This window comes from Streptomyces sp. NPDC001890, from assembly GCF_042891445.1.
GTDB lineage: Bacteria > Actinomycetota > Actinomycetes > Streptomycetales > Streptomycetaceae > Streptomyces.
This window is the reverse complement of the sequence record NZ_JBIATE010000003.1, coordinates 115,343-342,321: the sequence shown is the minus strand read 5'-3', so window position 1 is coordinate 342,321 and position 226,979 is coordinate 115,343. Positions and strand designations below refer to the sequence as shown.

The 226,979-nt window shown below is 69.9% G+C and carries 204 protein-coding genes, 4 tRNA genes and 1 riboswitch (1 of these 209 cut by a window edge); of the genes, 94 read left to right on the top strand and 114 right to left on the bottom strand.

The annotated features are described in order from the left end of the window. A protein-coding gene (locus tag ACFYY1_RS12870; protein ID WP_388584698.1) for a CocE/NonD family hydrolase crosses the window boundary here: on the top strand, positions 1 to 262 show its end. 1,346 nt of this gene lie to the left of the window's left edge; only the last 262 of its 1,608 coding nucleotides appear in the window; the start codon falls outside the window, past its left edge; its stop codon occupies positions 260 to 262. 102 nt (positions 263 to 364) lie between these two features. Here the strand turns inward: ACFYY1_RS12870 and trpS are convergent, their stop codons facing one another. Continuing rightward, the gene (gene trpS, locus ACFYY1_RS12865) at positions 365 to 1,408 is read right to left on the bottom strand and encodes a tryptophan--tRNA ligase (RefSeq protein WP_388583993.1); all 1,044 of its coding nucleotides are present in this window, start codon (positions 1,406 to 1,408) and stop codon (positions 365 to 367) included. A gap of 358 nt (positions 1,409 to 1,766) precedes the next feature. Here trpS and ACFYY1_RS12860 point away from each other — a divergent pair, with 358 nt between their 5' ends. Further along, positions 1,767 to 2,273, top strand: a complete 507-nt coding sequence (locus tag ACFYY1_RS12860) for a DUF6624 domain-containing protein (protein WP_388583991.1) — start codon at positions 1,767 to 1,769, stop codon at positions 2,271 to 2,273. 51 nt (positions 2,274 to 2,324) lie between these two features. Here ACFYY1_RS12860 and ACFYY1_RS12855 read toward each other — a convergent pair whose 3' ends face one another. Next, complete coding sequence (locus tag ACFYY1_RS12855) at positions 2,325 to 2,561, bottom strand: hypothetical protein (RefSeq protein WP_388583988.1); 237 nt, start codon at positions 2,559 to 2,561, stop codon at positions 2,325 to 2,327. Positions 2,562 to 2,838: 277 nt separating this feature from the next. Between ACFYY1_RS12855 and ACFYY1_RS12850 the strand changes: the two genes are divergently transcribed. Continuing rightward, positions 2,839 to 3,894, top strand: coding sequence for an NAD(P)-dependent alcohol dehydrogenase (locus ACFYY1_RS12850; protein ID WP_388583987.1), 1,056 nt, complete (start codon positions 2,839 to 2,841; stop codon positions 3,892 to 3,894). 13 nt (positions 3,895 to 3,907) lie between these two features. Here the strand turns inward: ACFYY1_RS12850 and ACFYY1_RS12845 are convergent, their stop codons facing one another. Continuing rightward, positions 3,908 to 4,060 carry a hypothetical protein gene (locus tag ACFYY1_RS12845; RefSeq protein WP_388583984.1) on the bottom strand — a complete coding sequence of 51 codons (153 nt, stop codon included), beginning with the start codon at positions 4,058 to 4,060 and terminating at the stop codon, positions 3,908 to 3,910. 155 nt (positions 4,061 to 4,215) lie between these two features. Between ACFYY1_RS12845 and ACFYY1_RS12840 the strand changes: the two genes are divergently transcribed. Both ACFYY1_RS12840 and ACFYY1_RS12835 read left to right on the top strand, forming a co-directional pair. After that, positions 4,216 to 4,686, top strand: coding sequence for a hypothetical protein (locus ACFYY1_RS12840; protein ID WP_388583982.1), 471 nt, complete (start codon positions 4,216 to 4,218; stop codon positions 4,684 to 4,686). A 154-nt stretch (positions 4,687 to 4,840) separates the two neighbouring features. Then, a complete protein-coding gene (locus ACFYY1_RS12835) occupies positions 4,841 to 6,748 on the top strand; it encodes a hypothetical protein (protein ID WP_388583981.1) in 1,908 nt (635 codons plus the stop codon). A 28-nt stretch (positions 6,749 to 6,776) separates the two neighbouring features. Here the strand turns inward: ACFYY1_RS12835 and ACFYY1_RS12830 are convergent, their stop codons facing one another. The 3 genes from ACFYY1_RS12830 to ACFYY1_RS12820 all read right to left on the bottom strand — a co-directional run bounded on the left by ACFYY1_RS12830 (position 6,777) and on the right by ACFYY1_RS12820 (position 9,125). Further along, positions 6,777 to 7,187: a VOC family protein gene (locus tag ACFYY1_RS12830; RefSeq protein ID WP_388583978.1), complete on the bottom strand. Its 411-nt coding sequence runs from the start codon at positions 7,185 to 7,187 to the stop codon at positions 6,777 to 6,779. A 128-nt stretch (positions 7,188 to 7,315) separates the two neighbouring features. Further along, entirely contained in the window at positions 7,316 to 8,947 is a 1,632-nt protein-coding gene (locus ACFYY1_RS12825) for a hypothetical protein (RefSeq protein WP_388583976.1), read from the bottom strand. Positions 8,948 to 8,984: 37 nt separating this feature from the next. Further along, positions 8,985 to 9,125: a DUF6126 family protein gene (locus ACFYY1_RS12820; protein ID WP_256260242.1), complete on the bottom strand. Its 141-nt coding sequence runs from the start codon at positions 9,123 to 9,125 to the stop codon at positions 8,985 to 8,987. A 172-nt stretch (positions 9,126 to 9,297) separates the two neighbouring features. Here ACFYY1_RS12820 and ACFYY1_RS12815 point away from each other — a divergent pair, with 172 nt between their 5' ends. From ACFYY1_RS12815 to ACFYY1_RS12805, 3 genes are all read left to right on the top strand, one after another. Beyond that, the gene (locus ACFYY1_RS12815) at positions 9,298 to 10,410 is read left to right on the top strand and encodes an LLM class flavin-dependent oxidoreductase (RefSeq protein ID WP_388583974.1); all 1,113 of its coding nucleotides are present in this window, start codon (positions 9,298 to 9,300) and stop codon (positions 10,408 to 10,410) included. 5 nt (positions 10,411 to 10,415) lie between these two features. After that, entirely contained in the window at positions 10,416 to 11,087 is a 672-nt protein-coding gene (locus tag ACFYY1_RS12810; protein WP_388583972.1) for an FMN reductase, read from the top strand. A 124-nt stretch (positions 11,088 to 11,211) separates the two neighbouring features. After that, positions 11,212 to 11,637, top strand: a complete 426-nt coding sequence (locus tag ACFYY1_RS12805) for a universal stress protein (RefSeq protein ID WP_388583970.1) — start codon at positions 11,212 to 11,214, stop codon at positions 11,635 to 11,637. Positions 11,638 to 11,717: 80 nt separating this feature from the next. On the opposite strand, the gene ACFYY1_RS12800 is transcribed toward ACFYY1_RS12805, so the two are convergent. Next, on the bottom strand, positions 11,718 to 12,128 hold the full coding sequence (locus ACFYY1_RS12800; RefSeq protein WP_388583968.1) for a hypothetical protein: 411 nt from the start codon (positions 12,126 to 12,128) through the stop codon (positions 11,718 to 11,720). A gap of 118 nt (positions 12,129 to 12,246) precedes the next feature. Between ACFYY1_RS12800 and ACFYY1_RS12795 the strand changes: the two genes are divergently transcribed. From ACFYY1_RS12795 to ACFYY1_RS12780, 4 genes are all read left to right on the top strand, one after another. After that, entirely contained in the window at positions 12,247 to 13,191 is a 945-nt protein-coding gene (locus tag ACFYY1_RS12795) for a hypothetical protein (protein WP_388583965.1), read from the top strand. Between the two features lie 125 nt (positions 13,192 to 13,316). Further along, on the top strand, positions 13,317 to 14,267 hold the full coding sequence (locus tag ACFYY1_RS12790) for an NADP-dependent oxidoreductase (protein WP_388583963.1): 951 nt from the start codon (positions 13,317 to 13,319) through the stop codon (positions 14,265 to 14,267). Between the two features lie 49 nt (positions 14,268 to 14,316). Further along, positions 14,317 to 14,568, top strand: a complete 252-nt coding sequence (locus tag ACFYY1_RS12785; RefSeq protein ID WP_388583960.1) for a DUF2630 family protein — start codon at positions 14,317 to 14,319, stop codon at positions 14,566 to 14,568. Positions 14,569 to 14,590: 22 nt separating this feature from the next. Further along, positions 14,591 to 16,567, top strand: coding sequence for an FUSC family protein (locus ACFYY1_RS12780; protein ID WP_388583959.1), 1,977 nt, complete (start codon positions 14,591 to 14,593; stop codon positions 16,565 to 16,567). Between the two features lie 22 nt (positions 16,568 to 16,589). Here the strand turns inward: ACFYY1_RS12780 and ACFYY1_RS12775 are convergent, their stop codons facing one another. Together ACFYY1_RS12775 and ACFYY1_RS12770 are read right to left on the bottom strand one after the other, a co-directional pair. After that, entirely contained in the window at positions 16,590 to 16,994 is a 405-nt protein-coding gene (locus ACFYY1_RS12775; RefSeq protein ID WP_388583957.1) for an RNA-binding S4 domain-containing protein, read from the bottom strand. A gap of 82 nt (positions 16,995 to 17,076) precedes the next feature. Continuing rightward, the gene (locus ACFYY1_RS12770) at positions 17,077 to 18,768 is read right to left on the bottom strand and encodes a hypothetical protein (protein ID WP_388583955.1); all 1,692 of its coding nucleotides are present in this window, start codon (positions 18,766 to 18,768) and stop codon (positions 17,077 to 17,079) included. 313 nt (positions 18,769 to 19,081) lie between these two features. Here ACFYY1_RS12770 and ACFYY1_RS12765 point away from each other — a divergent pair, with 313 nt between their 5' ends. After that, complete coding sequence (locus tag ACFYY1_RS12765; protein ID WP_388583953.1) at positions 19,082 to 20,599, top strand: VWA domain-containing protein; 1,518 nt, start codon at positions 19,082 to 19,084, stop codon at positions 20,597 to 20,599. Here ACFYY1_RS12765 and ACFYY1_RS12760 read toward each other — a convergent pair. After that, positions 20,533 to 21,735: a sensor histidine kinase gene (locus tag ACFYY1_RS12760; protein WP_388584696.1), complete on the bottom strand. Its 1,203-nt coding sequence runs from the start codon at positions 21,733 to 21,735 to the stop codon at positions 20,533 to 20,535. The two genes, ACFYY1_RS12765 and ACFYY1_RS12760, sit on opposite strands and share 67 nt — an antisense overlap. A 5-nt stretch (positions 21,736 to 21,740) precedes the next feature. Continuing rightward, entirely contained in the window at positions 21,741 to 22,394 is a 654-nt protein-coding gene (locus ACFYY1_RS12755) for a response regulator transcription factor (protein WP_388584694.1), read from the bottom strand. A 160-nt stretch (positions 22,395 to 22,554) separates the two neighbouring features. Between ACFYY1_RS12755 and metG the strand changes: the two genes are divergently transcribed. After that, positions 22,555 to 24,168 (top strand): methionine--tRNA ligase, encoded by a 1,614-nt coding sequence (metG, locus tag ACFYY1_RS12750; RefSeq protein ID WP_388583950.1) that lies wholly within the window; start codon positions 22,555 to 22,557, stop codon positions 24,166 to 24,168. An 82-nt stretch (positions 24,169 to 24,250) separates the two neighbouring features. Here the strand turns inward: metG and ACFYY1_RS12745 are convergent, their stop codons facing one another. The 5 genes from ACFYY1_RS12745 to ACFYY1_RS12725 form a co-directional block, all read right to left on the bottom strand. Then, positions 24,251 to 24,832, bottom strand: coding sequence for a Uma2 family endonuclease (locus tag ACFYY1_RS12745; protein ID WP_388583947.1), 582 nt, complete (start codon positions 24,830 to 24,832; stop codon positions 24,251 to 24,253). 71 nt (positions 24,833 to 24,903) lie between these two features. Continuing rightward, on the bottom strand, positions 24,904 to 25,731 hold the full coding sequence (locus ACFYY1_RS12740; RefSeq protein ID WP_388583945.1) for a L,D-transpeptidase family protein: 828 nt from the start codon (positions 25,729 to 25,731) through the stop codon (positions 24,904 to 24,906). A 141-nt stretch (positions 25,732 to 25,872) separates the two neighbouring features. Further along, positions 25,873 to 26,376 (bottom strand): hypothetical protein, encoded by a 504-nt coding sequence (locus ACFYY1_RS12735; protein WP_388583943.1) that lies wholly within the window; start codon positions 26,374 to 26,376, stop codon positions 25,873 to 25,875. Further along, positions 26,373 to 27,875 carry an ATP-binding protein gene (locus ACFYY1_RS12730; RefSeq protein WP_388584691.1) on the bottom strand — a complete coding sequence of 501 codons (1,503 nt, stop codon included), beginning with the start codon at positions 27,873 to 27,875 and terminating at the stop codon, positions 26,373 to 26,375. The genes ACFYY1_RS12735 and ACFYY1_RS12730 overlap by 4 nt, the downstream gene beginning before the upstream one ends. A gap of 74 nt (positions 27,876 to 27,949) precedes the next feature. Then, positions 27,950 to 28,645, bottom strand: a complete 696-nt coding sequence (locus ACFYY1_RS12725; RefSeq protein WP_388583940.1) for a response regulator transcription factor — start codon at positions 28,643 to 28,645, stop codon at positions 27,950 to 27,952. Positions 28,646 to 28,780: 135 nt separating this feature from the next. Here ACFYY1_RS12725 and ACFYY1_RS12720 point away from each other — a divergent pair, with 135 nt between their 5' ends. The 4 genes from ACFYY1_RS12720 to ACFYY1_RS12705 are packed head-to-tail and all read left to right on the top strand — an operon-like array spanning position 28,781 to position 32,449. Continuing rightward, a complete protein-coding gene (locus tag ACFYY1_RS12720; RefSeq protein WP_388583938.1) occupies positions 28,781 to 29,449 on the top strand; it encodes a hypothetical protein in 669 nt (222 codons plus the stop codon). Further along, positions 29,446 to 30,543, top strand: coding sequence for a peptidoglycan-binding protein (locus ACFYY1_RS12715; RefSeq protein WP_388583936.1), 1,098 nt, complete (start codon positions 29,446 to 29,448; stop codon positions 30,541 to 30,543). The genes ACFYY1_RS12720 and ACFYY1_RS12715 overlap by 4 nt, the downstream gene beginning before the upstream one ends. Next, the gene (locus ACFYY1_RS12710; RefSeq protein WP_388583934.1) at positions 30,540 to 31,259 is read left to right on the top strand and encodes an ABC transporter ATP-binding protein; all 720 of its coding nucleotides are present in this window, start codon (positions 30,540 to 30,542) and stop codon (positions 31,257 to 31,259) included. Before ACFYY1_RS12715 ends, ACFYY1_RS12710 begins: the two co-directional genes overlap by 4 nt. Continuing rightward, entirely contained in the window at positions 31,256 to 32,449 is a 1,194-nt protein-coding gene (locus ACFYY1_RS12705) for an ABC transporter permease (RefSeq protein WP_388583933.1), read from the top strand. Before ACFYY1_RS12710 ends, ACFYY1_RS12705 begins: the two co-directional genes overlap by 4 nt. 68 nt (positions 32,450 to 32,517) lie before the next feature. Here the strand turns inward: ACFYY1_RS12705 and aspS are convergent, their stop codons facing one another. Further along, positions 32,518 to 34,341 (bottom strand): aspartate--tRNA ligase, encoded by a 1,824-nt coding sequence (aspS, locus tag ACFYY1_RS12700; RefSeq protein ID WP_388583930.1) that lies wholly within the window; start codon positions 34,339 to 34,341, stop codon positions 32,518 to 32,520. Between the two features lie 173 nt (positions 34,342 to 34,514). Here aspS and ACFYY1_RS12695 point away from each other — a divergent pair, with 173 nt between their 5' ends. Continuing rightward, on the top strand, positions 34,515 to 36,605 hold the full coding sequence (locus tag ACFYY1_RS12695; protein ID WP_388583927.1) for a SpoIIE family protein phosphatase: 2,091 nt from the start codon (positions 34,515 to 34,517) through the stop codon (positions 36,603 to 36,605). A 30-nt stretch (positions 36,606 to 36,635) separates the two neighbouring features. Here ACFYY1_RS12695 and ACFYY1_RS12690 read toward each other — a convergent pair whose 3' ends face one another. From ACFYY1_RS12690 to ACFYY1_RS12680, 3 genes are all read right to left on the bottom strand, one after another. Next, the gene (locus tag ACFYY1_RS12690) at positions 36,636 to 37,727 is read right to left on the bottom strand and encodes an AI-2E family transporter (protein ID WP_388583924.1); all 1,092 of its coding nucleotides are present in this window, start codon (positions 37,725 to 37,727) and stop codon (positions 36,636 to 36,638) included. 82 nt (positions 37,728 to 37,809) lie between these two features. Beyond that, positions 37,810 to 38,766 (bottom strand): pirin family protein, encoded by a 957-nt coding sequence (locus tag ACFYY1_RS12685; RefSeq protein ID WP_388583922.1) that lies wholly within the window; start codon positions 38,764 to 38,766, stop codon positions 37,810 to 37,812. Between the two features lie 155 nt (positions 38,767 to 38,921). Continuing rightward, on the bottom strand, positions 38,922 to 39,362 hold the full coding sequence (locus tag ACFYY1_RS12680) for an SseB family protein (protein WP_072487501.1): 441 nt from the start codon (positions 39,360 to 39,362) through the stop codon (positions 38,922 to 38,924). 171 nt (positions 39,363 to 39,533) lie between these two features. Between ACFYY1_RS12680 and ACFYY1_RS12675 the strand changes: the two genes are divergently transcribed. The 4 genes from ACFYY1_RS12675 to ACFYY1_RS12660 all read left to right on the top strand — a co-directional run bounded on the left by ACFYY1_RS12675 (position 39,534) and on the right by ACFYY1_RS12660 (position 46,798). Beyond that, on the top strand, positions 39,534 to 41,360 hold the full coding sequence (locus ACFYY1_RS12675; RefSeq protein WP_388583920.1) for an acyl-CoA dehydrogenase: 1,827 nt from the start codon (positions 39,534 to 39,536) through the stop codon (positions 41,358 to 41,360). Positions 41,361 to 41,542: 182 nt separating this feature from the next. Further along, complete coding sequence (locus ACFYY1_RS12670) at positions 41,543 to 42,220, top strand: hypothetical protein (protein ID WP_388583918.1); 678 nt, start codon at positions 41,543 to 41,545, stop codon at positions 42,218 to 42,220. A gap of 83 nt (positions 42,221 to 42,303) precedes the next feature. Beyond that, positions 42,304 to 43,602 (top strand): M18 family aminopeptidase, encoded by a 1,299-nt coding sequence (locus ACFYY1_RS12665; protein ID WP_388583915.1) that lies wholly within the window; start codon positions 42,304 to 42,306, stop codon positions 43,600 to 43,602. 196 nt (positions 43,603 to 43,798) lie between these two features. Further along, complete coding sequence (locus tag ACFYY1_RS12660) at positions 43,799 to 46,798, top strand: BTAD domain-containing putative transcriptional regulator (protein WP_388583912.1); 3,000 nt, start codon at positions 43,799 to 43,801, stop codon at positions 46,796 to 46,798. Positions 46,799 to 46,843: 45 nt separating this feature from the next. Here ACFYY1_RS12660 and ACFYY1_RS12655 read toward each other — a convergent pair whose 3' ends face one another. Next, positions 46,844 to 48,670, bottom strand: a complete 1,827-nt coding sequence (locus ACFYY1_RS12655) for an NHL domain-containing thioredoxin family protein (protein ID WP_388583910.1) — start codon at positions 48,668 to 48,670, stop codon at positions 46,844 to 46,846. A gap of 64 nt (positions 48,671 to 48,734) precedes the next feature. Here ACFYY1_RS12655 and ACFYY1_RS12650 point away from each other — a divergent pair, with 64 nt between their 5' ends. Continuing rightward, positions 48,735 to 49,226 carry an LURP-one-related/scramblase family protein gene (locus ACFYY1_RS12650; protein WP_388583907.1) on the top strand — a complete coding sequence of 164 codons (492 nt, stop codon included), beginning with the start codon at positions 48,735 to 48,737 and terminating at the stop codon, positions 49,224 to 49,226. Between the two features lie 50 nt (positions 49,227 to 49,276). On the opposite strand, the gene ACFYY1_RS12645 is transcribed toward ACFYY1_RS12650, so the two are convergent. Beyond that, positions 49,277 to 50,068 carry a carbon-nitrogen family hydrolase gene (locus ACFYY1_RS12645; protein WP_388583905.1) on the bottom strand — a complete coding sequence of 264 codons (792 nt, stop codon included), beginning with the start codon at positions 50,066 to 50,068 and terminating at the stop codon, positions 49,277 to 49,279. 192 nt (positions 50,069 to 50,260) lie between these two features. On the opposite strand from ACFYY1_RS12645, the gene ACFYY1_RS12640 reads away from it, so the two are divergent. Continuing rightward, positions 50,261 to 51,085 carry a maleylpyruvate isomerase family mycothiol-dependent enzyme gene (locus tag ACFYY1_RS12640; protein WP_388583902.1) on the top strand — a complete coding sequence of 275 codons (825 nt, stop codon included), beginning with the start codon at positions 50,261 to 50,263 and terminating at the stop codon, positions 51,083 to 51,085. Between the two features lie 95 nt (positions 51,086 to 51,180). Here the strand turns inward: ACFYY1_RS12640 and ACFYY1_RS12635 are convergent, their stop codons facing one another. Both ACFYY1_RS12635 and ACFYY1_RS12630 read right to left on the bottom strand, forming a co-directional pair. Continuing rightward, positions 51,181 to 52,491, bottom strand: a complete 1,311-nt coding sequence (locus ACFYY1_RS12635; protein ID WP_388583899.1) for a nitrate/nitrite transporter — start codon at positions 52,489 to 52,491, stop codon at positions 51,181 to 51,183. Next, positions 52,488 to 53,183, bottom strand: a complete 696-nt coding sequence (locus tag ACFYY1_RS12630; protein WP_388583897.1) for a GntR family transcriptional regulator — start codon at positions 53,181 to 53,183, stop codon at positions 52,488 to 52,490. The genes ACFYY1_RS12635 and ACFYY1_RS12630 overlap by 4 nt, the downstream gene beginning before the upstream one ends. A 192-nt stretch (positions 53,184 to 53,375) precedes the next feature. On the opposite strand from ACFYY1_RS12630, the gene ACFYY1_RS12625 reads away from it, so the two are divergent. Next, positions 53,376 to 54,275: a D-alanyl-D-alanine carboxypeptidase family protein gene (locus tag ACFYY1_RS12625; RefSeq protein ID WP_388583895.1), complete on the top strand. Its 900-nt coding sequence runs from the start codon at positions 53,376 to 53,378 to the stop codon at positions 54,273 to 54,275. 77 nt (positions 54,276 to 54,352) lie between these two features. Here the strand turns inward: ACFYY1_RS12625 and ACFYY1_RS12620 are convergent, their stop codons facing one another. The 5 genes from ACFYY1_RS12620 to ACFYY1_RS12600 all read right to left on the bottom strand — a co-directional run bounded on the left by ACFYY1_RS12620 (position 54,353) and on the right by ACFYY1_RS12600 (position 57,181). Further along, positions 54,353 to 54,787 carry a VOC family protein gene (locus ACFYY1_RS12620; RefSeq protein ID WP_388583892.1) on the bottom strand — a complete coding sequence of 145 codons (435 nt, stop codon included), beginning with the start codon at positions 54,785 to 54,787 and terminating at the stop codon, positions 54,353 to 54,355. Between the two features lie 95 nt (positions 54,788 to 54,882). After that, complete coding sequence (locus ACFYY1_RS12615; protein ID WP_388583889.1) at positions 54,883 to 55,479, bottom strand: hypothetical protein; 597 nt, start codon at positions 55,477 to 55,479, stop codon at positions 54,883 to 54,885. A 93-nt stretch (positions 55,480 to 55,572) separates the two neighbouring features. Further along, entirely contained in the window at positions 55,573 to 56,028 is a 456-nt protein-coding gene (locus ACFYY1_RS12610) for a GNAT family N-acetyltransferase (protein ID WP_388583886.1), read from the bottom strand. Between the two features lie 83 nt (positions 56,029 to 56,111). Next, positions 56,112 to 56,297 carry a DUF397 domain-containing protein gene (locus ACFYY1_RS12605; RefSeq protein ID WP_388583883.1) on the bottom strand — a complete coding sequence of 62 codons (186 nt, stop codon included), beginning with the start codon at positions 56,295 to 56,297 and terminating at the stop codon, positions 56,112 to 56,114. Next, positions 56,294 to 57,181: a DUF5753 domain-containing protein gene (locus ACFYY1_RS12600; protein WP_388583880.1), complete on the bottom strand. Its 888-nt coding sequence runs from the start codon at positions 57,179 to 57,181 to the stop codon at positions 56,294 to 56,296. The genes ACFYY1_RS12605 and ACFYY1_RS12600 overlap by 4 nt, the downstream gene beginning before the upstream one ends. Positions 57,182 to 57,423: 242 nt before the next feature. Here ACFYY1_RS12600 and ACFYY1_RS12595 point away from each other — a divergent pair, with 242 nt between their 5' ends. Continuing rightward, on the top strand, positions 57,424 to 57,918 hold the full coding sequence (locus ACFYY1_RS12595; RefSeq protein WP_388583877.1) for an ATP-binding protein: 495 nt from the start codon (positions 57,424 to 57,426) through the stop codon (positions 57,916 to 57,918). Here ACFYY1_RS12595 and ACFYY1_RS12590 read toward each other — a convergent pair. From ACFYY1_RS12590 to pdhA (ACFYY1_RS12580), 3 genes are read right to left on the bottom strand one after another with little or no spacing between them, the layout of a single operon-like run. After that, positions 57,905 to 59,341, bottom strand: a complete 1,437-nt coding sequence (locus ACFYY1_RS12590; RefSeq protein WP_388583874.1) for a dihydrolipoamide acetyltransferase family protein — start codon at positions 59,339 to 59,341, stop codon at positions 57,905 to 57,907. The two genes, ACFYY1_RS12595 and ACFYY1_RS12590, sit on opposite strands and share 14 nt — an antisense overlap. Before the next feature lie 10 nt (positions 59,342 to 59,351). After that, positions 59,352 to 60,332 (bottom strand): alpha-ketoacid dehydrogenase subunit beta, encoded by a 981-nt coding sequence (locus ACFYY1_RS12585; protein ID WP_388583871.1) that lies wholly within the window; start codon positions 60,330 to 60,332, stop codon positions 59,352 to 59,354. A 2-nt stretch (positions 60,333 to 60,334) separates the two neighbouring features. Then, on the bottom strand, positions 60,335 to 61,516 hold the full coding sequence (gene pdhA / locus ACFYY1_RS12580) for a pyruvate dehydrogenase (acetyl-transferring) E1 component subunit alpha (protein ID WP_351254019.1): 1,182 nt from the start codon (positions 61,514 to 61,516) through the stop codon (positions 60,335 to 60,337). 340 nt (positions 61,517 to 61,856) lie between these two features. Between pdhA (ACFYY1_RS12580) and ACFYY1_RS12575 the strand changes: the two genes are divergently transcribed. The 3 genes from ACFYY1_RS12575 (at position 61,857) to ACFYY1_RS12565 (ending at position 64,313) form a co-directional block, all read left to right on the top strand. Continuing rightward, positions 61,857 to 62,516: a response regulator gene (locus tag ACFYY1_RS12575; RefSeq protein ID WP_388584688.1), complete on the top strand. Its 660-nt coding sequence runs from the start codon at positions 61,857 to 61,859 to the stop codon at positions 62,514 to 62,516. A gap of 156 nt (positions 62,517 to 62,672) precedes the next feature. Next, entirely contained in the window at positions 62,673 to 63,143 is a 471-nt protein-coding gene (locus tag ACFYY1_RS12570; protein ID WP_388583867.1) for a pyridoxamine 5'-phosphate oxidase family protein, read from the top strand. 168 nt (positions 63,144 to 63,311) lie between these two features. After that, a complete protein-coding gene (locus tag ACFYY1_RS12565) occupies positions 63,312 to 64,313 on the top strand; it encodes a phosphotransferase (RefSeq protein WP_388583864.1) in 1,002 nt (333 codons plus the stop codon). A 46-nt stretch (positions 64,314 to 64,359) separates the two neighbouring features. Here ACFYY1_RS12565 and ACFYY1_RS12560 read toward each other — a convergent pair whose 3' ends face one another. Further along, positions 64,360 to 65,985, bottom strand: a complete 1,626-nt coding sequence (locus ACFYY1_RS12560; protein WP_388583861.1) for a protein kinase — start codon at positions 65,983 to 65,985, stop codon at positions 64,360 to 64,362. A 292-nt stretch (positions 65,986 to 66,277) separates the two neighbouring features. Here ACFYY1_RS12560 and ACFYY1_RS12555 point away from each other — a divergent pair, with 292 nt between their 5' ends. From ACFYY1_RS12555 to ACFYY1_RS12530, 6 genes are all read left to right on the top strand, one after another. Continuing rightward, positions 66,278 to 67,936, top strand: a complete 1,659-nt coding sequence (locus tag ACFYY1_RS12555) for a protein kinase (protein WP_388583858.1) — start codon at positions 66,278 to 66,280, stop codon at positions 67,934 to 67,936. A gap of 103 nt (positions 67,937 to 68,039) precedes the next feature. Next, positions 68,040 to 68,891, top strand: a complete 852-nt coding sequence (locus tag ACFYY1_RS12550; RefSeq protein ID WP_388583856.1) for a hypothetical protein — start codon at positions 68,040 to 68,042, stop codon at positions 68,889 to 68,891. A gap of 71 nt (positions 68,892 to 68,962) precedes the next feature. Beyond that, entirely contained in the window at positions 68,963 to 69,577 is a 615-nt protein-coding gene (locus ACFYY1_RS12545) for a PadR family transcriptional regulator (RefSeq protein ID WP_388583853.1), read from the top strand. Between the two features lie 161 nt (positions 69,578 to 69,738). Continuing rightward, a complete protein-coding gene (locus ACFYY1_RS12540) occupies positions 69,739 to 70,536 on the top strand; it encodes an ABC transporter ATP-binding protein (RefSeq protein WP_388583850.1) in 798 nt (265 codons plus the stop codon). After that, positions 70,533 to 73,379 (top strand): FtsX-like permease family protein, encoded by a 2,847-nt coding sequence (locus ACFYY1_RS12535; RefSeq protein ID WP_388583847.1) that lies wholly within the window; start codon positions 70,533 to 70,535, stop codon positions 73,377 to 73,379. The genes ACFYY1_RS12540 and ACFYY1_RS12535 overlap by 4 nt, the downstream gene beginning before the upstream one ends. A gap of 155 nt (positions 73,380 to 73,534) precedes the next feature. After that, positions 73,535 to 74,083, top strand: a complete 549-nt coding sequence (locus ACFYY1_RS12530) for a bacterial proteasome activator family protein (protein ID WP_323180131.1) — start codon at positions 73,535 to 73,537, stop codon at positions 74,081 to 74,083. Positions 74,084 to 74,233: 150 nt separating this feature from the next. Here ACFYY1_RS12530 and ACFYY1_RS12525 read toward each other — a convergent pair whose 3' ends face one another. The 7 genes from ACFYY1_RS12525 to pdhA (ACFYY1_RS12495) all read right to left on the bottom strand — a co-directional run bounded on the left by ACFYY1_RS12525 (position 74,234) and on the right by pdhA (ACFYY1_RS12495) (position 83,023). Next, positions 74,234 to 75,220 (bottom strand): NAD(P)H-quinone oxidoreductase, encoded by a 987-nt coding sequence (locus tag ACFYY1_RS12525; protein ID WP_388583844.1) that lies wholly within the window; start codon positions 75,218 to 75,220, stop codon positions 74,234 to 74,236. A gap of 236 nt (positions 75,221 to 75,456) precedes the next feature. Next, a complete protein-coding gene (locus tag ACFYY1_RS12520) occupies positions 75,457 to 76,602 on the bottom strand; it encodes a potassium channel family protein (protein WP_388583840.1) in 1,146 nt (381 codons plus the stop codon). Beyond that, complete coding sequence (locus tag ACFYY1_RS12515; RefSeq protein WP_388583837.1) at positions 76,560 to 78,389, bottom strand: molybdopterin molybdotransferase MoeA; 1,830 nt, start codon at positions 78,387 to 78,389, stop codon at positions 76,560 to 76,562. Before ACFYY1_RS12515 ends, ACFYY1_RS12520 begins: the two co-directional genes overlap by 43 nt. Further along, complete coding sequence (locus ACFYY1_RS12510) at positions 78,386 to 79,246, bottom strand: NTP transferase domain-containing protein (RefSeq protein WP_388583834.1); 861 nt, start codon at positions 79,244 to 79,246, stop codon at positions 78,386 to 78,388. The genes ACFYY1_RS12515 and ACFYY1_RS12510 overlap by 4 nt, the downstream gene beginning before the upstream one ends. A 110-nt stretch (positions 79,247 to 79,356) precedes the next feature. Next, positions 79,357 to 80,841: a dihydrolipoamide acetyltransferase family protein gene (locus tag ACFYY1_RS12505; protein WP_388583831.1), complete on the bottom strand. Its 1,485-nt coding sequence runs from the start codon at positions 80,839 to 80,841 to the stop codon at positions 79,357 to 79,359. Next, entirely contained in the window at positions 80,841 to 81,872 is a 1,032-nt protein-coding gene (locus ACFYY1_RS12500; protein WP_360930189.1) for an alpha-ketoacid dehydrogenase subunit beta, read from the bottom strand. The genes ACFYY1_RS12505 and ACFYY1_RS12500 overlap by 1 nt, the downstream gene beginning before the upstream one ends. Beyond that, a complete protein-coding gene (gene pdhA, locus ACFYY1_RS12495; RefSeq protein ID WP_388583828.1) occupies positions 81,869 to 83,023 on the bottom strand; it encodes a pyruvate dehydrogenase (acetyl-transferring) E1 component subunit alpha in 1,155 nt (384 codons plus the stop codon). The genes ACFYY1_RS12500 and pdhA (ACFYY1_RS12495) overlap by 4 nt, the downstream gene beginning before the upstream one ends. A gap of 265 nt (positions 83,024 to 83,288) precedes the next feature. Between pdhA (ACFYY1_RS12495) and ACFYY1_RS12490 the strand changes: the two genes are divergently transcribed. Further along, positions 83,289 to 83,795 (top strand): Lrp/AsnC family transcriptional regulator, encoded by a 507-nt coding sequence (locus tag ACFYY1_RS12490; protein WP_388584686.1) that lies wholly within the window; start codon positions 83,289 to 83,291, stop codon positions 83,793 to 83,795. Between the two features lie 93 nt (positions 83,796 to 83,888). Here ACFYY1_RS12490 and ACFYY1_RS12485 read toward each other — a convergent pair whose 3' ends face one another. Beyond that, positions 83,889 to 84,482 (bottom strand): TetR/AcrR family transcriptional regulator, encoded by a 594-nt coding sequence (locus ACFYY1_RS12485; RefSeq protein ID WP_388583825.1) that lies wholly within the window; start codon positions 84,480 to 84,482, stop codon positions 83,889 to 83,891. A gap of 123 nt (positions 84,483 to 84,605) precedes the next feature. Between ACFYY1_RS12485 and paaN the strand changes: the two genes are divergently transcribed. Beyond that, complete coding sequence (gene paaN / locus ACFYY1_RS12480; protein WP_388583822.1) at positions 84,606 to 86,306, top strand: phenylacetic acid degradation protein PaaN; 1,701 nt, start codon at positions 84,606 to 84,608, stop codon at positions 86,304 to 86,306. Positions 86,307 to 86,453: 147 nt separating this feature from the next. Here the strand turns inward: paaN and ACFYY1_RS12475 are convergent, their stop codons facing one another. The 3 genes from ACFYY1_RS12475 to ACFYY1_RS12465 all read right to left on the bottom strand — a co-directional run bounded on the left by ACFYY1_RS12475 (position 86,454) and on the right by ACFYY1_RS12465 (position 89,259). After that, a complete protein-coding gene (locus tag ACFYY1_RS12475; RefSeq protein WP_388584683.1) occupies positions 86,454 to 87,098 on the bottom strand; it encodes a TrmH family RNA methyltransferase in 645 nt (214 codons plus the stop codon). Between the two features lie 128 nt (positions 87,099 to 87,226). Next, a complete protein-coding gene (locus ACFYY1_RS12470) occupies positions 87,227 to 88,480 on the bottom strand; it encodes an HTTM domain-containing protein (RefSeq protein ID WP_388583819.1) in 1,254 nt (417 codons plus the stop codon). Further along, entirely contained in the window at positions 88,477 to 89,259 is a 783-nt protein-coding gene (locus tag ACFYY1_RS12465; protein ID WP_388583818.1) for a DUF5819 family protein, read from the bottom strand. The genes ACFYY1_RS12470 and ACFYY1_RS12465 overlap by 4 nt, the downstream gene beginning before the upstream one ends. Positions 89,260 to 89,374: 115 nt before the next feature. On the opposite strand from ACFYY1_RS12465, the gene paaA reads away from it, so the two are divergent. The 6 genes from paaA (at position 89,375) to ACFYY1_RS12435 (ending at position 94,232) form a co-directional block, all read left to right on the top strand. Next, positions 89,375 to 90,439 carry a 1,2-phenylacetyl-CoA epoxidase subunit PaaA gene (paaA, locus tag ACFYY1_RS12460; protein WP_388583816.1) on the top strand — a complete coding sequence of 355 codons (1,065 nt, stop codon included), beginning with the start codon at positions 89,375 to 89,377 and terminating at the stop codon, positions 90,437 to 90,439. After that, the gene (paaB, locus tag ACFYY1_RS12455; RefSeq protein WP_266731391.1) at positions 90,436 to 90,726 is read left to right on the top strand and encodes a 1,2-phenylacetyl-CoA epoxidase subunit PaaB; all 291 of its coding nucleotides are present in this window, start codon (positions 90,436 to 90,438) and stop codon (positions 90,724 to 90,726) included. The genes paaA and paaB overlap by 4 nt, the downstream gene beginning before the upstream one ends. Next, positions 90,723 to 91,424 (top strand): 1,2-phenylacetyl-CoA epoxidase subunit PaaC, encoded by a 702-nt coding sequence (paaC, locus tag ACFYY1_RS12450; RefSeq protein WP_388583813.1) that lies wholly within the window; start codon positions 90,723 to 90,725, stop codon positions 91,422 to 91,424. Before paaB ends, paaC begins: the two co-directional genes overlap by 4 nt. Continuing rightward, positions 91,418 to 91,924: a 1,2-phenylacetyl-CoA epoxidase subunit PaaD gene (paaD, locus tag ACFYY1_RS12445; RefSeq protein ID WP_388583810.1), complete on the top strand. Its 507-nt coding sequence runs from the start codon at positions 91,418 to 91,420 to the stop codon at positions 91,922 to 91,924. Before paaC ends, paaD begins: the two co-directional genes overlap by 7 nt. Beyond that, positions 91,925 to 92,983: a 2Fe-2S iron-sulfur cluster-binding protein gene (locus tag ACFYY1_RS12440; RefSeq protein ID WP_388583807.1), complete on the top strand. Its 1,059-nt coding sequence runs from the start codon at positions 91,925 to 91,927 to the stop codon at positions 92,981 to 92,983. It abuts the gene before it with no gap. Between the two features lie 112 nt (positions 92,984 to 93,095). After that, positions 93,096 to 94,232: an acyl-CoA dehydrogenase family protein gene (locus tag ACFYY1_RS12435; protein ID WP_388584680.1), complete on the top strand. Its 1,137-nt coding sequence runs from the start codon at positions 93,096 to 93,098 to the stop codon at positions 94,230 to 94,232. Positions 94,233 to 94,450: 218 nt separating this feature from the next. Here ACFYY1_RS12435 and ACFYY1_RS12430 read toward each other — a convergent pair whose 3' ends face one another. From ACFYY1_RS12430 to ACFYY1_RS12415, 4 genes are all read right to left on the bottom strand, one after another. Beyond that, entirely contained in the window at positions 94,451 to 94,795 is a 345-nt protein-coding gene (locus ACFYY1_RS12430; RefSeq protein ID WP_388583806.1) for a rhodanese-like domain-containing protein, read from the bottom strand. 46 nt (positions 94,796 to 94,841) lie between these two features. Next, entirely contained in the window at positions 94,842 to 95,918 is a 1,077-nt protein-coding gene (locus ACFYY1_RS12425; RefSeq protein ID WP_388583804.1) for a J domain-containing protein, read from the bottom strand. Positions 95,919 to 95,976: 58 nt separating this feature from the next. Beyond that, on the bottom strand, positions 95,977 to 97,428 hold the full coding sequence (locus ACFYY1_RS12420) for a DUF2252 domain-containing protein (protein ID WP_388583802.1): 1,452 nt from the start codon (positions 97,426 to 97,428) through the stop codon (positions 95,977 to 95,979). A gap of 156 nt (positions 97,429 to 97,584) precedes the next feature. Continuing rightward, positions 97,585 to 98,739, bottom strand: a complete 1,155-nt coding sequence (locus ACFYY1_RS12415) for a hypothetical protein (protein WP_388583800.1) — start codon at positions 98,737 to 98,739, stop codon at positions 97,585 to 97,587. A gap of 90 nt (positions 98,740 to 98,829) precedes the next feature. On the opposite strand from ACFYY1_RS12415, the gene ACFYY1_RS12410 reads away from it, so the two are divergent. Next, on the top strand, positions 98,830 to 99,318 hold the full coding sequence (locus tag ACFYY1_RS12410) for a MarR family winged helix-turn-helix transcriptional regulator (protein WP_388583797.1): 489 nt from the start codon (positions 98,830 to 98,832) through the stop codon (positions 99,316 to 99,318). Positions 99,319 to 99,578: 260 nt separating this feature from the next. Here ACFYY1_RS12410 and ACFYY1_RS12405 read toward each other — a convergent pair. Then, positions 99,579 to 99,661 (bottom strand) — tRNA-Leu (locus ACFYY1_RS12405). Positions 99,662 to 99,976: 315 nt separating this feature from the next. On the opposite strand from ACFYY1_RS12405, the gene ACFYY1_RS12400 reads away from it, so the two are divergent. The 6 genes from ACFYY1_RS12400 (at position 99,977) to pknB (ending at position 108,037) form a co-directional block, all read left to right on the top strand. Then, complete coding sequence (locus ACFYY1_RS12400; RefSeq protein WP_388583795.1) at positions 99,977 to 100,846, top strand: FhaA domain-containing protein; 870 nt, start codon at positions 99,977 to 99,979, stop codon at positions 100,844 to 100,846. Between the two features lie 10 nt (positions 100,847 to 100,856). Beyond that, on the top strand, positions 100,857 to 101,372 hold the full coding sequence (locus ACFYY1_RS12395; RefSeq protein ID WP_072487556.1) for an FHA domain-containing protein: 516 nt from the start codon (positions 100,857 to 100,859) through the stop codon (positions 101,370 to 101,372). A gap of 129 nt (positions 101,373 to 101,501) precedes the next feature. Beyond that, positions 101,502 to 103,010, top strand: a complete 1,509-nt coding sequence (locus tag ACFYY1_RS12390) for a Stp1/IreP family PP2C-type Ser/Thr phosphatase (protein ID WP_388583793.1) — start codon at positions 101,502 to 101,504, stop codon at positions 103,008 to 103,010. A gap of 22 nt (positions 103,011 to 103,032) precedes the next feature. Continuing rightward, entirely contained in the window at positions 103,033 to 104,442 is a 1,410-nt protein-coding gene (locus ACFYY1_RS12385) for an FtsW/RodA/SpoVE family cell cycle protein (protein ID WP_388583791.1), read from the top strand. Next, complete coding sequence (locus tag ACFYY1_RS12380) at positions 104,439 to 105,896, top strand: penicillin-binding transpeptidase domain-containing protein (RefSeq protein WP_388583789.1); 1,458 nt, start codon at positions 104,439 to 104,441, stop codon at positions 105,894 to 105,896. The genes ACFYY1_RS12385 and ACFYY1_RS12380 overlap by 4 nt, the downstream gene beginning before the upstream one ends. Positions 105,897 to 106,063: 167 nt before the next feature. Continuing rightward, positions 106,064 to 108,037, top strand: a complete 1,974-nt coding sequence (pknB, locus tag ACFYY1_RS12375; protein ID WP_388583788.1) for a Stk1 family PASTA domain-containing Ser/Thr kinase — start codon at positions 106,064 to 106,066, stop codon at positions 108,035 to 108,037. Positions 108,038 to 108,150: 113 nt separating this feature from the next. On the opposite strand, the gene ACFYY1_RS12370 is transcribed toward pknB, so the two are convergent. From ACFYY1_RS12370 to ACFYY1_RS12345, 6 genes are all read right to left on the bottom strand, one after another. Continuing rightward, positions 108,151 to 108,882, bottom strand: a complete 732-nt coding sequence (locus ACFYY1_RS12370; protein WP_388583786.1) for a class E sortase — start codon at positions 108,880 to 108,882, stop codon at positions 108,151 to 108,153. A 27-nt stretch (positions 108,883 to 108,909) separates the two neighbouring features. Further along, complete coding sequence (locus tag ACFYY1_RS12365) at positions 108,910 to 110,238, bottom strand: class E sortase (RefSeq protein WP_388584677.1); 1,329 nt, start codon at positions 110,236 to 110,238, stop codon at positions 108,910 to 108,912. A gap of 215 nt (positions 110,239 to 110,453) precedes the next feature. Then, positions 110,454 to 111,092 (bottom strand): aminodeoxychorismate/anthranilate synthase component II, encoded by a 639-nt coding sequence (locus ACFYY1_RS12360; RefSeq protein WP_388583783.1) that lies wholly within the window; start codon positions 111,090 to 111,092, stop codon positions 110,454 to 110,456. Then, positions 111,089 to 111,271, bottom strand: coding sequence for a hypothetical protein (locus ACFYY1_RS12355; RefSeq protein ID WP_266914546.1), 183 nt, complete (start codon positions 111,269 to 111,271; stop codon positions 111,089 to 111,091). The genes ACFYY1_RS12360 and ACFYY1_RS12355 overlap by 4 nt, the downstream gene beginning before the upstream one ends. Before the next feature lie 56 nt (positions 111,272 to 111,327). Then, positions 111,328 to 112,044: a class E sortase gene (locus tag ACFYY1_RS12350; RefSeq protein WP_388583780.1), complete on the bottom strand. Its 717-nt coding sequence runs from the start codon at positions 112,042 to 112,044 to the stop codon at positions 111,328 to 111,330. 26 nt (positions 112,045 to 112,070) lie between these two features. After that, on the bottom strand, positions 112,071 to 112,838 hold the full coding sequence (locus tag ACFYY1_RS12345) for a DUF881 domain-containing protein (protein ID WP_388583779.1): 768 nt from the start codon (positions 112,836 to 112,838) through the stop codon (positions 112,071 to 112,073). A gap of 140 nt (positions 112,839 to 112,978) precedes the next feature. On the opposite strand from ACFYY1_RS12345, the gene crgA reads away from it, so the two are divergent. Then, positions 112,979 to 113,233 (top strand): cell division protein CrgA, encoded by a 255-nt coding sequence (gene crgA / locus ACFYY1_RS12340; protein WP_093548084.1) that lies wholly within the window; start codon positions 112,979 to 112,981, stop codon positions 113,231 to 113,233. A 353-nt stretch (positions 113,234 to 113,586) separates the two neighbouring features. Here crgA and ACFYY1_RS12335 read toward each other — a convergent pair whose 3' ends face one another. Continuing rightward, positions 113,587 to 114,513: a rhomboid family intramembrane serine protease gene (locus ACFYY1_RS12335; RefSeq protein ID WP_388584676.1), complete on the bottom strand. Its 927-nt coding sequence runs from the start codon at positions 114,511 to 114,513 to the stop codon at positions 113,587 to 113,589. A 156-nt stretch (positions 114,514 to 114,669) separates the two neighbouring features. Beyond that, positions 114,670 to 115,197 carry a peptidylprolyl isomerase gene (locus tag ACFYY1_RS12330; RefSeq protein WP_388583777.1) on the bottom strand — a complete coding sequence of 176 codons (528 nt, stop codon included), beginning with the start codon at positions 115,195 to 115,197 and terminating at the stop codon, positions 114,670 to 114,672. A gap of 400 nt (positions 115,198 to 115,597) precedes the next feature. Here ACFYY1_RS12330 and ACFYY1_RS12325 point away from each other — a divergent pair, with 400 nt between their 5' ends. Further along, positions 115,598 to 116,320: a DUF5324 family protein gene (locus ACFYY1_RS12325; protein ID WP_388583776.1), complete on the top strand. Its 723-nt coding sequence runs from the start codon at positions 115,598 to 115,600 to the stop codon at positions 116,318 to 116,320. A 115-nt stretch (positions 116,321 to 116,435) separates the two neighbouring features. Here ACFYY1_RS12325 and ACFYY1_RS12320 read toward each other — a convergent pair. Further along, positions 116,436 to 116,508 (bottom strand) — tRNA-Ala (locus tag ACFYY1_RS12320). A gap of 170 nt (positions 116,509 to 116,678) precedes the next feature. Here ACFYY1_RS12320 and ACFYY1_RS12315 point away from each other — a divergent pair. Both ACFYY1_RS12315 and ACFYY1_RS12310 read left to right on the top strand, forming a co-directional pair. Next, positions 116,679 to 117,227 (top strand): DNA-binding protein, encoded by a 549-nt coding sequence (locus tag ACFYY1_RS12315; protein WP_356081821.1) that lies wholly within the window; start codon positions 116,679 to 116,681, stop codon positions 117,225 to 117,227. A gap of 54 nt (positions 117,228 to 117,281) precedes the next feature. Beyond that, positions 117,282 to 118,634, top strand: coding sequence for a serine/threonine protein kinase (locus tag ACFYY1_RS12310; RefSeq protein WP_388583774.1), 1,353 nt, complete (start codon positions 117,282 to 117,284; stop codon positions 118,632 to 118,634). Between the two features lie 58 nt (positions 118,635 to 118,692). Here ACFYY1_RS12310 and ACFYY1_RS12305 read toward each other — a convergent pair whose 3' ends face one another. The 3 genes from ACFYY1_RS12305 to ACFYY1_RS12295 all read right to left on the bottom strand — a co-directional run bounded on the left by ACFYY1_RS12305 (position 118,693) and on the right by ACFYY1_RS12295 (position 121,016). After that, positions 118,693 to 120,042 carry a hypothetical protein gene (locus ACFYY1_RS12305; protein WP_388583772.1) on the bottom strand — a complete coding sequence of 450 codons (1,350 nt, stop codon included), beginning with the start codon at positions 120,040 to 120,042 and terminating at the stop codon, positions 118,693 to 118,695. Continuing rightward, positions 120,042 to 120,635 (bottom strand): hypothetical protein, encoded by a 594-nt coding sequence (locus ACFYY1_RS12300; protein ID WP_388583771.1) that lies wholly within the window; start codon positions 120,633 to 120,635, stop codon positions 120,042 to 120,044. Before ACFYY1_RS12300 ends, ACFYY1_RS12305 begins: the two co-directional genes overlap by 1 nt. Positions 120,636 to 120,881: 246 nt before the next feature. Then, positions 120,882 to 121,016 carry a DLW-39 family protein gene (locus tag ACFYY1_RS12295; protein WP_003958712.1) on the bottom strand — a complete coding sequence of 45 codons (135 nt, stop codon included), beginning with the start codon at positions 121,014 to 121,016 and terminating at the stop codon, positions 120,882 to 120,884. 357 nt (positions 121,017 to 121,373) lie between these two features. Between ACFYY1_RS12295 and ACFYY1_RS12290 the strand changes: the two genes are divergently transcribed. After that, on the top strand, positions 121,374 to 121,745 hold the full coding sequence (locus tag ACFYY1_RS12290) for a DUF6344 domain-containing protein (RefSeq protein WP_388583769.1): 372 nt from the start codon (positions 121,374 to 121,376) through the stop codon (positions 121,743 to 121,745). A gap of 436 nt (positions 121,746 to 122,181) precedes the next feature. Here the strand turns inward: ACFYY1_RS12290 and ACFYY1_RS12285 are convergent. The 9 genes from ACFYY1_RS12285 to dnaA form a co-directional block, all read right to left on the bottom strand. Then, positions 122,182 to 122,255: transfer RNA gene (locus tag ACFYY1_RS12285), tRNA-Ile, on the bottom strand. A gap of 76 nt (positions 122,256 to 122,331) precedes the next feature. Then, positions 122,332 to 122,925, bottom strand: coding sequence for a DUF3566 domain-containing protein (locus ACFYY1_RS12280; RefSeq protein ID WP_388583767.1), 594 nt, complete (start codon positions 122,923 to 122,925; stop codon positions 122,332 to 122,334). Positions 122,926 to 123,018: 93 nt separating this feature from the next. Beyond that, positions 123,019 to 125,649, bottom strand: a complete 2,631-nt coding sequence (gene gyrA / locus ACFYY1_RS12275) for a DNA gyrase subunit A (protein ID WP_388583765.1) — start codon at positions 125,647 to 125,649, stop codon at positions 123,019 to 123,021. Positions 125,650 to 125,695: 46 nt separating this feature from the next. Continuing rightward, positions 125,696 to 127,801, bottom strand: coding sequence for a DNA topoisomerase (ATP-hydrolyzing) subunit B (gyrB, locus tag ACFYY1_RS12270; RefSeq protein ID WP_388583763.1), 2,106 nt, complete (start codon positions 127,799 to 127,801; stop codon positions 125,696 to 125,698). A gap of 413 nt (positions 127,802 to 128,214) precedes the next feature. Then, on the bottom strand, positions 128,215 to 128,787 hold the full coding sequence (locus ACFYY1_RS12265) for a DUF721 domain-containing protein (RefSeq protein WP_388583761.1): 573 nt from the start codon (positions 128,785 to 128,787) through the stop codon (positions 128,215 to 128,217). Beyond that, positions 128,784 to 129,914 carry a DNA replication/repair protein RecF gene (recF, locus tag ACFYY1_RS12260; protein ID WP_388583759.1) on the bottom strand — a complete coding sequence of 377 codons (1,131 nt, stop codon included), beginning with the start codon at positions 129,912 to 129,914 and terminating at the stop codon, positions 128,784 to 128,786. Before recF ends, ACFYY1_RS12265 begins: the two co-directional genes overlap by 4 nt. 84 nt (positions 129,915 to 129,998) lie before the next feature. Next, on the bottom strand, positions 129,999 to 130,877 hold the full coding sequence (gnd, locus tag ACFYY1_RS12255) for a phosphogluconate dehydrogenase (NAD(+)-dependent, decarboxylating) (RefSeq protein WP_358946868.1): 879 nt from the start codon (positions 130,875 to 130,877) through the stop codon (positions 129,999 to 130,001). 131 nt (positions 130,878 to 131,008) lie between these two features. Continuing rightward, positions 131,009 to 132,139, bottom strand: a complete 1,131-nt coding sequence (dnaN, locus tag ACFYY1_RS12250) for a DNA polymerase III subunit beta (protein WP_072487582.1) — start codon at positions 132,137 to 132,139, stop codon at positions 131,009 to 131,011. 1,053 nt (positions 132,140 to 133,192) lie between these two features. Next, positions 133,193 to 134,995 (bottom strand): chromosomal replication initiator protein DnaA, encoded by a 1,803-nt coding sequence (dnaA, locus tag ACFYY1_RS12245; protein ID WP_388583757.1) that lies wholly within the window; start codon positions 134,993 to 134,995, stop codon positions 133,193 to 133,195. A gap of 380 nt (positions 134,996 to 135,375) precedes the next feature. On the opposite strand from dnaA, the gene rpmH reads away from it, so the two are divergent. From rpmH to ACFYY1_RS12200, 9 genes are all read left to right on the top strand, one after another. Beyond that, entirely contained in the window at positions 135,376 to 135,513 is a 138-nt protein-coding gene (gene rpmH / locus ACFYY1_RS12240; protein ID WP_030930485.1) for a 50S ribosomal protein L34, read from the top strand. Between the two features lie 18 nt (positions 135,514 to 135,531). Next, positions 135,532 to 135,903, top strand: coding sequence for a ribonuclease P protein component (rnpA, locus tag ACFYY1_RS12235; RefSeq protein ID WP_266416837.1), 372 nt, complete (start codon positions 135,532 to 135,534; stop codon positions 135,901 to 135,903). Then, a complete protein-coding gene (gene yidD / locus ACFYY1_RS12230) occupies positions 135,900 to 136,259 on the top strand; it encodes a membrane protein insertion efficiency factor YidD (protein ID WP_388583755.1) in 360 nt (119 codons plus the stop codon). The genes rnpA and yidD overlap by 4 nt, the downstream gene beginning before the upstream one ends. 3 nt (positions 136,260 to 136,262) lie before the next feature. Then, positions 136,263 to 137,525 carry a membrane protein insertase YidC gene (gene yidC, locus ACFYY1_RS12225; protein ID WP_388583754.1) on the top strand — a complete coding sequence of 421 codons (1,263 nt, stop codon included), beginning with the start codon at positions 136,263 to 136,265 and terminating at the stop codon, positions 137,523 to 137,525. Between the two features lie 14 nt (positions 137,526 to 137,539). Beyond that, entirely contained in the window at positions 137,540 to 138,049 is a 510-nt protein-coding gene (locus ACFYY1_RS12220; RefSeq protein ID WP_266731337.1) for a R3H domain-containing nucleic acid-binding protein, read from the top strand. 110 nt (positions 138,050 to 138,159) lie between these two features. Further along, on the top strand, positions 138,160 to 138,876 hold the full coding sequence (gene rsmG / locus ACFYY1_RS12215; protein ID WP_388583753.1) for a 16S rRNA (guanine(527)-N(7))-methyltransferase RsmG: 717 nt from the start codon (positions 138,160 to 138,162) through the stop codon (positions 138,874 to 138,876). Positions 138,877 to 139,167: 291 nt separating this feature from the next. Then, a complete protein-coding gene (locus ACFYY1_RS12210) occupies positions 139,168 to 140,244 on the top strand; it encodes a ParA family protein (protein ID WP_388584673.1) in 1,077 nt (358 codons plus the stop codon). Further along, entirely contained in the window at positions 140,241 to 141,353 is a 1,113-nt protein-coding gene (locus ACFYY1_RS12205; RefSeq protein WP_388583752.1) for a ParB/RepB/Spo0J family partition protein, read from the top strand. Before ACFYY1_RS12210 ends, ACFYY1_RS12205 begins: the two co-directional genes overlap by 4 nt. Before the next feature lie 227 nt (positions 141,354 to 141,580). Then, the gene (locus ACFYY1_RS12200; RefSeq protein WP_266731332.1) at positions 141,581 to 142,198 is read left to right on the top strand and encodes a GNAT family N-acetyltransferase; all 618 of its coding nucleotides are present in this window, start codon (positions 141,581 to 141,583) and stop codon (positions 142,196 to 142,198) included. Positions 142,199 to 142,298: 100 nt separating this feature from the next. Here the strand turns inward: ACFYY1_RS12200 and trxA are convergent, their stop codons facing one another. The 7 genes from trxA to ACFYY1_RS12165 form a co-directional block, all read right to left on the bottom strand. Continuing rightward, positions 142,299 to 142,628: a thioredoxin gene (gene trxA / locus ACFYY1_RS12195; protein ID WP_388583750.1), complete on the bottom strand. Its 330-nt coding sequence runs from the start codon at positions 142,626 to 142,628 to the stop codon at positions 142,299 to 142,301. A gap of 47 nt (positions 142,629 to 142,675) precedes the next feature. Further along, positions 142,676 to 143,638, bottom strand: coding sequence for a thioredoxin-disulfide reductase (trxB, locus tag ACFYY1_RS12190; protein WP_388583748.1), 963 nt, complete (start codon positions 143,636 to 143,638; stop codon positions 142,676 to 142,678). 132 nt (positions 143,639 to 143,770) lie between these two features. Next, entirely contained in the window at positions 143,771 to 144,727 is a 957-nt protein-coding gene (locus ACFYY1_RS12185) for an anti-sigma factor family protein (RefSeq protein ID WP_388583746.1), read from the bottom strand. Then, positions 144,724 to 145,425, bottom strand: a complete 702-nt coding sequence (gene sigM, locus ACFYY1_RS12180) for an RNA polymerase sigma factor SigM (protein ID WP_388583745.1) — start codon at positions 145,423 to 145,425, stop codon at positions 144,724 to 144,726. The genes ACFYY1_RS12185 and sigM overlap by 4 nt, the downstream gene beginning before the upstream one ends. 164 nt (positions 145,426 to 145,589) lie before the next feature. Then, complete coding sequence (locus ACFYY1_RS12175; RefSeq protein WP_388583744.1) at positions 145,590 to 147,302, bottom strand: serine/threonine protein kinase; 1,713 nt, start codon at positions 147,300 to 147,302, stop codon at positions 145,590 to 145,592. A 127-nt stretch (positions 147,303 to 147,429) separates the two neighbouring features. After that, positions 147,430 to 149,595: a murein biosynthesis integral membrane protein MurJ gene (gene murJ / locus ACFYY1_RS12170; protein ID WP_388583742.1), complete on the bottom strand. Its 2,166-nt coding sequence runs from the start codon at positions 149,593 to 149,595 to the stop codon at positions 147,430 to 147,432. A gap of 49 nt (positions 149,596 to 149,644) precedes the next feature. Then, entirely contained in the window at positions 149,645 to 151,942 is a 2,298-nt protein-coding gene (locus ACFYY1_RS12165; protein WP_388583740.1) for a DUF6049 family protein, read from the bottom strand. A gap of 183 nt (positions 151,943 to 152,125) precedes the next feature. On the opposite strand from ACFYY1_RS12165, the gene ACFYY1_RS12160 reads away from it, so the two are divergent. Further along, entirely contained in the window at positions 152,126 to 153,568 is a 1,443-nt protein-coding gene (locus ACFYY1_RS12160) for a CCA tRNA nucleotidyltransferase (protein ID WP_388583739.1), read from the top strand. Between the two features lie 110 nt (positions 153,569 to 153,678). On the opposite strand, the gene ACFYY1_RS12155 is transcribed toward ACFYY1_RS12160, so the two are convergent. From ACFYY1_RS12155 to ACFYY1_RS12145, 3 genes are all read right to left on the bottom strand, one after another. Next, positions 153,679 to 154,947 (bottom strand): MFS transporter, encoded by a 1,269-nt coding sequence (locus tag ACFYY1_RS12155; protein WP_388583738.1) that lies wholly within the window; start codon positions 154,945 to 154,947, stop codon positions 153,679 to 153,681. Between the two features lie 124 nt (positions 154,948 to 155,071). After that, the gene (locus tag ACFYY1_RS12150; RefSeq protein WP_266731319.1) at positions 155,072 to 156,154 is read right to left on the bottom strand and encodes an inositol-3-phosphate synthase; all 1,083 of its coding nucleotides are present in this window, start codon (positions 156,152 to 156,154) and stop codon (positions 155,072 to 155,074) included. A gap of 62 nt (positions 156,155 to 156,216) precedes the next feature. After that, positions 156,217 to 156,924, bottom strand: a complete 708-nt coding sequence (locus ACFYY1_RS12145; protein WP_388583736.1) for a helix-turn-helix transcriptional regulator — start codon at positions 156,922 to 156,924, stop codon at positions 156,217 to 156,219. A 440-nt stretch (positions 156,925 to 157,364) separates the two neighbouring features. Between ACFYY1_RS12145 and ACFYY1_RS12140 the strand changes: the two genes are divergently transcribed. Further along, on the top strand, positions 157,365 to 160,070 hold the full coding sequence (locus ACFYY1_RS12140) for a transglycosylase domain-containing protein (protein ID WP_388583734.1): 2,706 nt from the start codon (positions 157,365 to 157,367) through the stop codon (positions 160,068 to 160,070). Positions 160,071 to 160,172: 102 nt separating this feature from the next. Beyond that, on the top strand, positions 160,173 to 161,672 hold the full coding sequence (locus ACFYY1_RS12135; protein ID WP_388583733.1) for a glycosyltransferase family 87 protein: 1,500 nt from the start codon (positions 160,173 to 160,175) through the stop codon (positions 161,670 to 161,672). 101 nt (positions 161,673 to 161,773) lie between these two features. Here ACFYY1_RS12135 and ACFYY1_RS12130 read toward each other — a convergent pair whose 3' ends face one another. From ACFYY1_RS12130 to ACFYY1_RS12120, 3 genes are all read right to left on the bottom strand, one after another. Further along, positions 161,774 to 162,805, bottom strand: coding sequence for an alanine racemase (locus ACFYY1_RS12130; RefSeq protein ID WP_388583731.1), 1,032 nt, complete (start codon positions 162,803 to 162,805; stop codon positions 161,774 to 161,776). 147 nt (positions 162,806 to 162,952) lie between these two features. Continuing rightward, positions 162,953 to 164,071 (bottom strand): lipid II:glycine glycyltransferase FemX, encoded by a 1,119-nt coding sequence (locus tag ACFYY1_RS12125; protein WP_388583729.1) that lies wholly within the window; start codon positions 164,069 to 164,071, stop codon positions 162,953 to 162,955. A 216-nt stretch (positions 164,072 to 164,287) separates the two neighbouring features. Continuing rightward, the gene (locus tag ACFYY1_RS12120; protein ID WP_388583727.1) at positions 164,288 to 164,602 is read right to left on the bottom strand and encodes a hypothetical protein; all 315 of its coding nucleotides are present in this window, start codon (positions 164,600 to 164,602) and stop codon (positions 164,288 to 164,290) included. Positions 164,603 to 164,878: 276 nt separating this feature from the next. Here ACFYY1_RS12120 and rpsF point away from each other — a divergent pair, with 276 nt between their 5' ends. The 4 genes from rpsF to rplI all read left to right on the top strand — a co-directional run bounded on the left by rpsF (position 164,879) and on the right by rplI (position 166,591). Beyond that, positions 164,879 to 165,169: a 30S ribosomal protein S6 gene (gene rpsF, locus ACFYY1_RS12115; RefSeq protein WP_072487610.1), complete on the top strand. Its 291-nt coding sequence runs from the start codon at positions 164,879 to 164,881 to the stop codon at positions 165,167 to 165,169. 74 nt (positions 165,170 to 165,243) lie between these two features. Continuing rightward, positions 165,244 to 165,846: a single-stranded DNA-binding protein gene (locus tag ACFYY1_RS12110; RefSeq protein ID WP_329820054.1), complete on the top strand. Its 603-nt coding sequence runs from the start codon at positions 165,244 to 165,246 to the stop codon at positions 165,844 to 165,846. Between the two features lie 43 nt (positions 165,847 to 165,889). Then, on the top strand, positions 165,890 to 166,126 hold the full coding sequence (gene rpsR, locus ACFYY1_RS12105; RefSeq protein ID WP_003967857.1) for a 30S ribosomal protein S18: 237 nt from the start codon (positions 165,890 to 165,892) through the stop codon (positions 166,124 to 166,126). 18 nt (positions 166,127 to 166,144) lie between these two features. Then, entirely contained in the window at positions 166,145 to 166,591 is a 447-nt protein-coding gene (gene rplI / locus ACFYY1_RS12100) for a 50S ribosomal protein L9 (protein WP_266731309.1), read from the top strand. Positions 166,592 to 166,732: 141 nt separating this feature from the next. Here rplI and ACFYY1_RS12095 read toward each other — a convergent pair whose 3' ends face one another. Further along, positions 166,733 to 168,070, bottom strand: coding sequence for an MATE family efflux transporter (locus ACFYY1_RS12095; RefSeq protein ID WP_388583725.1), 1,338 nt, complete (start codon positions 168,068 to 168,070; stop codon positions 166,733 to 166,735). Positions 168,071 to 168,529: 459 nt separating this feature from the next. Here ACFYY1_RS12095 and dnaB point away from each other — a divergent pair, with 459 nt between their 5' ends. Further along, entirely contained in the window at positions 168,530 to 170,008 is a 1,479-nt protein-coding gene (gene dnaB, locus ACFYY1_RS12090; RefSeq protein WP_388583724.1) for a replicative DNA helicase, read from the top strand. Between the two features lie 125 nt (positions 170,009 to 170,133). Beyond that, on the top strand, positions 170,134 to 171,516 hold the full coding sequence (locus ACFYY1_RS12085) for a serine hydrolase domain-containing protein (protein WP_388583722.1): 1,383 nt from the start codon (positions 170,134 to 170,136) through the stop codon (positions 171,514 to 171,516). A 227-nt stretch (positions 171,517 to 171,743) separates the two neighbouring features. On the opposite strand, the gene ACFYY1_RS12080 is transcribed toward ACFYY1_RS12085, so the two are convergent. From ACFYY1_RS12080 to ACFYY1_RS12070, 3 genes are all read right to left on the bottom strand, one after another. Continuing rightward, a complete protein-coding gene (locus ACFYY1_RS12080) occupies positions 171,744 to 172,196 on the bottom strand; it encodes a GNAT family N-acetyltransferase (protein WP_388583720.1) in 453 nt (150 codons plus the stop codon). Positions 172,197 to 172,327: 131 nt separating this feature from the next. Further along, complete coding sequence (locus ACFYY1_RS12075; RefSeq protein WP_388583718.1) at positions 172,328 to 173,197, bottom strand: GNAT family N-acetyltransferase; 870 nt, start codon at positions 173,195 to 173,197, stop codon at positions 172,328 to 172,330. A gap of 5 nt (positions 173,198 to 173,202) precedes the next feature. Then, positions 173,203 to 173,730, bottom strand: a complete 528-nt coding sequence (locus tag ACFYY1_RS12070; protein ID WP_388583716.1) for a DUF2269 domain-containing protein — start codon at positions 173,728 to 173,730, stop codon at positions 173,203 to 173,205. A gap of 341 nt (positions 173,731 to 174,071) precedes the next feature. On the opposite strand from ACFYY1_RS12070, the gene ACFYY1_RS12065 reads away from it, so the two are divergent. Then, complete coding sequence (locus tag ACFYY1_RS12065) at positions 174,072 to 175,253, top strand: globin domain-containing protein (RefSeq protein WP_388583714.1); 1,182 nt, start codon at positions 174,072 to 174,074, stop codon at positions 175,251 to 175,253. 59 nt (positions 175,254 to 175,312) lie between these two features. On the opposite strand, the gene ACFYY1_RS12060 is transcribed toward ACFYY1_RS12065, so the two are convergent. The 5 genes from ACFYY1_RS12060 to ACFYY1_RS12040 all read right to left on the bottom strand — a co-directional run bounded on the left by ACFYY1_RS12060 (position 175,313) and on the right by ACFYY1_RS12040 (position 179,820). Beyond that, the gene (locus ACFYY1_RS12060; protein WP_356081910.1) at positions 175,313 to 175,792 is read right to left on the bottom strand and encodes an NUDIX hydrolase; all 480 of its coding nucleotides are present in this window, start codon (positions 175,790 to 175,792) and stop codon (positions 175,313 to 175,315) included. A gap of 63 nt (positions 175,793 to 175,855) precedes the next feature. After that, positions 175,856 to 176,752: a LysR family transcriptional regulator gene (locus ACFYY1_RS12055; RefSeq protein WP_388583712.1), complete on the bottom strand. Its 897-nt coding sequence runs from the start codon at positions 176,750 to 176,752 to the stop codon at positions 175,856 to 175,858. A gap of 256 nt (positions 176,753 to 177,008) precedes the next feature. Continuing rightward, complete coding sequence (locus ACFYY1_RS12050) at positions 177,009 to 177,362, bottom strand: hypothetical protein (protein WP_388583710.1); 354 nt, start codon at positions 177,360 to 177,362, stop codon at positions 177,009 to 177,011. Positions 177,363 to 178,229: 867 nt separating this feature from the next. Continuing rightward, the gene (locus tag ACFYY1_RS12045) at positions 178,230 to 179,360 is read right to left on the bottom strand and encodes a cystathionine gamma-lyase (RefSeq protein ID WP_388583709.1); all 1,131 of its coding nucleotides are present in this window, start codon (positions 179,358 to 179,360) and stop codon (positions 178,230 to 178,232) included. 82 nt (positions 179,361 to 179,442) lie between these two features. Beyond that, positions 179,443 to 179,820 (bottom strand): phage holin family protein, encoded by a 378-nt coding sequence (locus ACFYY1_RS12040; RefSeq protein ID WP_388583707.1) that lies wholly within the window; start codon positions 179,818 to 179,820, stop codon positions 179,443 to 179,445. 68 nt (positions 179,821 to 179,888) lie between these two features. On the opposite strand from ACFYY1_RS12040, the gene ACFYY1_RS12035 reads away from it, so the two are divergent. From ACFYY1_RS12035 to ACFYY1_RS12020, 4 genes are all read left to right on the top strand, one after another. After that, entirely contained in the window at positions 179,889 to 180,206 is a 318-nt protein-coding gene (locus ACFYY1_RS12035; protein ID WP_388583705.1) for a cupin domain-containing protein, read from the top strand. A gap of 162 nt (positions 180,207 to 180,368) precedes the next feature. Further along, positions 180,369 to 180,581: a DUF5326 family protein gene (locus ACFYY1_RS12030; RefSeq protein WP_388583703.1), complete on the top strand. Its 213-nt coding sequence runs from the start codon at positions 180,369 to 180,371 to the stop codon at positions 180,579 to 180,581. Between the two features lie 245 nt (positions 180,582 to 180,826). After that, the gene (locus ACFYY1_RS12025; RefSeq protein WP_388583701.1) at positions 180,827 to 181,597 is read left to right on the top strand and encodes an IclR family transcriptional regulator; all 771 of its coding nucleotides are present in this window, start codon (positions 180,827 to 180,829) and stop codon (positions 181,595 to 181,597) included. Between the two features lie 101 nt (positions 181,598 to 181,698). Further along, positions 181,699 to 182,136: an SsgA family sporulation/cell division regulator gene (locus tag ACFYY1_RS12020; RefSeq protein WP_072488197.1), complete on the top strand. Its 438-nt coding sequence runs from the start codon at positions 181,699 to 181,701 to the stop codon at positions 182,134 to 182,136. An 80-nt stretch (positions 182,137 to 182,216) separates the two neighbouring features. Here ACFYY1_RS12020 and ACFYY1_RS12015 read toward each other — a convergent pair whose 3' ends face one another. Further along, positions 182,217 to 183,578 carry a YibE/F family protein gene (locus tag ACFYY1_RS12015; protein WP_388583699.1) on the bottom strand — a complete coding sequence of 454 codons (1,362 nt, stop codon included), beginning with the start codon at positions 183,576 to 183,578 and terminating at the stop codon, positions 182,217 to 182,219. Between the two features lie 31 nt (positions 183,579 to 183,609). Next, positions 183,610 to 183,743: riboswitch (TPP riboswitch) on the top strand. On the opposite strand from ACFYY1_RS12015, the gene thiC reads away from it, so the two are divergent. Further along, the gene (gene thiC, locus ACFYY1_RS12010) at positions 183,736 to 185,523 is read left to right on the top strand and encodes a phosphomethylpyrimidine synthase ThiC (RefSeq protein ID WP_388583697.1); all 1,788 of its coding nucleotides are present in this window, start codon (positions 183,736 to 183,738) and stop codon (positions 185,521 to 185,523) included. (Overlaps the previous riboswitch by 8 nt.) A 66-nt stretch (positions 185,524 to 185,589) precedes the next feature. Here the strand turns inward: thiC and ACFYY1_RS12005 are convergent, their stop codons facing one another. Then, entirely contained in the window at positions 185,590 to 186,000 is a 411-nt protein-coding gene (locus ACFYY1_RS12005) for a YybH family protein (RefSeq protein WP_388583695.1), read from the bottom strand. Here ACFYY1_RS12005 and ACFYY1_RS12000 point away from each other — a divergent pair. After that, positions 185,992 to 186,456: a winged helix-turn-helix transcriptional regulator gene (locus tag ACFYY1_RS12000; RefSeq protein ID WP_388583694.1), complete on the top strand. Its 465-nt coding sequence runs from the start codon at positions 185,992 to 185,994 to the stop codon at positions 186,454 to 186,456. The genes ACFYY1_RS12005 and ACFYY1_RS12000 overlap by 9 nt on opposite strands. 51 nt (positions 186,457 to 186,507) lie before the next feature. Here ACFYY1_RS12000 and ACFYY1_RS11995 read toward each other — a convergent pair whose 3' ends face one another. From ACFYY1_RS11995 to ACFYY1_RS11985, 3 genes are all read right to left on the bottom strand, one after another. Further along, positions 186,508 to 187,332 (bottom strand): hypothetical protein, encoded by an 825-nt coding sequence (locus tag ACFYY1_RS11995; RefSeq protein ID WP_388583693.1) that lies wholly within the window; start codon positions 187,330 to 187,332, stop codon positions 186,508 to 186,510. A gap of 181 nt (positions 187,333 to 187,513) precedes the next feature. After that, the gene (locus ACFYY1_RS11990; RefSeq protein WP_356081934.1) at positions 187,514 to 188,572 is read right to left on the bottom strand and encodes a metallophosphoesterase; all 1,059 of its coding nucleotides are present in this window, start codon (positions 188,570 to 188,572) and stop codon (positions 187,514 to 187,516) included. Positions 188,573 to 188,745: 173 nt separating this feature from the next. Continuing rightward, positions 188,746 to 189,858, bottom strand: coding sequence for a LacI family DNA-binding transcriptional regulator (locus tag ACFYY1_RS11985; protein ID WP_266731277.1), 1,113 nt, complete (start codon positions 189,856 to 189,858; stop codon positions 188,746 to 188,748). A 370-nt stretch (positions 189,859 to 190,228) separates the two neighbouring features. On the opposite strand from ACFYY1_RS11985, the gene hisC reads away from it, so the two are divergent. The 5 genes from hisC to ACFYY1_RS11960 all read left to right on the top strand — a co-directional run bounded on the left by hisC (position 190,229) and on the right by ACFYY1_RS11960 (position 199,779). Beyond that, entirely contained in the window at positions 190,229 to 191,308 is a 1,080-nt protein-coding gene (hisC, locus tag ACFYY1_RS11980) for a histidinol-phosphate transaminase (protein ID WP_388583692.1), read from the top strand. A gap of 327 nt (positions 191,309 to 191,635) precedes the next feature. Beyond that, positions 191,636 to 193,144: a cytochrome ubiquinol oxidase subunit I gene (locus ACFYY1_RS11975; RefSeq protein WP_388583691.1), complete on the top strand. Its 1,509-nt coding sequence runs from the start codon at positions 191,636 to 191,638 to the stop codon at positions 193,142 to 193,144. Between the two features lie 18 nt (positions 193,145 to 193,162). Continuing rightward, a complete protein-coding gene (gene cydB / locus ACFYY1_RS11970) occupies positions 193,163 to 194,164 on the top strand; it encodes a cytochrome d ubiquinol oxidase subunit II (RefSeq protein WP_388583689.1) in 1,002 nt (333 codons plus the stop codon). A gap of 107 nt (positions 194,165 to 194,271) precedes the next feature. Beyond that, on the top strand, positions 194,272 to 197,940 hold the full coding sequence (gene cydD / locus ACFYY1_RS11965) for a thiol reductant ABC exporter subunit CydD (protein WP_388583687.1): 3,669 nt from the start codon (positions 194,272 to 194,274) through the stop codon (positions 197,938 to 197,940). Positions 197,941 to 198,075: 135 nt separating this feature from the next. Beyond that, a complete protein-coding gene (locus tag ACFYY1_RS11960) occupies positions 198,076 to 199,779 on the top strand; it encodes a GAF domain-containing sensor histidine kinase (protein ID WP_388583685.1) in 1,704 nt (567 codons plus the stop codon). Between the two features lie 91 nt (positions 199,780 to 199,870). On the opposite strand, the gene ACFYY1_RS11955 is transcribed toward ACFYY1_RS11960, so the two are convergent. From ACFYY1_RS11955 to ACFYY1_RS11930, 6 genes are all read right to left on the bottom strand, one after another. Further along, positions 199,871 to 200,737 carry a Cof-type HAD-IIB family hydrolase gene (locus ACFYY1_RS11955; protein WP_388583683.1) on the bottom strand — a complete coding sequence of 289 codons (867 nt, stop codon included), beginning with the start codon at positions 200,735 to 200,737 and terminating at the stop codon, positions 199,871 to 199,873. 171 nt (positions 200,738 to 200,908) lie between these two features. Then, positions 200,909 to 201,820, bottom strand: coding sequence for an LLM class flavin-dependent oxidoreductase (locus ACFYY1_RS11950; RefSeq protein WP_388583681.1), 912 nt, complete (start codon positions 201,818 to 201,820; stop codon positions 200,909 to 200,911). A 98-nt stretch (positions 201,821 to 201,918) separates the two neighbouring features. Then, positions 201,919 to 202,461, bottom strand: a complete 543-nt coding sequence (locus tag ACFYY1_RS11945; protein ID WP_388583680.1) for an RNA 2'-phosphotransferase — start codon at positions 202,459 to 202,461, stop codon at positions 201,919 to 201,921. Between the two features lie 187 nt (positions 202,462 to 202,648). After that, positions 202,649 to 203,608 carry a MerR family transcriptional regulator gene (locus ACFYY1_RS11940; RefSeq protein WP_388583678.1) on the bottom strand — a complete coding sequence of 320 codons (960 nt, stop codon included), beginning with the start codon at positions 203,606 to 203,608 and terminating at the stop codon, positions 202,649 to 202,651. Continuing rightward, positions 203,605 to 205,386 (bottom strand): SDR family oxidoreductase, encoded by a 1,782-nt coding sequence (locus ACFYY1_RS11935; protein WP_388583676.1) that lies wholly within the window; start codon positions 205,384 to 205,386, stop codon positions 203,605 to 203,607. Before ACFYY1_RS11935 ends, ACFYY1_RS11940 begins: the two co-directional genes overlap by 4 nt. After that, positions 205,383 to 206,234, bottom strand: a complete 852-nt coding sequence (locus ACFYY1_RS11930; protein ID WP_388583675.1) for a M24 family metallopeptidase — start codon at positions 206,232 to 206,234, stop codon at positions 205,383 to 205,385. The genes ACFYY1_RS11935 and ACFYY1_RS11930 overlap by 4 nt, the downstream gene beginning before the upstream one ends. Before the next feature lie 275 nt (positions 206,235 to 206,509). On the opposite strand from ACFYY1_RS11930, the gene ACFYY1_RS11925 reads away from it, so the two are divergent. The 6 genes from ACFYY1_RS11925 to ACFYY1_RS11900 all read left to right on the top strand — a co-directional run bounded on the left by ACFYY1_RS11925 (position 206,510) and on the right by ACFYY1_RS11900 (position 211,502). Next, entirely contained in the window at positions 206,510 to 207,532 is a 1,023-nt protein-coding gene (locus ACFYY1_RS11925) for an ABC transporter ATP-binding protein (RefSeq protein WP_388584671.1), read from the top strand. Further along, a complete protein-coding gene (locus ACFYY1_RS11920) occupies positions 207,522 to 208,430 on the top strand; it encodes an ABC transporter permease (protein WP_388583673.1) in 909 nt (302 codons plus the stop codon). The genes ACFYY1_RS11925 and ACFYY1_RS11920 overlap by 11 nt, the downstream gene beginning before the upstream one ends. Then, complete coding sequence (locus ACFYY1_RS11915; RefSeq protein ID WP_358940823.1) at positions 208,427 to 209,338, top strand: ABC transporter ATP-binding protein; 912 nt, start codon at positions 208,427 to 208,429, stop codon at positions 209,336 to 209,338. The genes ACFYY1_RS11920 and ACFYY1_RS11915 overlap by 4 nt, the downstream gene beginning before the upstream one ends. A gap of 30 nt (positions 209,339 to 209,368) precedes the next feature. Further along, a complete protein-coding gene (locus ACFYY1_RS11910) occupies positions 209,369 to 210,088 on the top strand; it encodes an ABC transporter permease (RefSeq protein WP_388583672.1) in 720 nt (239 codons plus the stop codon). A 298-nt stretch (positions 210,089 to 210,386) separates the two neighbouring features. Further along, positions 210,387 to 211,085, top strand: coding sequence for a hypothetical protein (locus ACFYY1_RS11905; RefSeq protein WP_388583670.1), 699 nt, complete (start codon positions 210,387 to 210,389; stop codon positions 211,083 to 211,085). 329 nt (positions 211,086 to 211,414) lie between these two features. Further along, a tRNA-Ser gene (locus ACFYY1_RS11900) sits at positions 211,415 to 211,502 on the top strand. 93 nt (positions 211,503 to 211,595) lie between these two features. Here the strand turns inward: ACFYY1_RS11900 and ACFYY1_RS11895 are convergent. The 9 genes from ACFYY1_RS11895 to ACFYY1_RS11855 all read right to left on the bottom strand — a co-directional run bounded on the left by ACFYY1_RS11895 (position 211,596) and on the right by ACFYY1_RS11855 (position 221,530). Continuing rightward, a complete protein-coding gene (locus tag ACFYY1_RS11895; RefSeq protein ID WP_388583669.1) occupies positions 211,596 to 212,399 on the bottom strand; it encodes an HAD family hydrolase in 804 nt (267 codons plus the stop codon). After that, complete coding sequence (gene serS, locus ACFYY1_RS11890; RefSeq protein WP_388583668.1) at positions 212,396 to 213,685, bottom strand: serine--tRNA ligase; 1,290 nt, start codon at positions 213,683 to 213,685, stop codon at positions 212,396 to 212,398. The genes ACFYY1_RS11895 and serS overlap by 4 nt, the downstream gene beginning before the upstream one ends. Positions 213,686 to 214,351: 666 nt before the next feature. Then, positions 214,352 to 215,287, bottom strand: coding sequence for a prephenate dehydratase (gene pheA, locus ACFYY1_RS11885; protein WP_351260187.1), 936 nt, complete (start codon positions 215,285 to 215,287; stop codon positions 214,352 to 214,354). Positions 215,288 to 215,314: 27 nt separating this feature from the next. Then, complete coding sequence (gene efeB, locus ACFYY1_RS11880) at positions 215,315 to 216,628, bottom strand: iron uptake transporter deferrochelatase/peroxidase subunit (protein ID WP_388584669.1); 1,314 nt, start codon at positions 216,626 to 216,628, stop codon at positions 215,315 to 215,317. A gap of 44 nt (positions 216,629 to 216,672) precedes the next feature. Next, the gene (locus tag ACFYY1_RS11875; RefSeq protein ID WP_388583666.1) at positions 216,673 to 218,676 is read right to left on the bottom strand and encodes a copper resistance CopC/CopD family protein; all 2,004 of its coding nucleotides are present in this window, start codon (positions 218,674 to 218,676) and stop codon (positions 216,673 to 216,675) included. A gap of 14 nt (positions 218,677 to 218,690) precedes the next feature. Then, a complete protein-coding gene (locus tag ACFYY1_RS11870; protein WP_388583664.1) occupies positions 218,691 to 219,140 on the bottom strand; it encodes a copper chaperone PCu(A)C in 450 nt (149 codons plus the stop codon). Further along, positions 219,137 to 219,790, bottom strand: coding sequence for an SCO family protein (locus tag ACFYY1_RS11865; RefSeq protein WP_388583662.1), 654 nt, complete (start codon positions 219,788 to 219,790; stop codon positions 219,137 to 219,139). The genes ACFYY1_RS11870 and ACFYY1_RS11865 overlap by 4 nt, the downstream gene beginning before the upstream one ends. Positions 219,791 to 219,835: 45 nt before the next feature. Further along, positions 219,836 to 220,579 carry a YcnI family protein gene (locus ACFYY1_RS11860; RefSeq protein WP_388583660.1) on the bottom strand — a complete coding sequence of 248 codons (744 nt, stop codon included), beginning with the start codon at positions 220,577 to 220,579 and terminating at the stop codon, positions 219,836 to 219,838. Between the two features lie 147 nt (positions 220,580 to 220,726). Next, positions 220,727 to 221,530 carry a hypothetical protein gene (locus ACFYY1_RS11855; protein ID WP_388583658.1) on the bottom strand — a complete coding sequence of 268 codons (804 nt, stop codon included), beginning with the start codon at positions 221,528 to 221,530 and terminating at the stop codon, positions 220,727 to 220,729. Between the two features lie 361 nt (positions 221,531 to 221,891). Here ACFYY1_RS11855 and ACFYY1_RS11850 point away from each other — a divergent pair, with 361 nt between their 5' ends. Then, positions 221,892 to 222,437 (top strand): ATP-binding protein, encoded by a 546-nt coding sequence (locus ACFYY1_RS11850; protein WP_388583656.1) that lies wholly within the window; start codon positions 221,892 to 221,894, stop codon positions 222,435 to 222,437. A 26-nt stretch (positions 222,438 to 222,463) separates the two neighbouring features. On the opposite strand, the gene ACFYY1_RS11845 is transcribed toward ACFYY1_RS11850, so the two are convergent. Both ACFYY1_RS11845 and ACFYY1_RS11840 read right to left on the bottom strand, forming a co-directional pair. Beyond that, a complete protein-coding gene (locus tag ACFYY1_RS11845; protein ID WP_388583654.1) occupies positions 222,464 to 223,927 on the bottom strand; it encodes an aminopeptidase P family protein in 1,464 nt (487 codons plus the stop codon). A 140-nt stretch (positions 223,928 to 224,067) separates the two neighbouring features. Then, positions 224,068 to 225,459: a PP2C family protein-serine/threonine phosphatase gene (locus ACFYY1_RS11840; RefSeq protein WP_388583652.1), complete on the bottom strand. Its 1,392-nt coding sequence runs from the start codon at positions 225,457 to 225,459 to the stop codon at positions 224,068 to 224,070. Between the two features lie 633 nt (positions 225,460 to 226,092). Between ACFYY1_RS11840 and ACFYY1_RS11835 the strand changes: the two genes are divergently transcribed. After that, complete coding sequence (locus ACFYY1_RS11835; protein ID WP_388583650.1) at positions 226,093 to 226,770, top strand: bifunctional DNA primase/polymerase; 678 nt, start codon at positions 226,093 to 226,095, stop codon at positions 226,768 to 226,770. The last annotated feature ends 209 nt before the right edge of the window (positions 226,771 to 226,979 follow it).

The following is a 226,979-nucleotide window of genomic DNA, read 5'->3' as shown; positions in this document are numbered from 1 at the left end:
CAACATCTGTGACGGACTGGGCCGGCTCCGGACGACCGAAGACGCTCCCTCGCAGGTCACAGTGGCGATGAGCACCACCGCCCATCGCTTCGCCGCCGGTCACCGCATACGCTGGCAGATCAGCGGGGGCGCCCATCCGCGCTATGCCCGGAATCCCGGCACCGGGGAGCCGCCCATGGACGCCACCGCCTTCGCGCCGGTGCGCATCACCCTCCACACGGACTCGGCGCTGACGCTTCCCCACAGCTCCGGGCCCGTGTGATTCCGCAGGGGTGACGGGCCGGGCCGCCAGGCCCGGCCCGCTCGCCCGGACTCCGAGATCAAGGACCGGTCCTGATCACGTCCCCGTCACCCCATCACCCCATCACCCCATCACCCCACGCACCTCGTCCAGCGTCGCCGACGCGATCTCGTTGGCGCGCTCGTTCCCGGCCCGGAGCACCGACCGTACGTACCCCAGGTCCCGCGCGTACTCCGCCCGCCGGGCCCGGATCGGCGCCAGCCGGCTGTTGACCGCCTCGGTCACGGTCCGCTTGAGCGCGGCCGCACCGCCCCCGCCGATCTCCTCCGCCACGGCGTGCGGTTCCCGGTCCAGGCAGAGCGCCGCCAGCAGCACCAGCGAGGACACCCCGGGCCGGTTCTCCGGGTCGTACGTGATGTGCCGCTCGGCATCCGTCTTCGCCCCCTTGATCAGCCGGGCGGTCTCATCGGCATCGGCGCCCAGCGCGATGGAGTTCCCCCGGCTCTTGCTCATCTTGGTGCCGTCGGTGCCGAGGAGGAGCGGCGCGTCGGAGAGCAGCGCTTCCGGTTCCGGGAAGACCGCCCCGTACCGCTCGTTGAAGCGCCGGGCGACGATCCGCGTGACTTCGAGGTGCGGCAGCTGGTCCTGCCCGACCGGCACCAGGTTCCCCTTGCAGAACAGGATGTCGGCGGCCTGGTGCACGGGGTACGTGAACATCAGCCCGCTGACGGCCGACTGCCGGGAGTGGGCGATCTCGTCCTTGACGGTGGGGTTGCGGTTCAGCTCCGCGACCGAGACCAGGCTCAGGAACGGCAGCATCAGCTGGTTGAGCGCGGGCACGGCGCTGTGGTTGAAGACCGTCGAGCGTGCCGGATCGATCCCGACGGCCAGGTAGTCCAGCAGCATCCCCTCCATGTACTCGCCGAGCCGGTCGGCGACGTCCCGGTCGGTGAGCACCTGGTAGTCGGCGATGATCACGAACACGTCCACCCCGAGCTCCTGGAGCCGGACCCGGTTGTGGAGGGTGCCGAAGTAGTGCCCCAGGTGCAGGGGCCCGGTGGGCCGGTCCCCGGTCATCACCCGGAATGTCTGCGGCGCCTGCCGGATCCGCGCCTCCAGCTCGGCGGTGCTTGCGGCGATCGTGGCTGTGGCTGTTGCTGTACCCATCGGTCTTCTCTCCTCGCGAGTGCTGGTTGCGTGGAGGACGACCCGCCGTGATCACCGGCATCCGTACCCGTACGAGGGCAGAGAAAAGGGCCGTCCATATCGAACGGCCCTGATTCCGTGCAGAAGGGAGGCGGCCGCTCCTAGAAGGAGCGCCACCAGTTTCGGCACGGTACGGAGGTCATGACCCGAGCGTAACCGAACCGAACTCCGCCCACACGACCTTTCCGGGCACATATCCATTATCAGGGTGCGGGGAGGCGCCTGTCACCGTTCTCCGGAATGATCTTTACACCCGATATGCACCCTTAGGGTTGCGGTCTACGAAGCACAACGGACCCGCGTATCAAGGGAGTCGAGAGTGGCGCACGATGTTGCCGCACTGGCGGTGGAACTCGCGGACATGGCTGCGGCCGATCAGCGGTGCTCGATCAACGCGAACAGCGACGACCCGGCCGAGCAGTTGGCGTGGCGTCGGCTGACCGCACGGCACGGCGACCGGCTCGGCGAGATCATGGACGAGTACGGCTGGCCGACGGCGGAACTGGTCGGTGAGGAGGCCGCAAGCGCGGCGTGGCTGATCGCCCAGCACGCCGACCGGCAGCTCGACGTCCAACGGCGCGCCCTCCGGTTGATGGAGCGGGCGGTGGCGGCGGGTTCGGCAGGTCCGCGCGAACTGGCCTTTCTGCGTGACCGCACGCTGGTCAACGAGGGCCGCAAGCAGGTCTACGGCACTCAGATCGCCGGCGTGAAGGACGGGGCACCCGTTCCGTGGCCCTGCGAAGAGCCCGAGCGCATGGACGAACTCCGCGTGGAAGTCGGCATCGAGCCCTTCGACGAGTACGTCGCCAAGTTCACGATGCCCTGACGTCCCGCCTCGCCCCGCGCCGCGCCGTACCGCATCCAGCCGCGAGATGCGTCACGAGTACTGGATAGCGGTTCCGTACCCCTGATAGACCGTTTGGGTCTCGACCGACTCGTCGGACAGAAAACGCACCCTCGTGTGCGTGTCGGAGGCCGCGACGAACCGCACCGCGATGACCGCGTCGGCCCCCTGGCTCGCGGCTATTGCCTCAAGGTTGGAATAGGCCTCGGTGAGGTTCCGGGCCTCAGCCCCCCAGACGATCCAACTCAGCGCTATCTCACGCCCCGTCATCGGCGAATCCGTAGTGGTCATAGGAATTGGTTGGCGCTGTCTCCCCATCGGGTCAGTGTGGCGGGCAGCGCAACGGGTGCCAACCCATCCGCATCCGGGAAGACGGCGGTCGCCCCGGGGCCGGAGCGGCGGAAAGGGGCGCTATACCTCCGGTGGCGGGGCCCTGCCACACCGTATTTCTCACCCTCGGCAATGGGTACTGCCCGCGGAAGCGCAAGCTACGGTCGAATCGATTCGGAAAGCAGCGGACGAAGAGCGAACAAGGACGGTGAACGTCGTGAGCCGCACCATGCAGGCGTATCGCATTCCTGAATGGGAGCACCCCGCCGAAGTCGTCGAGGTTCCCGTACCGACGCCGGGGCCCGGCCAGGTCCTGGTCAAGGTGGCCGGGTGCGGGCTGTGCCACTCCGACTTCACCATGCTGGCCATGCCCGCCGAGACCGGCCGCGCCATCGGCTGGAGCATGCCCTTCACCCTCGGCCACGAGACCGCCGGCCACATCGCCGAACTCGGTCCCGGCGTCACCGGCTTCGCCCCCGGGGACGCGGTGGCACTGGTCTCTCCCGCCTCCTGCGGCACGTGTTCCTTCTGCGTCCGCGGCCAGGACAACAACTGCCCCGCCGCACCCGCCGGACGCGGCTTCGGACGCGACGGCGGTCTCGCCGAGTACGTCCTCGTCGAAGACCTGCGCGCGCTCCTGCCGCTGCACGGCCTCGACCCGCGCACCGCGGGCCCGCTCACCGACGCCGGAGCCACCTCCTACCACGCCGTGCGCCGCGCGGCGCCGCGCATCCGCCCCGGTGGCACCGCCGTCGTCATCGGCGCGGGCGGCCTCGGCGCATTCGCGGTGCAGTACCTCCGCCTGCTCACCGGCGCCGACGTGATCGCCGTCGACGCCGACGAGGCCCGTCTGAAGGTGGCCCAGGAGCTGGGTGCGCACCACACGCTGGTCGGCACCGACGAGCAGACCGCCGATCGGATCCGCGCGCTCACGGACGGGTACGGAGCCGACGCGGTGCTGGACTTCGTCGGTGTGGACGCCACCATCGCCACCGGCACGGCCGCCGTCCGCCCCGCAGGCGCGTACGGCCTCATCGGCGCCGCCATGGGCCGCCTCCAAGCCCCCTGGTACGGCGGACTGCCCCGCGACGGCGAGGTCTTCAGCTTCCAGGGCAGCAGCATCGCCGATGTCCAGGAGGTGCTGACGCTCGCCGAAAGCGGACGCATCCGGAACAACGTGGAACTCTTCCCCTTCGCCAAGGTCGAGGAGGCGTACAAGGCACTGCACGACGGCACCCTCCGCGGCCGTGCCGTCGTCACCTTCGACGCCTGAACCGCCCGCCTGTTCAGGCGGCACCCTCGTCCAGGGAGCGCAGGCAGCGGTCCATGAGGTCGGTGATCTCGGCCCGGTCGGTCAGGGCGCGCAACTGTCGCTGCACCTCTGCGATGTCCCTGCCTGCGATGTTCATGTCTACGGTGTTCATGTCTGCGGTGTTCATGGCAGAAGACTTCTGCCTGAAGCGCACTTGAGGTCAAGCCGCTTGCCCCTGCCGTCGCCCGCGGTGGTGAGCCCCGCCCAAGGGGTTCACGATGGAGAGAGCGGCGGATGGCGGACGCGCGCCGAGTGTGCCCCTGCGGGTCGAGGTAGATCCTGATGGTTACAGAGGCTGAACTGCTCAAGACCGACGATCAGCGGCTCGACGAGCTGTTTCGCAAGAGTCCGGCCGGTGACATCCCCAGGGGCCCGATGGAGGGCCTGGCCGTCTTCCCGCAGGCAGGTCCGGCGGGGGCGCGGCTGCTGGCCGGCCTGGTGCGTCTGACCGTGTGGCGGGGCAAGGTCTTCAGCGCGGATGGCTACCTCAGCAATCGGCTCTCCCCGATGGACGTCCTGTCCATCGTCGCCATGGTCGGGCTCGGGCCGAGCCGTCTGGACGACCAGGAGTGCGTCGTCATCGACTACTCCCACACGTCCCTGGTGTGCGCAGGCGTACGCGACGAGCTCCGCCAGGTCGGCCCTCATCTGTACTTGGGCCTGATCTGGCTGGCCGGCCACAAGATCGGATGGTTCACGCTGCGCACCCCGGACAACGGCAACGCGCAGGACCCGTCGCCCGGGAACGCATGACGAAAGGGCCGCGATCTTGTTTTCCCCCGCCACTCCCCCCACCATGCGGCCGGCCACGCGCCTCCGCGGAGCAACGTCCCGGACCTCGCGCGGCACGTTCCGTACCCGAATCTCCCAGCATCGCCCAGGCACCGCCCTCGCCGCATCGGCCACCATGGCGCTGGCCCTGACGGGGCTGCCCCCGGCCACTCCCCCCGGCACACCGGCCCCGTTGCACGGAACGGTCACCAGCGCGGGAAAGCCGCTGCCCCACGCCGACGTCACCCTCCTCACCGGAGACCGGCAGGGCGTCCGGGAACTGGGACACGCCACGACCGACGCCGACGGGGCCTTCCGGATCCAGCCCGGCCGGTCCGCGGGCTCCGTGCTGTACGTCGATGCCACGCCCACGGGCGACCGGTCGCTGCATCTGCGCTCCGTCGCGGGATTCGGCCCCGGCGGCGGCGTGCAGCAGCGCTCCGAATCCGCGGTCACGGTCAACGAGTTCACCACCGTCGCCGCCACCTACGCACTGGCCCAGTTCACCGACCAGCAGGGCGTAACCGGGCCGAGCCCCGGCCTGGAGAACGCCGCGGCCACGTCCTACAACCTCGCCGACCCGGTCTCGGGACAGCCCGGCAAGGTCCTCACCGACCAGAACAACGGCAGCAAGAACGACACCCAAGCCACCCTCAACACCCTGGCCAACCTCGTCTCGCTCTGCGCACCGGGAGCGGACACCGGGCTGTGCCACGACATGCTGCGCCTGGCCACACCGCAGCACGGCAGCGCTCCGGCGGACACGGCGCAAGCAGTGCTCAACCTCGCCCGCAACCCGGAACTGGCCACCGGCAGCCTGCATGCCCTTGCCGGGCAGGCACGCACCTACAGCCCCGCACTCACCACGGCACCGACGGCCTGGATCCTGGCCCTGCACTACGCCGCCCCCGAGGTCTACGCCCCCGGACGTGTCGCCATCGATGCCAGGGGCAAGGTCTGGGCCACCAACAACTGGCTGCCCGGGACCCGGGCCCCGAGCCCCTACGTCACCGTGCAGGACCCGGTCGGCAACCCCGCCCTGAACAGTCCCATCAGCGGCGGCGGCATGAAGGCGGGCGCCTGGGGCATCGCCATCGACCACCAGGGATCCGTCTGGGCACCCAGCTACGGCGGCGATGCCATGGCGAAGTACTCCGCGGCCGGAAAGCCGCTGTCGCCCGGTACAGGATTCAAGGACGGCGGCCTGAACCACCCGCAGGGCACGGCCGTCGACCAGAAGGGCAATGTCTGGATCGCGAACTTCTACGGCCTGAAAGGCAACCGCGGCGAGGGAAGCGTGATCGTCTACCCCCAGGGCGACCCCTCGAATGCGATCACCATCACCGGCGGCGGCCTGGACCACCCGTTCGCCATCCAGATCGACGGATACGGCCGGGCCTGGGTCTCCAACGCCCGCTTCAACGGGGCCGAACTCATGGAGACCCGCGCACCCGAGGGGCATGCGGGCGGCAGCGTCACCGTGATCGGCCCCGACTTCAGGCCGACCTCCTTCTCCCCCATCAAGGACGCCTCGCTGGACTGGCCGCTCGGACTCGCCGTCGACTCCCGGAACAACGTCTGGGTACCCAGTTTCGTCAGCAACTCGATCACCGAGATCGGGCCGGACGGAACCATCACCGGCGTATACGAACTCCCCACGGCCGTCGCCCCCTGGTCCATAGCCATCGACGGATCCGACCGTGTGTGGGTCGCCGGCTTCGGTGCCCCCTCCGTCTCCGTCCTGTGCGGCGTGAACACCGGGGCGTGCCCGCCCGGCTCCTCCACCGGTTCCGTGCTGTCACCGCCCGACGGCTACCGCAGCGAATCCATCCAGCACCTCACCGCCGTCCAGCTCGACCAGTCCGGCAACGTCTGGCTGGCCAACAACTGGTCCAGGCTCGTCCCGCCCACCGGCGGCACCGGCCTGGTCGAACTCATCGGAGCCGCCACCCCCGTCTGCACCCCCCTGCAGCCTCTGCCGACCCGCCCGGCAACCACCGGCGCAACCGCCTGCCCCATCCAGACCGGCACGCAGAGCAAGTGACGGAGGTCCGGGCGGCCCCGCCGCTTCGTCAGGCGTTGCTCCACCCGCGCCGGCACAGGACGAGGCGGTACCCGTCCGGGTCCGCCACGGTGACGCCCCACTCGTTCCAGTACGGATTCGGCGACGGGACCCGCTTGCCGCCGTGCTCCGCCAGGCGGTCCACCATCTCCTCCGGCACCGGACCGTCGAGGTAGAGGACGAGCAGGTCCTCGTCGGTGGGGCGGGGGTCGGTGGGGTGGTCGCCGCCGTGCACGAGTTCGAGGTGCCAGGGGGCGTCCGGGTGGCCCAGCATCAGGAGGTCGTGGGTGCCGGGTTCCCGTTCCGCGTCGGCGCGGTACAGGACGTTCAGCCCGAGGCCGTCCGCCCAGAAGCGTTCGGCTGCGGCCAGGTCCCGGGACGGGCGGGCGATGCGGATGTGGGTCTGTCCGGTGAACGGCACGGCGGGGCTCCTGCCTGGCGGCGGCACGCCCTGCGCGTGCCCGGCCCGCAGCGTAGGCGTACGGGGTGCCGGCCGGCATCGGCCCCGGGGCGGGGCGGGCCTCCGCCGGCTGTCCTGCGCCCGCAGTCCTACAACTGCTCCAGCACCTCGTCGAACGCCTTGCTCCAGCCCGTCTCCGGGCCCCAGTTGTCCTCCGCCCTCGACAGGAGCAGGACCCTGGCGGGCACGCCGGCGGCCGCGTAGGCGGCGAGCTTGTGGTGGCCGTCCAGGACGGCGGCCACCAGGAAGCGTTCGGGGTACTCGGCCTGCACGTAGACGTCCTCGACCCAGGCGAGGGCCAGGGCGGCGGGGCGGTGTCCCGCCGTGATGGCCGAGGTGTACCGGGTCACCGTGTCCGCGTCGAGTGCGTCCAGCGGCTGGGACGGGAGCAGTACGCCGTACGTCGGGGTCTCGCCGGGGATGCGGTCGCGCAGCTGGAAGTGGGCGGTGCCCGGCCAGTCGTCGTCGAGGGGGTCGTCCGTGACGTACGGCTCGGCGTCCTCGCGCACCGCGCGGCGCCGGACCCACCACGACGCCGCCGGGTCGGTCACCCGCTCCAGGGCGAGATCGGCCAGGTGGGCGCGGTAGTGGCCGGTCGGGAGCTCCTCGATGAGGGGAGCGGCCGCGTCGAGTGCGCCGGAGCCCAGGCCGTCGATGTCGGCGAGTGCGGTGCGCAGGCGGTCCGCGCCCTCCCGGGCCGTCCGGGGCGGCCAGCCGAGAAGCGTCATCATCGTCTCGCACGTACCGCAGTCCGAGCCGACGTGATAGACCCGCTCCCCGTCGATCCGGAGGGACTTGTCCCAGCGGGGCCAGGAAGAGCCGGGCGTGGGCGGGTCGTAGTCGATACGGATCCTGCCCCGGCCGTCCTCGACGGTGAAGCGCGCGTGGCGCGGGGAGTCGAGTGCGAACGGGCCGACCGACGGCGGGACCGGGACGTCGAGCCGGCGCTCGGACCAGATGCCGTGCAACAGCCTGCCGTGGTCGCCGTCCGGAGGAGTCAGGGGGATCAGCGGGTGCCGGCCGGTCAGGGCGACCAGGGCGTGGTGCACGTCGCCCGCGGGCTCCCGGTTCGCCTCCAGCTCCCGCAGGAGGTGGGGTATCGCCGCCGGGTCGTCCAGCAGTTCCAGGGCCACGACGAAGGCGCCGCGCTGCAGTCCGGTCAGGCCGGGCAGACGTTCCGCGACCGGCACCGTCCACTCCCGGGCGCCGAGCCGCCCCAGCGCCATGGCCGCGCGCCCGCGCAGGCGCTCGTGGTCCAGCAGCCCGCCGAGGAACGGTGCGAAGCCCGCGTCCTCGGACAGCCCCATCGCGTCCACCATCGGCTCCACCGCGCCGAGCTCCGCGCCGAGCTCCGCGCCGAGCTCCGCGCCGAGCTCCGCGGCGAGCCGGTGCAGCTCGGCCGCCGGAACGCGCAGCCTCCGCTGCACCGCCGTGCCCAGCAGCTCCGCCGCGATGTCGCCGCCACTCTCGGCCAGCAGGCGCAGGAACACCGGGGCGGCCGGTTCGCCCAGGGCCCCGAGCAGCCAGGTGAGGTGGCGCCGCTCGGCCTGCGCCGCCTCGCCGTAGCGGGCCCCGATCGCCTCGGGCAGGCCGGCCGGGGCGTCCTCGGCCAGCGCGGACAGCGCGCTCCAGATGTGGTCCGCCGCGAGCGCCGCCTCCAGGCGCGCCCCCGCCGCGCCCTCCGCACTGCCCGTGCCGTCCGTGCCGCCCGCGGCGTTCATGTCCCCCACCCCTGCCCCGCCCACTCCACTGCTTCTTCTACTTCTTCGCGTGCTCGCCGACGTAGAACAGGATCCAGATGAAGCCCGCGAAGAGATGCGTGGCGAATACGTAGACGAAGACGCGCAGGGCCACGCCGCGCTCCTTCCAGCGCTCGCTCTCGCCGCCGCTCCCGCTCACAGTTCCCGCCTCCGTCCGGGCGCGGTCCGTGCCTGGTCCGCGCGCCCCGTCCAGGGTACGCACCGGTCCGGGACTCCCTCGCGGACCGCGGAATAGGTCAGGGGGGTGCTCCGTTGTAGGGTGTGTTCACATAGTTCAACGTTCAACAAACCTAGTTCTGGAGGCGGGCGCCATGCAGTTCGGGATCTTCACCGTCGGAGACGTCACCACCGACCCCACGACCGGCCGGACGCCGAGCGAGAACGAGCGGATCAAGGCGACCCTCGCCATCGCGCAGAAGGCGGAAGAGGTCGGCCTGGACGTCTTCGCGACCGGCGAGCACCACAACCCGCCGTTCGTCCCGTCCTCGCCGACGACCACGCTCGGCTACATCGCCGCCCGCACCGAGAACCTGATCCTGTCCACGTCCACGACGCTGATCACCACCAACGACCCGGTGAAGATCGCCGAGGACTACGCGACGCTCCAGCACCTCGCGGACGGCCGCGTCGACCTGATGATGGGCCGCGGCAACACCGGCCCGGTCTACCCCTGGTTCGGCAAGGACATCCGGCAGGGCATCCCGCTCGCCATCGAGAACTACGCCCTGCTGCACAAGCTGTGGCGCGAGGACGTCGTCGACTGGGAGGGCAAGTTCCGTACGCCGCTGCAGTCCTTCACCGCGACCCCGCGCCCGCTGGACGGCGTCCCGCCGTTCGTCTGGCACGGCTCGATCCGCTCGCCGGAGATTGCCGAGCAGGCCGCGTACTACGGCGACGGCTTCTTCCACAACAACATCTTCTGGCCCATCGAGCACACCGCGAAGATGGTGAACCTCTACCGCCAGCGGTACGCGCACTACGGGCACGGCACCGCCGAGCAGGCGATCGTCGGCCTCGGCGGCCAGGTGTTCATGCGGAAGAACTCGCAGGACGCGGTACGGGAGTTCCGGCCGTACTTCGACAACGCGCCGGTCTACGGGCACGGGCCCTCGATGGAGGACTTCACCCGGCAGACCCCGCTGACCGTCGGCTCCCCGCAGGAGGTCATCGAGCGCACCCTGTCCTTCCGGGACGCCGTCGGTGACTACCAGCGCCAGCTGTTCCTGATGGACCACGCGGGGCTGCCGCTCAAGACGGTCCTGGAGCAGCTCGACATCCTCGGCGAGGAGGTCGTCCCGGTGCTGCGCAAGGAGTTCGCCGCGCTGCGCCCGGCCGGGGTCCCGGACTCCGCGCCCGTCCACCCGGCCGTCGCCGCCCGCACCGCCGACGCCGCCACCGCCACTGCCGCCACGAAGGAGGCCTGACCACCGTGTCCACCGCATCCGGCGTCTTCGCCACCGAGCCCCTGCGCATCGTCGCCGTATCGGCCGGGCTGAGCAGCCCGTCCTCGACCCGGCTGCTGGCCGAGCGGCTGGCCGGCGCCGCCCGCGAGCGGCTGCTGACCGAGCAGGACCGCACGGTCGAGGTCCGGGTGATCGAACTGCGCGACCTGGCCGTCGACATCGCCAACCACCTGGTCACCGGCTTCCCGCCGGCCGCCCTGGACGAAGCGATCAAGGAGGTGACGCAGGCGGACGGACTGATCGCCGTCTCGCCCGTGTTCACCGCCTCGTACAGCGGGCTGTTCAAGTCGTTCTTCGACCTGATCGACAACACGGCGCTGACCGGCAAGCCGGTCGTCATAGCGGCGACCGGCGGCACCGCCCGCCACTCGCTGGTCCTGGAACACGCGATGCGCCCGCTCTTCGCCTACCTGCGGGCCACCGTCGTACCGACGTCCGTGTACGCGGCGTCGGAGGACTGGGGCTCCTCCGGCGACGAGTACACCGACGGGCTGCCGTCCCGCATCCGGCGGGCGGGCGGCGAACTCGCGGCCATGATCACGGGCGGCCGGGCGGCGTCCGGGGCGCGGCGGGCCCTCGGGCTGGACGACGAGGTCGTGCCGTTCGAGCAGCAGCTCGCCGACCTCCGCCTGGACTGAGACCCCACCACCTGCACAACTGTCCGGTTTGATTAGAGTTGGCACGAAAGATGCGCCGTGCGGGATTTCCGGTACGTACGCACGGCGCCTCTGCGCACTGAGCCGAACCGAGCTGGAGGCAGGGATGGGCAGGATCGTGGTGGGCGTGGACGGCTCCGAGTCGTCGATCAAGGCGCTGCACTGGGCCGTACGCCAGGCGGAGCTGACCGGCGACACGGTGGAGGCGGTCAACAGCTGGGAGTACCCCGCGACGAGCTGGGCGTCGATGATGCCCGGCATGCCGGAGGACTTCGACCCGCAGGCCCTGGCGACCGTGGCCCTCAACGAGACACTGGAGGAGGCCCTGGGCGCCGAGGGCGCGGCGGCGGTCAGCAAGATCGTGGTGATCGGCAACCCGGCCCAGTCCCTGCTGGACCGCGCCAAGGGCGCGAACCTGCTGGTCGTCGGGGCGCGCGGCTACAGCGGCTTCAAGGCGACCCTGCTCGGCTCGGTCAGCCTCCATGTCACCCAGCACGCACCGTGCCCGGTGACGGTCGTACGCGACGCGTGACCGACCAGGCATGACACGAGGGCGGGCCCGCACGAATCGTGTGCGGGCCCGCCCTCGTGTCCGTACGCGACCGTACGGACTCACGTCTTCTCGTGCGTGTAGTAGATGTAGAAGGTGCTGATGAACATCCCGAGGCCGACCGAAAGCCCCAGCGCCGCGGACCGCAGCACACTCGAATCGGTCAGCCCGACCAGCAGGCCGATCGCCGCCGCGGTCAGCGCTCCGTAGGCCGCCGCCCGCACCAGGGGCAGCATGGTGTGCTGGATCCGGCCCAGCACGAAGCAGAGGGCGGCGAGCGCCACCGCGGTGATCAGGCCGTACCAGAACTGCCGGCCGGCGCTTGCGCCGTTGTTGCGGAGGATGAACGAGGCGTAGAGACCGTACGCCGCGCCCAGCGTCACGGGGACGGCCCAGGAGCTCCTGCTGCGCCCGCGTGCGTGTGCCCTCGGCCGGGTCCGTCCGCGGGCCGGCATTGCCGCGTGTGTGGACATGCGGGGTTCTCCTTCCGTGGCTCCTTTTCCTTCCAGGGCACACCCGGCCGCGCCACCCGGCAACTCGGATGGCGTACGGCCCGGGGCGCGCCGCCCCCGCACGGGATTCCCTTGACGGGTGCGGACGTATCTCTCGGCGTATCTCCCGGCGGCGCTCTCGGTGGTACTGGTGGTGCTGCTCGCCGTCCTGGTGCCGGTCGGCGCGCTGTCCGCCTGGGTGGACCTGGAGATCGACAACACGGACCGCTACGTCGACGCGGTGGCCCCGCTCGCCTCCGACCCCGATGTGCAGAGCACCGTCACCGACCTCATCACCGACGGGGCGATGAAACAGATCGACGCCGGGCCGCTCCAGGACACCGTGCGGGAGTTCCTGCGCCAGGCGGTGCTCTCCTTCACCACCACCGACGCCTTCCAGGACGCCTGGAACGCCGCCAACCGCACCGCCCACGAGGCCGTCACCGCCGCCCTGAACGGCAACACCGGCGAGGCCGTGACCATCGATCTGGCCCCCGTGACCGAGCGGGTCAAGCAGAACCTGGAGGAGAACGGGGTGCCGTTCGCCGACCGGATCCCCGTCCAGCACACCGACATCACGCTCATCTCCGCCGACCGCGCCGACCAGCTGCGCCAGACCTTCCGCCTGCTGCGGACCGGCAGCATCTGGCCGGCCGTGGCCACACTCGTGGTCGCCGTCCTGGCCGTGGCCGTGGCCTGGCTGCGCGGCGGCGGACCGGGGCACCGGCGCTCCTGGCCCGCCGCTCTCTCGGCCACCGCCGTGGCCGGGCTCGGCTTCGCGCTCGGCGCGCTGGTGCTGCGCGCGGTGCTCGCGTACACCCGGGACCGGGTGCTGTACGAGGTGCCGGACAGCGAGACGGCGGGGGCCGCGGCGGTGTACGACGCGCTGACGGCCTCGCTGCGCACGACGGTGTGGACCGTGTTCGCCGTGGGGCTGGCCCTGGCCCTGTGCGCGGGGGTGGCGCGGGCGGGAGCGGGGAGGCGGTCGCGGGCGGGCCGGGAAGGGGAGAGACGGCCGGAGCAGCCGGTTCCGGGCACGGAATGACCCGGTCCGCAGGAGCTCCGCAGGGCCTGCGCCGGGCCTTCTCCGCTCGACGTGCGGCCGGGGACGGGCCGGGGAAGAGTGGTTCTCATGACTGCCGGATCGGGGGCGACTGAGAGGTCTTCCGCATGCGAGCCATAGCCGTCGGCGCGTTCCGGGCCGACCCCGCACTGGTGGAGATGCCCAAGCCCGAACCGGAGGCCGGGGAGGTACGGGTCAGGATCGAGTACGCCGCGCTCAACCCGTCCGACTGGCAGGCCTCGCAGGGCTCCCCGGACGACGGACCGGCACCGCGCGTGTTCCCGATGGTCATCGGGGTGGACTTCGCGGGCCGGGTCGACATGATCGGCAGCGGCGAGAACCGGTTCCGGGTCGGCGACCAGGTCTTCGGCCGGGTCGCCCGGCCGAACGCGGCGGGCAGCGGCACGTACTGCGACTACGTGTCCGTGCCGCAGGACTCCGCCATCACCGTCGTGCCGCCCGGCCTCCCCCTGCGGGCCGCGGCCGCGCTTCCCTCCGCCGGGATGGCGGCCGCCCAGATCCTGGAGATCGCGGTGTTCCGGGGCCACGAGACCCTGCTGGTCATCGGTGCGGCGGGCGGCGTCGGCAGCTATCTGACCCAGCTCGCCTCCGCCCGCGACATACGGGTGATCGCCGCGGTGCGCGGCGACGAACACACCCGGATGACGGAGCTGGGCGCCGCCGTCACGATCGACATCACCGACCGGCCGCTGGCGGCGGCGGTACGGGAGAGCTGCCCGGACGGCGTCGACGCACTGGTCGACCTGGTCTCCACCACCCCGGACTCCTTCGCCGGACACGCCGCCCTGGTCCACGGCGGCGGCATCGCCCTCACCACGCGGGGCATCGCCGCCGGGGCCGCCCTGCCCCCCGGCGTGACCGGGATCGACTTCCGGCTCGAACCCACCCCGGTCCTGCTCGACGTCCTGGCCGCGGGCGCCGCCGAAGGCGTGCTGCGGGTGCCCGTCGACATCGAGCTCCCACTGGAAAAAGCCCCGCAGGCCCTCGACCGGAACCGGACGGGCGGCGCACGCGGCAAGACCGTCATCGTGCTCTGAGCCCCTGCGCTCCCTCTCTCTTCCTCCCTCCTGCCACGAAGGACACGCCATGGACGACCGGGAACACGACATCATCGACGAGATCGGCGGACTCATCTCCGAGGAACGGAGCCTGCGCGACCGCTCCACCCGCGAAATGGGCCTCAGCGAGGAAGAGAGAGCACGGCTGCGTACCGTTGAAGTACGGCTCGACCAGTGCTGGGATCTCATGCGACAGCGCCGGGCACTGAGCGAGTACGGCGAAGATCCGTCCGAGGCGCGGGTCCGGCCCGCCGACGAGGTCGAGGGCTACCGGAGCTGAACGCACGACTCAGGGGGACGCGTTGACCGACACGCAGACCGGATCCGGACGGCGGCGGACCGCGCCACCCCCCTGGCTGGCGCCACCCCCCTGGCTGCTGAGCGGACTGCGCCCGAAACCGTCCGCGCCCATCCCCTGGGCGGCGGTCGCCCGCGCCTCCGTCTCCCTGGCCACACCGCTCGCCGTCGGCTTCGCACTGGACCGCCCCGCGTACGGCGCGCTCGTCTCCATGGGCGCGCTCTCCGGCGTCATCGGTGACACCGCCGACGCGTACCGGATGCGGATACTCAACATCGCCGTACCGCAGCTCTTCGGCGCGCTCGGCATCATGCTCGGCACCCTGGTGTACGGAACCGGCTGGGGGGCCGTCGCCGCGCTGACCCTGGTCGGCCTGGTCTCCGGGATGATGTCGACGATCGGCGCCGTCGCCTCGGTGTCCGGGCTGCTGCTCCTGCTCAACGCGGTGGTCGGGGCCGGGCTCCCGATGCCGCAGCCCTGGTGGGTGGCGCCGCTGCTGCTCACCGTCGGCGGCCTGTTCGTACTCACCCTGACCCTGCTGGCCTGGCCGCTGCGCGGGAAACTCCCGGAGCGGGTCGCGGTCGCGGGCACCTACCTCGCGGTCGCCGACCTGCTCGCCGCCGCGGGCACCGACGCGTACGAGGAGCGGCGCCAGGCCGTCACCCAGTCCCTCAACACGTCCTACGACCTGATCCTGGCCCGCCGGGCCCGTTACCACGGCCGCAGCAACGCCGGGGTGCGGCTGCTCGCCCAGCTCAACGTCGTCATCCCGCTCGTCGAGGCGGCCCCCGCCGTCCATGTGCGCCGGCTCAGGCTCCCGGACGAGATCCCGGCCGCGGTACGCGAACTGGCCGCCGCCGTGGAGGAGAGCCGCACCGGCCGCCCCGCACTCACCCTGCCCGCACCGGACTCACCCGCCACCCGGGCGGTGGACAGCGCCCTTCGGCACGCGGCGGCCGTGGTGCACAAGGCCGACCCCGACCCGTACAACGTCGACGACCGGCTCGGCCGCCCCGCCGTGCTCGGGGTACGGATCCGGCGGGCCACCCGCGACGTGCTGCTCTCCGGGGCCTCCTGGCGGTACGGGCTGCGCCTCGCCCTCTGCATCGGCCTGGCCCAGGCACTGACCTCGCTGATCCCGGTACCGCGCTCGTACTGGGTGGCGCTGACCGTCACATTCGTCCTCAAGCCGGACTTCGGCTCGGTGTTCTCCCGGGCCGTGCTGCGTTCGGTGGGCACCGCGGCCGGGCTCGTGATCGCCGCCCCGATTCTCGCCGCGGTGCCGGTCGGCTGGTGGGACGTGCCGGTGATGGTGGTGCTCGCCGCGCTGATCCCGGCGCTCACCGCGAAGGGCTACGCCTTCCAGACCGCGGCCATCACCCCGGTCATCCTGCTCCTGTCCGACCTGCTGAACCACCAGGGCTTCGACCTGGTCTGGCCGCGCTTCCTGGACAGCCTGATCGGCTGCGCGATCGTGCTGGTGGCGGGCTACCTGCTGTGGCCGGAGAGCTGGCACGTACGGGTCGGCCACCGGCTCGCGGACGCGGTGGCGGACATCGCCGACTACGTGGCGTGCGCGTTCGAGCCGGGCAGCACCGGCGACCGGGCGGAACGGGTGCGGGCCCGGCGCCGGATCTACCGCGACCTGTCGGTCGTACGTTCCGAATTCCAGCGCGCCCTGACCGAACCACCCCCGGTCGGCACCCGGGCCGCCGCCTGGTGGCCGCTGGTCGTCGCGGTCGAACGCATCGTGGACGCGACGACCGCGGCCCGGGTCCGGGTCAACCACGGAGCACCCGAGCCACCGCCGGCCGAGGTCGCGGAGGTCCAGCGGCAGCTGCGGGAGCTGGCCGAGGGGATACGGGCCAGCGAGGTCCTGGTGGAGGTGCGCACCGAACTTCCGGGCGACGAGGAAGGCGTACTCGCTCCGCTGCGCCAGGAGGTGGCGGCGGCCCGGGCGATCGCCTCGCCCCAGCCGTAGCGGCTGCCCCGCGGCGGGGCGGTCAGCCCGTGGTGGGGCCTGCCCCCCGCAGCCGTTCCATCTCGCGCCGGTCCCGCTTCGTCGGCCGGCCCGCGCCCCGGTCCCGTACCGGAACCTGGATCGCCGCCTCGCGCGGCGGCGGGGGCGGGCTGTTGTCGATGAAGCACTCCGCCGCCACCGGCGGGCCGACCCGCTTCTTGACGATCTTCGACACCACCACGATCCGGTCGCGCCCGGCATGCCGGAGCCGTACCTCGTCGCCGACGCGCAGCGCCTGGGCGGGCTTGGCGCGCTCGCCGGCGACCTTCACATGACCCGCGCGGCAGGCGGCAGCGGCCTGCGAACGGGTCTTCGTCAGCCGGACCGACCAGATCCAGACGTCGACCCGAACGCTGCCCTCCGCCTGCGGCGCCTCACCGGAAACCATGTGTCCGACTGTAGGGCCTGTCATGGGGTCGTGGGGGTCGCAAGGGTTGCGAGGGCGCAAGGACTGCGCGCAGTCGTGGGGATCAGCCGAAGTCGCTGATCACTTCCGACATGTTGTAGCTGTACAGCTCGCGCTTGCACGACCCGCACTTGCTCGGCGCGTGCTCGCTCAGCGACCACAGCTGCGGCGCGAAGCCGTCGCCGCGCCCGTGCGCGAGGTAGAGGTCCTCGGGCCCGAACGCCGACTCCAGCGTCTTCGCGTTGCCGACGAGCTGGGACGCGCCGTCGACGGTGCCCGGCGTGGCCTGGAGCAGCCGGCCGTTGTCGTAGCCGTTGCTGCGGTGGAAGTACCACTTGCCCTCGTACCGCGTGACACCCTGGATCTTGTGCCACAGCGCCTCGTTGTTGAACGTGGCGCCGGTCGGCAGTCCGTAGGCCAGGTCGGCGGAGGCGGTCGTGCCGGTGGCACCCTCGACGGCGGCGGTCAGCTCGGTCATCGGGTACGTGCCGACGCGGCCGGGGCTCGTGCCGCCGTTGTTGGTGTTGCAGTACTCACCGAGGACCATGTGGTCGGTGTCGGTCCGGTCCAGCGAGATGTACGAGGCCTTCGGGCGGCCGGTGGCGTAGCACTGGTTGCCGCTGGTGGTCCCGCCGTTCTTCGCCGTGGTGAACTTCAGCGTGGCGACCTGCGGCATGACATAGCGGTAGCCGTAGCCGTACCAGACGTTGCTCTGCCGGCCGATCCGCTTCTTGTCCACGACGTTGCTGGTCAGCCCGTCCGGCGTCGGGTCGTCGACGTCGGCCTTGTTGTCCGGGTTGAGGTCCATGATCTTGCGCAGGTCGAAGACCCGCATGCCGTTGGCGGTGTCGGCGACGTACAGGTAATTGCCGTACCAGACCATGCCACCGGCGTGGATGCCGTTCTGCGCGGCGCAGGAGGACGTCACCTCGGTGGTGCACTTGCCCTCGCTCGCGTGCAGCGCGTCGAAGGAGATGTGGTCCTTGGAGTTCATGTACGGCCAGACCAGCAGCACATGGCGGTACATCTGGGTCGCCTGGTTGAAGAAACTGACCCGGATGCCCTTCTCGTTGCAGGCGTCCGACGCGGAGTCCTGGACGCAGTTGTCCCGGTCCTTGGCGTAGTTGCTGCGGCCCGGGTTCTCCGCGTCGTAACCGGCCACGGCGATCGGCTCGGCGTTGGACGTTCCCCAGTCCTCGTCCTCCTGCGCGTCCGAGACACCGGTGATGGCCTGCGGCACCCACTCCGAGGAGGTGCCGTCGTCGCTCTGCCAGCAGACACGGTGGTTGACCGCCAGGTCGGAACCATAAATTCCAGCAGTTCCGCAGGCGTCTTCCCACTTGGAGGGCCGATTGGCCTGCTCCATCAGTTCGGTGAGGCCCTGCTTGGGCAGCGCGGCGTCCAGTTTCGTGACGAGACCGGAGATATCGGTACTCTTCGCCAGCTTGAAGTCGGCGGCCCGGCCGGGGACGGGGGCGGCGAGAGCGGAGACGCCCGGCGCGGCGGAAGCCGAGGCCGCTGCGGATCCGGTTCCGGTTCCGGCGAAGTCGTCCTGCTCACCCTCGGATTCGTCCTCGAACCCGTCATCCGGCATTCCCTCGTTGCCCGGTACGGGATCGTCGACGGCCCGCACCGAGGACGGCGGGGCGGACGCCGGAGCGGCGGCGGCACCGACCGCCGGGACGAGGCCGGAAAGCATCGCACCCGCCGCAACGGCGCAGGCGGCAAAACGTGTTCTGCGGATTGGTTTCCCCATGTGGAAGCCCTTCTTGGTAACACTGTCGGACAACGGACAACGGTGTGCCTGACTTTGCGTCAGACACACCGTCCGTTCACGTTAACAAGGCAACTCGGGACCGGGTGCGCACATTTGAACTACGCACATGAGGCCCGCACGGCATCGGCACAGGACTCGTTCGGGGATCGGTTGCAGCTCAGTTCTCACACGGGCGGGCCGCACCACCGAAGGGCCGGATCCGGCCGCTAACCTTACGTATCCGTCCTGGCCAGGGATCATTTCCCGCAGGTCGGACATTTCTCGCACCCAACTCACGCGAAAGGCCTCGCCCATGGGCATTCGGAGCTTGCTGCGCAAGGTGTTCGGCCGTGACCGCGCGGAGCAGGACGCGCCGACGGCCACGGTCCCGCCCCAGACCGAGCGCACCGCGCCCACGGAGCCGGAGCCGGCCACGACGACGGAGACCACCTCCACCACGGCGGACGAGCCGGTCGCGGAGCCGGCCCCGGTACTCGAAACCACCCCGCCCACCAAGGCTTCGGTACCGGCGCCCGCCTCCCCCCGGTCCGCCGGCGAGAACACCGGCCTGGCCTCCGACCTGGTGGCCGCCGCCTTCGACAAGGCCTCCGTCCCCACGGTCCCGGCCCAGAGCCCGGCCCCGAAGTCGGAGTCGACGGCGCCGGAGGTGGAGGCAGCGGCGCCGGAGGTGTCGGAGCCGGAGGTGGTCGAGGCGACGGAGGCGGCCGAGGCGGAGGTATCGGAGCCGGAGGCGATCAAGGCCGAGGCGCCGGAGGCGGAGGCTGAGGCGATCGAGGCGACGGAGGCGGACGAAGTCAAGGCCGAGATCGCCAGCGAGCCGGAGGCGGAGCCCGCCGTCGAGGCCGCTGCGGAGCCCGCCGTCGAGGCCAAGGCCGAGGCCGAGGCGGCCGTTGAGGCCGAGGCGGAGCCGGAGGTCGAGACGAAGCCGGAGGCGGAGGCCGAGGCGCAGCCCACCGCCGCCGAGCCGGAGGCGGAGGCGCAGCCGGAGCCCGCGACCGAGCCCGCCCCGGAGCCCGAGGCCGAGGCCCCCGTCGCGGAGACCGAGCCCGAGCCCGCCCCCGTAACCGAGGCAGCCCCCGCCCCCGCACCCGAGACGGCCCCCGCGGCCACCTCCACCCCCAAGCCCGCGCTCACCCTCGCCAAGGTCAAGTCGCGGGCCCCCGGGCTCGTCGCCCCGTACAAGGCGGCCCAGGCCGGGCTGAAAGCGCACGGGCTGACCGGGCTGCGCGCCACCGTCTACCTGGTCCTCGACCGCTCCGGCTCCATGCGGCCGTTCTACAAGGACGGCAGCGCCCAGCACCTGGGCGACCGCACCGTCGCGCTCGCCGCGCACCTGGACGAGAACGCGACCGTCCCCGTCGTCTTCTTCTCGACGGAGATCGACGGCACCGGCACGGTCGGCCTCGCCGACCACGAGGGCCGCATCGACGAACTGAACGCGGGCCTCGGCCGCCTCGGCCGTACGAACTACCAGAGCGCCGTCGAAGAGGTCGTCGCGCACTACGAGAAGTCGGAGGCGACCGGCCCCGCCCTGGTGATCTTCCAGACGGACGGCCCGCCGGACGCCAAGCAGGCCGCCAAGCAGGCGCTGGCCGACGCGGCGCGGCTGCCGCTGTTCTTCCAGTTCGTCGCGTTCGGCGAGGAAGACGCCAAGGGCTTCGACTTCCTGCGCAAGCTGGACGCCCCGAACGCCGGGTTCTTCCACGCGGGCCCCGCGCCCCGGGAGGTCGCGGACACCACGTTCTACCGCGAGGTCCTCGCCGCGCTCCCCACCTGGATCGCGGCCCGCGAGACGGTGACCGCCGACTGATCCACCGGCAGCCGTACGGTCACGGCGAGCCCGCCCCCGGGCCCCGGCACCGCCGTGACCGTACCGCCGTGCGCCACCGCGATGGAGCGCACGATCGACAGGCCGAGGCCCGACCCGCGCCCCATCCGGTCCTTGCCCTCACCCCGCCGGAACGGCTCGAACAGCCCGGGAATGTCCGCCGCGTCCACCACCGGCCCGGTGTTGCGGACCTTCAGCAGCGCCCCGCCGCCGGCCGTCACCAGTGACACGTCCACCGTCCCGTCCGGCACGTTGTACGTGACGGCGTTGGCCAGCAGATTCGCCACCAGCTGCGCGAGCAGCATCCGGTTCCCCCGCACCGTGCAGAAGTGGGTGTCGGCCCGCACGCCGGGATGCCGGGCCGACTCCTCCGCCACCACCTGCGCGAGATCCACCGTCTCCCGCTCGCCCTCGGCGAGCCCGCGCTCGCTGCGCGCCAGGACCAGCAGCCCCTCTATGAGCCGCTCGCTGCGCCGGTTGTTGTCCAGGAGCGTCTGCCTGGTCCGTACGAGATCCTCCGGGGTCGGGTCGTCCAGGCCGATCTGGATCGCGGCCCGCTGCGTGGCGAGCGGGGTCCGCAGCTCGTGGGAGGCGTTGGCGATGAACCGCCGCTGGCTGTCGAAGGCCTTCTCCAGCCGGGCCAGCAGCGCGTCGAGCGTGTCGCCGAGCTCCTTCAGCTCGTCGTCGGGGCCACTGGAGGCGATCCGCTCGTGCAGATTGTGCTCGGAGAGCCGGCGCGCCTTCGCGGTCATGGCATGGACCGGGCGCAGCACCCGCCCCGCGGTCCACCAGCCGACCCCGACCGCGCAGGCCGTCATGACGAGCAGCGCGGCCACGGACCAGATCAGCAGCTGATGACCGGCCGCGTCACTGACGTTGTCGGTGAGGTCGTAGACGGTGGGTGGCCCGAGGCTCCGCCGGGTGACGAGAGGACCGTTCACCGCGTAGCCGGGCTGCACGACGGCCGCCATGCGGGCGATGTCGCGCGCCTGGGAGTCCGTACCGGCGCGGGAGGCGAGGTTGACGGTGGCGAGCAGCGCCGTACCGAGGACCAGGAACACCCCGCCGTACACGAACGCGATCCGGGCCCGGATCCTGGAGTGCGGCACAGCGGACAGCCGCCTCACAGGGCGTACCCCACGCCCTGCACCGTACGGATCAGCGCCGGTTCCCCGAGCTTCCCGCGCAGCTTGCTCATGCAGACACGTACGGCGCCGGTGAACGGGTCGGCGTTGGCGTCCCAGGCCCGCTCCAGCAGCTCCTCCGCGCTGACGGCCCCGCCGTCCGCCTCCAGCAGCAGCTGGAGCACCGAGAACTCCTTCGGCGAGAGGTCCAGCTCCCGCCCGTCCCGCAAAGCCGTGCGCCGTACGGTGTCGAGCCGGATGCCGTGCCGTTCCAGCTGCGGTGGCACGGGGCGGGCGCTGCGGCGGCGCAGGGCCCGTACCCGCGACACCAGCTCGGGGAACTCGAACGGCTTGCCCAGGTAGTCGTCGGCGCCGAGGTCGAGCCCGGCGACCCGGTCCTCCATGGAACCGGCGGCGGTGAGCATCAGGATCCTGGTCCGGGAGCCGGAGGCGACGAGGCCGCGCGCCACGTCGTCGCCGTGCACCCGGGGCAGGTCGCGGTCCAGGACGACGACGTCGTAGTCGTGCAGCCCCAGGTAGGCGAGGGCGGCGTCACCGCTGTACACGGTGTCGACGGCGAAGCCGGCCCGCCGCAGCCCCGTGGCGACCAGCTCCGCCAGGATCTCCTCGTCCTCCGCGACCAGTACCCGCATCGTGTTGTCCCCTGCCTCGTACACGCGTGTCCGCTCCCTCCCAGGATGCGCCTTTGCTACCGGAAGGGATGTTTCGCAAAGGTCTCCACGCCCCTGGTCCGGGGGTGACCGGCCGTAATCGGTGTGAGTCGGTCTCCCCCGGGCCGTTAGGATTTCGACCATGGCGGCCACTGGATCCGAGAAGCAAGGGGGCGACGGCGTGAAGAATTTCTACGTATCGACCCCCATCTACTACGTCAACGACGCTCCTCACCTGGGCCACGCCTACACGACCGTCGCAGGCGACGTGCTCACCCGCTGGCACCGCCAGCGTGGCGAGAAGGTGTGGTACCTCACCGGCACGGACGAGCACGGTCAGAAGATCATGCGCACTGCCGAGGCGAACAAGGTCACCCCGCAGGAGTGGTGCGACAAGCTCGTGGAGGAGGCGTGGAAGCCCCTCTGGAAGCACCTGGACATCGCGAACGACGACTTCATCCGTACGACGGAGAAGCGCCACACCGACCGGGTGCAGGAGTTCGTCCAGGACCTGTACGACAAGGGTGAGATCTACAAGGGCGGCTACGAGGGCCCTTACTGCGTGGGCTGCGAGGAGTACAAGCTCCCCGGCGACCTCATCGAGGACGAGGCCGGCGTCAAGCTGTGCCCGATCCACAAGAAGCCGGTGGAGATCCTCAAGGAGGAGAACTACTTCTTCAAGCTGAGCGCCTACGGGCCGAAGCTGATGGAGTTCTACGCGAACAACCCGGGCTTCATCCAGCCCGAGTCCGCCCGCAACGAGGTCGTGAACTTCGTCAAGCAGGGCCTCCAGGACCTCTCCATCTCCCGCTCGACCTTCGACTGGGGCGTCCCGGTGCCGTGGGACGAGAAGCACGTCATCTACGTGTGGGTCGACGCCCTGCTGAACTACGCCACGGCGGTCGGCTACGGCGCCAACCAGGAGAAGTTCGACGGGACGTTCCCCGCCAATGTCCACCTGGTCGGCAAGGACATCCTGCGCTTCCACGCGGTGATCTGGCCCGCGATGCTGATGGCGCAGGGGCTGCCGCTGCCCGGAAGGATCGCGGCCAACGGCTGGCTGATGGTCGGCGGCGAGAAGATGTCGAAGTCGAACCTGACGGGCATCAAGCCGCAGGACCTGACCTCGCACTTCGGCGTGGACGCGTACCGCTGGTACTTCCTGCGGGCGATCGCGTTCGGCAGCGACGGCTCGTTCTCCTGGGAGGACTTCTCCGCCCGCTACACCTCCGAGCTCGCCAACGACTACGGCAACCTCGCCTCGCGCGTCGCGGCCATGGTCGGCAAGTACTTCGGCGGCGCGCTCCCGGAGGCCGCCGCCTCGGGCGACGCCGAGAAGGCGGTCCAGGAGGGTCTGGCCAAGGCCGTCGCCACGGCCGACGAGAAGATCGGCGAGGAGCTGGACTTCCAGGCCGGCATCCTGGCGATCTTCGACTTCGTGAAGCAGGTCAACGGCTACATCACGGAGCAGGAGCCCTGGAAGGTCGCCAAGGACGACTCCCCCGAGGGCCGGGCCCGCCTCGCGACGATCCTCTACACGGCCGCCGAGTCGCTGCGCGGTGTCGCGGTGCTGCTGAACGCCGTGATGCCGGAGACCTCGCAGAAGCTGTGGGAGTCGCTGGGCGCCGAGGAGTCCCTGGGCGCGCTGGCCGACCAGCGCGTGCAGGACGCGGGCACCTGGGGCCGGCTCCCGGCGGGCGCCACGGTGACGAAGGGCGCGGTGCTGTTCCCGCGCCTGGAGGAGAAGCCGGCGTAACGGAGTACGTGCACGGCGAAGGGCGGGACCGGTGGTAGCGGTCCCGCCCTTCGCCGTACTGCCGCGCGTGCCTTGCCCCGGGTCAGCGGACCCAGTTCTTCAGCGGCTCGGTGTCCAGTTCGATGCCCACCGGGTCGGGCAGCTCGACGGTCTTCCCGTACGGAACCGTCACCACCTGCTCGTACCGCACTCCGTCGGGCTGCGAGTGCACCTTGACCTCACAGGTTTCGCGGTCGACGAGCAGATAGACGGGAATCCCTGTCTCGGCGTAGGCGCGCGGCTTCTCGACCCGGTCCCGTCGGTCGGTGTCCTCGTCGTACGAGGTGACTTCGACGACCATCAGGACGCCGCTGGGGTCGGCCCATTCGCCCTGGCCTACGAACGCACCACTGAGAGCGAGTGCCCCATCGGGCCGGGCGTTCCCCTTGCGGTACGTCTCGATGCGCAGCCCCTGTTCGGCATAGAGCCAGCGGCCGGGATCGGCCTGCATGCATTGCCGGGTGAGCCACTCGATGATCCGCCCGTGGTCCCCGTCCGGCACAGCCTTGACCCCCATTTTCCCGTTCACGAACTCCAGACGCAGCGCTTCTTCCGCGCGTATGGCGTGACGGGCAAGGTCCTCGAAGACCTCCTGTGTCAGCACACCCTCGTCAGTCACGGTCATCACTGCCTCCTGGTAAGGAAACGGGCTTTCCCCAGCATAAGGGCCGGCCCACCTCCCGCCCCCTGCCCCGTTCACTCCTCCAGTGCCTGGGCGTCACCCATCACGACGACCGGCTTCTTCGCCGGGTCGAGGGTGCTCAGGAGTTCCCGCATCCGGTCCAGGGGGAGCGAGATGCAGCCCTGGGTCGGGCCGCCGTGGTCGACGTGGATCCAGATGCCGCCGCCGCGCTCCTGGCCGAGGGGGCGTTCCGGGTCCAGCGGGGTGACGCCGGGGGTGCGGTTGTAGTCGATGGCGACGACGTAGTCGAAGGACCCTTCGAGCGGCTCCCCGTCGAAGCCCTCGCCGCTCACCACGAACGCCGGGTTCTGGTCGTAGGGGAACGCCGTGTCGGGAGGGTCGAACAGGCCGCCCGCGTGCGTCAGACCGTAGACCCCGACCGGGGAGCGCAGGTCGCCCTCCAAGTGCTCGTCGGTCCAGCCGTTCAGGGCGTTGTGGGCCGGCCAGCGGGTCGTGACGGGCATCCAGCCCAGGGCCGGGTTGTCGCGGGCGTAGAGGACCGCGGTGGACAGGCTGGAGTCGTAGTCGTCGCCGGTGACGACGAAGACCTGTTTGGCGGACGCCGGGATCGCGGCCCGGGTCTTCGGTCCCAGCGCGGGGATCTCGCGCGGCCGGACGACCGGCGCGTGCGGCCCGGGGGCGGCCCGTTTGCGCACCCCGTCGGCCTGTGGGCCCGCGACACCGGCGCTGGCCGTGGCGCCCGCCCGGACGGCGGGGTCCTTGGTGACGGCGGTCTCGGGGGTGCCGCCGCAGGCGGTGAGCAGCAGCAGCGCGGCGGCACAGGTGCCGACGTGGACGGCGTACGGGGGACGCCGGACGGCCGACGGGCGGAACACGGACACGGGAACTCCTCAGCACTCGCGGGGTGACGGCGGCGCAGACGGGCTCCCCGTCACGTCTCTTACCGCCGAACCCAGTTAACGCCGCGTCGTGCGAGCGCGAACCCGTACGGGGTCCATACGGCCGTATCCCCCGCCGGTAAGTCAGCCGTTGAGGAACTCCGGGCACCGGTACGGGCCCAGCGCCTCGCCCTCGGACGGTCGCAGGGTGACCTCGACGTCGTCGGTCCTCACCTTCGGCTCCAGTACGGACTGGGCGCGCGCCAGCGTGCACACCAGCTGGCCGGTGGCCTGGTCGCGTCCCGACTCCCCGTAGAGGCCCTCCAGCCGCACCGTGACCCGGGCGCCCGAACCCGTCGCCGAGTAGCCGCCGAGGTGGACGAGGGAGGTGAGTCCGCCCTGGTCGGCGGGCGGCGTCCGCGCGCCGAGCAGCTTCAGTACGCCGTTGAGGTCCTCGACCTCGACGTCGATGAGCGGCACCGCGCGCAGCCCGGCGGCGGAGGCGTAGTACAGCCGCATCCCGCGCGTCGGCCCGGACGCGGGCTCGCCCGCGCCTATCACCCCGGTCGGCTGGACGCCGCAGCCCATGAGGGCGAGCCCCAGCGCGGCGACCGCAACCACGACCGTGATGCCCTGTCGGTCCCTCACTCCGTGTCCTCTCCCGTACGTCGCAGGGGCAGCCGCAGCGTGAACACCGCGCCGCGCGCCGGTCCGTCCGCCACGTCGGCCACGTCCGCCGCATCCGCCGCGTCGGCCACCTCGATCGTGCCGCCGTGCAGCCGGGCGTTCTCCAGCGCGATCGCCGTGCCGAGGCCGCTGCCCTGTCCGCTGTCGTCGGCAGCGCCACGGGTGCGGGCCGCGTCCGCCTTGTAGAACCGGTCGAAGACCCGCTCCCGTGCCTCCGGCGGCAGCCCCGGTCCGTGGTCGGCGACGGACAGGACCACCCACTCGCCGTCCGCCGCATCGGCCGCCGCACCGGCCGTTCCGAGCGTCACGGTGACCGGCGGGGCGCCGTGCCGCAGCGCGTTGCCCACCAGGTTCGCGACGATCACGTCGATCCGGCGCCGGTCGACCACCGCCCGCAACCCCTCGGGAAGCTCGGTCCGCACCCGGTCCGTCCAGCCGCGCAGCGCCAGCGAGGCCCGTACGGTGTCGGCGAGATCCGCCTCGGCCGCGTTCAGCCGTACCGCCTTCGCGTCGAAGCGGGAGATCTCCATCAGGTCCTCGACCAGCCGGGACAGCCGCGCAGTCTCCGCGCCGACGGTACGGGCCGCCCGCGCCGCGTCCGGCGGCAACTGGTCGGCGTCCTCCTCCAGGACGGTGGCCACCATCGTCATCGCGGCGAGGGGCGTGCGCAGCTCGTGCGACACGTCCGCCACGAAGCGGCGCGCCTTCGCCTCCTGCTCGCGCAGCTCCGTGTCGGAGGACTGGAGCGCGTCGGCGGTCTCGTTGAACGTCCGGGCCAGTTCGGCGAGTTCGTCGTGCCCGGAGACGGCGACCCGGGTGCCGAGGTCCCCGGCCGCCAGCTCACGGGTGGCCCGGCCCAGCTTCCGCACCGGCCGCAGCACCGTGCCCGCGGCCAGCAGTGCCAGGACTGCGGCCAGCAGCACCACCGGCACCATGCCGGCCCGTACGGAGTCCAGCAGGGCGGCGGTGTCGTCGCGTTCGGCCCGCAGATCGGTGATCGCGTAGACCTCCAGGCCGGAGGTACGGCGGTCCCCGTCGTCGAACCGGACGGGCGTGCCGACCACCAGATAGGGATCGCCCCGCCACCGCACCCGCTGGAACCCGGCCTGGTCGCCGGTCATGACGGCGGTGCGCAGCTCGGTGGTGATCCTGGACGTGGTGTCGGCGAGCGAGTCGGAGACGGCGGAGAGGTCCTGGTAGCGGGCGACGACGATGTTTCCGCCGAGCCCCTCCGACACCCTCGCCGCGAACCGGGACAGCGACTGCTGGTCGGGCGGTACGTCGAGGTCGGCGGCGACCGCGGTGACCCGCTCCCGGAGGTCGTCCACGGCGGCGTTCTGGGTGCGCTGGAGGACGGCGGTGCGGGCGTCCCGGTAGGCGAGGGCGGTCGCGGTCACCGCGCTGACCAGCGCGACGACGACGAAGGTGACGACGAGCCGGACGCGCAGCCCGCCGACCAGGCGTCGCGAGCGCCTGGTCGGGGCGGCGTCGCGCCTGCCCTTGTCCGTACGGTCAACGGCTTTGCCCGTACGGTTCACAGCGGCCCGAAGCGGTAGCCGAAGCCCCGCACCGTCTGGACGTACCGCGGCTTGGCCGGGACGTCCTCCAGCTTGGCCCGCAGCCGGCCGACCGCCGCGTCCACCAGCCGGGAGTCGCCCAGGAAGGTGTGGTCCCAGACGGATTCGAGGAGCTGCTCGCGGCTGAGCACCCGGCCGGGGGCCGCCGACAGCTCCAGCAGCAGCCGCAGTTCGGTGGGCGGCAGCGGGACCGGTGTGCCGTGCTTGGTGACGGTCAGCCCGGCGCGGTCGATCACCAGCCCGGCGAGGTCGGCGGCGGCCCCGCGCACCGGCCCGGACGGTTCCGCCCGCCGCAGCGCGGCCCGGATGCGGGCCTCCAGGACGGGCGCGGTGACCGGCTTGACGACGTAGTCGTCGGCGCCCGCCTCCAGACCGGTCACGATGTCCTGGTCGTCGCCGCGTGCGGTCAGCATGATGACGGGCAGGGCCGCCGAGCGGGCGCGGATGCGGCGGCACACCTCGAAGCCGTCCATGCCGGGCAGCATCAGGTCCAGGACCACCAGTTCCACCCCTGCGCCCCGTTCCCCGGCCAGCAGGGCGAGGGCCTGCTCGCCGGTGGCGGCGGCCTCCACGCCGTACCCGTGCCGGCGCAGCACGAGCTCCATTCCGTCCCGTACGGACGCGTCGTCCTCGATGAGCAACACATGCGGCATGGAGCCGATTATGGGCACGTCCGGACCGCCCGCGTCTGCCCCGGACAGGGGCGGAGGCGCAGGCCGGGGGCATTGTTACGTTCCCATCATGTGGCCATGGAGCGGCCATCATCCGGGGCGGCGAACGTACGGCGCATGACCTTCCCCAGGACGAACCCCCGCGCCACCGCCCGGCTGCGCATGACCGCGCTCGTGGCCCTGCCCGTGCTCGCCCTCGCCGTCGCCTGCGGAGGCGGCAGCGGTGACGGTGACGACGGCGGTACGAAGAAGAGCGACGTGATCGCCGACGTACCGGAAACGCGAGAGACACCGGGCACCCAGGACACGCCGGCCACGCCGGGCGCGGGCCCCGGGCCCGCTGCCAAGAGCGCCTTCTACGACGCCCAGTTGAAGTACGTCCGGTGCATGCGCGTCAAGGGCGGCTACAAGGACTTCCCCGACCCGAAGCTCAGCGGCTACCTCGACTGGGACAAGGTCAACGAGATCGGCTCCCAGCCGGGCCGCAACGAGGGCATCAAGGGCGGCGAGGGCGGCGCCTGCGTCGCCGAGCTGCAGGCCGCCATGGACGCCGAGCCCGAGCGCGACCAGCAGAAGTCCTACGAGTCGATGCTCGCGCACGCCAAGTGCATGCGGGACAACGGCGTCTCCCGGTTCACCAACCCGACCATGAGCGGCGGCAACGCCCAGCCGGGCGGCGACCCGAACCCGGCGTCCCCGTCCATCGACACCAACTCACCGGCGTACAAGAAGGCCCGCGAGGCGTGCGAGTCGAAGCTGCTCGACGGTCTGGACGGCATGCAGTGAGGCGCCGCACCACCTTCCTCGCGCTCGGTGCGGCGGCCCTCGCCGCCGCCGTCACCGGGAGCGTCCTGTTCCTCGGCGACGGCGGCCTCCTCCGCGACGGCGGCGACGCGGGCGCCGCCGCGCGGGGCGGCGGCCCGCCGCCCGCCACCGCGACCGTCGTCCGCACCGACCTCGTGCGGTCCACGACGGTCGACGGCAGGCTCGACTTCTCGCAGCGACGCGCCGTCAAGGCCGCCGTCGAGGGAACCGTCACGGTCGCCGCCCCCGCAGGGAGGAAGCTGACCATGGGGCAGGCGCTGTACGAGCTGAACGACAAGCCCGTCACCCTCCTCTACGGGCCGGTCCCGATGTTCCGCGAGATGAAGCCCGGCGACCGGGGCAGCGACGTGCTCCAGCTGGAGCGCAATCTGCGTGACCTGGGGTACGGGTCGCGGCTCCACGTCGACGTCCGGTACGACGCGGACACCGCGGCCGCCGTCGAGCAGTGGCAGAAGTCCCTCAACCGCGAGCCCACCGGCAGGGTCGGCAAGGGCGATGTCGTCTTCCAGCCCGGCCCGGTCAAGGTGGTCTCCGCCGACGCGGCGCTCGCCGATCAGGTCGGCCCGGACGAGCCGGTCCTGACGATCGCCTCCACCCGGCCCGTCGTACGGGCCGAACTGGAGCAGAGCGACGGCGCGCTGACCTCACGGAACACCGCGGTCGAGGTCACCCTGCCGAGCGGGAGGACCGTGGGCGGCCACGTCGCCGGTACGGTGCGCCCCGAGGAGCGGGCCGCCGGCGGCGACGCGGGCGCCGGGGACGGCATCACCGTCGAGGTCGTCCTGGACGGCGGGGCGGGCGCCGCGTCCGGCGAGGACGCCGGGAAACCGGTGAGCGTGAAGTTCGTCAGCGAGGCGCGTGAGGGGGTCCTCGCGGTCCCCGTCGAGGCGGTCGTCGCCCTGCGCGGCGAGAACGGCGGCTACGGCCTCCAGGTCGTCCGGGGAACCTCCTCGCGGATGATCCGGGTGGAGACGGGCATGACCGCCGACGGGCAGATCGAGGTCAGCGGACCCGACGTGCGCGAGGGCCTGAAGGTCGGAGCGGCCGCGTCATGACACCGGCCCCGGTGATCGAATTGCGCGGCGCCACCAAGTCGTACCCCGGCGGCGTCCACGCCCTGCGCGGAGTGGACCTCACCGTCGAGGCGGGCGAACTGCTCGCCGTCGTCGGCCCGTCCGGCTCCGGCAAGTCCACGATGCTCAACATCATGGGCACGCTCGACAGGCCCACCACGGGCACCGTCGCGGTGGCCGGGTACGACGTGTCCGGGCTCTCCGACTCCCGGCTCTCCGCACTGCGCGCCCGCCACATCGGCTTCGTCTTCCAGCACTTCCACCTGGCGGCCGGGCGCGACGCGGTGGACAACGTCGCCGACGGACTGCTGTACGCGGGCGTCGCGCCGAAGGAACGGCGCAGGCGCGCCCGGGAGGCACTCGCCAGGGTGCGGCTGGACCACCGCGGCTCGCACACCCCGAACGAGCTGTCCGGCGGCGAGAAGCAGCGGGTGGCCATCGCCCGTGCCCTGGTGGGCGGTCCCCGGCTGCTGCTGGCCGACGAGCCGACCGGGGCACTGGACACCGCGTCCGGCGAGATCGTCATGGAGCTGCTGCACGAGCTCAACGCATCCGGCACCACCGTCTGCGTGATCACCCACGACAACGGGATCGCGGACTCGCTGCCGCGCCGGGTCCGTTTCCGGGACGGCGAGATCGTCTCGGACACGCGCACCGGCACGCTCCTCGGCCCACGTACACGGAAGGCCGGTTCATGAAGAACGAGCTCAGGCCCGCCCGCCTCTCCCCCCGCGACGTCCTGCGCGTCGGCGCGGTCGGTCTCCGTGCCCGTCGCGCGCGCGTGGTGCTCTCGGCGCTCGGCATCGCCATCGGCATCGCGACGGTGGTCGCGGTCGTCGGTCTGTCCGAGTCGAGCCGCGCGGACCTGATGGCCCGGCTCGACCGCCTCGGCACCAACCTGCTCACCGCCGAGGCCGGCCGCGATGCCATGGGCCGACCGGTCCGGCTGCCGAAGAACGCGGTCGCGATGGTCGAGCGCATCGGCCCGGTGCGGCACGCCACGGCCACCGCCGACATCGACGCCCGCATCCGCCGCAGCGACGTGGTGCCCGAGGAGCGCACCGCGGGCGTCACCGCCCAGGCGGTCCGCGCCGACCTGCTCTCCGCGCTCGGCGGTGAGGTCGGCAAGGGCACCTGGCTGACCCCGGCCGGTGAGCGCCTCCCCACGGCGGTGCTCGGCTCGGTGGCGGCGGAGCGCCTGGGCATCACCCGAACCGGCGAGACGATCATGATGAACGACATCCGTGTGGCCGTCGTCGGCATCCTCGAACCCCTCGAACTGGTCCCCAACCTGGACCGGGTGGCCATGGTCGGATTCCCCGCCGCCGAGCGCCACTTCGGCTTCGACGGCCACCCGACCACCGTCTTCGAGCGCTCCACCGACGCCTCGGTCGAGGACGTACGGGCGGTCCTGGCCCGCACCATCAGCCCCGGCAACGTGGCGGGCATCAAGGTCTCCCGCCCCTCGGACGCGCTGGCTGCCAAGGCCGCCACCGACGAGGGCCTGACGAACCTGATGCTCGGTCTGGGCGCGGTGGCCCTGCTGGTCGGCGGGGTGGGCGTCGCCAACACCATGGTCATCTCCGTCCTGGAACGCCGTCAGGAGATCGGGCTGCGGCGCTCGCTGGGCGCGACCCGGGGCGCGATCCGGCTCCAGTTCCTGACCGAGTCGCTGCTGCTGTCGGCGCTGGGCGGGGCGACGGGCGCACTGCTGGGCGCGGCGGCGACGTACGGTTTCGCGCGGGTCCAGGGGTGGACGGCGGTGGTCCCTCCGTGGTCCCTGGCGGGCGGGCTGGCCGCCACCCTTCTGATCGGCGTGGCCGCGGGCCTCTATCCGGCGATCCGCGCCTCCCGGCTCCACCCGACGGTGGCCCTGAACGCGACGTGAGACAGGCCACCGGAAACATGAAACATCCCCCGGCCGGGGTCGGCCGGGGGATGTTTCACGTGAAACCCTTACTTCGCGCCGGTGTCCCTCGCCACGGAGTCCTTGGGGTCCGCCTTTTCCTTCGCCGCCGCCGTCGCCACCGGCTTGCGGAGCTGGATGTTCAGCTCGCGCAGCCGGGTCTCGTCCAGCTCCGTCGGGGCGCCCATCATCAGGTCCTGGGCGTTGCCGTTGAGCGGGAAGGCGATCGTCTCGCGGATGTTGGGCTCGTCGGCCAGCAGCATCACGATGCGGTCGACGCCCGGGGCGATGCCACCGTGCGGCGGGGCGCCGAGGCGGAAGGCGCGGAGCATGCCCGCGAACTCGTGCTCGACGGTCTCGCGGTCGTAGCCGGCGATCTCGAAGGCCTTGAGCATCAGCTCGGGCTCGTGGTTACGGATGGCGCCGGAGGACAGCTCGATGCCGTTGCAGACGATGTCGTACTGCCAGGCGAGGATGTCCAGCGGGTCCTTCTCCTCCAGGTCCTTCAGGCCGCCCTGGGGCATCGAGAAGGGGTTGTGGGAGAAGTCGATCTTGCCGGTGTCCTCGTCCTTCTCGTACATCGGGAAGTCGACGATCCAGCAGAACCGGAAGACGCCCTCCTCGAAGTGGCCGGCGCGCTTGGCGGCCTCGACGCGGACGACGGACATGATCTTGGAGACCTCGTCGAACTCGCCCGCGCCGAAGAAGACCGCGTGGCCGGGGACGAGGGAGAGACGCTCGGTGAGGGTCTTCACGTCGGCCTCGGTGAGGAACTTGGCGATCGGCCCCGCCAGGGTGCCGTCCTCGCCGACGCGGACCCAGGCCAGGCCCTTGGCGCCGTGCTGGACGGCGTAGTCGCCGAGGCCGTCGAAGAACTTCCGGGACTGGCCCGCGGTGTCCGGGACCGGAAGGGCGCGGACGTGCTTGCCGGCGAACGCCTTGAACTCCGAGTCGGCGAAGACGTCGGAGATGTCGACCAGTTCCAGCTTGGCGCGCAGGTCGGGCTTGTCGTTGCCGTACTTCAGCATCGACTCGCGGAACGGGATGCGCGGGAACGGCGAGGTGACGTGGCGGCCGTTGCCGAACTCCTCGAAGAGCTCGGTCATCAGCTTCTCGATCGGCCGGAAGACGTCCTCCTGCTCGACGAACGACATCTCGACGTCGAGCTGGTAGAACTCGCCGGGCGAACGGTCCGCGCGGGCGTCCTCGTCGCGGAAGCACGGCGCGATCTGGAAGTAGCGGTCGAAGCCGGAGATCATCAGCAGCTGCTTGAACTGCTGCGGGGCCTGCGGCAGGGCGTAGAACTTGCCCGGGTTCAGGCGGGACGGGACGACGAAGTCACGGGCGCCCTCGGGGGAGGTCGCGGTGAGGATCGGGGTCGCCATCTCGTTGAAGCCGAGGGCCACCATCTTGGCGCGGATCGAGGCGATGACCGCCGAGCGCAGCATGATGTTGCGGTGCATGCGCTCGCGGCGCAGGTCGAGGAAGCGGTACTCCAGGCGCCGCTCCTCGTTGACCCCGTCCTCGGTGTTGATCGTGAAGGGCAGCGGGGCGGCCTCGCCCAGCACCTCGACCTCGGTGACCTCGATCTCGATCTCGCCGGTCGGGAGCTCCGGGTTGACGTTGTCGGCGCCGCGCGCGGAGACCTTGCCGTCGATCCGTACGACGGTCTCCTTGGTGAGCTTCGCCAGCGCCTCGTTGCCGGGGGTACCGGGGCGGGCGACCAGCTGCACCAGACCGTAGTGGTCGCGCAGATCGATGAAGAGGATGCCACCCAGGTCTCGGCGATTGTGCAGCCAGCCGCTCAGTCGGACGTCGGTGCCGACGTCAGAGGCGCGGAGCTCGCCGCAGGTGTGGGACCTGTACCGATGCATCGTCGTTCATCCAGTCTTCGCGGTTCGGGGTGGATTCAGCCACCCCAGGCTACCGCCCGCACCCGCACCGAAACATTGACATTGACATTCCAAGATCATCCGAGGCCCGCCGAGGCCCCGTGGAGGCACCCCTTCGGTGGCGTCCACCGGGCAGACCTTCTTAAAGTAGGGCAATGCGCACCGAGGACGTCCTGGCCGCGACCGCGACCGGTCTGTGGCGCTGGGACAACGCAGCCGGGACCGTCACGCTCGATGCGGAGGCGGCCCGGCTCCTGGAGCTGCCCGCGGCTGCCGGTGTCTTCCGCGAGGCCGCGGTGCGCTCCCGCTTCCACCCCGTCGACTGGAACGAGATCTACGGCGTGGTGAACCTCGCCCGCGCCGAGGGCACCCTCGCCGAGGCCCGGCTGCGGGTCGTGGACGGAAGCGGCCGGGTGCTGCGCACCGTCCGCAGCCGCTCCAAGCCACTGTTCGTCAGGTCGGCGAGCGGCGCGGACTACGTACTGGTCGGCACCCTCCAGGAGGTCGCCGAGCCGCAGCCGGGCACCACCGGGGCGCACACCCCCATCACCGGGGACTGGCGCCGCTCCCGCGAGGCCTTCCTGCTGGACGCGGGCCGGGCGCTGGCCGAGGCCAGGTCGACCGCGGAGGTGCTGCGGGTCGCCGCCTCGCTCTCCATGCCGGGCTTCTCCCCGGACGGCCTGGCGGTCTTCGGCGTCGCGGGCGAGCGGCTGACGATCATCGGGCACCACGGGCACAGCGTGGGCGACGAGGACCCGTTCACCGACATGCCGCTGGAGACCGACTACCCGGCCGCCGAGGTGGTACGGACAGGGCGGGCGATCTATCTGCCGTCGCCCGAGGAGTACAGCCGCCGCTACCCGGTCACCTGGCCGCTCGCCAGCCGCTTCGGGCGCCAGTCCTGGGCCTTTCTGCCGCTGATCGTCGCGGGGCACACCATGGGCGCCTGGATGGCGGGGTTCAAGCACCCGGTGTCGTTCTCACCGGACGAGCGGTCCGTACTGACGACCGTGGCCCGGATGCTGGCGCAGGCGCTGACCCGGGCCGGGGTCGCCGAGACCGAGCGGGAGCTGTCGCTGGGGCTCCAGCGCTCGATGATGCCGACGCTCGGCCCCGTCATCCCGGGGATGACGGTCTCCGCCCGCTACATCCCGACCGGCGGCGGTCTCCAGGTCGGCGGCGACTGGTACGACATGATCCCGCTCCCCAACGGCCGCATCGCCCTGGTCATCGGCGACGTCCAGGGCCACGACGTGCGGGCCGCCGGGCTGATGGGGCAGCTGCGGATCGCCCTGCGCGCGTACGCCTCCGAGGGGCACCGTCCGGACGCGGTGCTCTCGCGGGCGTCGCGCTTCCTGTCCGGGCTCACGGACGCGTACGAGGACGGGGAGGAGACCGGACCGCGCTTCGCCACCTGCCTGTACGCGGAGACCGATCCGGAGACCGGCACGCTCTACATGGCACGGGCCGGCCACCCCGACCCCGTGGTGATCACCGCCGACGGAACGGCGATGATCCACCAGACCGAGGGCGGCATGCCGCTCGGCATCGAGACGGACGCCGACTATCCGACGAGCCGGCTCACCCTGGGGCCCGGAGAAACGATCATGTTCTGCACGGACGGGCTGATCGAGACCGGCGGCCATGACATGTTCTCCGGCTGGGACCGGCTGCGGCCGGTCCTGGAGCAGCAGACCGCCGACCTGGAGAAGCTCGCCGACGCCCTCGTGCAGGCCGTGCACGGGCCGACGTCCCACTACACGACGGGCCCGCTGGCGGACCGCCGGGAGGACGACATCGCGCTGCTGCTGCTCCGGTACGACGGAGGGGCGCGCCGGCAGCCGGTGCCCCGGCGCACCGCGCTGACCATCGCGCAGGCCGAGCCGGAGCGGATCGCGGCGGCCCGGCAGCAGCTGCGGGAGCTGCTGCACGACTGGGCGGATCCGGAGCAGGTCGACGCGGCGGTGCTGATGATCTCCGAGATGGCCACCAACGTCCTCGTCCACACGGACGGGGACGCGCTGATGCTCGCTCAGGCGACGGGGGAGCACGGCGAGCGGCGGCTGCGGGTGGAGGTGTCCGACGGCAGCGACGAGCTGCCGCACAAGCGGCGCCCCGGGGAGATGGCCTCCAGCGGCCGCGGGCTGGTGCTGATGGAGATGCTCGCCGACGCGTGGGGGGTGGACCCGCAGGGCGCGGGGAAGTCGATCTGGTTCGAGCTGTACGAGTCGGAGCCGGCGAACTGAGACACCCCCGATCGCCGGCCGGCTGAAAGGTCAGGCGCCTTCCGGTGCCGGGCCGGGCTCCGGCCCCTGGCCGGACGGCGGGCCCGTGCGGTCCCCGCGCAGCTCGCCGAGTACGCCGAAGGCCGCCGCGCAGGCCGGGACCGCGAGCAGCATGCCCAGCAGGCCGGCCACACTGGCGCCCGCGGTGATCGCGATCATGATCATGGCGGGGTGCATCTGCACCGTACGGCTCTGGATCATCGGTTGCAGGACGTGGCCCTCCAGCACCTGCACGGCGAGCACGACGCCCAGTGCCCAGAGGGCGATCACGAAGCCCCGGTCGGCGAATGCGACCACGACCGCGACGGCGCCCGAGATGAACGCTCCGAGGTAGGGGATGTAGGCCCCGACGAAGACCAGCGCACCGAGCCCCACCGCGCCGGGAACACGCAGGATCAGCAGGCCGATGGTGATGCAGAAGGCGTCGATCAGCGCGATGAACGTGGTGCCGCGCATGAAGCCCTCGACGGCCTCGAAGGCCCGCCGCCCCATCGCCTCGACCAGGTCCCCGGTACCGCGCGGGGCGACCGAGTGGGCGAGGCTCACGGCCTTGTCGGAGTCACGCAGGAAGAAGAAGGTCAGCAGCAGGGCGAGGACGCTGGTCGCGATCAGCGAGCCGATCAGGCTGATCCCGGAGAGCAGCCCGCCCGCGGCGCTCGCGCCGAACTTCTCGACGAGCTTCCGGGCGTTGGCCACCAGGTCGTCCACGCTGGTGTTCTTGCCGATCCCGAAGTGGTCGACGACCCACTGACCTGCGTCCTTCAGGGACCGGACGATCTGGTCACCGGTGTCGACGAGCGCGGTGACGACGATGTACCCGGCACCGCCGACCACCGCGACGAGCAGCACACAGGTGAGCCCCGCGGCGAGCGAGCGCTTCAGCCCGCGGTCGGTCAGCCAGCGGTGCACCGGCCCGAGCAGCGCCGTACCGAGCAGCGCGAGCAGCACTGGGGTGACCGCGGTCTTGAAGATGATGCACAGCCAGATGGCGACGGCGGCGACCCCGGTGACGAGGAGGACCACGCCGCACCAGGCGGCGGCACGGCGCGCCGCGTCGGGCAGGAGGGGCTTGTCGGTCTGCACCCTCCCACCCTATTCGGCGCGGGGGCCGTGTCTCTCCTGCGAGGCCGCACGGGTGACGGCCCGTCACCCGGCGGCGGCGAGGTCACATCCCGTGGACCGCGGGCACGGTGCCGAGGCGGCCGGCCTGGAAGTCCTCGAAGGCCTGCTTCAGTTCGGCCTGGCTGTTCATCACGAACGGCCCGTAGTGCGCCATCGGCTCCCGGATCGGGCGGCCGCCGAGCAGCACGACCTCCAGGTCCGGGGTGTTGCCGTCCTGCTTCTCGTCCGCGCGGACGGTCAGCGAGGAACCGGCGCCGAAGACCGCGGTCTGTCCCAGGTGGATGGGGCGGCGCTCCGCGCCGACGGTGCCGCGGCCGGCCAGCACGTAGGCGAGTCCGTTGAAGTCCTCGCGCCACGGCAGGGTCACCTCGGCGCCGGGGCGCACGGTGGCGTGGATCATCGTGATCGGGGTGTGCGTGATGCCGGGGCCCTCGTGCCCGTCGAGCTCACCGGCGATGACGCGGAGCAGCGCGCCGCCGTCCGGGGAGGCGAGGAGCTGGACCTGACCGCCGCGGATGTCCTGGTAGCGGGGGTTCATCATCTTGTCGGCCTTGGGCAGGTTCACCCAGAGCTGGAGGCCGTGGAAGAGGCCGCCCGACATCACCAGGGACTCCGGCGGGGCCTCGATGTGCAGCAGCCCGGAGCCGGCGGTCATCCACTGGGTGTCGCCGTTCTGGATGGTGCCGCCGCCACCGTTGGAGTCCTGGTGGACGAAGGTCCCGTCGATCAGGTACGTGACGGTCTCGAAGCCGCGGTGCGGGTGCCAGGGGGTGCCCTTCGGCTCGCCGGCCGCGTACTCCACCTCGCCCATCTGGTCCATCATGATGAACGGGTCGAGGTGCTTGTAGTTGATCCCGGCGAACGCGCGGCGAACCGGGAAGCCCTCGCCCTCGAATCCGCTCGGCGCCGTGGTCACGGCGAGCACGGGACGGGGCGTCGCATCGCCGGAAGCGGCGACCTTGGGCAGGGTCAGCGGGTTTTCAACAGTCACTGCGGGCATGGGAGCCACCTCCGGGATCGTCGTGCCTTCAATTTAGTTGAATGGTGAACATCTTGCAAGGTGCACTTCATTCCCTCAGTCGTCCGGAGCAACGGACCGGGGCAACGCGAAGGGCCCGCACCGAGCGGTGCGGACCCCTTGCGAAGGACGGGATCTCAGCCGTACATGCGGCGCATCGCGAAGTCGACCATCTGCTCCACGGCCTTCGCGTCGAAGACCATGCGGTGCTCACCCTCCATGTCGAGGACGAAGCCGTAGCCGGTCGGCAGCAGGTCGATCACCTCGGCCCCGGTGATCACGAAGTACTTGGACTCCTTGCCCGCGTACAGCCGCAGCTCCTTGAGCGTGGTGAACATCGGGATCACCGGCTGCTGGGTGTTGTGCAGCGCCAGGAAGCCGGGGTTGTCGCCGCGCGGGCAGTAGACCTTCGACGTCGCGAAGATCTGCTGGAAGTCCTCGGCGGACAGCGAGCCGGTGGTGAAGGCCCGTACCGCGTCACCCAGGGACGGCGGCGAGGGCTCGGGATACAGCGGCTGCTCGCCGTAGCCGCCGCCCATCTGCTGCTGTGCACCCGGGTTCTGGTCGTAGCCGTACATACCGCAAAGAGTAATCGGACACATCGGGGCCTTGAGGGGTTGCGTCTTATTACTGACGGGTAGCATCATCGTAGAGGTCAGCTCATATACGCACCGCCACCTCGTCGCCCGCCCGGCCGACACCCCGTCCCGGGGCATTGCGCGCCACTGCTATTGATTACGGAGCCTTCCATGGGGCACTACAAGTCGAATCTCCGCGACATCGAGTTCAACCTCTTCGAGGTGCTCGGGCGCGACAAGACGTACGGCACCGGCCCGTTCGCCGAGATGGACGTCGAGACGGCGAAGAGCATCCTCGACGAGGTCAACCGCCTCGCGGAGAACGAGCTGGCCGAGTCCTTCGCCGACGCCGACCGCAACCCGCCGGTCTTCGACCCGGAGACCAACACCGCGCCGGTCCCGGCGACCTTCAAGAAGTCGTACCAGGCGTTCATGGACTCCGAGTACTGGCGCCTGGGCCTGCCCGAGGAGATCGGCGGCACCACCTCGCCGCGCTCCCTGATCTGGGGCTACGCGGAGCTGCTGCTCGGCGCGAACCCGGCCGTGTGGATGTACTCCTCCGGCCCGGCGTTCGCCGGCATCCTCTTCGAGGAGGGCAACGAGGCGCAGAAGAAGATCGCCGAGATCGCCGTCGAGAAGCAGTGGGGCTCGACGATGGTGCTGACCGAGCCGGACGCGGGCTCCGACGTCGGCGCGGGCCGCACGAAGGCCGTCGAGCAGGAGGACGGCTCCTGGCACATCGAGGGTGTGAAGCGCTTCATCACCTCGGGCGAGCACGACATGTCCGAGAACATCATCCACTACGTGCTGGCCCGCCCCGAGGGCGCCGGCCCCGGCACGAAGGGCCTCTCGCTCTTCATGGTCCCGAAGTTCCACTTCGACTGGACCACCGGCGAGCTGGGCGAGCGCAACGGCGTGTACGCGACCAACGTCGAGCACAAGATGGGCCTCAAGGCGTCCAACACCTGCGAGATGACCTTCGGCGACCAGCACCCCGCCAAGGGCTGGCTGATCGGCGACAAGCACGACGGCATCCGCCAGATGTTCCGCATCATCGAGTTCGCCCGCATGATGGTCGGCACGAAGGCCATCGCCACCCTGTCGACCGGCTACCTGAACGCGCTGGAGTACGCCAAGGAGCGCGTCCAGGGCACGGACCTGTCGCAGTTCATGGACAAGACCGCCCCCAAGGTCACCATCACGCACCACCCCGACGTGCGCCGCTCCCTCATGACGCAGAAGGCGTACGCGGAGGGCATGCGCTCCCTGGTGCTGTACACCGCCGCCGTCCAGGACTCGATCCAGGAGAAGGAGGCCGCGGGCGAGGACGCCAAGGCGCTGCACGGCCTCAACGACCTGCTGCTCCCGATCGTGAAGGGCTACGGCTCCGAGAAGTCCTACGAGCAGCTGGCGCAGTCGCTCCAGACCTTCGGCGGCTCCGGGTACCTCCAGGAGTACCCGATCGAGCAGTACATCCGTGACGCCAAGATCGACACGCTGTACGAGGGCACCACGGCGATCCAGGGCCAGGACTTCTTCTTCCGGAAGATCGTCCGCGACCAGGGTGCCTCGCTGAACGCCCTCTCCGAGGAGATCAAGAAGTTCCTCGCCGGTGCCCAGGGCAACGAGGAGCTGTCCGGCGCGCTGGACTCGCTCGCCAAGGCGGCCGTGGACCTGGAGGCGATCGTCGGCACGATGATCACCGACCTCACCGCGACCGGCGAGGACGTCAAGAACATCTACAAGGTGGGCCTCAACACCACCCGCCTGCTGATGGCCTCCGGCGATGTCGTCGTCGGCTACCTGCTCCTCAAGGGCGCGGCCGTCGCGGCGGAGAAGCTGCCGACCGCCACCGCGAAGGACGTCGCCTTCTACCAGGGCAAGATCGCCGCCGCGAAGTTCTTCGCCGCGAACATCCTGCCGGGCGTCTCGGCCGAGCGCGCGCTCGCCGAGTCCGTCGACAACTCGCTGATGGAGCTGGACGAGGCCGCGTTCTAGCCGCTCCCGCTCAAGATCGCCGACACGCACCGTCACCCGGACACGCTTTCGGGTGGCGGTGCTGTCGTATCGGCCACGGCGAAGGCCCGACCGCCATCGACCGCCCGTGGACCTGGCCCCACCCCACCGCACCGGCCCTCTCTAAGATCGGACGTCAGGCAGCCGGAGGGGGCGGGTTCATCATGGGCGGCAAGGGTTTCGTGGGTACGCGACGGGGTCGGGGACTGCTGGCGGCGGGGGCGGTGGCGCTGCTGCTCGCGGGGTGCGGGGGCGGGGGCGGTGACGCCGAGGCGGCCGCGCTCGGCAAGAAGCAGGCCACCTCGGTGCTGCCGGACGCGAAGGCCGTGCCGGGCTGGCGGATGTACATGAAGCCGGACGCCCAGGAGCCGGTCCCCGAGTACCCGCCGTCGGTCTGCGTGGCCAGGACGAAGGAGCAGCGGAAGACCGCCTGCGAGCCGGTCACGTTCTGGGGCGGCTCGGCCTTCTCCCGCAAGTCGGACGTGACCACGCTCAATTTCTGGGTCCTCGCCTACAAGGACGAGAAGACCGCGGACGCCGCGTACGACATCCTGGCCGAGTGGTACGGCGGGGACCGGGTCGGTCAGGACGCCGAGAAGGTGGAGATCGGCGATCCGGGCGCGGAGCACGTGTCCAACCGGGCGGCGGTCGGCACCATGGCCGGACCGGCCACGATCACGCAGATCCGGGTCGGCACGACCGTCCTGGGCATCAGCACCGGCACCTCGGGCAAGGCGGTGGTGGCCGACAAGGAGGTCGAGGCGTTCGCGGCCATGTTCGCCGAGCGGGCGCAGCAGGCCCAGAACGGCGAGAAGCCCTCGGCGGCGATCCCGGGCAGCTGAGCGGGGGCCCCGCGCAGGACGGCGGACACCCCCTGTGCGACGGCGGTGAGGCCGCCTGGTCCGCTCTCGTTACAGTGAGGAACATGAGTTCCTCCCTCCGCTTCGACCGCGGGCACACCGACGACCTGATGGCCTTCCTGATGGCCTCCCCCTCCCAGTACCACGCCGTGGCCACCGCGGCCGGCCGGCTGGAGAAGGCCGGGTTCCGGCAGGTCGAGGAGACCGCGGCCTGGGACGGGACGAGCGGGGGGAAGTACGTCCTGCGCGGCGGCGCGATCGTGGCCTGGTACGTGCCGGAGGGCGCCTCGGCGCACACCCCGTTCCGGATCGTCGGGGCGCACACCGACTCGCCGAACCTGCGGGTCAAGCCGCGGCCCGACACCGGGGCGTACGGCTGGCGGCAGGTCGCCGTGGAGGTCTACGGCGGGACGCTCCTGAACACCTGGCTCGACCGGGACCTCGGCCTCGCGGGCCGGATCTCGCTGCGCGACGGCACGCACCGGCTGGTGAACATCGACCGGCCGCTGCTGCGCGTACCGCAGCTGGCCGTGCACCTGGACCGGTCGGCCAACCCCGACGGTCTCAAGCTCGACCGGCAGAAGCACATGCAGCCGATCTGGGGGCTCGGGGACGTCGAGGAGGGCGACCTGATCCGGTTCGTCGCCGAGGAGGCGGGCGTCGACGCCGAGGACGTGACCGGCTGGGACCTGATGCCGCACGCCGTCGAGCCGCCCGCCTACCTGGGCCGGGACCGCGAGCTGCTGGCCGGGCCCCGGATGGACAACCTGCTCTCCGTGCACGCGGCGACCGCCGCGCTCGGCGCCGTCGCCGGACAGCCGGACGCGGAACTTCCGTACATCCCGGTCATGGCCGCCTTCGACCACGAGGAGAACGGCTCGCAGTCCGACACCGGCGCCGACGGCCCGCTGCTCGGCACGGTCCTGGAGCGTTCGGTCTTCGCGCGCGGCGGCACGTACGAGGACCGCGCCCGCGCCTTCGCCGGGACCGTCTGCCTCTCCTCCGACACCGGTCACGCGATCCACCCCAACTACGCCGAGCGCCACGACCCGACCCACCACCCCGTGGTCAACGGCGGACCGATCCTCAAGGTCAACGTCAACATGCGGTACGCGACCGACGGCAGCGGCCGGGCCGTGTTCGCGGAGGCGTGCCGGAAGGCGGACGTGCCGTGGCAGACGTTCGTCTCCAACAACTCGATGCCGTGCGGCACCACGATCGGCCCGATCACCGCCGCCCGGCACGGCATCCAGACCGTGGACATCGGCGTCGCGATCCTGTCCATGCACAGCGCCCGTGAACTGTGCGGGGCGGACGACCCGTACCTGCTGGCCAACGCGCTGGCGTCGTTCCTGGCGGGCTGAACCCGGCCGCCGCGAGGCCGTCGACGGGCCGGTGCGCAGGACGCTCCGGCCCGTCGGCCCGCCGTCGCGCGGCGCCCGTCGCGGGCGCACCCCGCCGAACGGGCACAACCCGTCGTCGGCTCTCCGGCACCCCCGATATCCTGGGACTTTTCCGAGCCCGACTCCGGGCGCGTCCTGCCCGGAAGGGAAGCCCCCAGTGGAGTTCCGGCTGCTCGGCACCGTCTCCGTCGACACGTTCACCGGGCCGCTGCCGCTCGGTCCCGCCAAGCGCCGCAGCCTGCTCGCCGCGCTGCTGCTGTCCGCCAACACCCCCGTGACCATCGCGCGGCTGACGGACTCCCTGTGGGACGACACGCCTCCGCTGCACGCCCGCAGCGTCATCCAGGGGCATGTGTCCCGGCTGCGCGCCCTGCTGGTGGGTGCGGACGCGGAGGCGTACGGGGTGGAGCTGGTCACCCTCGGCGACGCCTATGTGCTGCGGCTGCCGGAGACCCTGCTGGACGCGCAGCGGTTCGAGGAACTGCTGACGCTGGCGCGGGGTCAGCGCAGCCCCGCCGACTCGGTGCTGATGCTCAAGGAGGCGCTGTCCCTGTGGCAGGGCCCGGCGCTCAGCGGCGCGTTCGCCGGGCGGCCGCTCCAGGCCGCCGCGCACTCGCTGGAGGAGTCCCGGCTGGCGACGGTCGAGCAACTGGCGCACGCCTACGCGGCGCTGGGGGAGCACAACCGGGCCGCGGCGGTGCTCCGGGCGGAGGCCGTCGCGCACCCGATGCGGGAGTCGCTGGCGGCGGCCCTGATGACGGCGCTGTACCGGGCGGGGCGTCAGTCGGAGGCGCTGGACTGGTTCCACCGCACGCGGCGGCTGCTCGCCGACGAGCTGGGGATCGATCCGGGACATGAACTCGCCGACGCGTACGCGCTGATCCTGCGCGGCGACCCCGGGCCGGACGCCGGCCGCGAGGGCGGCCGGAACGCGCCCGACCGGCAGGGGACGGCGGCACGCGGTCCGGTCCGGGCGGGCGGCGGTGGTGACGGCGTCGGCCGGGGCGGCTCCGGCGACGGGCCCGGCAGCGGTGGCGGGCCCATGCCCGCGGCCCGTCCGGCGGCGGACCGGCGGACCGGACCGGACGGCGGGGCCGCGGTCGAACCGGCCCCCCGGTCGGACCAGCTGCCCGGCGGCGCAGAAGGCGGTACGAACGGCGGTACGGGCAGCGGTACGGACGGTGCCCCCGGCCCCGTGCCGCCCCGGCCGCTCCCCGTGCCGTCCCTCGCGGGCGTGCCGCACCCCACCGATCTGCTGCCCCGCGCACCCCGCGGTTTCCAGGGGCGGACCGCCGAACTGGCCGCGCTGACCCGGGCCGCGGCGGGCGAGGCGCCCGTCTGCCTGGTCACCGGACCGGCCGGGGTGGGCAAGACCGCGCTGGCCCTCCACTGGGCGCACCGCAACCCGGCCGCCTTCCCGGACGGGCGGCTCTTCGCCGATCTGCGCGGGTTCAGCGACACCGGTGAGCCCGCGCTCATCGAAGTGCTGCGCGAGTTCCTGCTGGCGCTCGGCGTGGCGCCCCGCCGCGTCCCGGAGTCCGTCGCGGCCGCCGCCGCGCTCTTCCGTTCGCTGACCGACCGGCGCCGGCTGCTCGTCGTACTCGACAACGCCCGGCACTCCGCCACCGTCCGGCCGCTGCTGCCGGGCGGCACCGATTGCGTCACCCTGGTCACCAGCCGCCACCGGCTGGAGGGCCTCATCGCCTCGGACGCGGCCCGCCCCGTGCCGCTCGACGTGCTCGAACCGCCGGACGGCACGGCCCTGCTGGCCGGTGTCCTCGGTGAGGACCGGGTGCTCGCGGAGCCGGTCGCGGCCGGCCGGCTCGCCGAACTCTGCGGCGGGCTGCCGCTCGCGCTGCGGGTCACCGCGGCCCGGCTGGCCGGGCGTCCGTCGTGGACGCTGGCCGGTCTCGCCGACGAACTGGCCGACGAGCGCAGCCGGCTGACGTTCCTGGACGTGGACGACACCGGCGTCTCGGCCGCGCTGCGGCTGACCGTGCAGCAGCTGCCGCAGGACGCCGTCCACCAGCTCGCCCGGCTCGGCCACCATCCCGGCAGCCACTTCGACCCGTACACGGCGGCCGCGCTGGCCGGCACCGACCCGGTCGTCGCCACGGCGGCGCTGGAACGGCTCGCCGCCGCCCATCTCGTCACCGAGGCGGCGCCCGGACGCTGGGTGCTGCACGATCTGATACGCCTCTACGCCCGGGGCATGGACCCCGAGGGCGGGTCCGAGGCGCTCACCGGGGTTCTCGACCACTACATCGCCACCGCGCTGGCCGCCGCCGACACGGCCGAGCCCGGCGGCGAGCCCTGCTTCGTCCTGCCGGAGGACTACCACCGCCCGGTCGCCGTACGGGACTTCGTCGACCGGGCGACGGCGATGCACTGGCTGGCGGCCGAGCGCGACGATCTGGCGCTGGCCGCCGTCGCGGCCCGGACCGCCGGGTTCCACGACCGGGCGTGGCGGATCATCCTGCTCCAGTGGCCCCAGGTCGTGTGGCGGGTGCGGGACAGCTGGTCCCCGCTGCTGGAACTGGCGCTGGACTCCGCCCGCGCCCAGGACGACGCGTACGCCGAGTCGCGGGTGCTCAACCTGCTGGGCTGGGTGCTGACCGAGGAGGGCCGGACCGCCGAGGCCGTCGCCCTGCTGGAGCGCTCACCGATGCTGGCCCGGCAGGCCGGCGACCGGCTCGGCGAGGCGACCGCGCTGATCAATCTGGCCGTCGTCCAGGCCGAGCAGGGGGAGCTCGACACGGCGCTGGAGGGCTGCGGGCGGGCCGTCGAGCTGGCCCGTGAGGAGGGGGACGCGCACACCGAGATGCTGGCGCTCCAGCACCTCGCGCGGATGCAGCTCACCGCGAACCGGCCGCACGAGGCCCTCGAATCCGTCCGGACCGCGCTCGACCTGGGGCCCGAGCACGAGGAGGCCGCCCGCAGGGTGCTGCTGCTGACCACCAGCGGCGAGGCCCGGCTGGCGCTCGGCGAGGAGGACGAAGGGATCCGGCTGCTGGATCTGGCCGCCGGGGAGGCGGAGAACGCCGGCTACGACGAGGGCGCGGTGCGGGCCCTCCAGGCGCTGCTGCGGGTCACGGCGGAGCCGGAGTACCTCAAGCGGTACGAGCAGGCGGTGCGACGGCTCACCGACGACGGGTGAGCCGCTCCGGGCCCGGTCCGGTGTCCGGGCCCGGTCCCGGGATCCTCAGCCCTGCTCGTCCATGCCCGCCAGCACCAGCGGCAGCCGGGCCGTTCCCGTGGCGCTCACGCGGACCGGGACGCCCCAGTCCTGCTGGTGGACGTGGCAGGCCGGGTACTCGTTCGCCGGGTCGTCGTCGCAGGACGCCGCCATCGCCGACACGTGCAGGACGCCCTCGGTGACGTCGTCGGCCAGCACCAGGTCACGGAACAGGTCCGTGCCCGGCCCCGCACCCCGCGCCAGCAGCTCGGGCGGGGTCGCGGAGACCAGCAGCCGGGTCGAGGGACCGTACCGGGTGTCCAGCTTCTGCCCGGCGGGCGCCTGGAAGACCACATCGAGCCGGAGCGTGCCCGGGGCGATCTCGGTGGCCGCCCGCTGCGTGCGGTGCGCCTGGTCGGCGACGCGCACGGCCTCCTCGGGCAGCCGCAGCCGGGTCAGCCGGTGCCGGGCGGACTCGACCACGACGAGATCGCCGTCGACCAGCACGGCGTCACTGGGCTCGCGCAGATCCGTGGCCAGGGTGGTGACCTCGCCGTTCGCGGGGTCGTAGCGCCGCAGCGCGTGGTTGTACGTGTCGCAGACGGCGACGGACCCGTCGGGCAGCGCGGTCACCCCCAGCGGGTGCTGGAGCAGCGCCTGTCCGGCGGCGCCGTCGCGGTGCCCGAAGTCGAAGAGCCCGGTGCCGACGGCCGTACGGACGGCGAAGCCGTCCCCGTCGCGCTCGACGTACCGCAGGGCGGACGTCTCCGAGTCGGCGACCCAGAGCCGCTCGCCGTCGGCGGAGGCGGCAAGACCGGACGGCTGGGCGAACCATGCCTCGTCGGCCGGCCCGTCGACCAGGCCCTCGTTGGTGGTGCCCGCCGCGACCTGGACGGTCCGCGTCGCGGGGTCGTACGTCCACAGCTGGTGCACACCCGCCATGGCGATCCACAGCCGGTCCGCGAACCAGGCGACGTCCCACGGGGAGGAGAGGTCTACCTCGCGGGCCGGTCCCGAGGTCGGCGAGCCCTGCCACCACTGGCGGCCGGTGCCGGCGAGCGTCGTCGTCTCCCCGGTGGCGAGGTCGAGGGCGCGGATGGCGTGGTTGACCGTGTCGGCGACGGCGATCCGGCCGTCCGGCAGCACGGCGAGCCCCTGCGGCTCGGAGAACCGGGCCGCCTCCGGCCCGCCGTCGAGGAACCCCCTGCCCCCCGTTCCCACGTGACGGCGAACCGTTTCACTGTCACGTTCGATTTCGACCAGGCGGTGGCGGGTGGTGTCGGAGACGAGGAAGCCGCCGTCGGGCAGGAGCAGCGCCTTGCCGGGGAAGCGCAGATGCGTGGCGACCGGTTCGGGCGCGACATAGGGGCCGTCGCCGCGGCGCAGAGTGCCCTTCGCCCCGTGCTCGGCCTCCAGCTCCTCGACCAGCTTCGCGATGGCGTGGGCGTGGCCCTCACCGGCGTGCTGGGCGACGACATAGCCCTCGGGGTCGATGACCACCAGCGTGGGCCAGGCCCGTACGGCGTACTGCTTCCAGGTCGCCAGTTCGGGATCGTCGAGGACCGGGTGGTGGACCTCGTAACGCTCGACGGCGTCGACCACGGCCTGGTGCTCGGCCTCGTGGACGAACTTCGGCGAGTGCACCCCGATGATGACCAGGGTGTCCCGGTGCTTCTCCTCCAGCTCGCGCAGCTCATCGAGGACATGCAGACAGTTCACACAGCAGAAGGTCCAGAAATCCAGGATCACAATGCGTCCTCGCAGGTCAGCGAGGGTGTACTGCTGGTCGCCTGTATTGAGCCAGCCGCCCTTGCCGACCAGCTCGGGAGCCCTGACGCGCGCACGTGTTGCCATGTGAACAGTCAACATCACCGTGGCGTCCACACATTCCTCAGGTGCCTCGGGGAACCTGTGAGCCATGAGATTCCTGGTACGTGAACGGCTCTTCGCCGTCGGTGACGACTACTGGATCGAGGACGTGGACGGCCGCAAGGTGTTCCTCGTCGACGGCAAGGCCATGCGGGTGCGGGACACCTTCGAGCTGAAGGACGCGCAGGGCCGGATCCTGGTCGAGATCCGGCAGAAGCTGCTCAGCCTGCGCGACACGATGCTCATCGAGCGGGACGGCGAGCAGCTCGCCAGGATCAAGCGCAAGCGGCTGTCGCTGCTGCGCAACCACTACCGGGTCACGCTGATCGACGGCACCGAACTCGACGTCAGCGGCAAGATCCTGGACCGTGAGTTCGCCATCGACTACGACGGGGAGCTGCTGGCCCAGATCTCCCGGCGCCGGCTGACCGTCCGGGACACCTACGGCATCGACGTCGTACGGGAGGACGCCGACGCGGCGCTGCTCATCGCCGTATCGGTCTGCGTCATCGTGCTCGCGGAAAAGGAGCACGAGGACTGAGGCCCCACGAGGCTGAGCGCCGTTTCACGTGAAACAGCGCTCAACGCACCCTAAGCGGGCGGGTTCAGCCCCAGACGGCGGTCCTTGAGGGCCGGGAACTGCTCACGGGTCTCCGCCACCCTCGCCGGGTCGAACTCCACGTCGAGCACCTCCTCGCCCGCGCCCGCCTCCGCGAGCACCTCGCCCCACGGGTCGACGACGATGCTGTGTCCGGCCTGCTCGACCCCGGCATGGGTGCCCGCGGTGGCGACGGCCAGGACGTACGACTGGTTCTCGACCGCGCGGGCCTGGGCCAGCAGCGTCCAGTGGGCGCGGCGCCGCTCGGGCCAGCCCGCCGCGACGATCAGCGTCTGGGCGCCCGCGTCGACCAGGCCGCGGAACATCTCCGGGAAGCGCAGGTCGTAACAGGTGGCGAGGCCGAGGGTGGTCTGCGGCAGGTCGACCGTGACCAGTTCCTCGCCGGCGCCCATCATGACCGCCTCGCCCTTGTCGAAGCCGAAGCGGTGGATCTTGCGGTACGCGGCGGCCCGCTCGCCCTCGGGCGTGAAGACGAGCGAGGTGTTGTAGAGGGTGCCGTCGGCGGCGCGCTCGACGAAGGAGCCCGCGTGCAGCCAGACCCCGGCGTCGGCAGCGGCCTTCGCCATGATGTCGTGGGTGGGCCCCTGAAGCGGTTCGGCCTCGTCCTCGAAGGCGGCGTATGCGAAGGCGCCGACCGGCCAGAGCTCGGGAAGGACCACCAGATCCGCGCTGCGCCGACCCGCGACCAGCGAAGCCGCGCGTTGCCTGCGGGATTCGACGGATTCGTCCGGGTCTACTGCGATCTGGATGAGGGAGGCGCGCACACTACCACCGTCCTGGCATTCGAGCCGTCAACACGGGCCTACGATCGTCACACGAAAGCACTGCCGGGGTGCCTGCTCGCAGCGTAACTTAGCGATCGAACCTCCCACGCAGACCGCCGCCCGCAGAACGCCGCCCGCGCCCGCCGCCCAGCTTCTCCAGCCCATGCACCGCAGAACCGCACGAGGGGTCCCGTGACCGTCCATCCCAGCCTCCAGACCTACGCCGATGCCTGGACCCACTCCATCGAGTCGATAGCCGAGCTGGTGAAGCCGCTCGCCGAGGGAGAGTGGAACCGCCGTACGCCGTGCCCCGCCTGGTCGGTGCGTGACATCGTCTCGCACGTCATCGGCATGGAGTGCGAGCAGCTCGGCGACCCGCGCCCGATCCACACGCTGCCCCGCGACCTCTACCACGTACAGAGCGACTTCGCCCGCTACATGGAGATGCAGGTCGATGTGCGGCGGCACCACACCGCGCCGGAGATGACCTCCGAGCTGGAGTACACGATCATTCGCCGGGCGCGTCAGCTGCGCAACGAGTCCCGCGCCCCCGAGACCATGGTCCGCGCGCCGCTCGGCGCCGAGCAGACCCTCGAACTGGCGCTGCGGATGCGCGTCTTCGACGTCTGGGTGCACGAGCAGGACCTGCGCACGACGCTGGGCCGGCCCGGCAATCTGGACTCCCCCGGCGCGACCGTCGTACGCGACACCCTGCTGGAGGCGCTGCCGAAGGTGGTCGCCAAGGACGCCGGAGCGCCGGCCAATTCGGCGATCGTGCTCGATGTGCACGGGCCGCTGGAGTTCCTGCGCACCGTCAGGGTGGACGCGGAGGGCCGCGGTTCGGTGGACGGTTCGCCGTCGCTCGGCCCCGCGGTGACACTGGCGATGGACTGGGAGACGTACTACCGCCTCGCCTGCGGGCGGGTGCGCGCGGCCGCGGTCGCCGAGCAGATCAAGGTCGAGGGCGACCAGGACCTGGCGACGGCGATCCTGCAGAACTTCGCCGTGACGCCGTGACCGCGTGACGCCCTGACCGGCGGCGCCCGTCGCAGGTGAGGACGGGCGCACCGCCGGTCCGGCGCGAGCAGCGGCCAGCGGTCAGCGGTCAGCGGTCAGACCGGGACGTGCACGGCCTCCACCCGGCTGACCACGTGGTGCTCCCGCTCGCGGTGCGTGGCCCTGGAGTGCAGCCGCAGGATCTGCACGACGCCGAGCGCCTCCAGCACGAAGACCGAGGCGAACGCGATCCGGTAGTTGTCGCCGGTGGCGTCCAGCAGCACACCGACAGCGAACAGCGTGGTCATCGAGGCGATGAAGCCGCCCATGTTGACGATGCCCGAGGCGGTGCCCTGGCGCTCCGGCGGATTGGCCGGGCGGGCGAAGTCGAAGCCGATCATCGAGGCCGGACCGCACGCGCCGAGCACCACGCACAGCACGATCAGCAGCCACATGGGCGCGTGGTCGCCCGGGTAGAAGATGACCGACGCCCAGAGCAGCGCCGTCATCGCGACCGTACCGAGGGCCAGCGGGGCACGGGCCGCGTGGTGGCGGGCGATGATCTGCCCGTAGACCATCCCGAACGCCATGTTGGAGAGCACCACCAGGGTGAGCAGCTCACCGGCGGTGGACCGGCTGAGCCCCTGCGCCTCCACCAGGAACGGCAGCCCCCACAGCAGCAGGAACACCATGGCCGGGAACTGCGTGGTGAAGTGCACCCACATACCGAGCCGGGTGCCGGGCTCCCGCCAGGCCGCGGCGATCTGCTTGCGCACATAGGCGGCGCCCGCGTGCTCCGCGGGCGGCGGCTCATGGCCCTCGGGGTGGTCCTTCAGGAACAGCAGCAGCAGGACGAGGACGACGACCCCGGCGACGGAGCTGCCGACGAACGTGGTGGTCCAGCCGAATCCGTGCAGGGCCCGCGCGATGAAAAGCGTCGAGACGAGGTTGCCCGCCATCCCGAAAAGCGCGGCGACCTGACCGATCAGCGGACCGCGCCGGGCCGGGAACCAGCGGGCGCCGAGCCGCAGCACGCTGATGAACGTCATCGCGTCACCGCAGCCGAGCAGCGCCCTGGACGCCAGCGCCATGCCGTACGAGGGGGAGAGCGCGAAGCCGAGCTGTCCGAGGGTGAACAGGACGGCCCCCAGGGTGAGGACCTTCTTGGTGCCGAGCCGGTCGACCATCAGGCCGACGGGTATCTGCATGCCCGCGTACACGAGCAGCTGGAGGATGGAGAACGTGGAGAGCGCGGAGGCGTTGACGTCGAACCGGTCGGCGGCGTCGAGCCCGGCGACGCCCAGGCTGGTACGGAAGATGATGGCGACGAAGTAGACGGCGACGCCGATGCCCCAGACCCACGCGGCACGCCGGCCGCCGGGTGGATCGCCGGGCAGTGACAGGGTGGGAGCGGCGGCAGAACTCACCGGTCCTCACCCCTGACCAGCACCTTGACCCGGCCGACATGGCGCCGTACGACCTGCGCGGCACCGTCCGCGTCCCCGGCCCTGATCGCGTCCAGCAGCTCACCGTGCTCGGTGATGTTGGCGGCGATCCTCCCCGGGTGCGCCTCCATCACGGCGACGCCCATCCGCAACTGCCGGTCGCGCAGCTGGTCGTAGAGGCGCGAGAGGATGTCGTTGCCCGCGTTGCGCACGATCTCGGCGTGGAAGCAGCGGTCCTTCACGGACACCGCCGCCAGGTCCCCGGCCTCGGCCAGCTGCCGCTGCTCCTCCAGGAGTTCTTCGAGCCGGCCGATCAGCTGCGCGGAGGCGGGCACGGCCTTGCGGGCCGCGAACTCCTCGACCAGCAGCCGGGTCTCCACCACATCGGCGATCTCCTGCGCGGAGACGGCGAGCACGAGGGCGCCCTTCTTCGGGTACAGCTTGATCAGCCCCTCGACCTCCAGCCGCAGCAGCGCCTCGCGCACGGGCGTACGGGAGACCCCGACGGCCTCCGCGAGGTCACCTTCGGTCAGGAGCGTGCCGCCCTCGTAACGGCGGTCCAGGACCGCCTCCTTGATGTGGGCGTACACACGCTCGGCGGCGGGCGGCTGCTTGACGGGGGACTTCACGGACGACTTCGCGACAGGCTTCACGGCTGGGGGTGCGGCAGGCATGCGCACAGCATAGATACAAGATGCGTACATGACGAAACCGTCCCGGCATCCGGACGACCCCCCCTGGCCGGAATCACCCGTAGCCCCGAAATTGCCCCAGGAATCGGTACATCCATCCCCCGCTCCCATGAGTCTCACCACCGAGCGGCACCTTCATGTGGCCGCATTCCAGGGGCATTTGGAGCATTTACGTTGAAAATCGGCATTAAGGGCATTAGCCGCGTCACCGCCACTGCCACCGTGGCGCTGACGGCCGGCGCCGTCATCGCGGGCGGCGCGTTCGCCTCCACCGCGCAGGCCGCCACGCTGCCCAACCCCAAGATCACCGCCGCGGGCGGTTACACGATGAACAACGGCACGGCGAAGTCCCTGTTCGCCAAGGCCGCGGACACGCGCCGTTCCACCGGCTCCACCACCAAGATCATGACGGCCAAGGTGGTGCTGTCGCAGAAGAACCTGAACCTGGATTCCAAGGTCACGATCCAGAAGGCGTACAGCGACTACATCGTCTCCAAGGGCGCCTCCTCGGCCCGCCTCATCGTGGGCGACAAGGTCACCGTCCGCCAGCTGCTGTACGGCCTGATGCTGCCGTCCGGCTGCGACGCCGCCTACGCGCTGGCCGACAAGTTCGGCTCCGGCACCACCCGCGCGGCCCGCGTGAAGTCGTTCATCGGCAAGATGAACGCCCAGGCCAAGACCCTCGGGCTGAAGAACACCCACTTCGACTCGTTCGACGGCATAGGGAATGGCTCCAACTACTCGACGCCGCGCGACCTGACCAAGCTCGCCAGCAGCGCCATGAAGAGCTCCACCTTCCGCACCGTCGTCAAGACCAAGTCGACCAAGCAGAAGGTCACCACGAAGTCCGGCGGCTACCGCTACATGTCGTGGTCCAACACCAACACCATGCTCAGCAGCTACAGCGGTGCCATCGGCATCAAGACCGGCTCCGGCCCGACGGCCAAGTACTGCCTGGTCTTCGCCGCGACCCGCGGCAGCAAGACGATCGTCGGCACGGTGCTCGCCTCCACCAACGCGACCAACCGCACCGCCGACATGAAGAAGATCATGGACTACTCCTTCAAGAAGTAGCCCACGCGCTCCACGGCAGCACACGCAAAGAGGGGGCCCGCATCACGCGGGCCCCCTCTCGCCGTACCGGAGAGTGCTCAGTCGAGGCAGAACTCGTTGCCCTCGACGTCCTGCATGTTGATGCACGACTCGTTCTCCTCGTCGGCGTACAGCACCTTCGTGCACACCGCGCCGAGCGCCACCAGCCGATCGCGTTCGGCCTCAAGCACGGCCAGCCGCTCCGCACCCACGAGCCCGGTGCCGGCCCGCACATCGATGTGCACCCGGTTCTTGGCGGTCTTGCCCTCGGGAACGCGCTGGAAGTACAGGCGCGGCCCCTCCCCCGTGGGATCGGAGCACGCGAACCACGCCCCCCGCGCCTCGGCCGGCAACGATTCGTTGTAGGCGTCCCAGGTGTCGAACCCCTCCGGCGGCGCGGGTGCGACATACCCCAGCACCTCGCACCAGAAACGGGCGACGCGCTCGGGGTCCGCGCAGTCGAAAGTGATCTGGATCTTCCTCACCGATGCCATTCGGCCACCCTAACAGCGGTCCTTCGCCTGCCAGTTCCTATTTTTTGGGCCCGAGATTCCGAGCGCCGTTCCAGACGCTGACGGCGTCTCCCCGCTCAGCGAAGACCGCGCTTCTCGCGTTCGGCTTCGGTCAGCTCCTCCATCAGTTCCTCCGGGTCCACCGCGTACTCGGTGTCGGCGAGGGCGTCGTAGTCCCGGGTGCTCAGTGGCAGGCCGAGCTCGCCGAGCTCGGCGGCCAGCTGCGTGAACGCGATTCGCTCGTCGGGCTCGTCCTGGTAGCTTGCCCGCTCGGCGGCGACCCCCTCGGTCAGGGTGCGGCCGACCAGGCCCCAGAAGCTGAACTCGGTGTCCAGCTCCATGAGGTGCCAGGCACGATCCGCGGGTTCGTCGGGGTGCAGCCAGTAGCCGAGCCACCCCTTGCCGCCCTTCGCCACGAGCTTGACGTACCTGGCCATCTCCGCGGCTGCGGCGTTGACGGCCTGCATCTCCGGGTCCGCGAGTTCCTCTTCGCTCAGATAGCTGGTGTCCAGGAGCGGGTGGACCTCTCCCGCCTCGAAGAAGTCGAGGTCGAGAAGGCGGGTGAACTCGGTGCGGCCTTCCCACTGCGCCACCAGCAGCACGCGCAGATCGTCGGGGATCGGGCGGCCGTCCAGGCGCTCGCGGGAAAACTCCGCGAGCCGTTCGTCGTACATGCGCCCTCTCCAGAGGTCGAAGCGAGATCCTCGCGTCAACGTAACAACGGTGTCCGACAGGAGGCTGCGCGCGTCGGCGCCGCAGACGGCGGACTAGGTTGCCGCCGCATAACACCGGACGGTCACCCTCTGCTCCGAGCTCCACTGCTGTTCGACCGTGGCCAGCAGCTGCCAGCCGAGCCGCTCGTACAGAGCTGCTGCCGCGGTGTCCGAAGCCAGCACGTCGAGCACCGGATGCAAGCCGCGCTCCTGCGCTTCTGCGGCAGCCTGCCCCATCAGCAGCGCACCGATCCCGTGGCCGCGGGCCCACGGAGCGACGAACAGGCGGTTGACCACGGCGGTCGCGTCGGTGCTCACCCCTGCGCGAGCGCTCCACAGTCCGGGAGCCGCGTCTCCCGCACCGCTCCGGGACAGGCCGACATGACCGGACACGCGGCCGTCCAGCTCCGCCACCCATGAGGCGATGAGCGAGGGCGGTGTGAGCCATGCACCCGGGGAGTCGGGCCAGTTCACCGGATAGCCGTCGCGCTCATGGACCTCTGCCAGCACCCGCGCGCAGTCACCGAGGTCGCGATCAGTCCGCTGTCGGACACGCTCTCGCTCTTCACTGCGGCGTGGAAACACGGGCCGGGTCAGTCCGACGACCGGACCAGCCCGGCCCGGAAGGCGTCCCAGGCGGCGGGGCCGAGAACGATGACGGGGCCGTCGGGCTGCTTGGAGTCGCGGACGGCGACGGTACGGGGGACGTTGCGGGCCACTTCGACGCACTCGCCGTTCGGCTCGCTGTAGCTGGACTTTCTGAAGCGGAACTCGGTCACTCGTTCATCCCCTTGGCAATGCTCTCCATGGCCCGCAGCGAGTCGTACGGTGACAGGCTCATGGCACAGGTGCGCGCGAACAACTCAGTGTAGGCGGCGCTCTCTTCGGCCCCCTCGACCCAGTTGGTGGACCGCAGTCCGTCCATGTGCACCACATCCAGAGCGCCGGACTCCACAAACGACAGGATGTTGAAAGGCCCGCCGCCGCACGAGTGCACCCCCGCCCTGAACGGAAGCACCTGCACGTCGATATTGGGCATCTCGGCCAGTGAGCGCAGATGCTCAAGCTGTTGCCGCATGACCTGCGGACCGCCAATCATCTGTCGCAGTGCCGCCTCCCAGATCACCGCGTGAACCCGCAGCGGGTTGTCGCCATGCAGGCGCCGCTGGCGGCGTACTCGCACGTCGACCAGACGCTCGACCTCGTCGATCCGGTCGGGCGAGACGGCCGCGACCGAGAGGGCCCTCATGTACTCGGGTGTCTGAAACAAGCCTGGGATCAGAGCGAGTTGCCATGTACGCAGCCTGAGTGCCACATCCTCCATGGCGATGTACTCGCGCAGGCTCCCCTGCGTCAGCGAGGTGACCCACCAGCCCTTTGCCCTCCGCCGTTCCCGGTCCAACTTGGCCAGTCGAAGCAGAGCATCCACCGTGTCCGGACTGTCAACTCCGTACGCCGCGCACAGCGCCACGACGTCCGGGTCCCGGAACGGGACCCAGCCATGTTCCATCTTGGCAATCTTGGACGCCTGAGCACTGAGTGCCTGCGCGGCCTGCGTCTGGTTCAGTCCGGCGGCTTCTCTGAAGCTCAGCAGCTGACTGCCCAATTGACGTGCAAGGACCGTGGACACACGGTTCCCCATGTCTGCGCGCGGCTTCGCCACAGCTCGACACCTCCTGTTGTCGGAAACAGTCTCCAACTGGCGGGCAGCACCTCACAATCACCCTGATGGGGAAAATTATCTCCGAGATGTTGTGTGACACAGTTCGAATCGCTACGTTCGGCGCACAGCCGCTCGCACAGCGGAGCCGAATCCGGCGGAAGTGCACCGCCCTGCCTCGCGCCGGAACCGGCGCCCCGCAGGCGCGGCATCGCCACCGCCCCCTCACCGAGAGGCACGCGCCCATGACCGCAGCCGAACAGATCTCCGTACCCGAACCCGTCCTCCACGAGGACCGGCTCGACTTCGCCCCCACCGCTCGCAGCGTCTCCTTCGCCCGGCACCGCACCGCGCGGCTCGTACGGGAGTGGGGGTATCCGGGGCTGGCCGGCGACGCGGCGTTGCTGGTCAGCGAGTTGGCGACCAATGCGTTACTGCACGGCGCCATCCGGGGGCGGCTCTTCCGCGTGCACCTCACGCTCAGCGCGGCCACGCTCCGTATCGCGGTCAGTGACCCTCGCGGTGAGCGGCTGCCGGTCCTGCGCAAGGCCGGGGACGACGAGTGTTACGGGCGGGGGCTCGTCATCGTCGCGCGGATCGCGGACCACTGGGGCGTCGAGCCGCGCACCATTGGGAAGACCGTGTTCGCCGAACTCGCCCTGCGGCAGAAGCCGGACATGCCGATGGGCCCGCGCGGAAGACTTCGCGCGGGCCCATCTCGTACAGCTACGCCCAGGTGATCAGGCGCTTCGGCTGTTCCAGGATCGCGGCGACGTCCGCCAGGACCTTGGAGCCGAGTTCGCCGTCGACCAGGCGGTGGTCGAACGACAGGGCCAGCGTGGTGACCTGACGGGGCTTCACCTTGCCCTTGTGGACCCACGGCTGGAGCTTGATCGCGCCGACCGCGAGGATCGCGGACTCGCCCGGGTTCAGGATCGGGGTGCCCGTGTCGACGCCGAAGACGCCGACGTTGGTGATGGTCACCGTGCCGCCCGCCATCGCGGCCGGGGACGTCTTGCCCTCGCGGGCCGTGGAGACCAGTTCGCCCAGGGACGCGGCCAGTTGCGGGAGCGTCTGCTCGTGCGCGTCCTTGATGTTCGGGACGATCAGTCCGCGCGGGGTCGCGGCGGCGATGCCCAGGTTGACGTAGTGCTTCTGCACGATCTCCTGGTTCGCCTCGTCCCAGGCGGCATTGACCTCCGGGTTCCGCTTGATCGCGACCAGGAGGGCCTTGGCGATGATCAGGAGCGGGTTGACCCGCACCCCCGCCATGTCCTTGTCCTCCTTGAGCTCCGCCACCAGCTTCATCGTGCGCGTCACGTCGACGGTGACGAACTCGGTGACGTGCGGAGCCGTGAACGCGCTGCCCACCATCGCCTGGGCGATGGCCTTCCGTACGCCCTTGACCGGGATCCGGGTCTCGCGGGCGCCCACCGTGGTGACCACGGCCGGAGCCGGGGCCTCGGGAGCGGGGGCGGTCGCCACCGGAGCGGCGATCGGCGCGGGGGCCTGTGCCGGTACGGGCTTGGCCGCCGCGTGCACGTCCTCGCGGGTGATGATGCCGCCCTCGCCGGTCGGGACGACCGTCGCCAGGTCGATGCCCAGGTCCTTGGCCAGCTTGCGGACCGGCGGCTTGGCCAGCGGCCGGCTCTCCGGGACGACGACGACGGCGGCGGCGTGGCCGTTCATCTCGCTCTGGATCGCGGAGGCGGCCGGGGCGGAAGCAGCCGACGCGGCGGCGGCCGTGCCCTTGCGGGCCCGTCGCTTGGTCGAGCTCTCGGAGACGCCGTACCCGACCAGGACCGGCTGGCGGCCCTTCGGAGCCTCGGGCTCCGGTTCGGGCTGGGCAGCCGGGGCGGGCTCGGCCGCCGGGGTCGCGTCGCCGCTGCCCGGGGCCACGTCCACCGCGATGATCACCTGGCCGACGTCGACCGTCGTGCCCTCGGGGAAGCGCAGCTCGTGCACCACGCCGTCGAACGGGATCGGCAGCTCCACGGCCGCCTTCGCCGTCTCGACCTCGCAGACGACCTGGCCGTCGGTGACGGTGTCGCCGGGCTGGACGTACCACTTGAGGATCTCGGCCTCGGTCAGTCCCTCGCCCACGTCGGGCATCTTGAACTCACGGAAACGAGCAGCGTTGGAAGTGTCGGTCATCGTTGTCACGTCCCAGTCCTCAGTACGCCAGCGAGCGGTCGACGGCGTCGAGCACACGGTCGAGACCCGGCAGGTACTCGTCCTCCAGCCGCGCCGGCGGGTACGGGGCGTGGTAGCCGCCGACCCGCAGCACCGGTGCTTCCAGGTGGTAGAAGCAGCGCTCGGTGATCCGGGCGGCGATCTCGGCCCCGGAGCCGTAGAACACCGGCGCCTCGTGGACCACCACGAGCCGGCCGGTCTTCTCCACCGAGGTCTGGATGGCGTCGAAGTCGATCGGGGCCATCGAGCGCAGGTCCAGGACCTCGATCGACTTGCCCTCCTCCTCGGCGGCCGCGGCCGCCTCCAGGCAGACCTTCACCATCGGGCCGTACGCGACGAGCGTGAGGTCGGTGCCGGTGCGGGCCACCGAGGCCTTGTGCAGCGGGCCCGGGATGGCGTCGGTCTGGACCTCGCCCTTGTCCCAGTAACGCCGCTTGGGCTCGAAGAAGATGACCGGGTCGTCGCTCTGGACGGCCTGCTGCATCATCCAGTACGCGTCGCTCGCGTTCGACGGCGAGACCACCTTCAGCCCGGCGACGTGCGCGAACAGGGCCTCGGGCGACTCGCTGTGGTGCTCGACCGCGCCGATGCCGCCGCCGTACGGGATACGGACGACGACCGGGAGCTTGATCTTGCCGAGCGCACGGGCGTGCATCTTGGCGAGCTGGGTGACGATCTGGTCGTACGCGGGGAAGACGAAGCCGTCGAACTGGATCTCCACGACGGGCCGGTAACCGCGCAGGGCCAGGCCGATCGCCGTACCGACGATGCCGGACTCGGCGAGCGGGGTGTCGATCACCCGGTCCTCGCCGAAGTCCTTCTGGAGCCCGTCGGTGATCCGGAAGACCCCGCCCAGCTTTCCGACGTCCTCACCCATGATGAGGACCTTGGGGTCGGTGTCGAGGGCCTTGCGCAGCGACTCGTTGAGAGCCTTCGCGATGGACATCTTTTCCATGGCCATGGCTACTTGCCCTCCTCGGCGGTGTCTGCGAACGATGCCTGGTAGGCGGCGAACTGGGCGCGCTCCTCGTCGACGAGCGGGTTTCCGTCCGCGTAGGCGTGGTCGAAGATCGCCATCGGGTCCGGGTCGGGCATCGCCCGCACCACCTCGCGGACCCGCTTGCCGAGGGCCTCGCTCTCCTCGTCCAGCGCGGTGAAGAACGCCTCGTCGGCGGCGCCCTCCTTCTCCAGGTACGTGCGCAGCCGCAGGATCGGGTCCTTGGCCTCCCAGGCGGCCCGCTCCTCGTCGGCCCGGTACTTCGTCGGGTCGTCGGAGGTGGTGTGCGCGCCCATCCGGTAGGTGAACGCCTCCACGAGGGTGGGCCCTTCACCCCTGCGGGCCCGCTCCAGCGCCGACCTGGTCACGGCCAGGCAGGCAAGCACGTCGTTGCCGTCGACCCGGACGCCGGGGAAGCCGAAGCCCTGCGCGCGCTGGTAGAGCGGGACGCGGGTCTGCTTCTCGGTCGGCTCGGAGATCGCCCACTGGTTGTTCTGGCAGAAGAAGACGACCGGGGCGTTGTAGACCGCGGAGAAGGTGAAGGACTCGGCGACGTCTCCCTGGCTGGAGGCGCCGTCACCGAAGTACGCGATCACGGCCGAGTCCGCGCCGTCCTTGGCGACGCCCATGGCGTAGCCGGTGGCGTGCAGGGTCTGCGAGCCGATGACGATCGTGTACAGGTGGAAGTTGTTGGTGTTCGGGTCCCAGCCGCCGTGGTTCACGCCGCGGAACATTCCGAGCAGATTGGTCGGGTCGACGCCCCGGCACCAGGCGACGCCGTGCTCCCGGTAGGTCGGGAAGACGTAGTCGTCGTCGCGCAGGGCCCGGCCGGAGCCGATCTGCGCGGCCTCCTGGCCGAGCAGCGAGGCCCACAGGCCCAGCTCGCCCTGGCGCTGGAGGGCGGTGGCCTCGGCGTCGAAGCGGCGGGTCAGGACCATGTCCCGGTACAGACCGCGCAGCTCTTCGGCGGTCAGGTCGATCGAGTAGTCCGGGTGCTCCAGGCGCTCGCCCTCGGGCGTCAGCAGCTGTACGAGCTCGGGCTCGGAACTCTGCGGCGTCTTCGCGGACGTCTTCGCGGTCGTTTTCACGGCGCTGGTCCGCTTGCTGCTGCGTCGCGGTTTGCGCGCGGCAGTGCTCTCCACGGTCACGTGCGTGCTCCTCCGTCGGTCCGGCCCCCGGGGTCTGCCGGGAAGCCAGTGCGGCTCGCCTGTGTCCGTACCCGTGCACGGGGTGGGTGCCGCTCGGTCCGGGAACAGGCGTGACAGGTGCCCCGGCGAGCGCCCTGCCGAAAGCACGTTACCCAGTACGCCGCATAACTGCGAAACCCTATCTGACCTGCGATTTTGCTTGGATTTCCAAGTAAATCGAAAAAGTCGGGAACTCTCGCTGGTCACAGCACTGGTAACAGCCTCGCAGGCCGCCGGAACAACGGCACGTTATCCCGCCGTTCGGCGGCAGGGAAGAGGTGAGTGTGTGAGACTGCGTTTTGTGCGCGAACAAGGAAAAATCACCGTTTTTCTGTTGGATGACCATGAAGTCGTGCGACGCGGAGTCCACGAGTTGCTCTCGTCCGAGGACGACATCGAGATCGTCGGTGAGGCCGGCACCGCGGCGGACGCGCTGGTCCGCATCCCCGCGACGCGGCCCGATGTGGCGGTGCTCGACGTACGGCTGCCGGACGGCAGCGGGGTGGAGGTCTGCCGGGAGGTCCGCTCGGCGGACGAGAACATCAAGTGCCTGATGCTCACCTCGTACGCCGACGACGAGGCACTGTTCGACGCGATCATGGCGGGCGCGTCGGGATATGTGCTGAAGGCGATCCGGGGCAGCGAACTGCTGAACGCGGTACGTGACGTGGCCGCCGGGAAGTCGCTGCTGGACCCGGTGGCGACCGCGCGGGTGCTGGAGCGGCTGCGCGACGGCAAGAAGGGCCGGGGCGAGGACAAGCTCGCCGGCCTCACCGAGCAGGAACGCAAGATCCTCGACCTGATCGGGGAGGGGCTGACGAACCGGGTGATCGGCGAGCGGCTGCACCTCGCCGAGAAGACGATCAAGAATTACGTCTCCAGTCTGCTCTCCAAGCTGGGCATGGAGCGGCGCTCGCAGGCCGCCGCGTACGTGGCCAGGATCCAGGCGGAGAAGCGCTGAGAGGCACTGAGAGGCGAGAGGCGCTGAGAGATGCCGAGAGGTGCTGAGAGGCACCAGGGGGTGCCGGGAAGCGGGTGATCTTCGGGACTTTGGTCCCTGATCAACCGGGGCCGCAGCCTCTTTCCGCGACTTCCGCGGTGGCGGAGAGTGGAGGTCATGCCCTTTGAGGAACTCCAGGCGATCGAACTGCTCGGCCGCGTCCGGTACGGCCGGCTGGCGACGAGCATGCGGGCCCTTCCCTTTCTGTCGGTGGCCCGCCACGTCGTGATCGATGGACGCGTGGTCCTGCGGATGCACAGCGGTTTCGGGTACCACGACGCGTGCGACGGTACGGTCGTGGCGTACGGCGCGGACAACTTCAGCACCGCTTGTCCGGGAGGCGATGGTGTTCCGGGAGCCGGGGGTGTTCCGGGAAACAGGGGTGGAGGCGATCTGTGGGCCGTGCAGTTCACCGGCACCGCCGAGATCGTGCACCCGACGCCCGGGCAGCGCGAGCTGTTCGGCGACGGTCCCGCCCTGGTGAACGGGGAGCCCTTCGACCCGGCGTACCTCAGGCTCGAACCGCACTTCGCCTCTGTGCACACTCTGGACTTCCACGCAAGTCAGCCGATCGGCAACACAGCGTGATCTAACATCTGGTGAGTGCCGCGCTCATTTGTCACCCTTCCGACCGCTTCGTCGGCCGACTGCGTCGAGGTACGGTTCCCGTCCGCGCCTCCTGTACCCGTGTCCCCGGTGGACCAGGCTCTCTTCCCGTCCGTGCCACGGCAGGCGCCGGTGCCTCCGGTGCCCCCGGTGAACGAGGTACTGCGCCGCTACCCGGACGCCGGTGAACCCCTGAGCTGCAAGCCCATCACCAAGGGGCTGCTCAACCATGGCTACCGCGTCTCCACCACCCGCGGCTCGTACTTCCTCAAGCACCACCTCGACGACTCCACCGGCGACCGCGCCACGATCGTCCGCCAGCACCGCGCCACCCAGCGGCTCCAGTCGCTGGGCGTACCCGTCGCCCCGCCCGTGCAGGACACCGAGGGCGAAACGGTCACGGAGATCGGCGGGCGGTGCTACGCCCTGCACCCCTGGGTGGACGGGCTGCACCGGGCGGGCGACCAGCTCACCACCGCGCAGTCGGAACGGCTCGGGGCACTGCTCGGGGCGGTGCACACCGGGCTCGAACAGGTCATGGGCTCGGGCACCGGGCTCGCGCACCGGTCCTGCGGGTACCGGAGCGCCGATCCCGGCGACACCTTCGCGCTCATCGACGACCTGCTGACGGCCGCGCGCGGACGCCACCGGCGGGACTGCTTCGACGAGCTGGCCGAGCACCGCCTGCTGGAGCGGCGCACCCTGCTGGAACGTCACGCCGACCGCAGGCCCCCGACGCCCGGAGCCCCGGCGACCGGCTGGGTGCACGGCGACTTCCACCCGCTGAACGTCCTGTACCGGGGCGCGGACCCGGTCGCGATCCTCGACTGGGACCGGCTGGGGGTCCAGCCGAGGGCGGAGGAGGCGGTACGGGCCGCGGCGATCTTCTTCGTACTGCCGGCCGGGGAGCTGGCGCTGAACAAGGTACGGGCATACGCGCGGGCCTACCGTCGGGCGGCCGGGGCGGGGGCCGCGGAACTGGCCGACGCGGTGCACCGGGTGTGGTGGGAGCGGCTCAACGACTTCTGGATACTGCGCTGGCGCTACTGCCTGGACGACCGGAGGGCCGACCCGCAGTTCCCTGCGGTGTCGGCCCTGGCGGTCTGGTGGACGCGCGAGTACGAGACGGTGCGCGAGGCGTTCACGGGGTGATTCCGCCCGTGAACGGCCGGGTCAGCGGGTGTTCACGGGGTGGTGATCACTGGGTGGTGCCCGAACCGGCCGCCGCGGACGTACCGGTGGCGGCACCGCCGTCGGCCGTACCGGTACCGCCATCGGCCGTACCCGTGCCACCGTCGGCCGTACCCGTACCGCCGTCAGCCGTACCCGTACCGCCGTCAGCCGTACCCGTGCCACCGTCGGCCGTACCCGTACCGCCGTCAGCCGTACCCGTACCGCCGTCGGCCGGGCCTCCGGTGGCCGGGGTGGACGGCTGGTTCGTCGGCGGTTCGGAGGGCTGGGTCGGGGTGGTCGACGGGGAGTAGGTCCGCGGCGGGGGCGTGTCCTGCTGGTTGCCGGTGGAGTTCTCCGGCACCTCGGTCTCCTGGGTCTCCTCGTCGGTCGGCCCGGACGAACTCTTCTCCGGGGACGGCGAACTGGAGACCTCGGTCGGCTGCTTCTTGTGCTTCGAGCCGGTGTCCTGCGCGGCGTTGACCGCGATGGCGACGCCCGCCCCGATCGCGATCAGCGCGAGCACGACGAACAGCCACAGCTTGCCGCGGCCGCCGCCACCGCCGTTGTGCCCGCCGTCGTAACCGCCGTCGTCCGGGTTCATCGGCGGCAGGATCGGACCCTGCGAGGTGTCCCCGTGCGGCGGGTGGCCCATCGCCATCGTGCCGCCGGCCATGCCCATGGCCGGGGTGTGCCCGCCCTCGTGCATCGCGACCGGGCCGGTGTTCCACGTACCCGTGTGGCCACCCTGCACCTGAAGCATCTGGAGGCTGTACTGGACCAGGCCGCGCATCTCCTCGGCGCTCTGGAACCGGTCGTCCGGGTCCTTCGCCAGGGAACGCATGACCAGTCCGTCCAGCTCCGGCGGCACCGACCCCAGGACCTCGGACGGCGGGACCGGAATGTCCTGGACGTGCTGGTACACGACGGAGAGCGGCGTCTCGCCCGTGAACGGGGGCCGCATGGCCAGGAGTTCGTACAGCAGGCAGCCGGTGGCGTAGAGGTCGGAGCGGTGGTCGACGGCCTTGCCGAGCGCCTGCTCCGGGGAGAGGTACTGCGGCGTGCCCATGACCATGCCGGTCTGCGTCATCGTCGACTGCGCGCCGTGCAGCGCACGGGCGATGCCGAAGTCCATCACCTTGACCGCACCGGAGTTGGTGATGATCACGTTGGCCGGCTTGATGTCGCGGTGGACGATGCCGTGCTGGTGCGAGTACGCGAGCGCTTCCAGTACGCCCGAGACGATGATCAGGGCCTGCTCGGGCGGCGGCGCCTCGGCGCTGATCAGCAGGTCGCGGATGGTCCGCCCCTCGACCAGCTCCATCACGATGTAGGGGACGGTCGCCCCGCCCACGACGTCCTCGCCGGAGTCGTACACGGCGACGATCGCGTGGTGGTTGAGCCCGGCGACCGACTGCGCCTCGCGCGTGAACCGGGCCTTGGAGACCGGGTCCTCGGCAAGATCGGAGCGCAGCAGCTTCACCGCGACCGTCCGTCCGAGCCTGACGTCCTCGGCCGCGAAGACCTCCGCCATACCGCCCCGGCCGAGGCGGTGGGTCATCCGGTAACGCCCGTCACCGACGACACCGCCGATGCCCCAGGCGTCGGTGCCATCCGATACTCCGCCGCCGTTTGCTTCGGAATCGGGTGCCATCAGTCCTCGCCGTCGTATCTGTCCGCGCGTCCGCGGGTTCTCACGGTGTCTAGCTGCATTGCCACGTCACGCTACAGCCTCTTCCGGACACACCGTTCCCCGAGAGGGACCGGTTATCCAACCGCCCGGCGTGCCGTCCACGCAAATTTCATGCGGTTCCTGTAACGCTTCCGAGACGCTTCTTGTGCGTAGGGTCACGGAACGGGCACCCGGCTTGACGTGTCGTACCCCTCGGGCAGACTTGGCGCGTAATGGATGATCGCGTGAGTCGCGCGCCGAGGGGGAGCAAGTCATGAGCCAGGACGGCGCACACGGCGCTCAGGGTCGCTATGCGGGCGGTTCGGTCGCCGGCGGCCGGTACCAGCTTCGCGACCTGCTCGGCGAGGGCGGGATGGCGTCCGTCTACCTGGCGTACGACACCGCCCTGGACCGCCAGGTCGCAATCAAGACACTCCACACGGAGCTCGGCCGCGAGCAGTCCTTCCGCGAGCGGTTCCGGCGCGAGGCGCAGGCCGTCGCCAAACTGCAGCACACCAACATCGTCTCGGTCTTCGACACCGGTGAGGACGAGCTCGGCGGCGCGCTGATGCCGTACATCGTCATGGAGTACGTGGAGGGGCAGCCGCTCGGCTCCGTGCTCCAGGCGGACATCCAGAACCACGGCGCGATGCCGGCCGACCGGGCGCTGAAGGTGACGGCCGACGTGCTGGCCGCACTGGACACCAGCCACGAGATGGGCCTGGTCCACCGCGACATCAAGCCCGGCAACGTGATGGTGACCAAGCGCGGCATCGTGAAGGTCATGGACTTCGGCATCGCCCGCGCCATGCAGTCCGGCGTCACGTCGATGACGCAGACCGGCATGGTCGTCGGCACCCCGCAGTACCTCTCCCCCGAGCAGGCCCTCGGCCGCGGCGTGGACGCCCGCTCCGACCTGTACTCGGTCGGCATCATGCTGTTCCAGCTGCTGACCGGGCGGATCCCGTTCGACGCGGACTCCCCGCTGGCCATCGCGTACGCGCACGTCCAGGAGGAGCCGGTCGCGCCCTCCACGATCAACCGCGCGGTCACTCCGGCGATGGACGCGCTGGTCGCCCGCGCGCTGAAGAAGAACCCGAACGAGCGCTTCCCGAGCGCGGCGGCGATGCAGGACGAGATCGCCCGGGTGCTCGCCGCGAGCGGCCCCACGGGTGCGCCGGTGATCGTCGCGGGCGGTGGCGCCCCGGCGAACAGCGGCTCGGGCGTCGGCTCGGCGGTCTTCCCGCCGGTCGACCAGTCCGGCGCGACGCCCCAGAGCGTCCAGACCCCGTACCAGCCGGGTCCGTACCAGTCGGGTCCGTACCAGTCCGGCCCCTACGGTCCGGCGACCCCGGCCCCCACACCCGCACCGTCGTACGGCTACCCGCAGTCGGCCCAGCCGTACCAGAGCCAGGCCCCGGTGCCGCAGCAGACCCCGCCGCCCTACTCGATGTCGCCGCAGACGCAGACCCAGTCGCCGTCGCACTCCGGCTCGGGCGGGGGCGGCTCCAAGCGGAACATGCCGGTCATAGTGGGCTCGATCGTGGTCGCCCTGGTCGCGATCGGCGGGCTGATCACGGTGCTCTCGCTGAACGGCGACGAAAAGGGCGGCACGACGGCGAACGAGTCCCCGGCCGCGGGCGAGCACAAGGATCCGGAGCGGAACCGGACGATGGACACCGAGGACTGCACGGACGCGCTGGAGGACAGCGACGACCCGAACAAGGTCGACGCCCCCAACTTCCTGTACAAGGACATCCTCTCCGCGAGGGCGTGCGCGGACGCGGCGGGATGGACCATCAAGATAATCAAGGTGCCGGGGAACGCCTACGCGGAGGACCAGGTCACCGACCAGTTCCCGACGTCGGGCACCGCCGTTCCGAAGACCGGCGCCCACTTCGAGCTGCGCATCGCGACGGGCGACCCGGCCTGACCCTGGCCGCTCCGGGTCCGGGTCCGTGGGGGCTCGGGCCCGGACCCGTGGAGACACGCCCAGCCGAGATGCTGGACATACCGTCACATGTGACGCTGAGCCCATGGCTTCAGGACTTCTCCCCTCACGGCGCACGAGGTTCGTGGCCTGCCTCGTACTGACGGCGGGTGCGGCACTGGGGGCCGCGATGGGAGAGTCGCAGGCGGGCCAGGGTTCGTCCGGCCGGCCTACGGGGCCGCGCAGCTCCCCGGCGGCGCCGCCCGCGCACACCTCGGCCGGAACCACCGCCCGGCCTTCGGGCGTCCCCGGTACCGGTCCGTCGGCCGAGGAACCGGCCACCCCCGCGCCCGCGCCGACGACCGTTCACCCGGACGGCGGACCGGCCGCCCCCGCACCTCCGGGCCCTCCGCCGCCGGCCGTCCCCGCACCTCCGGGCCCTCCGCCGCCGGCCGTCCCGGCCTCCGGCTCTCCCGCCGGCTCTCCCTCCGGCTCCGCGACGGCCACCCCGTCCTCCTCGCCCTCGTCCACCGACGACTCCGCCTCCGGCTCCCATCCCGGCTCCGGCACCCCCACTGCCTCTGCCTCCCGCTCCGGCTCTGCCTCCGGCTCCGGATCCGGAGCCGACGGGGAGCCGCCGGTCGGCGACGCGCAGTCCCCGCTGGCCGGGCGCGAGGCCGGGGAGGGGCGGCTGCGGCCCGGACGGCAGCTCTCGCCGTGGGGGTTCGCGCACTCGGACGGTTTGCTCCAGAACCCCGTCGTGCCCCCGGCGGTCACCTATCCCGGGCCGACACTGACGCCCGGGGTGAGTACGTCCCCCGAGGCCGACCAGCTCTCGCGGCAGGCCCTGGACTCGCCGGCCGTGCGGCAGATGAAGCAGGTGTCGCTGGGCGCGGGAATCGCGCTGGTCGGGTTGGGGCTGGGCTTCCTGGCGTACCGCATGCGCCGCGCGGACTAGGGCCTCTCGCTTGGATGAGCCTCCCGGGGAGGGATTTGCTTCGATCGACATACTCGGTATACATACTGAGTATGTCGATCCGCCACGGGCTGCTGGCCCTACTGGAACGGGGGCCTCGGTACGGCTCCCAGCTCCGTACCGAATTCGAGTCGCGCACCGGCTCCACCTGGCCGCTCAATGTCGGCCAGGTGTACACGACGCTCAGCCGGCTGGAGCGTGACGCCCTGGTCGTCCAGGACGGCGAGGACGACCAGGGCCACGCCCTCTACGCGATCACCGACGACGGACGCACCGAGCTGCGGAACTGGTTCGAGACGCCCGTCGACCGCAGCAACCCGCCCCGCGACGAGCTGGCCATCAAGCTCGCCATGGCAGTCGGCGCGCCCGGGGTCGACATCCGCGCCGTCATCCAGTCCCAGCGCCACCACACCCTGAAGGCGATGCAGGACTACACCCGCCTCAAGGCGCAGTCGCTCAGCGACGTCCCGGCCAACCGCGACGAGGTCGCCTGGCTGCTCGTACTGGAGCAGCTGATCTTCCAGGCGGAGGCCGAGGCACGCTGGCTGGACCACTGCGAGACCCGGCTCGTCCGCCTCGCCGAGGCCGCCGCCACGGAGCCGGACCCGGAGATCCGTACGACCGGCCGCGCCGCGTCCCGTGTCGCCCTCCCGCGCAGCCGACGCTGACGCGCACCACGAACCCACGAACCCACGCACCACGCACCACGCACTGCGGCCCGCAGGCCGCACCACACGCCGTGAGCCGCAGACCACGGCTGCCCGCTGACCGGACCGCGAACCGCGGGACCTCGTCATCCACACCCGTTCCGAGGGGGGAACCACTCACCATGTCCTCGCACGTCCCGCCCCGACCCGCGCCACCGGCCGGTGCACCCGCACCGGCCGACGCACCGATACCGGCCGGCGCTCCGGTCCTGGAACTGCGCGCACTCACCCGCACCCACGGCTCCGGCGTCGCCGAGGTGCACGCCCTGCGTGGCATCGACCTCGCCGTGCACGCCGGTGAACTCGTCGCCGTGATGGGCCCGTCCGGCTCCGGCAAATCGACCCTGCTGACCATCGCGGGCGGTCTCGACACCGCGACCAGCGGCCAGGTCTTCATCGAGGGGCAGGACATCGCCGGGCTCGGCCGCAAGGGCATCGCCGCCCTGCGCCGCCGCAGCGTCGGCTACGTCTTCCAGGACTACAACCTGATCCCCGCGCTCACCGCCGCCGAGAACATCGCCCTGCCGCGCGAACTCGACGGCGTCTCCGTCCGCAAGGCCCGCAAGGAGGCCCGTGCGGCGCTGGAGGAGATGAAGCTGCTGGAGATCGCCGACCGGTTCCCGGACGAGATGTCCGGCGGCCAGCAGCAGCGGGTCGCGATCGCCCGAGCGCTGGTGGGGGACCGGCGGCTGGTGCTCGCCGACGAGCCGACCGGAGCGCTCGACTCCGAGACCGGCGAGCAGGTGCTCGCGCTGCTGCGCAACCGCTGCGACCAGGGCGCGGCCGGTGTGATGGTGACGCACGAGCCGCGTTACGCGGCCTGGGCGGACCGGGTCGTGTTCCTCCGGGACGGTTCGGTCGTCGACCAGACCCTCACCGCGGACGCCGACTCGCTCCTCACCTCCGAGGCCGCCAAGTGAGCGTGTTCACCGGCTGGCGCGCCGCCCTGCGGATAGCCCGGCGCGACGCGATGCGGTCCAAGGGCCGCAGCGCACTGGTGGTCGCGATGATCGCCGTACCCGTCCTCGGCGTCACCGCCCTCGACGTGACGTACCGCAGCGTGACACCGACCACGGCCGAGCAGCTGACGGCCTCGATGGGCTCCGCCGACGCGCTCTTCAGCGACGAGGGGATCGGCCCCATCCTGCAGCTGCCCGACGCGGAGAGGTACGAGCAGGTCGACCAGAACGCGCCGGTGGACGAGGACGGCCCGTCGATCGACGTCACCACCACGTTCCCCAAGGGCTCACGGGCGATCAGCGTCCAGTCCGTCCCGGCCGGCATCACCACCGGTTACGGCATCGCCACCACCGAGATCTACGAGTTCCGGACCTCGGACCCGATGGCCCGCGGCAAGATCGACCTCGTACGCGGTGCGTTCCCGCACGGCAAGGACCAGGTGGCGGCCACCGAGCCGTTCCTGAAGTCGAACGGCCTGCACGTCGGTTCGACCACCACCGTGCGCAACTTCGGCAAGAAGTACACGATCACCGGCGTGGTCGAGCAGCCGGACCAGCTGAAAGCCGAGGCGCTGTACGCCGATCCGGGAGCGGTCATCGCCCCGTGGCAGGCCAGGGCCGACCGTGACAAGAAGGTGCTGCCGCCGAACGCCGGATCCAAGGAATGGCTGGTCAAGGGCCCCGAGGGAGTGGGCGTGACCTGGCCGGACATCATGGCGGCCAATAAGTCGGGCGTCCTCGTCAAGTCCCGTCAGGTCGTCCTGGACCCGCCGCCGGACTCCGAGATCCCGCTGGCCAGGAAGGGGGTCGAGGCGTACCCGGACGGCTCCGGGGAGTTGAGCGCGGCGCTGGTCACCGTGGTCGCGATGGCGGTCCTGGAGATCGTGCTGCTCGCCGGGCCGGCCTTCGCCGTCGGTGCGCGCCGCTCCCGCCGCCAGCTCGGCCTTCTCGGCACCTGCGGCGGGGACCGGCGTCATGTCCGGGCCGTGGTGCTCGGCGGCGGCCTGGTGCTCGGCGGCGTCGGGGCCGCGGCCGGTGTGGCGGTCGGGCTGGCGGCCACCGCGGTCTTCCGCCCCGTGATCGAGGGATGGGCCGGGAACCGCTTCGTCTCGATCGCCCTCAACCCCGTGGAACTGCTGGTCATCGCGGCGATCGGCCTGGTCACGGGCCTGCTGGCGGCGTTCGCCCCGGCGATCGTGGCGAGCCGGCAGTCCGTACTGGAGTCCCTCACCGGACGCCGCGGCGTCCGCCGCTCCTCCCGGGTGCTGCCCGTTCTGGGCGCCTGTGTACTGGCCATCGGATGCGCCGTCGCCGTGTACGGCGGCACCGACGGGAACTCGACGCTGGTCGCCGCCGGCTCGGTGACCGCCGAGCTCGGGCTGCTCGCCTGCATCCCGGTGATCGTCGGCTTCCTCGGGCGGCTCGGCAGCAGGCTGCCGCTCTCGCCCCGGCTGGCGCTGCGCGACGCGGCCCGCAACCGTGGCCGTACCGCTCCCGCGGTCGCGGCCGTGATGGCGGCCGTCGCTGGTTCCGTCGCCATCGCCACGTACATGTCCAGCGCCATGGCCGAGGATGAGTACAACCACATCCCCGTGCTGAACGAGAACACCGTCGTCGTCTCCGCCTTCGACGACAAGTCTGCCGCCCGGCTCCCGCAGGCACGGGCCGCCGTCGAACGGAACATGGCCGTCACCGGCGGGCACGCCGACTTCCGGCACGTGTGGGCGGGCAGCGACTGCAACATCTACGGCGACGCGGAGAACGAATGCGGCTCGGTCGAGCTGGTGAAGCCCGCCGGAAAGGCAGCCTCCTGCCCGCTCACCGGCAAGGGCGCCAAGGAACTCGCCGCGCGGCTCACCGCCGACGAGCACAAGAAGCTGATGCGTTCCCCCGCCTGCCTCGTCGAAAGGATGGCATCGGGCGTCTTCAACGCCGGCGAGCACGGCATCGTCGTGGCGGACGAGGCCATGCTCAGCACCTATGTGAAACTCGACGACCCCGCTGCCGCCAAGGCGCTGGCCGCCGGCACACCGGTACTGCTCAACCCGGTGTTCGCGAAGGACGGCGAAGTCACGATCAAGGCCGTCCACGCCTACAGCGACAAGGACAAGCAGGGCCGGAAGCTGCACCCGGGCAAGGCGCGCACCACCACGGACAAGCTGAAGGTGTACGTGGCACCCGAGAAGTACGCCGCCACGCCCGGGATCAGCATGATCCTGCCGCGCCGGACCGCGGAACGGATCGGCCTGCACACCCAGATCAGCGGAAGCGTGTACGCCGTCTCCCACCGGCCCACGGGCGCCGAGGAGCAGCGGACCTACGGCGCGATCGAGCAGTCCGGCGGTGGCATCTGGACGCAGTCCGAGTCCGGCCCCGGCGGGATGGACAACTCCATGCTGCTGATCCTGACCCTGTTCGCGGGAATGGTGACGCTGGGCGCCGCCGCGATCACGACGGGCCTCGCCAAGGCGGATGCCGAGGCCGATCTCAACACGCTCAGCGCGGTAGGCGCGCCCCCGAGCGTGCGGCGGAAACTGTCCGGCTTCCAGTGCGTGGTGGTGGCGCTCACGGGTGTGGTGCTCGGCACGCTGGCCGGACTGGTGCCGGCGGTGGCGCTGCGGATGGTCGATCTGCGCCAGGCGCTGCAGGTGATGCGGATGGAGCCCACGGAGTCCGCCTACACGCCGATCGTGCTGCCCTGGGTCACCCTCGGCCTGCTCGTCGTGGGTGTGCCGCTGCTGGCCGGTCTGCTCGCCACGGCACTCACCCGCTCCCGCCTCGCGCTGGCACGGAGGGCCGGGTGATGCCGGAGGCCGCGGAGGCCGCGGAGGTGGCGGAGGTGGCGGAGGTGGCGCTTCCGGTGGGCTGACCGGCTGACTCGGTGCCCCCGTGGACGGTGGATCATCCGTTTACGGGGGCACCACAGTGTCGTACGGCAGGTGTGCGAGACAATGGCGCCATGGAGATGCCGAGGAATGAACGGTCGCAGGAGCACCCCCAAGTCCTCGTGGTGGGGCAGGACGGCATGGCGATCGGCGGCGGTGGCACTGACGACGAGTCGCGTGAGGTCCCGGTGACGGAGATGGTCGAGCAGCCCGCGAAAGTCATGCGCATCGGAAGCATGATCAAGCAGCTCCTGGAGGAGGTCAGGGCCGCTCCTCTCGACGAGGCGAGCCGGGTCAGGCTCAAGGAGATCCACGCCAGTTCCGTGAAGGAGCTGGAGGACGGCCTCGCACCGGAGCTGGTGGAGGAGCTGGAGCGGCTCTCGCTGCCGTTCACCGAGGAGTCGGTGCCCTCCGAGGCGGAACTCCGGATTGCCCAGGCGCAGTTGGTGGGCTGGCTGGAGGGCCTGTTCCACGGCATCCAGACGGCACTGTTCGCCCAGCAGATGGCGGCTCGGGCCCAGTTGGAGCAGATGCGCCGCGCCCTTCCGCCGGGCAGCGCGCACGAGGACGAGGACGGCAGCGGGGACCCGCACGGGGCGATCCGGTCGGGCCCGTACCTGTAGCCCTCGGCTACCTGTAGCCCTCGGCCCCTGATCCCTTACATGCCCCCGTGATCCCTTGCATGCCCCGGCAGTGGGCGACTACATGCCCCCGGCAGTGGGCGACACCAAGACCCGGCGCACATGGTCCACGACCTGTGCGCCGGGCCGGTTTCAGGCCGTCGGAGCCTGCAGCAGCACCTTCCCGATGTGCGCGCTGGACTCCAGCACCCGGTGAGCCTCGGCGGCGTCCGGCATCGGCACGACACGGTCCACGACCGGCCGTACGACCCCGTCCGCGATCAGCGGCCAGACGTGCTCACGCACGGCGGAGACGATGGCGGCCTTCTCGGCGAGTGGGCGGCCTCGCAGCGAGGTCGCGGTGACGGCGGCCCGCTTGTTCAGCAGGGCACCGAGATTCAGCTCGCCCTTGATGCCGCCCTGGAGGCCGATGACGGCCAGCCTGCCGTTGACGGCAAGCGCCTGCACGTTCCGGTCCAGGTACTTCGCACCGACGATGTCGAGGATGACGTCCGCACCGGCCCCGTCGGTCGCTTTGTGCAGCTCCTCCACGAAGTCCTGCTCCCGGTAGTCGATCAGGATGTCGGCCCCGAGTTCCGCGCAGCGCGCCAGCTTCTCCGGTCCCCCGGCGGTGACCGCGACCCGCGCGCCCACGGCCTTGGCGAGCTGGATCGCCATCGTGCCGATGCCGCTGGAGCCGCCGTGCACCAACAGGGTCTCGCCGGGACGCAGATGGGCCACCATGAAGACGTTGGACCAGACCGTGGCCGTCACCTCGGGCAGCGCCGCGGCCAGAGCCGGTTCGACGCCGTCCGGCACGGGCAGCAGCTGCCCGGCGGGCACCGCGACCTTCTCCGCGTATCCGCCGCCCGAGAGCAGCGCGCACACCTCGTCGCCGACCGACCAGCCCGTCACGCCCGGCCCGATCGCCGAGATCCGGCCCGAACACTCCAGGCCGGGGTACGGGGACGCACCGGGCGGCGGGTTGTAGAACCCCTGCCGCTGCAACACATCGGCGCGATTGACCGCGCTGGACACGACATCGACGAGGACCTCTCCCTCGCCGGCAACCGGATCGGGCACCTCGGCCCAGACAAGTGCCTCGGGGCCGCCCGGTTCAGGGATCGTGATCGCATACATGGCGGCGAGGCTACTCCGTCGCAGATGAAGGACCACGAAGGACGCCGCACGGGGCCGGCCCGGTCATACGCGAACGGGAGCGAAACCGGCCGCGCCCAGGGGGGGCGGGACCGGCCGTACGCAGACGGAGGCAGGACCGTCGCACGCATGCGGGGGCAGGACCGCAGACGGGGGCCAGGGCCGCCGCACGCAGACGGGGAGGCAGGATCGCCGCACGCAGACGAGGGCGGGACCGGTCAGTCGCGTGGGCGTGGCAGTCCGGTCGGCGTGGTGCCGTCCGACGGCGACTCGTTCGAGGCACGCACGATGGTGATCAGACGGTCCGTCAACTGCAAGGGGCTGGCGGCCGGATCGTCGTAACCCATCAGCCGATGCCCTCGCAACACGCTGACCACGAGGTCCTCGGTCTCCCGGACGCTCTTGCCCACCTCGGCCTTTATCACCGGTCGTTCGACGAGATCGAGTCCGCTGCCCTGCTGGATCAGATCCTCCATCACCGTGCCCGCGCTGGGGCTGAGGACGGAAAGGCCGAGCAGCCGGCCCGCCGCACTGGCACTGGTGATCACCGCGTCGGCACCGGACTGCCGGAGCAACGGGGCGTTCTCCTCCTCGCGCACCGCAGCGACGATCTTCGCGCCACGGTTGAGCTGCCGGGCCGTCAGCGCCACCAGCACCGCCGTGTCGTCGCGCTGGGTGGCGATGATGATCTGACGCGCCTTCTGGAGCTCGGCCCGCAGCAGCACCTCGCTGCGCGTCGCGTCGCCGACCACCCCGACGAACCCTTCGGCGTTGGCGATCTCGATCACCTTGGTCGCCGGGTCGACGACGACGATCTGTTCCTTCTTCAGGCCGGTGGCACACAGGGTCTGGATGGCCGAACGGCCCTTCGTCCCGAAGCCGACGACAACGGTGTGATCACGCAAGTTGGTTCTCCAACGCTTCAGCCGAAAGTCCTCCCGGGTCCGCTCCGTAAGGACCTCAAGAGTGGTGCCGACCAGGATGATCAGGAAGAGCACCCGCAGTGGCGTCACGAGCACCACATTGGTGAGCCGGGCGCCGTCCCCGTACGGGGTGATGTCGCCGTAACCGGTGGTGGAGAGGGTGACCGTCGCGTAGTACACCGCGTCCAGCAGATCGACCTTGTCGTCAGCTGCATCGTGGTATCCGTCGCGGTCCAGCCAGACGATCAACACTGTTGCGGCAAGCACCAGCAGCGCCATCATCAGCCGCTTGGCGACCTGCCTCGCCGGTCCGTCGACAACCCTGCGCGGCAGCAGCACCCGTGTGGGTGCGGCATGCTCGTCAGCGCGCCTGGCCATCGCATCGTGGCCGGGAAGTTTCACGTGAAACACCCTTCCGTCCACGGCATCGCCGAGGCCCACGGTAGATCGAGGATCTCCACCTCGGTGCCGGACCGTACCCCGCCCGGCGGTACGACGGCCAGCCCGTCGGCGGCAGCGATCCCACGAAGCATCGCCGGACCGTTGTAGCGCAGCGGTACGACGTACTCGGCACCGCTCCCGGTTCCCGCGCCGCCACGGTCGTACCCGCCGCCCGGCCGCCCACCGACCGACCGCCCGTCGCCCGACCGCCCGTCGCCCGACCGCCCGTCGATGATGCTGCCCGCTCGGTGCACGACGGGCACCAGGCGGGTGTCATGCGGGTGCCCCTGCACCTCGTCACGCACGACGACCCGGTACGGCGCCTCCGGCTCCCGTCCCGCCAGCCCGCGGAGGAGGGGCTCGGCGAGCGTGAGGAGCCCGGAGACGGCGGCCAGGGGATTGCCCGGCAACCCGACGAGATACGGACCCTCGCTCCTCTTGAGTTCCTCGCTCCTCTTGAGTTCCTCGCTCCTCTTGAGGCGGGCCAGCAGCATCGGGTGGCCCGGACGGACCGCGACCCCGTCGACCAGCAGCTCGGCCCCGATCTCGGCAAGGACCGGGTGGACGTGGTCGACGGGGCCCGCGGCCGTACCGCCAGTGGTGATGACCAGATCGGCGTCGGACGTGGTGAGGGCGCGCCGCAGGGCGGCCGCGTCGTCGCCGAGCCGCTGCGGGGCCGAGACCTCAGCACCCAGCGCACGCAGCCAGGGGCCGATCATCGGGCCGAGCGCGTCACGGATCAGCCCGTCGTGCGGCAGACCGCCGGTCAGCAGTTCGTCGCCGAGAACGAGCACGTCGACGCGGGGCCGGGGCACCACGACGAGCGCGTCGTACCCGGCAGCGGCGGCGAGGCCGAGAACGGCGGGCGTCACCAGCGCTCCGGCGGGCATGAGCTGATCACCTGCACGGCACTCCTGGCCACGGGGCCTGATGTCCTGTCCCGGGAGCACCTGATGTTTCGCGTGGAGCAGCCCCGCGGCCTCGTCCACACGAGCGTGCTCGCTGCGGATCACGGCGTTGGCATCCGCCGGGATGCGGGCGCCGGTGGCGATCCGTACGGCGTCCCCGTCGGGGAGCGTGGCGGGGGTGCTCCGCCCGGCGAGGATGCCCAGATCCCGGTTGGGCCCGGGGCTGGGGACGGGCCCGGCCCCGGCGGCCTTGCGGACGCTCCAGGGCCCCGGTCCGGAGACGACCCAGCCGTCCATGGCCGAGGTGTCGAAGGGCGGCAGATCGGTGAGCGCGACGAGCGGCTCGGCGAGTACGTGTCCGAGCGCCTGGCCAAGGGGAAGCCGGCCGACGCGGACCGCACCGGCCCGCCCGGACTGCCCGCACCGAGCTGCCAGCGCACGCGCCTCCCGCCAGGAGGCTGCGGGCCCGTGTCCGTGCCTCCGGCCGTGCCGGTTCCCGTACTGCCCGGGGGCAGCGTCGGTGCTCGGGTCCAGGCCCGCCGAACGGGACGCTGCCGCGGCTTCGTCCGCGAGGTGTGGCAGCTCCGCGCAACCGGGTTCGGGTCCCGTTCCCGTTCCCGCTCCCGGCCCCGGTCCCGCTTCCGCTTTCGTCGACCGTGGCCGATCCGCGGCGCCGGGCCGATCCACGGCATGGCGCCGACCCGTTGGGCGGGGCTCACCTGACGACCGGCTACCGACCAGGGCGAGGGCCTGCTCGACGGCCCGCTCCTCCTCCTCGGCCGCCCGCGCCGCAAGTCCACTGCTCGCCACAGGCCCGCCGGCCGCCGACGGAACGTCCGCAGCCGAAGGCCGGTCGGACTCACCGCTTCCGGTGGTCATTGCGTCCCGTTCTCGTCCGCCCAGCGCAGGGCGAGCGCGGCAGCCTTCCGAGCGGCCTCGGCCACCGCCGTGGCGCCGTCGCCGTCGCCGCTGCCTTCGCTGCTCGCCATGGCCGCCGCGTACCCGACCAGGAAGGTCGTCAGCGGTGCCGCGGGCCGGGCGACACCGTGGGCGGCGTCACGGGCGAGGTCGAGCAGGACGTCGGTGTCGACGTCCAGTTCGATGCCGAGTTCGTTCTTGACTGCGGTGATCCATTCGTCCAGCACGGTCCCATGCTCTCTGATGCGGGCCCGAGCCGATGCGATGTCCTCCCAGGTGTCGCAGTCGAAGGAGGCGAGGGGATCGCCCTTCACCCGGGCAAGGTCGAGCTCAGGCGTCAGCAGACGCAGGGGGAGCCCGGACAGACTGCCGTGCTCGGTGGCGAGCAGCGCGAGTTCACGGCGCAGCGGCTCGGCGCGGTAGACGGCGACGAGAGGCTGGTCGCGCCCCTCCTCATCCGTGCACAGGGCCCCGTCCCGCTGCCCTTCTCCGGCGGCGGCCAGTAGCGCTCCGACCGTCCCCGCTGCGAGGAACGGCAGGTCGGCGGAGAGCACCAGAACCCGCTCCGCCGTGGTCCGCCGAACCCCCGCGTCGAGCGCGGCCAACGGACCTCCTCCCGAGGGCGCTTCGCGCGTCCAGACCACCGGCCGCACGGTGGACCGGCGCCCGCCCACCACCACCGTCGTCGACGCGTCGGCGCAGGCCGCGAGCACCCGGTCGAGCAGCGCACGGCCTCCGACCCGGATCCCGGGCTTGTCGGCGCCGCCGAGCCGCTTGGCGGCCCCTCCGGCAAGAACGATGGCGTCATACGCGGTCATGCATCCGAGTATGCGTGCCGCAGGCTTCCGCCGGTCCGCCCGGTCGGCAATCGAGCCGATCAGCCGGACCGAGCGAGGGGGAGGAAACGGAAGCCCGCGGCTGTCCTCGCCTACAACGTGCGCAGCAGCACCGCCGGTTGTTCCACGCAGTCGGCCACGTAGCGCAGGAAGCCGCCCGCCGTGCCGCCGTCGCAGACCCGGTGGTCGAAGGTCAGCGAGAGCTGGACCACCTGTCGTACGGCCAGCTCGCCCTGATGCACCCAGGGCTTGGGCACTATCCGGCCGACGCCCAGCATCGCCGCCTCGGGGTGGTTGATGATCGGGGTCGATCCGTCGACTCCGAACACCCCGTAGTTGTTCAGCGTGAACGTGCCGCCGGTCAGCTCGGCCGGGGTCAGTCGCCCGGCCCGCGCCGCCTCGGTCAGCCGGGCGATCTCGGCCCCGATCGACTCGGCGTTCCTGGCCTGCGCATCCCGCACCACGGGGACGACCAGCCCCCGCTCGGTCTGAGCCGCGAACCCGAGATGGACCTCCGGCAGGCGCACGATCTCCCGTGCTTCCAGGTCCACCGTGGAATTGAGCTCGGGGAACCGGGCCAGCGCCGCGGTGCAGATCCGCGCCAGCAGTGCCAGCACCGACACCTTGGGTCCGGCAGCCGGACCGGCGGCGCTGTTCATCGCGGCTCGGGCCGCCATCAGCTCGGTGGCGTCGGCATCGACCCAGCACGTGGCGTCGGGTATCTCCCGCCGGCTGCGCGACAACTTGTCGGCGACCGCGCCCCGTACACCGCGCAACGGAACCCGCTGTGCGGCCGGGCCCGCCACCTCACCGGAAACCGACTCCGCACCGGAGACCGGCTCCGCCACCACCTCCACCTCCGGCGCCGGCACCGAGGCCGGCCGGGAGACCGCCGTCCCCTCCGCCAGAGCCCTGATCGCGGATTCGACGTCGGCGCGCAGGATCAGCCCGTCCGGACCGGACCCCACCAGCTGCCGCAGATCAAGATCATTCTGCCGTGCCAGCTTCCGTACCAACGGGGAGACAACCGCTACCGGCCCCAGGCCCGGCCCCGACCCTGACCCCGGCACCGACCCCAGGACGGGATCGGGGGCCGGCACCGGAGCCACTGGCACCCGCGCCGGAACAGCCGCGGCCACGGCAGCGGGACGGACCCGACGACGGCGCGCCACCGGTGCGCCCGTCCCGTACCCGACCAGCACATTGCCCGACGACTCCACCTCGGCCCCGGAACCATCCGCAGAGCCCGAACCGGCCCCGGAACCGGTCCCAACCCCAGCCCCGGAACCAGCCCCGGCCCCGGGACCCGCTCCCTCCGCGTCCGCTCCCCCCACCGAGACCGCCACCGTCAACAGCGGCGCCCCGACCGGCAGTTCCGAGCCCTCCTCGCCGAACCGCGCGGTCACCACGCCCCCGTACGGGCACGGCACCTCCACCATCGCCTTGGCCGTCTCGACCTCGACGACCGGCTGGTCGATGGCGACGACATCGCCGACCTCCACCAGCCAGCGCACGATCTCCGCCTCGGTGAGCCCCTCGCCGAGGTCCGGCAGCTTGAATTCGAGTACCTGGGGCATCAGCTCTCCGCCTCCCACTGCAAGCGGGCGACCGCGTCCAGCACCCGGTCCACACCCGGAAGATGGTGCTTCTCCTGCATCGGCGGCGGATACGGAATGTCGAACCCGGCGACCCGCAGCACCGGCGCCTCCAGGTGGTGGAAGCAGCGCTCCGTCACCCGGGCCGCTATCTCACCGCCCGGCCCGCCGAACCCGGAGGACTCGTGGACGACCACCGCACGCCCCGTACGCCGGACCGAGGCGGCGACGGTCTCGTCGTCGAACGGCACGAGCGAGCGCAGGTCCACGACCTCCAGGTCCCAGCCCTCCTCGACGGCCGCTTCCGCCGCCTCCATGCAGACGGGCAACGACGGTCCGTACGTGATCAGCGTCGCGCTGCGGCCCGGTCTGCGGACCACGGCCCGGCCGATCGGCTCGACCGCCACCGGCGCCTCCGGCGACCAGTCCGCCTTCGACCAGTAGAGCCGCTTCGGCTCCAGGAACACCACCGGATCGTCCGAGGCGATCGAAGCCCTCAGCAGCCCGTACGCGTCCTCGACCGTGGCGGGCGTGACGACCTGGAGGCCGGGCGTCGCCATGTAGTACGCCTCCGAGGAGTCGCTGTGGTGCTCGACCCCGCCGATCCCGCCGCCGTACGGCACCCGGACCGTGATCGGCAGCGGCATGGCCCCGGCCGTTCGGTTCCGCATCTTCGCGACATGGCTGATGAGCTGCTCGAACGCCGGATAGGCGAAGGCGTCGAACTGCATCTCCACCACCGGCCGCAGCCCGTACATCGCCATGCCCACGGCCGCCCCGAGGATGCCCGCCTCGGCCAGCGGGGTGTCCGTGCAACGGTCGTCGCCGAACTCCTTCGCCAGACCGTCGGTGATCCGGAAGACCCCGCCGAGCGTGCCGACGTCCTCACCGAGTACGTGCACGGCCGGGTCCTGGGCCATCGCGTCACGCAGTGCCCGCCCGAGTGCCTGCGCCATCGTGGCGGGCTTGGCCTTCGCCGTCCGCTCTCCGGCCGTCGCCGCTGCGGTGGTCATCGTCCTTCCTCCATGTCGTCCTGGCCGTGCTCGGCTTCCAGCTCGACGCGCAGCCGGGCCGCCTGCTCGCGCAGTTGTGCAGTCTGTTCCGCGTAGACATGGGCGAACAGATCCATCGGGTCCAGCACCGGATCGGCGTTCATCCGCTCGCGCAGAGCGGCCGCCATCCGCTCCGCGGCCGCGCGCGCCTCCTCGATCCCCTCGTCACCGAGCAGTCCTCGCCCGGTCAGTTCCCGCTCCAGAAGCTGGATCGGGTCGTGCGCACGCCAGGCCTCCACCTCGCTGTCGACGCGGTAACGGGTGGCGTCGTCGGCGTTCGTATGGGCGTCCATGCGGTACGTCACCGCCTCGACGAGCGTCGGCCCGCCGCCGCTCCGGGCCCGCGCCACCGCCTCACCGAGGACCTGGTGCACGGCGGCCGCGTCGTTCCCGTCCACCAGCCGGCCCGGCATCCCGTACCCCACGGCCTTGTGTGCCAGGGACGGGGCCGCGGTCTGCTTCGCCAGCGGTACGGAAATCGCGAAGCCGTTGTTCTGCACGAGGAAGACGACCGGGGCTCGCCAGACGGCCGCGAAATTCAGCGCCTCGTGGAAATCGCCCTCACTGGTCCCGCCGTCACCGACCATGGCGAGCGCCACCACGTCGTCGCCCTTGAGGCGCGCCGCGTGCGCCAGCCCGACGGCATGCGGCAACTGGGTGGCGAGGGGGGTGCAGAGCGGTGCGATGCGGTGCTCACGCGGGTCGTAACCGGTGTGCCGGTCACCGCGCAGCAGCGTCAGGGCCTCGACCGGGTCCAGGCCGCGGGCCACCGCCGCAAGGGTGTCCCGATAGCTGGGAAAGAGCCAGTCCCGCTCCTCCAGCACCAGCGCGGCCGCTATCTCGCAGGCCTCCTGCCCCGTGCTCGACGGGTAGACGGCGAGCCGGCCCTGCTTGGTGAGGGCGGTGGCCTGCGCGTTGTACCTGCGGCCTCGGACCAGCTCCGCGTAGAGCCGCAGCAGCAGTTCGGGGTCGGCATCGGCCACGGCATCCGTACCGAGCACGCGATACGGCTCGGGGTCCGGGAGCAGCGGCGCGGGATCGGTGAGCGGCTTCCAGGCCGGGGGCGGCGTGGGCCGGTAAGCAGCCGCGCCGGGCAGCTCTTGGACCGTCATGACAAGCACCTCCTGGCATCGAGGGTTTTCGAGCGGCGTCTGTCGGCATCAGGGAATCGTCCGATGCCGAGGGGGTGTCGAAATGCATCGAAATGTCGAGCGCTGTCCGAGGCACGGATGTGGGGTGCCTCACCTACCGATTGTTCGGTCGCGAGCGCATTTTGGCTACAGGCACCTTCAGCCTGTGGACAAACGGTTCTCCACAGCCTGGGATAGAGACAGGTCGTCCAGGACGGAGAGGCGGGGGCACATGTCAGCTGAACAAATGGCCGACGGGGGCGAGGGCGCCGGTCAGGTTCCGCCCGCGCGGCCGCTCGATGCCATCGACCGCGGCATCCTGCGACTGCTCCAGACGGACGGCCGCGCCTCGATACGGTCGGTGGCCGATCGCGTCCACGTGTCCCGGGCCAACGCCTACGCCCGGATCAGCCGGCTCATCGACGACGGCGTGATCCGCGGCTTCACCGCACGTGTGGACCACGAGCGGGCGGGGCAGGGCGCCTCCGCGTACATCACTCTCAAGATCGTCCAGAATTCCTGGCGCACGGTGCGCGAGGAGCTCCAGGCACTGCCGGGGGCGACTCATATCGCACTGGTCAGCGGCGACTTCGATGTCCTGCTGCTGGTGCACACCCAGGACAACAGGTCGTTGCGCGAACTGGTCCTGACAAAGATCCAGGCCATCCCGGAGGTGCTCTCCACCCGCACGCTCCTGGTGTTCGAGGAGACGGACCTGACCCCGGGCACGGACAGGCCCCCCGAGCTCACCTGACCGAGAACCTGCCGGACGCGCCGCAGCCGTCAACGGTTCAACCACTCAACAACCCGACGACTCAACGACTCAACGACTCAACGGCTCAACGGCTCAACGGCTGGACCGCATCCCCTCGAAGGCCACCCGGACGAGTGTGTCCGCCAGCCGCTCCCCGTCGGCCCCGCCGTCGGGCAGCGGCCGATACCACTCCACCAGGGAGTTGACCATTCCGAAGAGCAGCCGGGTCACCAGTCGTATGTCCACGTCGGAGCGGAGGTCACCCTCCGCGACCGCGGCCCTGAGCAGATCGGTCACCCGCTGGTCGAACTCGCGCCGCCGCTCCATGGCCCAGCGCTCCGTCTTCGTGTTGCCCCGCACCCGCAGCAGCAGCGTGACGTAGGGCAGTTCGGCTATCAGCACATCGACGGTGCGGCGGGTGACGTATTCGACCCGCTCGATCGCACGCCCCTGCGTCGCTCCCGGCTCGTCGAGAATTCCGAAGAGCCCGTCCAGCGCACGGCTGACCGCGCGGCGCAGGAGTTCCTCCTTGCCCGCGACGTGGTGGTAGATGGAGGACTTGGAGATGCCTGCCGCCTTGGAGAGGTGCTCCATGGACGTGCCGTCGTAGCCGCGCTCGTTGAAGACACGGACGGCAACGGTGAGCAGAGTCTCCGGGGTGTACGTGTCCCGCTTGGCCGTGGTCATGTCCGCGATCCTCCCCTACGAGTTGTCCACAGGTTTGGCGGGCCCCCTTGTCCCGACCGATCGTTCGGTTACTCTAACTCTGTCCGCCCGTCCCTGCCCAGCTCGATGAGGAGTTGGTCCGTCATGGCCGCCGAGCTCTCCCCGCACCTGCTCTCCGAGAAGCACCGCCCCACGCTCGACCAGGCCCTCGACGCGATCCGTACGCGCGCCTACTGGTCCCCGCATCCCGAGCATCCGAAGGCATACGGCGAGGGCGGCGCCCCCGGCAGCCTGAGCGCCGCCGAGGGCAAGGCCGCCTTCGACGCCGTGCTGAACACCCGGCTCGACCTCGGCCAGCCCGGCACCGACGGCTGGACGGGCAAAGAGACCTCTCCGTACGGTCCGGAGCTCGGCGTCGAATACCCGCACGCCGACCTGGACGTCCTGCTTCCGGCGATGCGTGCCGCCATGCCCGCCTGGCGTGCGGCCGGTCCCGAGACCAGGGCCCTGGTCTGTCTGGAGATCCTCGCCCGGATCAGCGCCAGGACCCACGAGTTCGCCCACGCCGTGATGCACACCAGTGGCCAGGCCTTCATGATGGCGTTCCAGGCGGGCGGCCCGCACGCCCAGGACCGCGGCCTGGAAGCCGTGGCGTACGCGTACGAGGAGCAGATCCGCACCCCCGCGAGCGCCGACTGGTCCAAGCCGCAGGGTAAGCGCGACCCGCTCCAGCTGCAGAAGTCGTTCACCGCGGCACCGCGCGGCATCTCGCTGCTGATCGGCTGCAACACCTTCCCCACGTGGAACGGCTATCCCGGCCTCTTCGCCTCCCTGGCCACCGGCAATCCCGTCCTGGTCAAGCCGCACCCCCGCGCCGTGCTGCCGCTCGCGCTCACGGTGCAGCTGGCCCGCGAGGTGCTCGCCGAGGCGGGTTTCGATCCCGACCTGGTCGCCCTGGCCGCCGAAAGGCCGGGCGAAGGCATCGCGAAGACCCTGGCTCTCCGCCCCGAGATCAAGATCATCGACTACACCGGGTCGACCGCCTTCGGCGACTGGCTGGAGACCAACGCCCGCCAGGCCCAGGTGTACACGGAGAAGGCCGGGGTCAACACGATCGTCCTCGACTCCACGGACGACTACCGCGGCATGCTGTCCAACCTGGCGTTCTCGCTCTCCCTCTACAGCGGCCAGATGTGCACGACCCCGCAGAACCTGCTGATCCCCCGGGACGGCATCACCACCGACGCCGGCGACAAAACGTACGACGAATTGGTCGCCGACATCGCCGCCGCGGTCACCGGCCTGCTGGGCGACGACGCCCGGGCGAACGCCCTGCTCGGCGCCCTGGTCAACCCCGATGTGAAGGCCCGCCTGGAGGCGGCCGCGGATCTCGGCGAAGTCGCCCTGCCCTCCCGCGAGGTGGCCAACCCGGATTTCCCCGACGCAGTGGTCCGCACCCCCGTCGTCGTCAAGCTGGACGCCACCAAGCCGGACGACGAGCAGCACTACCTGTCGGAGTGCTTCGGCCCGGTCGCCTTCGCGGTGGCGGTCGACTCGACGGCCGACGCCGTGGAGCTGCTCCGCCGCACGGTCCGCGACAAGGGCGCGATGACGGTCGGCGCGTACACCACCTCACCGGAGGTGGAGCGGGCGGTGGAAGATGTCTGCCTGGACGAGTCGGCCCAGCTGTCGCTGAACCTGACCGGCGGGGTGTACGTCAACCAGACCGCGGCCTTCTCCGACTTCCACGGCTCGGGCGGCAACCCCGCAGCGAACGCGGCGCTGTGCGACGGAGCCTTCGTCTCCAACCGCTTCCGCATGGTGGAGGTCCGCCGCCAGGCCTGACCACACCCTCCGCCGCCCCTGCTCCCCCTCAGCCCTTCCGGCCCCGGGGAGCAGGGGCCGGAGGCCCGGAGCGCGAGGCCCGGACCGACCGCGATCCGGCGGACCGGCCCCGGGCTCCCAGGCTCCCGGCCCCTCAGGCCCACGGCCCTAGCTGTGCTGTCCCGGCTCCGGGATCTCCGCGTAACGCTGCACCCAGGCATGCATGGCGATGGCGGCCGCGGCCCCCGCGTTGATCGACCGCGTCGACCCGAACTGCGCGATGGAGCACACCATCGCCGCGTGCTCACGGGCCTCCTCGGTGAGTCCGGGCCCTTCCTGCCCGAAGAGCAGTACGCAGCGCCGGGGCAACTCGGTCCGCTCCAGCGGCACCGCCCCCGGCAGGTTGTCGATCCCGATGATCGGCAGGCCCTCGGCCCGCGCCCACGCGGTCAGCGACTCCGTGTCGGGGTGGTGCCGCACATGCTGGTACCGGTCGGTGACCATCGCACCGCGCCGGTTCCAGCGCCGCCGCCCCACGATATGGATCTCCTTGGCGAGAAAGGCGTTCGCGGTGCGCACCACCGAACCGATATTGAAGTCATGGCCCCAGTTCTCGACCGCGACGTGGAAGTCGTGCCGCCGCAGGTCCAGATCGGCGACGATCGCCTCCCGGGTCCAGTACCGGTAGCCGTCGCCCACATTGCGCCGGTCGCCGTGGGCGAGCAGCTCGGGGTCGTACCGCTCGTCCACGGGCCAGGGCAGCGGGTGCGGTCCGACGCCGATCTCCGTCCCGAACCCGTCGTCGTACTGCATCGGTTCCGCGGACGCACCGGGCTGCGCCGGGGCCGCGGACACGACGGACGCATCGGGCCCGGCGGCCTCCTCGGTCGACGATTTCCCGCCGCTGGTGCCTGCGCTGCCGGTACTGCCGCTCTCACTACTCACCCGACGAGCGTATGGCCCCCGTCGCCGCTGTGCTGCGGGGCCTCCTCGTCGTCGTCGCCACGCCGCTGACGGGGCACCTCGGCCCTGACCGGGAACAGCCGCTCGCGGGCGAGCGACACCCGGCCGCCGAGCCAGACCAGGAAGACGGTCGGCAGGAAGACGGAGTCGGCGGCGATCATCGCCATGGAGAAGAAGGGCAGCCCGAGCAGCAGGGCGATGCCGGCGTGCTCCAGCATCATGGCGACGAGCAGGACGTTCTTGACCCGCCGGTTGAAGAGGGTGAAGGGAAACGCGACCTGGACGATGACCGTGCCGTAGGTGAGCACCATCACCATCACACTGTTGGAGGCGAGGATGTCGGACAGGCCGGGCCAGGGCGTGAAGTAGTCGAGCTTGAGCGGGTAGTACAGCGCCGTGCCGTCCTGCCACCGCGAGCCCTGGATCTTGTACCACCCCGCGGTGGCGTAGATCAGACAGACCTCGGCCATGATCACGACGAGGGTCGCGTTGTGGGCGAGATTGGCGAAGACGTCGAGCAGCGTGCGCGACTGGCTTCGCGGTGCGTAACGGTTCGCGGCCCACCAGGCGCCTTCACCGACCCACAGGAACCAGAGCAGAGTCGGCAGCCACCAGGTGCCGCCGAGCCCGTCCGTCACACTGGCCACGATCAGCACGAGGCCGAGCACCACCCAGAGCACCGGACCGGCCACATTGCCGAGCACCGGGCTCCGCGCCCCCTCCGCTTCCGCGCGCGCCTGCCGCGCCGCCCGCCGGGCGTCCAGCGACCAGACCCGCCCGCAGCGCGTGAGCACCAGATAGATCGCCATGAGGTGGATGACGTTGTCGCCGCCGTCGCCCATGAAGATGCTGCGGTTCTGCAGGGAGAGCACCCCGGCCATGAAGAGGACCGAAGTGGCCCGGGTGTGCCAGCCGACCATCAGCAGCGCCGCGGAGATCAGCGCGACCGCGTACACGACCTCGAACCAGACGGTGCTGTCCGACCACATGAGCACGGTGAACGACTGGTTGTTGGATATGAGCTGCTGCGCCATGTCCCAGCGCCAGGGGGCGTCGGGGCCGTACATCTCGTGACGGTGCGGCAGCTCGCGCAGCAGGAAGAACAGATAGGTGGCCGAGAAACCGATCCGGATGACGGCACTCTGATATTGGCCGAGGGCCGTGGAGGTGATGCGCTGGATGCCACGGGCGAGCTTGTGATCGACCTTGCGGTCGGCGATGACCGTACTCACTTGTCCGCCCCCTCGGCGCCCTTGGGAAGATCCTCGGGCGTTACCGTCCACCAGGGCAGTACCCGGTAGGACGGCCGCGTGCTGATCTTCTCCTCGCTCCACGCGGGCGCTGCGACGGACCGCACCTCGGAACGGACCTGGATGCGCTCGACGGTGCCGCCGTAGTCGTGTTCGCCGAGGCGCAGCATCACGATGCGGCGGATGTAGCGCTCGGAGAGCTGACCGCGAAGGCCGTTGGCACGGTTCTGGTTGTCGTGGGAGCTGAGGTAGAAGTCCCAGCCGCGGCGGAGTTCGTTCTGCTGGACATGGCTGGGGAGCAGATTGCCGCGTATCGCCTTGCCGTCCTCGCCGGAAAGGCTCATCCAGGGTGTGGTGCGGCGCCCGTCGGGGCCGGCTATTTCGGCTCGTACGTGAACGGCGATGTTCTGCTGGAGCGGATTCGGGGCGAAAAGCTTCCAGTTCTGCTCGAACTCGGGATAGACCCACTCGTCGACCGCTTCGCCGTGCTGCTTGGTCAGGGTGTTGGAGGGTGCGACGTGCAGAAACACCATGACCAGTTGTCCACAGGCGACCAGGCCGATGACCGACAGTGCTATCGCGGCAACGATCTGGTACGGAAGAGAGAGCGCGGCCATCCCCTCACGAGGAGCTGGTTCAAGGGCGCGGCCAGCATCGGAAGGCTCGTCCTCCCGCTGATCCGGCCCCGGCTCGGCCCTCCCGTTCCCACCCTCGGCGCCCCAGTTCCCGCTCTCGGAGCCCCTGTCGTCGTACGAATCCATCCCGCCCCGATCCCCGTCGATCCCCGGTCAGTTATCCACAGGGTTGACACCCTACGGGCCACCGACTCACCATTGAAGACATTGAACCGAACGATCGGTCGGTAGGGAGTCCGGGATGGCGGCAGTGACTGCGGACCAGACAGCGCAGGCGGGAGCGGACAGGCCCGAAGGGGCGGACGAGGCCCTGGGGGCGGCATTCGACGCCGCGGTGGCGGCGGACGAGCGCATCGAGCCACGCGACTGGATGCCCGATGCGTACCGTGCCTCGCTGGTCAGGCAAATGGCCCAGCATGCCCACTCCGAAATCATCGGCATGCAGCCGGAGGCCAACTGGATCTCGCGCGCGCCCTCGCTGCGTCGCAAGGCGATCCTCATGGCCAAGGTGCAGGACGAGGCAGGCCACGGCCTCTATCTGTACAGCGCGGCGGAGACCCTCGGCACCGGCCGCGAGGAGCTGCTCGACAAGCTCCACGCCGGCCGCCAGAGGTATTCATCGATCTTCAACTACCCGACGCTGACCTGGGCGGACGTCGGCGCGATCGGCTGGCTCGTGGACGGCGCCGCGATCACCAACCAGGTGCCTCTGTGCCGCTGCTCCTACGGCCCGTACGCCAGGGCGATGGTCCGTATCTGCAAGGAGGAGTCCTTCCACCAGCGCCAGGGGTACGAGCTGCTGCTCACCCTCAGCGGCGGCACCCCGGCCCAGCACGAGATGGCGCAGGACGCGGTGAACCGCTGGTGGTGGCCGTCCCTGATGATGTTCGGCCCACCGGACGACGCCTCGGCCCACTCGGCGCAGTCGATGGCCTGGAAGATCAAGCGCCACTCCAACGACGAGCTGCGGCAGCGCTTCGTGGACATCTGTGTCCCGCAGGCCGAGGCGCTGGGGCTCACCCTCCCGGACCCGGACCTCCGGTGGAACGAGGAGCGCGGACAGCACGACTTCGGGGCGATCGACTGGAAGGAGTTCCAGGAGGTCCTCAAGGGCAACGGCCCGTGCAACGAGCAGCGCCTCACCCAGCGCCGCCGGGCGCACGAGGAGGGCGCCTGGGTCCGGGACGCGGCGGTTGCCTACGCCGAGAAGCACACAGCGACACACGTCGCGACACACACAGCGACGCACACGGCGACGCACACGGCGACGTACACGGCAGCGAGGAACGGGGAGGCGACAGCATGAGCAGCTCGACCGAATGGCCACTGTGGGAGGTGTTCGTGCGTTCCCGCCGCGGCCTTTCCCACACCCACGCGGGCAGCCTGCACGCACCGGACGCGGAGATGGCCCTGCGCAACGCGCGCGATCTGTACACCCGCCGCTCCGAGGGCGTCTCGATCTGGGTGGTCCCGTCCGCACAGGTCACGGCCTCGTCCCCGGACGAGAAGGACTCCTTCTTCGAGCCGGCCGCTGACAAGCCGTACCGGCATCCGACGTTCTACGAGATCCCGGAAGGGGTGAAGCACCTGTGACCGCGGCCCTCGCCCTGGGCGACGACGCGCTGGTGCTCTCGCACCGGCTGGGGGAGTGGGCGGGCCATGCGCCCGTACTGGAAGAAGAAGTGGCCCTGGCCAACATCGCCCTGGACCTGCTGGGCCAGGCCCGGGTGCTCCTCACCATGGCCGGCGACGAGGACGAGCTGGCGTACCTGCGCGAGGAGCGCGCCTTCCGCAACGTCCAGCTGGTCGAGCAGCCGAACGGCGACTTCGCGCACACCATCGCCCGTCAGCTCTACTTCTCCACCTACCAACGGCTGCTGTACGAGCAGCTGGCATCGGGTGGGAGCGCCTTCGCCGGTCTGGCGGCGAAGGCCGTCAAGGAGGTCGCGTACCACCAGGACCACGCGGAGCACTGGACGCTGCGGCTCGGCGACGGCACGGACGAGAGCCATGACCGGATGCAGCGCGCGGTGGATACCCTCTGGCGGTTCACCGGCGAGTTGTTCGAGCCCGTCGAAGGCGTGGAGATCGACTGGCAGTCGCTGCGCGGCGGCTGGCTGGAGTCCGTCTCCGCGGTGCTGGACCAGGCCACTCTGACGCTGCCGGCCGGTCCGCAGTCCGGGGCGTGGACGGCGGGCGCGGGGCGCCAGGGCATCCACACGGAACCCTTCGGCCGCATGATCGCCGAGATGCAGCACCTGCATCGCAGCCACCCGGGGGCGTCATGGTGACCGAGACACGTCTGGAGGAGGAGCTGCACCGCCTCGCAGGCTCCGTGCCCGACCCCGAGCTGCCCGTGCTCACCCTGGACGAGCTGGGGGTGCTCCGGGGCGTGGACGTCCTCGCCCCCGGCAAGGTCACCGTGCGTCTCACCCCGACCTACACGGGCTGCCCCGCGATCGAGGCCATGTCCGCGGACATCGAGCGGGTTCTGCACGACCACGGCATACCGGAGGTCTCCGTGGTCACCGTGCTCTCCCCGGCCTGGTCCACGGACGACATCAGTGCGGAAGGGCGACGCAAGCTGGCGGAGTTCGGCATAGCGCCCCCGCGCCCGCACGATGCCACGGCCCCCGCGGGCGGCCCGGTCCCGCTCACGCTGTCGGTGCGCTGCCCGCACTGCGGCTCGACCGATACGGAGCTGCTGAGCCGGTTCTCCTCGACCGCGTGCAAGGCGCTGCGCCGTTGCGTGACGTGCCGCGAACCGTTCGACCACTTCAAGGAGTTGTAGATGTTCCATCCGCTCCGGGTCCGCGCCATCGAACGGCTCACGGACGATTCGGTGGCCGTCACCCTCGCCGTGCCGCCCGAGTTGCGCGAGACCTTCCGCCACAAGCCCGGCCAGCATCTCAACGTGCGGTACACGGTCGACGGCGAGGAGATCCGCCGCTCGTACTCGATCTGCTCCCCGGCCGTCGAGGCGCCGCACGACCCCGTGCTGCGGGTGGGCATCCGGCTCGTCGACGGTGGTGCGTTCTCCACGTACGCCCTGAAGGAACTCGCCGTCGGTGACGTGGTCGAGGCAATGTCCCCGATGGGCCGCTTCGTGCTGGCGCCCCGCGCCGGACACTTCGCGGCGATCGTCGGGGGCAGCGGAATCACACCGGTGCTGTCGATCGCGGCCACGCTGCTGGCACGGGAGCCCGACGCACATTTCTGCCTGATCCGCAGTGACCGGACAGCACTCTCGACGATGTTCCTGGACGAGGTCGCCGACCTCAAGGACCGCTACCCGGACCGGTTCCAGCTGGTCACGGTGCTCTCCCGGGAGGAGCAGCAGGCCGGCCTTCCCTCCGGCCGGCTGGACCAGGACCGTCTCACCGAGCTGCTGCCCGCACTGCTCCCGATGGCCGAGGTGGATGGCTGGTACCTCTGCGGGCCGTTCGGGCTGGTCCTGGCCGCGGACCGGGCACTGCGCGGCCTGGGCGTCGACCGGACCCGCATCCACCAGGAGATCTTCCATGTGGACGAGGGCCCGAGCGCAGCCGCCCGCCCCCGGATCGAGTCGCCCGCTCACAGCCGTCTCACCGCGACCCTGGACGGCCGCTCCGGCACCTGGCCCGTGGAAGAGGGCGAGTCGCTGCTGGAAACGGTGCTGCGCAGCCGTGCCGACGCACCGTACGCCTGCAAGGGCGGGGTGTGCGGGACCTGCCGGGCATTCCTGGTCTCGGGCGAGGTGCGGATGGACCGCAACTTCGCGCTGGAGCCCGAGGAGACGGGTGCGGGCTATGTGCTGGCTTGCCAGTCGCATCCGGTCACACCGGAGGTGGAGCTCGACTTCGACCGCTGAGCGACCCCGAGCAACCCCGTCGTCGCTCCTCCTGTTCCCTTCTCGTAGAACCTGTTCTATCTTGACGACCCGTCAGATTCGGGTGGTCATCGGTCAACGGGAGGCCAGGACAGTGGACTTCACCTTCACCGAGGAACAGCAGGCGGCCGCGGAGGCAGCGCGAGCGGTCTTCTCGGGAGTCGCACCGGACGGGGTTCCCAGCCCCGCTCTCGTGCCGGGCGCGGTGGCCGAGGACATCGACCGCCCGCTGTGGGCCGGGCTCGCGTCGAGCGACCTGCTGAGCCTGACGCTTCTGCCGGAGCACGGCGGGGCCGGGCTCGATCTCGTCGCGCTCTGCCTGGTGTTGCGCGAGTCCGCCAAGGTGCTCGCGAGAGTGCCGCTGCTGGAAACCTGCGCGGTCGCAATGACGCTCCAGCGGTACGGGGACCCGGGGCTGGCCGGCGAGTTGCTGCCTCGGGTCGGCCGGGGCGAACTGGTCCTCACCGCCGGGGCCAACGGCCGCTCCGGGCACGATCCGGCCGAACTCGCCGTGAAGGCCCGCCGGAAGGCGAAAGTCGGCTGGGTGCTCGACGGGATGCAGTCGGCGGTACCGTGGGCGCAGGCAGCGGACTGGATCGCGATCCCGGCCCGCACGGACGAGGGCCGGGCGGTCGTCGCCCTGATCCAGCCCGCCCAGGACGGTGTCACCCTGGCCGAGCAGGTCTCCACCAACGGTGAACGGTTCGCCGAGGTCCAGCTGGAGTCGGTACGGATCGACGACCGCGCGCTGATCGACGGCGCCGGGGCCTGGGAGTGGCTGCGCGCCCTCCTGACCACCGGAACGTGCGCGATGGCGCTGGGCCTGGGTGAGGCCGTGCTCGCCATGACGAGCCAATACACCGGAAAGCGCGAGCAGTTCGGCTTCCCGGTGGCGACGTTCCAGTCCGTCGCCGTACAGGCTGCGGACCGGTACATCGACCTGCGGGCCATGGAAGTGACGCTCTGGCAGGCGGCCTGGCGGATCTCCACCGGGGCTAACGGGGCGCTTCCCGCCGAGGGCGACATCGCCGTGGCGAAAATCTGGGCGTCTGACGGCGTACGCCGCGTCGTGCAGACGGCGCAGCATCTGCACGGCGGTTTCGGTGCGGACACGGACTACCCGCTGCACCGCTTTCACGCCTGGGCCAAGCAGATCGAGCTGTCCCTCGGCCCGGCGGCGGCACACGAGGAGGCGCTGGGCAGCCTGCTGGCCGCGCACCTCCTCGGCTGACACCGACCGAACGGCGATCAGGCCGACCGACATCCCGCCGACAGCCGGCAGCCGACAACCGACAACCGACAACCGAGCCACCCCGGCCGGGGGAGCCGTTCCACCCGAGGCTCCCCGGCCCAAAAACTCTCCGGCCCAAAATCTCCGGCTCAGAACGGCCCCGGCCCGGAACGGCTCCGGGCCCGGAACCACGCTCCGGCCCGGAACGCCGCCCCGGCTCAGAGCACGAAGGCCGGGGTGCCGCTGTCCGTGACCATCGGACGTCCGGCGCCGTCCCAGGCGAGCATCCCGCCGTCGACGTTCACGGCGTCGATGCCCTGCTGCACCAGGTACTGGGTGACCTGGGCCGACCGGCCACCGACCCGGCACATGACGTGCACGCGCCGACCGTCCTCGGCGGCCTCGGTCAGCTCCCCGAAGCGGGCCACGAAGTCACTCATGGGGATGTGCAGGGCGCCCTCGACATGCCCGGCCGCCCACTCGTTGTCCTCCCGGACGTCCAGCACGAAGCCGTCCGACGGAACCGCCGCGACGTCCACCGAGGGCAGCGGGGCGAAATTCATGGGTCATGCCTTCTCTCGTACATACGCGCCAGAGTCACCTGGAACGCTACTGCACCAAGCCCGCCAGTTCCGCCTCGCGCTGCGCGACCTCGCCCAGCAGCTGCTCGGCGATCTCGTCGAGCAGCCGGTCCGGATCGTCCGGCGCCATCCGCAGCATGGACCCGATCGCCCCCTCCTCAAGCTCCTGGGCGAGCACCGTCAGGAGCTCCTTGCGCTGAGTCAGCCAGTTCAGCCGGGCGTAGAGCTCCTCGCTCTCGCTGAGCTCCGCCTCCGGGGCCACCGGACCTGCCGCCCATTCCTGCGCCAGCTCCCTCAGGAGTTCCTCGTCCCCTCGCCCGTATGCGGCGTTCACGCGGGCGATGAACTCGTCCCGGCGGGCCCGCTCCGTCTCGTCCTGCGCCAGGTCCGGGTGGGCCTGGCGTGCCAGGTCGCGGTAGAGCTTGCGCGCCTCCTCCGTCGGCCGGACCCGCTTGGGCGGCCGGACCGGCTGCTCGGTCAGCATCGCCGCGGCCTCGGGGGACAGCCCGTCGGAGTCGATCCAGTCATGGAACAGCTCGTCGACACCCGGCATCGGCATGACGACCGCCCGTGCCTCCTGCGCCTTGCGGATGTCCTCCGGGTCGCCCGTCCTGGCGGCCCGGGCCTCCGCGATCTGCGCATCGAGCTCGTCGAGGCGGGTGTACATGGGCCCGAGCTTCTGATGATGCAGCCGGGAGAAGTTCTCGACCTCGACCCGGAAGGTCTCCACCGCGATCTCGAACTCGATCAGCGCCTGCTCGGCCACCCGGACCGCCCTCGCGAGCCGGGCCTCGGGCCGCTCCCCCTCGGCACGACCATCCGTCCCGCCACCGTCGACACCGGCGCTTCCCGCAGCGGCGCCGGAACCGCCGTCGGCACCGGTCTCCGGACCGGCGCCGGCCGACCGGCCGTGCTGCTCAACCGGCTCGCCCCGGCCCTGCGGCTCAAGTGGCTCGTTCCGGGCATGCTGCTCGCGCCGCCGGTCGTTGTCCTGCCGGTCGTTGTCCTGCCGGTCGTTGTCCTGCCGGTCGTTGTCCTGCCGGTCGTTGTCCTGCCGGTCATCGTCGTTCCGGGTGGTCGGCACCCCGGCGGCTTCGTGGGTCACCCGTCCAGCGTATGGCCACCGCTCACCTCCAGAGGACGCGCGGTCGGCCCGAAGCCCCTCAGACGCCCAGTTCGGCGGCTATCCGCCCCGACCCGACGGCCCGCACCAACTCCGCGTGGTCCGCCTCCGTACGGTCCGCGTAGGTCACCGCGAACGCCGCCACCGCCTCGTCCAGTTCCTCGTTCTTGCCGCAGTAGCCCGCGATCAGCCGCGGATCCGCGCTGTGCGCATGGGCCCGCGCCAACAGCGCACCGGTCATCCGGCCGTAGTCGTCGACCTGATCGGCCGCCAGCGCCGCCGGATCCACGCTGCCCTTGCGGTTCCTGAACTGCCGCACCTGGAACGCGCGCCCGTCCACCGTCGCCCAGCCCAGCAGGATGTCGCTGACGACCTGCATCCGCTTCTGCCCGAGCACCACCCTGTGCCCCTCGTGCGCCACCTCCGGCACGTCGAAGCCGACCGCCGGCAGGTACGGCGCCAGCACGGAGGGCCGCGCCTCCTTCACCTGCAGCACCAGGGGCTCGCCGCGGTGATCGAGCAGGAGCACCACGTACGACCGGGTGCCGACGCTCCCGGTCCCGACCACCCGGAACGCCACGTCATGGATCGCGTACCGGGCCAGAAGCGGAACCCGGTCCTCCGAGAGCGTGCCCAGGTAGTCACCGAGCCCCGCCGCGACCGCCGCGGCCTCCTCGTCCGGCACCCGCCGCAGCACCGGCGGCGCATCGACGAAGCGGCGTCCGCCGTCCCCGGAATCCTCGGTGGACTTGGCCGCGAACCGGGCGCTGGTGTTGTTACGGGCCTTCTCCGAGACCCGCTCCAGGGTTCCGAGAAGATCCCGCGCGTCCGTGTGCGAGACCAGCTCCTCGTCCGCGATGGCGTTCCAGGCGTCGAGCGCGGGCAACTTGGCCAGCAGCCGCATCGTCCGCCGATACGCCCCCACCGTGTCGTGCGCGCCCTGCCGGCAGGTGTCCTCGTCCGCCCCGGCCTCGCGCCCCGCGAGCACCAGCGAGGTGGCCAGACGCTTGAGGTCCCACTCCCACGGGCCGTACACGGTCTCGTCGAAGTCGTTGAGATCGATGACCAGGCTGCCCCTCGCATCGCCGTACAGCCCGAAATTGGCCGCGTGCGCATCGCCGCAGAGCTGGGCGCCCACCCCGCTGACCGGTGTGCCCACCAGGTCATGAGCCATCAACCCGGCCGAACCGCGCAGAAAGGCAAAGGGGGTGGCCGCCATCCGCCCCACCCGTATCGGAGCGAGCGCGGGCACTCTGCCCCGGCTCGACTCCTCGACCGCCCGCACCGCGTCGGGCCGCCCGGCCGGAAGGTCCAGGAGCGAGTGGGAGGCCCTCGGCACCCGCTCCCGCAGCGCCTTGCCCGCCGCCCTCGGCGACTGGGCCGCGCCCCCGCCCGACGCGGACGCCCGTCGCGCGAATCCGGGCACGACCGGAATCCGCGGATCACCTGTCGCAGCCCGCTGAACCGGCACTGTCGCTTCGATGTCATCCATGGCGCGCAGCCTCCCCCGCTCTCGCCCTGCGCTTGTGGCCCGACGCCCTGTCGCAGATCAGCAGATCAACTGCGACGAAGGTACCGCCGTCGACCGAAAGCCGTCTGCCCCTGTGGAAAACCCGCCTTGCGGCCTGTGGACAACGATCCGTCCTGGTCAGACGCCGACGGTCTCTTCCATCTCTTCCTCGATCTCCTCCGCGTCGCCCGCCTCGGTCCGGGTCCCGGCGGCGTGCTTGGGCCCGTGCGCGCCACCCGCCTCGACGGAGCCGGCGATGGCACCGGCACCAGCTCCGGTGCCGGCCGCTGCCGCCTCCACCGCGGCCTTCCGCCGCTTCGACTCGGCCAGGCCCGCCAGACCCATCAGCGCCAGGCCCACCACGAACCAGAGCGCGAGCACCAGCACATGCCCGCCGAGCGCGTGCCCGCCGAAGTACACATGGCTGCGTACGCCCTCGACGAAGCCCGCACCGTTCCAGAAGGAGTGCAGCGAGGCGAAGAAGCCGGGCTGGAGTTCGGGCCGGAAGATACCGCCGGAGCTGGTGAAGTTGAGCATCACGAACAGCACCATCAGACCGAGCGTCGTCCAGCGCTTGAGGAAGGTGTGCAGTCCGACGCCGATCAGCAGGATGCCCGCGGAGTACAGCCAGGCCATCGCCCACAGACCACCGAGCCCGTGGTCCACGAGGCCGAACAGCGGCCCCGCGAACACCACGCCGATCACGCTCACCACCAGCGACGCGGCAACAGCCAGCGCGGCCCTGATCCGCAGCGCCAGCACGGCGCCCGCACCGCCGATGACGGCGACCGATGCGTACGAACCGATGCTCACCGCGACCAACAGGAAGAAGATGCCCTGGCCGGTCGGATCGCCGTCCGCGGTCGGTGCCGTGTCCGTCACCTTCAGCGGGTCCCCCTGTCCGGCGGCCACCTCGGTGAACACCTTCTCGACCACCGTGGCGCTGGTGTCCGAGGACGCACTCGCCACGAGCAGCTCGGGGTGCTTCCCCGGCAGGTAGGCGCCGTAACTCGCCTGCGTCTTCAGGTGGTCCACCGCCGCGGCACGGTCAGGAACCGTACGCACGCTCAGCGCCCCGTCGCTCTTGTCCTGCAGCGTCTGCGCGAGCACCTGCGCGCTCGGCCCGGAACCGACCACATCCACCCGGAGATCGTGCGGCTCCGGGGCGTGGAAGGCCCCGAGATAGGCAAGCCCCATACCGATGCACATCAGCAGCGGTGTGACGAAATGGCCCAGCACATGGCGGAGAGCTGCGGCGGTCGAGCCGGTGGCGGCACTCGGGCCTGAGGACATGCGGAACACTCCAATGGTTGGCTTTTACAACTCCTAACTCGTTGTACTATACAACTGAAATCCGGAAACGACGAGACGGAAGGCGGAACAGTGCCAGGCACCCCCGAAGAACGCGAGGAGTCGCTGGACGTCATCCAGCGGGAACTGACCGCCTTCGCGCGCCGCGCGCGAGCCGCAGCGGCCCGCCTCCACCCGGAGCTCCCCCTGGTCTCGTACACGCTGCTGGCGCACATCGAAGACCGGCACGGCTGCCGTGCGACAGATCTGGCCGCGCACTACATGCTGGACAAATCGACGGTCAGCCGACAGATCGCCACCCTGGAAAAACTGGGACTGGTCGAGCGCCACCCGGACCGCGACGACCACCGAATCCAGGTGCTGCACCCCACCGCGGCCGGAACCCAGGCCCTCGCCTCCACCCAGGCCAGCCGCCGCACGGCCTACCAGGAGCGCCTCGCGGACTGGACGGAGGAAGATCTCGCCCGATTTGCGGAGTACCTGCTGCGCTACAACTCGGTCAGCAACGCCCCCGCACCCACCCCGCAGACGCTGCAGACACCGCAGACACCGCGAGTCTGACCCGTCAGCCCGATCGGACCGCAGAGTGCCTCAAACCAGACGTTTCACGTGAAACCAGAATGCGAGACGGAAACGAACGGCAAAAAAACGCGCGCCCGCCCTCGAACCGGAGCCCGATGAAACCCGAACCAGACCCCGAGCCAGATCCGGACCGGACCGGACCCCGAGTCAGATCCGGACCGGACTCGAACCAAACCCCGAACCGAATCCCGGGAACGAAGAAGCCCCACAGACCGTTGGCCTGTGGGGCTTCTCTCTTGTGCGCGAGGGGGGATTTGAACCCCCACGTCCCTAAGGACACTGGCACCTGAAGCCAGCGCGTCTGCCGTTCCGCCACTCGCGCAAGAGTGGTGTTTCCAGACTCTCTCACCGTTTGGTGCGATCGCCTGGCGACATCCGGAAGATTAGCACGCTGGACAGGGTGGATTCACATCCGTTGTTTCACCGGTCGACTGGAGGGAACCAGGAACGCCGAGCAGCCGCCCCCACTCCTCCTTTGTGCACCCCGGGTGCGGGACACTGTGAGGAGGCCGCCTCTACGATCCGTGTGAGAGGTGACACTCATCCACAGGGCAGACAAGGGGAACCAGCCGATTTCCCGACGCGTGGATACGATCAGTAAGCAGTACAGGGACGACTACGACGGAGGAGGTGCCCCATGGGAGTCATGAAGCGTTTCGAGCAGCGTCTCGAAGGTCTGGTCAACGGCACCTTCGCCAAGGTCTTCAAGTCCGAGGTCCAGCCGGTCGAGATCGCGGGAGCCCTCCAACGCGAGTGCGACAACAACGCGACGATCTGGAACCGCGAGCGGACCGTCGTCCCCAACGACTTCATCGTCGAGCTCAGCACCCCTGACTACGAGCGGCTCAGCCCGTACTCCGGCCAGCTGGGCGACGAACTCTCCGGGCTGGTCCGCGACTACGCCAAGCAGCAGCGGTACACCTTCATGGGCCCCATCAAGGTCCATCTGGAGAAGGCCGACGACCTCGACACCGGGCTCTACCGGGTACGCAGCCGCACCCTGGCGTCGAGTTCGTCACAGCAGGACCCCCACGGCCGCCAGGGACCGCAGGGCCAGCCTCCCTACCCGGGTCCGGGCCGGTCCGCGCAGCCCACCGGCGGCTACGGATACCCGCCCAGCTCCGCCCCGCCCATGCCCGCGGCCCCGCCGCCGGGCGCCGGCCGGGCCGGCGCCCCCAGCACCGACCGGCACCCGCCGGCCGGGCCCAGCCCCCTGCCGAACGCGCAGGTGCGACGCTGGATCGAGATCAACGGCACCCGCCATCAGATCTCCCGCCCGACGCTGGTGCTGGGACGCAGCACCGACGCCGACGTGCGGATCGACGACCCCGGCGTATCGCGCCGGCACTGTGAGATCCGGACCGGAACGCCCTCGACGATCCAGGATCTCGGATCTACCAACGGCATCGTGGTAGACGGGCAGCACACCACCCGCGCTACGCTCCGCGACGGCTCGCGGATCGTCGTGGGCAGCACCACCATCGTTTACCGGCAAGCCGAAGGGTGAAGCGGGGGCAATGTCAGAGCTGACCCTGACGGTCATGCGGCTAGGTTTCCTGGCTGTTCTGTGGCTGTTCGTGATCGTGGCCGTCCAGGTCATTCGCAGTGACCTGTTCGGAACGCGCGTCACGCAGCGCGGCTCACGCCGCACTGCGAACGACGCACGGCCTCCACAGGCACGCCAGAACGCTGCGGCGCCGCCGCAGCAACGCCAGCAGCCGGGCCGCCAGCGCCGGGGGGCACCCACAAAGCTGGTCGTCTCCGAGGGCAGCCTCACCGGCACCACGGTGGCGCTCCAGGGGCAGACCATCACCCTGGGCCGGGCGCACGATTCAACGATCGTGCTGGACGACGACTACGCGTCCAGCAGGCATGCCAGGATCTACCCCGACCGTGACGGCCAGTGGATCGTCGAGGATCTCGGGTCCACCAACGGCACGTATCTCGACCGGACCCGACTCACCACCCCGACACCCGTTCCGCTGGGCGCGCCGATCCGGATCGGCAAGACCGTCATCGAGCTGCGGAAGTAATACGACAATGAGCGAGCGGAGCGAGCGAGCCGCGGCAGTCCGGGCAACGGACCCCGCCCGGCTCCCGACCGGAGGGTGGGCAGTGTGGCTCGAGACCGGCTGTACCCCGAGCCGACGGGCGAGGTGCGCATGAGTCTTTCCCTGCGCTTCGCCGCCGGATCGCACAAGGGCATGATCCGGGAGGGCAACGAGGACTCCGGCTACGCCGGACCACGCCTTCTCGCCATCGCCGACGGCATGGGTGGCCAGGCTGCCGGCGAGGTCGCCAGCTCCGAGGTGATCTCCACGCTCGTCCAGCTCGACGACGACGTCCCGGGCTCGGACATCCTCACCTCGCTCGGTACCGCGGTCCAGCGGGCCAACGACCAACTGCGCATGATGGTCGAGGAGGACCCCCAGCTGGAGGGCATGGGCACCACGCTCACCGCCCTGCTCTGGACCGGCCAGCGCCTCGGCCTCGTCCACGTCGGCGACTCCCGCGCGTACCTGCTGCGCGACGGCGTGCTCACCCAGATCACCCAGGACCACACCTGGGTTCAGCGGCTCGTCGACGAGGGCCGGATCACCGAGGAAGAGGCGACCACCCACCCTCAGCGCGCCCTGCTGATGCGGGCGCTGGGCAGTGGCGACCACGTCGAACCCGATCTCTCCATCCGTGAGGTCCGGGTAGGCGACCGCTACCTGATCTGTTCCGACGGCCTGTCCGGCGTCGTCTCGCACCAGACGATGGAAGAGACGCTCGCCAGCTACCAGGGCCCGCAGGAGACCATCCAGGAGCTGATCCAGCTCGCTCTGCGCGGCGGCGGCCCCGACAACATCACCTGCATCGTCGCCGACGTCCTCGACGTCGACAGCAACGACACCCTGGCCGCACAGTTCAACGACACCCCGGTCATCGTCGGCGCGGTCGCCGAGAACCAGGCGGCGCAGATGAGCGACGCCGAGAGCACGGCCGCCATGCAGACCCCCGCCGGACGGGCGGCCGGCCTCGGCCGCCCCGTACCGCCGCCCGCGGGCGGCTTCGGCCCGCCCGGAAGCGGCGACGCCGTCGGCGGCTACGGCGGGATGCCCGACGGCTCCTTCGACGCGTACACCGACGACGACTTCGTGAAGCCCGGCGGCGGCCGCAAGTGGCTGAAGAGGTCCCTGTACACCGTGCTGGCGCTCGCCGTCGTCGGCGGCGGCCTCTACGGCGGCTACCGCTGGACCCAGAACCAGTTCTACATCGGCGCGAAGAACGAACACGTCACGCTGTTCCGCGGCATCAACCAGGACCTGGCCTGGGTCTCGCTCTCGAAGGTCGAGAAGGACCACCCCGAGATCGAACTCAAGTACCTCCCGGTCTACCAGCGCAAGAAGGTCGAGGCGACCATCCCCGAGGGCGACCTCGACGCCGCCCGCGCGAAGATCGAGGAACTCTCCGTCCAGGCCTCCGCCTGCAAGAAGAACGCCGAACGACGTGCCGCCGAGAAGGCCAGCGCCGACGAGGCCCAGGCACCGGGTACGGACGCCGCCAAGACATCCAGTGGCGCCAAGACGTCCGATGCCGCCAAGACCAAGCCGACCCAAACTCCCACTCCTGGTCCCAGCCTCTCGGAGGAAGAGAAAAAGCTGGTCCCGCAGTGCGGTAAGCAGTAAGCCGTAGGGGGCCTTCAGCACCATGAGCGTTGTCACCAACACGACCACGATCGGCGCGATCGACGCACCGAGCCGTCGCAACACCGAGCTGATGATGATGGGCTTCGCCATCGTCATCTCGATATTCGCCTACGCCAATGTCGGGCTCGCCATCGACGGCAAGCTCCCGTCCGGCATGTTCGGATACGGCGGGGGACTCATCCTGCTCGGCGGCGTCGCCCACCTCGTGGTGCGCAAGTTCGCGCCGTACGCGGACCCGCTGCTGCTCCCGCTCGCCACCCTGCTCAACGGCCTGGGGCTGGTTCTGATCTGGCGGCTGGACCAGTCACAGCGACTGATCCAGCGCGCGGAGCTCGCGTACGGGGAATACAGTCCCGACGCCCCCAAACAGCTGCTGTACTCGGCGATCGGTGTCGCCTTCTTCGTCGCCGTGCTGGTGATCCTCAAGGACCACCGCATCCTCCAGCGCTACACCTACATCTCGATGGCCGTGGCGCTGGTCCTGCTGATCCTGCCGATGTTCTTCCCGGCGGTGAACGGCGCGAAGATCTGGATCAGCCTCGGCCCGTTCACGATCCAGCCGGGAGAGTTCGCCAAGATCCTGATCGCGGTGTTCTTCTCCGGCTATCTCATGGTGAAGCGTGACGCACTGGCGCTGGCCAGCCGCCGGTTCATGGGGATGTACCTGCCGCGCGGGCGTGACCTCGGACCGATCATCACCATCTGGGCCCTGTCGATCCTGATCCTGGTCTTCGAGACCGACCTCGGCACCTCGCTGCTGTTCTTCGGCCTCTTCGTCGTGATGCTGTACGTCGCCACCGAGCGGACCAGCTGGATCGTCTTCGGTCTGCTGATGTCCGCGGCAGGCGCGGTGGGTGTGGCCTCCTTCGAACCGCACGTGCAGCAGCGTGTGAACGCCTGGCTCGACCCGTTCTCCAAGGCGACGATGGCGCAGAGCGACCAGATCGCCCAGTCGCTGATGGCCTTCGGCTCCGGTGGCACGCTCGGCACCGGACTGGGCCAGGGCCACTCGGACCTGATCATGTTCGCCGCCAACGCCGACTTCATCCTCTCCACCGTCGCCGAGGAGCTGGGCCTGGCCGGAATGATGGCTGTCCTGCTGATCTACGGCCTGATCGTCGAGCGGGGCATCCGCACCGCGCTCGCCGCCCGTGACCCCTTCGGCAAGCTGCTCGCCATCGGGCTGTCCGGAGCCTTCGCGATCCAGATCTTCGTGGTCGCCGGCGGTGTCATGGGGCTCATCCCGCTCAGCGGTATGACCATGCCGTTCCTCGCGTACGGCGGTTCGTCCGTGCTGGCCAACTGGGCACTGATCGCCATCCTCATCCGGATCAGCGACACCGCCCGGCGCCCCGCACCTGCGCCCGCGCCGTCCCCCGACGCCGAGATGACCCAGGTGGTCCGACCGTGAACAAGCCCCTGCGCCGGATCGCGATCTTCTGCGGCATCCTCATCCTCGCCCTGCTCGTACGGACCAACTACCTCCAGTACGTCCGCGCCGACGAACTGAACAGCCGCGACGAGAACCGTCGCGTCCGCATCGAGCGCTACGCCCACGAGCGCGGCAACATCATCGTCGACGGCAACCCCGTCACCGGGTCCGTCGAGACCAAGGGCAGCGACTTCAAGTACAAGCGGGTCTGGAAGAACGGCCCCATGTGGGCGCCGGTCACCGGGTACTCCTCGCAGGCCTTCGACGCCTCGCAGCTGGAGAGCCTGGAGGACGGCATCCTCACGGGCAACGACGACCAGCTCTTCTTCGACCGCACCCTGTCGATGTTCACCAACGACAAGCAGCAGGGCGGCAACGTCGTCACCACCCTGAACGGCGCCGCGCAGAAGGCCGCGTTCAAGGGGCTCGGCAGCAAGAAGGGCGCCGTGGCCGCGCTCGACCCGCAGACCGGCGCCATCCTGGCCCTGGTGAGCACCCCGTCGTACGACCCGTCGGTCTTCGCGGGCAACTCCGACAAGGACAGCAAGGCCCGGCAGCAGCTCCTGAAGGACAAGGACAAGCCGATGCTCAACCGGGCATTGCGCGAGACCTACCCGCCCGGCTCGACCTTCAAGGTCGTCACCGCCGCCGCAGCCCTGGAGAACGGGCTGTACACCGACATCGACGAGCCCACCAAGTCCCCGCTGCCCTGGCGGCTCCCGCTGACCACCGGCAACCTGGCGAACGAGGGCAACATCCCCTGCGAGAACGCCACGCTCCGGGAAGCGCTGCGGTGGTCCTGCAACACCGTCTTCGGCAAGATCAGCGACGACCTCGGCAACCAGAAGATGATCGACGAGGCCGGCAAATTCGGCTTCAACAAGGAGATCTTCACCCCGGTTCGCGCCGACGCCAGCGTCTACCCCAAGGACAACCGTCCGCAGAACGCCATGGCCGGCATCGGCCAGGCGTCCAACCGCGCGACCCCGCTCCAGATGGCGATGGTCGCCGCGGCCGTGGCCAACGACGGCAAGCTGATGCAGCCGTACATGGTCGCCGAGCGCCAGGCCCCCAACCTGGACACGATCTACACCCACGAGAAGGAGCAGTTCAGCCAGCCCCTCTCGGGGGAGAACGCTCAGAAGCTCCAGCAGATGATGGAGACCGTCGTCAAGAACGGCACGGGAACCAACGCCCTCATCGATGGCGTCACTGTCGGCGGCAAGACCGGTACCGCCCAGCACGGCCTGAACAACAGCGAGAACCCGTACGCCTGGTTCATCTCGTACGCCAAGACCGACAGCGGCTCCCCGGTCGCCGTCGCCGTGGTCGTCGAGGACAGCCAGGCCAACCGCGACGACATCTCCGGTGGCGGCCTGGCCGCCCCGATCGCACGGGACGTGATGAAGGCGGTCATCGACAGCAAGAAGTGATGCCCATCACATCGGGTGCCCTACCTGCGCAGCGGGATACCGGTCAGGTATCAGGTCCGGACTCCGGGCCGATCAGGTAGTGCGCGGCCGGTAGCGTATGCGCGAGCAGCACACCGCCGGACCACACACCGGTGCGGTCGGGACTGACGGAGAGGGCTGGAACTGTTATGGAAGAGCCGCGTCGCCTCGGCGGCCGGTACGAGCTGGGCTCGGTGCTCGGCCGTGGTGGCATGGCCGAGGTCTACCTCGCACACGACACCCGGCTCGGCCGCACCGTAGCCGTGAAGACGCTCCGGGCCGATCTGGCCCGCGATCCGTCCTTCCAGGCCCGGTTCCGCCGTGAGGCCCAGTCCGCCGCCTCGCTCAACCATCCGGCGATCGTCGCTGTCTACGACACCGGCGAGGACTACGTCGACGGGGTCTCCATCCCGTACATCGTGATGGAGTACGTCGACGGGTCGACACTCAGAGAGCTCCTGCACTCCGGCCGCAAGCTGCTGCCCGAGCGCACCCTCGAAATGACCGTCGGCATCCTCCAGGCGCTGGAGTACTCGCACCGCGCCGGCATCGTCCACCGCGACATCAAGCCGGCGAACGTCATGCTGACGCGCACCGGCCAGGTCAAGGTCATGGACTTCGGCATCGCCCGCGCCATGGGCGACTCCGGAATGACGATGACCCAGACCGCCGCCGTCATCGGCACCGCCCAGTACCTCTCCCCGGAGCAGGCCAAGGGCGAGCAGGTCGACGCGCGCTCCGACCTCTACTCGACCGGCTGCCTGCTCTACGAGCTGCTGACGGTACGGCCGCCCTTCATCGGCGACTCACCGGTCGCGGTCGCCTACCAGCACGTACGGGAAGAGCCGCAGAAGCCCAGCAACTTCGACCCCGAGATCACGCCCGAGATGGACGCGATCGTGTTGAAGGCCCTGGTCAAGGACCCCGACTACCGCTATCAGTCGGCCGACGAGATGCGCGCCGACATCGAGGCGTGCCTCGACGGCCAGCCGGTCGCCGCCACCGCGGCAATGGGGGTGGCCGGTTACGGCGGATACGGCAACGACCAGCCGACCACCGCGCTGCGCGCCGCGGACCAGAACGGCGCGCCCACGTCCATGCTGCCCCCGGTCAATCCGGACGACGGCGGCTACGGCTACGACGACCGCCCGGACCGCCGCCGCCAGAAGAAGAGCAACACCTCGACGATCCTGCTGATCGTCGCGGGTGTCCTGGTGCTGATCGGCGCGATCCTGATCGGCCAGGCGGTGTTCAGCGACCGCAACAGCGGCGGCGACAAGTTCGATGCCCCGAACATGGTCGGCTCGACGGTGAAGGAAGCGGAGAAACTCGCGGCGAACGCTGAGATCGTCCTGAAGATCGGCTCGCGCGAACCGTGCGAGGAACAGCCCAAGGGCAAGATCTGCAGCCAGACCCCGACCCCCGACAACCAGATGGCGAAGAACGACACCATCACGGTCGTCGTCTCCACCGGGGCACGCAAGGTCGATGTCCCGGACGTCGTGGAGAAGACCGAGGCGACGGCCCGCAAGGACCTCGAAGCCAAGGGCTTCACGGTGAACGTCACCGCGGTCGAGTCCGAGAAGACCGCCGGTACGGTCATCAAGCAGGATCCCGAGGGCAACTCGAAGGCCGAGAAGAACTCCGAAGTCACGATCACGGTCGCCAAGCAGGCCACCCAGAAGGTGCCGAACGTCGCCGACCGGGACTACAACGCCGCCGTGGCCCAGCTCAACGGCCTTGGTTTCACCAACATCTCCAGGACCGACGTCGATTCGGAGAAGCCGGCGAACCAGGTGATCAGCCAGACGCCGCAGCCCGACTCGGCGCAGCCGCTGAGCGCCCAGATCGTGCTGACGGTCTCCAAGGGCCCGCAGCAGCCTGAGAAGACCGCGGTTCCCGATCTCCAGGGCAAGACCCTCGGGGAGGCGAAGGCCCTGCTCGCCGCGGCGGGTCTGCAGCTCGGCCAGGTACAGGGGCCGAACGACGACAAGGCGAAGGTCTTCACCTTCCAGCCCAACGCCGGCCAGCAGGTCGACAAGAACAGCATGGTCAACGTCCAGACCATGCCGGGCGGCGGAGACGGCAACATCTTCGGCGGCCCGTCCGGCAGACAGGACTGACCCGGACACACCACGACGAAGGGCCCCGGTCCCGCCATGAGGCGGCCGGGGCCCTTCGTCGTGGTCGTCGGACACGCCCGCGCGGCGGGGCATCCGGTCAGCGCGGCATCCGGTCAGCGGCGCAGCTCCGCCGGCTTCGTACGGTCCTTGTCCACCTTCTCCGTACGCACCAGCTCGCCCCAGACGATGTAGCGGTACTTCGACGTGTAGACCGGCGTGCAGGTCGTCAGCGTGATGTAGCGGCCGGGCTTCTTCGCTCCCGAGCCCTTCGGCACCGCCTGCAACACGTCGACGTTGTACTTCGACGTCTCGGGAAGCTCCTTGAAGACCTTGTAGACGTACCAGGTGTCCCTGGTCTCGAAGACGACCGCGTCCCCGGTCTTCACCTTGTCGATGTTGTGGAACTTGGCACCGTGCCCGTCGCGGTGGGCGGCCAGGGTGAAGTTGCCCTTCTCGTCCCACGGGAGAGCCGACTTCACCGGATCCGTGTAGTAGCCCGCGATGCCGTTGTTGAGGTTCTCGGTGTCGGTGCCCTTCTTGACCAGCACCTCGCCGTTCTTCATCGACGGGACGTGCAGGAAGCCGATGCCGTCCTTCGTGTCCAGCGCGCCCGGTCCGCCCGCCCAGCGGTCGCGGACGGTGTGGCCCTGCTTGGTGGCCTCGCGGTCGGCGAGCACGTTCGTCCACCAGAGCGAGTAGGCGACGAAGAGTCCGAGCACCAGGCCCGCGGTGATCAGGAGTTCGCCGAAGACGCTGACCGCGGTCGCGACGGGATGGCGGCCCCCGCGCCGGGGTGGGGGCGCGGACTCACCGGTTCGCTCTTCGTGCTCGGTCCTCGCTGTCACCGCACCCGTCCCTGTCGTGATGATGATTCAGCCCACGAGCGCGTCGGGCTTCCCCTCGCTGCGCGGTCGTTCGTCGACCATCTTGCCCCAGACGATCAAACGGTACGTACTCGTGAATTCCGGCGTACAGGTCGTCAGAGTGATGTACCGGCCCGGCCCGTCGAACCCGGAACCGCGCGGCACCGGATCGATCACCGAGATGTTGGACGGCGACGTCTGCGGCAGCGTCCTGGCCGTCTCGTACGTGTAGTACGCGTCCTGCGTCTCGACCACGATCAGGTCGCCGGGGTTCAGCCGGTTGATGTAGCGGAACGGCTCGCCGTGCGTGTTGCGGTGACCGGCGAGGGAGAAGTTGCCCCGCTTGGCCGAGGGCATCGCGGTGCGGAGCGTGCCCTCGCTGTAATGGCCGACCATGCCCCGGTCGAGGACCTTCTCCTTGCTGATGCCCTCGGCGATCGGAGCGACGACATCCAGCTTGGGGATGTGGATGATGGCGAACCCCTGCCCCGGTTCGAACACGCCGGGGTTGCGGTCGCCCTTCGCCCAGTCGTCCTGGATCTTGTGTGTCTCCTTGCCCGCGTACAGGTCGGCGCGCACATTCGTCCACCACAGCTGATAGGTGACGAACAGCAGCATCAGCACGCCGAGCGTGATGAACAGCTCGCCGGTGACGCGGCTGGCCACCACGGCCGGGCTGTCCTTGGCCGCACGTGCCGCACGCCGGGCCTCCACGCGCGACATCGGCTTGTCGGACTGCGTGGCGGCCGTCGCCGCGGCCTCCGGCCGCTGATCGGCACGGCGGCGGCCCCGCCCTTTGGCGGCGGCGGCGCGGCGGCGCTCGGCGCGGCCCCCGGTGCGCGGCTCCGCAGCGGAGGCGTCGAAGTCCCCGGCAGGGACCGAAGAAGGGCCCGACGCAAGGTCTGTCGCAAGATCTGTCGCGGAGTCTGGCACGAGGCCCGACGCGAGGCCCGACGCGGGGTTCTCGAAGCTCTCCGCGTCGCTCGCGGGATCGGAACCCGGTCCCGGCCGCCGGGGCGGCGCCGCGTGGCCGGCCGGGCGGCGGGTGTCGGCCGTCCGTAGGCCGATCGTCTCGTCATGGACCGGGAAGGGAACGGCGAGAGGCTGCGTCAACTGTTCCGAAGCGGGTTGCTCCGGAACAGGCCCCGGCATGGGCGTCGGCACGGGTGCAGGTATGGGTGCCGGTGTCGGTGCGGGCGCCGGTACGGCCGTCTGCTGCCCGTACCAGTCCCGTTCGAACCCCTCGGGGTCGTACCACTCCTGCGGAGCGCCCTGGTGCCCCTGCGCCCCGTGTGCCGCCTGTGACCGGTCCGCCCCGGGTTGCGGCTGTGCCGGCAGGTCCGGGGCGCGGTGCTGTCCCCGCCCCGCCGCCGGTGCCTCGGCCGACCCGTCCGGGCCACTGCTCGCCCTGAACCACGGTGAGGAGTGCGGCAGCGGATCGTTCAACGGATCCGCCAGCCGGTCGACCGCCGCCTCGAACGCGCCTGCGGCCCCGTACACACCTTGCTCGTACGGGCCGTCCTGATCGGCGTCGTGCTCGGGGCGGAGCTCGGTCACGCGACGGCCTTGCCCACCACCGGCGCGAGCCCCGCCGACCTCGCGACGGCTCCCGTGTCGCCGCACTGCGCCAGCCAGTTGGCCAGCATCAGGTGCCCGTGCTCGGTCAGCACCGACTCCGGATGGAACTGCACGCCCTCCACCGGCAGGTCACGGTGGCGCAGCCCCATGATGATCCCGTCGGCCGTCCGCGCCGTCACCTCCAACTCCGCCGGGACAGTGTCCGGTTCGGCGGCGAGCGAGTGGTAGCGGGTCGCGGTGAAGGGGGACGGCAGGCCGGCGAAGACCCCCACGCCCTCATGGCTCACCTGCGAGGTCTTGCCGTGCAGCAGCTCCGGGGCGCGGTCCACCACGCCGCCGTACGCCACCGCCATCGACTGCATCCCCAGGCAGACCCCGAAGACCGGGACGCCCGTAGCCGCGCAGTGGCGCACCATCTCGACGCAGACGCCCGCCTGCTCCGGGGTGCCGGGACCGGGCGACAGCAGGACGCCGTCGAAGCCGTCCTGGGCGTGTGCCGTGGTCACCTCGTCGTTGCGCAGCACTTCGCATTCGGCGCCGAGCTGGTAGAGGTACTGGACGAGGTTGAAGACAAAGCTGTCGTAGTTGTCCACGACGAGGATGCGGGCACTCACTGGCCGCCCTCCGTCCCGGTCGAGCCGTCGACCGTCACGTCACCGAACGGAAGCAGCGGCTCCGCCCAGGGGAAGACGTACTGGAAAAGCGCGTAGACAACGGCCAGTACCAACACGAGCGAGATGAGCGCACGCACCCATGCGTTGCCCGGCAGATGCCGCCAGATCCAGCCGTACATGTTGTCCCCTCCATTCGGTACGAGACCAGACTAAAGGGCCGGGGCCGGAGCGTGGGTCAGCTGTGGAAAGCTGCCGGCTCGCCTTCGGACACGGGCCGGGTGGCATCGAGATGGGCCCAGGCGATCAGCCGGTGGCTGCTGCCCCACTCGGGTTCGCAGGTGGTCAGCGTCAGATAGCGGCCGGGCCCGTCGAAGCCGGACTTGCGGGGAACCGGGTCGATGACCCCGATGTCGCTCGGCACGGTCCGGTAGGGCGGCTTGTCGACGCGGTACGTGAACCACGTCGTCCCGTCGGTCAGCACCACCGCGTCGCCCGGACGCAGTTCCGGGAAGTCCTTGAACGGGTCCCCGTACGTACGGCGGTGTCCGGCCACCGCGAAATTGCCCGTCGCGCCGAGGCGGGCGGTCCCCGAGTAATGACCGAGGCCCTTCTGCAAGGTTCTGACCGCGGTGTTCTCCAGGACGGGCCACTCCCAGCCCTTGCCGAAACGGGGTATGTACATCATCGCGAACGGCTTGCCGTCCCGGTACGCGGCGGGGGCGGGAGACTCCTTCGGCGTCCTGGACGTCCCCGGCGCCGGGGATGGCTGTGGCGCGGGCGCGGAAACCGGCCCCTGCGCCCACCGGCTGTGCAGGGCGTCGATCTGCCCCTCGGTCGCGTCGGCTGCCTTCACCCCGGTCCAGAACAGCACGTACACCACAAAGAGCACGATCAGGGCTCCGACGGTGATGCAGAGTTCGCTGAACGTCCTGACGATCAGTCGCACCGACAACTGGCCGGCCTCCCCACAGCCGCTCGCTACTCCACGGGCTCCGCATAGTGGAGGTCCACTGTGCCCGAGTAGCCGGGAAGAGTCACCGCCTCGTGCTCGTCGACTTTCCAGCCGAGCCCGTACGCCTTCACGTACAGCAGGTAGTTGCTGATCGCCGGGGAGTCGTTGAGCGCCTGCTTGAGCTTGCCCGGGTCACCGACCGCGGTGATCTTGTACGGCGGGGAGTAGACCCGGCCCTGGAGGATCAGGGTGTTGCCGACGCAGCGCACCGCGCTGGTGGAGATCAGCCGCTGGTCCATGACCTGGATGCCCCGGGCGCCGCCCTGCCAGAGGGCGTTGACGACGGCCTGGAGGTCCTGCTGGTGGATGACCAGGTCATTGGGTTGCGGGTCGGGGTAGCCGGGGTTGGCGGTGGCGTTGGGCGGGGCGTCGTTGAGGGTGACGGACACCGAGCGGCCGGTGAGCTTCGTGGTGCCCGCGGCCCGCTCCAGCTCCTTGAGCCGGGCTTCCTCCGCCTTGGTGCTGCCGTCGTCCCGCCCGACGAGGGCGTCGATGTCGTCGCGCACGGCCGCGGTGGCCTCGTCCAGCTGGGCGTTCTTGTTGCTGCGCTGCTGGATGAGATCGGAAAGCTTCAGCAGCGAGGAATCGGTGCGGATGTTGGTGCCCTTGGCCGTGTTGGCGCTGGTGACGAAGATCAGTCCGGCGAGGGCGAAGACGGCAGCGGTGAGCATGCGGGCCGGGTTCCGGAAGGTACGCCGGACCGGCCCTTGGGGGGAGTCGGCAGAATTGCTCAACGTACCCTTATCTCCTTCGAAGCCAGGGAAGCACTACGCTAACGGACGCCTGAGGGAGGCAGCATTCCCCTCGGGCTCCGCCCCGGCGCCAGCCAAAGTTCCCTGCGCGGTCACGCAGCGCATCGACAGGAGAGTTCCTCGTGCCGAAGTCACGTATCCGCAAGAAGGCCGACTTCACGCCCCCTCCGGCGAAGCAGGCAACCAACATAAAGCTGACCAGCCGCAGCTGGGTGGCGCCCGTGATGCTGGCGCTCTTCCTGATCGGTCTGGCCTGGATCGTCGTCTTCTACGTGACCGACGGCGATCTGCCGATCAAGGACCTGGGGAACTGGAACATCGTCGTCGGCTTCGGCTTCATCGCCGGCGGCTTCGGCGTCTCCACGCAGTGGAAGTAGCCCCCGCAGCAGAACGGGCACCCGCGGCGAAGGCAGCACCGCAGCGCTCGTAGCCGCACAGCGGAACTCTGCCCGCTGCACAGCAGGGCCCTGTCCCGCAACCCTTGCCCCGAGTTACCCACAGCGTTATCCACAGGCGGGGGAAAAGGTCAGACGATCTGTGGATAACTTGCCGACTGTTGACGCCGATGTGACTGCAGTCTCCCCCATCGGGGAGCGGCACGCCCCTTGTCCCTGCTGGAAAAACCCAGCTCAGCGACAAGGGGCACAGCTGTTCCCACAGAATGCACAAGATCCGGTACCCGCTGTGGACAACCACGGCTGTGGACAAGCACCCCGGGGACGATGAGCGCTCAGGTGAGCGCGGCCGTTCTTGCGATGACGATGAGGATCACGGCCGCCAGCACCAGGGCGCAGGTGCCGTACTGCACCAGCGCACGCCGCTCACGGGGTGCGTGCACCATGCCGATCGCCATCAGCGTGCCCGCGACCAGACCGCCGACATGCGCCTGCCAGGCGATCCCGCCCCAGGGGTTGAAGGTGATGACCAGGTTCACCGCGAGCAGTGCGAAGACCGGGCGCATGTCGTAGTTGAGCCGGCGCATGAGCACGGCGGTGGCGCCCAGCAGTCCGAAGATCGCCCCGGAGGCTCCGAGCGAACCCTGCTCGGGCGCGGAGAGCCAGTAGGTGAGAGCGCTGCCGGCCAGGCCGGAGACCATGTACAGCGTGAGGTAGCGGGCGCGGCCGAGCGCCGCTTCCAGCGGCCCGCCGAGCCACCACAGCCCCAGCATGTTGAACGCGATGTGCCAGACCTCCTGGTGCAGGAACATCGATGTCACCAGTCGGTACCACTGGCCCGCCGCGACACCTTCGAGCGGACCGCCGTAGTGGGTCGGGGCCCGGCCGAACAGCATCAGCTCGTCCACCAGCGCGGTGCCCCTCGCCAGCACCGCGAGGTACACGGCGACATTGACGGCGAGCAGGATCTTGGTGATGAGACGGGGATCGGCCGTGATGGCGCCTCCCGCGACGGTGCGCGGCCTTCCGGCGGCCGGTCCGTGCCCCGAACCCGACCCCGTACGCGCACCCGTGCCGGAACCCTGGCGTACGCAGTCCGGGCACTGGAAGCCGACCGAGGCGTCGATCATGCACTCGGGGCAGATCGGGCGCTCGCAGCGGGTGCAGCGGATGTTCGCCTCGCGACCGGGGTGGCGGTAGCAGCTGAGCGAGCCGTCCGCGGCGGCGGACTGGTCACCGCCTCCCGGCGGCTGCTGGTCCATCGGTCCCATCGCTTCCCGGTCCCTTCGGTCCTGGTCATGACGGGCACGGCACGCACGACGCCGCCCTGCTCGTCCGCTATGTATCAGTACGGACGGGCAGGGCGGTTGGTTCCCGAATGGATCATCGGTGTGTGATCAGCCGATGACCACAGGTGATCAACGGGTCTCGATGACGACCGACTCGATCACGACGTCCTGCACCGGGCGGTCGGTGCGGGCGTTGGTCGGGGTGGCGGCGATGGCGTCCACGACCTTCTTGCTGGCCTCGTCGGCGACCTCGCCGAAGATGGTGTGCTTGCCGGTCAGCCAGGCGGTCGGCGAAACGGTGACGAAGAACTGCGAGCCGTTGGTGCCCGGGCCGGCGTTGGCCATGGCCAGCAGGTACGGCTTGGTGAAGGCGAGGTCGGGGTGGAACTCGTCCGCGAACTCGTACCCCGGGCCACCGGTGCCGTTGCCGAGCGGGTCGCCGCCCTGGATCATGAAGCCGCTGATGACACGGTGGAAAACGGTGCCGTCGTACAGCTTGTCCGTCGACTTCTTACCGGTCTCGGGGTGCACCCACTCGCGCTCACCCTGGGCGAGCTCGACGAAGTTCTTGACCGTCTTGGGCGCATGGTTCGGCAGGAGCCGGATCTCGATGTCGCCCTGGTTGGTCTTCAAGGTGGCGTAAAGCTGCTCAGCCACGATCTGCCTTCCGTAAGTCTTCGGTGACGTTGAGTCTTCTTCGGTGACGCTGGGTCTTCGGTGACGTCCACCGATCCTCGCACGGCCCGTACGTTCCGGCGCCCGGCCGCGACCGGCGGGCACGTGACGCTCACCTTCCTGCCCCATTCCGCACGCGGCGGCCCACCACCCACGGCCCGCCGCAGCAAATGCGGCCAAGTGCGTGACGAAGCGGCGCGATCCGGGATGAACCGTGGCATTGTCATCGACAAGCTCCCTTTGCACCGCATTACCCAAGGCGTCACTCATGACCTGAATGACCCGGATGCCCGCCCCGCATGCCAGACAGGAATCCGGCAGGCATGATCTCGAAATGGGTGGAAAGGCGGAGTGTCTACCCGCCACCAAGGAGGAGGATCCCGTGACCCGCATCGACAGCGTGCGCGCCGCAACCGACTCGGCGAAGGACAGCGTGCAGCACGCCGCGGAAGTGGTGGCGCCCTACGCCGACACGGCCAAGGACCAGGCCGCACATCTCGCGCACGAGGCCCGCACGCGGCTCGCGCCGAAGGTGTCCAAGGCGGCCCAGCAGGCCCGCGTCCAGTACGACGCGCATCTGGCACCACGTATCGAACTCGCCCTGACCCATGTGCCGCCCAAGGTCGACGAGGTCGGCCGGCGGGCCGCACGCCGCACCCGCCAGGCGGCCCGGACCGCCGCGGACTACACGGTGCCGCGCGTCGAGCACGCGATGGCCGTCGCCCAGCCGGTGGCCGAGGAGGCCACGGCCCGCAGCGCCGCCGCACTGGCCGCGCTGCGAGGCCAGGTCACGGTCGAGGAGATCCAGCGGCTGGCCCGGAAGCACGAGCGACGGGCGCGGGCCGGCCGGCTGTTCAAGGGCCTCGTCGTGGCCGGCCTCGTAGCAGGCGCCGCCTATGCCGTCTGGCGGTGGTGGGACAAGCAGGCCAACCCCGACTGGCTGGTCGAACCGCCCGCCGCCACGGAGGTCTCCGACCGCGCACCGCTGACCTCGGTCGACGGCAGCGGCCCGAGCTCGCCCGACCCCGAGGTCCGGGCCAGGCAGGCCGAGGAGGAGGACGGCTCGGAAGGCCCGAACGGCACCGGCCCGGACGACCGCCGCTGAGCCGGCACCCGAACCAGGCCGATACGTCCGCACGGACACATCCCCGACACATCCCCGACAGACGAGAAAATGCCCTCCGATCTGCGTTTCAGCAGATCGGAGGGCATTTATCAGGTGGAGCCTAGGAGATTCGAACTCCTGACATCTGCCTTGCAAAGGCAGCGCTCTACCAACTGAGCTAAGGCCCCGAACAACGGGCAGCCCCGGACGACTCCGCGTCCTGGCCACCGCTGCGGACAACAGTACCGGGTACACCCCGGAAAGCTGCAAAAATATGGGGGCTCCCGGTCGGCGACCACTCTCCGTAGGATGCTCGACAAGGTTCGCAGCAGCGAAGCCGCAGCGAAGGGGAGACGCCATGGACGCAGCGCAGCAAGAGGCAACGGCCAGAGCCAGAGAGCTTCAGCGCAGTTGGTACGGAGAGCCTCTCGGTGCGCTCTTCCGCCGCCTGATCGATGATCTCGGCCTGAACCAGGCCAGGCTCGCCGCCGTCCTCGGGCTGTCCGCCCCCATGCTCTCCCAGCTGATGAGCGGCCAGCGGGCGAAGATCGGCAACCCCGCGGTCGTCCAGCGGGTCCAGGCGCTCCAGGAGCTGGCCGGTCAGGTCGCGGACGGCAGCGTCAGCGCGGGCGAGGCCACCGACCGCATGGAAGAGATCAAGAAGTCCCAGGGCGGCTCCGTCCTCACCGGCACCGGCCAGACCTCCCAGACCGGCGGTGCCCCCACCGTCCGGCGCGTGGTCCGCGAGATCCAGTCGCTGATGCGGTCGGTCGCGGCCGCCGGTGACATCATCGATGCCGCCGACTCCCTCGCCCCGACCCACCCCGAACTGGCAGAGTTCCTCAGGGTGTACGGCGCCGGGCGGACCGCGGAAGCGGTGGCGCACTACGAGGGACACCAGAGCTAGTCCCCGAGAAGCCGGCCATGGGTCGAAACAGGAACTGGGAGCGGGCACAGCGCAATGGGTGAGGTCTTCGCCGGTCGGTACGAACTGATCGATCCGATCGGACGTGGTGGGGTCGGCGCCGTCTGGCGGGCCTGGGACCACCGGCGCCGCCGCTATGTGGCGGCCAAGGTCCTCCAGCAGAGCGACGCACACACGCTGCTGCGCTTCGTCCGCGAGCAGGCGCTGCGGATCGAGCATCCGCATGTGCTCGCCCCGGCCAGCTGGGCGGCGGACGACGACAAGGTCCTGTTCACCATGGATCTGGTGAGCGGCGGTTCGCTGGCGCATGTCATAGGCGACTACGGACCGCTGCCGCCCCGGTTCGTCTGCACACTCCTCGACCAGCTGCTGTCCGGGCTGTCCACGGTGCATGCGGAGGGCGTCGTGCACCGGGACATCAAGCCGGCCAACATCCTGATGGAGGCGACCGGTACCGGACGGCCGCATCTGCGGCTGTCCGACTTCGGCATCTCCATGCGCAAGGGAGAGCCGCGCCTCACCGAGACCAACTATGTGGTGGGTACGCCGGGTTACTTCGCACCCGAGCAAATGATGGGCGCGGAACCCGATTTCCCCGCGGACCTGTTCGCGGTCGGTCTTGTCGCGCTGTATCTGCTCCAGGGCAGGAAGCCCGACGCGCAGGCGCTCGTCGAGCACTTCGCCTCGTACGGCACGCCGTCCGCCCCGGAGGGGATTCCCGAGCCGTTGTGGCAGGTCCTCGCGGGGCTGTTGCAGCCGGATCCGCAGGCCCGGTTCCGTACGGCCACGGGTGCACGCAAGGCGCTGACGGCCGCGGTCGAGATGCTGCCGGAGCCCGGGGCCGAGGACGAGCCGGTCGAGGTCTTCGACCAAATCGGTCCGCTGCCCGAAGGTTTCGGCCCCGACGGACCGGTCCCGGCCTCCACCCAACCGGAACAGCAGGCCCAACAAGCCCAACAGCCCCAGCACGCGCAGGCCGCCCAGCAGCCCTACGCCCCGCCGCCGGTCCCGATGTCGGAGACGGGCAGCTTCCACCTCCCGCCGCCTCCGCAGCAGCCCACACCACCGCCCCAGCAGGCGCATCCGGTCACGCCGCACACCCCGCTCCCGGCGCAGGCGGCGTCCCCGTACGCCACTTCCGCCCCGGAGCTCTCTCAGGCGCCCACGGCCGCCGTGCAGCACGAACCGGCGCTCACCCGTGCGTACACCGTCGGACAGCCGCAGGCGCAGCCTCAGCCGCAGCCAGCGGCGCAGGCGCACGCACCGGCGCCCGCTCCGGCGCACACCCCGCAGAGGCGTCCGGGACCGTCCCCGAAGGTGGCGGTCCCGGTGCTGCTGGTGGCGTTGCTCTGTTTCGCGGTGGGCATCTGGGCGCTGACCCAGAGCTGAGCCCGGGACGCCGGCCCCGGTCCCCGCCAGAGGGGGACCGGGGCCGGCGGTCGTACGGCTACCAGGTCCGCGGCGGACTCCCGTACGGCTGACCGGCGTCGGCCGGGACCGCCGGGGCGACCGGGGCGGTGACAGCGCGGCGCCGGGCCAGCAGCGTCCACACCCCGAGCCCGAGGACCAGCACCGAACCCGTGCCGATCCCGGCCACTCCGACCATCGCCATCCGGCCGCTCTTGACGGCCTGCTGAGCGCTCTTGCCGTCCCGCGCGTCGTCCCTGTCGTCCTGCGTGACCGAGAAGGCCCCGGCGTCCCCCGCGTACGGCGACTGCCCGGCCTCTCCCTCGACCTTCACCGTGAGGGTCAGCGGAATCCCGCCCTTTCCGTACGCCTTCGCCATCGCCGGGCTGAGCGTCACCGACAGGTAGTACCAGCCGGCGAACCGCATGGCGCTGACGCTGCTGTTGGAGTCGTACCGGTTCTCGTAGGCCACCGGAGGCAGCGGGTCCAGCGAGACGGACGTGGGCTTGCCGGAGTACGAGAGCGGCGTCGCGGAGTCGACATGGCCGTGCGCCGGGTTGTCCAGGGACAGCGCGAGCACGCTGCCGATGTATTCGTCCGAGGCGTTGCTGTTGCTCAGGCTGGCGGTGGCGAAGACCTGTTGTCCCCAGTCCACCGGCACCCGGTAGAAGAGGGTCTGTCCCGGCTTGATGCCGCCCTCCTGCTTCCACTCGCCGGTGTCCAGCCCCGTCGCGTCGTAGTAGCTGGTGCCGCCCGACCGTTTCTTCGGGGCGGTGGTGGGCGGCGTGGGCGAGGCCGACGGCCAGCTCTCCGGCGCGTCGGTCGGCATCGAACCGGCCGACTTCAGCTGCGGCTCCGACTCGTAACGCAGCTCCAGGTCCCACTCGTCGGAGGCGGAGGTCTCCTTGCTCTCCCGCTCGATCAGAACGTTGTACGTGCCGGCCTCCTGGCAGGTGCTGCTGTCCTTCTGCACGGTCCGGTAGGCGTACGCCGCGATCGGGCGCGGGAACTCCGCCGACTCGAACCGCGCGTCCTCCGAGCTGCACTGCAGGTCCGTGCTGTCGCGGACGCTGACCGTGATCCCGTCCCCGTAGGCGACCTGGCCGTCGCCCCTGGGCACGGCCACCGCCGAGACGTACCCGTTCGTCTTCGCATCGAGATTCAGGCGGTAGTAGAGCTTCTGACCGGGCTTGATCGAGCTCCGGTAGACCGATCCCGGCGTCAGCGCCGACGCATCGGTGCTGGCCTCCGCACCGTCGATCTTCTTCGCCCCGGGATCGAAGGTGTACGCGGCGGGCTCCCCGGCCGCGTACGCCTGCCCCGGCAGCGTCGCCGCGCACATCGCCGCGACCGCGGCCAGCGCCACCCGCCCCCTGTTGCGCTGCCTCATCACGCGCTCCCCCTCGTCGTCTGTGCGGCCCGCCCGCGACGCCCGCGTACGAACACGAGCCCTGCGATCACCACCACCACGGCGCCCGCCCCGGCAGCGGCCGCAATGCCGGTCCATCCTGCCCCGCCCGTACCGCCGCTGTCTCCGGCGGTGATCGGATTGCCCTTCTTGTCCGCCTTCTTGGCTGCGACGGGAGCGTTGCGCTGCGGGCCGACCAGCTCGTCGCCGAGGACCGACACCCGCAGCACCACGCCGACCTGCGGGTTCCGCGCGATGTCCGCGGCCCACGCCGCCGGGCGCCCGCCGTACAGGGTCGTCGGGCTGAACTCGCCGCCCCCGGCGAGCGGGAACCGGGCGGGCATGAACAGCTGCGTCGCCCCGTACGAGTAGGTGATGGAGGCGCCCCGCTCCACCGTGGGCCCGTTCGCGAACTCCACGTCGTGGCGCACCTGCCGGCCCCAGTCGGCCGGGACCTCGTACCAGAGGGTCTGCGCCGGAAGGATGCGGTCGCGCCACACACCCGGGCCGATCTCCTCGGCATCGTTGAAGCCGGTGCCGCCCCGTACGTCGCGCGGGTCCCCGGACGGCAGCACGGCGTCCTCGCCGCCCTTGCCGTACTCCGGCTGCGACCGCTCGGGCGTGACGCCCTTCTTCAGGGGCGACCGCCGTCCGGCAGTGCTCCCGTTCCTTCACCCGTGCCCCTCGACCCACCCGATCGTTTTGCTCACGCAACGTATTGATTTGCTCGGGTGAACTCAACAGCACAGGTGTCACGGTCCCGCAACAGCACGAAGCCCCGGCCGCTCAGCGACCGGGGCCCGCAATCAGGCTGTTCTGTCTCACACACCCGAACCTGCGGGCACGGAGTCAGTCGCCTCCGTCCACAGATCCTGCTCGGCGCGATCCGCCTGGATCTGGCGGTACACGAGGAGCCCGCCGATGGCGGCCAGTGCGACCAGGAGAAGCTTCTTCACCGCGCGACCTCGTCTTTCCTTGACGTAGGGGACTTCTGCCGCCCGACTATACACACCGGCCGATATCAACCGGTGACCTGCCCGCAACCCAACTGGCGCCCGGGGAAAAGCGATCATCCGAAGGCCGCTCCGCCCGGGAGACCCGACCCTGTTCCACGACCGGGTCCGCGGCCTGGTCCGCGGCCCGATCCACAGCCCGATCCACAGCCCCCGCATAAGCCCGTCCACTTTGGTTGAACCATACGAGTGGTGTTCATCCGAAGATCGGCGCATCGGTGGCGTCGGTCCATGAAATCGCGAGCCAGATCCACATCATCAGAAAGGTAAGCAAACCGGACCACCCGAAAGCGAGGGGCCATGAGCACCGTCAAGCCCAAGAACATCTGGACCGCCTTCGTCACCGCACTCTTCGCACTGCTCGCCACGCTGGGATTCATGAGCACCCCGGCGGCGGCCACGGAGCAGAGCACCCCGGAGCCGACCACCACGAACCAGAAGCACCCGGGTGCGACCGCGGCAACCGCGACCACCCCGTCGGTGCGATGGACCCTTCCGCGTGACCGGGCGCTGCCACCCACGATGAAGCAGCGCATCCGCGCCGAGGCACACGGCTCCTCGCCCGCCACCCGTCATATGTCCGTCGACGCCACGGGCGCCACGGAGACCAGGAACGCCGCCCGCACCGCCCACGGCGCCCCGGCGGGGGACGCGTCCCTGCTGCCGCCCTGAGAGCCGCTCCGCTGACGTACAGAGCCCCCGGGCCGGTTCACACCGGACGGGGGCTTCTCCGTGCCTTCCAGCGGCCTTCCCGGCCACCGAATCCGGCACCGGCACCGACACCGGCACCGGCACCGGCACCGAGGCCGCCGCCGACTCCGGCTCCCGTGACGAACACGAGGGCGGCCCGCGGCACATGGCGGCGGATCAGATGCACGATCACGGTCCGCTCGAAGCAACGACAGCGACAACAACGCCGGCAGCGACGGCAGCGACGACGACAACAACGCCGGCAGCAACGCGGGCAACGGCAGCGACCGCTCGGCCTTGTGACCGGCCTCGCAGCCGGCCGCACCGATCCCGACGACCGCCGGGCCCGTCCGCCGCCACGATTCAGCCGCAACGCCGAAGGCCCCCCACCGTTTCCGGTGAGGGGCCTTCGTTGCTGTGGGGCTAACAGGATTTGAACCTGTGGCCTCATCCTTATCAGGGATGCGCTCTAACCAACTGAGCTATAGCCCCGCCGCGCTGCGCTGCTGCGCTGACTTCTGAAGATTAGCGCACGTCGGGGCCAGTCCCAAAATCGATACCCGGCGCTCTACTCGTCCTCGGCCAGCGTGAGCTCGATACCGCCCACGAATCCCGCCGACAAGTTGTAGATGAAGGAGCCCAGCGTCGCCAGGGCGGTCGCCAGGACGACGTCGATCACCGCGATGACCGAGGTGAAGATGAGAACCCTCGGCAGCGACAGGAACGACTGGAGATCGAAGCCGTTGCCCTCGTTCGAGCCGGTGGCCTCGCTGATCGTGCCGCCCACGGTGGAGAAGACGCCCATCGCGTCCATCACCATCCACAGCACCGCGGACGCCACCACCGTGCAGATGCCGAGCGCGATGGAGAGCAGGAAGCTGACCTTCATCACCGACCACGGATCGGCCTTGGCCACCCGCAGCCGCGCCTTGCGGGTACGCGGAGTCGTCCGCGCCCCCGTCCGCGGCCGCCGGGCCGCCTGCGCGGCGCCGGCGCCCTGCGTGCCGTGCGACCGGCCGCCCTGGGTCCCGCCCGCGGGCGAGGGGTACGCCTGCGGCGGGTGGTACGGCCCGCTCGGTCCAGGCGCGGGCTCGCGCTCACCCGGCAACGGCCCGGTCGCATAGCCCTCGTACTGGGGCTGAGGCCCCCGGGTATCCGTCACAATGCCCCCTTGGGAGTCCGTGGCAGGGCCACGGGCACCGTTCGCTCCTGCTCCGGAAGCGGCCGAACCGGCGCCCGTGGCTCCACTCACGCTCTACTCCTCGTGCTCCCCGGCCGAAGGCGACGTGCCTTCGACATTGCCCTCGACCGTGCTCTCGGCACCCTCCGCCGTCGCGGCCTCGGAGTCCTCGGACCCCTCGACCTCTTCGGCCTCACGACCGGCTTCGGCGTTACGGGCAATACCGACGACGGCATCGCGCTTGCCCAGATTGATCAGTTGGACGCCCATGGTGTCACGGCCCGTCTCCCTGACTTCATTGACTCGCGTGCGAATCACACCACCGCCGAGCGTGATGGCGAGGATCTCGTCCGTCTCCTCGACCACCAGCGCGCCGACCAGCGAGCCCCGGTCCTCGACGATCTTGGCAGCCTTGATGCCCAGACCGCCACGGCCCTGAACCCGGTACTCGTCGACGGGGGTCCGCTTCGCGTACCCGCCGTCGGTGGCAGTGAACACGAACGTACCCGGCCGGACAACATTCATCGAGAGCAGTTCGTCGCCCTCGCGGAAGCTCATGCCCTTGACGCCCGAGGTGGCACGGCCCATCGGGCGCAGCGCGTCGTCCGTCGCGGTGAACCTGATCGACTGGGCCTTCTTGCTGATGAGCAGCAGATCGTCCTCGGCCGAAACCAGCTCCGCACCGATCAGCTCGTCGGCGGTGCCCTCGGCGCCGTCCGCCATCTCGCGCAGGTTGATCGCGATGACACCGCCGGAACGCGGCGAGTCGTAGTCCTTCAGCGCGGTCTTCTTCACCAGACCGCCCTTCGTGGCCAGGATCAGATACGGCGCGGCCTCGTAGTCGCGGATCGCCAGGATCTGGGCGATCTGCTCGTCCGGCTGGAAGGCCAGCAGGTTGGCGACGTGCTGGCCGCGGGCGTCGCGGCCGGCGTCCGGGAGCTCGTACGCCTTCGCCCGGTACACCCGGCCCTTGTTCGTGAAGAACAGCAGCCAGTGGTGGGTCGTCGACACGAAGAAGTGGTCGACGATGTCGTCTTCCTTGAGCTTCGTGCCGCGCACGCCCTTGCCGCCGCGCTTCTGCGAGCGGTAGTCGTCCGTCTTGGTGCGCTTCACATAGCCGCCGCGCGTGATCGTGACGACGATGTCCTCCTCGGCGATCAGGTCCTCGATGGACATGTCACCGTCGAAGGGCACCAGCTTGGAGCGCCGGTCGTCGCCGAACTTCTCGACGATCGCCGCCAGCTCCTCGCTGACGATCTTCCGCTGCCGCTCCGGCGACACCAGGATCGCGTTGTACTCGTTGATCTTCGCCTGGAGCTCGTCGTGCTCGGCCGTGATCTTCTGGTGCTCCAGCGCGGCCAGTCGGCGCAGCTGCATCTCCAGGATCGCGTTCGCCTGGATCTCGTCGATCTCCAGCAGGCCCATCAGGCCCTCGCGCGCCACCTCGACCGTCTGGCTGCGCCGGATGAGCGCGATGACCTCGTCGATCGCGTCCAGCGCCTTGAGCAGGCCGCGCAGGATGTGCGCCCGCTCCTCCGCCTTGCGAAGCCGGAACTTCGTACGCCGGACGATGACCTCGATCTGGTGCGTCACCCAGTGCCGGATGAACGCGTCGATCGAGAGGGTGCGCGGCACCCCGTCGACCAGCGCCAGCATGTTGGCGCCGAAGTTGGTCTGGAGGTCGGTGTGCTTGTACAGGTTGTTCAGTACGACCTTGGCGACCGCGTCCCGCTTCAGCACGACGACCAGGCGCTGACCGGTGCGCGACGAGGTCTCGTCGCGGACGTCCGCGATCCCGCCGATCTTGCCGTCCTTCACCAGGTCGGCGATCTTCTGGGCCAGGTTGTCGGGGTTGGTCTGGTACGGAAGCTCCGTGACGACCAGGCACTGCCGGTTCTGGATCTCCTCGACCGCGACGACCGCGCGCATCGTGATCGAGCCACGGCCGGTGCGGTACGCCTCCTCGATGCCCTTGCGGCCCACGACGAGCGCGCCGGTCGGGAAGTCCGGGCCCTTGATCCGCTCGATCAGCGCGTCCAGGAGCTCCTCCTGCGAGGCCTCCGGGTGTTCCAGGTACCACTGCGCACCGGCGGCGACCTCGCGCAGGTTGTGCGGCGGGATGTTGGTCGCCATGCCGACCGCGATCCCCGCCGAACCGTTGACCAGCAGGTTCGGGAAGCGCGCCGGCAGGACCGTCGGCTCCTGGTTGCGGCCGTCGTAGTTGTCCTGGAAGTCGACGGTCTCCTCGTCGATGTCCCGGACCATCTCCATGGACAGCGGCATCATCTTGCACTCGGTGTACCGCATGGCGGCGGCCGGGTCGTTGCCCGGGGAACCGAAGTTGCCGTTGGAGTCCACCAGCGGCATGCGCATCGACCACGGCTGCGCCAGACGCACCAGGGCGTCGTAGATCGACGAGTCACCGTGCGGGTGGTACGTACCCATGACGTCACCGACGACACGGGCGCACTTGTAGAAGCCCTTCTCGGGCCGGTAGCCGCCGTCGTACATCGCGTACAGCACCCGGCGGTGGACGGGCTTGAGACCGTCCCGTACGTCCGGCAGCGCACGCGAGACGATGACGGACATCGCGTAGTCGAGGTAGGAGCGCTGCATCTCCGTTTCGAGCCCCACGGGCTCGACACGCATGCCCACCGCGGCGGCGGGCTCCTCTTCAGGTGTCACAGGGGTGTTCTCGTCGGCCATTGCTGGTCAAAGTCCTTTCGGGCGGCGTCTTGCTGGTACGGCCGACTCAGATGTCGAGGAAGCGGACGTCCTTGGCGTTGCGCTGGATGAACGAGCGCCGCGCCTCGACGTCCTCGCCCATCAGCACCGAGAAGAGGTCGTCGGCCTGCGCCGCGTCGTCCAGCGTGACCTGGCCGAGGACCCGGTGGTCGACGTCCATCGTGGTGACGCGCAGCTCCTCGGCGTTCATCTCGCCGAGACCCTTGAAGCGCTGGATCGAGTCTTCCTTGATCCGCTTGCCGTTCTGCTTGCCCAGCTCGACCAGGGCGTCGCGCTCGCGGTCCGAGTACGCGTACTCGAAGTCGTCCCGGCCCCACTTGATCTTGTAGAGCGGCGGGCGGGAGAGGTAGACGTGCCCGGCCTCGACCAGCGGACGCATGAAGCGGAAGAGGAACGTCAGCAGCAGGGTGTTGATGTGCTGGCCGTCGACGTCGGCGTCCGCCATCAGGATGATCTTGTGATAGCGCAGCTTCTCGATGTCGAAGTCCTCGTGGACCCCGGTGCCGAAGGCCGAAATCAGTGCCTGGACCTCGGTGTTCTGCAGGATCTTGTCGACCCGGGCCTTCTCGACGTTCAGGATCTTGCCGCGGATCGGCAGGATCGCCTGGTACATCGGGTTGCGGCCGGACTTCGCCGAACCACCGGCGGAGTCACCCTCGACGATGAAGATCTCGCACTTCGTCGGGTCGTTGGACTGGCAGTCGCTCAGCTTGCCCGGCAGCGAGGCGCTCTCCAGGAGCCCCTTGCGACGGGTCAGATCGCGCGCCTTGCGGGCCGCGACCCGCGCCGTGGCCGCCGAAATGCCCTTGCGGATGATGTCGGCCGCTTCGTTCGGATTGCGGTCGAACCAGTCCGTGAGCTGCTCGTGGACGACCTTCTGGACGAAGGTCTTCGCCTCCGTGTTGCCCAGCTTGGTCTTCGTCTGGCCCTCGAACTGCGGCTCGCCCAGCTTCACCGAGATGATCGCCGTCAGACCCTCGCGGATGTCGTCACCCGTGAGGTTGTCGTCCTTCTCGCGCAGCAGCTTCTTCTCGCGCGCGTACTTGTTGACCAGCGTGGTCAGCGCGGCGCGGAAGCCTTCCTCGTGCGTACCGCCCTCGTGCGTGTGGATCGTGTTCGCGAAGGAGTAGACGCCCTCGCTGTACTGCGTGTTCCACTGCATGGCGATCTCGGCCGAGAGGAGGCGCTCCTTGTCCTCGGCCTCGATGTCGATCACCGACTGGTGGATGACATCGCCCTTGCGGGAGTTCAGGTACTTCACGAAGTCGACGATGCCGCCCTCGTAGTGGTACGTGACCGTGCGGGCCTGCTCCGCCTCGGCGACCTCGGCCACCTCGGCGACCTCCGCGCCCAGCGTCGCCTTCGCCGACTCGCGCTCGTCGGTGAGCTTGATCGTCAGACCCTTGTTGAGGAACGCCATCTCCTGGAAGCGGCGCGACAGGGTCTCGAAGGAGTACTCGGTCGTCTCGAAGATGTCCCCGTCGGCCCAGAAGGTGACGGACGTCCCCGTCTCCTCGGTGGCCTCGTTGCGGGCCAGCGGAGCGGTGGGCACACCGAGCTTGTAGTCCTGGGTCCAGCGGTAGCCGTCCGTCCGGACCTCGACCGAGACCCGCGAGGACAGGGCGTTGACCACGGAGACACCGACACCGTGCAGACCGCCGGAGACGGCGTAGCCGCCGCCGCCGAACTTGCCGCCGGCGTGCAGCACCGTCAGCACGACCTCGACCGCGGGCTTCTTCTCCGACGGCACGATGCCGACCGGGATGCCACGGCCGTTGTCGACGACGCGGACCCCGCCGTCGGCGAGAATCGTGACGTCGATCGTGTCCGCGTGCCCGGCCATCGCCTCGTCGACCGAGTTGTCCACGACCTCCTGCACGAGGTGGTGGAGGCCGCGCTCACCGGTGGAACCGATGTACATGCCAGGTCGCTTGCGGACCGCGTCCAGACCCTCGAGGACGGTGATCGCGCTGGCGTCGTACGAAGCCGTGGCCTCGCCGCTGCCGGCTGACTCGCCCGCGGCGACAGCCTCGGCGCTCTCACCGGGTGTGGACGGAATGTTCTCGTTGGGGTTGCCGGAATCGGCCACGAAGCGCCCTTTCTGGCACAGCACAGGCCGTTCTCCGGGCAAACGGGAGCGGCTGCGTCGTTCGGCTTGTATCGACGACTCCCGCGACGATGCGGGATTGTCCACCAGTCTACCGGTAGCGCTGACATGAATGGGGGTTTGCCGGTACCTGAGTACGCATGTGCCGCCCTGAATGAGCGGCTGACGACTCCCCATATTCAGGAAGGGCCCTCAGGGGGCTCACACCGGCCTTGAGCGCTTCGGCCTGTCAACCTCTCGCTACCGTGAGGGACGACCCACTCTCGCCGCGTGGTTTCGACCACTGCGGACCGCACTGCATGGACCCGGAGGACAGCCGCCCCGCGCGGACAGCACGGGCCCGCGGCAGAGCCGGGAGCGGGATCCGCGGAACGACCCAGCACAGCTCGGCTGCCGGTAGAAAATGAGAAAAGACCAGGTCAGCCGTATGTATCGCCGGGTCCGGTACTCCCCGGCGCCCGCAGCGGACCGAACCTGCGCTGCGGGCCACCGGGCCCCAGCACCTTGATCAACCTGACCGTGCCCTGCCCCAGGTCCGCGTTCAGCCGGGCCACCAGCTGAGGCGCCAGCAGCCGCAGCTGCGTCGCCCACGCCGTCGAGTCGCACTGCACCGTCAGCACCCGCTCGTCCGGATCCTCGTCGTACCGCAGCGGCACACAATGTTTGGCCAGATCTTCACCCACGATCTGCGGCCAGCGCCCCATGACCCCGCCCACCGCCGCCGGGGTCTCCCAGCCGCGCTCGGTGATCAGACGGTTGATCGCGGAACCCAGCGGAAGCGGATCGCGACCGTCCGCCCGCGCGCCCGAGCGCAGCCCGCCGCCCCGCCTGGCCTGCTTCTTCTGCTGGGCGGCCGCGCCACGCGCCCGCGCCTGCTCCTTCGCCGCACGCAGGGCCACCCGCGCCAGGTCGACGCCCGAGGGCTCCGGAGCCCCGCCCCCGCCGGAACGCTCCTGCGACGGCTCCCCGGATCCCTCGCCGCGGCCGCTCACAGCCGCTCCACCTCGCCCGCGGACACCGCGAACCGGGTCCCCGCCAGCACCCCCGGGACGTCGTCGTCCACCGCGGCCGTCACCAGCACCTGCTCGGCCGGGGCCACCAGCTCCGCCAGCCGTTCCCGGCGCCGCGCGTCCAGCTCCGCGAAGACGTCGTCGAGGACCAGCACCGGCTCATTGCCCTCGCTGCGCAGCAGGTCGTACGAGGCCAGCCGCAGCGCCAACGCGTACGACCAGGACTCGCCATGGCTCGCGTACCCCTTGGCCGGCATGCCCCGAAGCCCGAGCAGCAGATCGTCGCGGTGCGGTCCGACCAGCGTCACGCCCCGCTCGATCTCCTGCTTGCGGACATCCGCCAGGGCGGCGATCAGCTGCTCGTACAGCTCCTCGCGGGTACGCGCGGGCTCCACGCCCGCCCCGACCGAGCTGCGGTACTCCAGCGCCAGCGGGCCGCCGCCCGGCGCGACATCCCCGTACGCCTTGTCCGCCAGCGGCTGCAGGGTGGCGATCAGATCCAGCCGCTGCGCCAGCAGCTCCGCGCCCACCCGGCCCAGGTGCTGGTCCCACACGTCGAGCGTGGACAGGTCCATCGACCGGCCACCGTGCCGGCGCGCCATCGCCGCCGACTTCAGCAGGGTGTTGCGCTGCTTCAGCACCCGCTCGTAGTCCGAGCGCACCCCCGCCATCCGCGGCGAACGGGCCGTGATCAGCTCGTCGAGGAAGCGCCGACGCTCCCCGGGATCCCCCTTGACCAGCGACAGGTCCTCCGGTGCGAACAGCACCGTACGCACTATCCCCAGCACGTCACGGGGCCTGACCTGCGACGATCTATTGATACGTGCTCGGTTGGCCTTGCCGGGATTGAGCTCCAGCTCGATCAGCTGCGAACGCTCCCCCTGGGTCACGGCAGCCCGGATGACGGCCCGCTCCGCGCCCATCCGCACCAGCGGCGCATCGGAGGAGACCCGGTGGCTGCCGAGCGTCGCGAGATAGCCGACCGCTTCGACCAGATTCGTCTTGCCCTGGCCGTTGGCCCCCACGAAAGCGGTGACGCCCGGGTCGAGAGGCACCTCGACCCGGGCGTACGAGCGGAAGTCGGCCAGCGAGAGATGCGTGACATGCATGGTGTACGCCGACCTTCCCGGCTTCCTGCTCCGTGCTTCGTGGAGCGGACCGGACGCCTTGGACCGGCCCGCTTCCCGTTGCGGTTACTTCTTGTTCTCGACCGCGTGGCCACCGAACTGGTTGCGCAGCGCGGCGATCATCTTCATCTGCGGGGAGTCCTCCTGGCGCGAGGCGAAACGCGCGAAGAGCGACGCGGTGATCGCGGGCAGCGGCACCGCGTTGTCGATCGCGGCCTCCACCGTCCACCGGCCCTCGCCGGAGTCGGCGGCGTAGCCGCGGAGCTTGTCGAGGTGCTCGTCGTCGTCCAGCGCGTTGACCGCCAGGTCGAGCAGCCAGGAACGGATGACCGTGCCCTCCTGCCAGGAACGGAAGACCTCGCGCACATCGGTGACGGAGTCGACCTTCTCCAGGAGCTCCCAGCCCTCGGCGTAGGCCTGCATCATGGCGTACTCGATGCCGTTGTGGACCATCTTCGCGAAGTGGCCGGCGCCGACCTTGCCCGCGTGGACGGAACCGAAGTCGCCCTCGGGCTTCAGCGCGTCGAAGACCGGCTGGACCTTCGCCACGTTCTCGGCGTCGCCGCCGTACATCAGCGCGTAGCCGTTCTCCAGGCCCCAGACGCCGCCGGAGACGCCGCAGTCCACGAAGCCGATGCCCTTGATGCCCAGCTCGACCGCGTGCTTCTCGTCGTCGGTCCAGCGGGAGTTCCCGCCGTCCACGACGATGTCGCCGGGCGAGAGGAGGCCGGCGAGCTCGTCGATCGTGGCCTGGGTCGGGGCACCGGCCGGAACCATCACCCAGACGACCCGGGGGCCCTTCAGCTTGCCCACAAGCTCTTCGAGGCTGTGGACATCGGAGACGTCCGGGTTGCGGTCGTAACCGATGACGGTGTGGCCTGCGCGGCGGATGCGCTCGCGCATGTTGCCGCCCATCTTGCCGAGGCCGACGAGACCGAGCTCCATCAGAGATTCCTTAAGCGTTGTGCCGATTCGTACCCGAGGACGAGCCTACGCCCGGCCGGGGACGGAGCGACGGGCATGCTCGGCGCCGAGCGTGCCCGTCGGGAACCGCCGTGACAGGACCGATGACCGGATCAGCCGGAGAGGCGGACCGGCATGATCAGGTACTTGTACGCGTCGTCCGCCTCGGCGTCCACGGCCGGGCGGCCGCTGAGCAGCGCGGGCTTGGTGGACGTCGTGAACGAGAGCTGGGCGACCGGGGAGTCGATCGCGCTCAGCCCGTCCAGCAGGAAGGTCGGGTTGAAGGCGATCGAGATGTCGTCGCCCTCCAGCACCGCGTCGACCCGCTCCACAGCCTGTGCGTCGTCGCTGGAACCGGCCTCCAGGATCAGCACGCCCTGCTCGAAGCTGAGCCGCACCGGGGTGTTGCGCTCGGCGACGAGGGCCACACGCTTGACTGCCTCGACGAACGGCGCCGTCTCGATGACCGCGACCGAGTTGAACTCGGTGGGGAAGAGCGTGCGGTACTTCGGCAGATCGCCTTCGAGCAGTCGCGTGGTCGTACGACGGCCGGCCCCCTCGAAACCGATCAGGCCCTCACCGGCACCCGAGCCGGAGAGCGCCAGGGTCACCGTGTCACCGCTGGTCAGGGCCTTGGCGGTGTCCAGCAGCGTCTTGGCGGGCACCAGGGCGACGGCGGAGGCGTCCGGGTTCTCCGGCTTCCAGAGGAACTCGCGGACCGCGAAGCGGTAGCGGTCGGTCGAGGCCAGGGTGACGGTGTCGCCCTCGATCTCGATCCGCACACCGGTCAGCACCGGCAGCGTGTCGTCGCGGCCCGCGGCGATGGCGACCTGGGCGGCGGCCGAGGCGAAGACCTCGCCGGGGACCGTGCCGGTCGCGGTCGGCATCTCGGGAAGTGCCGGGTACTCCTCCACAGGAAGGGTGTGGAGTGTGAATCGCGAGGAGCCGCAGACCACGGTCGCCCGTACACCGTCTGTGGAAATCTCCACCGGCCGGTTGGGCAGGGCGCGGCAGATGTCGGCGAGGAGCCGGCCGGAGACCAGCACCGTGCCGTCCTCCTCGACCTCGGCGTCCACCGAGACCCGGGCCGAGACCTCGTAGTCGAAGCTGGAGAAGCTGAGGGCGCCGTCCTCAGCCTTCAGCAGAAGGCCCGCAAGAACGGGCGCCGGCGGACGGGCCGGGAGGCTACGGGCCACCCAGGCCACAGCCTCCGCGAGTACATCGCGCTCCACCCGGATCTTCACCGGAACCGCCTCCTGCTGTTGCTCGCTCGCCCTGCTGGCCTTCGTCGTCTGATCGCGTCTTCCGCCGCCGAGGCAGCGAGGACGCCGGGGACCAGTCTGACGTACGGCACCGACACTCGGTGCTGCTCGGGGTCAAGTCGCGACAAGCGGCTCGGAGAGCTCCGGCGCCGAGTTGTGCACAGGCCCCACTTCGAAGCGGATTCCGGGCTAACTCTATGTGGCAGTAGTAGTAGGGCCTGTGGAAACCGTGGATAACGTCGTTTTCGCAGGTCAAGCACCGTTTTTTATCCACTGCCCCTGTGGGTGGCACCGGTGGACAACACGGCGCTTCTGTGGACACAGGAAAGTTCTGCACACCCGATGCACAGGACAGGGGGGTTTCTCCCCAGGGCTGTCCCCAGCTTTACCCAGGTTCCCCACAGCCCAACCGACCCTCTTGGTGTGACGCCTTTCACTCGGCGCGGTGAAAGGCGTCACAGCGTTGCCGAACAGTGGACAGAGGTGTGGAGAAGCGGCAGGGAGCTGGGGACAAGACGGCTCGGCCTGTGGGTCGACGGTGGACAACTTCATCCACGCCCTGTGGACGAATATTTTGTCCACAGGCTGTGGATCACGGTTGACCACAAATCCCCAACCCCTTGACCTGGCCTGATGGAGTATCGGCAGTCGCCCCTGTGGAAGCAATATGGACAACTTCCGGATCCCCAGGCTGTGGAAGGGGAAAACTCCCCAGATCTGTGGAGAACAGGCGGTCAGTCGCAGGTATTCGAACAGCGCGACGGCGCCGGAGCGGCGGCAGCGGGTCCGGCGCGGGTGCCGAAGCGGGTCCGCGCGGGCTCTGGACGTGCTCCGAGCGGGCCTCGGAGCACGTCCAGAGCGGATTCGGAGGCGGGGGCTGAGCGTCCCTGGCGTGCTCCTGGCGCTCCACAGGCAAACCCCCAGGCACCCTCCCAGGGCACCCCCAGGCAGCGAAAAGGGCGCCCGAGACCCCCCTGTTGAGGGTTTCCCGGGCGCCCTTCCGGCGCGTACGGAGCGTCTGGCAGCGGCGCTGCGTCAGCCGTTCTTGATGCGGTTGGTGAGCTCGGTGACCTGGTTGTAGATGGAGCGCCGCTCAGCCATCAGCGCGCGGATCTTCCGGTCCGCGTGCATCACCGTCGTATGGTCACGGCCGCCGAACTGCGCACCGATCTTGGGCAGCGAGAGATCCGTGAGCTCCCGGCAGAGGTACATGGCGATCTGGCGGGCCGTCACCAGCACCCGGCTGCGCGAGGTTCCGCAGAGATCGTCCACCGTGAGACCGAAGTAGTCCGCGGTCGAGGCCATGATGGCCGTCGCCGTGATCTCCGGAGCCGAGTCCTCGCCGCCCGGGATCAGGTCCTTCAGTACGTGCTCGGTCAGTCCGAGGTCCACCGGCTGCCGGTTGAGGCTGGCGAAGGCCGTGACCCGGATCAGCGCCCCCTCCAGCTCCCTGATGTTCCGGGAGATCCGGGAGGCGATGAACTCCAGTACCTCCGGCGGGGCGTTGAGCTGCTCCTGCACCGCCTTCTTACGGAGGATCGCGATGCGCGTCTCCAGCTCCGGCGGCTGCACATCGGTGGTCAGGCCCCATTCGAAACGGTTCCGCAACCGGTCCTCCAGGGTCACCAGCTGCTTGGGCGGCCGGTCGGAGGACAGCACGATCTGCTTGTTGGCGTTGTGGAGCGTATTGAAGGTGTGGAAGAACTCCTCCTGCGTCGACTCCTTGCTCGCCAGGAACTGGATGTCGTCGACGAGCAGGATGTCCACATCCCGGTAGCGCTTGCGGAAGGTGTCGCCCTTGCCGTCGCGGATCGAGTTGATGAACTCGTTGGTGAACTCCTCGGAGCTCACGTACCGCACCCGGGTGCCCGGGTAGAGGCTGCGGGCGTAGTGACCGATGGCGTGCAGCAGGTGGGTCTTGCCGAGCCCGGACTCCCCGTAGATGAAGAGCGGGTTGTACGCCTTGGCCGGGGCCTCGGCGACTGCGACCGCCGCGGCGTGCGCGAACCGGTTGGACGCGCCGATCACGAAGGTGTCGAAGAGGTACTTCGGATTCAGCCGGGCCGCCGGTTCGCCGGGTCCGGGCGTGGGAGCGGGCTGCGAGCCCATCGGCCCGGTGGCGCCGCCGGGCCGTCCGGTGCCGGCGCCGCCCTGCCGGTGCTGCGGCTCCTGCATGTCGTGGTGCTCGGGGCGCTGCTGCTCGTAACCCTGGCGCTCGGGCGGCTGCGGACGGTAGTCGTGCTGGGGCTGCTGGGGGCGGCCGCCGCCGTACGGCTCGCGCCACTGCTCCGCGGGAGCCTCGCGGTCCTGGAACCCGCCGAGCCGGGGCTGCTGCCAGGAGAGGTCCTCCTGGGTGCGCGGCCACGCACCGGGTTCGGGGCGCTGCTGCTGGTAGTCGGGGTAGGCCGGCCGGGCGGTCGGCATGCCGTCGTCGGAGGGCCGGTGTCCGTACCCGTCGTACGCGTCGTTGTGCTGCCGCTCGTCGTGCTGCGGCCCCTGGTAGCGGTGCTGCTGAGGCTGCTGGGGCTGGTGCATCGGCGGCGCGGGCGGGCTCGGCGGTTCGCCCGCGGAGTCGTCGACGGTGATCGCGATGCGGATCGGGCGGCCGCATTCGCGGCTCAGCGTCTCGCTGATGAGCGGCGCGAGCCGGCCCTCCAGGACGCGCTTGCCCCATTCATTGGGCACCGCGAGCAACGCCGTGTCGGCGACCAGGGCGAGCGGCTGGCAGCGCTCGATCCACTGCTTGTCCTTCGGCTCGATGCCCTGCTGGCCCTCCCCGAGGAGTTGCTCCAGCACTCGTGGCCACACTGCGGCAAGATCGGCAGGTACGTCAGCCACGGGGCACGCTCTCTCGCTGGTCCCACGAATGTGTGGTTCTCGGGACGGGATGGGTCGGTATGGGTGGGGACCGGCAGGCAGGAAGAAAAGAACCGGAGCTCAGCCACGGTAGTCAGGGCGACCCGCGTGGTTCAAGTTGTTGTCCACAGCCTGTGCACAGTGGGGGGTGCTGTGGAGCCGGTTTGACCGGATGGCGTAGCCGCGCGTACCGTGACCAGGTCGAGTTGTCGATGGCTGCTGCCGCCTGCCTCCGATGGGCAAAGATCACGATCTGTGATTGTGAAGCGGTGCACTAGAGCGTTTACGCGAGTCTCTCGTGGGCGCACGGTGACAGCCAGGCGATGTCCCGCCAACACACGAGTCATTTCTGGAGCCCCCTAGTGAGCAAGCGCACCTTCCAGCCGAACAACCGTCGTCGCGCGAAGACCCACGGCTTCCGGCTGCGCATGCGCACCCGTGCCGGCCGCGCGATTCTCGCGTCCCGCCGTGGCAAGGGTCGCGCCAACCTGTCCGCCTGATCGCTTACAGGTCATGACGTGCTGCCTACCGAGAATCGGCTGAGGCGGCGCGAGGACTTCGCGACCGCAGTACGTCGAGGACGCCGGGCCGGTCGCCCGCTACTCGTCGTTCATCTACGCAGCGGTGCAACGGACCCGCACGTGACTGGGGAGAATGCTCCCCCGCCGCGTGCGGGTTTCGTTGTCAGCAAAGCTGTGGGTGGAGCGGTTGTGCGCACAGCGGTGAAGCGGAAGCTTCGCCACCTGGTCCGCGAACGGCTTGCCCTGCTGCCCCCCGGTAGCCTGGTTGTCGTACGAGCGTTGCCCGGAGCGGGCGACGCCGACCATGAACAGCTGGCCCGAGACCTGGACGCCGCTCTCCAGCGGCTGCTGGGAGGGGGCGCGCGATGAAGTACCCGCTGCTGGCTCTTATCAAGCTGTATCAGTGGACGATCAGCCCACTTCTCGGGCCTGTCTGCCGTTACTACCCGTCGTGTTCCCACTATGGATATACGGCGATCGACCGGCACGGAGCGATCAAGGGAACTGCGCTGACGGCTTGGCGCATCCTGCGGTGCAATCCGTGGTCACCCGGTGGCGTGGACCACGTTCCACCACGCAAACGTCCGCGTTGGCATGAACTCCTGCGTAATGCCATGCGCGGTGGCAAGGGCGGGGACTCCGCCGCTGATGCGCCTGTCCGGGGATCGGCCTCCGAACCCCCGAGTCGGGCCGCAGAGACTTCGCCCAATGCTCAAGGAGCCTGATTAGTGGACACGATTGCCAGTCTGTTCAGCTTTATCACCTGGCCCGTCTCATGGGTCATCGTCCAGTTCCACAAGTTGTACGGGGCGATCTTCGGACCCGACACGGGCTGGGCCTGGGGTCTGTCCATCGTGTCCCTGGTGGTGCTGATCCGGATCTGCCTGATCCCGCTTTTCGTCAAGCAGATCAAGTCGACCCGCAACATGCAGGTGCTCCAGCCGAAGATGAAGGCGATCCAGGAGCGCTACAAGAGCGACAAGCAGCGTCAGTCCGAAGAGATGATGAAGCTGTACAAGGAGACGGGCACCAACCCGCTCTCCTCGTGCCTTCCCATCCTGGCGCAGTCGCCGTTCTTCTTCGCCCTGTACCACGTGCTGTCGGCCATCGCCTCGAACAAGAAGATCGGTGTCATCGACCAGTCGCTGCTCGACAGCGCCCGTCAGGCACACATCTTCGGCGCTCCGCTCGCCGCCAAGTTCATGAACAGCTCGGAGGAAGTCGCGGCTCTCGGTGCCTCGCTCACCGACGTCCGGGTCGTCACCGCCGTCATGATCGTGCTGATGTCGGCCTCGCAGTTCTTCACCCAGCGCCAGCTGATGACGAAGAACGTCGACCTGACGGTCAAGACGCCGTACATGCAGCAGCAGAAGATGCTGATGTACATCTTCCCGCTGATCTTCGCCGGCATGGGCATCAACTTCCCCGTCGGTGTCCTGGTCTACTGGCTGACCACCAACGTCTGGACCATGGGTCAGCAGATGTACGTGATCAACCAGAACCCGACCCCGGGCAGCAAGGCGCAGGACCAGTACCTGACCCGTCTGCTGAAGAGCGTCACCGCGCACGGCGAGGTCCGTGGCAGGACCCGGCGCAACACCGTCAAGCGGATCGTGGCCAAGGGCCCGGACCGCAATGACATCGAGCGGAAGTTCGTCACGGGGCTGGCCAAGCTGGGCCTCGCCGCCCAGGAGGACGGCACCGTGATCAAGAGTGAGACCGCTGCCGCCGAGGCCGAGGGCGGAGCCGCGCAGCGGCGCCAGCAGCCCAAGCGCCAGACCAAGGCCCAGCGCCAGACCGGTACCGCGCAGACGGGGGCCAAGGACGCCGACTCCACCGAGTCGGGTTCCAAGACCTCTCTGCAGAAGCGGGACACCGCGCAGGACGAAAAGCCCAAGCCGGCGGGCAAGTCCGCGTCCGGCTCCTCACGCCAAGCCAAGTCCGGACAGCGCAAGGGCCCGCAGCGGCCCAAGCACCCGTCCAAGAAGTAAGAAGGAGTCCATCCGTGACGGAAGGCACCACCTCCACGGCCGCTGAGGGCAGCGACACCTTGACCCGCCTTGAGCAGGAGGGCGAGATCGCAGCGGACTACCTTGAGGGTCTGCTCGACATCGCCGACCTCGACGGCGACATCGACATGGATGTCGAGGCGGACCGGGCCGCGGTCTCGATCATCAGCGACTCGGCACGTGATCTGCAGAAGCTCGTGGGCCGCGACGGTGAGGTGCTGGAGGCGCTCCAGGAGCTGACGCGGCTCGCCGTTCACCGGGAGACCGGGGACCGCAGCCGGCTGATGCTGGACATCGCGGGCTTCCGGGCCAAGAAGCGGGCGGAGCTCGCGGCGCTGGGTGCCAAGGCCGCAGACGAGGTCAAGAGCACTGGCGAGCCGGTGAAGCTGGACCCGATGACGCCGTTCGAGCGCAAGGTCGTCCACGACGCGGTCGCGGCCGCCGGTCTGCGCAGCGAGTCCGAGGGCGAGGAGCCGGAGCGCTTCGTCGTCGTCCTCCCGGCCTGACCGGACCCTGGTTCTGTCGGCCCCGTCTGTTCGCAGGCGGGGCCGATCTTTGTCAGCCTGATAGATCAGCCACCCACAGTGCGGTAGTGCGGTATGGAAGGACGGTCCCCGTGACGGCGGAAGTAGAGCTTCCCCAGGCGCCCGAAGGGGCACGGGCGGTTTTCGGCGAGTTCTTCCCGGAGGCTGTCCGGTACGCGGAACTGCTGGCGGACGCCGGGGTGAAGCGGGGGCTGATCGGCCCGCGTGAGGTGCCGCGGCTGTGGGAGCGGCATCTGCTGAACTGCGCGGTGCTCTCCGAGGTCGTGCCCGAGGGCGTCACCGTCTGCGATGTGGGCTCGGGGGCCGGCCTTCCCGGTATCCCGCTGGCACTGGTGCGCCCCGACCTCAAGATCACCTTGCTGGAGCCCTTGCTCCGGCGCACGAATTTCCTTCAGGAGGTAGTGGAGCTGCTGGGCCTGGACCATGTGACGGTCGTGCGTGGCCGGGCCGAGGAGGTTCTGGGGTCGCTCCAGCCGGTGCACGTGGTGACGGCTCGTGCCGTGGCACCGCTGGACCGGCTGGCCGGCTGGGGCGTTCCGCTGCTGCGTCCGTACGGGGAGATGCTGGCGCTCAAGGGGGACACCGCCGAGGAGGAGATCGCCGGGGCACGCGCGGCCCTGAGCAAGCTCGGCGTGGTGGATACCGAGGTGCTGCATGTCGGGGACGGCGTGGTCGACCCGATGTCCACGGTGGTGCGTGTGGTGGTCGGTGAGAGTCCGGGCGGTGTGAGGTTCGCCGCAAAGAGGGCCAAGGCCGCCAGGACGAGTCGCACGAGGCGCCGCCGCTGACATCCCCCACTCGCTCCGCGGGATCGAGCGCCACGTGCAGTTCATGCGGTCTGCCGGCGGCGGTCCGGTACGTGGCCGTATGCGCCCATACGGAGTGTCGTGCCCCTGTAGCTAGGCTGCGGGGGCATCGTGTTTCACGTGAAACGTCGCTCTCTGCTGCATGGAATCATCAGCCGCGGTCGCGCGGCTGCCGCGCCGCGGCATCGCAGGCCCGTTAGGGCTACGGAGTTGTCCACAGAAGTGGATTCATCCACAGAAGAGCGGGCCTCGCTGGTTCACGACCCCGAAAGCATGGCAGGCTCTGCTCATTGCGAGCCTGAAGTCGAGGAGAGTGAATCCTTGCGGTCCGACGCCAACATCGCGGGACCGATGACCGATCCGGTCCCCGGTCCCCGAACCGAATCGGCGGGGGACGGTGTTTCACGTGAAACACCGCCGCCGATGGACGACACACCCATCGGTCGCGCGGCCCAGCTGGCGGTTGAGGCCCTTGGCCGCGCCGGCGAGGGCCTGCCCCGTCCCGAGCGGACGCGCGTCATGGTGGTGGCCAACCAGAAGGGCGGAGTGGGCAAGACGACCACGACGGTCAATCTTGCTGCCTCGCTCGCGCTTCACGGCGCCCGTGTTCTGGTGGTCGACCTCGACCCGCAGGGGAACGCCTCTACGGCTCTGGGTATCGATCACCATGCCGAAGTCCCCTCCATCTATGACGTCCTGGTGGAGAGCAGGCCGCTCTCCGAGGTGGTTCAGCCCGTACCGGACGTCGAAGGCCTCTTCTGCGCCCCCGCCACCATCGATCTCGCCGGTGCGGAGATCGAGCTGGTGTCGCTGGTGGCGCGGGAGAGTCGACTCCAGCGAGCGATCCAGGCGTATGAGCAGCCGTTGGACTACATCCTCATCGACTGCCCGCCTTCGCTCGGTCTGTTGACGGTCAATGCCCTGGTTGCCGGGGCCGAGGTGCTGATCCCCATCCAATGCGAGTACTACGCGCTGGAAGGGCTGGGGCAGCTGCTGCGGAATGTGGACCTGGTGCGGGGGCATCTCAACCCCGATCTCCATGTGTCGACGATCCTGCTCACCATGTACGACGGCAGGACCAGGCTCGCTTCTCAGGTCGCGGAGGAGGTGCGCAGCCACTTCGGCAAGGAGGTGCTGCGGACGAACATTCCGCGATCGGTGCGGATCTCGGAGGCGCCCAGCTACGGGCAGACCGTGTTGACCTATGACCCGGGTTCCAGTGGGTCGCTGTCGTACCTCGAAGCGGCGCGTGAGATCGCCCTGCGGGGCGTCGGGATCCACTACGAGCCCCAGCATGCCCGGACGGGCATGGGTAACAGCCAGCAGAGCATTTCGGAGGGGATTCAGTGAGCGAGCGTCGAAGAGGGTTGGGGCGTGGGCTGGGTGCCCTGATCCCCGCCGCTCCGCAGGAGAAGCAGGTGCCGCCCGCAGGGATGGGATCGACCTCTGCCGGGGCGAATCCTGTGCTGACAGCGGAGCGGGGGGTGGCTGCGGCGAAGGTGGCCACTCGCGCGGGCATTCCGATCGTCCCGGAGCCGAGTGCGCCGGTGTCGGGGTCCGGAGCGGCCGCCGGGCCGGTGGAACCTGCCACGGCGTACTTCGCTGAGATTCCCATTGACGACATCACTCCGAACCCCCGCCAGCCCCGTGACGTGTTCGACGAGGACGCGCTCGCGGAGCTGGTGACCTCCATCAAGGAGGTGGGACTCCTCCAGCCTGTCGTCGTGCGCGAGGTGGGACCGGAGCGCTATGAGCTCATCATGGGCGAGCGGCGCTGGAGGGCCTGCCGCGAGGCGAATCTGGAGCGGATTCCGGCTATCGTCCGGGCCACGGATGACGAGAAGCTGCTCCTGGACGCGCTCCTGGAGAACCTTCACCGGGCTCAGTTGAACCCGCTGGAGGAGGCAGCCGCGTACGACCAGCTGCTCAAGGACTTCGAGTGCACGCATGACGAGCTGGCCGACCGGATCGGGCGTTCCCGGCCGCAGGTGTCCAACACTCTGCGTCTGCTGAAGCTGTCGGCCCCGGTACAGCGGAGGGTGGCAGTCGGGGTGCTTTCGGCTGGTCATGCGCGGGCCCTGCTGTCCGTGGACGACTCGGAGGAGCAGGACCGGCTGGCCCATCGCATCGTGGCCGAGGGGCTCTCGGTGCGTGCGGTCGAGGAGATCGTGCGGCTCATGGGCTCCACTCCCACGAGCCCGGCCAAGGCCAGGGGGCCGCGGGCCGGCGGCCGGGTGTCACCCGCCCTGTCCGATCTCGCCACCCGGCTCTCGGACCGCTTCGAGACCAGGGTGAAGGTCGACCTCGGTCAGAAGAAGGGGAAGATCGTCGTCGAGTTCGCGTCGATGGAGGATCTGGACCGCATTCTCGGCAGCCTGGCGCCGGGCGAAGGACGCGTGCTGGATCAGGCATCCGCCGAGGAATCTGCCAAGGAATCCGCCAAGGACGACGAGGGCTGACCCTGCCGATGAGGATGTCGGGCGGGCTGTGTTCCGGTGGTTACCGGAACACAGCCCGCCCTTTGCTTTCTCTCGGTGTCGGCTTCATCCCTGGGTCGATACGATGCGTTCTGGTATGGCACATCCAGGTTGAGCCACCTCGGTAGAAAGGGCCATACGGTCAGTGAACGGAGTGCACTGACCGTCGCACGCGATGCGGCGGGCGAAGGAAGCGAGGAACAGCCTTCATGGGGCGTCGGCTCGTACCGCTCACGCTGGACAACCTTTCCGATCTCCCCAGACGATGCCGCTCATGTGTCTTCTGGGAGCTTGATCCGGTCAGTGGGGAAGCTGCGGTAAAGGCAGGGACACCCGAGTTGGAGAAGGAGGCCTGGATCTCGGCCGTTCTCCTGGAATGGGGGTCGTGCGGACGCGTCGTCCATGTCGACGATGTCCCAGTGGGCTACGTGCTCTATGCGCCGCCCGCCTACGTACCGCGCTCGACCGCGTTTCCCACCAGCCCCGTCTCCTCCGATGCCGTTCAGTTGATCACTGGCTGGATCATGCCGGGCTACCAGGGACAGGGGCTGGGCCGGGTCATGGTGCAGACCGTTGCCAAGGATCTGCTGCGCCGGGGGTTCAAGGCGATCGAAGCCTTCGGTGACGCCCGGTGGAAGGAGCCGGCCTGTGTGCTTCCCGCGGATCATCTGCTGGCCGTCGGCTTCAAGACCGTACGGCCGCATCCCGTTCATCCTCGGCTGAGGCTGGAACTGCGCACGACGCTGTCCTGGAAGGAAGACGTGGAACTGGCGCTGGACCGGCTGCTGGGCGCGGTACAGAAGGAGCCGGCGCTGAGGCCGCTGTGATTCGAGAGCCCATGGCGATCCGAGCTCCCCTGGCAACGCGAAACGGGTCCGTCCCCCGAGGAACGGACCCGTTTCACGTGAAACAGTGGCGCGCGGACGCCTAGCCGAGGAAGGCTTCGAGGTCGCGGACGATCGCGGCCTTCGGCTTCGCTCCGACGATGGTCTTCGCGACCTCGCCGCCCTGGTAGACGTTCAGGGTCGGGATGGACATGACGCCGTACTTGGCGGCCGTGGCCGGGTTCTCGTCGATGTTGAGCTTGACGATCTCGATCTTGTCGCCGTGCTCGGCGGCGATGGCCTCCAGGGACGGGGCGATCTGGCGGCACGGGCCGCACCAGGCTGCCCAGAAGTCCACCAGGACGGGCTTCTCGTTCTTCAGGACATCCTCGTCGAAGGAGTCGTCGGTCACGTTCTTCAGGGCGCCGGCCACGGCGGCCTCCTTAACTTCTTGGGGTGTAGTGGGGTGCGAGGCGTGGATCAGACGGTGGCCGCTGCGGCCTTCTCCTCGTCGGCGAGCGCGGCGAGGAAGCGCTCGGCGTCAAGGGCGGCGGAGCAGCCCGTGCCGGCGGCCGTGATGGCCTGCCGGTAGGTGTGGTCGACGACGTCACCGGCGCCGAAGACACCGGTCAGGTTGGTACGGGTCGAGGGGGCTTCGACCTTGAGGTAGCCCTCCTCGTCGAGGTCGAGCTGGCCCTTGAAGAGCTCGGTGCGCGGGTCGTGGCCCACCGCAATGAACAGGCCGGTCACCGCGAGCTCGGACGTCTCGCCGGTCTTGGTGTTCCGCAGGGTCAGACCGGAGAGCTTCTGCTCGCCCTGCACTCCGGCAACCTCGCTGTCCCAGGCGAACTTGATCTTCGGGTCGGCGAAGGCTCGTTCCTGCATGGCCTTGGAGGCGCGCAGCGAGTCCCGGCGGTGGACGATGGTGACCGACTTGGCGAAGCGGGAGAGGAAGGTCGCCTCCTCCATCGCGGTGTCGCCGCCGCCGACCACGGCGATGTCCTGGTCCTTGAAGAAGAAGCCGTCACAGGTGGCGCACCAGGAGACACCGCGTCCGGAGAGGGCGTCCTCGTTGGGCAGGCCGAGCTTGCGGTGCTGCGAGCCGGTCGTCACGATGACGGCCTTGGCGCGGTGCACCGTGCCAGCCGTGTCCGTCACCGTCTTGATGTCTCCGGTGAGGTCCACGGAGACGACGTCGTCGGGAACCAGCTCGGCGCCGAAGCGCTCGGCCTGGGCGCGCATGTTGTCCATGAGCTCGGGGCCCATGATCCCGTCCTGGAAGCCCGGGAAGTTCTCCACGTCGGTGGTGTTCATCAGCGCGCCACCGGCGGTGACGGCGCCCTCGAACACCAGCGGCTTCAGAGAGGCGCGTGCGGTGTAAAGGGCGGCCGTGTAGCCCGCGGGGCCGGAGCCGATGATGATCACGTTACGGACGTCGCTCACGGGTTTCTTCCTCGTCTCTGCAGACTGCCTACTGTCCACGCCTACTGGGGCCGGTTCAACGACTCTCACCCCACCCAACGGATCCTACGGGGGATGCATTCCCCGACGTGCCGGGCGGCTTCGGCGGGATTCTCAGGGGCGCGGGTAGGAGTGGGTCAGCAGGAGCTCGCCCTTGCCCGCGGGCGCGGTCCGGACGCAGGCCGCATCGACGAGGTACGCCTGTACACGGCTCGCGTCGGACGGGTGCGGAAGGACGACGAGGAACGCATCCGTGCCCTCGTAGGTGCCTTCTTCCACGGCGAGGGCGGCAGTATCGCGTCCGGTGCCCTGCTGCACACACGGCGGGACGGGCACGGTGGGTGCGCGCAACGGCGTCTGGGGCGACCCGGATCCGGCGGAGCTGCCCTTGGGTGTCGACTGCGCCTCGACGGACGGCGCCTGCTTCCCGGCCTCCGTACCATCCGCCGACTTCGACGGCTTCGAGCCGGTACTCAGAAGAAGCGTGTGCACCCGGTCCCCGAGCGTGGACTCCGAGAACGCTCCTCCGCTGTTCTCCTCGGCGGTGGAGCTGCGGTCTGCTGCCTTGAGGCTTCCGGACTCCTGGGACGGCTGGAGGCTCTGCAGCATGAAGACACTCACGCCGACCACGGCCGCACCGAGAGCGGCTCCGAGCACGGCTGTGCGACGGCGGCGCCGGACCGACCGGCGGCCGGGCCCGGTGGTCGCCCGGGGACGTCCTGCGGGACGGTCCGAGGGACCGGGGTCCGTGTTCGGCTCCTCTGCTGCCGGCCGCTGTGTTTCACGTGAAACATGTGCCGAGCCAGAAGGCTTCGTGACGCCGAGAGCCGCCTCGGCGACAAGTGCGGCATCGATGCGGTCCGCGACGTCGTCAGGCATGCGCTGGGGCATGGGCACGGTGCCGAGCAGCTCGCGGATCTCCATGAGAGAGGCATGGACCTCACCGCAGAGCTCGCAGCCGGCCACATGGTCACGTACCTCTGCTGCACGTGACGGTGGGAGCAACTCCTCCGCCAGCTCGGAGATCTCCGTGACATCCGGATGCTGGGTCGTGCCGGTCGTTGATGTCATGTGCGCCCACCTCCGCCCTTCACTGCAGCGGGATCGCTTGTGCCCGCATCTCTCGGCCCCGATGCCGGTGGGACGGATGCACGCGGCGTCCGGTTCCTTCCGGCTCTCTCGCCGACTCCTGCGACCTCGCCGCGCAGGTGGTTGAGCAGCGGCGCCAGCCGGGCCCGTCCCCGCGCACAGCGGCTCTTCACGGTGCCTGTCGGTACATCGAGGATGCCTGCCGCCTCGGCCACCGGGTAGCCCTGCATGTCGACGAGGACGAGTGCGGCCCGCTGCTCGGCGGGCAGAGTGGCGAGGGCGGCCAGGAGCTCGCGGTGGAGGTCCTGGCGCTCCGCCGGTGCCTCCGCTGATTCGTGCGGTTCCAGGAGTTGCTCGAACCGTTCGGTGTCATCGACCGGAGCGGTCCTGCGGGTGGCCGCCTTGCGGACCCGGTCGAGGCAGGCGTTGACCGTGATGCGATGCAGCCAGGTGGTGACGGCGGACTGACCGCGGAAGGTATGGGCGGCCCTGAAGGCGGAGACAAGGGCGTCCTGGACGGCGTCCGCGGCTTCCTCGCGGTCTCCCAGGGTCCGTATCGCCACGGCCCACAACCGGTCGCGGTGGCGCCGTACGAGCTCGCCGAAGGCGTCCGGGTCACCGGCCACATGGCGAGCGAGGAGGTCTGAGTCGCTGAGTGGTTCCGACGGCTCGGCGGCCACCTCCCCCTCCCTCCCTTTCGCTGCGTCAAGGTGCGTCTGTCTATCACGATTTGAGCGGACGGGGCAGGGGCGCAGGAGGCGCCGTCCGGGACCGGACGCGGTCACCGGTGCGAGGCGCACCGGATACACGGGAGGCCGGTGGGGGCGTCCCACCGGCCTCGCGGTCACTTGAGTACGGAGATCTCCGAGATCCCGCCCCGGTAACCACCCGTTCCGTCCGAAGGCAGCTCCGCGAGCCGGACCAGGACGTAGCGCGTCCGCACCGGCTTGGGGAAGGTCTCCTTCAGATCGCTTCCCACCGTTGCGAGCTCTGTGAGGCGCTGGGGGAAGTCGGAGAGGGACGACGGGGCGGAAGCGCTCGGATCGGCAGCCAGGACCTCGGCCTTCTGCCCACTGCGGTACATCTTGGCGGCGATGCCCGCGACGTCCTGAACACTGCCCAGGTCCACGACTATGCCGCTGCCGTCCCTGCGGTTCGGGTAGTTGCCGAAGTTCGCGAAGCCCAGGTAGCGCGGGGTGACCCAGGCCGTGCCCGCATCACCGTCGACGGAGTTCGGCACCTGATCCGTCTGGATCCCCGAGCCACTGGGCATGAACTCCGTCGCTCCGGCGATGCGCAGCGGCTCGGTCGCGGGCTGAGCCTTGTTGTCGCTGTTCTTCGGGTCGGTTTGTGTGCTGTCGCCGGAGTCGGAACTCTTGTTGTGGTCGATGAGCGCCTCGGCGAGCTGCCAGCTGCCGAGGCCCAGTGCGGCGATGAGCAGCGCGGACACGGCCCACTTGAGGGCTTTGCCGGTGCGGCTCTGGAGCGGTGCCGGGGGCGCCGTGATCGTGGGCTGGGCGGCGACGGGCCGGGCGGGCGGGCGCCCGTAGGAACCCTGCTGGTAGGTGGTGCGCTGGTACTCGGGAGGCGCCGTGAAGGCGGGCTCCGGAGGACGGATGCGGGGCATCGCGGCAACGGCCTTGGCCAGCTCGTCCGGCGTGGTGCACGGCTGCTCCTGCCGGGAGGCAGTGGCGCCGTCGTTGGCGAGTGCGCGCATGGCGAGCTCGGAAAGGCCCCGGTGGACGCCGGCGCGCACCTGGTCGGGGGCGATCAGCCCCACTCCCTTGGGCAGCCCGGCCAGGCCGTACGCATCGCTCTCGTACGGCCAGCGCTGGGTCAGCGCGGCGTAGAGCAGGGCGCCGATCGCCTCGGTGTCCGCACGCTGGGGACCGTCGGCGGTGATGCCCCGCAGGGCGGCGTTCACCGCGAGGCCGCGGATCCGGTACTGCCCGGTCGAGCTCCGCAGCACCGCCCCCGGGGTGAGCCTCAGATGTGCGAGGCCTTCCCGGTGGGCTGCCGCCATGGCCTGGGAGACCTGGCTGACGAGCTGGTAGGCATCGTGCGCGTCCATCGGCCCCGAGGCCAGCAGCGAGGTGAGCTCAGTGGCGTCGGGGAGCCATTCGTGGACGACGTAGACGAGGTCGTCCTCCTCCACGGCGTCGAGGACCTGCACGAAACGCGGGTCACCGAGCAGTGCGGAGGAGCGGGCCGCGGCCAGCACGGAGCGGGCACGCGGGTGGTCGGCCGGAAGCAGATGGACGCCCACCGCGCGGCGCAGCTTCTCGTCGACGGCACGCCAGCTGCTGAAGCCGTCCAGGCGGGTGACGCACTCCTCCAGGCGGTAGCGTCTGGCAAGTTTGTGCCCGCTGTGCAGATCAGGGGTCGGCAGGGTGGCCTCGGAACCGATGTGATCACCATCCGTGTCCTGCGGCTTCGTGCCCTTGGTGTCCTGAGCTTCTGTCGTCCCGTCGGCCGTGGTCTCGTCCGCCTTGGCGGTCAGCGGCTCATCACCGCTGTTGTCGGCCACGTCGACGGCAGCCGTGCTACGTTCCGCCACCGTCGTTCCTGCCTCCCCATCCGTTGCGCGATGCCAGCCAGCTCTGCACAGTCACGCCAATTGTGCCCACACTCCGGCGCTATGCACGACACGCAAGGGGTGGTGATGGTTGTGCGGTGGTTGATCCTCAGCGGCCGAGCCGCCCTCGGACCATGCCGACCATGCCGTTGATCTCCTCGATCCGCATGCGCTTGGCGGCGACGAAGAAGACGCCCAGCAGTACGGCTCCACCGCAGATCAGCGCAGCGAGAGAACCGAAGGCACCCTCGCCGAGGCCCAGGAGCACGGCATAGCCCACGCCGCCGCCGAGTACCGCTGCCGGGATCGCGGCCAGGCACAGCCGGGCGTAGGTACGTACGACATGGGCACCGTCCAGATCTCCGCCCAGGCGGTTGCGGAGCCGCCGCCAGGCGATGCCCACACCGACGGCGTAGGCGAGCCCGTACGAGGCGGCCATGCCGACCACGGCCCACTGGGCGGGCAGAACCACGTAGCAGAGGGCCGAGGCGGCCGCGTTGACCGCGGCGACGATGACCGTGTTGTAGAAGGGCGTGCGGGTGTCCTCGTACGCGTAGAAGCCGCGCAGCACGACGTACTGCACGGAGTACGGGATCAGGCCGAGACCGAAGGCCATGAGGATGAAGCCCATGGAACGGGCGGCCTCGGTGCCCGCGGAGGCGTACAGCAGGGTGCACATCGGCAGGCCGAGTGCGAGGAAGGCGAAGGCCACCGGCACGATCGCGACGGCCGAGTTCCGCAGCCCCTGGGAGATGTCGTCACGGACGGCGCCCGGGTCGTCGTCGTGGGCGGCGCGGGAGATACGGGGCAGCAGTGCCGCCATGACGGAGACGGTGATGATCGCCTGCGGCATGCCCCAGATGAGCTGGGCGTTGGAGTAGGCGAGGAAGCCGGTGCCGTCCTTGCCGGACAGCTTGCCCGCGGACGTCGCGAGCTGTGTCACGACGATCACGCCCGCCTGGTTGGCCAGCACGAACAGGACGGTCCACTTGGCAAGCTTGATCGTCTTGCCGAGCCCGTGTCCCTTCCAGTCGAAGCGCGGGCGGAAACGGAACCCGGCCTCGCGCAGGTACGGGACCATCGCCAGGGCCTGTACCACCAGGCCGAGCAGCGTGCCGATGCCCAGGAGCCGGACGCCCTCCGGCGGAATGGTCTGGACGCCCATCTGTGACTCGGCGGACGTGCCGTAGACCCAGATGAACATGCCGAACGTGAAGATCATGACGATGTTGTTGAGGACCGGGGTCCACATCATCGCGCCGAACTTGCCGCGGGCGTTGAGGATCTGGCCCATCACGACGTGCACGCCCATGAAGAAGATGGTCGGCAGGCAGTACCGGGCGAAGGTCACGGCGACGCTGTTGGCCGCGGCGTCCTGGGCGATCGTCGGCGACATCATGTGGATCAGCCATGGAGCGGCGAAGACCGCGAGCGCGACGATCACGCCGAGCGCGACCATGACGAGGGTCAGCAGCCGGTTGGCGTAGGCCTCGCCGCCGTCCTCGTCGTCCTTCATGGAACGGACGAGCTGGGGTACGAAGACCGAGTTCAGGCCGCCGCCCACGGTGAGGATGTAGATCATCGTGGGCAGGGTGTAGGCGATGGTGAAGCTGTCGCCGAGCAGCGCCGCGCCGAGCGCGGCGGTGATCACCAGGCTGCGGACGAATCCGGTGAGGCGGGACACGAGCGTGCCGGCCGCCATCAGTGCGCTGGACTTCAGCAGGCCGGAGGCCCGGCCGCCGGACTTCGGCGGGGCGGGCGCCGGGGCCGGCTCGGGCTCCGCAGGGACGGGGGCGGACCCGGCCGGGCCCTCCTGGTCCCGGAAGAGGTGTGCGAAGGCATCCGGCTGCTCGTCGCCCCGGGAAGCCTGGCTGACGAGGTCGTCCACCCCGACGAACTGGGTGGTCCCCGGATTGTCGCCGTACGGCAGGTACCGCGACGGGCCGTCGGGCTCGGGCGGGGGGGTCTGCGCCCAGATGCGAGGGTCGGGCGGGTACTGGGCCGCGGGCGGCTGCTGGTAGAGCGGCTGGGGCTGCTGGTAGGTGCCCGGGGGCGGCGGCGGGTGCGCGGCACGGTCGTACAGCGCCTCGGTCACCGGGTCCTGGACGGACAGATCCTGGGCGCGGTAGGGATCGCGGTCGTAGGCGTCCTGCAGGTACGGATCGGTCACCGGCGCCGCCGGAACCTGGCCAGGGCCTGGGGGCATCGGAGGCCCGCCGGAAGACCCGGCTCCGCCCGCACCCTGACCGCGGTCACCGTCGTACGGCGCGTTCATCGAAACCCCACCTCATCGTCCCCGGCCGACCGGCCACGACAGACATCGCTCAACGTTCCACTTTCTCACCCGAGCCCGACGGCTCCCCGCTTTCCGGACCGGTGTCCGGAGTCGGGTCACTCGGCTGCTCGGGTTCACCGCCGTCTTCGCCGGGCGCGCCGCCCGCGTTGGCGCGCTTGCGATGGGTGTACATCCTGATGCCCGCGAGGACCAGGAGCAGCAGCCCGCCGGCGATGACCAGCAGCACGGTCGGGGTGAGCTCGGAGACCTTCACGGTGAAGGTCATCTCTCCGCCGTACGGTGTGCCGTCCTCGGTGTAGAGCTGCGCCGTCATCTGCACCTGGCCGTTGACGTTGGCCGCCGCGTCGAACTTCACGGACTGGCTGTGGCCGGGGCCGATCCGGATCGGCTGCTCCGCCACGGCCCCGCCGTCGTTCAGCTTGAGGCGGGTCGCGTTCTCCGACTTCAGCCGCAGGACGAGATGGTCCACGCCCTGCAACAGCCTGTTCTGCACGGTCACCGGGATGGTGGCGCTGCGGCCGGACAGGGTGACGTCGGACTTCGAGATGAGCTGGACCTCACCGACGAGGTCCTGCAGATAGCCGCGGACCGAGTCCCGGTACTGCTGGGCCTCCAGCGGCCTGCCGCGCCATGACGTCGACATGGACCGGTTGAGCGCGTTGCCGAAGGGGGTCACCACCCGATCGGGCTGGGTGAGGATGACCTGGAAATTGTTCAGCGAGACCTGGGTGGACTTGATGTCCTGGAAGGCCTGGGTGGGCAGCTCCTGGCTGCGGAGCTTCTTCGGGTACTGGGAGGCCCTGGGGACGCTGGTCGTCGCGTCCGCGTCGGGCTTCGCCGCGGCCGCGTCCACCAGCCCGAGGGGCTGCGTCCAGCGCCCGTCGTCGAGCCCGTGCAGGGCCTGGGCCATCGACTGGGCCTGGGCCACGGTGGGCATCCGCTGCGGTGCGACGACGATGCTTCGCTCGGTGTCCGTGTCCTGTTCGGCCAGGGCGAGAGTCAGAGCGAGGAATTTTTGGACGGCGAGGGTGGAGTTCCCCGCCTTCGACATGTCGCCCTGGAAGGCCGTGGAGAGCCGGGCGTCGGCGACGACCGCGGTGGTGCCGCCACCGATGGGCCGGGCCGCGGTCGGCGTGTACGTCAGAGCGCCGGTCTCCTGGAGGCTGTCGCTGCGGGCGATCACCTTGTGGGCCCCGGCCGAGGTGGCGACATCGACGATCGACGGGTCGATCGCCCCGTCGACGGGCCATGCGAAGTCGGTCGACGGCTTCACGTGGAGGATCGTCTGCACTGTCGTCCCGGCCACTTCGGTGGCGGTCTGCAGATGGCTGAGGGTGCCGGAGACGTTCTTGCCGCGGTGGGCGATGGACGCCAGATCGGGGTCGGCGAACGGCAGCGCGACGACCTTCCCGTCCGACACCGCGGCTTCGAGCGAGGTGAGCCACTGCTTGGCGACGGCCTGGTTCGTCCCGGCGACGGTGGTGTCGCCGGACTTGACGCGGTAGCTCCCGGCCATCGCGTCGACACTGGCCAGCAGATCCGGGTCGATCACCCAGGTCACGGGCAGTTCGCTGCCCAGCGACACCAGCTGTTCGAGCCGTCCGCCCGGAGCGAGCTCGGCGGCCAGGCCGTCGTCCGCGAACACGGGCGTCCGCTGATCGTCGGTGCCCGTCTCGGCGGTGACATGGGCCGACGCGATGAGCGGCCAGAGATAGGTGACGTTCGTCCTGGAATCACGCTCCTCCTCCTGCCAGGGCAGGAAGGTGCGCTCGATCCCCAGCACCTGCTCGTACTGGGCCTGGGCGGTCTGCCCCGACAGTGAGACGCCGAGCTGGTAGACGCCGTCGTCGCCGAGTTCCAACTTGCCGACCGGAACCGAGAGCGTGAAGTCCTGACTGATCCCGGAGGGGAGCTTCGCGAACTTCACCGTGTACTTGCCGCCGACCGGGGCGGGATCGACGCCGGGCACGTACCCGGTGCGCTTGGCGGCGGTGTCGATCTCCGTCCGGCTGAGGAGCTTCGGGCCCACCCGCAGATCGACCACGGCCTGCGTGATCGTGCCCTTGCCCCGGTTGGTCACGGTGCCGGAGACGGTCAGGGTGTCCCCCTTGACCGGCGCGCTGGGAGCCAGGGTGTCCAGGGACACATCGACGGTTTCGGACCCGGTGCGGGCCTTGCCGGTCCCGCCGGCCTGCGCCACGGGTGCGGTCGGACCGGCCAGCAGCGCCGCGACGAGCGGTGCCCCGATGATCAGGGCGGCTGTGCGGCGCAGCCACCGGCGGGCAGGAGAGGGACCGATCCCCTGAATGTCTGCCGCCTCGGCCACGCGCCTACCCGTCCCTCGTCGTCGTCAGCTGGTGTCGATGGTTGTCGGTTCTTGCGTCCACGCATGGTAACGATGTGCGCGGGTGCCAAGTGCTGGGGAGTTCGCTACATGATCGGAAGAGTCTTGCAGGGCGGGCCGAAACCAGGACGACCGGGCCGGTCCGGGCACGTACCCTTTTCTGTTGTGTCGAACGCCAATGAAGACAGCTCCCGTGCCCTGACCCAGGTGCAGCACCGCGCAGTCAGTGAACTGCTGCGGGTGTCCCCGGTCGCCGACGACCTCGCTCGCCGCTTCCAGGACGCCGGGTTCAGTCTCGCCCTGGTCGGAGGTTCGGTCCGGGACGCGCTTCTCGGCAGGCTCGGGAACGATCTGGACTTCACGACCGACGCCCGCCCCGAGGCCGTGCTGAAGATCGTCCGACCGTGGGCCGACTCGGTCTGGGAGGTCGGGATCGCCTTCGGCACGGTGGGCGCCCAGAAGGACGGCTACCAGATCGAGGTCACCACCTACAGGTCGGAGGCGTACGACAGGACCTCGCGCAAGCCCGAGGTGTCCTACGGCGACTCCATCGAGGAAGACCTCGTCCGCCGTGACTTCACGGTCAACGCGATGGCCGTGGCCCTTCCGCAGAAGGAGTTCATCGACCCTCACGGCGGCCTCGAAGACCTGGCGGAGCGCGTTCTGCGTACCCCCGGGACACCCGAGGAGTCGTTCTCCGACGACCCGCTGCGGATGCTGCGCGCTGCCCGCTTCGCGGCTCAGCTGGACTTCGATGTCGCTCCCGATGTGGTCACCGCGATGACGGAGATGGCCGGGCGCATCGAGATCGTCTCCGCCGAGCGGGTCCGGGAGGAGCTCAACAAGCTGCTGCTCTCCACCCACCCCCGCAAGGGGCTGGCGCTGCTCGTCGACACGGGGCTGGCACAGCAGGTACTGCCGGAGCTTCCCGCGCTGCGTCTGGAAAGTGACGAGCATCACCGTCACAAGGATGTCTACGAGCATTCGCTGACCGTTCTGGAGCAGGCCATCGACCTGGAGCAGGACGGCCCCGATCTGGTCCTGCGCCTTGCCGCTCTGCTCCATGACATCGGGAAGCCGAGGACGCGCCGCTTCGAGAAGGACGGGCGGGTCTCGTTCCATCACCACGAGGTGGTGGGGGCGAAGATGGTCAAGAAGCGGATGGCCGAGCTCAAGTACTCCAACGACATGGTCAAGGACGTCTCGAAGCTGGTGGAGCTTCATCTGCGCTTCCACGGTTACGGCGACGGCGAGTGGACGGACTCCGCGGTCCGTCGCTACGTGCGGGACGCAGGCCCCCTGCTGGAGCGGCTGCACAAGCTGACCCGCTCGGACTGCACCACGCGCAACAAGCGCAAGGCCGCCGCGCTCTCGCGGACCTATGACGGTCTTGAGGAGCGCATTGCGCAGTTGCAGGAGCAGGAAGAGCTGGATGCCATCCGCCCCGACCTGGACGGCAACGAGATCATGAAGACCCTGGGCGTCGGTCCCGGGCCGGTGATCGGCAAGGCGTATGCGTTCCTGCTGGAGCTGCGCCTGGAGCACGGCCCGATGGAGCATGACGTGGCAGTCGGGAAGCTCAAGGAGTGGTGGGCCGCGCAGGGCTGAGACCGCGGAGCGGTGGGTCATGTTTCACGTGAAACATGACCCACCGCTCTGGTGCCCGAGGGGGCTGTTTCACGTGAAACAGCCCCCTCGCCATGTGTCCACCCCGGTGCTCAGGCAGCTTCTCCGGTGCGGCTCCACCGGAACATCAGTACCGCGACGACCGCGTAGAGAACAGCCACCCCGACCACCACCACGGTCGATCGCCCATCAGGAGGCAGTATCAGGGCGGAGACCGCGGCGGCTCCCACGAAAGCGACGTTGAACAGCACGTCATAGAGGGAGAAGGCCCGGCCGCGGAAGGAGTCCTCCACCGAGGTCTGCACCACGGTGTCGGTCGCGATCTTCGCCCCCTGGGTGGTCAGCCCGAGGACGAACGCCGCGACCAGCATGGGGGCGGGGACGAACCACAGCCCCAGTGCGGGTTCGAGGACCGCCGCCCCAGCCGCGCACACCGTCAGCCAGCGGACCGGGCCGATCCGTCCCGCGGCCCAGGGCGTCAGCACGGCCGCCGCGAAGAACCCCGCACCGGAAGCCCCCACGGCCAGCCCCAGAAGAGCCAGGCCCTCGGATTCGTCGGCGGTCCAGGCGTAGCGGCACAGCATCAGTACCGTGACGGTCAGCGCTCCGTAGCAGAAGCGCATCACGGTCATGGCGGCCAGCACCCGGGTGGCCTGCTTCCGCTGAGCCAGATGACGCAAGCCGTCGGCCAGCCCCTGAGCGGTGTCGCTCAGGGCCTCCCACAGCCCGATCCGGTGTCCGCCCCGATCCGGTCCGAGGAGCCCGGTGGCAAGGGTCAGGGACGCCAGCGCCGACGTGAGGTAGAGCGCCGCGCCCAGCAGTACCACCACGGCGTCGGAGTCCGAGGCCAGCAGCCTCACGATGAAGGCGAGGCCGCCGCCCGCCGTGGCCGCGAGCGTCCCTGCGGTCGGTGAGAGCGAGTTGGCCAGCACCAGCCGGTCGCTGTCGACGACGCGCGGCAGCGCCGCCGAGAGCCCGGCCAGGACGAAGCGGTTGACCGCGGTGACGCACAGCGCCGAGGCGTAGAAGAGCCAGTCGGGCGCGGAGCCGAGGATGAGGAGCGCCGTGCAGCAGGCGAGCGCGGCGCGCAGCAGGTTTCCGTACAGAAAGACCTGGCGGCGCGGCCAGCGGTCCAGCAGAACGCCGGCGAAGGGGCCGATGAGCGAGTACGGCAGCAGCAGCACCGCCATGGCGGAGGCAATGGCACCGGCCGAGGCCTGCTTCTCCGGCGAGAAGACGACATGAGCCGCCAGCGCCACCTGGAAGACACCGTCGGCCGACTGGGAGAGAAGTCGTACGGCCAGCAGACGACGGAAGTTCCGAAGGCGCAGAAGAACGCGCAGATCACCCACGACGGCCATGTGACCAAGAGTCACATACGTTGAGGGTCCCCGGGCAGATTGCCCGGGGACCCTCAACAGCACGGGAGGGAATGAGCGTTGCCGCTCAGCACCCTGCCGCGTGGACGTGCCGTGTCCGGCTGCGTCAGTTGGAGACCTCGCCGCGGATGAACTTCTCGACGTTCTCGCGGGCCTCGTCGTCGAAGTACTGGACCGGCGGGGACTTCATGAAGTAGGAGGACGCGGAGAGGATCGGGCCGCCGATGCCGCGGTCCTTGGCGATCTTCGCGGCGCGGACGGCGTCGATGATGACACCGGCGGAGTTCGGGGAGTCCCAGACCTCGAGCTTGTACTCCAGGTTCAGCGGAACGTCACCGAAGGCACGGCCCTCAAGGCGCACGTACGCCCACTTGCGGTCGTCCAGCCAGGCCACATAGTCCGACGGGCCGATGTGGACGTTGTCCGCACCGAGCTCGCGGTCCCGGATCTGAGAGGTGACGGCCTGCGTCTTGGAGATCTTCTTGGACTCAAGGCGCTCACGCTCAAGCATGTTCTTGAAGTCCATGTTGCCGCCGACGTTCAGCTGCATCGTGCGGTCCAGGATGACGCCCCGGTCCTCGAAGAGCTTCGCCATCACGCGGTGCGTGATGGTGGCGCCGACCTGCGACTTGATGTCGTCGCCGACGATCGGGACACCGGCCTCGGTGAACTTGTCCGCCCACTCCTTGGTGCCGGCGATGAAGACCGGGAGAGCGTTGACGAACGCGACCTTGGCGTCGATGGCGCACTGCGCGTAGAACTTCGCAGCGACCTCGGAGCCGACGGGCAGGTAGCAGACCAGGACGTCGACCTTGCGGTCCTTGAGGACCTGGACGATGTCGACCGGGGCCTCGGCCGACTCCTCGATGGTCTGGCGGTAGTACTTGCCGAGACCGTCGTGGGTGTGGCCGCGCTGGACGGTGACGCCGGCGTTCGGCACGTCGCAGAGCTTGATGGTGTTGTTCTCGCTGGCACCGATGGCGTCCGCGAGGTCGAGACCGACCTTCTTCGCGTCGACGTCGAAGGCGGCGACGAACTCGACGTCCCGCACGTGGTAGTCGCCGAACTGGACGTGCATCAGACCGGGCACCTTGCCGGCCGGATCGGCGTCCTTGTAGTACTCGACGCCCTGGACCAGCGAGGCGGCGCAGTTGCCCACGCCGACGATGGCTACGCGAACCGAACCCATTCCGGTTGCTCCCTGTGTGTTTTGGATGTTTCCGATGGAGGCCCCGCGGATCTGCGGGGACCTCACTCTGCGGTGTCGTCGGACGGATCCGGCGGGGTGTCACCCCGGCGCCGGGGCAGGCCGTCCGTCGCTCCTGCGGTGTTCTGCTGAGCTTCGCTCCCGGGCGAGGATCGTCGCTGATCCCGTCCCGACCGCTCGCTCTCGATGAGCTCGTTCAGCCAGCGCACTTCGCGCTCCACGGACTCCATGCCGTGTCGCTGCAGCTCAAGTGTGTAGTCGTCGAGGCGCTCCCGGGTGCGGGCCAGTGAGGCCCGCATCTTCTCCAGCCGCTCCTCCAGCCGGCTGCGCCGGCCTTCCAGCACGCGCATCCGCACGTCGTGCTCCGTCTGCCCGAAGAAGGCGAAGCGCGCTGCGAAGTGCTCGTCCTCCCAGGAGTCGGGGCCGGTGTGCGAGAGCAGCTCCTCGAAGTGCTCCTTACCTTCCGCCGTCAGCCGGTAGACGATCTTGGCGCGGCGCCCGGCCAGTGAGGAGGCGGGGGCGACCGCACGGCCGGTGGCGGGTGGCTGGTCGACGGGGGCGGCTCCCGGCTCCTCGATCAACCAACCGTTCGCGACCAGCGTCTTGAGGCAGGGATAGAGGGTGCCGTAGCTGAAGGCGCGGAAGATGCCCAACGAGGTGTTGAGACGCTTGCGCAGCTCGTAGCCGTGCATCGGGGACTCGCGGAGCAGGCCGAGAACGGCGAATTCGAGGATGCCGGAGCGTCTGCTCAACTTCGCCTCCTCCCTCTTCTCCGAGTACGTCCGAGTGCGCCCGGGTGCGTCCGAGTGCTTTGAATGCGTCCGAGTGCTCCTGCGGAGCCCGGGGACGGGCCGATGTGCCGAGCCGATGTATCGACTCGATACATCCCGACGATAGATCGGGAGTCGCGATGCGACAAGGGGAGTCATCGTGAACGGCGTCACATCGCGAATTCATAGGCACCGACTTGCGTTGTTTGGGGTGAAGTTCGGCCCTAGGGGGGTTTTGACCGTGCGTAGTCTGTGCGGCATGCAGACCACCGGTAACCGCGCGACGCGCCCGCGCGTCACTCTCCGTGGGCCAGCCGGACGCATGGCGGACGAGCCCGTCACAAGGCTTGTCCGTAATTCGGGGGACCGGATCTCAACTGCCGCTTCCAGGCGCTCTCGCCTGCCCGAGGAGTAGTCGTTCGATGAGCGAGCACCGTCGCAAAACGCCGCAACCGCAAGGTGGCGGGCGTGCAGCGGCCAGACGAGCCGCCCAGCAGTCCTCAGGACGCCGCGCTGCTCCGTCACGTGGAGTAACTTCCGAGTCACCTTCCGGTTCGCACGGCGGTGACAGCCCGTACGGCGGACGCGCCGAGGCCAGACGCGCCGCCCAGCGGGGCGGCGGAAGCCGTCGTGCCGCCGAGGGCGGCGGAGCGGGCCGCGGAGGCGGCGGACGCCGTCGTGGCGGCGACGGCGGGCACGAGGGGCCGGGCAGGGGGCGGGGCCGGGGCCCCCAGCGTCCTGCCAAGAAGCGCTTCATCGACTATCCGCGCGCCGGCAAGTACGGCTTCCGGCGCTGGGTACCGTCCTGGAAGCTGGTCTCCAGCCTCTGCGTCGGCTTCCTGGGCATGCTCATGGGTATCGCCGGTATCGCGTACGCGATGGTCGAGAAGCCCAAGGTGAACGAGGCCGCGGAGGCGCAGAACAACGTCTACCTCTGGGACGACGGCACGCAGATGGTCGCCACCGGCGGTGCGGTCAACCGCCAGATCATCGGCTTCGAGCAGATTCCCGAAGCGATGCGGAACGCCGTCATCTCGGCCGAGAACAAGTCCTTCGATCACGACCGGGGCATCGACCCCATGGGCATCGCGCGAGCCCTGTTCAACATGGCGGCCGGAGGCGAGACGCAGGGTGGTTCGACGATCACCCAGCAGTACGTGAAGAACTCGCGTCTGTCCCAGGAGCAGACCCTGAGCCGGAAGTTCCAGGAACTTTTCATCACGCTCAAGGTCAGCAACGACATGAAGAAGAACGACATCATGGCGGGCTACCTCAACGTCTCGTACTACGGACGAGGTGCTTCGGGGATCCAGGCGGCCGCCCGTACGTACTACGGCAAGGACGCAGTCGACCTGGACCCGAGCGAGTGCGCGTTCCTGGCCACGCTGCTCAAGGGCGCGTCCTACTACGACCCGGCGGGTGCCACCGACGTCGACCCCGTGCAGGCGACGCCGGAGCTGAACACCGACCGGGCCAAGAAGCGCTGGAAGTGGATCCTCGACGAAGAGGTGAAGGACGGGCGTCTCTCGAAGGCGGAGCGCGCCAAGTACACCGAGTTCCCGACGCCGGACCTGCCGAAGAAGAACGCCCAGCTGGAAGGCCAGACCGGTTACCTGGTCGAACTCGCCAGGCAGTACTTCCTCAGCAACAACAAGGAGGGCGTCACGGCGGAGATGCTGTCCCGCGGTGGCTACCAGATCCACACCACCTTCAACAAGAAGAAGGTCAACGAGCTCAAGAACGCGGTCCAGAAGGTCTACGACAGCAAGATCAAGCCGAAGCAGCGCCCGAAGACGGACACCCACGTCCAGTTCGGCGGCGGCTCGGTGGACCCCAAGACCGGGGCCATCGTGGCGATCTACGGCGGTCAGGACGCGACCAAGCACTTCACCAACAACGCCAACCCCACCGGCGCGCAGGTCGGTTCGACCTTCAAGCCGTTCGTGCTGGCGGCGGCGATGGAGTACGGCAAGCGGAACCCGGCGCTCGCGGAGGACCAGGACCCCTCGGAGCGCACCAAGGTCTCGCCGCTCAGCATCTACAACGCCGACGACAAGCTGAAGATCAAGAAGTACAACGGCGAGATCTGGACCGACGAGGACGGCAAGGAGTGGCTGCAGGCCAACGACGGCCATGAGTCGAGGGGCAACATCACCCTTCGCGAGGCGATGCAGTGGTCGGCCAACTCCCCGTACGTTCAGCTCGGCATGGACGTCGGCACCGACAAGGTGAAGGAAATCGCCATGGCCGCAGGGCTCAAGGACGACGAACAGATGGCGGATTCGCACGTGCCGTCGTTCTCCATCGGTACGTCCTCGCCCAGTGCGATCCGGATGGCCGGCGCGTACGCGACCTTCGCCGCCAGCGGCCAGCAGCGCGAGCCCTTCTCGGTCTCCGAGGCGAAGTACGACGGCAAGACCATCTACCGGCACAAGGACGCCCCCAAGCGTGCCTTCGACGCCGCGATCGCCGACAACGTCACCGACGTCCTGAAGAACGTCGTCGACAAGGGCACCGGTACTCCCGCGCAGATCCCCGGCCGGGACGTGGCGGGCAAGACGGGTACGACGGACGACAACAAGTCGGCCTGGTTCGTCGGTTACACGCCGCAGCTGTCCACGGCCATCAGCATGTACCGGCTCGACGACGACGCGTCGAACAAGGACCGCAAGTTCGAGAAGATGTACGGAACGGGTGGCGAGCAGACGATCCACGGTGCGTCGTTCCCGGCCCAGATCTGGCACGACTACATGGTGGGCGCGCTGAAGGGGAAGCCGGTCCTGACCTTCCCGGAGCCGGGTCCGATCGGTGACAAGGTCTACGGCGGCGGTGCGCAGAGCCCCACGCCGACGCCCACGGCGCCGGCGACGCCCTCGCCGACCATGTCGGTGACCGAGTCGCCCTCGATGAGCGTGTCCCCGTCGGCACCCGACCCGACGCAGAGCTGCGGTACGTGGGACTGGGACTGCCAGCACAACAACGGCGGGACCAACAGCGGTGCGAACGGCGGAGGCACCGGCGGTGCCAGTGAGAGTCCGACGATGTCCCCCGAGCCACCTACCGGCGGGAACGGGAACGGCGGAAACGGGAACGGCAACGGCGGATTCTTCGGCGGGCCGACCGGATAACGTCCGCCCGGCCGACGGGCCGGCCAGGCCATGAGGGCCGCCGCACCACACGGTGCGGCGGCCCTCGTCGTTCCCACAGTCCGGTACGGCAGGATGAGCGGCATGCCAAGCGCAGAAGACACGAGTGTGCACCAGCCCGAGGAACGGTCGGTCGTACGGCCCACCCACCAGGACGAGGTGGCCGCGGCCGGCAGCGAGCTGATCGGCGGTCGGTCGGGGCGCTGGACACGGCTCGGCAGCACGGCGCTCACGCCCGTGGGCGCCATCGCCCTGGTGGCTCTCGGGATGTTCGCGCTGGGCATGGTGCAGAAGCTGCCCTGCTACAACTGGGCGTGGTTCCGGGGCGCGGGTTCGCAGTACACGCACGCCTGTTACTCGGACATCCCGCATCTCTTCGCCGCCCGGGGCTTCTCCGACGGGCTGGTGCCGTACTTCGACCGGCTGCCCGGCGACATGCAGTTCCTGGAGTACCCCGTCCTGACGGGTGTGTTCATGCAGGTCGCCGCCTGGCTGACGCCGGGCGGATCCATCCAGCACCGCGAGCAGATGTACTGGATGGTCAACGCGGGCATGCTGATGATCTGCGCCGTGATCATCGCCGTCTGCGTCGCCCGTACGCACCGGCGCCGCCCCTGGGACGGACTGCTGGTCGCCCTCGCGCCGGCCTTCGCGCTCACCGCGACGATCAACTGGGACCTGCTGGCCGTCGCGCTGACGGCCGCAGCGATGCTCATGTGGTCCCGGGGACGGGTGCTGGCGTTCGGCATCCTCATCGGGCTCGCCACGGCCGCCAAGCTCTATCCCGTATTCCTGCTGGGGCCTGTGTTCGTCCTGTGCTGGCGGGCGGGCAAGTGGCGGGAGTTCGGCATGGCGACGCTCGGGGCGGCGGTGTCCTGGCTGGTGGTGAACCTGCCGGTGATGGCCCTCGCACCCGAGGGCTGGAAGAAGTTCTACACGTTCAGCGAGGAACGAGGCATCGACTTCGGCTCCTTCTGGCTGATCATCACCCAGCGGACCGGCGAGAGCATCGAGGTCTCGACCGTCAACACCGTCTCGACCCTGACGACGGTCCTGCTGTGCGCGGCGATCGGCGCACTGACCCTGATGGCGCCGCGTCGGCCGCGCTTCGCCCAGCTCGCCTTTCTCGTCGTCGCGGCGTTCATCCTCGTCAACAAGGTCTACTCGCCGCAGTACGTGCTGTGGCTGATCCCCCTGGCCGCCCTGGCCCGGCCGCGCTGGCGCGACTTCCTGATCTGGCAGGCGTGCGAGGTCATGTACTTCCTGGGGATCTGGATGTACCTCGCGTACACGACGAGCGGGGACAAGCACCAGGGGCTGCCCACGGAGGGGTACCAGCTGGCGATCGCCCTGCATCTGCTGGGCACGTTGTACCTCTGCGCCGTGGTCGTACGGGACATCCTCATGCCGGAGCGGGACGTCGTACGGCGCGACGGGTCGGACGATCCGTCCGGCGGGGTGCTCGACGGGGCCCCGGACGCGTTCGTGCTGGGGAGGGCGGCGCATCCGGTGCGCGATGCCCACCCGGCGGTGGAAGGGCCACGGGTGGAATGGGGCGCGGCGCGCGGACCGGTGGCCGACTGAGAGCCTGTCGCCCGACAGGCTCTGAGAGCCGGGTCGCTCCCGCCCGGAGGGACCCGGCTGCCTTCCTGGGGCCTGTCCGGCCCTGATCCGCCGGACGTGCCCTAGCGGTCGACGAGGCGGTCGAACTGGGTGGTCGTGTGGCGCAGATGGGCCACCAGCTCGTCGCCGACCTTCGGCTCCTGGGCGTCCGACGGGACGAACAGGATCGAGACCTGCATGTGCGGCGGCTCGGCGAACCAGCGCTGCTTGCCCGCCCAGACGAACGGCGACAGGTTGCGGTTGACCGTGGCCAGGCCCGCGCGGGCGACCCCCTTGGCGCGCGGCATCACGCCGTGCAGGGCCTTCGGGGCCTCCAGGCCCACGCCGTGCGACGTACCGCCGGCGACGACCACCAGCCAGCCCTCCGAGGCGGCCTTCTGCTGGCGATAGCCGAAGCGGTCGCCCTTGGCGACGCGCGTGACGTCCAGGACGGCGCCCCGGTACTCCGTCGCCTCGTGGTCGCCGAGCCACAGCCGGGTACCGATGCGGGCGCGGAAGCGGGTCTGCGGGAACTGCTGCTGGAGCCGGCCCAGCTCCTCGGCGCGCAGATGGCTGACGAACATGGTGTGCAGCGGCAGCCGGGCCGCGCGCAGCCGGTCCATCCAGCCGATGACCTCCTCGACCGCGTCAGAGCCGTCCGTGCGGTCCAGCGGCAGGTGCAGGGCGAAGCCTTCGAGCCGTACGTCCTCGATGGCGGCGTGCAGCTGCCCGAGCTCCTCCTCCTTGACGCCGTGGCGCTTCATCGAGCTCATGCACTCGATGACGACCCGTGCGCCCACCAGGGCGTGCACGCCGTCCACGGAGGACACGGACCGGATCACGCGGTCGGGCAGTGGCACCGGCTCCTCGCCCCGGCGGAACGGCGTGAGGACCAGCAGGTCGCCGCTGAACCAGTCCTTGATGCGGGCCGCCTCGTAGGTGGTTCCGACGGCGAGCATGTCGGAGCCGAAACGGATGGCCTCGTCGGCCAGCCGTTCGTGGCCGAAGCCGTATCCGTTGCCCTTGCAGACCGGTACGAGGCCGGGGAACTGGTCGAGGACGGATTTCTGGTGCGCCCGCCAGCGCGCGGTGTCGACGTAGAGGGAGAGCGCCATGGCCGGTCCGGAACCCTTCTGGTGGCTGCTGTGTGGGAGGTGTGTGAAGCCGAAGCCCCATTGAAACCAATGAAGCCGGATTCGTCAGCGGGGCGACGCGTAACAGCGGGGCGCCACGTACGGCGCGACGCGGGTCGGCGGCGTGGGTCAGCGACGCGACATGTAGATGTCGAGCGCCTTGTGCAGCAGCTTGTTGAGCGGGAAGTCCCACTCGCCGAGGTACTCGGCGGCCTGGCCGCCGGTGCCGACCTTGAACTGGATCAGACCGAAGAGGTGGTCGGTCTCGTCCAGCGAGTCGGAGATGCCGCGCAGGTCGTAGACGGTGGCGCCCATGGCGTACGCGTCGCGCAGCATCCGCCACTGCATCGCGTTCGAGGGCCGGACCTCGCGCTTGTGGTTGGCGGAGGCGCCGTAGGAGTACCAGACGTGCCCGCCGACGATCAGCATGGTCGCGGCCGCGACGTTCTCGCCCTCGTGCCGGGCGAAGTACAGCCGCATCCGGTTGGGGTCCTCGTTGTTGAGGGCCGTCCACATGCGCTGGAAGTAGCCCAGCGGACGCGGCCGGAAGTGGTCGCGCTCCGCCGTGATCTCGTACAGCCGCTGCCACTCGTCGAGCTCGGCGTAGCTGCCCTGGACGACCTCGACGCCGGCCTTCTCGGCCTTCTTGATGTTGCGTCGCCACAGCTGGTTGAAGCCCTTGTGGACGTCTTCGAGCGAGCGGTTGGCCAGCGGCACCTGGAAGACGTAGCGGGGCTGTACGTCACCGAATCCGGCGCCGCCGTCCTCGCCCTGCTGCCAGCCCATCTTCCGCAGCCGGTCCGCCACTTCGAAGGCGCGCGGCTCGATGTGGGTGGCCTCGACATCGCGCAGCCGCTTCACCTCCGGGTCCTGGATGCCCGACTTGATGGCGGCGGCGTCCCAGCGGCGGATGATGACCGGCGGGCCCATCTTCACGGAGAAGGCACCCTGCTGCTTGAGGTGGGCCAGCATCGGACGCAGCCAGTCGTCCAGATTCGGGGCGTACCAGTTGATGACCGGGCCCTCGGGCAGATAGGCGAGGTAGCGCTTGATCTTGGGCAGCTGCCGGTAGAGCACCAGTCCGGCGCCGACGAGCTGTCCGGTCTTGTCGAACCAGCCGAGGCTCTCCGAGCGCCACTCGGCCTTCACGTCCGCCCATGCCGGGACCTGCATGTGACTCGCCGCAGGCAGGTTCTGGATGTATGCCAGATGCTGCTCTCGGCTGATGGTCCTCAGGGTCAGGCTCATGCGGGGCGCTCCTCGGCAGGTGTGTCCCCATCGGTCAGGGGCTCCGGCTCTCGCGCCGAAGCCTACTGTGGCCGACGAGTACGCCGTCTGGCCCTATGGGGACCAGCCGTTCCGCCGCCGTCGCGACCCGGGTCGCGGGGTTCCTCGTACGGGGAACGGCGCGAGGACCCTGTGTGGTTCCCGCGCCGTTCCCCTTCCGGTTGCGACTGTGCCGGGTCAGCCCACCACGCCGCCGAAGAGGCCGCCGTGTGCCATGCCCAGGAAGAAGCCGATGGCGGCCGCGCCCATGCCGACGATCAGCGGGAACCGCTCGCGCGTGGTCACCGAGATGTACTGGCCGTACGCGCCTGTGAGGATCCCGATGAGTCCGGCCCACGAACTGATCAGATGCAGGTTGTGGAACATCGCCGTCACGAAGGCGAGCAAGCCGAGGACCAGCGTCACCGCCACCAGGGTCTCCTGGAGCGGATGGGGCTTGCCGTCCGTGGCGAGCAGGGAGACGGGGGGACGGGGTCGTGTTGCCTGTGCCATGGAGTACCTCCTGGCCGAATGGGGCGCGTGGTGGCGCCGCTCACACCCGATGTGTCCAGATTGCGTCTCCTGACCACCGGATTTCAACCGGAGGCCGGTCTGCGGGTACTCTGTACGGTCTGCACCGGTGTCTGCCCAGGCCAGCACAGCAACCCCTCTCCGCAGAGGACGTTGTCAGTGGCGGCTGTTCTACTCGGAGACACCGATGCTCACGCATCACGACCCTCCTGCCACGGAACGACCGTGGCCGCTGAGTCCAAAGGAGGTGGGTTCCACATGCGTCACTACGAGGTGATGGTCATCCTCGACCCCGATCTCGAGGAGCGCGCTGTCTCCCCGCTGATCGAGAACTTCCTCTCCGTCGTCCGTGAGGGCAACGGAAAGGTCGAGAAGGTCGACACCTGGGGCCGTCGTCGTCTCGCTTACGAGATCAAGAAGAAGCCCGAGGGCATCTACTCGGTCATCGACCTGCAGGCCGAGCCTGCGGTCGTCAAGGAGCTCGACCGCCAGATGAACCTGAACGAGTCGGTCCTCCGGACCAAGGTCCTCCGTCCCGAGTCCCACTGAGCATCTAGCTCAGTGGTCATCGGGTTCGAGTAGCAGCAAGCAGCCAGAAGCAATCCCCGCCGAGAGGTTCATCCATGGCAGGCGAGACCGTCATCACGGTCGTCGGCAATCTCGTCGACGACCCCGAGCTGCGCTTCACCCCGTCCGGTGCGGCGGTCGCGAAGTTCCGTGTCGCGTCCACTCCCCGCATCTTCGACCGGCAGACCAATGAGTGGAAGGACGGCGAAGGCCTGTTCCTCACCTGCTCGGTCTGGCGGCAGGCGGCGGAGAACGTCGCCGAGTCGCTCCAGCGAGGCATGCGCGTTGTCGTGCAGGGCCGGCTGAAGCAGCGGTCGTACGAAGACCGCGAGGGCGTCAAGCGCACGGTCTACGAGCTGGATGTCGAGGAAGTCGGCCCCAGCCTGAAGAACGCCACGGCCAAGGTCACCAAGACCACCGGTCGCGGTGGTCAGGGCGGCCAGGGTGGATACGGCGGTGGCCAGCAGGGCGGCGGCAACTGGGGCGGCGGTCCCGGTGGTGGCCAGCAGGGTGGTGGCGGCGCTCCCGCCGACGACCCGTGGGCCACGAGCGCGCCCTCCGGCGGCCAGCAGGGCGGGGGCCAGCAGGGCGGCGGAGGCGGCTGGGGCGGAAGCTCCGGCGGCTCCGGCGGCGGCTACTCGGACGAGCCTCCCTTCTAGGGCAGCTCGTACCCCCACTTCTTGATCACACAGGAGAAACACCATGGCGAAGCCGCCTGTGCGCAAGCCTAAGAAGAAGGTCTGCGCTTTCTGCAAGGACAAGACCCAGTACGTGGACTACAAGGACACGAACATGCTGCGGAAGTTCATTTCCGACCGCGGCAAGATCCGTGCCCGCCGCGTCACCGGCAACTGCACGCAGCACCAGCGTGACGTCGCCACGGCAGTCAAGAACAGCCGTGAGATGGCGCTGCTGCCCTACACGTCCACCGCGCGATAAGGGAAGGGTGACCGAATCATGAAGATCATCCTCACCCACGAGGTCTCCGGCCTCGGTGCTGCGGGCGACGTCGTCGACGTCAAGGACGGGTACGCCCGTAACTACCTGGTTCCGCGTGGCTTTGCCATCCGCTGGACCAAGGGTGGCGAGAAGGACGTGGCGCAGATCCGCCGCGCCCGCAAGATCCACGAGATCGCCACGATCGAGCAGGCCAACGAGATCAAGGCCAAGCTTGAGGCCGTCAAGGTCCGTCTGGCCGTTCGCTCCGGCGACGCCGGCCGTCTCTTCGGCTCCGTGACCCCGGCCGACATCGCCTCGGCGATCAAGGCCGCCGGTGGCCCCGACGTCGACAAGCGTCGCGTCGAGCTCGGCTCGCCGATCAAGACGCTCGGCGGACACCAGGTGTCCGTGCGTCTGCACCCCGAGGTCGCTGCGAACCTCGGCGTCGAGGTCGTTGCTGCCTAAGGGCACAGCTCACCTGAGCAGCTGAAGGGCCGCACCCCCCGGGGTGCGGCCCTTCGTCATGCTTTCGGTCTCGCGGTCTCGCGGGGCTCTCCGGTCTCGCGGTTTCGCGGTTTCACGTGAAACGGGGCCATGGTCGGTGGCTCAGCGGGTGGCCCCGGTGATGACCCACTTGCCGGAGCGGGTACGCAGCCAGAGCGTCACCATGCGTACCGTCATCATCAGCGTCATCGCCCACCACAGCGCCGTCAGGCCGCCACCGATCACCGGCACCAGCAGGGCGACCGGGGCGAAGACCGCGAGCGTGACGAGCATGGCCCAGGCCAGGTACCGTCCGTCACCGGCGCCCATCAGCACTCCGTCCAGGACGAAGACCACACCCGCGATCGGCTGGGACAGCGCCACCACCAGCAGCGCCGGGAGCAGGGTGTCCTGCACGGCCTGGTCGCCGGTGAACAGGGGCACGAACAGTGGCCGGGCAAGGACGATCAACGCCCCGAACACCACCCCGGAGACGATGCCCCACTGCACCATGCGACGGCATGCCTCACGTGCGCCCTTCGCGTCGTCGGCTCCCAGGTAGCGGCCGATGATCGCCTGACCGGCAATGGCGATGGCGTCGAGAGCGAAGGCCATCAGGCTCCAGAGGGAGAGGATGATCTGGTGCGCTGCGATCTCGGTGTCGCCGAGACGGGCGGCGACGGCGGTGGCGATCATCAGTACGGCACGGAGCGACAGCGTACGGACCAGCAGCGGAACGCCGGCCTGGGCGCTGGCCCTGATGCCTGCCGCGTCGGGGCGCAGCGAGGCGCCGTGCCGTCGGGCTCCCCGTACCACCACGACCAGATAGGCGACGGCCATCGAGACCTGCGCGATCACGGTGCCCCAGGCCGATCCGGCGATCCCGAGTCCGGCGCCGTAGACCAGTCCCGCGTTGAGGGCTCCGTTGGCCGCGAAGCCGCCTATGGCGACGTAGAGCGGGGTTCTGGTGTCCTGCAGGCCGCGGAGAACGCCGGTCGCGGCCATCACCACGAGCATGGCCGGGATGCCGAGGCTGGAGATCCGCAGATACGTGGTCGCATAGGGGGCCGCCGTGTCGGAGGCGCCGAAGACGTCCACCAGCAAGGGGGCCGTGGGGAGAGTGATGGCGATGACGGCGACGCCCAGCAGGACCGCCAGCCAGATGCCGTCCATCCCCTGCCGGATCGCGGAGGCCAGGTCGCCCGCTCCGACCCGTCGTGCCACTGCCGCGGTGGTGGCGTAGGCGAGGAAGACGAAGATGCTGACGGCGGTGGTCAGCAGGGCGGCGGCGACGGCCAGGCCGGCCAGCTGCGGGGTGCCGAGATGGCCGACGATGGCGCTGTCGACCATCACGAAGAGCGGCTCGGCGACGAGCGCGCCGAAGGCAGGAACGGCGAGCGAGATGATCTCGCGGTCGTGCCGTCGACGACTGTGCGGCGGGGACGCCGGGGCCTGGGTCATGGGGGCCAATCTAATCTTCCACAGGTAATGGATGCAATGCCTGATCATCCCTTACATTTGCTCAGGTTCGGCGTTCTCCGGTGTGCCGTTTGTCGTGATCTTGTGCTGACTCGGAAAGTTTTTCTCCCCCACAGGCCGTGGATGGGGAAACGCCAGGTCAGAGCGCTGATGGTGTGGGTGTTATGAGTTTGTCCACAGTGCTGTCCCCCGCTCCGTGCACAGGTTCCGCAGAGTTCTCCACAGCATCTGGTCGGTCGTCCACATGCCCTGTGGATAACCAGATTGGCTGACGGTGCCGAGCGGCCTACCGTGGACCGGCGCCCGCACCCCGTTCCGGACTCGGAACCACTCAGAACTCGACGCGCCGGAACCGGAGTCGGGCGTCTTGTTTGTCGGTGCTGTGCCGTAAGAAAGAGTGGCATGGCGAGGTCCGCGGAGCGGACGGGAGGAGGTGGCCCGGTGAGCATTCCCGAGCCTTTGGACGACCCCTGGGCCGAGACCGGTCCCAGCGACCGTCTGCCCGTTTCCCGGCAGCGCCGCGGTGAAGGCAGGAACCGCGGCGAGCAGCACGAACGCGGCAGGGAAGGCGGCGACTGGGAGGGTGGCTCACCCGGTTTCGAGCGGGTTCCGCCCCAGGACCTCGATGCCGAGCAGTCGGTTCTCGGTGGCATGCTCCTGTCCAAGGACGCCATCGCCGATGTCGTGGAGATCATCAAGGGCCACGACTTCTACCGCCCCGCGCACGAGACCGTCTACCAGGCGATCCTCGACCTCTACGCCAAGGGCGAGCCGGCCGACCCGATCACGGTGGCGGCCGAGCTGGTCAAGCGCGGCGAGATCACCAAGGTGGGCGGGGCACCGTATCTGCACACCCTCGTCCAGTCCGTGCCGACCGCGGCCAACGCTTCGTACTACGCGGAGATCGTCCACGAGCGGGCGGTCCTGAGGCGGCTCGTCGAAGCCGGCACGAAGATCACGCAGATGGGATACGCGGCGGACGGCGATGTCGACGACATCGTGAACTCCGCGCAGGCCGAGATCTACGCGGTCACCGAGCAGCGCACCAGCGAGGACTACCTGCCGCTCGGCGACATCATGGAGGGCGCGCTCGACGAGATCGAGGCGATCGGTTCGCGCAGCGGCGAGATGACCGGTGTGCCGACCGGTTTCACCGACCTCGATGCCCTGACGAACGGTCTGCACCCGGGCCAGATGGTCGTCATCGCGGCCCGTCCCGCCATGGGTAAGTCCACTCTGGCCCTCGACTTCGCGCGGGCTTGTTCGATCAAGAGCAATCTGCCCAGCGTGATCTTCTCCCTCGAAATGGGGCGCAACGAGATCGCGATGCGTCTGCTCTCCGCCGAGGCCCGGGTAGCGCTGCACCACATGCGTTCCGGCACCATGACCGACGAGGACTGGACGCGGCTGGCCCGCCGGATGCCCGATGTTTCGGCCGCCCCGCTCTACATCGACGACTCCCCGAACCTCTCCATGATGGAGATCCGGGCCAAGTGCCGCCGTCTCAAGCAGCGCAACGACCTCAAGCTCGTGGTCATCGACTATCTACAGCTGATGCAGTCCGGCGGATCCAAGCGTGCCGAGAGCCGCCAGCAGGAAGTCTCGGACATGTCCCGAAACCTCAAGCTGCTGGCCAAGGAGCTTCAGCTTCCGGTCATCGCGCTCTCCCAGCTGAACCGTGGTCCCGAACAGCGCACCGACAAGAAGCCGATGGTCTCCGACCTGCGTGAATCCGGATCCATCGAGCAGGACGCCGACATGGTGATCCTGCTGCACCGCGAGGACGCGTACGAGAAGGAGTCCCCCCGCGCCGGTGAGGCCGACCTGATCGTGGCCAAGCACCGTAACGGTCCGACGGCAACGATCACCGTCGCCTTCCAGGGCCACTACTCGCGCTTCGTGGACATGGCACAGACCTGATCGGCATCGTCGAAGGCCCCGGGGACAGGCCGGGGACGGCCGGGGTGGTCCGGCGCGGTGCGGCGCGGTCCGGACGCGGGGAAATGGGCTCGCCACCGCTTGATTCTGCGGGTAGTTGTTTGAGCATGACCTACTCACCCGAACAGTTGCTACCGGGGACGCAGCGTGCCCTGCTGCACCGCATCGCCACCGCTCAGTCGGAGGGCCGGGCGCCCTCGCTCGTTGCCGCGGTGCGGAGGCAGGGGCGGACCGTCTGGAGCGGTGCCCGCAGTTGCGTGGACGGCCATGCCCCCGACGGCGACACACAGTTCAGGATCGGCTCTCTCACCAAGACCTTCACCGCGGTGCTGGTGCTGCGCCTGCGCGACGAGGGCCTTCTGGGCCTGGAAGATCCGCTGGAGAAGCATCTGCCCGGCACCGGAGTCGGCGAGGTGACGATCCATCAACTTCTGGGGCACAGTGCTGGACTCGGTGCCGAGGCGCCCGCGCCCTGGTGGGAGAGGACGCCGGGCACGCTGCGGCCCGAGTTGGCCGATGTGCTCGGTGAGCAGACCCGGATGCACAGCCCGGGGCAACGTCACCACTACTCGAACCCCGGCTACACGCTGCTGGGCGCGTTGGTCGAGAAGGTGCGCGGGGTGAGCTGGGCGGAGGCGCTGCGGCGCGAGATCCTGGAGCCGCTCTCCATGCACCGCACCGGGTCCCACCCGCAGGCTCCGCACGCGGGCGGCTGGGCCGTGCATCCCTGGGCCGATGTCATGCTGCCCGAACCGGCGGAGGATCTCGGGCTGATGGCCCCGGCCGGCCAGCTCTGGTCCACGACCGATGACCTCCTGCGCTTCGCGGCCTTCCTGGCCGAGGGGGACGACCGGGTGCTCCGTGTTGCCTCCGTGAAGCAGATGCGCGTACCGTCCGCACCTTCCGAGCCCGGTGAGTGGCAGTCCAACTACGGTCTGGGTCTTCAGGTGGTGCGGAGCGGCCGCCGCACCCTCATCGGTCATACGGGCTCGCTGCCCGGATTCCTGGCTGCCCTGTGGATCAGCGTCGAGGACGATGTGGCGGTCGTAACGCTCACCAACACGACGGCGGGGCTGATGGTCGGTGGTGTCGCAGCCGACCTGGTGGACATCGTGGCCGAGTCCGAGCCCCGTATTCCTGAGCCCTGGCGCCCGTTGCCGGAGGCGGACGCGGAACTGCTGGCGCTGACCGGTCCCTGGTACTGGGGCACGCGCTCGAACGTCCTGCGGATGGCCCCGGATGGCGGGCTGGAGCTTGGACCCCTGCAGGGCGCCGGCCGCGGCGCCAGGTTCACCGCACAGCCCGATGGCACCTGGATCGGCCTCGACGGCTACTACGCGGGGGAGACGCTGCGCGTGGTCCGTAACAGCGACGGCAGCGTGAATCACCTCGATCTGGGGTCGTTCGTCTTCACGCGGGAGCCGTACGACCCGGCGGCAGCCGTTCCTGGTGGAGTGGACGAGGGCGGCTGGCGGGGGCTGGAAGGCTGAGCTTCACGTTTCACGTGAAACAACGGGAGGGAGCGGGTCGGCTCAGGCCGTCGACTCCCGTTCCAGCCGGGTACGTAAGCGCGCAGTGATCCGTGCCTGACCCACCATTACGCGAACCGGGATGCCTCTGCCTCGACTGCGACGGAAGCATCCCGGCCCGCGTCGGACTGCCGGGGAAGTCGCCAATGCGGTGCAGGGGCGACCCCCTCCAGGATTCCGAAACGCGATCAGAGCGCGAGCTTGAAGCCCACATGGCTGGCGGTGAATCCGAGCCGCTCATAGAAGCGATGGGCATCGGTCCGGGTCGCATCCGACGTCAGCTGGACCAACTGGCAGTCCTGCCGCCGCGATTCGTCCACGGCCCATTCGATCAGCAGGGTGCCGAGGCCGCTGCCGCGCTCATCGGCGTGGATGCGTACGCCCTCGATGACCGAGCGGGTCGAGCCGCGCCGGGAGAGCCCGGGAATCACGGTCAGTTGCAGGGTTCCGACAACGCGGCCCTCGCGGACGGCGACCATCAGGTGCTGGTTCGGATCGTCCGCGAGCCGCTGGAAGGCGGTGCGGTACGGGGCGAGGTCGTCCGGTGACTCACGCCGGGCACCCAGCGGATCGTCGGCGAGCATGGCCACGATCGCCTGGATGTCGGCGGCGGCGGCGGGGCGTATCTCCAGATCACTCATGATCGGCAGGGTACGCAGACCATCCGGGCGGCGCACGGGACCGGTCCGGGCGGGTCGGCCCCGTGCGACTCACGCGACCGGTGCGGGGACCTTCGGCGTTCCGACGGCCTCGACCAGTGGTGCCAGTGTCGTCAGCCCATGGCCACGGTCAGCGGGGCGTAGCGGCGGGTCCAGTCGCCCGGTACATCCGCGGCTCCATGTGTCATCACCGCCGTCGTGGGGCCGGGCCGCAGACCGTGTGCCTCGAACCAGTCGAGCAGCTCGGTATGGCGCGCGTCGATGTCCACGCGCAGCGGCAGATCCGTCGTCTCCGCGAGTGAGGCGACAAGCGCCTCAGCCGTGGCGGTGTCGCGCGCGACCAGCGGGCCGATCGCATGGGTCCGGCCGCTGGGCCAGACCGCCGCGTAACCGATGAGACGTCCCCCGTCCTCCGCGACCCGGATGCGGTCGGCGTACGCGGGGAGCCGGGCGAGGACATGGGTCCGGTCGGCGCCGAAGACATCCGCGTCCAGCAGAACCATGGCTCGCAGGTCCTCCGCCGTGGCCGGGCGGACGGTGACGGCAGGGGGTCCGCCGTCGGTCGGCCGGAAGTAACCGGCGACCCGCTGGGAGTGGCCCACGACCGAGAAGCCGAGTTGTTCGTAGAGTGGTTGCCCCGTGGCCGTCGCGTAGAGGCTGAGCTGGATGTCTCCGTACTCGGCGATCACATGGCGCATCAGCTGCCGCGCGATTCCCTGCCGCGCATACCGCTCCGCGACGAGCACCATGCCGATGGCTGCCAGCCCGTTGCCGTAGGAGGTCACCACGCAGCTGGCCATCAGGCCCTTGCCATCGGGGTCATCCACGCCGTAGCCGGTTCCGGCGGCCAGGAGCAGGCCCCACCTGTGCTCGTCGCGTGGCCAGCCACGGTCTTCGCTGAGATCGGCGCAGGCGACCAGGTCGCCAGGGGTGAGGCGCCGGACAAGCAGTTCGTTGATCGGACGGGGCAGTGAGCTAGGCATGAAGGTCAGGCTGTCCGACCCGATGTTCGCCCGTCCACCCCTTTACCTGTTCCGGACGAGTGGCGCAGCCTACGGCCGCGCCGGGTCGGTCCCCAGGGCTTCAGTACCGATATCGCGGTGATGAAGAGGTACGTTGCCGTTGCCACCGACGGTGCGACCACCAGGTCGATGTCGACGGCCCCACGTGCCGCGGCCTCGTCGATACCGGGCCGCAGGGAGAAGACGGACAGCGCCACGGTGATCAGAGTGAGCCAGAACTTCGTCCAGACCCACCGGTGTCTGGCCAGCCCCCACGGGGTGCCGAGGGCCAGGACGAGGCCGCTGAGAAGAGAGAACAGGGCGACCGGCACGATCAGCCAGTCCCCGAAGATCTTCATGGCACGGGTGGCTGCCTGTGCGGTGGTGGGGTCCCCGGTGGAGAATGCCGCGATTCCGAGCGCCAGCAGTCCGACGGTCAGTCCCAGCCAGCTCACGGATACCGCAACATGTGCCACCAGGAGGCTTCGGCGGGCGGAGCGTTTGAGTGGTTTCACGTGAAACACGGTGCCGGGCACGAGGGGATCGGGCGTCTGACAGCGGGAGTATTCGCGCGTACTGGTCTCGGCGTACGGCACGCGTTCTACGGGGCTCCACGCGTCATCTGCAGGCTTCTCCGCCGGGTGAGTTGCCGTCCTGCCCAGTGCTGATGCGTTCTTGGACGTCCGGCATGGGTCCACGCCCCGTCCGTGTCCTTCGCAAGGCATGCTGGGCCAGGGATCGTGGACAGTGGCCGGACGCCGGCCGTCAGCGGGTCCCGACTGCGTCCGCGGGCTGGGGGGTTGCGGGCAGTGCTGGTGCGTAAGGCGACGACGAGACGTACGAGGCGAGGCACAGTATGGATGCTCCGGCCACCGGGTGGACCGATGACGGAACGGGCAGATCCACCGACGCGACCCTGATCCACCGCACCCTGGCCGAGATATCGCCCGTCGCGGATCAGGCGACCTCGTACTTCTACGCGCTGCTCTTCGTGCGCCACCCGGAACTGAGGAACCTGTTCCCGGTCGCGATGGACGTCCAGCGGGACCGTCTCCTCCGTGCGATCCTCACTGCGGCTGATCGGCTGGACGATGCACACGCACTGGCCGAGTATCTCGGCGATCTGGGGCGGGGCCACCGCAAGTACGGCACGTCGCCCATGCACTATCCCGCGGTGGGGGAGGCGCTCATGGGCGCCCTGAGCCGCTACGCGACCACCACTTGGGACGGGGAGACCGAAGCGGCGTGGGTGCGTGCCTACACCGCGATATCGCAGATCATGATCGACGCGGCCGCCGTGGACGAGCAGCGGGCCCCCGCCTGGTGGCACGCGGAGGTCGTGTCGCACGACCTCCGAACCCGTGACATAGCGGTGCTCAGGCTCCGGACCGATCAGGCCTACCCGTTCCTCGCCGGCCAGTACACGGCAGTGGAGACCCCGTGGTGGCCCCGGAACTGGCGGCACTATTCCTTCGCTTCGGCGCCCCGCCCCGATGGTCTGCTCACCTTCCATATCAAGGCGGTCCCGGCCGGCTGGGTCTCCAACGCCCTGGTGCACCGGGCCCGGCCCGGCGACATCCTGCGCCTCGGCCCGCCCACGGGCTCGATGACGGTCGACCACTCCACCCACAACGGTCTGCTCTGCCTGGGTGGAGGCACAGGCATCGCGCCCATCAAGGCGCTTGTGGAAGATGTCGCGGAGCACGGCGACCGGCGTCCGGTGGAGGTCTTCTACGGGGCACGCAGCGATCACGACCTGTACGACATCGACACGATGATGCGGCTCCAGGACACCTTTCCCTGGCTCGCGGTGCGGCCCGTGGTCGCCACCGGTCCGGGAACGGGAAACGGCCTGATGAGGGGACTGCTGCCCGAGGCGGTGCGGCAGCACGGCCCGTGGCACGGGTACGACGCCTATCTCTCGGGCCCGCCCGGCATGATCCGCAGCGGCGTGGACGTGCTCCGGGGCATCGGGATGCCGGCCGAGCGCATCCGCCACGACTTCTTCGACGAACCGGCCGACACCGGCCCCGCCTGACCGCGACAGCCGCCGCGAAACCGGGACAGCGGCCGCCGCTCCACCGGGACCGGTGGCAGTCAGCCCAGATCGGGCGCGTGCATCGCGCGTACGCCCTCGATGTTCCCGTCCAGGTAGTGCCGCAGCGACAGCGGTACGAGGTGGACGGCTGCGATCCCCATCCGGCTGAACGGCACCCGTACGATGTCGTACTCCCCGCAGGGATCGTCGATCTCGGGGCCGTGCCGCCGGGACAGGTCCATCGAATCCAGTCGGCAGACGAAGAAGTGCTGGACCTTCACGCCCTTCACCCCACCGCCCTCGATGTGCTCCACGGTGTCGACGAAACAGGGGACCACATCGGTGATCTTGGCGCCCAGCTCCTCGTCCACCTCGCGGTGCAGGGCGTCGACCACGGTCGCGTCCTCGGGCTCGACCCCGCCGCCGGGCGTGAGCCAGTAGGGATCCACTCCGGGCTTGGTGCGCTTGATGAGGATCAGGTCGTTGCCGTCGAGCAGGATGGCGCGTGCGGTGCGCTTGACCACGGGACGTTCGGTCATGGCAAGAGAGTGGCCCGCAGAACCGGTTCTGAAACACCGGACCGGTGCTGGGCGGCCCTGAGCTCACCAGTCGGCGGCAGCACGCAGCAGCCACTCGTGCGCCCGCGCGATGTGGGGCAGCGCGAGTGTGCCGGTCCGCACCGCCAGGAAATAGGTGCGCAGGGGAGGAACCGGAGGGTCCAGGAGGGCCACGACCTCGCCCCGCTCCAGCGCCCTCTCGCACAGGTAGCGCGGCAGCACGGCGAGCCCGGCGCCCGCCGCGGTGCACTCCAGGACCGCCCGGAGGTCGGGCACGATCACGGTGCCCGCGAGGGCCGGCCGGCTCTCGAAGACGGCGGCCCAGTACCGGGAGACGAGCGGCAGGCTCTCGTGGACCTCCACGACGGGCAGCTGCTCCAGGACCACGGGTCCCTTGTGGCGCAGGGTCCCGGGGCCGAGGCGCCCGGCCCAGCGCGGCGCGGCGACCAGGACATGCTCTTCGTCGCAGAGGGCGGACGCGGTGAGCAGCCCACCGCGTGGACGGGCGGTCGCGATGGCCAGGTCATGGTGTCCGGCGGCCAGCCCCTCCAGTGCTTCTTCCGCGCCGGTGAAGAAGGAGCTGCGCAGGGCCAGACCCTGGGCGACGAGCGGGGTGAGCGCGGGCAGGGCGCGCATCGACGAGAATTCGGGCGGCCCGGCCAGATGCAGCGTCCGTACGCCCGACTCCGCGTCGAGCTCCGCCTCGGCGATCTCGACCAGAGCGTCCAGATGGGGCGCCGCCCGGTGCGCGAGTTCGTCGCCGACGGGCGTCGGGGTCACGCCGCGGGCCCTGCGCAGGAAGAGCGGCCGGCCGAGCTGCTGCTCCAGGGTCCGGATCTGCGAGGTGACCGCGGGCTGGGAGAGGCCGAGCAGGGCGGCGGCCCTGGTGAAGGAACCGGCCCGGTGCACCGTGACGAACGTGCGCAGCAAGGTCAGGTCCATGTCCTGTCCTCCCACCCTCGCGACGCTTCGGACCCGTACAACTATAAATATGTCGATAGGTCGCTGTCGCTACTGTGATTGGACACTGACGGAGAGTCAACTAGCCTTGTTCGGGCGGTTCTTCGCAGGGGGAACCGGGGGCGGTCCGAGCCACGAGGGGGGAGGCTCGGACCGTCCATCTTTCGTAAGGCACCTGGCTGCGGGTTCCTTGTGCGGTACGCCTTTCAGATGGGCGCTGGGAAGTGCTGGGGGAGATTCAGCGTGAGGGGATCCGTGAGGCGATTGCCCGCTGCGACAGGAGTGTCGGCAGGCGGTTCACGGCTGTCACGCCCTTGGCCCCGGACTTCGGCAGGAAGCGGGCGTAGTGCTCAAGCGCGATGGTCGGCGCCTCGTGGCCGAGCCAGTGCGAGAGCGTAACGATGTCCTCCCCTTCGGCGAGCGTCACGGAGGTGGCCGCCCGGCCGACTACAGCCCGATGTCCCCAGGCCTCCCGCTCATCGTGGAGGCGATCATCACGCTGTCGTCGATCCAGGCGTTCGCCGATCTCGACCCCAGGCGCATCGAGGACCGCCTCGCGGATTACCTCGACGGCTCGGAAGGTGCGGTGCACTTGTCGGGGAGCACTGCTGTACACCGGCTGGACTTCGGACCGCCCTGGTCCGTGGCTGCTCCGGCGGACGAAGCTCCGGAGGGTACTTGGCCGGACGGGCCGTGATCTGCTGACGCAGGCGGTCAACTGAACCGCGGCCAAGGGCAGCGTTCGTCGCTACATCCAGAGCCGACGGCCGTGACCGGGGCCGAAGGCACGGTGATGTTCATGAACGCGGATGCCTGGGGCGCGCCTGCGTTTTTGTCCCAGTGCCAGTCACGTCGTTCGGTCACGCGGCGATCGTCCCCATCCGATCCGGAACACGAGGCCAGAAGAACGACGGCGGTGAGCGTCGCGAGGAAGTGGGCACCACGCCGGATCTTCAACGGTTCTCCTCGTCACCGCGGGACACGTCTCCGCGGGTACCTTCGCAGCCCTGGTCCGGTGGGTTCACCGTAGAGGACGTGGGACTGTTCAGGTCGTACGTGTAGGTGGAGCTGCTTCCCCTCATATCGAATTCCTGGCCGCACTGGCTGCGCACACCCTGCTGCTGACGGGCTCGGGCGAGCTGGCGTTCATCGATGTCGACTCCACCCGCGGGGTGGTCCACCGTCGGGCGAAACCGGCGCCGATTACAGCCGGTTCAAGGGCATTCGCACCCTTGCACCCGCTCCTCGCCACGGTCTACCTCACAATCGAGGCCGCGATCGCGACGCTGCGGAGGCGACGCGGCAAGGCAGCAGACTCCAGAGGCGCCCCGAAGTTCATGAGTGGGGCCCTGGCCACCGTCGTCGAGGTCGGCTGCACTGCACCGGGACCCGTGTCCTGCGGGCTGACTCGCAGTTCTACAACGCCGGGGTGATCGCCGCCGCCCGTACCACCGGTCGGTCAGCGCTCGCCCATCGCCGCGTCGAGTGCCCGTTCCACATCCGCCACCAGGTCCTCCGGGCTCTCCGCGCCGACCGAGAAGCGGATGAAGCCCTCGGGCACCGCGTCACCGCCCCAGCGCGCCCGGCGCTCGGCGGTGGAGCGCACTCCGCCGAAACTCGTCGCGTCGTCGACCAGTCGCAGCTCGGTCAGGAAGCGCTCGGCCCGTTCGCGGTCGGGCAGCACGAACGACACCACGGAGCCGAAGCGCCGCATCTGCCGCACGGCCTTGGGATACGACGGGTCGGAGGGGAGTCCGGGGTAGCGCAGCCCGGTCACCTCGGGCCGCTTGCCGAGCGCCTGCGTCAGCGTCAGAGCGGTGGCGCACTGCCGGTCGATCCGCAGCTCCAGCGTGGCCAGCGACCGGTGCGCGAGCCAGGCCTCCATGGGGCCGGGGATGGCGCCGACCACCTTGCGCCAGCGCCGTACTCCCGCTGCCAGCTCGGGATCACGGCAGGTCACATGGCCGAGCAGGATGTCCCCGTGTCCGGTCAGGCCCTTGGTGTCACTGGCCACCGAGAAGTCGGCCCCCAGCTCCAGCGGGCGCTGGCCGAGCGGCGTGGCGAGGGTGTTGTCGACGGCCACCAGCGTGCCGGCCGCGTGCGCCGCCTCGACGAGCCGGCGCACGTCGCAGACATCGAGCCCCGGATTGGAGGGGGTCTCGATCCACAGCAGCTTGACGCCTTCGAGGACGGCCAGCTGGGCATCGCCACCGGTCGGCGCGGTCCGCACCTCGACGCCATACGCCTCCAGCTGCTCGCGCACCAGCGGCAGGGCCTGATAACCGTCGTCGGGCAGTACGACGACATCTCCGGTGCGTGCCTGGGACAGCAGTACGGCCGAGATCGCCGCCATCCCGGAGGCGAACACCGTCGTCTCGACGGGCTCCCCCGGTGCCTCCAGCTCACCGATGGCCCGTTCCAGATGGGTCCAGGTCGGATTGGTGTCCCGGCCGTAGGTGTACGGACCCGTCGGCTCACCGGAGAGGTGGAAGTGCGCGGCGAAGACCGGCCCGGGGAGGGTGGGCTCGAACTGCTCCGGTTCGGGCAGCCCGGCCCGTACTGCTCGTGTTCCGTCACCCAGGGTGCTCATACCGCTTCCTCGCTTCTCTCGCTGGCGCTTGGCTCTCCGGTGTGCCACGGACCTGAACTGCACTGTCTCAGGAGGCTTCGGGTCAGTCCTCGTCGGGCAGGATCACGTTCAGTGCCCACGACACGATGGAGATGATCAGTCCGCCGAGTACGGCGGTCCAGAAACCGTCGACATGGAAGCTCAGATCGAACAGGCCGGCCAGCCACGAGGTCAGCAGCAGCATGAGCGCGTTGACCACCAGCGTGATCAGCCCGAGCGTGAGGATGAAGAGCGGCAGGGTCAGCAGCTTCACGATCGGCTTGACGACGAAGTTCACCAGACCGAAGAGCAGGGCCACCAGGACCAGGGTGAGTGCCTTGCGTCCGGTGCTGCCGCCGGTCAGCGTGATGTCCTGGATCAACCAGATGGCCACGGCCAGCGCACCTGCGTTGGCGATCGTCTTGACTACGAAATTCTTCATGTGTCTGATCGTGGCAGACCTGATCGGTGGCGGACACCGGCAGCGCAGAGGCAAGGGGCGGACAGGGCATGAAGGCATTCAGACTGGACGAGCTGGAGGCGGAACGGGCCGCCAACGACGGCGCGTATCTGCAGTTCGTCAAGGAACGGAACATGTCCGTCGGCCTGTACGCACTGGATGCCGGTGAGCTCGACCCGCAGCAGCCGCACGATCAGGACGAGGTCTACTTCGTCGTCAGCGGCCGCGCAGCCATCACGGTCGGAATGGAGACCACGCAGGTGGGCAGAGGAAGCGTGGTGTACGTACCGGCCGGTGTCGCCCACAAGTTCCACCACATCACCGAGGACCTGCGGGTGATGGTGGTCTTCTCACCCCCGGAGGGCTGAGCCGGTCCCCGGGAGGCTCATCTCCGGAGGGCGGGGGTCCGGTCTCAGGGATCCCTCAGGGGTCGATCAGGGGACTTCAAGGGCTGCGGACCCACCGCCGGCCCCCTCCGCGCCTCTAGCATCGAAGGAGGAACTCATGGAGACGAGGTAAGGACGATGGCGGTGCGGGAGATATTCGCGGGGATGCCCTGGTGGGTGAAGTGGATCGCGGTGCCGGTCATCGCGATCGTCGTGTTCGGCGGTCTCATCGCCAGCGTGATCGGGTTTGTGATCGGACTGCTCTTCAAGGTCCTGATCTTCGTGATCCTGGTCGGCGGGCTCATCTTCGTCGTACGCAAGTTCATGTCGTCGTCCTCGTCGCGCAGTGACTGGTAGGACGATCGGAAGCCGGCCGTGGCATTAGCCCAGCTGAGCTAAGCGGAAGACGAAACGAAGCCCCTCGCGGACTCGGCGGATAGGGTGGCAGTTCGCTGCCACCACCTGGGAATCAACAGTCCGTCACCACGCTGACCAGTGGCCAGTACGGCGCGTTCGTCGTCCGGACCCCAGCCATGCGGCAGTGCGTGGGGGCGGCCCCCACAGGCGGGCTGACCACCCGTCACCATGCCTGGGGGTGACTGTTGACCACGGCATCGAGCACTGCTGCCCCGACGCTGATCGGTTCGGTTCAGCGAGCGCTGAGGCTGCTGGAAGCCGTGGTGACCCATCGCGACGGGGCGCCCGCGAAGCAACTGGCCAGGGAAGCGGGCCTTCCCCTCCCCACGGCCTACCATCTGCTGCGCACCCTGACCCATGAGGGCTATCTGCGCCGGGAGAACGGCGTCTTCCTCATCGGGGCCGCGGCCGAACGCCTGGTCGACGAAGGCGCGTTGCAGAATCGTCGCGGCAGGATGGCCGAGTCGTTGGGCCGCTGGCGCGACATCATCGGCGCACCCGTGTACTGCGCCGTCTACCGCGAGGGCGAGATCGAACTCATCGCGGTCGCCGACACCCCCGCCATTCCCGCTGTCGACGAGTGGGCCTCCTTCCGGGAGACCGGGCATGCCCATGCGATCGGCCAGTGTCTGCTGAGCCAGCTCGACGAGAAGGCCCGCGAGGACCACTTAGACCGTCACCCTGTGCGTCCGCTGACCCGCTACTCGGTGAAGGACCGAGCCACGCTCCTTGAGCGGCTGCGGTCGCTGGAGCGGACGGAACCTGTCATCGAGCGACAGGAGTACGCCCTGGGAACGGTCTGCGCGGCCATCCCGATCACGGCCGGATTCACCGCTGCCGCGATGGCGATTTCCGTACCCCTGGAGCAGGAAAGTCGGTTGCTCCCCGCAGTCGAACAACTACGTGGCGAAGTGGCCAACCTCTTGCGTTCGTTCGTGTTCTCTATCAGTATCTGAAAAATCACTCCTTGTGATCTGCTATCGCGTGCACCACGATGGCGTCAATAGGGCCACGGGGGATCATTCCTGGCCAGATTCATCTACTGCGGGGTTGAACGATGCGCGAGTCGGTTCAAGCTGAGGTCATGATGAGCTTCCTCGTCTCCGAGGAGCTCTCTTTCCGGATCCCGGTGGAGCTCCGGTACGAGGTCTGCGATCCGTATGCGATCCGGATGACCTTCCATCTGCCCGGTGACGCCCCCGTCACCTGGGCATTCGGCCGTGAGCTGCTGCTCGACGGCCTCAACAGCCCCAGTGGCGACGGCGATGTGCATATCGGCCCCACTGAGCCCGAGGGGCTGTCCGACGTACATATCCGGCTCCAGGTCGGCGAGGACCGGGCCCTCTTCAGGGCCGGTACGGCACCACTTGTGGCGTTTCTCGACCGGACCGACAAGCTCGTGCCACTCGGTCAGGAGTGCACGCTGGGTGACTTCGAGGGCAACCTGGAAGACGCCCTGGGCCGGATCCTCGCCGAGGAACAGAACGCCGGCTGAGTGGAGACGGCGCCGCCGACCGGCTCGCCGGTCGAACACGGCACCTGCCGAATGGGTGAAATTGCTCAGCGTGGAGAAGCTCAAGGCCTCGCCCTGCGACGACGGCCCTTCCTGGTCCGTACGGGCGCCGAAGCTCCGGCTTCCGCGCCGGACCCTGTGCGGTCCGCGGAGACGACCAGCGCAGCGAGCACCGTCGTCACCGGCACCGAGGCGACCAGTCCGATCGAGCCGACCAGCGTTCGTACGATCTCCTCCGCCACCAGCTCGCTGTTGGCCACCGTCCCCACGCTGCTCTGCGCGACGGAGAACAGCAGCAGCAACGGCAGTGCGGCGCCCGCATAGGCGAGCACCAGGGTATTGACGACCGAGGCGATGTGGTCGCGTCCGATCCTGATCCCTGCCCGGTAGAGCCCCCGCACACCCAACGTCGGGTTCGCCTGGTGGAGTTCCCAGACCGCCGACGTCTGGGTCACGGTCACATCGTCGAGGACCCCGAGCGAACCGATGATGACACCGGCCAGAAGCAGACCGCTCATGTCGATGTGCGGGTACAGACCATGGATGAGGCCGGTGTTGTCGTCGGTGTTGCCGGTCAGGCTCGCCCAGCCGATGAAGAGCGATCCGAGCAGTCCGATCAGCAGCAGCGAGATCAGTGTGCCGATCACCGCCACCGAGGTGCGGGCGCTCAGGCCGTGGCACATGTAGAGCGCGATCAGCATGATCGCGCTGGCCCCGACCACGGCGACGAGCAGCGGATTGGAGCCCTGGAGTATGGCCGGGAGGATGAACAGGGTCAGCACGGCGAACGAGACGGCGAGCGCGACCAGCGCCATCACCCCGCGCATGCGGCCCACCGCGACCACGGCCAGGGCGAAGATCCCGGCCAGCAGGGTCAGCGGGAACTTCCGGTTCACATCCGTCACCGAGTACTGCAGGTCACGGGGCGCGTCGGGGGCGTACGCCACGACCACGCCCTGACCGTCGCGCAGCTGACGCGTTGCGTCGGGCTGGACGATCTCGGTGAAGGTCCGGCCCTTGTCATGACCGGTCGTCACCTCGATCGTGGCCTTCTTGCACAGCCCCCTCGTGCTCCCCGGGGATGGTGTGACGGCCCCGTCGATGGGCGTCTGGACCGCGTTCACCTCCTTGCAGTCCACCATGTCGACCTTCACCACCTTTCCCTGCTGGGTCTGCCGGTCGAATCCGACGCCGGTCCGCTCGTGCGACGGCGCACCACCCGGCCACAGCGCCACCAGACCGACGAGGACGGCGGTGGCGAACGGGATCAGTACGGCCGCGATGACTTTGCGCAGATGTCTGGAGACGGGTGCGGCGGGGCCATGGCTGTGCGAGTGACCGTGCTGATGGCCCTGCGTTTCGAGGTCGATAAGGGGGGACGTCACCGGCCGATCATCGCAAGAAGAGACGGGCCCACTGTTCATCGGGCCGGACGGGGCGCTAGCGTGGGGGAACCTTTGCACACGCGGGAGCTCGGAGCACCGGGCTGAGAGGGCGCTGATCTCCGTACGTCCGTACGGGACAGGCTGCGCCGACCGCCGAACCTGTTACCGGGTAATGCCGGCGTAGGGAGTAGGTCTCATGACCACATCGGACGCACGCACGCCTGCCTCGAACCAGAGCGACGAGGCCGGGAAGTCCATCGGTTGGCACAAGGGGTACGTCCAGGGCTCGCGCCCGGACCTCCGGGTGCCGGTCCGTCAGGTGCACCTCACCAACGGCAAGGACGTGACGCTGTACGACACGTCGGGTCCGTACACCGATCCCACCGTCGAGACCGATGTCCGCCGCGGGCTCGCACCGCTGCGGGAGAACTGGATCATCGCCCGCGGCGACACCGAGGAGTACCCGGGCCGTCCCGCCCGCCCCGAGGACGACGGGCTCAAGCACACCTCGCCGCGCGGCGGACTGCGCAACCTCGACGCGGTCTTCCCCGGCCGCCCGCGGCTGCCGCGCCGCAGCCGGGACGGGCAGCCGGTGACCCAGCTCGCGTACGCCCGCCGGGGCGAGATCACCCCGGAGATGGAGTACGTGGCGATCCGGGAGAACGTCGAGCCCGAGGTGGTGTGCGAGGAGATCGCGGCCGGCCGGGCCGTGCTGCCGGCCAACGTCAACCACCCCGAGATCGAGCCGATGATCATCGGCAAGCGGTTCCTGGTGAAGGTCAATGCCAACATCGGCAACTCCGCGGTGACTTCCTCCATCGAGGAGGAGGTGGAAAAGATGACGTGGGCGACGCGCTGGGGCGCCGATACCGTCATGGATCTGTCCACCGGCCGCAACATTCACACCACTCGTGAGTGGGTTTTGCGTAATTCACCCGTTCCGATCGGAACTGTCCCGCTCTACCAGGCGCTCGAAAAGGTCGACGGCCGGGCGGAGGAACTGACCTGGGAGATCTACAAGGACACCGTCATCGAGCAGGCCGAGCAGGGCGTCGACTACATGACGGTCCACGCCGGCGTGCGCCTGCCGTACGTGCCGCTGACCGCCCGTCGCAAGACCGGCATCGTCTCGCGCGGCGGCTCGATCATGGCGGCGTGGTGCCTCGCGCACCACAAGGAGTCTTTCCTGTACGAGCACTTCGAGGAGCTCTGCGAGATCCTCGCGACCTACGACGTGACGTACTCGCTGGGCGACGGGCTGCGGCCCGGCTCGATCGCCGACGCCAATGACGAGGCGCAGTTCGCCGAACTGCGCACGCTCGGCGAGCTGAACGCGGTCGCCAAGAGGTTCGGCGTCCAGACCATGATCGAGGGGCCGGGGCATGTCCCGATGCACAAGATCAAGGAGAACATCGACCTCCAGCAGGAGATCTGCGAGGAGGCGCCGTTCTACACTCTCGGCCCGTTGACCACCGACGTCGCGCCGGCGTACGACCACATCACCTCCGGCATCGGCGCGGCGATGATCGCGTGGTGGGGGACGGCGATGCTCTGCTACGTCACGCCGAAGGAGCACCTCGGCCTGCCCAACCGGGACGACGTGAAGACCGGCGTCATCACCTACAAGATCGCGGCGCACGCGGCGGACCTCGCCAAGGGGCACCCGGGGGCGCAGGACTGGGACGACGCGCTCTCCGACGCCCGGTTCGAGTTCCGCTGGGAGGACCAGTTCAACCTGGCCCTCGACCCGGACACCGCACGGGAGTTCCACGACGAGACGCTGCCCGCCGAGCCGGCGAAGACGGCGCACTTCTGCTCGATGTGCGGCCCGAAGTTCTGTTCGATGAAGATCAGCAGAAGCATCACTGAGCAGTTCGGCGGCGATGCGGACGCCACCCCGGAAGAGATCAAGGCCGGGATGCTGGAGAAGTCCAAGGAGTTCGCCGCCTCGGGCCACCGGGTCTACCTACCGATGGCCGACTGACCTGCGGAAACGCGACTGGCCGACGGCGCCACCGGGGAGTGGTCGGCTATCCGTGGCAGTCGGCTGTCAGACCGGTTCGGGGTGGCTTGCCACCCCGAACGGGTTGTCGATCACGTAGCGCCAGTATCCGTCCGGGCCACGGCGGGCCACATCCGTTGCGGTGCCCTCGATGTGCACATGGTCGCCGTGGGCCGCGATGCCGTCGATGACGAAGTCCACGATCAGCAGCGCCAGGTCGCCGACGACGTATGTGTGACGCGGCGTCACTTGGATCGGGACATGTAGCCGGAGGAATTCTCGGTTGGCGCGAAACCGATCTGCTCCGGTGACCAGATGGCCGGGACTCGGCGCGAAACCTGCGTCGGGCTCGTAGAGCTGGTCGACGGCCTCCGGGTCGAAGGTGTTGAACGCCCGTGCAAAGGCGTGGGGATGCTCGGCGGCGCTGCTCGCCAGCGGCACACTGGTGGAATGAGTCATGCGGCAAGCGAACAGCCCGTTGACATGGGTCACCAAATGGAAACCCATACCGCCTGGGACGCGGAACTGGTACCAGGCCCGCGGGGCCGCACCCATCGGCCCGAGGGTGACTGCCCCGTCGAGATCGCCCTTGCAGCGGTCTCCGGTCGCTGGACCACACTGCTGCTGCGCGAGCTGATGGGGCATCCTCGCGGTTTCATGGAGCTGCGGGCACTGTTCCCCGAACTCTCCGCGAAGGTGCTCAGTGATCGGCTCCGAACACTGCAGGAGAGAGGTCTGGTGGCGGCGGAACGCCGACGGGGCTTCCCCGTGCGTACGCGATATTCCCTGACGGAGGCAGGCGGGGCTCTGCGATCGCTGCTGATCGAGCTGTACGCCACCGGTGAGGAACTGCTGCGCTTGACCGAGCCGCTAAGTGAAGGCCCGCGATCTCCTGAGAATCGCACTCATCGATGAAGATCTCCCAGGACATCCGGCGCGAGCACGGCGGTTCGCAGTCGGAGCCGGTCAGTCCAGTTCGTGTTCGGGGCCGCCGAAGTCGGGGCTGGTGAAGTCCGGTGAGGTGAACGTCGGACGGGGGCCCGCCGCCGGGCCGTCGCCCGGGCTGGAGAAGTCCGGCGGGCTGTAGCCGACCTTCGGGATGCGGTTCGCCGAGCGGACCGGTGTGCGCGAGGCGGGCCCGGCCCCGGGATCGGCGAGCGCGTCCCGCAGGAACGGCAGGATGCCGCGCTCCAGCAGGGCGTGACGCCAGGCTTCCCTGGCCCGTGCCACGTCCTCCGGCAGCTCCTCCTCGTCGTCCTCGACGGGCTGTGACTCCGAGCCGTTGCGCAGTGCCGTGATGAGCAGTCCGACGGCGGCGGCCAGGATGGCGACGGCTGTGACCGCGGCGAAGAACCAGCCCGCGGAGACCATGGTCGAGGCGAAGGACGGTGCCGGGTCGAGCAGCCTCAGCAGGTAGCCCGCCAGCAGGAATATGAACGCGGCGGTACCGGCCAGCACCGGCGCCAGGACCGTGACGACGGCTCCTATGCCGGCCCCCGACTGGTGCGCACGGCCCGTGCCGGAGCCGGGGAGCGCGTCCTGGTCCGTCCCGTCGGCAGGGCCGCGCAGTTCTTCGCGGGCCTGCACGTAGTGCTTGTACTCGGTGGCGGCGGTCGCGGTGATCAGCTCCGTGGCGTCCAGCGCCATGGTGCGCAGCTGGACGGCGTTGAGCCGTTCGCCGACCGCGGCCAGATCCGGCCGTTCATGGGCATGACGCAGTGCGTCATCGAGGATCCGCTCGTACTCGGGGCGGTCCTCGGCCAGCAGGTGCGGAGCGCTGTTCATGTGCATCCCCCGATGCTCCGTCGGGCCTGAGTGCCCGTTGGAGACGGGCAGTTGGGCGGAAACGGAGGAGAGCCTGCTACTGATAGGCCGATGGTAGAGCGCCCACGGCACGGGGTGACAGGGGGTTTCCGGAAATAGGCCCAGTGGTCGGCGTGGTCAGGTCCTGGAGCGTCTTCCCGGAAGAGCGTCAGTCATGCAGAGGCAGTTGGACGACCAGTAGCTTTCCGGCCATGGTCACTCCGCCGTCCATGGCGATGGCGAGCCCGTCCGCGTACACGTGCGGACCGTCGACCACGGGGCCGGAGCCGTCCTCGCCGTCCTCCGAGCCGACCTCGCCGAGGAGGTACGGAATGGGGCTGTGGCCATGGACGATGCGCTGTCCGCCGTAGGCCGACATCAGTTCCCGGACGGCCTGCGGACCCGACTCGTCACGGAAGGCGAACCGCTTGGTGAGCTTGCGGAAGAGGTCCCAGCACTCATCGGCGTCGTTACGCGTGAGAATGGCGTGCACGGTGTCGTTGACGTCCTCGATGGTGGTGCCGTATTCGAGGTACGCCGTCGTGTCGGAGTGCATCAGCAGATGCCCGTCCTCCTCGACGATCGCGTCGAGCCGGGACATCCACTGGAGATGGACGTCCTGGAGGCGCTCCATGTCGTTCTTCTGGCCGCCGTTGAGCAGCCAGGCCGCCTGGAAGGTGGCGGTGCCGGCGCCGGAGTTGACCGGGGTGTCGCTGAACCGCTTGGCGCCCAGGAGCAGCAGCTCGTGATTGCCCATCAGGGCCTTGCAGTAGCCACCGGCGGCCGCGGCCTCGGCGGACAGCCGCATCACCAGGTCGATGACCCCGATGCCGTCCGGCCCCCGGTCGGTGAAGTCACCGAGGAACCAGAGCCGGGCGTTGCCCGCCGACCACTTGCCGTCGGCGTCGATGAGGCCCTGCTCGGCGAGGGCGGCGTGGAGCTCGTCCAGATAGCCGTGGACGTCGCCGACGACGTACAGCGGCCCGCGACCCTGCTCCGGGACGGGGCGCGGGTCGGGGACGGTCGGCACCTGCAGGGTGTCACCACGGTTGATCACGGGAAGATCGCGCGCGGTGGGGGTGTACCCGTCCGGCGGCATGTCACCGGGGACTGCGTTGCCCGGGTGCGGTGACGCAGGCGGCACCGGGCTCTGGGCATAGGGCGGTACGCGGAAGTCGCGCAACGTCGCCGTCCGCACCACGGGTTCCTGACCGGCCCCCTGTGTCATCGACCCCTCCACCACCGTCGCGCCGCCGTACACCTGACGGGCCCTGCTGGTCGGGGCGGTCCGCGGTGTCGTGCGCCCATCATAGGAATGCGGATCGTGCTGTGTGACGCACCAGGGGTGGTGAATCCGGACGCACGTCGGGTTCACCAACCGATTGGTCCGAAATCGCCTGATCAGTCCCCTGCCGGAGAGCGGGGTGCGCTGACCGTGGTGCGGGGTGGACGGCGTTGCGAGGAGGTCCGCACGATGAGTTCGGTCGGTATGACCTGCTCCACCGGCCGGTCCTGGTCCACGCCCTCGATGGCGTCGATCAGGAGCTGGACGACCGCGGTACCGATCCTGCGCGGCTTGAGCGAGAGGGTGGTGATGGGCGGCTCGGTCGTCGCGTACACGGTGGACTCGCTGCAGCAGACCAGCAGCAGGTCCTCGGGGACGCGCAGGCCGTACCGGCGGGCCGCCGCCAGCAGATCGGTGCCGTTGGGGTCGAAGAGCCCGTAGACGGCGTCGGGCCGGTCGGGGCGGGCGAGCAGCCGGTCGGCGGCGACCGCGCCCGCGCACGGGTCGTGGGCGGGGTACGACTCGTACACCGGGTCCTGGCCCACGCGCTCGCACCAGTGGAGGTACGCGGTGGTGGAGAGGCGGGTGTACGTGTCGGTGGTGGTGCCGGTGAGGAGGCCGATGCGGCGGGCGCCGGCCGCGGCGAGATGGTCGAGCAGGTCGAGGACGGCGGCCCGGTGGTCGTTGTCGACCCAGGCGGTGACCGGGAGCGTTCCGGCCGGGCGCCCGTCCGAGACGACGGGCAGCCCCTGGCGCACGAGTTCGGTGACGACCGGGTCCTGGTCGGAGGGGTCGATCACGACGGTGCCGTCGAGGGCGACGTTCGACCAGACGTCGTGTCGCGAGGTGGCGGGCAGGATGACGAGGGCGTAGCCGCGGGCGAGCGCCGCCGAGGTGGCGGCTCTGGCCATCTCCGCGAAGTACGCGAATTCGGTGAAGGTGAAGGGTTCGTCCCCGTAGGTCGTCACGGTCAGGCCGATGAGGCCGGACTTGCCGGTACGGAGGGTTCGGGCCGCGGCGGAAGGGCGGTAGCCCAGGCGCTCTGCGACCTCGCGGACATGGCGGCGGGTGGCGTCCGGGAGCCTGCCCTTGCCGTTGAGCGCGTCGGAGACGGTCGTGATGGAGACTCCGGCGGCGGCGGCCACGTCCCGGATTCCCGCTCGTCCCTGCCGGCCGCCGCGCCGGGGTGTGTCCGTCCGGCTCACCTGGTGCTTCCCTGCTGCTGTCATGGCGAGCCGATAGTAGGGCTCGGAGGGGTGGTTGGCCTGGTCGCATATTCACTCGTTGACAGGCACGTTTTTGCATGATCATCAAAGGTCAAATGCCTTGCAAACCAAGGGTGTTGAAGGGCTTGGCCGTAGTGTGTCATGCGTCGAACCCGATGGGCCTACTAAATGGCCGATGTCTCGAAGAGGTCTCATCTCACCTCTTCGGGGGACGCGCGCCACGGAGTGAGCCACCGGCGCGCGACGGAGCGAAGAGCGCTCCCCCCATTCCTGGTCGCACCGGACGATTGGACGCTCCGGCCATTCGCAGCGGCGCCCAATCCTCATAAGGTGAGCAGTATTGATGTGTACAGACGATCGAGGAGGACCTGCGGTGAGCGAGACGAGCCCCAAGCTGCGTGCCGAGCTGGACGGCGTCCCCGCCTATGTACCGGGCAAGCCGGCCGCCGCCGGTGGACCGGTCGCGTTCAAGCTGTCCTCCAACGAGAATCCGTATCCGCCGCTGCCCGGAGTGATGGAGTCCGCCCTGGCGGCGGCCGCGAACTTCAACCGCTACCCGGACATGGCCTGTACCGGCCTGATGAACGAGCTGGCCGACCGTTTCGGTGTGCCCCTCTCGCACCTCGCCACCGGAACCGGCTCGGTCGGGGTGGCGCAGCAGCTGCTCCAGGCCACGTCGGGCCCGGGTGACGAGGTCATCTACGCCTGGCGGTCCTTCGAGGCGTACCCGATCATCACGCAGGTCAGCGGTGCGACCTCGGTGAAGGTTCCGCTGAACGAGGGCGAGGTGCACGACCTCGACGCGATGGCGGACGCGATCACGGACCGCACCCGGCTGATCTTCGTCTGCAACCCGAACAACCCGACCGGCACCGTGGTGCGCCGGGCCGAGCTGGAGCGGTTCCTGGACCGGGTGCCAGGCGATGTCCTGGTGGTGCTCGACGAGGCGTACCGGGAGTTCATCCGGGACGTCGAGGTGCCGGACGGCATCGAGATCTACCGGGACCGGCCCAATGTGGCGGTGCTGCGGACCTTCTCCAAGGCGTACGGCCTGGCGGGCCTGCGGGTCGGTTTCGCCGTGGCCCACGAGCCGGTGGCGGCCGCGCTGCGCAAGACGGCGGTGCCCTTCGGGGTCAGCCAGCTCGCGCAGGACGCGGCGGTCGCCTCGCTCCGTGCCGAGGACGAGCTCCTGGGGCGGGTGGGCTCCTTGGTGTCCGAGCGCCAGCGGGTGCAGCGGACGCTGGCCGGGCAGGGGTGGACCGTGCCGGATTCCCAGGCGAACTTCGTCTGGATGCGGCTCGGGGACCGTACCGCCGACTTTGCCGCAGCGTGCGAGCGGGCCGGAGTGGTGGTCAGGCCGTTCATGGGCGAGGGCGTGCGGGTCACGATCGGGGAGGACGAGGCGAACGACCTGTTCCTGAAGGTGGCGGAGTCGTTCCGCGAGGCACTGTAGGTCACTCGCGCAGGCCGCCCGCGCAGGCCGCCAGCGCAGGCCGCCCGTGTGGCGAAGGGCTCCCGGCCCCGTACCTCGTTTCGACGAGGTACGGGGCCTTCTCGTGCTTACGGGGCCTTCTCGCTGTCGATGGCCGGTGCGTCTGGTTCGGGCTGATTGATCGGAACGTCCCAAGAGGGGTACCCCGCCCGAACGTCCCGAAAGTCTGTGCGCCATAATGCTTGTGAATGTGAACGCGTTCACAAGCGTGTCCTGTTCCTCCCGTGATTAGTCGGATTTAAAGGGCAAACTGCCGGTGTGATTACGGCGACGTAAGGAGAAGACGACGTGGAGCTAGCTCTGGCGCCGGAGACGCTGGCGCGATGGCAGTTCGGTATCACCACCGTCTATCACTTCCTGTTCGTTCCCCTGACGATCTCGCTCGCCGCGCTCACTGCCGGCCTGCAGACCGCCTGGGTCCGGACGAACAACGAGAAGTACCTCAGGGCGACGAAGTTCTGGGGGAAGCTCTTCCTCATCAACATCGCCATGGGTGTCGTCACCGGCATCGTGCAGGAGTTCCAGTTCGGCATGAACTGGTCCGACTACTCGCGGTTCGTCGGTGACATCTTCGGTGCCCCGCTCGCGTTCGAGGCGCTGATCGCGTTCTTCTTCGAGTCCACCTTCATCGGGCTGTGGATCTTCGGCTGGGACAAGCTGCCGAAGAAGATCCACCTCGCCTGCATCTGGATGGTCTCCATCGGGACGATCCTGTCCGCGTACTTCATCCTGGCGGCCAACTCCTGGATGCAGCACCCGGTCGGCTACCGGATCAACGAGGAACGCGGCCGGGCCGAGCTCACCGACTTCTGGCACGTGCTCACCCAGAACACCGCGCTCGCCCAGTTCTTCCACACCATCACCGCGGCCTTCCTGGTCGGCGGCGCGTTCATGGTCGGCATCGCCGCCTTCCACCTGGCGCGCAAGAAGCACATCCCGGTGATGCGGACCTCGCTGCGGCTCGGCCTGGTCACCGTGGTCGTCGCCGGACTGCTCACCGCCATCAGCGGCGACACGCTCGGCAAGGTCATGTTCAAGCAGCAGCCGATGAAGATGGCCGCCGCCGAGGCCCTCTGGGAGGGCGAGAAGGGTGCGCCGTTCTCGCTCTTCGCCGTCGGTGACGTGGCCAAGGGCCACAACACCGTGGAGATCTCCATCCCGGGGATACTGTCCTTCCTCGCGGACGACAGCTTCACCTCGTACGTCCCCGGCATCAACGACATCAACAAGGCGGAGCAGGAGAAGTTCGGCCCCGGCGACTACCGGCCCAACATCCCGGTCGCGTTCTGGAGCTTCCGCTGGATGATCGGCTTCGGGATGGCCTCCTTCGCCCTCGGCATCCTCGGGCTGTGGCTGACCCGGAAGAAGTTCATGCTGCCGCCGGGGCTGCGGACCGGTGAGGACGAAGTGCCGAACCTGGTCCTCTTCAAGAACAAGGCACTCAGCCCGAAGTTCGCCAAGTGCTACTGGATCCTCGCGCTCTGGACGATGCTCTTCCCGCTGATCGCCAACTCCTGGGGCTGGATCTTCACCGAGATGGGCCGCCAGCCCTGGGTCGTCTACGGCGTGTTCCAGACCCGCGACGCGGTCTCCCCCGGCGTCTCGCAGGGCGAGGTGCTCACCTCGATGATCGGCTTCACCCTGCTCTACGCCGTGCTCGCGGTCGTCGAGGTCAAGCTGCTCGTGAAGTACATCAAGGCAGGCCCGCCCGAGCTCACCGAGGCCGACCTCAACCCGCCCACCAGGATCGGCGGCGACCACGACGACGCCGACCGGCCGATGGCCTTCTCCTACTGAGAGCAGAGGAGCTGAGAGATGGAACTCCACGACGTCTGGTTCGTGCTCATCGCCGTCCTCTGGACCGGCTACTTCTTCCTGGAGGGATTCGACTTCGGGATCGGCGTCCTCACCAAGCTGCTGGCCCGCGACCGCAAGGAACGACGGGTCCTGATCAACACGATCGGGCCCGTCTGGGACGGCAACGAGGTGTGGCTGCTCACCGCGGGCGGCGCGACCTTCGCCGCCTTCCCCGAGTGGTACGCCACACTGTTCTCCGGTTTCTACCTGCCGCTGCTGATCATCCTGGTCTGCCTGATCGTGCGCGGGGTCGCCTTCGAATACCGGGCCAAGCGGTCCGGCGAGAAGTGGCAGACCAACTGGGAACACGCCATCTTCTGGACCTCGTTGATCCCGGCCGTGCTCTGGGGCGTGGCCTTCGGGAACATCGTGCGCGGCGTGAAGATCGACGCCGACATGGAGTACGTGGGCAACTTCTGGGACCTGCTCAACCCGTACGCCATTCTCGGCGGACTGGTCACGCTCTTCCTCTTCACCTTCCACGGCGCCGTGTTCGCGGGGCTCAAGACGGTCGGGGACATCCGGGAGCGGGCGGGCCGGCTGGCGCTGAAGCTGGGGATCGTCACCGCGGTGCTCGCGCTCGGCTTCCTGATCTGGACCCAGCTCGACAACGGGGACGGCTGGAGCCTGCTGGCGATGATCGTTGCCGCGGCCGCGCTGGTTGCCGCGGTCGCCCTGATAGCGGCGGGACGCGAGGGCTGGGCCTTCGCCTTCTCCGGCGTGACCGTCGCGGCGGTGGTCGCGATGCTCTTCCTGACGCTCTTCCCGAACGTCATGCCGTCCTCGCTGGACGACGCCTGGAGCCTCACGGTCACCAACGCCTCGTCCACCCCGTACACGCTGAAGATCATGACCTGGTGTGCCGGGATCGCCACCCCCCTCGTCCTGCTGTACCAGGGCTGGACGTACTGGGTGTTCCGCAAGCGCATCGGTACGCAGCACATCGCCGAAGCGCACTGAACGCAGCTGGGGCCCGACCGGCGGATCACGGCCGGGGTCGCGACGCCGACCCCGGTCCGCCGGGCGGACCCCGATCGAACGACCGAGATCGCTAGGGGCTGTTTCACGTGAAACCGATCGACCCGCGTCTGCTCCGCCACGCCCGTGCCACCCGCTTCTTCCTGGCAGCCGTGGTGGCGCTCGGAGTTGTCGGGGCGGTACTGGTCATCGCCCAGGCCATGCTCGTCGCCGAAGTGGTGGTGGGCGGGTTCGAGGACGGACTGACGGTCTCCGGGCTGCGGACCCCGCTGATCCTGCTCGCCGCGGTCGCGCTCGGCCGGGGCCTGGTCTCCTGGCTGACCGAACTGGCCGCGTACCGGGCCAGCGCGGCGGTCAAGTCCGAACTCCGCGGCCGGCTGCTGGCACGGGCCGCGGCGCTCGGTCCCGGGTGGCTGAGCGGCCAGCGCACCGGCTCCCTGGTGGCGCTCGCCACCCGTGGTGTCGACGCGCTCGACGACTACTTCGCGCGTTATCTGCCGCAGCTCGGACTCGCGGTGGTCGTGCCCGTGGCGGTCCTGGCCCGGATCGTCACCGAGGACTGGGTCTCGGCGGCGATCATCGTGGTCACGCTGCCCCTCATCCCGCTCTTCATGATCCTGATCGGCTGGGCCACCCAGTCACGGATGGACCGCCAGTGGCGGCTGCTGTCCCGACTCTCCGGACACTTCCTCGACGTGGTCGCCGGGCTGCCGACGCTGAAGGTCTTCGGCCGTGCCAAGGCACAGGCCGAGTCCATCCGTACGATCACCTCGCAGTACCGCCGGGCCACGCTGCGGACCCTGCGGATCGCGTTCCTGTCGTCCTTCGCCCTGGAACTGCTGGCGACGCTGTCGGTGGCCCTGGTGGCCGTCACCATCGGCATGCGGCTGGTGCACGGCGAGCTCGACCTCTACACCGGCCTGGTGGTGCTGATCCTGGCGCCCGAGGCCTATCTGCCGATCCGCCAGGTCGGCGCTCAGTACCACGCGGCCGCCGAGGGGCTCTCCGCCGCCGAGGAGATCTTCGCGGTCCTGGAGACCGAGCCCCGGTCGGCCGGCACGGCGGACGTACCCGATTCCCTCCGGCTGGAGCTGGAGGGGGTGACCGTACGGCACGAGGGACGTGCCGAACCCTCGCTGGACGCGGCCTCACTGGTGGTGGACGAGGGGGAGACCGTGGCTCTGGTCGGCCCCAGCGGCGTGGGGAAGTCGACCCTGCTCGACGTGGTCCTCGGCTTCACGGCACCCGACGAGGGGCGGGTACGGATCGGCGGCGTCGATCTGGCGACGCTCGCGCCCGAGCGGTGGCGGGAACGGATCGCCTGGGTGCCGCAGCGCCCGCATCTCTTCGCGGGCACCATCGCGGAGAACGTACGGCTGGCCCGGCCGGACGCCGACGACCGCGCGGTGACGGCCGCCCTGCGGGACGCCGGGGCGTACGACTTCGTGGCGGAACTGCCGGACGGGACACGGACGCTCATCGGCGAGGACGGCGCGGGCCTCTCCGCCGGACAGCGCCAGCGGCTCGCCCTCGCACGGGCCTTCCTCGCCGACCGCCCGCTGCTGCTGCTCGACGAGCCGACCGCGAGCCTGGACGGCGAGACGGAGGCGGGGATCGTCGAGGCGGTACGGCGACTGGCCGTGGGCCGGACCGTGCTGCTGGTCGTGCACCGCCCGGCGCTGCTCCCGGTGGCCGACCGGGTGGTGACCCTGGACCCGGGCGCGACCGAGCGAGCGACGAGCAACGGGACTGCCGGGGCGGCTGGGACGGCCGGGGCGGCTGTGGCGGCCACGAAGTCCGCGACGGTCACGAAGTCCGCGACGGTCGGGGCGGCCGTGACGTCCGGGGCCGTGCCACGGCCGACGCGCGCGCCCCTTGCCCGCGAGGAACGCGAGGAACGCGAGGAAGAGGCGCCGGAGCCCGAGGTGCTGCGGGAGACCGCGGCCCGCTCCGGACGGGTCCTGGCCCGGGTCAGGGAGGCCGCCGGGGCACAGCGCGGCCGGCTGGCGCTCGCGCTGCTGCTGGGCAGCCTCGCCCTGGCCTCGGCCGTCGGGCTCATGGCCGTTTCCGGCTGGCTGATCTCCCGCGCCTCCGAACAGCCCCCGGTGCTCTATCTGATGGTCGCCGTGACCGCGACCCGCGCCTTCGGAATCGGCCGGGCGGTCTTCCGCTACGCCGAGCGCCTGGTGTCGCACGACGCGGTGCTCAAGATGCTCGCCGAACTGCGCGTCTCGGTCTATCGGGGGCTGGAGCGCATCGCGCCCGCCGGACTCCGCCGCACCCGGCGCGGGGACCTGCTCTCCCGGCTCGTCGCCGACGTGGACGCCCTGCAGGACTACTGGCTGCGCTGGCTGCTGCCCGCCGGGACCGCCGTGGTCGTCGGCACGGCGGCCGCCGGGTTCATCGGCTGGCTGCTGCCCGCGGCAGGCGTCGTGCTGGCCGCCGGACTGCTGCTGGCCGGGGTGGGAGTGCCACTGGTCAGCAGCGCCTGCTCCCGGCACACGGAACGTCGGCTCGCCCCCGCACGCGCCGATCTGGCCACCCGGATCACCGACCTGCTCGGCGGCACCGCCGAACTGACCGTCGCGGGTGCCCTGCCCGCCCGTGCGGAACGGACCCGGGACGCCGACGGCGTGCTGACCCGGATCGCCGCCCGCGCGGCGACCTCCAACGCGCTCGGCGGCGGCCTCATCTCCCTGGTCACCGGCCTCACCGTCGTCGCCACCGCACTCGTCGCCCTGCCCGCCGTGCACGACGGCCGGCTCGCGGGCGTGGAACTCGCGGTGGTGGTGCTCACCCCGCTGGCCGCCTTCGAGGCCGTGGCCGGCCTGCCGCTCGCCGTGCAGTACCGCCGGAGGGTCGAGCGCAGCGCGGAGCGGGTGTACGAGGTGCTGGACGCCCCGCTGCCCGTACACGAACCCGAGCGCCCGGCCGAGGCGCCCGCGTCGCCCTTCCCGCTGGAGGTACGGGGGCTGTCGGCGCGGTACGCCGGAGCGGCGCGGGACGCCCTCGACGGCGTCGACCTGACGTTGACGGCCGGCCGGCGCATCGCCGTCGTCGGGCCCTCCGGCTCCGGGAAGACGACCCTCGCCCAGGTCCTGGTCCGCTTCCTGGACGCACGGGCGGGGACGTACCGGATCGGCGGCGTCGAGGCCGGTGCGCTGGAGGGGGACGCGGTACGGCGGCTCGTCGGGCTGTGCGCCCAGGACGCCCATGTCTTCGACAGCACCATCCGGGAGAACCTGCGGCTGGCCCGGACCGGGGCGACGGACGAGGAACTGCGGGACGCCCTCGGCCGGGCACGGCTGCTGGACTGGGCCGATGCGCTGCCCGACGGGCTCGACACCCTCGTCGGCGAACACGGCGCACGCCTCTCCGGCGGCCAGCGCCAACGCCTCGCCCTGGCCAGGGCGATCCTCGCCGACTTCCCCGTACTGGTCCTGGACGAACCCGCCGAGCATCTCGACCTGGCGACCGCGGACGCCCTGACCGCCGACCTGCTGGCCGCCACCGAGGGGCGCACGACCGTCCTGATCACCCATCGCCTGAAGGGACTCGAAGCCGTCGACGAGGTGCTGGTGCTCGACGGGGGCAGGGTCGTGCAGCGCGGCCCGTACGCCGACCTCGCCGCCGGGGAAGGCCCCCTGCGCCGGATGCTGGAGCGCGAGCGGGAGACCGCACGGGCACCCGGCGGAGCCGTGGGCGCACGGGAGGAGGCGCCGGCGGTGTCCGGGGAGGCTGTGGGCGTGCACGCGTGAGCCGGGTGGCGCGCGGAGGCCGTGGGCGTGCACGCGTGAACCGGGCGGCGCGCGGAGGCCGTGGGCGTGCACGCGTGAGCCGGGCGGTACGAGAACCGACTTTCCTCGTGAATCGGGACTAACTACTCTCGGGGTATGCCGGAGCAGGACCCGAAGGACTCACTCGAAGCGGCTACCCGGGCGACTCGCAGCCTGCAGGGCCTGTCCACCGAGATCACCGCCCGCATCCCGCAGCTGCTGGAGGCCATGCGCTCCGTCGGCGCGGGCCTGGAGCTGCACTCCACCCTCGACCGGATCTGCGAGACGGCCGCCGAACTCGCCCACTCCCGCTACGCCGCCATCGGCGTCGTCGACAAGGAGGGCGAGGGGCTCTCCGACTTCGTCACCTATGGAGTGCCGGACGAGGTGGCGGACGAGATCGGCCACCGCCCCGACGGGCACCGGGGGCTGCTGGGCGCGCTGATCCACGACCCGGCACCGGTGCGGCTCGCCGATCTGACGGCTGATCCGAGGTTCGCCGGCTTCCCGCCCGGCCACCCCCCGATGCGGACCTTTTTGGGCGTCCCGATTCGCGTGCAGGGGGAGATCTTCGGAAATCTCTACCTGGCCGAGAAGGACGGCGGCGAGTTCAACGACTACGACCTGCACATGGTGCGGGTGCTCGCCACCGAGGCCGGGATCGCCATCGGCAACGCCCGGCTGTACGAGGCGGCACGCCAGCGTGAGCGCTGGATCGACGGATCGGTGGCCGTGACCACCGCGCTGCTCTCGGGCGGGGACGCCGACGACGCGCTCTCCGTCGTCGCCGAACAGGCCCGCCGCCTCGCCGACTCCGCCGCCGGGATCGTGCTGCTGCCCACCGAGGAGGGCGGCCTGGAGATCGTCGCCGTCTCCTCGGACGACCCCACCTCCTCGCTCGGGGTGATCATCGGGCCCGAGAGCTCGGTGGTGGCGAAGCTGCTGGGCGGCGAGGCGGTCTTCGTGGACGATTCCGCCAGTGACGCCCGCATGGTCACCAGGCTGGCCCACCAGTACGGCCCGAGCATGCTGCTGCCACTGCACAGCGGCGGGCGGGTGCTCGGCGCGCTCGCCACGCCTCGCGCGCGGGACGGCCGGCCGTTCACGGAGACGGAGCGGACCCTCGCCACCCAGTTCGCCTCGCAGGCCGCGCTCGCGCTGATGATGGCCGAGGCGCAGCGGGACCGGGAGCGGCTGGCGGTCTACGAGGACCGGGACCGGATCGCCCGCGATCTGCACGATCTGGTCATCCAGCGGCTGTTCGCCACCGGGATGATGCTGGAAAGTGCCCAGCGCAGGTCGGACGTGCCCGAGGTGCAGACCGGGGTCGGCCGCGCGGTCGACGAACTGGACGTGACCATCCAGGAGATCCGTACCGCGATCTTCGCGCTCCAGCAGGAACCCGCCGAGGCGCCGTCGGGGCTGCGCACCCGGGTCCTGCGCGAGATCAACATGGCGGCGGTCCCGCTGGGCTTCAAGCCCTCGCACCGGTTCCTGGGCCCGGTCGACGCGCTGGTCGGCGAGCTCACCGGCAAGAACCTGATCGCGGCGCTGCGGGAGGCGCTGTCCAATGCGTTCCGGCACGCCGAGGCGTCGTTGATCGACGTGGTCGTCGACGCGACCGCCACGCTGCCCGACGGGAGAAACGCGGTGCGGCTGTCGGTCGCCGACGACGGGGTGGGAATCCCCGAGGGCGGCCGGCGCAGCGGGCTGCGGAACCTGGCGCGCCGGGCGGAGTCGCTCGGCGGTGCGAGCTGGTTCGGACCCGGGATCGGGGAGGACGGGGGCGGCACGACGGTGGTGTGGGAGGCGCCTCTCTGAGGCGCCTGTCCACGTGTACGGGGCCGGCTGTCCCGGTTCAGCGCCCGGGGCCGGCTGTCCCGGTTCAGCGCCCGGGGCCGGCTGTCCCGGTTCAGCGCCCGGCGTCGGCTGCCCGGCGCTCGGCGATGATCCGCTCGATGACGACCGCGACGCCGTCCTCGCCGTTGGTGGCGGTCCGGCCGGTGGCGGCGGCGAGTGCGGCCGGGTGGGCGTTGCCCATCGCGTACGAGGTGCCCGCCCAGCTCAGCATCTCCACGTCGTTGGGCATGTCCCCGAAGGCGACGACCTCGGCGGGCGAGATTCCGCGCTCGGCGCAGCAGAGCTCCAGCGTGCTGGCCTTGGAGACCCCCGGACCGCTGACCTCCAGCAGGGCCGTGGGGCTGGACCGGGTGAAGGAGGCCCGGTCGCCGGCCGTCGTACGGGCCAGGGCGAGGAAGTCGTCCGGGGTCAGCGAGGCGTGGTGGGCGAGGAGCTTCAGCACGGGGACACCGGTGCCGGGCGTCTCCTCGTGCAGCAGCTTCTCGGCTACGGCGACCGTGGCGCCCGGGTCCAGGTGGAACGGCGGATAGTCCGGCTCGTAGTGGATCCCGGTGGCCAGCTCGACGGCGAAGGTGGTGCCGGGGGCGGCGGAGCGCATCGAGCGGACGACATCGAGGGCGATGGCGCGCTCCAGCGGCCGGACCTTGACCAGCTCGCCGCCCGCGTGCAGATCGGCGACCGCCGCGCCGTTGGCGCAGATCGCCAGGCCGTGGCCGTGCACGTGGTCGCTGACGACATCCATCCAGCGGGCCGGGCGTCCGGTGACGAAGAAGACCTCGATACCGGCCTCCTCGGCGGCGGCCAGCGCGGCGACGGTGCGGTCGGAGACCGTTTTGTCGTCGCGGAGCAGGGTGCCGTCCAGGTCGGTGGCGATCAGCCGGATTGCGGCAGGCGAAGGCGAGTCGGTAGCTGAGGTCACCCGTCCATTCTCACGTACGTGGGTGCACGGGCGTGCGGAGGGGCGCACATCTGAGGATGCGCGCCCCTGACCAGGCGAACATGCCCGGTGCATATGCCAGAGGTTGCGGAACCGTTCTGCGGGCCGGTTCCGGTGAGCTGGTTCTGCGCGCCGGTTCCGGCGGCGGCCGGGTCAGCGGCCGAGCTGGGCCAGGCCCTCGGTGGCGATGCGCTCGAAGACCTTCTCGTCCGCCGCGAAGTCGGAGTCGGGGATCGGGTTGTGGATGACGATCTCGGTGAAACCGAGCGCGAAGTGGGTGCCCGCGAAGTCCACGAAGGCATCGAGCGACTGGAGCGGGCGGTCCGGGGTGAAACCGGTGAGGAGGATCTTGTCCAGCTCGGCGGCGTCCCGGCCGATGGACTCGCAGGCGGCGCCCAGCCTGGTGAGCTGCCCGCGGATGGCCGCCACGGACTGCTCCGGGGTGCCCGTCTCGTAGAGCTTCGGGTCTCCCGTGGTGACCCAGGCCTGGCCGTACCGGGCGGCGAGCTTCATTCCGCGCGGGCCGGTGGCGGCCACCGCGAACGGCAGCCGGGGCCGCTGCACACAGCCGGGAATGTTCCGGGCCTCGTTCGCCGCGTAGAACGTGCCCTCGTACGTCACCGAGGGCTCACGCAGCAGCTGGTCGAGCAGCGGTACGAACTCGTCGAAGTGGTCGGCCCGTTCGCGCGGCGTCCACGGCTCCTCGTCGCTCCGGCGCAGTGTCGTGGCGTCGAAGCCGTTGCCGCCGGCGCCGATGCCGAGGGTGAGGCGCCCCTCGGAGACGTCGTCGAGCGTGATGAGGTCCTTGGCGAGCGTGACGGGGTGCCGGAAGTTGGGGGAGGTGACGAGGGTGCCCAGGCGGAGCCGGTCGGTGGTGGCGGCCGCGGCGGTGAGAGTCGGCACCGCGCCGTACCAGGGGCCGTCGCGGAAGGTCCGCCAGGCCAGGTGGTCGTAGGTGTAGGCGGCGTGGAACCCCAGGTCTTCGGCCCGCCGCCAGATCTTCTGTCCCTCGCTCCATCGGTGGATGGGGAGGATCACCGTGCTCAGACGCATGGATACGACCATACGGGCCCGGAAACGGACACTCCCGCTCCGTACGGGGGCTCGGCTGTGCGGCGGGACCGGGCGGTCGCGGTGCCGGGTGGCCGGGCCGCTGCCGCTGGTCAGTCGCGGAACCGCAGGAACGCGGGCGGTACGGATGCGGTGAGCCAGACGCCGTTGGCGCTGACGTGGAAGGTGTGGCCCGCGCGGTGCATCGCGCCCGCGTCCACGGACAGGACGACGGGCCGGCCCCGCCGGGCACCGACCCTGGTCGCCGTCTCGCGGTCGGGCGAGAGGTGGACGTGCGTGCGGGCCATGGGCCGCAGGCCCTCCTTCCGGATCGAGTCCAGCGCATGGCCCACCGTGCCGTGGTAGAGGTACGCGGGCGGCTCGGCCGGTGGCAGGTCGAGGTCCACCGGGACGGTATGGCCCTGGCTTGCACGGATCCGGCCGTTCTCCACGGCAAAGCGCTGCTTGTCGTTCGTGGCTACGACATGGTCGAGCTCGGCCCGGGTGAGGGGGACGTTGTTGCGGGCCAGGGCACGCAGCAGCGTGTCGATCGGCACCCAGCCGTTCGCGTCGAGCGTGATGCCGATCCGCTCCGGCTGATGGCGCAGGTGCTTCGAGAGGTACTTGGACACCTTGACGGTGCGTCTTTCATCCATGCGGCCAGGGTGCCGGGGACTGTTCCGTCGGCGCATCCGGGTTTCGCTCACGATGTGCTGAAGCAATTCTCGGCCGCGCTGAAGAAAGTTTCGTCCACAGGTTTGATCCACAGTCAACTTGAGTTATCCACAAGCTGATTGGCGATTCTGTGGACAAGTGAAAGCGAAATCAACCAGTTTGGTCAATTCACTCATGTTTGTTGATGGATGGAGCAAGTGCCTCCAATGTCCTTGATTGCACCTCGCGTTCCGTGGAGGCCGTGACGAAGGCGGAGACGTTCTCCGCGCCAACCAGCTGTTGGACGGCCCGGATTGTCTCGGAGGGGAGATCCACGCGACGCGTCGCGAGCGACGGGGAATCGGATCCGATAGGTGTGTCCGAAGCGAGGTGATGATGCAGATGGCGGGTCGCGAACGTCCGCATCGCGCGGGCAAGTTCGGCGTCGACCGTCTGCTGGGCGAGCGGACGCAGCCTGCGCACCATGGCGGCCGCCTCGGCCGCGTCCGCGTCGGTCGGGGGTCGATGGCCGAGATAGCGGGCGAAGACGTGCTCGGTGGTGAACTCCAGGAAGCGCGAGGCGATCTGCTCGACCTGGCCGCGAAGTTCCCGCAAATGACCGGAGATCGCGCTGAGCGGCACGCCGGCCGCGTGCAACTCGACCGCGACGGCCAGCTCTTGAGGGCTCGGCACCAGAAACTCGTCCTCCCTGCCCGGGATCGGTTCGAGCACACCGAGCTCCACCGCTTCGGCGACCGCCTCGTCGTCCGGGGCGCCGCCGAACTTTCGGATCAGCTCGTCCACAGTGATCCGGTCGGCCTGCTCGTCCGTCCAGGGGCCGTGCACCTCGGCCACGAGTCCGAGCACCCCGCCCAGACCGCGGCCGGTGTCCCAGGCGTCCAGGAGCTCCTTGATGCTGGCCAGCGTGTAACCCCGGTCCAGCAGATCGGCGATCTGCCGGAGCCGGGCGAGATGGGTGTCCCGGTACACATTGGCCCGGCCGCGCCGCTCCGGTGTCGGCAGCAGGCCGCGGTCCTGGTAGGCGCGGATCGTGCGGACCGTGGCCCCGCTCGCGTGGGCCAGGTCCTCGATCCGGTACTCGGCGGCGGACTGCCGGTCCGCGGCCGACGACCGCCCGGGGCCGCTCACAGCGGCGGCTTCAGCCGGGCGATCCCGCGCAGCGCGCCGGGGCTGAACCGGGACAGGAGGCGGGCGCCGCGGGCCTCCGGGGTCACCGGCACGACGGCCTGGTTGCGCACCACCGCCTTGAGGATCGCGTCGGCCACCCGCTCCGGCGGGTAGTTGCGGAGCCCGTACAGCCGGCTGGTCCGCTTCCGCAGCCGCTTCTCCTCCGCCGCGTCGGCACCGGCGAAGTGCGTCGTCGCCGTGATGTTCGTGTTGACGATGCCGGGGCAGATGGCGCTGACCCCGATCGACCGCTCGGCGAACTCGGCCCGCAGGCATTCGCTGAGCATCAGCACGGCGGCCTTGGAGGTGCTGTACGCGGGCAGCGCCCGGGACGGCTGGTAGGCGGCGGCGGAAGCAGTGTTGACGATATGGCCGCCCTGGCCGCGCTCGGCCATCTGCCTGCCGAAGATCCGGCAGCCGTGGATGACGCCCCACAGATTGACGTCCAGGACGTTCTTCCAGTCCTCGCTCGTGGTGTCCAGGAACGAGCCGGAGAGGCCGATCCCGGCGTTGTTGACCAGGACATCGACTATTCCGTACTCGGCGGCGACCTTCTCGGCGAGCTTCTCCATCGCCTGCTCGTCGCTGACGTCGACCGCTTCGCCCCAGGCCGCCGGAGCTCCTATGAGCCGGGCCATCTCGGCCGTCCTGGCCGCACCCTCCGCGTCCCGGTCCACGGCCACCACCCGGGCGCCCGCTTCGGCGAACGCGAAGGCCGTGGCCCTGCCGATGCCGCCCGCCGCGCCCGTCACGAGAACCAGCCGGCCGCCGAACCGGTCCGCGTACGCCCCGGTCGGCGCGGTGTCCTGCACCGGACGGCCGTCCTCCTTGGCGGCCTCGTTCGCGGCGACGAACTCGCTGATCCAGGCGGCGAGCTGGTCCGGCCTGGTGCGCGGCACCCAGTGCTTGGCGTCGAGCGTCCTGCGTACCAACTGCGGTGCCCACAGCTCCAGTTGGTCGTACAGCTTCTCCGAGAGGAAGATGTCGCCGGTCGGGGTGATCAGCTGGACCGGCACATGGGCGTAGGCGTCGGTGCGCGGCCGGCTCAGCCGGGCGCGGACGTTGTCGCGGTAGAGCCAGGCGCCGTGCGCCGCGTCGTCGGGCAGCGAGGGGGTCGGGTAGTCGCCCGCCGGGATCTTCTCCAGGCGCTCAAGCATCTTCGGCCACCGCTTGCTGAGCGGGCCGCGCCAGGCGAGCTCCGGCAGGACCGGCGTATGCAGCATGTAGACGTACCAGGACTTGGCGCCCTGGCCGAGCAGCTGGCCGACCCGGCGCGGCGTGGGCCGGGTCATCCGCTGCTTGATCCAGTGCCCGAAGTGGTCCAGCGAAGGGCCGGACATCGAGGTGAACGAGGCGATCCGGCCCTCGGTCCGCTTGACCGTGACGAACTCCCAGGACTGGACCGACCCCCAGTCGTGCCCGACCAGATGCACCGGCCGGTCGGGGCTCACCGCGTCGGCGACGGCCAGGAAGTCATCGGTGAGCTTCTCCAGCGTGAAGCCGCCGCGCAGGGGCTTCGGGGCCGTGGACCGGCCGTGCCCGCGCACGTCGTACAGCACGACATGCCACTGGTCGGCCAGCTGCTTCGCCACCTCCGTCCAGACTTCCTTGCTGTCCGGGTAGCCGTGCACGAGGACGACCGTGGGCCGCTCCTCGTCGCCCAACTCGACCACGCACAGCTCGATTCCGCCCGTGCGGACCCGGCGCTCGCGCGCCCCCGGCAGGCTCCCGAGATTCATGCCGCCACCCTTTCCTCGGCCCAGCGCCGCACATGCGGCAGATCGTCGTCCAGCCAGAAGGCGCTCTGCTCGGGGTCCTTGGAGTCGGTGACCACCAGGATCTCCTCGAACTTGGCTCCCGTACCGCGGAATCCGAGATGCGGCTCCACCGCCCACAGACCGGGCTGCGGCGGATGATCGGAGAAGCGGTACGGACTCCACAGCGGTGACCAGCCGTCCCGGTGCCCGTGCAGCGCGTCGCTCATCAGCCCCTTGAGGGACTGGGTGCCGAAGCCGAACACATGCGGGGACCAGCGACGCTCGGCGACACGGTCGACCTTGTGGGCTATGACACCGAAGGGGTAGGCGCGATGCCGGTTGGCATACCCCTGCTTGATCATGAGGCGTTCGACGTCCTCGTATATCTCGCGCAGCGAACGCCGCTCACGCACCTCGCGCAGTATCAGCTCGCGGTGGGCCTCCAGATCGGCCATCAGCTTGTCGTGCAAGGGGTTGAGCCCGAGACAGCCGGAGTAGCCGATGTCAGCCGTGCAGCCCTTGTAGACCGGGGCCATGTCGAGGATGAAGGGCATCCCCGGCTCCAGCTTCCGGTTGGTCGGGAAGAACTGCAGGGGCACCTTGAAACCGGCGAACGCCGTGCGGTCCCCGAACCAGGCGAAGGGGAGATGGAACCAGTCACGCACCCCGCGCTCGCGCAGCCAGTCGCGCTGCATACGAGCCGCCTCGCGCTCGGTCACGCCCGGTTCGAGCCGGGCCGCGACCGCCTCCGCGCAGGCGTACGCAAGGCTTTGGACTTCTCTGAACCCCCGCAGTTCCGGGGCCGTTTCGTCCTTCACTGCCGAGGTCATGCCACCGTCCGTTCCCTGCCGTGTGCGGTACGTGCCCGTAACGTGACACTGATGAATGTGACAATGTCCGACGGCTACGTCAAGGGGTGTGCGGAGACCTGTGGACAACTCGGCCGGGCCGCCGCTCCCGACCGGGCCCCTCCTCCTTCGTGGGGGCCCCTTACGGGTCCGTACGCCTGGAGTCGGACGCCGATCCAGCCGCCAGGGCTGACGACCGGTGTGGCCCGCGCCACTACCTTCGAAACGTGACTGTGATCGCGACCGAAAGCCTGAGCATGCGGTTCCCCCAGGTGACCGCGCTTGACCGGCTCTCCTTGGACATCGGCCCCGGTGTGACCGGCCTGGTGGGTTCCAACGGGGCCGGCAAGTCCACATTGATCAAGATCCTGCTGGGTCTGTCCCCCGCCACCGAAGGCCGGGCCACGGTGCTCGGGCTCGACGTCGCCACCAGTGGCGCCGCCATCCGGGAACGGGTCGGCTACATGCCCGAGCACGACTGCCTGCCACCGGACGTCTCGGCCACCGAGTTCGTCGTCCACATGGCACGGATGTCCGGACTGCCGCCGACGGCGGCCCGTGAGCGCACTGCCGACACGCTCCGGCACGTGGGCCTGTACGAGGAGCGCTACCGCCCCATCGGCGGCTACTCGACCGGCATGAAGCAGCGGGTGAAGCTGGCGCAGGCGCTGGTCCACGACCCGCAGCTGGTCCTGCTCGACGAGCCGACCAACGGCCTCGACCCGGTCGGCCGCGACGAGATGCTCGGACTGATCCGCCGCGTCCACACCGACTTCGGCATCTCGGTCCTGGTCACCTCGCACCTCCTGGGCGAGCTGGAACGCACCTGCGACCACATCGTCGTCATCGACGCCGGCACGCTCCTGCGCTCCAGCTCCACCAGCGACTTCACCCAGACCACCGCGACCCTCGCGGTCGAGGTCACCGACAGCGACACCCACCCGGACGGCACCGACGCGCTGCGGCAGGTCCTCACCCGGGCCGGCGTGAAGTTCATCGGCCAGGACGGTCTCGACGCGCAGGGACTGCCCGGTGCGGGCCACATCCTGCTGGTCGAAGCGGTCGGCGAGGCGACGTACGACATCGTGCGCGACAGCGTCGCCGGGCTCGGACTCGGCCTCGTACGGATGGAGCAGCGGCGCCACCACATCGCCGAGGTCTTCCGTACCGAGGGGGTGCCCGCGACCGCGGGCGCGGACGCCGGAGCCGTACAGCAGCACGCCGTACAGCAGGAGCAGCACGCCGTACAGCAGAAGGGAAGCGGCCGCGATGAGCACTGAGACCGGGACCGTTGCCGGGAGCGACACCTCCCGCATCCACAACATCGGGTACCGCTCCTACGACGGCCCGCGGCTGGGCCGTGGTTATGCGCGGCGCTCGCTCTACTCGCAGTCGCTGCGCGGCTCGTTCGGACTCGGCCGGTCCGCCAAGTCCAAGGTGCTGCCGATGCTGCTCTTCGGCGTGATGTGCCTGGTCGCAGCGATCATCGTCGCCGTCGCCATCGCCACCCCGACGGCGACCGCCCTGCCGATCAAGTACACCGCGTTCGCGATCTATCTCCAGGCCGTGATCGGCCTCTTCCTCGCCGCACAGGCGCCCCAGTCGGTCTCCAGGGATCTGCGCTTCAAGAGCGTCCCGCTGTACTTCTCGCGGCCGATCGAACGGGTCGACTACGTCGTGGCCAAGCTGGCCGCCATGGCTTCCGCACTCTTCATCCTCACCGGCGCGCCGCTCGTCATCCTCTATGCGGGCGCGCTGCTCGGGAAGTTCGACTTCGCCGACCAGACCAAGGGATTCGGCCAGGGGCTGGTCTCGGTGGGGCTGCTCTCCGTGCTCTTCGCCGGGCTGGGCCTGGTGATGGCCGCGCTGACACCGCGCCGCGGCTTCGGTGTCGCCGCGGTGATCGCCGTGCTGTCCATCACCTACGGCGCGGTCTCGGTGGTCCAGACCATCGCCTGGCACACGGGCTCCGAAGGAGCCGTCGAGTGGCTGGGGCTCTTCTCCCCCATCACGCTGATCGGCGGCGTGCAGACCGCGTTCCTCGGGGCCGGCTCGGACTTCCCCGGCGGGTCGGGCCCGGACGCCGGGGTCGGCATGGTCTATCTGATCGTTGTTCTCGCGCTCGTCGCCGGCTCGTACGCCGTACTGATGCGCCGCTACCGGAGGGTCGGGCTGTGACCACCATCGAGATCGACCACACCTCGCGCTGGTTCGGCAATGTGGTCGCCGTCAACGACGTGAGCATGACGGTGGGACCGGGCGTCACCGGGCTGCTCGGGCCGAACGGCGCGGGAAAGTCCACGCTGATCAACATGATGGCCGGATTCCTCGCCCCGTCGACCGGCACGGTCACGCTGGACGGCAGGCCGATCTGGCGCAACGAGGCCGTGTACAAGGAGATCGGCATCGTGCCGGAGCGGGAGGCCATGTACGACTTCCTGACCGGCCGCGAGTTCGTCGTCGCCAACGCGGAACTCCAGGGGCTCGGCGACGCGGAGGCGCGAAAGGCGCTGGCCACGGTCGAGATGGAGTACGCGCAGGACCGCAAGATCTCGACGTACAGCAAGGGCATGCGCCAGCGCGTGAAGATGGCGTCCGCCCTGGTCCACGAGCCTTCGGTGCTGCTGCTCGACGAGCCGTTCAACGGCATGGACCCGCGCCAGCGGATGCAGCTGATGGAACTGCTGCGACGGACGGGGGCAGAGGGCCGTACGGTGCTCTTCTCCTCCCACATCCTCGAAGAGGTCGAGCAGCTCGCCTCCCACATCGAGGTGATCGTGGCCGGACGGCACGCGGCGTCCGGCGACTTCCGCAGGATCCGCCGCCTGATGACGGACCGCCCGCACCGCTATCTCGTACGTTCCAGCGACGACCGCGCCCTCGCCGCCGCGCTGATCGCCGACCCGTCGACGGCCGGTATCGAGGTGGACCTGGGCGAACGGGCCCTGCGGATCCAGGCGGTCGACTTCGGACGCTTCACCGAGCTGCTGCCGAAGGTCGCGCGGGAACACGGAATCCGTCTGCTGACCGTTTCGCCGTCCGACGAGTCCCTCGAATCGGTCTTCTCCTATCTCGTAGCGGCCTGAGTAGTGGCCTGAAAGGAGCTGTGAATCGTCATGTACGACCCCACAGTCGCCCGGCTCACCTACCGGGCCCTGCTCGGTCGGCGCCGGGCCGCCATCCTGTTCGTCCTGCCGGTGCTGCTGGTGGCCATCGCCGTCGCGGTACGGGCGTTCGCCGGGTCCGACGACCAGGTGGCCTCGGAGGTGCTGGGCGGCTTCGCCATCGCCACGATGGTGCCGCTGATCGGCGTGATCGCCGGAACCGGGGCCATCGGTCCCGAGATCGACGACGGATCCATCGTCTACCTGCTGTCCAAGCCGGTGAAGCGGCCGACGATCATCTTCACCAAGCTGATCGTGGCCATCGCCGTGACCATGGTCTTCTCCGCGCTGCCGACGATGATCGCGGGCCTGATCCTCAACGGCAACGGCCAGCAGATCGCGGTGGCGTACACCATCGCGGCACTGGTCGCCTCGATCGCGTACAGCGCGCTGTTCCTGCTGCTGGGCACCGTCAGCCGGCACGCGGTCGTCTTCGGCCTCGTCTACGCGCTGGTGTGGGAGGCCCTGTTCGGTTCCCTGGTGCCGGGGGCGCGCACGCTCAGCGTCCAGCAGTGGTCCCTGGCGGTCGCCGAGAAGGCCGGCGGTTCGGGCGCGATCACCTCCGACGTCGGACTGACGACCGCGACGGTCCTGCTGGCGGCGGTCACGGTCGTGGCGACCTGGTACGCGGGCCAGAAACTGCGCACGCTGAAGCTGGCCGGCGAGGAGTGAATCGCCGTCGCCCCACCCGTCAACCCCCGCCTTCCCGGTGGGGGTTGACGCATTTCGGACAGTCGTACGCGTAACTGTACGGTTATCGGTTCGTTGGGCAGGCTACGTGGAGGCAACTGGAATCCGTGGCGTCGTGGCTTTCGTGAAAACAGGGATTGCCGATGCCGGCGAGGCAGTGCCCGCCGGGTCGGTCATTGAGTGAGTGGCAACCGTGAGCGTCCTCCGCCCCTCAGGCCCGGGACAGGGCTGCCCGTCGACGGTTTCGCGGATCGTCGTTCCTTGATCGGAAGGCATGCCCATGCCCACAGAAGTCGCCCTGCTCGAATCGCGCGCGCTGCGCGTGGAGCAGATGGAGCGCGTCGATGTCCTCGACAAGGTCAAGAGCCTTGTCATGCTCCCGGACGGAATTCACCTTCGCACAGAGGATGTGGCTCGGTACTTCGAAGTATCCACAGAAGTCATCAAGAAGGTCACTCAGCGGCATCGAGCCGAGGTCGTAGAGAACGGACTTGTCCTCATGCGCGGCGCTGACCTGCGGGAGTTCCATAGGGACATGTTGTCCCTATGGGGGAGTGAGGGGGCCGGAAGTTATCCACAGGCAGCCACTCAGCTCACCCTCTACACCCGCAGGACCGTCCTCAACGTCGCCATGCTTCTTCGCGACAGCGACATCGCCCGATGCGTCCGTACGTATCTGCTCGACGCCGAGCAGGACCTGCGGGCGGGCTACGCATCGCTCGAACACCGCGTCACCCGGGTGGAGAGCTGCCTGGCCGGAGTCGGTACCGCGCTCCAGGAGCTCGGGCCGGTCCTCAACCGGATGTCGCACCGGCTCGACAGTCTCGACCGGAGGCTGGACGTCACCCATCAGGTCGTCGGCGCCATGAGCGTGCGGCTGGGCCACATGTCCGAGGACATCGTCCGTATCGACGGCAGGATGGATGAACTCGCCCGCAACCTGAAGGATCTGAGCCGCCGCGGCAACAAGCAGCGCTGATCCGGCAGGAGTTCACGGCCCTTCGGCCCCGCCCGGAAAACGGGTGGCGTCGAAGGGCCGTCCCCGGCAGAGTGGTTGGTACCGCACACGCCGCCACGAACGGCACACGCCGACATGAACGGCACACGCGGTCAGAACAGCACTACGCCGACAAGCACGTCACAGGCCGGGAGGGGAGCGCGACGATGACCGAGAGTCCGAGTACGTCGAGTTCCCCGCAGGGCGGACCCGAGCCGGCACCGGAGTAGTCACCGACGACTCCGCCACGCCGCTCGGAGTACAACGCCCGGGGCGGCCTTGTCCGCGCATCGCGCCGCGGCCGCCCACCCGGAGGATTGGCCGAGTGGTAAGGCAGCGGCTTGCTAAGCCGTCGTCGGGGCTGTGAACCCCGCGCGCGTTCGATCCGCGCATCCTCCGCCGCGGCAGGGCCGCGCACCGCTGCGCGACCCTGCACCCGCCCATACCCGTACGCGAACCCTTTGCCCGCACACCTGCGGCTGAAGCAGGCGTCTACGACTGGAGCAAACGTTCCAGCACCACGGCGATGCCGTCGTCCTCGTTGGACGCGGTGATCTCCTGGGCCACAGCCTTCAGGTCCTCGTGCGCGTTGGCCATCGCCACGCCCCGTCGCGCCCACGCGAACATTGGGATGTCGTTCGGCATGTCGCCGAAGGCCAGGGTGTCCGCGGCCTTCACGCCCAGCCGGCGCGCGGCCAGGGAGAGTCCGGTCGCCTTGCTCAGCCCCAGCGGCAGGATCTCCACCACTCCCGGACCGGCCATGACCACGTCCACGAGGTTGCCGACGGCCGCGCGTGCGACCTTCGCCAGCTCGTCGTCGTCTAGCTCGGGATGCTGTATGTAGACCTTGTTCAGGGGCGCGGACCACAGCTCGGCCGGGTCCTTCACGAAGACCGCCGGAAGCGGCCCTTCCTGTACCCGGTAGCCGGGACCGACCATGACTTCGCCGTCGAGCCCGTCACGGCTCGCCGCCAGTGCCAGCGGACCGACCTCGGCCTCGACCTTGGACAGCGCGAGCCCGGCGAGCTGCCGGTCCAGCGTCAGCGAGGTCAGCAGCTTGCGTTCGCCGGCGTGGTAGACCTGCGCGCCCTGGCCACAGACGGCGAGACCCTCGTAGCCCAGGTCGTCCAGGATGTGACGCGTCCAGGGGACCGCGCGGCCGGTGACGATGATGTGCGCGGCACCGGCCGCGGCGACCGCGGCCAGTGCCTCACGGGTGCGCCCGGAGACCGTGTCGTCGTCACGCAGCAGCGTGCCGTCGAGATCGGTCGCGACGAGTTTGTACGGGAAGGTCACTTGGCGACCGGCTCCAGGACCTCGCGTCCGCCCAGATACGGCCGGAGGACCTCGGGCACCCGGACCGAACCGTCGGCCAGCTGGTGGTTCTCCAGGATCGCCACGATCGTGCGCGGTACGGCGCAGAGCGTGCCGTTCAGCGTGGCGAGCGGCTGGAGGACCTTCTTGCCGTCGCGTGTGTCGCGCATCCGGACGGACAGACGGCGGGCCTGGAAGCCGTTGCAGTTCGACGCCGACGTCAGCTCGCGGTACTTGCCCTGCGTCGGGATCCACGCCTCGCAGTCGAACTTCCGGGAGGCCGAGGCGCCCAGGTCGCCGGTGGCGACGTCGATCACCTGGAAGGGCAGCTCAAGAGCGGTGAGCCACTGCTTCTCCCAGTCGAGGAGCCGGCGGTGCTCCGCCTCGGCGTCCTCCGGGTCGACGTACGAGAACATCTCGACCTTGTCGAACTGGTGCACCCGGAAGATGCCCCGGGTGTCCTTTCCGTACGTACCGGCCTCGCGGCGGTAGCACGGCGAGAAGCCCGCGTAGCGCAGCGGCAGCTTCTCGGCGTCGATGATCTCGTCCATGTGGTACGCGGCGAGCGGGACCTCGGAGGTGCCGACCAGGTAGTAGTCGTCCTTCTCCAGGTGGTACACGTTCTCCGCGGCCTGGCCGAGGAATCCGGTGCCTTCCATGGCGCGCGGGCGGACCAGCGCCGGCGTCAGCATCGGTACGAAGCCGGCCTCGGTGGCCTGCGCGATCGCGGCGTTGACGAGGGCGAGCTCCAGCAGCGCGCCGACGCCCGTCAGGTAGTAGAAGCGCGAACCGGAGACCTTGGCGCCACGCTCCATGTCGATGGCGCCGAGCATCTCGCCGAGCTCCAGGTGGTCCTTGGGCTCGAAGCCCTCGGCCCCGAAGTCACGGATCGTGCCGTGCGTCTCCAGTACGACGAAGTCTTCCTCGCCGCCGACCGGCACGTCCTCGTGGACGATGTTGCCGATCTTGAGCATCAGGCTCTTGGCCTCGGCGTCGGCCTCGTCCTGTGCCGCGTCGGCGGCCTTGACGTCGGCCTTCAGCTGCTCGGCCTTCTTGAGCAGCTCGGCGCGCTCGTCGGGCGAGGCCTTGGGGATGAGTTTGCCGAGCGCTTTCTGCTCGGAGCGGAGTTCGTCGAAGCGGACACCGGACGACCTGCGCCGCTCGTCGGCGGAGAGAAGGGCGTCGACGAGTTCGACGTCCTCTCCACGGGCGCGCTGGGAGGCGCGAACACGGTCGGGGTCCTCACGGAGCAGGCGAAGGTCAATCACCCCTCCAGGCTACCGGCCTGTACTTGCCCTGCTCGAACCGATATTGCCGAGCGCGCCACTTTGCCCTAATTGCCTGAATTGGTAATGCTGGGGGAGATTGTGCGGCTGAAGTCGATCTCGACCGTCAATAAAAAGAGCCTACTCCCCTAAATGGGGCAGAAGGCTTCACTCGTCTTGACGTATCCCCCTTGCCTGGAAGGGCAGTTGATCGTTGCTTGTCCACAGGCTCCCGGTCTCCCGAGAGTTATCCACAGGCTGTGAGGAAGGTCTGTGGATGCCGGAGGTTGGCATTCCGAAAGCTGCGTGATGGCTCGCGGATTTCCCGTTCAAACCCGCTTCAGACACTCGTTCGGGTGGGAATTCCCTCTCCTGATGAGTTGATCAACGGAATTGAGGCGACAGGGGCTGACACGGGATGACCTGGATGGCCTGGCGGCCTGTGGACGCATCTGGTGCGGGTGGAGCGATATGTCGACCATGTCGCATTGGGCTGTCGACTTGTCCCCAGGTCGAGAACCGACCCTGTGGATAACTCTGTGGATGCCGAAAATCGGCAGATAGCACTGGGGGTGGACGCGTGCCGAGGCTGGGGAGCCCGCAGCGGGCCAGGCCCCCCGGCCCAGTGCGTCAGCCCCGAGCGTCAGCCCGGTGCGTCAGCCCCGCCCGTCAGCCCCGGCCGTCGAGGTTTCTGGCCAGCCAGTCGGAGGCCTCCGTGAATTCCGCGTCCGACGTCCCCGCCCGCAGCGGCCGTACGTCCTGCACCGCCACACCGGCCCGCGGGTACGAACCCAGGAACCGCACCTTCGGGCAGATCCGCTTCAGCCCCATCAGCGCCTCGCCGACCCGGCGGTCCGCGATGTGCCCCTCGGCGTCCACCGCGAAGCAGTAGTTCCCGATGCCCGCCCCCGTCGGCCGCGACTGGATCAGCATCAGGTTCACCCCGCGCACCGCGAACTCCTGGAGCAGTTCGAGCAGCGCACCGGGGTGGTCCTCGCCCAGCCAGATGACCACCGACGTCTTGTCCGCGCCCGTCGGTGCCGCCGGCCGGGCCGGGCGGCCCACCAGGACGAAGCGGGTCTGCGCGTTCTCCGCGTCGTGGATCTCGGTCACCAGCGGTTCCAGGCCGTAGGTCGCCGCCGCGAACTCACCGGCGAACGCGGCGTCGTACCGGCCCTCCTGCACCAGCCGGGCACCGTCCGCGTTGGACGCCGCCGACTCCCACACGGCGTCCGGCAGATGGGCGGCCATCCAGTTGCGCACCTGAGGCTGGGCGGCCGGGTGCGCGGTGACCGACTTGATGTCGGACAGCTTGGTACCCGGCCGCACCAGCAGGGCGAAGGTGATGGAGAGCAGCACCTCGCGGTAGATCATCAGCGGTTCGCCGGTGGTCAGCTCGTCGAGCGTCGCGGTGATGCCGCCCTCGACGGAGTTCTCGATCGGTACGAGCGCCGCCGCGGCGGCCCCGCTGCGTACCGCGTCCAGCGCCGCCGGTACGGAGACCATCGGGACGAGTTCGCGGGTGGCGGCTTCCGGGAGCGTACGGAGGGCAACCTCGGTGAAGGTGCCTTCGGGGCCGAGATATGCGTAGCGCGTGGCGGACATACCGTCACCCTAATGCGCCCCGGTGGCTCAGGACTCCAACAGTCGCTGCCCCACGTACTCGCCGTCCGCCGCACCGCCCGGCACCGCGAACAGGCCGCTCGCCTCGTGCCGGATGAACGGCGACAGGGCATCGCCCCGGTCCAGCTTCCGCTGCACCGGGACGAACCCGCGCAGCGGATCCGCCTGCCAGCAGATGAAGAGCAGACCGGCGTCCGGAGTGCCGTCCGCCGAGATGCCGTCGTGGTACGAGAAGGGGCGCCGCAGCATGGCCGCGCCGCTGTTCTTCTCGGGGGCGGAGATCCGGGCGTGGGCGTTCTCCGGGATCAGGAGCTTGCCGTCGGGGCCCGCCCGGTCGAGGTCCAACGCGGTGGTCTCGGTGCCGCCGCTCAGCGGGGCGCCGTCCTTCTTCCGGCGCCCTATGACCTGCTCCTGCCGTGCCACCGGGAGCTTCTCCCAGTCGTCGAGCAGCATCCTGATCCGGCGCACGACCACGTACGAGCCGCCCGCGAGCCAGTCGTACTTCGCATCGGCTCCGGCCTGGGCGGCCGGGACGAAGATGCGGCGGTCGAAGTCGCTGTCGGCCGGCTCCGGGTTGTTGGTGCCGTCGACCTGACCCATCAGATTGCGGGCGGTCATCGGCCGGGCCGTGGCGCCGGGCGCGCGGTTGAAACCGTTCATCTGCCAGCGGACCCTGGCGGCCGGGGCGGCGTCCTTCTGTACGGCCCGCAGCGCGTGGAAGGCGACCAGCGCGTCGTCCGCGCCGATCTGGACCCAGAGGTCACCGTTGGAGCGCGCGGTGTCGATGTGGTCGGACGAGAAGGGCGGCAGCGGGTCGAGCCCCGGCGGGCGGCGGTCGGTCAGCCCCGTGCGTTCGAAGAAGGTCCGTCCGAAGCCGAAGGTGACGGTCAGCGAGGACGGTCCGGCGTCCAGCGCGATCCCGGTGTCGTGGTCCGGCCCGTCCGCCGCGCCGCTCCCGGCGGGCTTGCCGGCCATCAGGCGTGCGGCCGTGGCCGACCACCGGCGCATCAGGGCGGCGGCCTCCTTCCGGCCGGCACCGGGCACCAGATCGAAGGCGACGAGATGGCCGCTCGCCTGAAGCGGAGTGGTGATCCCTGGTTGATGTTTCCCGTGAAACATCACCTGGGTGGAGCCGACCGCGGTCAGCGCGGTGGGTTCGTCGGGGCGGGTCGCGGCATAGCCGGTGGCACCGCCCGCCGCGCCCAGCACCAGCCCGGCCGCACCGGCCGCGCCCGCGCTGCCGATCAGCCGACGCCGGGAGATGCCGTCGCCAGGGGCGCCGTCGCCCCTGGCGGCACCGCTGCCACGGCTGCCGTCGTCCACGCTGCCGGATGTCTTCCTGTTGTTGTCTGCGCTCACGATCCTGCTCAACCGATCTTCACGTTCTTGTCGACGGTCGTCTGATCGATGTCCGACGTACGCACCGTCACGGCGACCTTCCAGTTGCCCGCCATCGGGATCTGGACGCCGGCGGCGGTCCAGTGGCCCTCGGTCAGCCGGGCGGGGACGACAGGGAGCGGGCCGATGTCCTTGGACTCCAGGGTGAGGGTGACCTTCACCTCGGGGACGTCCATGGGCTTTCCATTGCTGCCGTCGATCCAGAGGTGGAGCTCATTGGCGCCAGTACCGGCCGGGGTGATTTCCATCCGTACCGTTCCCCTGCCCTTGGTGCCGCCCGTGTCGAAGGGCAGCTTCATCTCGACCGGGCCGGTGGCTGCCGGCGCGGCTGCCGCAGTCGATGCGCGGGCCGCCTCTTCCTCGGTACGCGCCGGCTCGGTCGAGGTCAGCACGGTCGTCACCGCCAGCAGCGCCACGGCGACGCCCACTTCGGCCAGCACCGACCGGCGCAGCCCGGACCGGTCGGGGTCGGCGTCGCGGATCCGCTTCTTCTCTGCGGTGGCCACGGCGGCCTGCTGCCGGGCGAGCTGAGCCGCCCGCGCGGGGTCCTCGGACGTGGCCCCGAAAGCGTCGGTGGCCCCGGAAACGCCATCGGCCTTGGCCCCGGAAGCCCCCGGGTCCTCGGCACTTACGGACGCCTGGGCCGGAGTGGACTCCCCGGCCTCCGCCGCCTCCGTCCCCGCGCCGCCCCCGCCCGTGATCAGGCGTGCCGTCCACCGCCGCGAGGTCCAGGCGATCCCGACGAGGAGGGCGACGAGCCCCACCTTCACGAGCAGCAGCTGCCCGTATCCGGTGCCGGTGAGCGCGGACCAGGTACCGACCTGGCGCCAGGACTGGTAGATCCCGGTCGCGGCGAGCACGATGACGCTGCCGAACGCGATGCCGGAGAAACGCCGTACGGCCGCCGCACCGATGTCGGGGGTCCGGTAGAGCGCGACCAGCAGGGTCGTGAGACCGCCGAGCCAGGCGGCGACGGCCAGCAGGTGGAGCACGTCGACCGGCATGGCGATGCCGGGCTGGAGCCCGGTCGAGGCGTGCTCGGCGAGCGCCCACGTACCGGCGATCCCGGCGGCGATCACCGTGCCGCCGATGGCCAGACCGAAGGTGAGGTCCTTCTTCTCGCGCTCGTCCTCACGCTTGGCGTAGGCGCCGAAGAGCACGGCGATGAAGAGTGCGGAGGCGCCGAGCAGCAACAGCCGGGAGACGAGTGCGGCGCCGGGCTTGGTGTCGAGCACGGCCTTCAGACCGTCGAGGTCGAAGGCGTCCGCGAGCTTCCCGGACCCGGTGTACGGGTTGCGCAGGAGCAGCATCGCCAGGGTGGCGACGGTGAGGGTCATCCAGCCGCGTACGACCAGGCGCTGCAACGGCCTCGCCCCCGCACCGCGCTGCCAGCAGGCCAGTACGAAGGCGGAGCCGCCGGCCAGCAGGATGAAGCCGGCGTACGCGGCGTAGCGCGCGATGCCGTAGAGGGTGCCGACGAGGCCGCCCCCGGCCTGGTCCGCCGGGAGCGCCACGGTGGTCTTCGAAGGGGCTCCGACGGAGAAGGTGAAGGCGCCGGACACGGGGTGGCTGTCCGCGGACACGGCCTGCCAGGCGACGGTGTACGTGCCGTCGGGCAGTCCGGTGTGCAGCGAGACGCCGTACTTCGTGAGGGAGCCGTTCCCCAGATCGCGCGGGGTGGCGGCGGTGTCGGCGCGTTTGCCGTCGGGGTCCAGGATCCGGATGGAGTCCTCGTCGACGGCGACCTGCTCGGAGAAGGTGAGCGTGACCTCCTTGGGGGCGGTGGCGACCACCGCCCCGTCCTGCGGATCGCTCCCGGTCAGTGCGGCATGCGCGGACGCGGGGCCCGCGCCTCCCAGCAACAGGGCGAACACCATGCCGACGAGGGCGGCGAGGAGCGCGGCCGCGGCGAGCGGCCGGCGTGTCGCGGGAGTGGACGGGGTCGGTCCGAAGTGCGGGGCGGTGGCTGTCATGACGAGTCAGTCCCTCACTGCTTCTTCGGGTTGTAGGTGGTCTCCTTCACGGGAAGGGTGACCTTTATCGGGTCGGCCTTCTCGAAGTGCAGCTCCACGGACACTTTGTCGCCCTGTTCGGGCCGCTGCTTGAGTTTCATGAACATGATGTGGTTTCCGCCGCGCTGCAGATCCAGCTCGCCGCCCGCGGGCACGTCGAAGGACGTCACCATGCGCATCGTCTGGTTCTTCGTCTCGTGGATCGTGATGTCGTCGGAGAGCGAGCTGGTGACGGAGGTGAGCCGGTCGGACGTCCCGCCGCTGTTCTTCACGACGAGGAATCCGGCCGCCATGTCGCTGACGGGCTGCGGCATGAACGCGCCGGTCACCTTCAGCTCCGGCTTGCCGTCCGAGGACGAGCAACCCGCCAGCGTCAGCCCCGCGGTGAGGGCGGCGACGCCGACGAGGGCGGTGCGGCGGTTCACGGGGTCTCCCCCTTGACGATCTTGGGGAGGTCCTTGGTGTAGTCGTCGGGCGAGGTGTCCTCGCTGTAGACGAGGTAGCCCTTGTCGGTCTTCGGCGAGAACGCGATGACCTGGGACCCGTGCATCGAGACGACCGTGCCGTCCTTCTCCTTCTTCGGAGCGTCGATGCCGATGCCGATCTGGCGTGCGCCCGCCTGGATGGTCGGGAAGTCGCCGGTGAGGCCGATGAAGGAGGCGTCCTGGGACTTGAGCCAGCTGCCGAGCGAGGACGGGGTGTCCCGCTCGGGGTCGGTGGTCACGAAGATGACCTGGAGCTTGTCCTGGTCGGCCTTGGGCAGCGCCTTCTTGGCTATGGCGATGTTGCTCATGATGAGCGGGCAGACGTCGGGGCAGTTGGTGTAGCCGAAGTAGATCAGGGTCGGCTTGCCCTTGGTCTGCTCCCGGAGGTCGTACTTCTTGCCGTGGGTGTCGGTGAGGACGAGGTCCGGCTTGGTGAACGGCTGGTCCAGGACGGTCGCGGCCTTGGTCTTCGCCTCGACCGATACGTCGGCGATGGGCTTCTTGGCGTTGTCGTCGCTGCTGCCGCAGGCGGACAGAGTGAGCGCAGCCGCGGCGACGAACGCCGCGGCCAGCACCGTTTTCTTAGTCATGGAGCACTGATTCCTGAGGGTCGGTGGTACGGGTGGTGCGGTGGATCAGGCGGCGCGGCGGCGGCCGGCGAGGACTCCGAAGGCCACTCCGGCCACGCCGATGACAATGCCGACGATGCCGAGGACACGGGCCGTGGTGTCGCTGTCGGACGTGTCCGAAGCGGCCGTCGTCTTCTTGTCCGCCGACTGAGCACCGGTGTCGGAGCTCTTGGCGTCGGCGGCCGCACCGTGCTCGCCGGTGGCGGGTGCGGTCAGGGCGAGGACCGGGGCCGGGCTCTCGGGCTCCTCGGCGCCCTTCTTCTGCTCCTCGATCCAGCGGACGACTTCCTTGTTGTCGTACGTCTGGATGGCCTTGAACACCAGCTGGTCGGCGTCCTCGGGGAGCTGGCCGATGGAGAGCGGGAACTGCTGGAACTGTCCGGGGCGGATGCCGCGCTCGTCCTTGTCGCCCGTGGCGGTCCAGGTGACCTTGGAGACGGCCTCGTTGATCTTCTGGCCGTGCATCTCCATCGGCTTGGCCAGCTTGCTCCTGGTCACCTCGATGTCCCAGCCGGGGACGGCCTGCGGCTGGACGGAGGCCAGCGGGTGGTCGGTCGGGAAGTTGACCTCGACCTTGGCCGTCGCGGCGTCGTCGCGCTCGTTGGGGACCTTGAAGTTGACGGTGGCGTAACCGCCCTTGGCGGCCTCGCCCTGCGGCTGCACGCTGACGTGCGCGGAGGCGGTTCCGGCGAGGATCAGGACGGTGGACGCGGCGACGCCGCCGGCGAGGGCGATGCGGGAAACGTTCATGGCAGGTATCACTCCACGGAAGCACGTAGGGAAGGTGGTGCGGCGCGCGTGCGCGCCGGCATCACGACACCTCTCCCCCTCGAACGGCGGGCATGTGCCGACCGGGTACGGAACCGAGCGGTCCGTGCGCCGGGTGGAGGTGTCGCGTCAGGCAGCGAGTGCGTACGAGAGTGGCGGACCGCGCCTGATCACCTGGTGCTGCAAGGGGTCCCCGGTGGCGGGGGCCGGGGCGTCGACCGCCGTACGGACGGTGCGCGGCCCGGTCGTCGGGCCGCCGGGAAGCCCGGCGCGCAGGGCGTCGACCAGGGCGAGCGCGGCGCGCAGCGCGCGCAGCCGGGCCCCGGCCGCGATCTGCTGGGCGCCGTGCGCGGACAGCCGGACCAGCCGGAACAGGGCGATCTCACCGCGGCGCAGCAGCCAGCCGGTGGCCACCGCGGCCAGCAAGTGGCCGAGCAGCATGGGCAGGTCGGGCAGCAGGGCGGCGAGCGTGGCCGGATCCGTGCCGGAAGTGGTGGCCAGGTGCTGATGGCCGCCGCCCGCCACCGATGCCGGGTCGATGCCCGCGGTGGTGACGATGCGGTGCGCCTCGGCGGCGCTCAGCTGCGCCGGACCGGCCCCGCACACGAGGCTCGCCGCGAACCGGATCAACGAGTCGTCGCCCGTCGCGGTGTTCGCCGGGGTGCCGTGCGTGCCCATGCCGAACAGGGCGTGCAGGGCGATCTGCCCGCCCGCCAGCGCGGCGGCGATGGACGGCAGTGAACGCTCGCGTCCGGCGAGCGGTGCCACCACCGCGGACATCCCCAGGAATCCGGCGAGCAGGGTCCACCAGGGGACGGGCGCACAGGCGGCCAGCATGTGACCGGCCGCGGACAGCGCGACACAGACCGCGGCGAACACCGCGGTCCTCAGGAGCCGCAGACCGGCTCCGGCGCGTGCGACCGGCATAGACATGGCGGGGTCATCATCGCACCGGGCCCCCGGGTTCCGTACGGCAGGTCCGGAAGGTCGCCTTCCGCCCGATAGGAACGAGCCGTTGGGCACGTACCGGTGGAAGGTGCCGGGTGCAAGGTGCCACGTGGAAGGTGCCGAGTGGAAGGTGCCGGGTGCAAGGTGCCGCATGGAAGGCGCCATAGGGAGCATGCCTGCCGGATCGAACGCGCGCGGTGTGCGGCGGGCACAGCGGCGGGCATACACGGGCGCACGTGGAGCTGGTATCCGCCGAATGAGCGGTCTCACATCCGGTCTGCGCTTACGAACGGTGCCGCGCGGCAATAGGTATCGGTATGTCGAGCCGCAGCCAGGAGGCTGGAGCATGAGCATCTGGTGGTCCCTCCATCTGCGGCGTGAGGCTGCGAGCGTTCCGCTCGCCCGCCGCTTCCTGCTGGGCACCATGGAGACCGCGGGCGTGGACCCGGACATCTCCTTCGACCTGTCGCTCGCACTCAGCGAGGCCTGTGCGAACGCCGTCGAGCACGGCGGTGACCACGGCGTCCATGAGGACCAGGAGGGCCAGGGCGACCAGTTCGGTACCCGGGATCCGTGGGACGTGTGGGACGAGCTGCCCGGCGCCGCCTCGGCGCAGTACCGGGTCACCGCCTATCTGGACGGCGAGAAGTGCCGCATCGAGGTCGCCGATTCGGGGCCCGGCTTCCCTGCCCGGAGCCCTCTTCGTACGGCGGCGCAGCCGTACGAACCCCGGCAGTACCCGCCGCTCGGCGCCGAGGACGGCCGGGGGCTGTGCCTGATCGAGCAGCTCGCCGACCACGTGCACTTCGGCAACCGCCCCGGCCGCGGCGCCGTCGTCAGCTTCGACAAGGTCCTGAAATGGCGGAAGGACGCCCTGCTCATGGTGTCCTGAGCAGAGCGCCCTCCGGCGCGTGGGGATCAGCCCTTGAGCCGGGCCATCCACTCCTCGACCTCGTCGGACCGGCGCGGCAGCTTGTCGGAGAGGTTCCGGTTGCCGTCCTCGGTGACGAGGATGTCGTCCTCGATCCGGACGCCGATGCCCCGGTACTCCTCCGGCACGGTCAGGTCGTCGGTCTGGAAGTACAGACCGGGCTCGACCGTGAGGCAGACGCCCGGCTCCAGCGTTCCGTCGACGTACGTCTCGGTGCGCGCGGCGGCGCAGTCGTGGACGTCCATGCCGAGCATGTGACCGGTGCCGTGCAGCGTCCAGCGGCGCTGGAGTCCCAGCTCCAGGACCTTGTCCACGGTCAGATCGCCCAGCAGGCCCCACTCGACGAGCTTCTCGGCGAGCACCCGCTGCGCGGCGTCGTGGAAGTCGCGGTAGGCGGCGCCGGGCTTGACGGCGGCGATGCCCGCCTCCTGCGCCTCGTACACGGCGTCGTAGATCTTCCGCTGCAGCGGCGTGAAGGTGCCGTTGATCGGAAGGGTGCGGGTCACGTCGGCGGTGTAGAGGTCGTTGGTCTCCACGCCGGCGTCGAGCAGCAGCAGCTCGCCGGAGCGCACCGGTCCGTCGTTGCGCACCCAGTGCAGGGTGGTGGCGTGCGGGCCGGCCGCGCAGATCGAGCCGTAGCCGATGTCGTTGCCCTCGATGCGGGCACGCAGGAAGAAGGTGCCCTCGATGTAGCGCTCGCTCGTCGCCTCGGCCTTGTCGAGGACCTTGACGACGTCCTCGAAACCGCGCGCGGTGGCGTCGCAGGCCTTCTCCAGCTCGGCGATCTCGAAGGCGTCCTTCACCAGCCGGGCCTCGGACAGGAAGACGCGCAGCTCCTCGTCGCGCTCCGCGGTGACCTTGTCGGTCAGCGCGGCCTCGATGCCGGCGTCGTGGCCACGGACGTTGCGGACCGGACCGGTGGCCTCGGTCAGTGCGGCGGGGAGCTCGCGCACGTCCTTCGCCGGGATGCCCAGCAGCTGCTCCGCCTCGGCGAGGGAGTGGCGGCGGCCGACCCACAGCTCGCCCTGGCCGTCGAGCCAGAACTCGCCGTTCTCGCGGTTGGAGCGCGGCAGCAGGTGGATGGTCGCCTCGTGACCGTCCACGGTCGGCTCCAGCACGAGGACGCCGTCCTGGGTCTGGTCGCCGGTGAGGTACGCGTACTCGGTGGAAGCGCGGAAGGCGTACTCGGTGTCATTGGAGCGGGTCTTCAGGTTGCCCGCGGGAATGACCAGCCGCTCACCGGGGAAGCGCGCGGAGAGCGCGGCGCGGCGGGCGGCCGTGTGCTCGGCCTGGGCGACCGGTTCGAGGCCGTGCAGTTCGGTATCGGCCCAACCGGACTTCATGTTCGCGGCGAGTTCATCGGAGACGCCCGGGTACAGGCCGTTCTTCCGCTGCTTGACCGTCTCTTCTTCCTCGGTCTCCGGGTTCTCCGGGGTGAGCTCCTCAGCCACGATTTGTCTCTCCTTGATACGACACTGGACCCCGTCCATCGTACGGGCGTGCGGAAGGGGGCACAGGGCCGGAAGACCTGTTACATGGCAGGACCGGGGCAGGCGGACGGGGCGGGAAACCCCGCGGGACCTGGTGTCGCTCAGTCGAAACGCGCGGCCAGTACGACTACGTCCTCGGCGCTGTCACCGGGGTCGGGAGCGCGGTCGCTCCGGTCGAGGCCGTCCGGCAGCACGGTGCGCAGCACATGGTCGGCGACGGCTCCGGCGTCGTGGCGCGCGGCCTTCGGCACGGACGCGGCCGCCGAGTGGAGGCGCGCGAACGCCCGGTCCGTCGAGACGCCGGTACGGCGCAGCAGTCCGTCGGTGTAGAGCAGTACGGTCTCGCCGGGCGCCGGGGTGATCTCCACACTGGGCGCTTCCCAGCAGGCGAGCATGCCCAGCGGCGCGGAGACCGAGGTCTCGATGAATTCGGTGCGCCGGTCGCCGATCAGGAGCGGCGGGGCGTGGCCCGCGCCGGCCAGCAGGATCTTGCGCTCGGCCGGCTCGCAGTACGCGAACAGGGCGGTCGCCGTACGGGCCGGTTCGGTGAGCCGCAGCAGCAGTTCCAGATCCGAGAGCACGGCGACGGGATCCTCGCCCTCCATCACCGCGTACGCCCGCAGACCTGCCCGCAGCCGTCCCATGGCGGCCAGGGCGCTCGGCCCGGAGCCGTTCACCGAGCCCACCGCGAGACCGAGCGCGTCCTCCGGCAGGGCGAGCGCGTCGTACCAGTCGCCGCCGCCCTGCGCCGCCCCGCGGTGGCGGGCGGCCAGCTGTACGCCGGGGACCCGGGGCAGCCGGCTGGGCAGCAGCTCCTCCATGACGGTCGAGACATCGGCCCTGGCCCGCTCCAGCTCCAGCAGCCTGGCCAGGTGCTCACCGGCGTATCCGGTGTAGAGGCCGACGAGATGGCGCTGGCGCTCCAGGGGTTCGGCGGGTTCGTCGTACAGCCAGACGGCCGCACCGAGCCTGCCGGCCGAGTCGGCGGTGATCGGTACGGCGTAGCTGGCGGCGTATCCGAGCCGGGCGGCGACTTCGCGGCGGCGGGGGTCCAGGCCGGGGTCGCCCAGCAGGTCGGGGGTGGTCAGCGCTCCTTCGGTGTCCGGGAGCCCTTCCAGGATCCGGCCGTAGGAGGTGGCGGTGCGCGGAACCGTCTCGATCTGCCCGATCTCGGCATGGGCGAGCCCGAGGCCGATGGTGGACACGGGGCCGCGGTGGTCGGACGGTTCGAAGACGACCAGGCCGCGGCGGGCGCCGACCAGGGCTGCCCCGGCGTCCAGGAGTTCGTGGAGCGCGTCGTCGAGCGTGCTGGTTCTGGCCAGCCGCTCGGTGAGTTCGTGCAATGTGGTGAGGTCGGAGATCCAGCCGGCGAGCCGGTCCTGGATGAAGGACCCGGGGGCGGGGGGCACTTCGGACAGAGACCCGGCAGTGTGCGCTGAAACCGGAACTGTGGGATCGATTCCAGCCACTTTCGGGAGGTGTGGGGCGCTCATGGCTGCCGACTTTCCGACCTGTGCGTTTCGTCGAATAGCATCGCAAACCCCCATGTCATTCTGCGTCGCTATCAGTGCATCCGCATGTACACGTGCACCACATGTACACGCACAAGTGAGGCGATGTCCAGCATTGTCACCACGGGATTTGTGGTGTCAGAGAGGCCATCAAGGTTGGCCAAAAAACGCACCCGTGGGTAACTATTTGCGGTCGACTGGGTGTGCTCGAACAGGGGGTGTTCTCGGGGTGAAGTCCCGGAGGAGCGTCATTTCGGGCATGCTGGGTACGTAATCGATGAAGGCCAGGGGCAGTTCTGATCGCCCCGGAACCCGGCAGCGGGCCCGGACGTCCTCTCCAGTGACGGCCACGCACCCACCCCCGAGTGGCGGGGTTTGCACCTTGGTACGGCAGGCGCGACATGCGCGCTGCCCCTCGCCGCGCTTGTCCGGACCCATCCGTCCGGACCCGTCTCGCACCTGCTCGACTCGGCTCGGCCCATGCTCGGTACCGACGACCCACCCGTACCGCAGATTCGAAGAGCATGTACGCACAGTGAAGTAATGCACACGTACAGCAACTCGCACGTGGTGTGATGTGGACCCTCGGCGTTCAACGGAAAGGAACGAGCGCTCATGCGCGAGATCCTCGGAAGGCGACGCAGGCTCCGGCTCCGGCGCAGGGGAAGGCCCGCCCAGCTCGACGCGGCCCTGACCTGTGCCACCGCATGGCGGTGGCCCGTGCTCCCCGGAGTGGGACTGCAGGCGGCCGGTGCCCGCGGAGACCGTGGCCGCGGCTGTGCCTGTCCCGATCCCGAGTGCGCCGTGCCCGGCGCACACCCCTTCGATCCCGGTCTCCTCGCGGCGACCACCGACGAGCGCATGGTGCGCTGGTGGTGGACCAACCGGCCCACCGCCCCGATCCTTCTGGCCACCGGTGGGCGCGCCCCGTGTGCGCTGAGCCTGCCGGCCGTGGCCGCCGCCCGCGCGCTGGTGGAGCTGGACGGGATGCATGTGCGGCTCGGTCCCGTGGTGGCGACGCCGACGCGGTGGTCGTTGCTGGTCGCCCCGTACAGCCTCGAACGGCTCGGTGAGCTGCTCCACGCCCAGGACCGGGTGCCCAGTTCGCTGCGTTTCCACGGCGAGGGCGGCTATCTCGTCCTCCCGCCGTCCGAGGTGGGTGCGGGGCAGGTGCGCTGGGAGCGGGCCCCGGCGACGGACGCGCCGTGGCTGCCGGACGTGGGGGCGGTGCTGGACGCGCTGGTCGAGGCGAGCAGCGGCGCACCGGACGGCGGCAGCCGGCTCGCGTACTGACGAGTACCGGCGGAGTGCCGGGGCGAATGGCGTCGGCCCGGTATTCCGCCGGGATATCTGACGGTCCGCCGGATGCCGTCGACTGTTGAGACTCGTCATTATCCGGTGATCGGTTTCCGCATGTCGCAAACGGCTCCCGGTTCCGATCTCGGTTCTTGCCGCGCAAATGCAAAGTCTTCGCCTTCCGCCGTTGCGAAGTTCGACGGCGG

What these genes read in the sequence shown, in the direction of transcription:
- ACFYY1_RS12615 (WP_388583889.1), bottom strand. Translation starts at nt 55,479, where the DNA reads ATGTACGACGAACGGCTCGCGGAGTTTTCCCGCGAGCGCCTGGACGGC.
- ACFYY1_RS12475 (WP_388584683.1), bottom strand. Translation starts at nt 87,098, where the DNA reads ATGCAGTACGACGACGGGTTCGGGACGGAGATCGGCGTCGGACCGCAC.
- ACFYY1_RS12695 (WP_388583927.1), top strand. Translation starts at nt 34,515, where the DNA reads ATGCGCACCGAGGACGTCCTGGCCGCGACCGCGACCGGTCTGTGGCGC.
- ACFYY1_RS12510 (WP_388583834.1), bottom strand. Translation starts at nt 79,246, where the DNA reads ATGACCGCGTATGACGCCATCGTTCTTGCCGGAGGGGCCGCCAAGCGG.
- ACFYY1_RS12515 (WP_388583837.1), bottom strand. Translation starts at nt 78,389, where the DNA reads ATGACCACCGGAAGCGGTGAGTCCGACCGGCCTTCGGCTGCGGACGTT.
- ACFYY1_RS12200 (WP_266731332.1), top strand. Translation starts at nt 141,581, where the DNA reads ATGGGGCGTCGGCTCGTACCGCTCACGCTGGACAACCTTTCCGATCTC.
- ACFYY1_RS12585 (WP_388583871.1), bottom strand. Translation starts at nt 60,332, where the DNA reads ATGGCCATGGAAAAGATGTCCATCGCGAAGGCTCTCAACGAGTCGCTG.
- ACFYY1_RS11930 (WP_388583675.1), bottom strand. Translation starts at nt 206,234, where the DNA reads ATGACCTCGGCAGTGAAGGACGAAACGGCCCCGGAACTGCGGGGGTTC.
- ACFYY1_RS12135 (WP_388583733.1), top strand. Translation starts at nt 160,173, where the DNA reads ATGCCAAGCGCAGAAGACACGAGTGTGCACCAGCCCGAGGAACGGTCG.
- ACFYY1_RS11840 (WP_388583652.1), bottom strand. Translation starts at nt 225,459, where the DNA reads ATGAGCGCCCCACACCTCCCGAAAGTGGCTGGAATCGATCCCACAGTT.
- yidD (WP_388583755.1), top strand. Translation starts at nt 135,900, where the DNA reads ATGAAGTACCCGCTGCTGGCTCTTATCAAGCTGTATCAGTGGACGATC.
- ACFYY1_RS12770 (WP_388583955.1), bottom strand. Translation starts at nt 18,768, where the DNA reads ATGGGGAAACCAATCCGCAGAACACGTTTTGCCGCCTGCGCCGTTGCG.
- ACFYY1_RS12500 (WP_360930189.1), bottom strand. Translation starts at nt 81,872, where the DNA reads ATGACCACCGCAGCGGCGACGGCCGGAGAGCGGACGGCGAAGGCCAAG.
- ACFYY1_RS12670 (WP_388583918.1), top strand. Translation starts at nt 41,543, where the DNA reads ATGGGCGGCAAGGGTTTCGTGGGTACGCGACGGGGTCGGGGACTGCTG.
- ACFYY1_RS11985 (WP_266731277.1), bottom strand. Translation starts at nt 189,858, where the DNA reads ATGACAGCAGCAGGGAAGCACCAGGTGAGCCGGACGGACACACCCCGG.
- ACFYY1_RS12305 (WP_388583772.1), bottom strand. Translation starts at nt 120,042, where the DNA reads ATGAGGCAGCGCAACAGGGGGCGGGTGGCGCTGGCCGCGGTCGCGGCG.
- ACFYY1_RS12825 (WP_388583976.1), bottom strand. Translation starts at nt 8,947, where the DNA reads ATGAACGCCGCGGGCGGCACGGACGGCACGGGCAGTGCGGAGGGCGCG.
- ACFYY1_RS12095 (WP_388583725.1), bottom strand. Translation starts at nt 168,070, where the DNA reads ATGACCCAGGCCCCGGCGTCCCCGCCGCACAGTCGTCGACGGCACGAC.
- ACFYY1_RS12185 (WP_388583746.1), bottom strand. Translation starts at nt 144,727, where the DNA reads ATGACATCAACGACCGGCACGACCCAGCATCCGGATGTCACGGAGATC.
- ACFYY1_RS12680 (WP_072487501.1), bottom strand. Translation starts at nt 39,362, where the DNA reads ATGTACGGCTACGACCAGAACCCGGGTGCACAGCAGCAGATGGGCGGC.
- rplI (WP_266731309.1), top strand. Translation starts at nt 166,145, where the DNA reads ATGAAGATCATCCTCACCCACGAGGTCTCCGGCCTCGGTGCTGCGGGC.
- ACFYY1_RS12665 (WP_388583915.1), top strand. Translation starts at nt 42,304, where the DNA reads ATGAGTTCCTCCCTCCGCTTCGACCGCGGGCACACCGACGACCTGATG.
- ACFYY1_RS12705 (WP_388583933.1), top strand. Translation starts at nt 31,256, where the DNA reads ATGAAGAACGAGCTCAGGCCCGCCCGCCTCTCCCCCCGCGACGTCCTG.
- ACFYY1_RS12085 (WP_388583722.1), top strand. Translation starts at nt 170,134, where the DNA reads ATGACCTACTCACCCGAACAGTTGCTACCGGGGACGCAGCGTGCCCTG.
- ACFYY1_RS12790 (WP_388583963.1), top strand. Translation starts at nt 13,317, where the DNA reads ATGCGAGCCATAGCCGTCGGCGCGTTCCGGGCCGACCCCGCACTGGTG.
- ACFYY1_RS12075 (WP_388583718.1), bottom strand. Translation starts at nt 173,197, where the DNA reads ATGCCTAGCTCACTGCCCCGTCCGATCAACGAACTGCTTGTCCGGCGC.
- ACFYY1_RS12120 (WP_388583727.1), bottom strand. Translation starts at nt 164,602, where the DNA reads ATGGCACAGGCAACACGACCCCGTCCCCCCGTCTCCCTGCTCGCCACG.
- ACFYY1_RS12055 (WP_388583712.1), bottom strand. Translation starts at nt 176,752, where the DNA reads ATGGACCTGACCTTGCTGCGCACGTTCGTCACGGTGCACCGGGCCGGT.
- paaD (WP_388583810.1), top strand. Translation starts at nt 91,418, where the DNA reads ATGGTGACCGAGACACGTCTGGAGGAGGAGCTGCACCGCCTCGCAGGC.
- ACFYY1_RS12040 (WP_388583707.1), bottom strand. Translation starts at nt 179,820, where the DNA reads ATGAAGAATTTCGTAGTCAAGACGATCGCCAACGCAGGTGCGCTGGCC.
- ACFYY1_RS12080 (WP_388583720.1), bottom strand. Translation starts at nt 172,196, where the DNA reads ATGAGTGATCTGGAGATACGCCCCGCCGCCGCCGCCGACATCCAGGCG.
- ACFYY1_RS12530 (WP_323180131.1), top strand. Translation starts at nt 73,535, where the DNA reads ATGGAGATGCCGAGGAATGAACGGTCGCAGGAGCACCCCCAAGTCCTC.
- ACFYY1_RS12525 (WP_388583844.1), bottom strand. Translation starts at nt 75,220, where the DNA reads ATGTATGCGATCACGATCCCTGAACCGGGCGGCCCCGAGGCACTTGTC.
- ACFYY1_RS12570 (WP_388583867.1), top strand. Translation starts at nt 62,673, where the DNA reads ATGCCCTTTGAGGAACTCCAGGCGATCGAACTGCTCGGCCGCGTCCGG.
- pheA (WP_351260187.1), bottom strand. Translation starts at nt 215,287, where the DNA reads ATGTCCGCCACGCGCTACGCATATCTCGGCCCCGAAGGCACCTTCACC.
- ACFYY1_RS12720 (WP_388583938.1), top strand. Translation starts at nt 28,781, where the DNA reads ATGACCTTCCCCAGGACGAACCCCCGCGCCACCGCCCGGCTGCGCATG.
- ACFYY1_RS12540 (WP_388583850.1), top strand. Translation starts at nt 69,739, where the DNA reads ATGTCCTCGCACGTCCCGCCCCGACCCGCGCCACCGGCCGGTGCACCC.
- ACFYY1_RS12490 (WP_388584686.1), top strand. Translation starts at nt 83,289, where the DNA reads ATGGCCGACGGGGGCGAGGGCGCCGGTCAGGTTCCGCCCGCGCGGCCG.
- ACFYY1_RS12465 (WP_388583818.1), bottom strand. Translation starts at nt 89,259, where the DNA reads ATGGATTCGTACGACGACAGGGGCTCCGAGAGCGGGAACTGGGGCGCC.
- ACFYY1_RS12150 (WP_266731319.1), bottom strand. Translation starts at nt 156,154, where the DNA reads ATGGGTTCGGTTCGCGTAGCCATCGTCGGCGTGGGCAACTGCGCCGCC.
- ACFYY1_RS12835 (WP_388583981.1), top strand. Translation starts at nt 4,841, where the DNA reads ATGGCGCTGGCCCTGACGGGGCTGCCCCCGGCCACTCCCCCCGGCACA.
- ACFYY1_RS12000 (WP_388583694.1), top strand. Translation starts at nt 185,992, where the DNA reads ATGAGTCATGCGGCAAGCGAACAGCCCGTTGACATGGGTCACCAAATG.
- ACFYY1_RS12440 (WP_388583807.1), top strand. Translation starts at nt 91,925, where the DNA reads ATGTTCCATCCGCTCCGGGTCCGCGCCATCGAACGGCTCACGGACGAT.
- ACFYY1_RS12765 (WP_388583953.1), top strand. Translation starts at nt 19,082, where the DNA reads ATGGGCATTCGGAGCTTGCTGCGCAAGGTGTTCGGCCGTGACCGCGCG.
- ACFYY1_RS11865 (WP_388583662.1), bottom strand. Translation starts at nt 219,790, where the DNA reads ATGACTAAGAAAACGGTGCTGGCCGCGGCGTTCGTCGCCGCGGCTGCG.
- aspS (WP_388583930.1), bottom strand. Translation starts at nt 34,341, where the DNA reads ATGCATCGGTACAGGTCCCACACCTGCGGCGAGCTCCGCGCCTCTGAC.
- ACFYY1_RS12805 (WP_388583970.1), top strand. Translation starts at nt 11,212, where the DNA reads ATGGGCAGGATCGTGGTGGGCGTGGACGGCTCCGAGTCGTCGATCAAG.
- ACFYY1_RS11860 (WP_388583660.1), bottom strand. Translation starts at nt 220,579, where the DNA reads ATGAACGTTTCCCGCATCGCCCTCGCCGGCGGCGTCGCCGCGTCCACC.
- pknB (WP_388583788.1), top strand. Translation starts at nt 106,064, where the DNA reads ATGGAAGAGCCGCGTCGCCTCGGCGGCCGGTACGAGCTGGGCTCGGTG.
- ACFYY1_RS12650 (WP_388583907.1), top strand. Translation starts at nt 48,735, where the DNA reads ATGAGATTCCTGGTACGTGAACGGCTCTTCGCCGTCGGTGACGACTAC.
- ACFYY1_RS12840 (WP_388583982.1), top strand. Translation starts at nt 4,216, where the DNA reads ATGGTTACAGAGGCTGAACTGCTCAAGACCGACGATCAGCGGCTCGAC.
- ACFYY1_RS12430 (WP_388583806.1), bottom strand. Translation starts at nt 94,795, where the DNA reads ATGAATTTCGCCCCGCTGCCCTCGGTGGACGTCGCGGCGGTTCCGTCG.
- ACFYY1_RS12130 (WP_388583731.1), bottom strand. Translation starts at nt 162,805, where the DNA reads ATGGCGCTCTCCCTCTACGTCGACACCGCGCGCTGGCGGGCGCACCAG.
- ACFYY1_RS12395 (WP_072487556.1), top strand. Translation starts at nt 100,857, where the DNA reads ATGTCAGAGCTGACCCTGACGGTCATGCGGCTAGGTTTCCTGGCTGTT.
- ACFYY1_RS12595 (WP_388583877.1), top strand. Translation starts at nt 57,424, where the DNA reads ATGACCGCAGCCGAACAGATCTCCGTACCCGAACCCGTCCTCCACGAG.
- ACFYY1_RS12775 (WP_388583957.1), bottom strand. Translation starts at nt 16,994, where the DNA reads ATGGTTTCCGGTGAGGCGCCGCAGGCGGAGGGCAGCGTTCGGGTCGAC.
- ACFYY1_RS12045 (WP_388583709.1), bottom strand. Translation starts at nt 179,360, where the DNA reads ATGAGCACCCTGGGTGACGGAACACGAGCAGTACGGGCCGGGCTGCCC.
- ACFYY1_RS12140 (WP_388583734.1), top strand. Translation starts at nt 157,365, where the DNA reads ATGAGCGAGCACCGTCGCAAAACGCCGCAACCGCAAGGTGGCGGGCGT.
- ACFYY1_RS12415 (WP_388583800.1), bottom strand. Translation starts at nt 98,739, where the DNA reads ATGTCCTCAGGCCCGAGTGCCGCCACCGGCTCGACCGCCGCAGCTCTC.
- ACFYY1_RS11835 (WP_388583650.1), top strand. Translation starts at nt 226,093, where the DNA reads ATGCGCGAGATCCTCGGAAGGCGACGCAGGCTCCGGCTCCGGCGCAGG.
- ACFYY1_RS12420 (WP_388583802.1), bottom strand. Translation starts at nt 97,428, where the DNA reads ATGGATGACATCGAAGCGACAGTGCCGGTTCAGCGGGCTGCGACAGGT.
- ACFYY1_RS11995 (WP_388583693.1), bottom strand. Translation starts at nt 187,332, where the DNA reads ATGCACATGAACAGCGCTCCGCACCTGCTGGCCGAGGACCGCCCCGAG.
- ACFYY1_RS12020 (WP_072488197.1), top strand. Translation starts at nt 181,699, where the DNA reads ATGCGCGAGTCGGTTCAAGCTGAGGTCATGATGAGCTTCCTCGTCTCC.
- ACFYY1_RS12745 (WP_388583947.1), bottom strand. Translation starts at nt 24,832, where the DNA reads ATGACCGTGACTGACGAGGGTGTGCTGACACAGGAGGTCTTCGAGGAC.
- recF (WP_388583759.1), bottom strand. Translation starts at nt 129,914, where the DNA reads ATGCATGTCACGCATCTCTCGCTGGCCGACTTCCGCTCGTACGCCCGG.
- ACFYY1_RS12505 (WP_388583831.1), bottom strand. Translation starts at nt 80,841, where the DNA reads ATGCCCCAGGTACTCGAATTCAAGCTGCCGGACCTCGGCGAGGGGCTC.
- ACFYY1_RS12845 (WP_388583984.1), bottom strand. Translation starts at nt 4,060, where the DNA reads ATGAACACCGCAGACATGAACACCGTAGACATGAACATCGCAGGCAGG.
- ACFYY1_RS12035 (WP_388583705.1), top strand. Translation starts at nt 179,889, where the DNA reads ATGAAGGCATTCAGACTGGACGAGCTGGAGGCGGAACGGGCCGCCAAC.
- ACFYY1_RS12310 (WP_388583774.1), top strand. Translation starts at nt 117,282, where the DNA reads ATGGGTGAGGTCTTCGCCGGTCGGTACGAACTGATCGATCCGATCGGA.
- ACFYY1_RS12560 (WP_388583861.1), bottom strand. Translation starts at nt 65,985, where the DNA reads ATGGCACCCGATTCCGAAGCAAACGGCGGCGGAGTATCGGATGGCACC.
- rpsR (WP_003967857.1), top strand. Translation starts at nt 165,890, where the DNA reads ATGGCGAAGCCGCCTGTGCGCAAGCCTAAGAAGAAGGTCTGCGCTTTC.
- cydB (WP_388583689.1), top strand. Translation starts at nt 193,163, where the DNA reads ATGGAACTCCACGACGTCTGGTTCGTGCTCATCGCCGTCCTCTGGACC.
- ACFYY1_RS12620 (WP_388583892.1), bottom strand. Translation starts at nt 54,787, where the DNA reads ATGGCATCGGTGAGGAAGATCCAGATCACTTTCGACTGCGCGGACCCC.
- ACFYY1_RS12210 (WP_388584673.1), top strand. Translation starts at nt 139,168, where the DNA reads ATGGCAGGCTCTGCTCATTGCGAGCCTGAAGTCGAGGAGAGTGAATCC.
- ACFYY1_RS12015 (WP_388583699.1), bottom strand. Translation starts at nt 183,578, where the DNA reads ATGAACAGTGGGCCCGTCTCTTCTTGCGATGATCGGCCGGTGACGTCC.
- ACFYY1_RS12815 (WP_388583974.1), top strand. Translation starts at nt 9,298, where the DNA reads ATGCAGTTCGGGATCTTCACCGTCGGAGACGTCACCACCGACCCCACG.
- ACFYY1_RS12630 (WP_388583897.1), bottom strand. Translation starts at nt 53,183, where the DNA reads ATGCCTGCCGCACCCCCAGCCGTGAAGCCTGTCGCGAAGTCGTCCGTG.
- ACFYY1_RS11910 (WP_388583672.1), top strand. Translation starts at nt 209,369, where the DNA reads ATGTACGACCCCACAGTCGCCCGGCTCACCTACCGGGCCCTGCTCGGT.
- ACFYY1_RS11920 (WP_388583673.1), top strand. Translation starts at nt 207,522, where the DNA reads ATGAGCACTGAGACCGGGACCGTTGCCGGGAGCGACACCTCCCGCATC.
- ACFYY1_RS12155 (WP_388583738.1), bottom strand. Translation starts at nt 154,947, where the DNA reads ATGGCCGTCGTGGGTGATCTGCGCGTTCTTCTGCGCCTTCGGAACTTC.
- ACFYY1_RS12400 (WP_388583795.1), top strand. Translation starts at nt 99,977, where the DNA reads ATGGGAGTCATGAAGCGTTTCGAGCAGCGTCTCGAAGGTCTGGTCAAC.
- ACFYY1_RS12655 (WP_388583910.1), bottom strand. Translation starts at nt 48,670, where the DNA reads ATGGCAACACGTGCGCGCGTCAGGGCTCCCGAGCTGGTCGGCAAGGGC.
- ACFYY1_RS12800 (WP_388583968.1), bottom strand. Translation starts at nt 12,128, where the DNA reads ATGTCCACACACGCGGCAATGCCGGCCCGCGGACGGACCCGGCCGAGG.
- ACFYY1_RS12005 (WP_388583695.1), bottom strand. Translation starts at nt 186,000, where the DNA reads ATGACTCATTCCACCAGTGTGCCGCTGGCGAGCAGCGCCGCCGAGCAT.
- ACFYY1_RS12710 (WP_388583934.1), top strand. Translation starts at nt 30,540, where the DNA reads ATGACACCGGCCCCGGTGATCGAATTGCGCGGCGCCACCAAGTCGTAC.
- pdhA (WP_388583828.1), bottom strand. Translation starts at nt 83,023, where the DNA reads ATGACGGTCCAAGAGCTGCCCGGCGCGGCTGCTTACCGGCCCACGCCG.
- ACFYY1_RS11990 (WP_356081934.1), bottom strand. Translation starts at nt 188,572, where the DNA reads ATGACACAGGGGGCCGGTCAGGAACCCGTGGTGCGGACGGCGACGTTG.
- ACFYY1_RS12555 (WP_388583858.1), top strand. Translation starts at nt 66,278, where the DNA reads ATGAGCCAGGACGGCGCACACGGCGCTCAGGGTCGCTATGCGGGCGGT.
- ACFYY1_RS12065 (WP_388583714.1), top strand. Translation starts at nt 174,072, where the DNA reads ATGGATGCTCCGGCCACCGGGTGGACCGATGACGGAACGGGCAGATCC.
- ACFYY1_RS12355 (WP_266914546.1), bottom strand. Translation starts at nt 111,271, where the DNA reads ATGTACGGCTGGATCTGGCGGCATCTGCCGGGCAACGCATGGGTGCGT.
- ACFYY1_RS11950 (WP_388583681.1), bottom strand. Translation starts at nt 201,820, where the DNA reads ATGGTCGTATCCATGCGTCTGAGCACGGTGATCCTCCCCATCCACCGA.
- ACFYY1_RS11850 (WP_388583656.1), top strand. Translation starts at nt 221,892, where the DNA reads ATGAGCATCTGGTGGTCCCTCCATCTGCGGCGTGAGGCTGCGAGCGTT.
- ACFYY1_RS12725 (WP_388583940.1), bottom strand. Translation starts at nt 28,645, where the DNA reads ATGCCGCATGTGTTGCTCATCGAGGACGACGCGTCCGTACGGGACGGA.
- ACFYY1_RS12385 (WP_388583791.1), top strand. Translation starts at nt 103,033, where the DNA reads ATGAGCGTTGTCACCAACACGACCACGATCGGCGCGATCGACGCACCG.
- murJ (WP_388583742.1), bottom strand. Translation starts at nt 149,595, where the DNA reads ATGAACGCGCCGTACGACGGTGACCGCGGTCAGGGTGCGGGCGGAGCC.
- gyrA (WP_388583765.1), bottom strand. Translation starts at nt 125,649, where the DNA reads ATGGCCGACGAGAACACCCCTGTGACACCTGAAGAGGAGCCCGCCGCC.
- gnd (WP_358946868.1), bottom strand. Translation starts at nt 130,877, where the DNA reads ATGGAGCTCGGTCTCGTCGGCCTCGGCAAGATGGGCGGCAACATGCGC.
- ACFYY1_RS11875 (WP_388583666.1), bottom strand. Translation starts at nt 218,676, where the DNA reads ATGACAGCCACCGCCCCGCACTTCGGACCGACCCCGTCCACTCCCGCG.
- paaB (WP_266731391.1), top strand. Translation starts at nt 90,436, where the DNA reads ATGAGCAGCTCGACCGAATGGCCACTGTGGGAGGTGTTCGTGCGTTCC.
- ACFYY1_RS11905 (WP_388583670.1), top strand. Translation starts at nt 210,387, where the DNA reads ATGCCCACAGAAGTCGCCCTGCTCGAATCGCGCGCGCTGCGCGTGGAG.
- ACFYY1_RS12290 (WP_388583769.1), top strand. Translation starts at nt 121,374, where the DNA reads ATGAGCACCGTCAAGCCCAAGAACATCTGGACCGCCTTCGTCACCGCA.
- ACFYY1_RS12675 (WP_388583920.1), top strand. Translation starts at nt 39,534, where the DNA reads ATGGGGCACTACAAGTCGAATCTCCGCGACATCGAGTTCAACCTCTTC.
- ACFYY1_RS12390 (WP_388583793.1), top strand. Translation starts at nt 101,502, where the DNA reads ATGAGTCTTTCCCTGCGCTTCGCCGCCGGATCGCACAAGGGCATGATC.
- ACFYY1_RS11925 (WP_388584671.1), top strand. Translation starts at nt 206,510, where the DNA reads ATGCGGTTCCCCCAGGTGACCGCGCTTGACCGGCTCTCCTTGGACATC.
- rpsF (WP_072487610.1), top strand. Translation starts at nt 164,879, where the DNA reads ATGCGTCACTACGAGGTGATGGTCATCCTCGACCCCGATCTCGAGGAG.
- ACFYY1_RS11855 (WP_388583658.1), bottom strand. Translation starts at nt 221,530, where the DNA reads ATGTCTATGCCGGTCGCACGCGCCGGAGCCGGTCTGCGGCTCCTGAGG.
- ACFYY1_RS12060 (WP_356081910.1), bottom strand. Translation starts at nt 175,792, where the DNA reads ATGACCGAACGTCCCGTGGTCAAGCGCACCGCACGCGCCATCCTGCTC.
- paaA (WP_388583816.1), top strand. Translation starts at nt 89,375, where the DNA reads ATGGCGGCAGTGACTGCGGACCAGACAGCGCAGGCGGGAGCGGACAGG.
- ACFYY1_RS12545 (WP_388583853.1), top strand. Translation starts at nt 68,963, where the DNA reads ATGTCGATCCGCCACGGGCTGCTGGCCCTACTGGAACGGGGGCCTCGG.
- ACFYY1_RS12785 (WP_388583960.1), top strand. Translation starts at nt 14,317, where the DNA reads ATGGACGACCGGGAACACGACATCATCGACGAGATCGGCGGACTCATC.
- ACFYY1_RS12855 (WP_388583988.1), bottom strand. Translation starts at nt 2,561, where the DNA reads ATGACGGGGCGTGAGATAGCGCTGAGTTGGATCGTCTGGGGGGCTGAG.
- ACFYY1_RS12485 (WP_388583825.1), bottom strand. Translation starts at nt 84,482, where the DNA reads ATGACCACGGCCAAGCGGGACACGTACACCCCGGAGACTCTGCTCACC.
- thiC (WP_388583697.1), top strand. Translation starts at nt 183,736, where the DNA reads ATGACCACATCGGACGCACGCACGCCTGCCTCGAACCAGAGCGACGAG.
- ACFYY1_RS12685 (WP_388583922.1), bottom strand. Translation starts at nt 38,766, where the DNA reads ATGCCCGCAGTGACTGTTGAAAACCCGCTGACCCTGCCCAAGGTCGCC.
- ACFYY1_RS11935 (WP_388583676.1), bottom strand. Translation starts at nt 205,386, where the DNA reads ATGAATCTCGGGAGCCTGCCGGGGGCGCGCGAGCGCCGGGTCCGCACG.
- ACFYY1_RS12315 (WP_356081821.1), top strand. Translation starts at nt 116,679, where the DNA reads ATGGACGCAGCGCAGCAAGAGGCAACGGCCAGAGCCAGAGAGCTTCAG.
- ACFYY1_RS12110 (WP_329820054.1), top strand. Translation starts at nt 165,244, where the DNA reads ATGGCAGGCGAGACCGTCATCACGGTCGTCGGCAATCTCGTCGACGAC.
- ACFYY1_RS11960 (WP_388583685.1), top strand. Translation starts at nt 198,076, where the DNA reads ATGCCGGAGCAGGACCCGAAGGACTCACTCGAAGCGGCTACCCGGGCG.
- ACFYY1_RS12125 (WP_388583729.1), bottom strand. Translation starts at nt 164,071, where the DNA reads ATGAGCCTGACCCTGAGGACCATCAGCCGAGAGCAGCATCTGGCATAC.
- metG (WP_388583950.1), top strand. Translation starts at nt 22,555, where the DNA reads ATGGCGGCCACTGGATCCGAGAAGCAAGGGGGCGACGGCGTGAAGAAT.
- paaN (WP_388583822.1), top strand. Translation starts at nt 84,606, where the DNA reads ATGGCCGCCGAGCTCTCCCCGCACCTGCTCTCCGAGAAGCACCGCCCC.
- ACFYY1_RS12335 (WP_388584676.1), bottom strand. Translation starts at nt 114,513, where the DNA reads ATGGACCAGCAGCCGCCGGGAGGCGGTGACCAGTCCGCCGCCGCGGAC.
- ACFYY1_RS12755 (WP_388584694.1), bottom strand. Translation starts at nt 22,394, where the DNA reads ATGCGGGTACTGGTCGCGGAGGACGAGGAGATCCTGGCGGAGCTGGTC.
- trpS (WP_388583993.1), bottom strand. Translation starts at nt 1,408, where the DNA reads ATGGGTACAGCAACAGCCACAGCCACGATCGCCGCAAGCACCGCCGAG.
- ACFYY1_RS12550 (WP_388583856.1), top strand. Translation starts at nt 68,040, where the DNA reads ATGGCTTCAGGACTTCTCCCCTCACGGCGCACGAGGTTCGTGGCCTGC.
- ACFYY1_RS11945 (WP_388583680.1), bottom strand. Translation starts at nt 202,461, where the DNA reads ATGGATGAAAGACGCACCGTCAAGGTGTCCAAGTACCTCTCGAAGCAC.